The sequence below is a fragment of the Pseudomonas sp. RC10-4-2 genome (assembly GCF_050433085.1).
Taxonomy (GTDB): domain Bacteria; phylum Pseudomonadota; class Gammaproteobacteria; order Pseudomonadales; family Pseudomonadaceae; genus Pseudomonas; species Pseudomonas aeruginosa.
Genome location: NZ_JBNPXX010000001.1, coordinates 1172031 through 1398605 on the forward strand (window position 1 = coordinate 1172031; position 226575 = coordinate 1398605).

General features: G+C 65.5%; 194 protein-coding genes and 9 tRNA genes (2 of these 203 running past the window's edge). 141 read left to right on the forward strand and 62 right to left on the reverse strand.

All coding sequences use genetic code 11. The features are described from left to right. Positions 1–985 carry the 3' portion of a carbohydrate porin OprB gene (gene oprB / locus FHW81_RS05525; RefSeq protein ID WP_003116413.1) on the forward strand. The gene continues 380 nt to the left of window position 1, outside the view, so 985 of the gene's 1365 nt are visible here — the last part of the coding sequence; its start codon lies off the left edge, out of view; it ends in the stop codon at positions 983–985. A 214-nt stretch (positions 986–1199) separates the two neighbouring features. Then, positions 1200–2051 carry a D-hexose-6-phosphate mutarotase gene (locus FHW81_RS05530; RefSeq protein ID WP_003112064.1) on the forward strand — a complete coding sequence of 284 codons (852 nt, stop codon included), beginning with the start codon at positions 1200–1202 and terminating at the stop codon, positions 2049–2051. 8 nt (positions 2052–2059) lie between these two features. Here FHW81_RS05530 and FHW81_RS05535 read toward each other — a convergent pair whose 3' ends face one another. Continuing rightward, on the reverse strand, positions 2060–2917 hold the full coding sequence (locus FHW81_RS05535; RefSeq protein WP_003091466.1) for a MurR/RpiR family transcriptional regulator: 858 nt from the start codon (positions 2915–2917) through the stop codon (positions 2060–2062). Between the two features lie 186 nt (positions 2918–3103). Here FHW81_RS05535 and zwf point away from each other — a divergent pair, with 186 nt between their 5' ends. The 3 genes from zwf to FHW81_RS05550 are packed head-to-tail and all read left to right on the forward strand — an operon-like array spanning position 3104 to position 5956. After that, positions 3104–4573 carry a glucose-6-phosphate dehydrogenase gene (gene zwf / locus FHW81_RS05540; protein ID WP_003091465.1) on the forward strand — a complete coding sequence of 490 codons (1470 nt, stop codon included), beginning with the start codon at positions 3104–3106 and terminating at the stop codon, positions 4571–4573. After that, positions 4560–5276, forward strand: coding sequence for a 6-phosphogluconolactonase (gene pgl / locus FHW81_RS05545; protein ID WP_003113441.1), 717 nt, complete (start codon positions 4560–4562; stop codon positions 5274–5276). The genes zwf and pgl overlap by 14 nt, the downstream gene beginning before the upstream one ends. Positions 5277–5293: 17 nt before the next feature. Continuing rightward, entirely contained in the window at positions 5294–5956 is a 663-nt protein-coding gene (locus FHW81_RS05550) for a bifunctional 4-hydroxy-2-oxoglutarate aldolase/2-dehydro-3-deoxy-phosphogluconate aldolase (RefSeq protein WP_003113440.1), read from the forward strand. Positions 5957–6045: 89 nt separating this feature from the next. On the opposite strand, the gene FHW81_RS05555 is transcribed toward FHW81_RS05550, so the two are convergent. After that, on the reverse strand, positions 6046–6483 hold the full coding sequence (locus FHW81_RS05555) for an NUDIX hydrolase (protein WP_003119712.1): 438 nt from the start codon (positions 6481–6483) through the stop codon (positions 6046–6048). A gap of 147 nt (positions 6484–6630) precedes the next feature. Between FHW81_RS05555 and rluB the strand changes: the two genes are divergently transcribed. Continuing rightward, positions 6631–7791, forward strand: coding sequence for a 23S rRNA pseudouridine(2605) synthase RluB (gene rluB, locus FHW81_RS05560; protein ID WP_003113439.1), 1161 nt, complete (start codon positions 6631–6633; stop codon positions 7789–7791). Between the two features lie 92 nt (positions 7792–7883). Next, positions 7884–8261, forward strand: a complete 378-nt coding sequence (locus FHW81_RS05565) for a hypothetical protein (RefSeq protein ID WP_033981073.1) — start codon at positions 7884–7886, stop codon at positions 8259–8261. A 106-nt stretch (positions 8262–8367) separates the two neighbouring features. Here FHW81_RS05565 and FHW81_RS05570 read toward each other — a convergent pair whose 3' ends face one another. The 8 genes from FHW81_RS05570 to FHW81_RS05605 all read right to left on the reverse strand — a co-directional run bounded on the left by FHW81_RS05570 (position 8368) and on the right by FHW81_RS05605 (position 16276). Continuing rightward, positions 8368–9291, reverse strand: a complete 924-nt coding sequence (locus tag FHW81_RS05570) for a GGDEF domain-containing protein (RefSeq protein ID WP_003105929.1) — start codon at positions 9289–9291, stop codon at positions 8368–8370. Positions 9292–9519: 228 nt separating this feature from the next. Next, positions 9520–10734: a sodium/glutamate symporter gene (gene gltS, locus FHW81_RS05575; RefSeq protein ID WP_003105930.1), complete on the reverse strand. Its 1215-nt coding sequence runs from the start codon at positions 10732–10734 to the stop codon at positions 9520–9522. Positions 10735–10772: 38 nt separating this feature from the next. Then, a complete protein-coding gene (gene hutG / locus FHW81_RS05580) occupies positions 10773–11708 on the reverse strand; it encodes a formimidoylglutamase (protein WP_003091455.1) in 936 nt (311 codons plus the stop codon). Positions 11709–11723: 15 nt separating this feature from the next. Next, the gene (locus FHW81_RS05585; RefSeq protein ID WP_003091454.1) at positions 11724–12452 is read right to left on the reverse strand and encodes an IclR family transcriptional regulator; all 729 of its coding nucleotides are present in this window, start codon (positions 12450–12452) and stop codon (positions 11724–11726) included. Between the two features lie 158 nt (positions 12453–12610). Then, positions 12611–13351 (reverse strand): YciK family oxidoreductase, encoded by a 741-nt coding sequence (locus FHW81_RS05590; RefSeq protein ID WP_003091453.1) that lies wholly within the window; start codon positions 13349–13351, stop codon positions 12611–12613. Positions 13352–13415: 64 nt separating this feature from the next. Next, complete coding sequence (gene mupP / locus FHW81_RS05595; RefSeq protein WP_019371598.1) at positions 13416–14096, reverse strand: N-acetylmuramic acid 6-phosphate phosphatase MupP; 681 nt, start codon at positions 14094–14096, stop codon at positions 13416–13418. Continuing rightward, positions 14093–14791, reverse strand: a complete 699-nt coding sequence (gene ubiG, locus FHW81_RS05600; RefSeq protein WP_003091451.1) for a bifunctional 2-polyprenyl-6-hydroxyphenol methylase/3-demethylubiquinol 3-O-methyltransferase UbiG — start codon at positions 14789–14791, stop codon at positions 14093–14095. The genes mupP and ubiG overlap by 4 nt, the downstream gene beginning before the upstream one ends. A gap of 150 nt (positions 14792–14941) precedes the next feature. Beyond that, positions 14942–16276 (reverse strand): TRZ/ATZ family hydrolase, encoded by a 1335-nt coding sequence (locus FHW81_RS05605; RefSeq protein ID WP_003091450.1) that lies wholly within the window; start codon positions 16274–16276, stop codon positions 14942–14944. Between the two features lie 109 nt (positions 16277–16385). On the opposite strand from FHW81_RS05605, the gene mtnA reads away from it, so the two are divergent. The 22 genes from mtnA to FHW81_RS05715 all read left to right on the forward strand — a co-directional run bounded on the left by mtnA (position 16386) and on the right by FHW81_RS05715 (position 45084). Continuing rightward, positions 16386–17462 carry an S-methyl-5-thioribose-1-phosphate isomerase gene (mtnA, locus tag FHW81_RS05610; protein ID WP_003091449.1) on the forward strand — a complete coding sequence of 359 codons (1077 nt, stop codon included), beginning with the start codon at positions 16386–16388 and terminating at the stop codon, positions 17460–17462. 236 nt (positions 17463–17698) lie between these two features. Beyond that, positions 17699–20464, forward strand: coding sequence for a DNA gyrase subunit A (gyrA, locus tag FHW81_RS05615; protein ID WP_171893967.1), 2766 nt, complete (start codon positions 17699–17701; stop codon positions 20462–20464). Between the two features lie 87 nt (positions 20465–20551). Beyond that, on the forward strand, positions 20552–21637 hold the full coding sequence (serC, locus tag FHW81_RS05620) for a 3-phosphoserine/phosphohydroxythreonine transaminase (RefSeq protein ID WP_003111764.1): 1086 nt from the start codon (positions 20552–20554) through the stop codon (positions 21635–21637). Then, positions 21637–22734 carry a prephenate dehydratase gene (pheA, locus tag FHW81_RS05625; protein ID WP_012613863.1) on the forward strand — a complete coding sequence of 366 codons (1098 nt, stop codon included), beginning with the start codon at positions 21637–21639 and terminating at the stop codon, positions 22732–22734. The genes serC and pheA overlap by 1 nt, the downstream gene beginning before the upstream one ends. Before the next feature lie 68 nt (positions 22735–22802). After that, positions 22803–23912 (forward strand): histidinol-phosphate transaminase, encoded by a 1110-nt coding sequence (gene hisC, locus FHW81_RS05630; RefSeq protein WP_031637736.1) that lies wholly within the window; start codon positions 22803–22805, stop codon positions 23910–23912. Continuing rightward, positions 23905–26145 (forward strand): bifunctional prephenate dehydrogenase/3-phosphoshikimate 1-carboxyvinyltransferase, encoded by a 2241-nt coding sequence (locus tag FHW81_RS05635; protein WP_012613864.1) that lies wholly within the window; start codon positions 23905–23907, stop codon positions 26143–26145. Before hisC ends, FHW81_RS05635 begins: the two co-directional genes overlap by 8 nt. After that, positions 26145–26834 carry a (d)CMP kinase gene (gene cmk, locus FHW81_RS05640; RefSeq protein ID WP_003091443.1) on the forward strand — a complete coding sequence of 230 codons (690 nt, stop codon included), beginning with the start codon at positions 26145–26147 and terminating at the stop codon, positions 26832–26834. Before FHW81_RS05635 ends, cmk begins: the two co-directional genes overlap by 1 nt. 267 nt (positions 26835–27101) lie before the next feature. Continuing rightward, positions 27102–28781, forward strand: coding sequence for a 30S ribosomal protein S1 (gene rpsA, locus FHW81_RS05645; protein ID WP_003091442.1), 1680 nt, complete (start codon positions 27102–27104; stop codon positions 28779–28781). A gap of 136 nt (positions 28782–28917) precedes the next feature. Beyond that, entirely contained in the window at positions 28918–29202 is a 285-nt protein-coding gene (ihfB, locus tag FHW81_RS05650; protein ID WP_003091441.1) for an integration host factor subunit beta, read from the forward strand. 25 nt (positions 29203–29227) lie between these two features. Then, the gene (locus FHW81_RS05655; protein ID WP_003452745.1) at positions 29228–29482 is read left to right on the forward strand and encodes a lipopolysaccharide assembly protein LapA domain-containing protein; all 255 of its coding nucleotides are present in this window, start codon (positions 29228–29230) and stop codon (positions 29480–29482) included. 384 nt (positions 29483–29866) lie between these two features. Then, positions 29867–30931: an LPS O-antigen chain length determinant protein WzzB gene (locus tag FHW81_RS05660; RefSeq protein WP_014602695.1), complete on the forward strand. Its 1065-nt coding sequence runs from the start codon at positions 29867–29869 to the stop codon at positions 30929–30931. Between the two features lie 109 nt (positions 30932–31040). Then, positions 31041–32309, forward strand: a complete 1269-nt coding sequence (tviB, locus tag FHW81_RS05665; RefSeq protein WP_012613866.1) for a Vi polysaccharide biosynthesis UDP-N-acetylglucosamine C-6 dehydrogenase TviB — start codon at positions 31041–31043, stop codon at positions 32307–32309. Between the two features lie 40 nt (positions 32310–32349). After that, positions 32350–33372 (forward strand): NAD-dependent epimerase/dehydratase family protein, encoded by a 1023-nt coding sequence (locus tag FHW81_RS05670; RefSeq protein WP_003163315.1) that lies wholly within the window; start codon positions 32350–32352, stop codon positions 33370–33372. Positions 33373–33570: 198 nt separating this feature from the next. Further along, positions 33571–34995, forward strand: coding sequence for an oligosaccharide flippase family protein (locus FHW81_RS05675; protein ID WP_003122250.1), 1425 nt, complete (start codon positions 33571–33573; stop codon positions 34993–34995). Between the two features lie 196 nt (positions 34996–35191). Continuing rightward, positions 35192–36163, forward strand: a complete 972-nt coding sequence (locus FHW81_RS05680) for a glycosyltransferase family 4 protein (protein WP_169787782.1) — start codon at positions 35192–35194, stop codon at positions 36161–36163. Between the two features lie 4 nt (positions 36164–36167). Then, a complete protein-coding gene (gene asnB / locus FHW81_RS05685; RefSeq protein ID WP_003122252.1) occupies positions 36168–38051 on the forward strand; it encodes an asparagine synthase (glutamine-hydrolyzing) in 1884 nt (627 codons plus the stop codon). Beyond that, complete coding sequence (locus FHW81_RS05690) at positions 38048–39199, forward strand: glycosyltransferase family 4 protein (protein ID WP_003122253.1); 1152 nt, start codon at positions 38048–38050, stop codon at positions 39197–39199. The genes asnB and FHW81_RS05690 overlap by 4 nt, the downstream gene beginning before the upstream one ends. 43 nt (positions 39200–39242) lie before the next feature. Beyond that, complete coding sequence (locus FHW81_RS05695) at positions 39243–40373, forward strand: glycosyltransferase family 4 protein (protein ID WP_003122254.1); 1131 nt, start codon at positions 39243–39245, stop codon at positions 40371–40373. Further along, the gene (locus FHW81_RS05700; RefSeq protein WP_016253165.1) at positions 40370–41332 is read left to right on the forward strand and encodes a UDP-glucose 4-epimerase family protein; all 963 of its coding nucleotides are present in this window, start codon (positions 40370–40372) and stop codon (positions 41330–41332) included. Before FHW81_RS05695 ends, FHW81_RS05700 begins: the two co-directional genes overlap by 4 nt. Continuing rightward, entirely contained in the window at positions 41332–42369 is a 1038-nt protein-coding gene (locus FHW81_RS05705; RefSeq protein WP_003452706.1) for an MraY family glycosyltransferase, read from the forward strand. The genes FHW81_RS05700 and FHW81_RS05705 overlap by 1 nt, the downstream gene beginning before the upstream one ends. Positions 42370–42566: 197 nt before the next feature. Continuing rightward, on the forward strand, positions 42567–44564 hold the full coding sequence (locus tag FHW81_RS05710) for a polysaccharide biosynthesis protein (protein WP_003122257.1): 1998 nt from the start codon (positions 42567–42569) through the stop codon (positions 44562–44564). Positions 44565–44754: 190 nt separating this feature from the next. After that, positions 44755–45084, forward strand: a complete 330-nt coding sequence (locus FHW81_RS05715; protein WP_003104586.1) for a ComEA family DNA-binding protein — start codon at positions 44755–44757, stop codon at positions 45082–45084. Between the two features lie 72 nt (positions 45085–45156). On the opposite strand, the gene FHW81_RS05720 is transcribed toward FHW81_RS05715, so the two are convergent. Both FHW81_RS05720 and FHW81_RS05725 read right to left on the reverse strand, forming a co-directional pair. Beyond that, positions 45157–45232 (reverse strand) — tRNA-Asn (locus tag FHW81_RS05720). 68 nt (positions 45233–45300) lie between these two features. Continuing rightward, entirely contained in the window at positions 45301–46497 is a 1197-nt protein-coding gene (locus tag FHW81_RS05725) for an amino acid aminotransferase (protein WP_003104588.1), read from the reverse strand. Positions 46498–46684: 187 nt separating this feature from the next. Here FHW81_RS05725 and uvrB point away from each other — a divergent pair, with 187 nt between their 5' ends. After that, entirely contained in the window at positions 46685–48697 is a 2013-nt protein-coding gene (gene uvrB, locus FHW81_RS05730; protein WP_003104590.1) for an excinuclease ABC subunit UvrB, read from the forward strand. Positions 48698–48700: 3 nt separating this feature from the next. Here the strand turns inward: uvrB and FHW81_RS05735 are convergent, their stop codons facing one another. Both FHW81_RS05735 and FHW81_RS05740 read right to left on the reverse strand, forming a co-directional pair. Then, positions 48701–50200, reverse strand: coding sequence for an MDR family MFS transporter (locus FHW81_RS05735; protein WP_003130539.1), 1500 nt, complete (start codon positions 50198–50200; stop codon positions 48701–48703). Between the two features lie 49 nt (positions 50201–50249). Beyond that, the gene (locus tag FHW81_RS05740) at positions 50250–51284 is read right to left on the reverse strand and encodes an HlyD family secretion protein (protein WP_003091421.1); all 1035 of its coding nucleotides are present in this window, start codon (positions 51282–51284) and stop codon (positions 50250–50252) included. Positions 51285–51386: 102 nt separating this feature from the next. Here FHW81_RS05740 and FHW81_RS05745 point away from each other — a divergent pair, with 102 nt between their 5' ends. From FHW81_RS05745 to FHW81_RS05795, 11 genes are all read left to right on the forward strand, one after another. Next, entirely contained in the window at positions 51387–52307 is a 921-nt protein-coding gene (locus FHW81_RS05745) for a LysR family transcriptional regulator (RefSeq protein WP_003091419.1), read from the forward strand. 37 nt (positions 52308–52344) lie between these two features. Beyond that, positions 52345–53829 carry a glutamate--tRNA ligase gene (gene gltX, locus FHW81_RS05750; RefSeq protein WP_003104596.1) on the forward strand — a complete coding sequence of 495 codons (1485 nt, stop codon included), beginning with the start codon at positions 52345–52347 and terminating at the stop codon, positions 53827–53829. Between the two features lie 201 nt (positions 53830–54030). Beyond that, positions 54031–54106: transfer RNA gene (locus FHW81_RS05755), tRNA-Ala, on the forward strand. 48 nt (positions 54107–54154) lie between these two features. Beyond that, positions 54155–54230 (forward strand) — tRNA-Glu (locus tag FHW81_RS05760). 93 nt (positions 54231–54323) lie between these two features. Further along, a tRNA-Ala gene (locus FHW81_RS05765) sits at positions 54324–54399 on the forward strand. Positions 54400–54445: 46 nt separating this feature from the next. Next, positions 54446–54521, forward strand: a tRNA-Glu gene (locus tag FHW81_RS05770). Between the two features lie 158 nt (positions 54522–54679). Then, the gene (locus FHW81_RS05775) at positions 54680–55222 is read left to right on the forward strand and encodes a TetR/AcrR family transcriptional regulator (protein WP_003091415.1); all 543 of its coding nucleotides are present in this window, start codon (positions 54680–54682) and stop codon (positions 55220–55222) included. A gap of 11 nt (positions 55223–55233) precedes the next feature. After that, positions 55234–56091, forward strand: coding sequence for an alpha/beta hydrolase (locus tag FHW81_RS05780; protein ID WP_033981071.1), 858 nt, complete (start codon positions 55234–55236; stop codon positions 56089–56091). A 112-nt stretch (positions 56092–56203) separates the two neighbouring features. Further along, positions 56204–56851, forward strand: coding sequence for a bifunctional 4-hydroxy-2-oxoglutarate aldolase/2-dehydro-3-deoxy-phosphogluconate aldolase (locus tag FHW81_RS05785; protein ID WP_003115023.1), 648 nt, complete (start codon positions 56204–56206; stop codon positions 56849–56851). Continuing rightward, positions 56851–57288 (forward strand): acyl-CoA thioesterase, encoded by a 438-nt coding sequence (locus tag FHW81_RS05790; protein WP_003107647.1) that lies wholly within the window; start codon positions 56851–56853, stop codon positions 57286–57288. Before FHW81_RS05785 ends, FHW81_RS05790 begins: the two co-directional genes overlap by 1 nt. A gap of 92 nt (positions 57289–57380) precedes the next feature. Beyond that, positions 57381–58340 (forward strand): tRNA dihydrouridine synthase, encoded by a 960-nt coding sequence (locus FHW81_RS05795; RefSeq protein ID WP_010793230.1) that lies wholly within the window; start codon positions 57381–57383, stop codon positions 58338–58340. A gap of 14 nt (positions 58341–58354) precedes the next feature. Here FHW81_RS05795 and FHW81_RS05800 read toward each other — a convergent pair whose 3' ends face one another. Beyond that, positions 58355–59101, reverse strand: coding sequence for an SDR family oxidoreductase (locus tag FHW81_RS05800; protein ID WP_003104218.1), 747 nt, complete (start codon positions 59099–59101; stop codon positions 58355–58357). Between the two features lie 16 nt (positions 59102–59117). Further along, positions 59118–59921 carry a glyoxalase/bleomycin resistance/extradiol dioxygenase family protein gene (locus tag FHW81_RS05805; RefSeq protein WP_033981070.1) on the reverse strand — a complete coding sequence of 268 codons (804 nt, stop codon included), beginning with the start codon at positions 59919–59921 and terminating at the stop codon, positions 59118–59120. A gap of 157 nt (positions 59922–60078) precedes the next feature. Between FHW81_RS05805 and FHW81_RS05810 the strand changes: the two genes are divergently transcribed. Further along, on the forward strand, positions 60079–60528 hold the full coding sequence (locus FHW81_RS05810; RefSeq protein ID WP_003091405.1) for an Hsp20 family protein: 450 nt from the start codon (positions 60079–60081) through the stop codon (positions 60526–60528). A 43-nt stretch (positions 60529–60571) separates the two neighbouring features. Here the strand turns inward: FHW81_RS05810 and FHW81_RS05815 are convergent, their stop codons facing one another. Then, entirely contained in the window at positions 60572–61900 is a 1329-nt protein-coding gene (locus tag FHW81_RS05815) for an SGNH/GDSL hydrolase family protein (protein ID WP_033981069.1), read from the reverse strand. Between the two features lie 111 nt (positions 61901–62011). On the opposite strand from FHW81_RS05815, the gene FHW81_RS05820 reads away from it, so the two are divergent. Together FHW81_RS05820 and FHW81_RS05825 are read left to right on the forward strand one after the other, a co-directional pair. Further along, positions 62012–62923: a LysR family transcriptional regulator gene (locus tag FHW81_RS05820; RefSeq protein ID WP_003119740.1), complete on the forward strand. Its 912-nt coding sequence runs from the start codon at positions 62012–62014 to the stop codon at positions 62921–62923. Between the two features lie 79 nt (positions 62924–63002). Continuing rightward, positions 63003–63380, forward strand: coding sequence for a RidA family protein (locus FHW81_RS05825; protein WP_003091402.1), 378 nt, complete (start codon positions 63003–63005; stop codon positions 63378–63380). Between the two features lie 92 nt (positions 63381–63472). Here FHW81_RS05825 and FHW81_RS05830 read toward each other — a convergent pair whose 3' ends face one another. Beyond that, a complete protein-coding gene (locus FHW81_RS05830; RefSeq protein ID WP_003091401.1) occupies positions 63473–64366 on the reverse strand; it encodes a LysR family transcriptional regulator in 894 nt (297 codons plus the stop codon). 162 nt (positions 64367–64528) lie between these two features. Between FHW81_RS05830 and leuC the strand changes: the two genes are divergently transcribed. The 16 genes from leuC to FHW81_RS05910 all read left to right on the forward strand — a co-directional run bounded on the left by leuC (position 64529) and on the right by FHW81_RS05910 (position 82834). Further along, positions 64529–65953 (forward strand): 3-isopropylmalate dehydratase large subunit, encoded by a 1425-nt coding sequence (leuC, locus tag FHW81_RS05835; protein WP_033981068.1) that lies wholly within the window; start codon positions 64529–64531, stop codon positions 65951–65953. Positions 65954–65964: 11 nt separating this feature from the next. After that, positions 65965–66603 carry a 3-isopropylmalate dehydratase small subunit gene (gene leuD / locus FHW81_RS05840; protein ID WP_003091398.1) on the forward strand — a complete coding sequence of 213 codons (639 nt, stop codon included), beginning with the start codon at positions 65965–65967 and terminating at the stop codon, positions 66601–66603. Positions 66604–66674: 71 nt separating this feature from the next. After that, positions 66675–67436, forward strand: coding sequence for a class I SAM-dependent methyltransferase (locus tag FHW81_RS05845; RefSeq protein ID WP_003115017.1), 762 nt, complete (start codon positions 66675–66677; stop codon positions 67434–67436). A gap of 58 nt (positions 67437–67494) precedes the next feature. After that, positions 67495–68577 (forward strand): 3-isopropylmalate dehydrogenase, encoded by a 1083-nt coding sequence (gene leuB / locus FHW81_RS05850; RefSeq protein WP_003091395.1) that lies wholly within the window; start codon positions 67495–67497, stop codon positions 68575–68577. 69 nt (positions 68578–68646) lie between these two features. After that, positions 68647–69759: an aspartate-semialdehyde dehydrogenase gene (gene asd, locus FHW81_RS05855; RefSeq protein WP_003111187.1), complete on the forward strand. Its 1113-nt coding sequence runs from the start codon at positions 68647–68649 to the stop codon at positions 69757–69759. 101 nt (positions 69760–69860) lie between these two features. Beyond that, positions 69861–70871 carry an aspartate-semialdehyde dehydrogenase gene (locus FHW81_RS05860; RefSeq protein ID WP_003115016.1) on the forward strand — a complete coding sequence of 337 codons (1011 nt, stop codon included), beginning with the start codon at positions 69861–69863 and terminating at the stop codon, positions 70869–70871. Between the two features lie 168 nt (positions 70872–71039). Beyond that, a complete protein-coding gene (gene fimV, locus FHW81_RS05865; protein ID WP_023091154.1) occupies positions 71040–73799 on the forward strand; it encodes a motility hub landmark protein FimV in 2760 nt (919 codons plus the stop codon). A 21-nt stretch (positions 73800–73820) separates the two neighbouring features. Next, a complete protein-coding gene (gene truA, locus FHW81_RS05870) occupies positions 73821–74678 on the forward strand; it encodes a tRNA pseudouridine(38-40) synthase TruA (RefSeq protein ID WP_003091390.1) in 858 nt (285 codons plus the stop codon). 89 nt (positions 74679–74767) lie between these two features. Continuing rightward, on the forward strand, positions 74768–75403 hold the full coding sequence (locus FHW81_RS05875) for a phosphoribosylanthranilate isomerase (protein WP_003116445.1): 636 nt from the start codon (positions 74768–74770) through the stop codon (positions 75401–75403). Between the two features lie 268 nt (positions 75404–75671). Further along, positions 75672–76544, forward strand: coding sequence for an acetyl-CoA carboxylase, carboxyltransferase subunit beta (accD, locus tag FHW81_RS05880; RefSeq protein WP_003104199.1), 873 nt, complete (start codon positions 75672–75674; stop codon positions 76542–76544). Next, on the forward strand, positions 76541–77830 hold the full coding sequence (gene folC / locus FHW81_RS05885) for a bifunctional tetrahydrofolate synthase/dihydrofolate synthase (protein WP_003104198.1): 1290 nt from the start codon (positions 76541–76543) through the stop codon (positions 77828–77830). The genes accD and folC overlap by 4 nt, the downstream gene beginning before the upstream one ends. A gap of 3 nt (positions 77831–77833) precedes the next feature. After that, positions 77834–78499, forward strand: a complete 666-nt coding sequence (locus FHW81_RS05890) for an SPOR domain-containing protein (protein ID WP_016253172.1) — start codon at positions 77834–77836, stop codon at positions 78497–78499. A 73-nt stretch (positions 78500–78572) separates the two neighbouring features. Then, a complete protein-coding gene (locus FHW81_RS05895; protein ID WP_003113932.1) occupies positions 78573–79115 on the forward strand; it encodes a CvpA family protein in 543 nt (180 codons plus the stop codon). A 221-nt stretch (positions 79116–79336) separates the two neighbouring features. Next, a complete protein-coding gene (purF, locus tag FHW81_RS05900; protein ID WP_023091155.1) occupies positions 79337–80842 on the forward strand; it encodes an amidophosphoribosyltransferase in 1506 nt (501 codons plus the stop codon). 16 nt (positions 80843–80858) lie between these two features. Continuing rightward, complete coding sequence (locus FHW81_RS05905) at positions 80859–82070, forward strand: O-succinylhomoserine sulfhydrylase (protein ID WP_003113933.1); 1212 nt, start codon at positions 80859–80861, stop codon at positions 82068–82070. Continuing rightward, positions 82067–82834, forward strand: a complete 768-nt coding sequence (locus FHW81_RS05910) for an SDR family oxidoreductase (protein ID WP_003103539.1) — start codon at positions 82067–82069, stop codon at positions 82832–82834. The genes FHW81_RS05905 and FHW81_RS05910 overlap by 4 nt, the downstream gene beginning before the upstream one ends. A gap of 86 nt (positions 82835–82920) precedes the next feature. Here FHW81_RS05910 and xcpQ read toward each other — a convergent pair whose 3' ends face one another. Together xcpQ and xcpP are read right to left on the reverse strand one after the other, a co-directional pair. Beyond that, positions 82921–84897 carry a GspD family T2SS secretin variant XcpQ gene (xcpQ, locus tag FHW81_RS05915; RefSeq protein WP_003103536.1) on the reverse strand — a complete coding sequence of 659 codons (1977 nt, stop codon included), beginning with the start codon at positions 84895–84897 and terminating at the stop codon, positions 82921–82923. 4 nt (positions 84898–84901) lie between these two features. Continuing rightward, on the reverse strand, positions 84902–85609 hold the full coding sequence (gene xcpP / locus FHW81_RS05920; RefSeq protein ID WP_003119750.1) for a type II secretion system protein N: 708 nt from the start codon (positions 85607–85609) through the stop codon (positions 84902–84904). A gap of 219 nt (positions 85610–85828) precedes the next feature. Here xcpP and xcpR point away from each other — a divergent pair, with 219 nt between their 5' ends. The 12 genes from xcpR (at position 85829) to FHW81_RS05980 (ending at position 93793) form a co-directional block, all read left to right on the forward strand. Then, positions 85829–87337 (forward strand): GspE family T2SS ATPase variant XcpR, encoded by a 1509-nt coding sequence (gene xcpR / locus FHW81_RS05925; protein ID WP_003091377.1) that lies wholly within the window; start codon positions 85829–85831, stop codon positions 87335–87337. Next, positions 87337–88554, forward strand: coding sequence for a GspF family T2SS innner membrane protein variant XcpS (gene xcpS / locus FHW81_RS05930; protein ID WP_003091376.1), 1218 nt, complete (start codon positions 87337–87339; stop codon positions 88552–88554). The genes xcpR and xcpS overlap by 1 nt, the downstream gene beginning before the upstream one ends. A gap of 4 nt (positions 88555–88558) precedes the next feature. Then, complete coding sequence (gene xcpT / locus FHW81_RS05935) at positions 88559–89005, forward strand: GspG family T2SS major pseudopilin variant XcpT (protein WP_003119751.1); 447 nt, start codon at positions 88559–88561, stop codon at positions 89003–89005. A 6-nt stretch (positions 89006–89011) separates the two neighbouring features. Next, positions 89012–89530, forward strand: coding sequence for a GspH family T2SS minor pseudopilin variant XcpU (gene xcpU, locus FHW81_RS05940; RefSeq protein ID WP_003103530.1), 519 nt, complete (start codon positions 89012–89014; stop codon positions 89528–89530). Continuing rightward, positions 89527–89916: a GspI family T2SS minor pseudopilin variant XcpV gene (xcpV, locus tag FHW81_RS05945; protein WP_003103528.1), complete on the forward strand. Its 390-nt coding sequence runs from the start codon at positions 89527–89529 to the stop codon at positions 89914–89916. Before xcpU ends, xcpV begins: the two co-directional genes overlap by 4 nt. Further along, positions 89913–90626 carry a GspJ family T2SS minor pseudopilin variant XcpW gene (xcpW, locus tag FHW81_RS05950; RefSeq protein WP_003110067.1) on the forward strand — a complete coding sequence of 238 codons (714 nt, stop codon included), beginning with the start codon at positions 89913–89915 and terminating at the stop codon, positions 90624–90626. Before xcpV ends, xcpW begins: the two co-directional genes overlap by 4 nt. Beyond that, entirely contained in the window at positions 90623–91624 is a 1002-nt protein-coding gene (xcpX, locus tag FHW81_RS05955; RefSeq protein ID WP_003103524.1) for a GspK family T2SS minor pseudopilin variant XcpX, read from the forward strand. Before xcpW ends, xcpX begins: the two co-directional genes overlap by 4 nt. Continuing rightward, positions 91621–92769, forward strand: coding sequence for a GspL family type II secretion system protein XcpY (gene xcpY, locus FHW81_RS05960; RefSeq protein ID WP_003103522.1), 1149 nt, complete (start codon positions 91621–91623; stop codon positions 92767–92769). Before xcpX ends, xcpY begins: the two co-directional genes overlap by 4 nt. Position 92770: 1 nt before the next feature. Further along, positions 92771–93295 carry a GspM family type II secretion system protein XcpZ gene (xcpZ, locus tag FHW81_RS05965; protein WP_003103519.1) on the forward strand — a complete coding sequence of 175 codons (525 nt, stop codon included), beginning with the start codon at positions 92771–92773 and terminating at the stop codon, positions 93293–93295. A 138-nt stretch (positions 93296–93433) separates the two neighbouring features. After that, positions 93434–93509 (forward strand) — tRNA-Val (locus tag FHW81_RS05970). A gap of 16 nt (positions 93510–93525) precedes the next feature. After that, positions 93526–93602: transfer RNA gene (locus FHW81_RS05975), tRNA-Asp, on the forward strand. 114 nt (positions 93603–93716) lie between these two features. Then, positions 93717–93793, forward strand: a tRNA-Asp gene (locus FHW81_RS05980). Between the two features lie 286 nt (positions 93794–94079). On the opposite strand, the gene FHW81_RS05985 is transcribed toward FHW81_RS05980, so the two are convergent. Both FHW81_RS05985 and FHW81_RS05990 read right to left on the reverse strand, forming a co-directional pair. Next, positions 94080–95117, reverse strand: a complete 1038-nt coding sequence (locus FHW81_RS05985; RefSeq protein ID WP_012613883.1) for an AraC family transcriptional regulator — start codon at positions 95115–95117, stop codon at positions 94080–94082. Then, on the reverse strand, positions 95114–96232 hold the full coding sequence (locus FHW81_RS05990) for a carbon-nitrogen hydrolase family protein (RefSeq protein ID WP_003138526.1): 1119 nt from the start codon (positions 96230–96232) through the stop codon (positions 95114–95116). Before FHW81_RS05990 ends, FHW81_RS05985 begins: the two co-directional genes overlap by 4 nt. Positions 96233–96446: 214 nt before the next feature. Between FHW81_RS05990 and FHW81_RS05995 the strand changes: the two genes are divergently transcribed. From FHW81_RS05995 to FHW81_RS06005, 3 genes are all read left to right on the forward strand, one after another. Beyond that, positions 96447–98486 carry an NADPH-dependent 2,4-dienoyl-CoA reductase gene (locus FHW81_RS05995; RefSeq protein ID WP_023091156.1) on the forward strand — a complete coding sequence of 680 codons (2040 nt, stop codon included), beginning with the start codon at positions 96447–96449 and terminating at the stop codon, positions 98484–98486. 336 nt (positions 98487–98822) lie between these two features. Next, positions 98823–100262, forward strand: coding sequence for a hypothetical protein (locus tag FHW81_RS06000; RefSeq protein ID WP_003119759.1), 1440 nt, complete (start codon positions 98823–98825; stop codon positions 100260–100262). 37 nt (positions 100263–100299) lie between these two features. Next, the gene (locus FHW81_RS06005) at positions 100300–101199 is read left to right on the forward strand and encodes a 1-aminocyclopropane-1-carboxylate deaminase/D-cysteine desulfhydrase (protein WP_017001936.1); all 900 of its coding nucleotides are present in this window, start codon (positions 100300–100302) and stop codon (positions 101197–101199) included. Here the strand turns inward: FHW81_RS06005 and FHW81_RS06010 are convergent, their stop codons facing one another. Further along, a complete protein-coding gene (locus FHW81_RS06010) occupies positions 101200–102165 on the reverse strand; it encodes a DUF1853 family protein (RefSeq protein ID WP_019726529.1) in 966 nt (321 codons plus the stop codon). A gap of 124 nt (positions 102166–102289) precedes the next feature. Here FHW81_RS06010 and FHW81_RS06015 point away from each other — a divergent pair, with 124 nt between their 5' ends. The 10 genes from FHW81_RS06015 (at position 102290) to FHW81_RS06060 (ending at position 116378) form a co-directional block, all read left to right on the forward strand. Then, a complete protein-coding gene (locus FHW81_RS06015; RefSeq protein WP_003091343.1) occupies positions 102290–103177 on the forward strand; it encodes an NAD(+) kinase in 888 nt (295 codons plus the stop codon). Then, a complete protein-coding gene (locus FHW81_RS06020) occupies positions 103177–104157 on the forward strand; it encodes a metallophosphoesterase (RefSeq protein ID WP_003091336.1) in 981 nt (326 codons plus the stop codon). Before FHW81_RS06015 ends, FHW81_RS06020 begins: the two co-directional genes overlap by 1 nt. Next, positions 104154–105014, forward strand: coding sequence for a rhomboid family intramembrane serine protease (locus FHW81_RS06025; protein ID WP_003104987.1), 861 nt, complete (start codon positions 104154–104156; stop codon positions 105012–105014). Before FHW81_RS06020 ends, FHW81_RS06025 begins: the two co-directional genes overlap by 4 nt. An 83-nt stretch (positions 105015–105097) precedes the next feature. Further along, positions 105098–105361 (forward strand): YeaC family protein, encoded by a 264-nt coding sequence (locus FHW81_RS06030; RefSeq protein WP_003104989.1) that lies wholly within the window; start codon positions 105098–105100, stop codon positions 105359–105361. After that, a complete protein-coding gene (locus FHW81_RS06035; protein ID WP_003091329.1) occupies positions 105361–106194 on the forward strand; it encodes a DUF2797 domain-containing protein in 834 nt (277 codons plus the stop codon). The genes FHW81_RS06030 and FHW81_RS06035 overlap by 1 nt, the downstream gene beginning before the upstream one ends. A gap of 18 nt (positions 106195–106212) precedes the next feature. Continuing rightward, on the forward strand, positions 106213–108870 hold the full coding sequence (gene pepN / locus FHW81_RS06040) for an aminopeptidase N (RefSeq protein ID WP_171893925.1): 2658 nt from the start codon (positions 106213–106215) through the stop codon (positions 108868–108870). Positions 108871–109316: 446 nt separating this feature from the next. Further along, a complete protein-coding gene (locus FHW81_RS06045) occupies positions 109317–111281 on the forward strand; it encodes a DUF1302 domain-containing protein (protein ID WP_023091157.1) in 1965 nt (654 codons plus the stop codon). 58 nt (positions 111282–111339) lie between these two features. Further along, complete coding sequence (locus FHW81_RS06050) at positions 111340–112707, forward strand: DUF1329 domain-containing protein (RefSeq protein ID WP_003091320.1); 1368 nt, start codon at positions 111340–111342, stop codon at positions 112705–112707. Positions 112708–112886: 179 nt separating this feature from the next. After that, the gene (locus FHW81_RS06055; RefSeq protein WP_023091158.1) at positions 112887–113984 is read left to right on the forward strand and encodes a WD40/YVTN/BNR-like repeat-containing protein; all 1098 of its coding nucleotides are present in this window, start codon (positions 112887–112889) and stop codon (positions 113982–113984) included. A gap of 12 nt (positions 113985–113996) precedes the next feature. Further along, positions 113997–116378 (forward strand): efflux RND transporter permease subunit, encoded by a 2382-nt coding sequence (locus FHW81_RS06060; RefSeq protein ID WP_003104998.1) that lies wholly within the window; start codon positions 113997–113999, stop codon positions 116376–116378. A 70-nt stretch (positions 116379–116448) separates the two neighbouring features. Here the strand turns inward: FHW81_RS06060 and cprS are convergent, their stop codons facing one another. From cprS to FHW81_RS06105, 9 genes are all read right to left on the reverse strand, one after another. Further along, positions 116449–117744 (reverse strand): cationic peptide sensor histidine kinase CprS, encoded by a 1296-nt coding sequence (gene cprS / locus FHW81_RS06065; protein WP_003105000.1) that lies wholly within the window; start codon positions 117742–117744, stop codon positions 116449–116451. Then, complete coding sequence (gene cprR, locus FHW81_RS06070) at positions 117741–118412, reverse strand: cationic peptide response regulator transcription factor CprR (RefSeq protein WP_003091311.1); 672 nt, start codon at positions 118410–118412, stop codon at positions 117741–117743. The genes cprS and cprR overlap by 4 nt, the downstream gene beginning before the upstream one ends. 61 nt (positions 118413–118473) lie before the next feature. After that, positions 118474–119571 carry a chlorophyllase/cutinase-like alpha/beta fold protein gene (locus FHW81_RS06075; RefSeq protein WP_023129636.1) on the reverse strand — a complete coding sequence of 366 codons (1098 nt, stop codon included), beginning with the start codon at positions 119569–119571 and terminating at the stop codon, positions 118474–118476. Between the two features lie 53 nt (positions 119572–119624). Then, positions 119625–121256: a BatD family protein gene (locus tag FHW81_RS06080; RefSeq protein ID WP_003113945.1), complete on the reverse strand. Its 1632-nt coding sequence runs from the start codon at positions 121254–121256 to the stop codon at positions 119625–119627. Then, entirely contained in the window at positions 121253–123013 is a 1761-nt protein-coding gene (locus FHW81_RS06085; RefSeq protein ID WP_003122450.1) for a VWA domain-containing protein, read from the reverse strand. Before FHW81_RS06085 ends, FHW81_RS06080 begins: the two co-directional genes overlap by 4 nt. Continuing rightward, positions 123010–124032 carry a vWA domain-containing protein gene (locus FHW81_RS06090; protein ID WP_033981153.1) on the reverse strand — a complete coding sequence of 341 codons (1023 nt, stop codon included), beginning with the start codon at positions 124030–124032 and terminating at the stop codon, positions 123010–123012. Before FHW81_RS06090 ends, FHW81_RS06085 begins: the two co-directional genes overlap by 4 nt. Then, complete coding sequence (locus tag FHW81_RS06095) at positions 124025–124519, reverse strand: DUF4381 domain-containing protein (RefSeq protein ID WP_003107434.1); 495 nt, start codon at positions 124517–124519, stop codon at positions 124025–124027. The genes FHW81_RS06090 and FHW81_RS06095 overlap by 8 nt, the downstream gene beginning before the upstream one ends. Further along, the gene (locus tag FHW81_RS06100) at positions 124516–125454 is read right to left on the reverse strand and encodes a DUF58 domain-containing protein (protein WP_003091295.1); all 939 of its coding nucleotides are present in this window, start codon (positions 125452–125454) and stop codon (positions 124516–124518) included. The genes FHW81_RS06095 and FHW81_RS06100 overlap by 4 nt, the downstream gene beginning before the upstream one ends. A 10-nt stretch (positions 125455–125464) precedes the next feature. Further along, on the reverse strand, positions 125465–126445 hold the full coding sequence (locus FHW81_RS06105) for an AAA family ATPase (protein ID WP_003091294.1): 981 nt from the start codon (positions 126443–126445) through the stop codon (positions 125465–125467). A gap of 339 nt (positions 126446–126784) precedes the next feature. Between FHW81_RS06105 and FHW81_RS06110 the strand changes: the two genes are divergently transcribed. From FHW81_RS06110 to pelG, 9 genes are all read left to right on the forward strand, one after another. Next, positions 126785–127555 carry a hypothetical protein gene (locus FHW81_RS06110; protein ID WP_003091293.1) on the forward strand — a complete coding sequence of 257 codons (771 nt, stop codon included), beginning with the start codon at positions 126785–126787 and terminating at the stop codon, positions 127553–127555. Between the two features lie 272 nt (positions 127556–127827). Next, on the forward strand, positions 127828–132690 hold the full coding sequence (gene gdhB, locus FHW81_RS06115) for an NAD-glutamate dehydrogenase GdhB (RefSeq protein WP_023091159.1): 4863 nt from the start codon (positions 127828–127830) through the stop codon (positions 132688–132690). A 560-nt stretch (positions 132691–133250) separates the two neighbouring features. Then, positions 133251–136097 carry a bifunctional glycoside hydrolase 114/ polysaccharide deacetylase family protein gene (locus FHW81_RS06120; protein ID WP_171893924.1) on the forward strand — a complete coding sequence of 949 codons (2847 nt, stop codon included), beginning with the start codon at positions 133251–133253 and terminating at the stop codon, positions 136095–136097. Then, positions 136075–139656: a tetratricopeptide repeat protein gene (locus tag FHW81_RS06125; RefSeq protein WP_030045994.1), complete on the forward strand. Its 3582-nt coding sequence runs from the start codon at positions 136075–136077 to the stop codon at positions 139654–139656. The genes FHW81_RS06120 and FHW81_RS06125 overlap by 23 nt, the downstream gene beginning before the upstream one ends. A gap of 39 nt (positions 139657–139695) precedes the next feature. Beyond that, positions 139696–140214: a pellicle/biofilm biosynthesis outer membrane protein PelC gene (locus FHW81_RS06130; protein WP_003091288.1), complete on the forward strand. Its 519-nt coding sequence runs from the start codon at positions 139696–139698 to the stop codon at positions 140212–140214. 5 nt (positions 140215–140219) lie between these two features. Next, positions 140220–141587, forward strand: coding sequence for a PelD GGDEF domain-containing protein (locus FHW81_RS06135; protein WP_003143627.1), 1368 nt, complete (start codon positions 140220–140222; stop codon positions 141585–141587). Beyond that, a complete protein-coding gene (locus FHW81_RS06140; RefSeq protein WP_003116464.1) occupies positions 141565–142554 on the forward strand; it encodes a tetratricopeptide repeat protein in 990 nt (329 codons plus the stop codon). The genes FHW81_RS06135 and FHW81_RS06140 overlap by 23 nt, the downstream gene beginning before the upstream one ends. Further along, positions 142551–144074 carry a GT4 family glycosyltransferase PelF gene (gene pelF / locus FHW81_RS06145; RefSeq protein WP_003103472.1) on the forward strand — a complete coding sequence of 508 codons (1524 nt, stop codon included), beginning with the start codon at positions 142551–142553 and terminating at the stop codon, positions 144072–144074. The genes FHW81_RS06140 and pelF overlap by 4 nt, the downstream gene beginning before the upstream one ends. A gap of 1 nt (position 144075) precedes the next feature. Next, the gene (gene pelG / locus FHW81_RS06150) at positions 144076–145446 is read left to right on the forward strand and encodes an exopolysaccharide Pel transporter PelG (protein ID WP_003091283.1); all 1371 of its coding nucleotides are present in this window, start codon (positions 144076–144078) and stop codon (positions 145444–145446) included. Between the two features lie 40 nt (positions 145447–145486). Here pelG and FHW81_RS06155 read toward each other — a convergent pair whose 3' ends face one another. Continuing rightward, positions 145487–145717, reverse strand: a complete 231-nt coding sequence (locus tag FHW81_RS06155) for a hypothetical protein (RefSeq protein ID WP_003091282.1) — start codon at positions 145715–145717, stop codon at positions 145487–145489. A gap of 125 nt (positions 145718–145842) precedes the next feature. On the opposite strand from FHW81_RS06155, the gene FHW81_RS06160 reads away from it, so the two are divergent. Both FHW81_RS06160 and FHW81_RS06165 read left to right on the forward strand, forming a co-directional pair. Further along, positions 145843–146319, forward strand: a complete 477-nt coding sequence (locus tag FHW81_RS06160) for a helix-turn-helix domain-containing protein (protein WP_009313801.1) — start codon at positions 145843–145845, stop codon at positions 146317–146319. Between the two features lie 37 nt (positions 146320–146356). Further along, a complete protein-coding gene (locus FHW81_RS06165) occupies positions 146357–146833 on the forward strand; it encodes a helix-turn-helix domain-containing protein (protein ID WP_003103222.1) in 477 nt (158 codons plus the stop codon). Positions 146834–146949: 116 nt separating this feature from the next. Here FHW81_RS06165 and FHW81_RS06170 read toward each other — a convergent pair whose 3' ends face one another. The 3 genes from FHW81_RS06170 to FHW81_RS06180 form a co-directional block, all read right to left on the reverse strand. Beyond that, positions 146950–148854, reverse strand: a complete 1905-nt coding sequence (locus FHW81_RS06170) for a M14 family metallopeptidase (RefSeq protein WP_003130643.1) — start codon at positions 148852–148854, stop codon at positions 146950–146952. Between the two features lie 167 nt (positions 148855–149021). After that, positions 149022–150023: an alpha/beta fold hydrolase gene (locus FHW81_RS06175; protein ID WP_009876773.1), complete on the reverse strand. Its 1002-nt coding sequence runs from the start codon at positions 150021–150023 to the stop codon at positions 149022–149024. Positions 150024–150094: 71 nt separating this feature from the next. Further along, on the reverse strand, positions 150095–150976 hold the full coding sequence (locus FHW81_RS06180) for a DUF6685 family protein (protein WP_003091277.1): 882 nt from the start codon (positions 150974–150976) through the stop codon (positions 150095–150097). Between the two features lie 152 nt (positions 150977–151128). Here FHW81_RS06180 and FHW81_RS06185 point away from each other — a divergent pair, with 152 nt between their 5' ends. Together FHW81_RS06185 and FHW81_RS06190 are read left to right on the forward strand one after the other, a co-directional pair. Then, positions 151129–151350: a DUF2835 domain-containing protein gene (locus tag FHW81_RS06185; protein ID WP_003103227.1), complete on the forward strand. Its 222-nt coding sequence runs from the start codon at positions 151129–151131 to the stop codon at positions 151348–151350. 56 nt (positions 151351–151406) lie between these two features. Continuing rightward, positions 151407–152435, forward strand: coding sequence for a quinone-dependent dihydroorotate dehydrogenase (locus FHW81_RS06190; RefSeq protein WP_003103236.1), 1029 nt, complete (start codon positions 151407–151409; stop codon positions 152433–152435). 87 nt (positions 152436–152522) lie between these two features. On the opposite strand, the gene rmf is transcribed toward FHW81_RS06190, so the two are convergent. Beyond that, the gene (gene rmf / locus FHW81_RS06195) at positions 152523–152735 is read right to left on the reverse strand and encodes a ribosome modulation factor (protein ID WP_003103238.1); all 213 of its coding nucleotides are present in this window, start codon (positions 152733–152735) and stop codon (positions 152523–152525) included. A gap of 460 nt (positions 152736–153195) precedes the next feature. Between rmf and rlmKL the strand changes: the two genes are divergently transcribed. Further along, the gene (rlmKL, locus tag FHW81_RS06200) at positions 153196–155373 is read left to right on the forward strand and encodes a bifunctional 23S rRNA (guanine(2069)-N(7))-methyltransferase RlmK/23S rRNA (guanine(2445)-N(2))-methyltransferase RlmL (RefSeq protein WP_003103239.1); all 2178 of its coding nucleotides are present in this window, start codon (positions 153196–153198) and stop codon (positions 155371–155373) included. A gap of 68 nt (positions 155374–155441) precedes the next feature. On the opposite strand, the gene dacB is transcribed toward rlmKL, so the two are convergent. Next, on the reverse strand, positions 155442–156872 hold the full coding sequence (gene dacB / locus FHW81_RS06205; protein WP_003160657.1) for a D-alanyl-D-alanine carboxypeptidase/D-alanyl-D-alanine endopeptidase: 1431 nt from the start codon (positions 156870–156872) through the stop codon (positions 155442–155444). Between the two features lie 308 nt (positions 156873–157180). Here dacB and FHW81_RS06210 point away from each other — a divergent pair, with 308 nt between their 5' ends. The 3 genes from FHW81_RS06210 to FHW81_RS06220 all read left to right on the forward strand — a co-directional run bounded on the left by FHW81_RS06210 (position 157181) and on the right by FHW81_RS06220 (position 160813). Next, positions 157181–157525: a YggL family protein gene (locus tag FHW81_RS06210; RefSeq protein ID WP_003091271.1), complete on the forward strand. Its 345-nt coding sequence runs from the start codon at positions 157181–157183 to the stop codon at positions 157523–157525. A 425-nt stretch (positions 157526–157950) separates the two neighbouring features. Then, the gene (locus tag FHW81_RS06215) at positions 157951–158574 is read left to right on the forward strand and encodes a response regulator transcription factor (protein ID WP_003091268.1); all 624 of its coding nucleotides are present in this window, start codon (positions 157951–157953) and stop codon (positions 158572–158574) included. Positions 158575–158587: 13 nt separating this feature from the next. Further along, positions 158588–160813, forward strand: coding sequence for an ATP-binding protein (locus FHW81_RS06220; RefSeq protein WP_121417883.1), 2226 nt, complete (start codon positions 158588–158590; stop codon positions 160811–160813). A gap of 10 nt (positions 160814–160823) precedes the next feature. Here FHW81_RS06220 and FHW81_RS06225 read toward each other — a convergent pair whose 3' ends face one another. The 4 genes from FHW81_RS06225 to FHW81_RS06240 all read right to left on the reverse strand — a co-directional run bounded on the left by FHW81_RS06225 (position 160824) and on the right by FHW81_RS06240 (position 163322). Further along, the gene (locus FHW81_RS06225; RefSeq protein WP_003091265.1) at positions 160824–162155 is read right to left on the reverse strand and encodes a deoxyguanosinetriphosphate triphosphohydrolase; all 1332 of its coding nucleotides are present in this window, start codon (positions 162153–162155) and stop codon (positions 160824–160826) included. 116 nt (positions 162156–162271) lie between these two features. Then, entirely contained in the window at positions 162272–162595 is a 324-nt protein-coding gene (locus FHW81_RS06230) for a hypothetical protein (protein ID WP_003103249.1), read from the reverse strand. Between the two features lie 13 nt (positions 162596–162608). Continuing rightward, positions 162609–162989, reverse strand: a complete 381-nt coding sequence (locus tag FHW81_RS06235; protein ID WP_003091263.1) for a phage holin family protein — start codon at positions 162987–162989, stop codon at positions 162609–162611. A gap of 3 nt (positions 162990–162992) precedes the next feature. Next, positions 162993–163322, reverse strand: a complete 330-nt coding sequence (locus tag FHW81_RS06240; RefSeq protein WP_003091262.1) for a DUF883 family protein — start codon at positions 163320–163322, stop codon at positions 162993–162995. A 469-nt stretch (positions 163323–163791) separates the two neighbouring features. Here FHW81_RS06240 and FHW81_RS06245 point away from each other — a divergent pair, with 469 nt between their 5' ends. Further along, positions 163792–165000: an ammonium transporter gene (locus tag FHW81_RS06245; protein WP_003091258.1), complete on the forward strand. Its 1209-nt coding sequence runs from the start codon at positions 163792–163794 to the stop codon at positions 164998–165000. Between the two features lie 184 nt (positions 165001–165184). On the opposite strand, the gene opdQ is transcribed toward FHW81_RS06245, so the two are convergent. The 4 genes from opdQ to FHW81_RS06265 form a co-directional block, all read right to left on the reverse strand. Further along, positions 165185–166450, reverse strand: coding sequence for a porin OpdQ (gene opdQ, locus FHW81_RS06250; protein WP_003091257.1), 1266 nt, complete (start codon positions 166448–166450; stop codon positions 165185–165187). Positions 166451–166618: 168 nt separating this feature from the next. Then, positions 166619–167485: an MBL fold metallo-hydrolase gene (locus tag FHW81_RS06255; RefSeq protein WP_003109616.1), complete on the reverse strand. Its 867-nt coding sequence runs from the start codon at positions 167483–167485 to the stop codon at positions 166619–166621. Continuing rightward, positions 167485–168417, reverse strand: a complete 933-nt coding sequence (locus tag FHW81_RS06260; RefSeq protein WP_034012478.1) for a pyridoxamine 5'-phosphate oxidase family protein — start codon at positions 168415–168417, stop codon at positions 167485–167487. Before FHW81_RS06260 ends, FHW81_RS06255 begins: the two co-directional genes overlap by 1 nt. A gap of 16 nt (positions 168418–168433) precedes the next feature. Next, complete coding sequence (locus tag FHW81_RS06265) at positions 168434–169030, reverse strand: glutathione S-transferase family protein (protein ID WP_003091251.1); 597 nt, start codon at positions 169028–169030, stop codon at positions 168434–168436. Positions 169031–169195: 165 nt separating this feature from the next. On the opposite strand from FHW81_RS06265, the gene FHW81_RS06270 reads away from it, so the two are divergent. The 3 genes from FHW81_RS06270 to FHW81_RS06280 all read left to right on the forward strand — a co-directional run bounded on the left by FHW81_RS06270 (position 169196) and on the right by FHW81_RS06280 (position 171808). Continuing rightward, entirely contained in the window at positions 169196–169753 is a 558-nt protein-coding gene (locus tag FHW81_RS06270) for a TetR/AcrR family transcriptional regulator (protein WP_003109619.1), read from the forward strand. A 45-nt stretch (positions 169754–169798) separates the two neighbouring features. Then, positions 169799–170038 (forward strand): glutaredoxin family protein, encoded by a 240-nt coding sequence (locus FHW81_RS06275; RefSeq protein WP_003109620.1) that lies wholly within the window; start codon positions 169799–169801, stop codon positions 170036–170038. A 366-nt stretch (positions 170039–170404) separates the two neighbouring features. Beyond that, on the forward strand, positions 170405–171808 hold the full coding sequence (locus tag FHW81_RS06280) for a cytochrome C Snr1 (protein WP_003103259.1): 1404 nt from the start codon (positions 170405–170407) through the stop codon (positions 171806–171808). A 57-nt stretch (positions 171809–171865) separates the two neighbouring features. Here the strand turns inward: FHW81_RS06280 and FHW81_RS06285 are convergent. From FHW81_RS06285 to mobA, 3 genes are all read right to left on the reverse strand, one after another. Further along, a tRNA-Pro gene (locus FHW81_RS06285) sits at positions 171866–171942 on the reverse strand. Between the two features lie 153 nt (positions 171943–172095). Beyond that, the gene (locus tag FHW81_RS06290; RefSeq protein WP_003091247.1) at positions 172096–172317 is read right to left on the reverse strand and encodes a YgdI/YgdR family lipoprotein; all 222 of its coding nucleotides are present in this window, start codon (positions 172315–172317) and stop codon (positions 172096–172098) included. A gap of 131 nt (positions 172318–172448) precedes the next feature. Further along, entirely contained in the window at positions 172449–173045 is a 597-nt protein-coding gene (mobA, locus tag FHW81_RS06295; protein ID WP_003113968.1) for a molybdenum cofactor guanylyltransferase MobA, read from the reverse strand. Positions 173046–173111: 66 nt separating this feature from the next. Between mobA and moaB the strand changes: the two genes are divergently transcribed. Together moaB and FHW81_RS06305 are read left to right on the forward strand one after the other, a co-directional pair. Beyond that, positions 173112–173651 (forward strand): molybdenum cofactor biosynthesis protein B, encoded by a 540-nt coding sequence (gene moaB, locus FHW81_RS06300; protein ID WP_003091240.1) that lies wholly within the window; start codon positions 173112–173114, stop codon positions 173649–173651. Continuing rightward, positions 173648–174865 (forward strand): molybdopterin molybdotransferase MoeA, encoded by a 1218-nt coding sequence (locus tag FHW81_RS06305; protein ID WP_003122464.1) that lies wholly within the window; start codon positions 173648–173650, stop codon positions 174863–174865. Before moaB ends, FHW81_RS06305 begins: the two co-directional genes overlap by 4 nt. Before the next feature lie 28 nt (positions 174866–174893). Here FHW81_RS06305 and FHW81_RS06310 read toward each other — a convergent pair whose 3' ends face one another. Beyond that, on the reverse strand, positions 174894–175925 hold the full coding sequence (locus tag FHW81_RS06310; RefSeq protein WP_023117005.1) for an AraC family transcriptional regulator: 1032 nt from the start codon (positions 175923–175925) through the stop codon (positions 174894–174896). Positions 175926–176101: 176 nt separating this feature from the next. On the opposite strand from FHW81_RS06310, the gene FHW81_RS06315 reads away from it, so the two are divergent. The 5 genes from FHW81_RS06315 to FHW81_RS06335 all read left to right on the forward strand — a co-directional run bounded on the left by FHW81_RS06315 (position 176102) and on the right by FHW81_RS06335 (position 182755). Then, positions 176102–177697 (forward strand): FAD-binding oxidoreductase, encoded by a 1596-nt coding sequence (locus tag FHW81_RS06315; RefSeq protein ID WP_003143646.1) that lies wholly within the window; start codon positions 176102–176104, stop codon positions 177695–177697. A gap of 5 nt (positions 177698–177702) precedes the next feature. Beyond that, positions 177703–179283, forward strand: a complete 1581-nt coding sequence (locus tag FHW81_RS06320) for a glycerol-3-phosphate dehydrogenase/oxidase (RefSeq protein ID WP_023114525.1) — start codon at positions 177703–177705, stop codon at positions 179281–179283. Positions 179284–179303: 20 nt separating this feature from the next. Then, positions 179304–180863 carry an FGGY-family carbohydrate kinase gene (locus FHW81_RS06325; RefSeq protein WP_003109491.1) on the forward strand — a complete coding sequence of 520 codons (1560 nt, stop codon included), beginning with the start codon at positions 179304–179306 and terminating at the stop codon, positions 180861–180863. A gap of 74 nt (positions 180864–180937) precedes the next feature. Then, positions 180938–181846 carry a lipid kinase YegS gene (gene yegS, locus FHW81_RS06330; protein ID WP_003091230.1) on the forward strand — a complete coding sequence of 303 codons (909 nt, stop codon included), beginning with the start codon at positions 180938–180940 and terminating at the stop codon, positions 181844–181846. A 102-nt stretch (positions 181847–181948) separates the two neighbouring features. Beyond that, complete coding sequence (locus FHW81_RS06335; protein WP_003113973.1) at positions 181949–182755, forward strand: MOSC domain-containing protein; 807 nt, start codon at positions 181949–181951, stop codon at positions 182753–182755. Between the two features lie 43 nt (positions 182756–182798). Here the strand turns inward: FHW81_RS06335 and FHW81_RS06340 are convergent, their stop codons facing one another. After that, positions 182799–183185, reverse strand: coding sequence for a lysozyme inhibitor LprI family protein (locus FHW81_RS06340; RefSeq protein ID WP_003118100.1), 387 nt, complete (start codon positions 183183–183185; stop codon positions 182799–182801). A gap of 56 nt (positions 183186–183241) precedes the next feature. Further along, a complete protein-coding gene (slt, locus tag FHW81_RS06345; RefSeq protein ID WP_003118099.1) occupies positions 183242–185170 on the reverse strand; it encodes a lytic transglycosylase Slt in 1929 nt (642 codons plus the stop codon). 225 nt (positions 185171–185395) lie between these two features. Here slt and FHW81_RS06350 point away from each other — a divergent pair, with 225 nt between their 5' ends. Both FHW81_RS06350 and FHW81_RS06355 read left to right on the forward strand, forming a co-directional pair. Then, positions 185396–187318: an ATP-binding cassette domain-containing protein gene (locus tag FHW81_RS06350; protein WP_106451434.1), complete on the forward strand. Its 1923-nt coding sequence runs from the start codon at positions 185396–185398 to the stop codon at positions 187316–187318. 149 nt (positions 187319–187467) lie between these two features. Next, a complete protein-coding gene (locus tag FHW81_RS06355) occupies positions 187468–188154 on the forward strand; it encodes a DUF6901 family protein (RefSeq protein ID WP_003091213.1) in 687 nt (228 codons plus the stop codon). Positions 188155–188183: 29 nt separating this feature from the next. Here FHW81_RS06355 and FHW81_RS06360 read toward each other — a convergent pair whose 3' ends face one another. Further along, the gene (locus tag FHW81_RS06360) at positions 188184–188621 is read right to left on the reverse strand and encodes a universal stress protein (RefSeq protein ID WP_003091210.1); all 438 of its coding nucleotides are present in this window, start codon (positions 188619–188621) and stop codon (positions 188184–188186) included. Between the two features lie 207 nt (positions 188622–188828). Here FHW81_RS06360 and FHW81_RS06365 point away from each other — a divergent pair, with 207 nt between their 5' ends. Beyond that, on the forward strand, positions 188829–189263 hold the full coding sequence (locus FHW81_RS06365) for a hypothetical protein (RefSeq protein WP_003109487.1): 435 nt from the start codon (positions 188829–188831) through the stop codon (positions 189261–189263). Between the two features lie 16 nt (positions 189264–189279). Here the strand turns inward: FHW81_RS06365 and FHW81_RS06370 are convergent, their stop codons facing one another. Then, positions 189280–190098, reverse strand: coding sequence for a hypothetical protein (locus tag FHW81_RS06370; protein WP_003119795.1), 819 nt, complete (start codon positions 190096–190098; stop codon positions 189280–189282). A gap of 427 nt (positions 190099–190525) precedes the next feature. Here FHW81_RS06370 and fadB point away from each other — a divergent pair, with 427 nt between their 5' ends. The 6 genes from fadB (at position 190526) to FHW81_RS06400 (ending at position 198097) form a co-directional block, all read left to right on the forward strand. Then, positions 190526–192673, forward strand: a complete 2148-nt coding sequence (gene fadB, locus FHW81_RS06375) for a fatty acid oxidation complex subunit alpha FadB (protein ID WP_121413049.1) — start codon at positions 190526–190528, stop codon at positions 192671–192673. A 30-nt stretch (positions 192674–192703) separates the two neighbouring features. Next, positions 192704–193879, forward strand: a complete 1176-nt coding sequence (fadA, locus tag FHW81_RS06380) for an acetyl-CoA C-acyltransferase FadA (RefSeq protein ID WP_003113978.1) — start codon at positions 192704–192706, stop codon at positions 193877–193879. A gap of 193 nt (positions 193880–194072) precedes the next feature. Then, complete coding sequence (locus FHW81_RS06385) at positions 194073–194336, forward strand: DUF1653 domain-containing protein (RefSeq protein ID WP_003109484.1); 264 nt, start codon at positions 194073–194075, stop codon at positions 194334–194336. Positions 194337–194426: 90 nt separating this feature from the next. Next, positions 194427–197033, forward strand: coding sequence for a type I DNA topoisomerase (topA, locus tag FHW81_RS06390; protein ID WP_003091201.1), 2607 nt, complete (start codon positions 194427–194429; stop codon positions 197031–197033). 106 nt (positions 197034–197139) lie between these two features. Continuing rightward, on the forward strand, positions 197140–197658 hold the full coding sequence (locus FHW81_RS06395) for a DUF6586 family protein (RefSeq protein WP_003113979.1): 519 nt from the start codon (positions 197140–197142) through the stop codon (positions 197656–197658). A 205-nt stretch (positions 197659–197863) separates the two neighbouring features. After that, the gene (locus tag FHW81_RS06400) at positions 197864–198097 is read left to right on the forward strand and encodes a hypothetical protein (protein ID WP_003109483.1); all 234 of its coding nucleotides are present in this window, start codon (positions 197864–197866) and stop codon (positions 198095–198097) included. Positions 198098–198118: 21 nt separating this feature from the next. Here the strand turns inward: FHW81_RS06400 and sulA are convergent, their stop codons facing one another. Together sulA and lexA are read right to left on the reverse strand one after the other, a co-directional pair. Then, complete coding sequence (sulA, locus tag FHW81_RS06405) at positions 198119–198604, reverse strand: SOS-induced cell division inhibitor SulA (RefSeq protein ID WP_023088192.1); 486 nt, start codon at positions 198602–198604, stop codon at positions 198119–198121. A gap of 11 nt (positions 198605–198615) precedes the next feature. Beyond that, positions 198616–199230, reverse strand: coding sequence for a transcriptional repressor LexA (lexA, locus tag FHW81_RS06410; RefSeq protein WP_003091196.1), 615 nt, complete (start codon positions 199228–199230; stop codon positions 198616–198618). A 231-nt stretch (positions 199231–199461) separates the two neighbouring features. Between lexA and psrA the strand changes: the two genes are divergently transcribed. The 3 genes from psrA to FHW81_RS06425 all read left to right on the forward strand — a co-directional run bounded on the left by psrA (position 199462) and on the right by FHW81_RS06425 (position 202112). Further along, entirely contained in the window at positions 199462–200163 is a 702-nt protein-coding gene (psrA, locus tag FHW81_RS06415; RefSeq protein ID WP_003091195.1) for a transcriptional regulator PsrA, read from the forward strand. A 201-nt stretch (positions 200164–200364) separates the two neighbouring features. Continuing rightward, on the forward strand, positions 200365–201363 hold the full coding sequence (gene nagZ, locus FHW81_RS06420; RefSeq protein WP_003118092.1) for a beta-N-acetylhexosaminidase: 999 nt from the start codon (positions 200365–200367) through the stop codon (positions 201361–201363). Positions 201364–201374: 11 nt separating this feature from the next. After that, on the forward strand, positions 201375–202112 hold the full coding sequence (locus FHW81_RS06425) for an S-methyl-5'-thioinosine phosphorylase (protein WP_003091193.1): 738 nt from the start codon (positions 201375–201377) through the stop codon (positions 202110–202112). Positions 202113–202157: 45 nt separating this feature from the next. Here FHW81_RS06425 and FHW81_RS06430 read toward each other — a convergent pair whose 3' ends face one another. Together FHW81_RS06430 and mfd are read right to left on the reverse strand one after the other, a co-directional pair. Then, on the reverse strand, positions 202158–202787 hold the full coding sequence (locus FHW81_RS06430) for a CsiV family protein (protein WP_003091190.1): 630 nt from the start codon (positions 202785–202787) through the stop codon (positions 202158–202160). Positions 202788–202797: 10 nt separating this feature from the next. Continuing rightward, positions 202798–206244 carry a transcription-repair coupling factor gene (gene mfd, locus FHW81_RS06435; protein WP_003113980.1) on the reverse strand — a complete coding sequence of 1149 codons (3447 nt, stop codon included), beginning with the start codon at positions 206242–206244 and terminating at the stop codon, positions 202798–202800. Positions 206245–206383: 139 nt separating this feature from the next. Here mfd and FHW81_RS06440 point away from each other — a divergent pair, with 139 nt between their 5' ends. The 11 genes from FHW81_RS06440 to sthA all read left to right on the forward strand — a co-directional run bounded on the left by FHW81_RS06440 (position 206384) and on the right by sthA (position 218281). Then, on the forward strand, positions 206384–207850 hold the full coding sequence (locus FHW81_RS06440) for a glyceraldehyde-3-phosphate dehydrogenase (protein WP_020750382.1): 1467 nt from the start codon (positions 206384–206386) through the stop codon (positions 207848–207850). Between the two features lie 101 nt (positions 207851–207951). Continuing rightward, on the forward strand, positions 207952–209361 hold the full coding sequence (locus tag FHW81_RS06445; RefSeq protein WP_003118089.1) for an amino acid permease: 1410 nt from the start codon (positions 207952–207954) through the stop codon (positions 209359–209361). Positions 209362–209619: 258 nt separating this feature from the next. Beyond that, complete coding sequence (locus FHW81_RS06450) at positions 209620–210957, forward strand: Na(+)-translocating NADH-quinone reductase subunit A (RefSeq protein WP_003105177.1); 1338 nt, start codon at positions 209620–209622, stop codon at positions 210955–210957. A gap of 3 nt (positions 210958–210960) precedes the next feature. Beyond that, positions 210961–212172: an NADH:ubiquinone reductase (Na(+)-transporting) subunit B gene (locus FHW81_RS06455; RefSeq protein WP_003105180.1), complete on the forward strand. Its 1212-nt coding sequence runs from the start codon at positions 210961–210963 to the stop codon at positions 212170–212172. After that, positions 212165–212950, forward strand: coding sequence for a Na(+)-translocating NADH-quinone reductase subunit C (locus FHW81_RS06460; RefSeq protein ID WP_003105182.1), 786 nt, complete (start codon positions 212165–212167; stop codon positions 212948–212950). Before FHW81_RS06455 ends, FHW81_RS06460 begins: the two co-directional genes overlap by 8 nt. Continuing rightward, complete coding sequence (gene nqrD, locus FHW81_RS06465; protein WP_003119802.1) at positions 212947–213621, forward strand: NADH:ubiquinone reductase (Na(+)-transporting) subunit D; 675 nt, start codon at positions 212947–212949, stop codon at positions 213619–213621. Before FHW81_RS06460 ends, nqrD begins: the two co-directional genes overlap by 4 nt. Then, positions 213621–214229, forward strand: a complete 609-nt coding sequence (nqrE, locus tag FHW81_RS06470) for an NADH:ubiquinone reductase (Na(+)-transporting) subunit E (RefSeq protein WP_003091182.1) — start codon at positions 213621–213623, stop codon at positions 214227–214229. The genes nqrD and nqrE overlap by 1 nt, the downstream gene beginning before the upstream one ends. Positions 214230–214239: 10 nt before the next feature. Next, entirely contained in the window at positions 214240–215463 is a 1224-nt protein-coding gene (gene nqrF / locus FHW81_RS06475; RefSeq protein WP_003113984.1) for an NADH:ubiquinone reductase (Na(+)-transporting) subunit F, read from the forward strand. Then, positions 215456–216484, forward strand: a complete 1029-nt coding sequence (locus FHW81_RS06480; RefSeq protein ID WP_003105187.1) for an FAD:protein FMN transferase — start codon at positions 215456–215458, stop codon at positions 216482–216484. Before nqrF ends, FHW81_RS06480 begins: the two co-directional genes overlap by 8 nt. Further along, complete coding sequence (gene nqrM, locus FHW81_RS06485) at positions 216481–216708, forward strand: (Na+)-NQR maturation NqrM (RefSeq protein ID WP_003091178.1); 228 nt, start codon at positions 216481–216483, stop codon at positions 216706–216708. The genes FHW81_RS06480 and nqrM overlap by 4 nt, the downstream gene beginning before the upstream one ends. Before the next feature lie 178 nt (positions 216709–216886). Continuing rightward, positions 216887–218281: a Si-specific NAD(P)(+) transhydrogenase gene (sthA, locus tag FHW81_RS06490; protein ID WP_003091177.1), complete on the forward strand. Its 1395-nt coding sequence runs from the start codon at positions 216887–216889 to the stop codon at positions 218279–218281. A gap of 42 nt (positions 218282–218323) precedes the next feature. Here sthA and FHW81_RS06495 read toward each other — a convergent pair whose 3' ends face one another. Genes FHW81_RS06495 through FHW81_RS06505 form a run of 3 tightly spaced genes read right to left on the reverse strand, consistent with a single transcriptional unit; the run spans position 218324 to position 219977 of the window. Continuing rightward, positions 218324–219046, reverse strand: a complete 723-nt coding sequence (locus FHW81_RS06495) for a glycerophosphodiester phosphodiesterase (RefSeq protein ID WP_003143662.1) — start codon at positions 219044–219046, stop codon at positions 218324–218326. Next, positions 219043–219351 carry a hypothetical protein gene (locus tag FHW81_RS06500; RefSeq protein ID WP_023091173.1) on the reverse strand — a complete coding sequence of 103 codons (309 nt, stop codon included), beginning with the start codon at positions 219349–219351 and terminating at the stop codon, positions 219043–219045. Before FHW81_RS06500 ends, FHW81_RS06495 begins: the two co-directional genes overlap by 4 nt. 26 nt (positions 219352–219377) lie before the next feature. Then, positions 219378–219977: a PilZ domain-containing protein gene (locus FHW81_RS06505; protein WP_003105196.1), complete on the reverse strand. Its 600-nt coding sequence runs from the start codon at positions 219975–219977 to the stop codon at positions 219378–219380. A gap of 102 nt (positions 219978–220079) precedes the next feature. Between FHW81_RS06505 and FHW81_RS06510 the strand changes: the two genes are divergently transcribed. The 3 genes from FHW81_RS06510 to FHW81_RS06520 all read left to right on the forward strand — a co-directional run bounded on the left by FHW81_RS06510 (position 220080) and on the right by FHW81_RS06520 (position 223320). Continuing rightward, the gene (locus FHW81_RS06510; RefSeq protein WP_003091170.1) at positions 220080–221330 is read left to right on the forward strand and encodes a lipoprotein-releasing ABC transporter permease subunit; all 1251 of its coding nucleotides are present in this window, start codon (positions 220080–220082) and stop codon (positions 221328–221330) included. Continuing rightward, complete coding sequence (gene lolD, locus FHW81_RS06515; RefSeq protein ID WP_003091168.1) at positions 221323–222006, forward strand: lipoprotein-releasing ABC transporter ATP-binding protein LolD; 684 nt, start codon at positions 221323–221325, stop codon at positions 222004–222006. Before FHW81_RS06510 ends, lolD begins: the two co-directional genes overlap by 8 nt. Positions 222007–222075: 69 nt before the next feature. Next, a complete protein-coding gene (locus FHW81_RS06520) occupies positions 222076–223320 on the forward strand; it encodes a lipoprotein-releasing ABC transporter permease subunit (protein ID WP_003105198.1) in 1245 nt (414 codons plus the stop codon). Positions 223321–223395: 75 nt separating this feature from the next. Here FHW81_RS06520 and FHW81_RS06525 read toward each other — a convergent pair whose 3' ends face one another. Then, positions 223396–223929: a DUF2062 domain-containing protein gene (locus FHW81_RS06525; protein ID WP_003091165.1), complete on the reverse strand. Its 534-nt coding sequence runs from the start codon at positions 223927–223929 to the stop codon at positions 223396–223398. A gap of 130 nt (positions 223930–224059) precedes the next feature. On the opposite strand from FHW81_RS06525, the gene FHW81_RS06530 reads away from it, so the two are divergent. Beyond that, positions 224060–226285, forward strand: coding sequence for a DNA internalization-related competence protein ComEC/Rec2 (locus tag FHW81_RS06530; RefSeq protein ID WP_003113988.1), 2226 nt, complete (start codon positions 224060–224062; stop codon positions 226283–226285). Positions 226286–226357: 72 nt separating this feature from the next. Continuing rightward, a protein-coding gene (locus tag FHW81_RS06535; protein ID WP_003091163.1) for a MotA/TolQ/ExbB proton channel family protein crosses the window boundary here: on the forward strand, positions 226358–226575 show its beginning. The gene runs 418 nt beyond the window's last position; the window shows 218 of its 636 coding nt (coding positions 1–218); the start codon lies at positions 226358–226360; its stop codon lies beyond the right edge, outside the window.

The following is a 226575-nucleotide window of genomic DNA, read 5'->3' on the forward strand; positions in this document are numbered from 1 at the left end:
GCGTGCCGGGCACATCAGCTCGGTGCAGGAGGTCTGGGGCCGCGGGCAGACCTGGCGGCTGACCCAGCTGTGGCTCAAGCAGCAGTACTTCGACGGCGCGCTGGACGTGAAATTCGGCCGTTTCGGCGAGGGCGAGGACTTCAACAGCTTCCCCTGCGATTTCCAGAACCTGGCCTTCTGCGGCTCGCAGGTGGGCAACTGGGCGGGGAGCATCTGGTACAACTGGCCGGTCAGCCAGTGGGCGTTGCGGGTGAAGTACAACTTCGCGCCGGACTGGTACGTGCAGGTCGGCGCCTACGAGCAGAACCCGTCGAACCTGGAGACCGGCAACGGCTTCAAGATGAGCGGCAGCGGGACCAAGGGCGCGCTGCTGCCGGTGGAGCTGATCTGGCAGCCGAAGGTCGGCGCCGAGCAACTGCCGGGCGAGTACCGGCTGGGCTACTACTACAGCACGGCGAAGGCCGATGACGTCTACGACGACGTCGACGGCCAGCCGCAGGGGCTGACCGGCAACGACTTCAAGTCGCGCGGCAGCAAGCATGGCTGGTGGGTGGTGGCGCAGCAGCAGGTCACTTCGCACAACGGCGATGCCTCGCGCGGGTTGAGCCTGTTCGCCAACCTGACGGTCCACGACAAGGCGACCAACGTGGTGGACAACTACCAGCAGCTCGGGGTGGTCTACAAGGGTCCGTTCGACGCGCGGCCGAAGGACGACATCGGCCTGGGCATCGCGCGCATCCATGTCAACGACGATGTGAAGAAGCGCCAGCGCCTGGTGAACCAGGTGAACGGCATCGACGATTACGACAACCCGCTGTACCAGCCGCTGCAGGACACCGAGTACAACGCCGAGCTGTACTACGGGGTGCATGTGACCGACTGGCTGACGGTGCGGCCGAACCTGCAGTACATCAAGCAGCCGGGCGGGGTCGACGAGGTCGACAACGCGCTGGTGGCGGGGATCAAGATCCAGACGGTGTTCTGACCGTCGCGTTGCCTGCTCCGGTGTTGTGCCTGGGCCCGCCCGAGCGTTTCGGGCGGGCCGTTTTTTTCCGGCGACCGCTCTTCCCGGCTGCCTGTTACAAACCGACTACGCTTTTCCTGTGCCGATCATTTGGGGCTTGCGTGCGAAATGTAGTAAAACTACACGGATGCACGCCCGGGCTTTCCGGGAAGGGGAGAGGGTAGGACAATCGGACATGCTTGAGCATCCGCTGCAGCGTTTCTTTCATTCCATGCGGGCCAAGCGACCGTTCGACTGGGTACGCTTCCAACGTCGCGATCTGCTGTTGATCGACCATCCGCTGTGCCAGGCCGTATTCAGTCGGCAAGGGGCGCAGCTCCTGCATTTCCAGCCGCAGGGCGAACGCCCGTTGCTGTGGTGCGCCAGCGAATGGCCGGCCCTCAGCAGCGCGCCGGTGCGCGGCGGCATCCCGGTCTGCTGGCCGTGGTTCGGCAGCCATCCGAACGGCAGCGAATGGCCGCAGCAGGGCTGGGCGCGGCAACGCGAATGGCGCCTGCTGGATGCCTACGCCGACGAAAGCAAGGTGGTGGTGAGCTGGCAACTGGACCTGGAGGACTGGCACGTGCGCCTCGATGCGCGCCTTGGCCAGCGCCTGGAGCTGGAGCTGTGCAGCTACCATGAGGAAGACGACGATTGCCTGTTCAGCTTCGCCCTGCAGCCCTACTGGCGGGTCGGCGCGCTGAGCCGGGTGGTGGTGCACGGCATGGAGCTGGAGTCGGCTCGCGGCCAGCGCGGCGCTTCGCGGATTCCGGGAACCTGGATACCGCGCGGCGCGGTCAAGCAGGTGCTCTACCATCCCGGATCGCTGGTGCTGGAGGACGGCGGCTGGAACCGCCGCTTGCGGATCGACAAGAACGTCAGCGCCGGCAGCGTGATCTGGCACCCCGGCAGCCGCCCGGTGGAGCAGGTCGAGCCGGGCGAAGCGGAACGCTTCCTCTGTATCGGCGCCGCTGGCTACCGCCCGGGCGGGCTGATCCTGGCGCCCGGCGAACGCATGCGCCTGAGTCTCGCCGCCGGCCTGCAATAGGCGGGCGGTCAGTTGTCCTCGTCGAGGGGATAGCGGGTTGGCACCAGGCTTTCCTTGATCCGCCGCAGGTGCGGCTGGAAGTCCACGCCGCGGCGCAGGGTCACTCCGGTGGCCAGTACGTCGAGCACGGTGAGCTGGACGATCCGCGAAGTCATCGGCATGTAGATGTCGGTGTCTTCCGGCAACGGGATGTCCAGGCACAGGGTGCTGGCCCTGGCCAGCGGCGAGCCGGCGGCGGTCAGGCCGAGCACCGAGGCGCCGTTCTCCCGCGCCAGGTGCGCCACCTCCACCAGCTCGCGGGTGCGTCCGGTATAGGAAATCACCACGAACAGGTCGCCGGTATGCGCCACCGAGGCGATCATCCGTTGCATCAGCACGTCGGCCTGGGCGCTCACCGCCAGGTTGAAGCGGAAGAACTTGTGCTGCGCGTCGAGCGCTACCGAGGCCGAGGCGCCAAGACCGAAGAAGTGGATCTGCCGGGCCTGGATCAACAGGTCCACGGCGCGGTCGATGACGCGTGGGTCGAGCAACTTGTGGGCGCTGTCGAGGGAGGCGATGGTGTTGCTGAAGATCTTCCGCGTATAGGCTTCCGGCCCGTCGTCCTCGGCTACCGCCTGGGTTACGAAGGCAGCGCCGCTGGCCAGGCTCTGGGCCAGCTGGATCTTCAGTTCCGGATAGCCGCTCATGCCGAAGGAGCGACAGAAGCGGTTCACCGTCGGTTCGCTGACCGCTGCCGCCTGGGCCAGGGCGGCGATGCTGAAACGGGTGGCCTGCTGCGGGTTCTGCAGGATGACCTCGGCGACTTTGCGCTCCGCCTTGTTCAGTTCGTCCAGGCGGCTCTGGATCTGCTCCAGCAGGTTTTTCATCCGGGTTCCTCGTGTTCTGTCGGCCCGGCGGGGAAGGGCCGGCGGCGGCGCCTATCCTAACGTCAGGCCGGCATGCGACCAACAGCGTGGCGGGCTGGGAAAAATATGTTGTTTAATTACTACATATTTGTCTTAATTGCGCAGTGGATGGCTCAATATCACTCAATATTTGGTTGGTAACAACAAATGCCTGATGTCCGCGTTCTGCCTTGCACGTTAGCGCTGTTCGGTGCGCTGGGCGATCTCGCCTTGCGCAAGCTGTTCCCGGCGCTCTACCAACTCGATCGTGAGAACCTGCTGCACCGCGATACCCGCGTCCTGGCCCTGGCCCGTGACGAAGGCGCTCCCGCCGAACACCTGGCGACGCTGGAGCAGCGCCTGCGCCTGGCAGTGCCGGCGAAGGAGTGGGACGACGCGGTCTGGCAGCGTTTCCGCGAACGCCTCGACTACCTGAGCATGGACTTCCTCGACCCGCAGGCCTATGTCGGCTTGCGCGAGGCGGTGGATGACGAACTGCCGCTGGTCGCCTACTTCGCCACGCCGGCCTCGGTGTTCGGCGGCATCTGCGAGAACCTCGCCGCCGCCGGTCTCGCCGAGCGCACCCGGGTGGTGCTGGAGAAGCCTATCGGTCATGACCTGGAGTCGTCCCGCGAGGTCAACGAGGCAGTCGCCCGGTTCTTCCCGGAAAGCCGCATCTACCGGATCGACCATTACCTGGGCAAGGAGACGGTGCAGAACCTGATCGCCCTGCGCTTCGCCAACAGCCTCTTCGAGACCCAGTGGAACCAGAACCACATCTCCCACGTGGAGATCACCGTGGCCGAGAAGGTCGGCATCGAAGGCCGCTGGGGCTACTTCGACCAGGCCGGGCAACTGCGCGACATGGTGCAGAACCACCTGCTGCAACTGCTCTGCCTGATCGCCATGGATCCGCCCAGCGACCTTTCGGCGGACAGCATTCGCGACGAGAAGGTCAAGGTCCTCCGCGCCCTCGAGCCGATTCCCGCCGAACAACTGGCTTCGCGCGTGGTGCGTGGGCAGTACACCGCCGGTTTCAGCGACGGCAAGGCAGTGCCGGGCTACCTGGAGGAGGAACATGCGAATCGCGACAGCGACGCGGAAACCTTCGTCGCCCTGCGCGTGGATATCCGCAACTGGCGCTGGTCGGGCGTGCCGTTCTACCTGCGCACCGGCAAGCGCATGCCGCAGAAGCTGTCGCAGATCGTCATCCACTTCAAGGAGCCGCCGCACTACATCTTCGCTCCCGAGCAGCGTTCGCTGATCAGCAACCGGCTGATCATCCGCCTGCAGCCGGACGAAGGTATCTCCCTGCAAGTGATGACCAAGGACCAGGGCCTGGGCAAGGGCATGCAATTGCGTACCGGCCCGCTGCAACTGAGTTTTTCCGAGACCTACCACGCGGCGCGGATTCCCGATGCCTACGAGCGTCTGCTGCTGGAGGTCACCCAGGGCAACCAGTACCTGTTCGTGCGCAAGGACGAGGTGGAGTTCGCCTGGAAGTGGTGCGACCAGCTGATCGCTGGCTGGGAACGCCTGAGCGAAGCGCCCAAGCCGTATCCGGCTGGGAGTTGGGGGCCGGTGGCCTCGGTGGCCCTGGTGGCCCGCGATGGGAGGAGTTGGTATGGCGATTTCTGAGTTGAAGCTGCCGGCCGGCGTCGGCCTGCAGGTCTGGGGCAGCGCCGCCGAGCAGGCCCGCGGCCTGGCCGCCGAGGTCGCCGGCCGGTTGCGCTCGGCGCTGGCCGAGCAGGGCCAGGCGCTGCTGGTGGTGTCCGGTGGGCGCAGTCCGGTGGCCTTCCTCGAAGCCTTGAGCGAGGAGCCGCTGGACTGGTCGCGGATCACCGTCAGCCTGGCCGACGAGCGCTGGGTGCCGGAGTCGCATGCCGATAGCAACGCCGGCCTGGTTCGCCGCCACCTGCTCCGTGGCGAGGCGGCGAAGGCGCGCTTCATCGGCCTCTACCAGCCGGCGGCGAGCCTGGAGGAAGCGGCCGAGCTGGCCGACCATCACCTGCACGAGCTGCCATTGCCGATCGACGTGCTGGTCCTCGGCATGGGCGACGACGGCCATACCGCCTCGCTGTTCCCGAACAGCCCTGGCCTGGACCTGGCGATGGATCCCCAGGGGACGCGCCGTTGTCTGCCGATGTGGGCGCCGAGCGTGCCGCACCAGCGCCTGACCCTGCCGCGCGCCGTGCTGGCGGCGGCGAAGGTGCAGCTGCTGGCGATCCAGGGCCAGTCCAAGCTGGCCACCCTGAACGCCGCGCTGGCGGTCGAGGACGAACGGCGGATGCCGGTTCGCGCCTTCCTCCGCGCGCCGCTGACGATCCATTGGTACCCCTGAGTGGCGGAGCTGTAGCCATGCACAACCTTGAACAGAAGACCGCCCGCATCGACACGCTGTGCCGGGAGGCGCGCATCCTCCCGGTGATCACCATCGACCGCGAGGCGGACATCCTGCCGATGGCCGATGCCCTCGCCGCCGGCGGCCTGACCGCCCTGGAGATCACCCTGCGCACGGCGCACGGGCTGACCGCCATCCGGCGCCTCAGCGAGGAGCGCCCGCACCTGCGCATCGGCGCCGGCACCGTGCTCGACCCGCGGACCTTCGCCGCTGCGGAAAAGGCCGGGGCGAGCTTCGTGGTCACCCCGGGTTGCACCGACGAGTTGCTGCGCTTCGCCCTGGACAGCGAAGTCCCGCTGTTGCCCGGCGTGGCCAGCGCTTCCGAGATCATGCTCGCCTACCGCCATGGCTACCGCCGCTTCAAGCTGTTTCCCGCCGAAGTCAGCGGCGGCCCGGCGGCGCTGAAGGCGTTCTCGGGACCATTCCCCGATATCCGCTTCTGCCCCACCGGAGGCGTCAGCCTGAACAATCTCGCCGACTACCTGGCGGTACCCAACGTGATGTGCGTCGGCGGCACCTGGATGCTGCCCAAGGCCGTGGTCGACCGCGGCGACTGGGCCCAGGTCGAGCGCCTCAGCCGCGAAGCCCTGGAGCGCTTCGCCGAGCACCGCAGACACTGAGACTGCCCGCCTGGGCATGCCCGGCTTCGGCCGGGTTTTTTTATGCCGTCCGGATTATCCGGGGCATGGAACGGCTAACGTCATCGGCGTTATTCGCCGATGCGCCGGCGTTCCCGCAGATAGTCGCCGAGCCGGCTCTGCAGGTAGGGTACGGCCATGGCATGCGCGAGGTAGGCGTCCACCTCCATCAATCGCCAGTATTGTCCTTCGTCGCCGAAGCGGATGGCCTCGAACTCGCGGTCCTCCAGGCGCGCCACCAGGAAGTAGGCGAAGGGCGCGCTGCCGCTGGTGCTCGGATACTGTCGCTGCCATTCGATACGAGGTTCTTCCAGGCGGATGGAGAACTCTTCCTCGAGTTCGCGCAGGGCGCATTCGGCAGGCGTCTCCAGGCCCTCACGGCCGCCGCCGGGAAAGTCCCAGTAGCCGGGGAAGGGAATGCCGGGTTTTTCGTCGCGTTTGTAGACGACCAGGTGGTCGCCATAGAACAGCGCCAGCTTGGCGCCGCTGAAGGGAGGGATGTCGTGCACCGGGGCCTCCGGGTGGCGGGGTGGGTGAACCCGGCCTAGTCTAGCGGGATTGTCCGGGTTTCCGCCCGGGGACGGTGCTTTGTCCTGACGAAGCGCGTATGATGCGCGCCCTTCGATTCGTTGCCAGCCACACCGGGAGGTGCCCAGATGAACGATACCCCAGAGAATCCCCACGTACCGGTCGGGGAAAAATTGCAGAAAGTCCTCGCCCGTCTCGGCGTCGGTTCCCGGCGCGACGTAGAAGTGTGGATCGCCGAAGGCCGGGTCAACGTCAATGGCAGCGTGGCCAGCCTCGGCCAGCGGGTCGACAGCCACGATGCGATCACCGTCGATGGCCACCTGATCCGCCGCGAAGAGGCCGCCGAGAGTGTCCGTCGCGTGCTGATCTACAACAAGCCGGAAGGCGAGGTCTGCACCCGCGACGATCCGGAAGGCCGCCCGACCATCTTCGACCGCCTGCCGCGCCTGCGCACCGGTCGCTGGATCAATGTCGGTCGCCTGGACATCAATACCACCGGCCTGCTGCTGTTCACCACCGATGGCGAACTGGCCAACCGCCTGATGCATCCTTCCTATGAGATGGACCGTGAATACGCGGTACGGGTGCGCGGCGAGGTCACCGAAGAGATGATCGAGCGCCTGCTCAACGGCGTGATGCTTGAGGACGGCCCGGCCAAGTTCAGCGATATCCAGCAGGCGCCGGGCGGCGAAGGCTTCAACCACTGGTACCACTGCGTAGTGATGGAGGGCCGCAACCGCGAGGTGCGCCGGTTGTGGGAATCCCAGGGGTTGGTGGTCAGCCGCCTCAAGCGGGTGCGTTTCGGCCCGGTGTTCCTGACCTCCGAGCTGACCATGGGCCGCTACCGCGAAATGGACCAGCGCGAGATCGACATCCTCAGCGAGGAAGTCGGCCTCAAGCCGGTGGCCCTGCCGGGCATGACCACCAAGGCGCGCGAGAAGGCCGAACGCCAGCAGCGCAAGCAGGCCCGTCCGCTGGCGCGCAGCGAGCGTCCGGAAGCCGGGCGCAAGCGTGCGCCGCGGCGCGAGGACGGCGAAAATGCCGCTCGTCGCGCGCCGGCTTCGCGTCCCGCGCGCGGTCCGCAGCCGAGCGCCGAGCGCAAGGGGCGCGAGCAGGGCACTCCGGTTGCCGAGCGGCCCCGCGAGAGCAACCGCAAGCCGCGCCCGAGCAAGCCGCGCGACGAGCGTCCGGCCAGCGCGCCGGGCGACAAGCCGGCGGCCCGCAAGCCGCAGGTCAAGCGGCGGCCGAAACCGGCCGGCGACGGTATGCGTCCGGGCTTCCGCCGCTGAGCGGAAAGCGCCCTGGAAAGGCCCCTTCGGGGGCCTTTTTCATGCCTGGGAATCGGTGTCTAATGGTCGCCCGCACACAAGGAGGTGGTGAAATGCACAGGATCCTGGCTATCGCGCTCTGCATGCTATGGAGCGTCGCTGGGCTGGCCGCGGATGCGGCGATGCCGGCGCAGAGCTGCGCAAGCCTTGGCGAGGCGACGGCCGGCCCCGAGGACAACTTCCGTCCGCCGCTGGAGGGCGAGGTGATCGACAAGGGGCGCGCCTATTTCCACAGCGCGCCGCGTGCCGACTGTGTCACCGGGGTCTTCGTGATTCCCGGCGACTTCATCACTGTCTACAAGCCGAGCGGCGAGTGGCTGAACGTCATGTACGTGGCTCGAGACGGCAAGGAAACCAGCGGCTGGCTGCTGGAGAAGCGCGTCCGCTTGCGCCAGGCCTATGGCGCCCCGGACGAGCCGGCGCAGCCATAAGCGGCAGGACCTTGGCGGAAACCGTAACTGCGCCGGTGAGAGCCGTTGCTACTGCCGTCGCCCGATGCGCCCGCTCCGCGCTTCGGGGTGTGCGAGTCGGCAAGCCTCAGGCGCAGCGCAGGCGGTTGCGGCCGTCGCGCTTGGCTTCGTAGAGCGCCTCGTCGACCCGTCGCAGCAGGTCGTCGCTGCCTTCGCCGGGCCGCAGGTCGGCGCAACCGAGGCTGATCGACAGCTTCAGCGGTTCGCCGGCGTGCCGGTAGTCCAGTTCCTCCACCGCCTGGCGCAGGCGTTCGCCGACCATGCAGGCAGCCTGCAGCGGCGTGCTGGACAGCAGGACGAGGAATTCCTCGCCGCCGAAGCGGAACACCATGTCGACATTGCGCAGGTGGTCCTTGATGGTTTCCGCCACGGCCTTGAGGGCTTCGTCGCCGACGGCGTGACCGTAGTGGTCGTTGACCCGCTTGAAGTGGTCGATATCGAGCATCAGCACCGAGAGCGGTTGCAGGTTGCGCCGGGCCAGTTCCAGTTCGCGGCCGAGCGCCTGGTCCATGGCGATGCGGTTGCCGGTGCCGGTCAGGGCGTCGCGCAGGGCGGTCTGGATCGCGGCGCGATAGAGCAGGGCGTTGCGCAGCGGGAACAGCAGGGTGCCGAGCAGGCTCTCCAGTTGCCGTTGTTCGTCTTCGCCGAGGCGCTGGCGGCGACGGAAGATCAGTTCGCCGAGGTAGTCGCTGTCATGGCTCAGGCGATAGCTCACCGAATGCTTGGCGCTGCTGCCGAACTCCAGGCGCAGGTCGGAGCCCGGATGGCGGTAGCCAAGGGCATCCAGCGGGATCAGTTGGCGGACTTCCTCGAAGAACAGGCCGAGAATCCGCTCCGCCTCCAGGCTGCTCTGCAACTGTAGGGTCAGTTGCTGGCGCAACTCCGTCAGGTTGCTGGCGCGCGGCCCGCTGGCGTTGCCGCCGGGCTGGGGGCCGCGCTTCTGCTTGGCGGCGTCGAAATCGATGGTATTGGACTGCTTGGGAGGAGCCATGCGCGGAACCTCTGGCGCGAAAGACGGCGACAGTAGGGCTAAGGCGAGTTTCGTGCCAGCCAACTGAAGAACGGAGAAATCAGAGGCACAGACAGGTTTTCCTAGGAATGGTTTCCACATTCTGTAGGAATTTCGGAGAGATTTCGACGGAATAATGGCGTTTTGCTGGCGAGTGGCCGAGGCGCTCGTCGGAAAGCTGGCGCTCCGCTAGCGGAGCGCCGCCATGGTTCAACTGAAGGCGTTGATGAACCAGGTGATCGCCGGGATGGCGACGAGATCGATCAGTACCGCGCCGCACAGGGGCACGATGATGAAGGCCTTGTGCGAGAACACCCGATAGTGCTCGCAGACCGCGCCCATGTTGGCCACCGCGTTGGGCGTGGCGCCCAGGCCGTGGCCGAGGAAGCCGGCGCAGAGCACCGCGGCGTCGTAGTTGCGGCCGAGCAGGCGGAACAGCACGAAGATCGTCAGCAGCAACAGCACCGCGACCTGGATGAACAGTACGCCGAGCAGCGGCAGGCCGAGGTTCTCCAGCTCCCAGAACTTCAGGCTCATCATCGCCATGGTCAGGAAGATGCCCAGGCAGACGTCGCCCAGGGTACCGACGGCGTGGTCCGGAATGCGCAGCCAGCCGAGCCGGTCGTCGAGGTTGCGCAGGACGATGGCGATGAACATCGCCCCGACATAACTGGGCAGCACCAGGCCCAGGCGTTCCTCGAGCGCGTCGCCGAGCCAGAAGCCGAGCACCATCACCAGCAGCACGCAGGTCAGCAGGCGCAGCAGGAGATTGCCGTCCAGCGTGGCCGCCGCATGCTGGCGTCGCTCCTGCTGGCCGAGGGCTTCCAGCCGGTTGTCGCTTTCCGCCTGCACCGGCAGGCGGTTGCGTTCGATCAGCCAGCGCGCCACCGGGCTGCCGAGCAGCCCGCCAGCGACCATGCCGAAGGTGGCCGAGGCCAGCGCCACGGTGGTCGCGCCCTGGGCACCGAGCCCTTCCGCAACCGGGCCGAAGGCCGCCGCCGCGCCGAAGCCGCCTTCCAGCGACACCGCGCCGGCCATGATCCCGAGCAACGGGTCGAGGCCGAGCAGTCCGGCGCTGCCGACGCCGATCAGGTTCTGCAGTATCGCCAGCGCCCAGCAGGCCGACAGGTAGACCAGCAGGGTCTTGCCGCCCTTGCGCAGCAGGCCGAGGCTGCCACCGAGGCCGACGGTGGTGAAGAACGCCACCATCAGGGGCGTCTGCAGGCTGGTGTCGAGGCCGATGTCGAGCCAGCCGCGATCCCTGAGCAGCCAGACCAGGAAGGCGAAGCCGAAGCCGGCGATCACCGGCGACGGTACGCACAGACGTGTCAGCCAGCGGCTGCGCTTCTTCAATTGGCTGCCGAGGGCGAGCAGGAGCAGGGCGAGGGCGGTGGTGGACAGGGCGTCCAGGTGCAATGTCGGCATGGCGTGGCTCTATTGTTGTTGTGTGGGCGAAAGGGCGATCAGTTGACCAGGCTGTCGACCAGGCGCGCGGCGATCCGGGCGGTGCGCTGGTCGCTATCGAGTTGCGGGTTGAGTTCGGCGATGTCGGCCAGGCGCAGCTTGCCGCTGGCCTTGGCGCGGCGGACCAGGTGCTCCACCACCGGCATCTCCACGCCGTGCGCCGAGGGCGCGCTGACGCCGGGCGCCTGGGCGGCCGGGAGCACGTCGAGGCAAACGGTCAGGTAGAGGTGGTCGACGGATTGCAGGAAGCTGTCGAGGAAGGCTTCGCTGCGTTCCAGGTTCCATGGCTGCAACTGGCGGTCCAGCAGGTAGCGCACACCCAGGCGCTGGGCCTGGTCGAACAGCGCCGCGGTGTTGCTCAGGCGGCTGATGCCCAGGCAGCAGTAGGCGAACGGCCAGTCGCTGGCCTGGCAGAGTTCGGCGATCTGGCGGAACGGCGTGCCGGAGCTGGCCCGTTCGGCGTGGCGCAGGTCGAAATGCGCGTCGAAATTGAGGATACCGATGCGCGGCAGGCGCTCATGCCGACTCAAGTGGCGGGCGAGGCCGGCGAAGCTGGCGTAGGCGATTTCGTGGCCGCCGCCCAGGCCGACCACCCGGTGGCCGCGCGCGAGCAGGTCGGCGACGCGTTGCGCGTAGCGTTCCTGGGCGGCTTCCAGATCGTCGCCGGCGACGATGTCGCCGGCATCGTAGATCGCTTGCTCGCCGTGCCAGGCCAGGTTGGCCAGCGCGCGACGCAAGGCTGGCGGTCCGTGGCGCGCGCCCTGGCGACCCTGGTTGCGGCGCACGCCTTCGTCGCTGGCGAAACCGAGCAGCACGCTGGCCGCTTCGGCGTCGTCTGCGTAGGGGCGCATCCATTGGTGCCAGCGCCGCGCGTCGGCGCCTTCCTGGCTATCGATCCGGCCTTGCCAGAGGCTCATGTCGGGGGCGGGGTACATCGAAACTCCTGTTGGTCAGTCCAGACGCGCGGAAAGTCGCGCGGCGGCGTCGAGGGTCCATTGCCGCAAGCGTTCGCTGCGCGACTGGGCGCGCAAGGCGGGGGCCATCAGGCTGAGGGCGCCGTGCAGGCGCTGGCGGCTGTCCAGCAGCGGTACGCTGATGCCCCAGACGCCTTCGTCGATCTCGCCCTGGCTGACGGCATAGCCCTGTTCGCGGATCAGCCGGAGTTCCTGCTCCAGCTTGTCGATACGCTCGGCGGAGAGTTCCTGGGCGAGGTACAGCTCCTCGCGCCGTTCGTCCTCCAGGTGCGCCAGCAGGGCTTTGGCCGAGGCGCCATGCAACAGCGGCTGCGCCAGCCCTTTCTGGTAGCAGCAGCGCAGCGGCTGCGGACTGTCGAACAGTTCCAGGCAGATCGCCTGCTGGTTGCTGGCCACCATCAGCGCCACGCTCTCCTGGCTCAGGTCGGCCAGGCGCTTGAGTTCCGGTTTGGCGAGACCGATCAGCGAGGCCTCGCGATCGAATTTCTTCGCCAGTTGCAGGCAGGCCGGGCCGGGCAGGTAGCGGCCCTGGCCGGCCTGTTCTTCGGCCAGGCCCCAGCGCAACAGGGTCTTCAGGTGCCGGTAGGTGCTGCTCAGCGGCTGCTCCAGGGTCAGCGACAGCTCCTTGGCAGACAGGGCTTCGGGAGCCTGGCCGAGGGCAATGAGGATCTGCAGCAGGCGATCGGTGGGGGAATGCTTCGACATGGGAACTCCTTGACCCACAGGGTGAAGGCGATTTCCCGGAAAATGAAACCACTTTCCCACTCAGTGGGAAAAATATGCAAAAAGAATGGGAAGTTCCGGACGGGAAGAGGGAAGGGAAGGACAGGGCAGCCTCGCCGGGCGGCGAGGCTGCCGGGGAATCACTGGGCGTCGAAGGCCTGGCCGTTGACGCCGGCGCTGTCCGGCCCCATGAGGTACAGGTAGACCGGCATGATCTCCTCGCCGGTGGGGTTGTTCAGCGGGTTTTCCCCAGGGTAGGCGAGGGCGCGCATACTGGTGCGGGTGGCGCCGGGGTTGACGCTGTTGGCGCGGATCGCGCTGGTACCGTCGAGTTCGTCGGCAAGGGTCTGCATCAGGCCCTCGGTGGCGAACTTCGATACCGAATAGGCGCCCCAGTAGGCGCGGCCCTTTCGGCCCACGCTGCTCGAGGTGAAGATGATCGAGGCGTCGCTGGAGAGCTTCATCAGCGGCAGCATGGCGGTGGTCAGCATGAACATGGCATTGACGTTCACCTGCATCACGCGCATGAAGTTCTCCCCGGAAATCTGCTGCATCGGCGAGCGCGGACCGAGGATCGAAGCGTTGTGCAGCAGGCCGTCGATGCGGCCGAACTCGTTCTCCAGGGTTGCCGCCAGTTCCTCGAACTGGTGCGGCTGGGCGGTCTCCAGGTTGAACGGGATCACGGCGGCCTGCGGATGGCCGGCGGCCTCGATGGCGTCGTAGACCTCGTTCAGGTACTCCTCGGTCTTGCCCAGCAGCAGCACGGTGGCGCCGTGGGCGGCGAAGGTCTTGGCGGCGGCGGCGCCGATGCCGCGGCCGGCGCCGGTGACCAGGATCACGCGGTCTTTCAGCAGGTCGGGGCGGGCGGAGTACTGGAACATGTCGAATCCTTTGAATGCATGACCCGCCTGGCGGCGGGTCGTTGTCTGTCGGCGGCGCTGCGGATCAGCAGTCGCAGAGCGCGCGGTCGAGAACGTCGATGAGTTCGCGCGGGTGGTCGACGATCACGTCGGCGCCCCAGTGCGCGGGGTTGTCTTCGGGGTGGATGTAGCCGTAGCGCACCGCCGCGGTCTTGGTTCCGGCGTCGCGGCCGGATTCGATGTCGCGCAGGTCGTCGCCGATGAACAGCACCCTCGACGGATCGATGCCGAGCTGGCTACAGGCCAGTAGCAGCGGCTCGGGATCGGGCTTGCTGCGGGTCACGTGGTCCGGGCAGACCAGCACCCTGGAACGCTCGGCGTAGCCCAGGCGCTGCATGATCGGTTCGGCGAAGCGCACCGGCTTGTTGGTCACCACGCCCCAGATCAACCCGGCTTTCTCGATCGCCGCAAGCAGTTCGGGGATGCCGTCGTAGGGCCGGCTGAGAACCGCGCAATGCTCCTGGTAGCGGTCGAGGAACTCCTGGCGCAGGGGTTCCAGTTCCGGGCTGTCCAGCGACAGGCCGAAGGCCGCGGCAACCATCGCGCGCGCGCCGCCGGAGACCACGTCGCGCACCTGTTGCTCGTCCACCGGCGGCAGGCCGTGGGCGGCACGCATGGCCTGGGTGATGGCGATGAAGTCCGGCGCCGTGTCGAGCAGGGTGCCATCCATGTCGAACAGTACCGCTTTGAGCCGCATGCGCTTCACGCCTCCCGCTGGGTCTGGACCATGTAGTTGACGTCGACGTCGTTGGCCAGCTTGTAGTGCTTGGTCAGCGGGTTGTAGGTCAGGCCGATGATGTCCTTGACCTCGAGACCGGCCTCGCGCGACCAGGCGCCGAGTTCCGACGGACGGATGAACTTGCGGAAATCGTGGGTCCCGCGCGGCAGCAACTGGAGGATGTATTCCGCGCCGATCACCGCGAACAGGTAGGCCTTGGGATTGCGGTTGATGGTCGAGAGGAAAACCTGTCCGCCCGGCTTGACCAGGCGGTGGCAGGCGCGGATCACCGAGGCCGGGTCCGGCACGTGTTCGAGCATCTCCAGGCAGGTGACCACGTCGAACTGCCCGGGCATTTCCTCGGCCATCTGCTCGGCGGTGATCTGCCGGTAGTCGACGGCGACGCCGGATTCCAGTTGGTGCAGGCGCGCCACCGCGAGCGGCGCTTCGCCCATGTCGATGCCGGTGACGTTGGCGCCGCGCTGGGCCATGGCTTCGCTGAGGATGCCGCCGCCGCAACCGATGTCGAGCACCTTCTTGCCGGCCAGGCCGGCGCGCTCATCGATCCAGTTGACGCGCAGCGGGTTGATGTCGTGGAGCGGCTTGAACTCGCTCTCGCGGTCCCACCAGCGATGGGCCAGTGCCTCGAATTTGGCGATCTCGGCGTGGTCGACGTTGCTCATAATCGTTCCCGTTGAAGAGTGAAGCCTTTGGGGGAAGGGCCGCGGCGGCGGAATCCAATCCTTCATGTTGCCAGCTTTGGCGGAGGGATGGGGCCGGCGGCGGTTCGCCTTCCTATGTCAGTTTGTCGCAGCGGGCCGGCCCGCCGCGGTTCAGGACCTGTCGCTGGCGGCGATCTTCGCCCCCCATTCGCGGGCCCTGGCGATCAGGCGCTGTTCGTCGTGACGGAGCAGGCGGCCGTCGTCGAGCAGTTGCCTGCCGCCGACCCAGACATGCCGCACGCAGTCGCGGCCGCTGGCATAGATAAGTTGCGAAACCGGGTCGTAGACCGGTTGCTGGGCCAGGCCGGACAGGTCGAAGGCCACCAGGTCGGCGGCCTTGCCGGCTTCCAGGGAGCCGATCAGGCGCTCCAGGCCAAGCGCGCGGGCGCCGTTCAGGGTGGCCATGCGCAGCGCGCGGTGGGCGTCGAGGGCGGTGGCCTGGCCGTACACGGCCTTGGCCAGCAGCGCCGCGGTGCGGGTCTCGCCGAGCAGGTCGAGGTCGTTGTTGCTGGCCGCGCCGTCGGTGCCGATGGCCACGTTGACCCCGGCCTGCCAGAGCTTTTCCACCGGGCAGAAGCCGCTGGCCAGCTTGAGGTTGGATTCCGGGCAGTGGATCACCGAGCTGTTGGTTTCCACCAGCATCGCCAGGTCGTCGTCGTCTACCTGGGTCATGTGCACCGCCTGGAAGCGTGGGCCGAGCAGGCCGAGGCGGTGCAGGCGGGCCAACGGGCGCTCGCCGTTGCGCTCCATGGCCTGCTCCACCTCGAAGGCGGTCTCGTGGACGTGCATCTGGATGCTGGCGTCGAGTTCCTCGGTGAGCACCAGGATCTGCTCCAGCTTGTCGTCGCTCACCGTATAAGGGGCGTGCGGGCCGAAGGCGATGCGGATGCGCGGGTGGTGCTTGAGGTCGTCGAACAGTGCCATGCCCTGGCGGATCGCCTCGGCGCTGTCGCGGGCGCCGGGGATCGGGAAGTCCAGCACCGGGATCGCCACCTGGGCGCGGACCCCGCTGTCATGGACCACGCCGCAGATGGCCTGTGGATAGAAGTACATGTCGGAGAAACAGGTGATGCCGCCCTTTACCTGTTCGGCGATGGCCAGCTCCGTGCCGTCGCGGATGAAATCCTCGCTGACCCATTGGCCTTCGGCCGGCCAGATGTGGTCCTGCAGCCAGGTCATCAGCGGCAGGTCGTCGGCGAGACCGCGGAACAGACTCATCGCCGAATGGCCGTGGGCGTTGACCAGACCGGGGGCGAGCAGCATGCCCGGCAATTCGCGGATTTCCGTGGCGCCATGGCGCATGGCCTGCTCGCGCGGCGCGACCAGGGCTATCTGGCCGTCGCGGATGCCCAGCGCGTGGTCGCGCAGCACCACCCCGGCGGGCTCCACGGGGACGATCCAGGTCGGCAGCAGGAGGAGGTCGAAGGGGTTACGGACGTTGGGCATGGCGGCGCATCCTGGGCGCAGAGCGGGAAGCCGGAAGTATACCCGAGCGTCCGCGGCTGGGGCTCGTTATAATCCGCAGCTTTTCCGTGATTCAGCGAGAGGTGTGTGCATGCGAGAGCGACTGCTGGCGGCCGAGCGGGTCAAGGCGATCGAGTGGCGGGACGGTACGCTGCGGTTGCTGGATCAGCGCCTGCTGCCCCAGGAGGAGGTCTGGCTCGAACACGAGTCGGCGGCCGAGGTGGCCAAGGCCATTCGCGATATGGTCGTGCGCGGCGCGCCGGCCATCGGCATCAGCGCCGCCTACGGCATCGTCCTTGGCGCCCGCGCGCGCTTGGCGCAGGGCGGCGACTGGCGCGCCGCGCTGGAGGAGGACTTCCGCCTGCTGGCCGACTCGCGACCCACGGCGGTCAACCTGTTCTGGGCGCTGAACCGCATGCGCGACCGTCTGGAGCGAATGAAAGAGGGCGACCAGCCGCTGGCGGTGCTGGAAGCCGAGGCGATCTCCATCCATGAAAGCGACCGCGAGGCCAACCTGACCATGGCCCAGTTGGGCATGGAGCTGATCCGCAAGCAGCAGGGCAGCCCGCAGAACATCCTCACCCACTGCAATACCGGCGCCCTGGCGACCGGCGGGTTCGGCACCGCGCTGGGGGTGATCCGCGCCGCGCACCTGGAAGGCCTGGTCAATCGCATCTACGCCGACGAAACCCGGCCCTGGCTCCAGGGCTCGCGACTGACCGCCTGGGAGCTGGCCAACGAAGGCATCCCGGTCAGCCTGAACGTGGATTCGGCCGCCGCGCACCTGATGAAGACCGAGAACATCACCTGGGTCATCGTCGGCGCCGACCGCATCACCGCCAATGGCGATGTCGCCAACAAGATCGGCACCTACCAGCTGGCGGTCAACGCCATGCACCACGGCGTGCGCTTCATGGTGGTGGCGCCGAGTTCGACCATCGACATGAACCTGGAGAGCGGCGAGGACATCCCGATCGAAGAGCGCGACGGTCGCGAACTGCTGGAAATCGGCGGGCGACGGGTGGCGGCCGAGGTCGATGCCTACAATCCGGTATTCGACGTGACCCCGGCGGACCTTATCGATGCCATCGTGACCGAGCGTGGCGTCGTCGAGCGTCCCGACGCCGAGCGCATGGCCGCCCTGATGAGCCGCAAGCGCCTGCATTGAACGAGGCGACTGGAGGTCGTCCCCGCCAGGGCCTTTGCCTTGGGCTGGGGCGTGGGCTGTGGTAAGCTCCGACGGTTATTCGAGCGCCCCGCGGAGGGGCCTCGAGAGTGCGCGAATCCTTGACTCAAGTCGTTGATTTGTAGTGAGTTGGCGCTGCTCGGGCATGCGCCGACCTACTTCGTTTGCCTCAGGATCGAGGCGGCGAAGTTCCACCAGAAAAAGGAACCAGGCTTCTCATGGGCGAACTGGCCAAAGAAATTCTCCCGGTCAATATCGAAGACGAGCTGAAACAGTCCTATCTCGACTACGCGATGAGCGTGATCGTCGGGCGGGCCCTGCCGGATGCACGTGACGGCCTGAAGCCGGTGCACCGCCGTGTGCTTTATGCCATGAGCGAGCTGGGCAACGACTGGAACAAGCCCTACAAGAAATCCGCCCGTGTGGTCGGCGACGTGATCGGTAAGTACCACCCGCACGGCGACACCGCGGTCTACGACACCATCGTGCGCATGGCGCAGCCGTTCTCGCTGCGCTACATGCTGGTAGACGGCCAGGGCAACTTCGGTTCGGTGGACGGCGACAACGCCGCAGCCATGCGATACACCGAAGTGCGCATGGCCAAGCTGGCCCATGAACTGCTGGCGGACCTGGAAAAGGAAACCGTCGACTGGGTGCCCAACTACGATGGCACCGAGCAGATCCCGGCGGTCATGCCGACCAAGATTCCCAACCTGCTGGTCAACGGTTCCAGCGGTATCGCCGTGGGTATGGCGACCAACATCCCGCCGCACAACCTCGGCGAAGTGATCGACGGCTGCCTGGCGCTGATGGACAACCCCGACCTGACCGTCGATGAGCTGATGCAGTACATCCCCGGTCCGGACTTCCCCACCGCCGGCATCATCAACGGCCGCGCCGGGATCATCGAGGCCTACCGCACCGGTCGCGGGCGCATCTACATCCGTGCCCGCGCCGTCGTCGAGGAGATGGAGAAGGGCGGCGGTCGCGAGCAGATCATCATCACCGAGCTGCCGTACCAGTTGAACAAGGCGCGGTTGATCGAAAAGATCGCCGAGCTGGTGAAAGAGAAGAAGATCGAGGGTATTTCCGAGCTGCGCGACGAGTCCGACAAGGACGGCATGCGCGTGGTCATCGAGCTGCGTCGCGGCGAGGTGGGCGAGGTGGTCCTCAACAACCTCTATGCCCAGACCCAGCTGCAGAGCGTGTTCGGCATCAACGTGGTGGCCCTGGTCGACGGCCAGCCGCGCACGCTGAACCTGAAGGACATGCTCGAAGTGTTCGTCCGCCACCGCCGCGAAGTGGTGACCCGGCGTACCGTCTACGAGCTGCGCAAGGCCCGCGAGCGCGGGCACATCCTGGAAGGCCAGGCGGTCGCCCTGTCGAACATCGACCCGGTGATCGAGCTGATCAAGAGTTCGCCGACCCCGGCCGAGGCCAAGGAACGCCTGATCGCCACTGCCTGGGAGTCCAGCGCGGTGGAAGCGATGGTCGAGCGTGCCGGCGCCGACGCCTGTCGCCCGGAAGACCTGGATCCGCAGTACGGCCTGCGCGACGGCAAGTACTACCTGTCGCCGGAACAGGCCCAGGCGATCCTCGAGCTGCGCCTGCATCGCCTGACCGGCCTGGAGCACGAGAAGCTGCTCTCCGAATACCAGGAAATCCTCAACCTGATCGGCGAGTTGATCCGCATCCTGACCAACCCGGCGCGCCTGATGGAGGTGATCCGTGAGGAGCTGGAAGCGGTCAAGGCCGAATTCGGCGATGCTCGCCGCACCGAGATCGTGGCCTCCCAGGTCGACCTGACCATCGCCGACCTGATCACCGAGGAAGACCGCGTGGTGACCATCTCCCACGGCGGCTACGCCAAGTCCCAGCCGCTGGCCGCCTACCAGGCGCAGCGTCGCGGCGGCAAAGGCAAGTCCGCCACCGGGATGAAGGACGAGGACTACATCGAACACCTGCTGGTGGCCAACAGCCATGCGACCCTCCTGCTGTTCTCCAGCAAGGGCAAGGTCTACTGGCTGCGTACCTTCGAGATTCCGGAAGCCTCGCGTACCGCGCGTGGCCGGCCGTTGGTGAACCTGCTGCCGCTGGACGAGGGCGAGCGGATCACCGCGATGTTGCAGATCGACCTGGAGGCGCTGCAGCAGAACGGCGGCGCCGATGACGACCTCGACGAAGCCGAAGGAACGGTGCTCGAGGGCGAGGTGGTCGAGGCCGCCGAGGTCGAGGAAGTCGAGGGCGAGACCGCCGAGCTGGTGGCCGAGCCGACCGGCGCCTACATCTTCATGGCCACCGCCTTCGGTACCGTGAAGAAGACCCCGCTGGTGCAGTTCAGCCGTCCGCGCAGCAGCGGCCTGATCGCGCTCAAGCTGGAAGAGGGCGACACCCTGATCGCCGCCGCGATCACCGATGGCGCCAAGGAAGTCATGCTGTTCTCCAGCGCCGGCAAGGTGATCCGCTTCGCCGAGAGCGTGGTGCGCATCATGGGCCGCAACGCCCGCGGCGTACGTGGCATGCGCCTGGGCAAGGGGCAGCAGCTGATCTCCATGCTGATTCCGGAGTCCGGGGCGCAGATCCTCACCGCCTCCGAGCGCGGCTTCGGCAAGCGTACCCCGCTGAGCAAGTTCCCGCGTCGCGGCCGTGGTGGCCAGGGGGTGATCGCCATGGTCACCAACGAGCGCAACGGCGCGCTGATCGCCGCGGTACAGGTCCAGGAAGGCGAGGAGATCATGCTGATTTCCGACCAGGGCACCCTGGTGCGGACGCGTGTCGACGAAGTCTCCCTGTCCGGCCGCAATACCCAGGGCGTAACCCTGATCAAGCTCGCCAGCGACGAGGTACTGGTCGGTCTGGAGCGTGTCCAGGAGCCGTCGGGCGGAGATGACGAGGACCTGCCCGAGGGCGAGGAAGCTGCCGAATCTCTGGGCGAGTCGGCCGAGTCCGAGCCCGCGGCGGAAGCGGAAGGCAACGAAGAGTAAGGCTCGGGGCGGGCGCCTGCGCCCGCCCGGCCGATGACCTCGGCGGATAACTCACGGCTATCCGCCCTACCTATAGCGAGAGTGGATGTGAGCAAGCGAGCCTTCAATTTCTGCGCCGGTCCCGCGGCGCTTCCCGACGCAGTTCTGCAACGTGCCCAGGCCGAGCTTCTCGACTGGCGGGGCAAGGGCCTTTCGGTCATGGAAATGAGCCACCGTAGTGATGACTACGTGGCCATCGCCAGCAAGGCCGAGCAGGACCTGCGCGACCTGCTCGACATTCCCTCGGACTACAAGGTGCTGTTCCTGCAGGGCGGCGCCAGCCAGCAGTTCGCCGAGATTCCGCTGAACCTGCTGCCCGAAGATGGCGTCGCCGACTATATCGATACCGGTATCTGGTCGAAGAAGGCCATCGAGGAGGCTCGTCGCTATGGCACCGTGAATGTCGCGGCCAGCGCCAAGGAGTACGACTACTTCGCCATTCCGGGTCAGAACGAGTGGACGCTGACCAAGGACGCGGCCTATGTGCACTACGCCTCCAACGAGACCATCGGCGGCCTCGAGTTCGACTGGATTCCCGAGACCGGCGACGTGCCGCTGGTCACCGACATGTCCTCCGACATCCTCTCGCGCCCGCTCGACGTGTCCCGCTTCGGCCTGATCTATGCCGGGGCGCAGAAGAACATCGGCCCGTCCGGCCTGGTGGTGGTGATCGTTCGCGAAGACCTGCTCGGCCGCGCCCGCAGCGTCTGTCCGACCATGCTCAACTACAAGATCGCCGCGGACAACGGTTCCATGTACAACACCCCGGCGACTTACTCCTGGTACCTGTCCGGCCTGGTCTTCGAATGGCTGAAGGAGCAGGGCGGGGTGACCGCGATGGAGCAGCGCAACCGCGCCAAGAAGGACCTGCTGTACAAGACCATCGATGCCAGCGACTTCTACACCAACCCGATCCAGCCGAGCGCCCGCTCCTGGATGAACGTGCCGTTCCGCCTGGCCGACGAGCGTCTCGACAAGCCGTTCCTGGAAGGCGCCGAGGCGCGCGGGCTGCTCAACCTGAAAGGCCACCGCTCGGTCGGCGGCATGCGCGCTTCCATCTACAACGCCCTTGGCCTGGACGCGGTCGAGGCGCTGGTCGCATACATGGCGGAGTTCGAGAAGGAGCACGGCTGATGGCGGACCAGGACCAGCTCAAGGCCTTGCGCCTGCGCATCGACAGCCTCGACGAGAAGTTGCTCGAGCTGATCAGCGAACGTGCCCGTTGCGCCCAGGACGTGGCGCGAGTGAAGACCCAGACCCTGGGCGAGGGCGAGGCGCCGGTGTTCTACCGTCCCGAGCGCGAAGCCTGGGTGCTCAAGCACATCATGCAATTGAACAAGGGGCCGCTGGACAACGAAGAGGTCGCGCGGCTGTTCCGCGAGATCATGTCGTCCTGCCTGGCGCTTGAGCAGCCGCTGAAAGTGGCCTATCTCGGACCCGAGGGCACCTTTACCCAGGCCGCGGCACTCAAGCATTTCGGCAACGCGGTGATCAGCACGCCGATGGCGGCGATCGACGAGGTGTTCCGCGAGGTCGCCGCCGGCGCGGTGAACTTCGGCGTGGTGCCTGTGGAAAACTCCACCGAGGGGGCGGTCAACCATACCCTCGACAGCTTCCTCGAGCACGACATGGTGATCTGCGGCGAAGTCGAGTTGCGTATCCACCATCACCTGCTGGTCGGCGAAACCACCAAGACCGACAACATCACCCGGATCTATTCCCATGCCCAATCCCTCGCGCAATGTCGCAAGTGGCTGGACTCGCACTACCCGAGCGTCGAGCGGGTGGCGGTGTCGAGCAACGCCGACGCGGCCAAGCGGGTGAAAAGCGAGTGGAATTCGGCGGCGATCGCCGGCGACATGGCGGCCAGCCTGTACCACCTGAGCAAGCTGCACGAGAAGATCGAGGACCGCCCGGACAACTCCACGCGCTTCCTGATCATCGGCAACCAGGAGGTGCCGCCGACCGGCGACGACAAGACCTCGATCATCGTTTCCATGCGCAACAAGCCGGGGGCCCTGCACGAGCTGCTGGTACCGTTCCACAATAACGGTATCGACCTGACCCGCATCGAAACCCGTCCGTCGCGCAGCGGCAAATGGACCTACGTGTTCTTCATCGATTTCGTCGGCCACCATAAAGAACCGCTGATCAAGGACGTCCTGGAGAAGATCGGCCAGGAAGCCGTCGCCCTGAAGGTCCTGGGCTCCTATCCGAAAGCGGTGCTCTGAGCGCGCTGTCATTCCGAAGAGACGGGTCATCGATGAATGCCCCGTCCCGCGTCGAGGCTGAACTATCCATGTCCGATTTCCTTGCCCTGGCCCAGCCGGGGGTGCAAAAGCTGTCGCCCTACGTCCCTGGCAAGCCGGTGGACGAACTGGCCCGCGAGCTGGGCATCGACCCTGCGGCGATCGTCAAGCTCGCCAGCAACGAGAACCCGCTGGGTGCGAGCCCAAAGGCGCTGGAGGCTATCCGCGCCGAACTGACGGAACTGACCCGTTATCCTGACGGCAACGGTTTCGAACTCAAGCGCAAGCTGGCCGAGCGTTGCGCGGTGGATGCGGCGCAGGTGACCCTGGGCAACGGCTCCAACGACATTCTCGACCTGGTCGCCCGTGCCTACCTCGCGCCTGGTCTGAACGCCGTGTTCAGCGAACATGCCTTCGCCGTCTACCCGATCGCCACCCAGGCCGTGGGCGCCGAGGGGCGGGCGGTCAAGGCGCGCGCCTGGGGGCATGACCTGGAAGCGATGCTCGCCGCCATCGATGGGCAAACTCGCGTGGTGTTCGTCGCCAACCCGAACAACCCGACCGGGACCTGGTTCGGTGCGGACGCCCTGGAGCGGTTCCTCGCCCAGGTGCCGGCGGAGGTGCTGGTGGTGCTGGACGAGGCCTATATCGAATACGCCGAGGGCGACGAGCTGCCCGATGGCCTGGACTACCTGGCGCGCCATCCCAACCTGCTGGTCTCGCGGACCTTCTCCAAGGCCTATGGCCTGGCTTCGCTGCGGGTCGGCTACGCGCTTTCGAGCAAGGCGGTGGCCGATGTGCTCAACCGCGTGCGCCAGCCGTTCAATGTCAATAGCCTGGCCCTGGCGGCTGCCTGCGCGGCGCTGGACGACCATGACTACCTGGCGCAGAGTCGCCGCCTAAACGATTCCGGCATGGCGCAGCTGGAGGATGGCTTCCACGCGTTGGGCCTGTCCTGGATTCCCTCGAAGGGCAACTTCATCGCCGTGGATCTGGCTCGCGATGCCGGTCCGGTCTACCAGGCGCTGCTGCGCGAAGGCGTGATCGTGCGTCCGGTGGCTGGCTACGGGATGCCGACCTTCCTGCGCGTCTCCATCGGGCTGCCGGAAGAGAACGATCGTTTCCTCCAGGCGCTGGGCAAGGTGCTGGCGCATGACTGAGGTCACGCCGCTGCAACAGTCGACCCCTAAGCTGGGCCGCCTGGTGGTGGTGGGGCTGGGCCTGATCGGCGGCTCCTTCGCCAAGGGGTTGCGGAGCAAAGGGTTGTTCCGGGAAGTGGTCGGCGTGGATCGGGATGCCGAGTCTTGCCGCCTGGCGGTGGAGCTCGGCGTGGTCGACCGTTGCGAGGAGGATCTTGGCCGCGCCTGTGTCGGTGCCGACGTGATCCAGCTGGCGGTGCCGATCCTGGCGATGGAGCGGGTGCTGGCCGACCTGGCGAAGCTCGACCTGGGCAAGGCTGTATTGACCGACGTTGGCAGCGCCAAGGGCAATATCGTGCGTGCCGCGCGTGTCGCGTTCGGCGGGATGCCGCGGTACCTGGTACCGGGGCATCCGATCGCGGGTTCCGAGCAGAGCGGAGTGACCGCGGCGAAGGCGACCCTGTTCCGCCGGCACAAGGTGATTCTCACGCCCTCCGCGGAGACCGATGCCGACGCGCTGGCGCTGGTCGACAGCCTGTGGCGCGCGCTGGGCGCGGACGTCGAGCACATGGAGGTCGAGCATCACGACGAGGTTCTGGCGGCCACCAGCCACCTGCCTCACCTGCTGGCCTTCACCCTGGTCGACTCCCTGGCCAAGCGCAGCGAGAACCTGGAGATCTTCCGCTATGCCGCCGGCGGTTTCCGTGATTTCACACGGATAGCCGGCAGCGACCCGGTGATGTGGCACGACATCTTTCTCGCCAATCGCGAGGCGGTGCTGCGTACACTGGATGTTTTTCGTGACGACCTCGACGCGCTGCGCGAGGCCGTCGACACTGGGGACGGGCACCAGTTGTTGGGCGTTTTCACGCGCGCCCGGGTAGCCCGTGAGCATTTCAGCAAAATCCTGGCCCGTCGGGCCTATGTGGACGCCATGCACAACAACGACCTGATTTATCTGGCCCAGCCGGGCGGCAGCCTGTCCGGAACCATCCGGGTACCGGGCGACAAGTCGATCTCCCATCGCTCGATCATGCTCGGCTCCCTGGCCGAAGGCACCACCGAAGTGGAGGGCTTCCTCGAGGGCGAGGACGCACTGGCAACCATCCAGGCGTTCCGCGACATGGGAGTGGTGATCGAGGGGCCGCAGAACGGCCGCGTCACCGTCCATGGCGTTGGCCTGCACGGCCTCAAGGCGCCGCCTGGGCCGATCTACCTGGGTAACTCCGGTACTTCCATGCGTCTGCTCAGCGGTCTGCTGGCGGCCCAGCCGTTCGACAGCACCCTGACCGGCGACGCGTCCCTTTCCAAGCGGCCGATGAATCGCGTAGCCAAGCCGCTGCGCGAGATGGGCGCGGTAATCGAGACGGGGCCGGAAGGCCGTCCGCCGATGACCATTCGCGGCGGCCAGCGCCTCACCGGTATGCATTACGACATGCCGATGGCCAGCGCCCAGGTGAAGTCCTGCCTGTTGCTCGCCGGGCTCTACGCCGCGGGTGAGACCTCGGTCACCGAGCCGGCGCCGACCCGCGACCACACCGAGCGCATGCTGCGCGGCTTCGGCTATCCGGTGGAGGTCGAGGGCAGCACCGCCAAGGTCGAATCCGGGCACAAGTTGAGCGCCACCCATATCGAGGTCCCGGCCGACATTTCCTCGGCAGCCTTCTTCCTGGTTGCCGCCAGTATCGCCGAGGGTTCGGAACTGGTCCTGCAGCACGTCGGCATCAACCCGACGCGCGTCGGCGTCATCGAGATCCTGCGCCTGATGGGTGGTGACCTGAGCCTGGAAAACCAGCGCGAGGTCGGCGGCGAGCCGGTCGCCGACATCCGCGTGCGCTCCGCGCGGCTCAAGGGCATCGACATTCCCGAGGACCTGGTGCCACTGGCCATCGACGAGTTCCCGGTACTCTTCGTGGCTGCCGCCTGCGCCGAGGGGCGCACCGTCCTGCGTGGCGCCGAAGAGCTGCGGGTCAAGGAGTCGGACCGTATCCAGGTCATGGCTGACGGCTTGAAGGCCCTGGGCGTGAAGGCCGAGCCGACCCCGGATGGCATCGTCATCGAGGGTGGTGCGTTCGGTGGCGGCGAAGTCTGGGCGCACGGCGACCACCGTATCGCCATGTCCTTCAGCGTCGCTTCGCTGCGCGCCAGCGGGCCGATCCGCATCCACGACTGCGCCAACGTCGCCACCTCCTTCCCCAACTTCCTCGCCCTGTGTGCCCAGACCGGTATCCGGGTCGCCGTGGAGAACAATTGATGAACGGCGCTGTACCGATGCTCGCCATCGATGGCCCCAGTGGCGCCGGCAAGGGCACGGTCGCCGGGCTGCTCGCCCGGCGCCTGGGCTGGAACCTGCTGGATTCCGGGGCGCTTTATCGGCTGTTGGCGTTCGCCGCGGTCAACCATGGTGTCGACCTGACCAATGAAGAGGCGCTGAAGGTTCTGGCTGCGCACCTCGATGTGCAGTTCGTCGCTGCCGATGGCAGCCATGGGCAGCGCATCATTCTCGAAGGCGAGGAAGTGACCGATGTGATCCGTACCGAGCAGGTCGGTGCCGGCGCCTCACAGGTCGCCGCCTTACCGGCCGTGCGCGATGCGTTGCTGCAGCGCCAGCGGGCGTTCCTCGAAGCGCCGGGGTTGGTGGCCGACGGCCGCGACATGGGCACCGTGGTGTTTCCCGATGCGCCTCTGAAGATCTTCCTCACCGCCTCGGCGGAGGAGCGTGCGCGTCGACGCTACCTGCAGTTGAAGGCGAAGGGCGCGGATGTCGACCAGTCTGCCTTGCTGGAAGAAATCCGCGAGCGCGACGAGCGCGACAGCCAGCGCGCGGTCGCGCCGCTGAAACCGGCCGATGACGCGATCCTGCTGGACTCCACCGAAATGAGCATCGAGGCGGTGGTCGAGACGATCATCCGGCACTGCGAGCGGCAGGGCTGGGACGTCTGAGGTTTCGGCGCGGGAATTGACGATACAGGGCCTGGTTGCTAATATTCCAGACCTTATGTTGTGGCGTTTTGCAGGTGCGGCGAGGGTTGCCTCCCGACTTGCCTGGCGCCATCGCAGAACAACCCAACTGGGCATTCCCATTCGGGAGTGCAATCAGAAGCTAGCAGGAAACCAGCAAATTGTCCTGCGGCTTCATTTAATGACTTGACCGCATTGGCTGGTGATGCGGAATCGGGCCCTTCCGGGCCTTTGACTACAGGTATGAACATGAGCGAAAGCTTCGCAGAACTCTTTGAAGAAAGTCTGAAATCCCTCGACATGCAGCCGGGTGCCATCATCACCGGCATCGTGGTCGACATCGATGGTGACTGGGTCACCGTCCATGCCGGTCTGAAATCCGAGGGCGTCATCCCGGTCGAGCAGTTCTACAACGAACAGGGCGAGCTGACCATCAAGGTGGGTGACGAAGTCCACGTCGCACTGGACGCGGTAGAAGACGGCTTTGGCGAGACCAAGCTGTCCCGCGAGAAAGCCAAGCGCGCCGAGAGCTGGATTGTTCTGGAAGCGGCTTTCGCTGCCGACGAAGTGGTCAAGGGCGTCATCAACGGCAAGGTCAAGGGCGGTTTCACCGTCGACGTCAACGGCATCCGCGCGTTCCTGCCGGGTTCGCTGGTCGACGTTCGTCCGGTTCGCGACACCACCCACCTGGAAGGCAAAGAGCTCGAGTTCAAGGTCATCAAGCTCGACCAGAAGCGCAACAACGTTGTCGTTTCCCGCCGCAGCGTCCTGGAAGCCGAGAACAGCGCCGAGCGTGAAGCTCTGCTGGAATCGCTGCAGGAAGGCCAGCAGGTCAAGGGTATCGTCAAGAACCTCACCGACTACGGCGCATTCGTGGACCTGGGCGGCGTAGACGGCCTGCTGCACATCACCGACATGGCCTGGAAGCGCATCAAGCATCCGTCCGAGATCGTCAACGTTGGCGACGAGATCGACGTCAAGGTCCTGAAGTTCGACCGCGAGCGCAACCGTGTATCCCTGGGCCTGAAGCAACTGGGCGAAGACCCGTGGGTTGCCATCAAGGCGCGTTACCCGGAAGGCACCCGCGTCATGGCCCGCGTCACCAACCTCACCGACTACGGCTGCTTCGCCGAGCTGGAAGAGGGCGTGGAAGGCCTGGTACACGTCTCCGAAATGGACTGGACCAACAAGAACATCCATCCGTCGAAAGTCGTCCAGGTTGGCGATGAAGTGGAAGTTCAGGTTCTGGACATCGACGAAGAGCGTCGTCGTATCTCCCTGGGTATCAAGCAGTGCAAATCCAACCCGTGGGAAGACTTCTCCAGCCAGTTCAACAAGGGTGACCGTATCTCCGGTACCATCAAGTCGATCACTGACTTCGGTATCTTCATCGGTCTGGACGGCGGCATCGACGGCCTGGTCCACCTGTCCGACATCTCCTGGAACGAAGTCGGCGAAGAAGCCGTACGTCGCTTCAAGAAGGGCGACGAGCTGGAAACCGTCATCCTGTCGGTCGACCCGGAGCGCGAGCGCATCTCCCTGGGTATCAAGCAGCTGGAAGACGATCCGTTCTCCAACTACGCGTCCCTGCACGAGAAAGGCAGCATCGTCCGCGGTACCGTGAAGGAAGTCGACGCCAAGGGCGCTGTCATCAGCCTGGGCGACGACATCGAAGGTATCCTGAAGGCTTCCGAAATCAGCCGTGACCGCGTCGAAGACGCGCGCAACGTCCTGAAGGAAGGCGAGGAAGTCGAAGCCAAGATCATCAGCATCGACCGCAAGAGCCGCGTCATCAGCCTCTCCGTCAAGTCCAAGGACGTCGACGACGAGAAGGACGCAATGAAAGAACTGCGTAAGCAGGAAGTAGAAAGCGCTGGTCCGACCACCATCGGTGATCTGATCCGTGCTCAGATGGAGAATCAGGGCTAAGTCTCTGATCCATCATGAAAAAGGGCGGCCTAGGCCGCCCTTTTTCGTTTTCCCCTTCTTGGACCTGTTCAAAGACTGATCAGCATGCTAAAAGAGACCTGAGCTGATCTAGCCGCTTGAAAAAGAAGGGAAAACCATGACCAAGTCGGAGTTGATCGAACGGATCGTTACCCATCAGGGGCAACTGTCCGCGAAGGATGTCGAGTTGGCAATCAAGACCATGCTGGAGCAAATGTCCCAGGCCCTGGCGACCGGGGACCGGATCGAGATCCGTGGTTTCGGCAGCTTTTCCTTGCACTACCGCGCCCCGCGCGTCGGTCGCAACCCCAAGACCGGGGAGTCGGTACGACTCGACGGCAAGTTCGTGCCGCACTTCAAGCCGGGCAAGGAGTTGCGGGATCGGGTCAACGAGCCGGAGTGACTCTGGCAGATACGAGGTTTTTTCAATGCAATGGCTCGGGCGGATTTTGACTGCTGTGTTTGTGTTGGTGGTTGCGCTGGTGGTCCTGGTTTTCGTATTGGAAAATCAGAATAGCGTCAGCCTTGCCTTCCTTGGGTGGCACACTCCTGACGGTCCGCTTTCTCTCTTCGTGTCTCTGGCTTTCATCCTCGGTGGGCTCGGTGGGTTGTTGAGTGGGGCATTGCTTCGTTTGAGGGGGCGTCGACAAAAATCTCTTCGCTCTGAATCAACCTCTCTATAAGTTCGTCCCTTCCGAACTAATTGCGTGCCAGCTCCGCAGTGGGTCTCTTCTTGCTGAAAAGGGTTGCTGCCGGCGGGTCGTAACCTCTCGTGGAAGGTATCCTCTGGCCTGCTTGACCCCATTTTTCTGCTGTGGGCACTAATCTCTGACTGTCTTGTCTAACATACGTCCGTGCATCCTGAATCGCGAGCTAGGCTCTGTTATCAGCGATTGGTGCGCTGAAGGTGTTTGCGTCGTATCCCTATCTCCTGGAGTCGATGGTCGCGACCGTGCGGCTTGTAATCTCGTAGCATGCTGTCAAAATGCAGCAGCTTCCTGATGCATCTCCACGTCAGGAGGGGGGCTGCCGCATGATGACTCCTTAACCCAAGAATTGGATCCGTTGTGACAGAAAAAAATTTTCCCTCCTATAAAGCCAAGAGCGGCGAGTTCGATCTGATAGAGATTATGAGTGGGTTGTGGTCCCTGAGATGGCTGATTGCTTTGCTGGCAGTGTTGCCCGTGTTGTTGGCTATTGTTTATCTATTCATCACCAAGCCCGTCTATGAGGCTCGTGTCTCGACGCTGCCTCCTTCACTCAGCGATATAGCTGGTTTCAACTTGGGAAGATCGGAAAACGGGCTTCCCGCGTTTTCGGCAAATGGTGTCTATTCAATCTTCGTGCGAAATCTCCAGTCCGAAGAGACTCGCCGTCAGTTCTTTCGAGATGTATATATTCCTTCCTTGGAGGAGGGGGCTTCTGTTGGTTCGCGGGATCAGCTTTATGCGCTTCTCATGAATTCGGTAACTATTCAGAAGCCTAGCAAAGAGGATAGCGAGCGCTACACTGTAGTCATCGAGCGGCATGATCCTTCGCAGGCGGCGGAGTGGGGCGAAAAATATATAGGAATTGCAGTCAAGCGTTCCATGCAGGAAATGCAAGAAGGAGTACGCCGCGAGTTTCAAGTGAAGAATCGCAATATACAGCAACAGATCGACATCTTGCGTGAAACTGCGAAGGCTCGCCGTGAAGATCGTATCTCTCGACTGAAAGAGGCGTTGCGCGTAGCGGAGGCCTTGAAGCTGGAAAATCCTCCGTTGATAGAAGGGCAGGTTGATCAACAGCTTTCCTCCATCATGGAAGGCGGACTGATGTACATGCGTGGTGCCAAGGCTATTCGGGCAGAAATAAAAACGCTGCAAGATCGTGTCTCCGATGATCCTTTCATTCCCGCATTACGAGGCTTGCAGGAGAAGTATGCTCTTCTGGAGGGGCTGACGCTGAATCTCGATAAAGTCGCTGTTTTTCGTCAGGATGGTACGATAGAGGTGCCAGATGATCCCGTCCGTCCAAGAAAAGGCATAGTGCTTATCCTAAGCATGCTTGCTGGTGGTTTTTTGGGGGTTGCGGTGGCTCTAGCCATCCTTATGGTGAGAGGTGGGTTTAGGCGCACGGTCGATGCTGCATGAGTTTTTTGCTTGTAGGGTCGGCAGAAGTTTATAGTCAATGGGATTTTCAGTTTTCAATCCATCGGATTTTGGTTGAGAACTGTTTTACATGAAGTGAGGTGCGCGTTAAATGAAGGATCTGAAGGTTGCAGTTGTTGGGCTAGGCTATGTTGGTCTTCCGCTTGCTGTTGAATTTGGTAAAAAACGAACCGTTGTCGGTTTCGATATCAATCAGGGGCGAATCGCTGAACTGCGGCAAGGCATTGACTCTACTCTTGAAGTAGATGCGGCTGAGTTGAAAGAAGCGTCCGAACTGAGCTTTACTTTCAATCTTCAGGACTTGCAAAAGTGCAATGTTTTCATTGTGACGGTTCCTACACCTATTGATGAACATAAGCAACCCGACCTCACCCCTCTTGTAAAGGCCTCGGAGAGCATCGGAAAGGTTCTGAAGAAGGGCGATATTGTAATTTATGAGTCTACCGTTTACCCGGGAGCGACGGAAGAAGACTGCGTACCTGTTCTGGAAAAATTTTCCGGGCTGAGGTTTAACGAGGACTTCTTCGCCGGTTATAGCCCCGAGCGCATCAATCCCGGCGATAAGGAACATCGGGTCTCTTCGATCAAGAAGGTCACTTCCGGCTCTACGCCGGAGATCGCGGAGTTGGTTGACTCCCTGTATAGAGAAATCATCACTGCCGGTACTCACAAGGCGAGCAGCATTAAAGTCGCTGAGGCTGCCAAGGTGATCGAAAATACGCAGCGAGATCTCAATATTGCTCTGATCAACGAACTCGCCATCATTTTCAATCGAATGGGTATCGATACCGAGGCGGTCCTCAAGGCTGCCGGCACGAAATGGAATTTCATGCCGTTCCGCCCGGGCCTAGTCGGCGGTCATTGCATCGGAGTCGATCCATATTATCTGACTCATAAAGCCCAGAGTATTGGCTATCATCCAGAGATCATCCTGGCTGGCCGCCGTTTGAATGACGGTATGGGTGCCTATGTCGTTTCGCAACTGGTCAAGGCTATGCTCAAGCGTCGTATCCACGTGGACGGTGCTCGCGTTCTGCTTATGGGGCTTACATTCAAGGAAAATTGTCCAGACCTCCGCAATACCAAAGTCGTCGATATTGTCCGTGAGTTGGCGGAATACAACATACAGGTTGATGTTTTTGATCCTTGGGTGAGCGCCGAAGATGCCATGCATGAGTATGGGATTACTCCAGTCGGTACGCCATCCCATGGCGCTTATGATGGAATTATCCTTGCGGTCGCGCACAGTGAATTCAAAAATATGGGCGCAGAAAATATACGAAAGTTAGGGAAGGCTGAGCATGTTCTCTATGATCTGAAATATCTACTCGATGAAGATAAGTCTGATCTACGCCTGTAAGATCAGTTGTAAGCTTTGTGAGTAGACGAGAGGGAATATGATGAGTCGTTATGAAGAGCTAAGAAAGGAATTGCCGGCGCAGCCGAAAGTCTGGCTGATTACAGGTGTGGCGGGCTTTATTGGCTCTAATCTTCTTGAGACTTTGCTAAAACTTGATCAGAAGGTTGTCGGTCTGGATAATTTTGCTACTGGTCATCAGCGGAACCTGGACGAAGTGCGGTCCTTGGTTAGCGAGAAGCAATGGTCAAATTTTAAATTTATTCAAGGTGATATTCGCAATCTGGATGATTGCAATAACGCCTGTGCAGGTGTTGATTACGTTTTACATCAAGCTGCCTTGGGTTCGGTACCGCGTTCTATTAACGATCCGATCACCTCCAATGCAACGAACATCGATGGTTTCTTGAATATGCTGATTGCAGCCAGAGATGCCAAGGTGCAGAGTTTCACTTATGCGGCAAGTAGCTCTACCTATGGAGATCATCCTGGTTTACCGAAGGTGGAGGATACTATAGGTAAGCCTCTTTCCCCTTATGCGGTTACCAAATATGTGAATGAGCTTTATGCCGATGTGTTTTCACGCTGCTACGGCTTTTCGACCATTGGGCTTCGTTATTTCAATGTGTTCGGTCGTCGACAGGATCCCAATGGTGCCTATGCGGCAGTCATACCAAAATGGACCTCTTCGATGATCCAGGGTGATGACGTCTATATTAACGGTGATGGCGAGACCAGTCGGGATTTTTGTTATATTGAAAACACCGTTCAGGCCAATCTGCTTGCTGCAACCGCGGGGCTTGATGCTCGTAATCAAGTTTACAATATTGCTGTTGGCGGGCGGACGAGTTTGAATCAGTTGTTCTTTGCGCTTCGCGACGGCCTTGCCGAAAACGGTGTGTCCTATCACCGGGAACCTGTTTATCGTGATTTTAGGGAGGGGGATGTACGTCACTCTCTCGCTGATATCAGCAAGGCTGCCAAACTGCTGGGGTATGCGCCGAAATATGATGTGTCTGCAGGTGTGGCGTTGGCCATGCCTTGGTACATCATGTTTTTGAAATGATATTCACTCTGGTGCGTTTGGATGAAAGTAGCGTCGTTTCCAAGAGCGGCGCTATTTTTGCTTTTGAGAGTCGCCTGGTGCTCCAAGTGCTCAATATTAGGGGCGTGTGATTCTCTATTTTTATCGCGGAGCACTTTTTCTATGATTGTTTTTTTATTTTTTACTCATTGTTTTCTCTTTTTTATGGTTTAGAAAAGTATGCTGGGAAAACATAGTCTGGTTTATTTTTTGTTCAAGTCTTTTCCGGCAATATTGACTCTTGTCGGTCTTTCCGTTTTTACTCGTCTGTTGAGTCCGGGTGAGTATGGAGTCTATTCGCTGACAATTATAGTTGTTGGCTTCCTCAATACGGTTTTCTTGCAATGGGTGGCGCTGGGGGTTGGTCGTTATCTGCCTGAGTGTAGTGATGACCAAGCTCGGGCGAGGCTTCTTGGCACGGCTAGGGCCATTAGCTTCCTTGTTTCACTCGTTATCATATTCGTCACGTTCCTGCTTTGGGAGTGGCGTGAAGAGATAGGTTTCTCTATTCTTTATTATATGGTCGGTTTTCTTTGCCTGGCACAGGCTTGGCATGATTTGAATCTGAAGATTCAAAATGCGATCTTGCAGCCGCTGACCTACGGGAAAATGTTGTTGATCAAAGGGGCTGGAAGCTTCTTTATCGGTGTTCTCCTTGTTTATTTCGGGTTTGGCGTTGATGGTTTGCTGCTGGGTACGCTTGTGTCTCTGGTACTGGCGACCATTTTCTTCCAAGATGCGTGGCGGGGAGTCAGTTGGGCGTTGGTAGACAAGGAGCAGTTAACCAGGTTGTTTGCCTATGGTGCACCACTGACGCTTACTTTCCTTTTTGCATTCATAGTCAATGCGTCTGATCGCTTCTTTATTGGGGCATTTCTGGGGGATGCCGCGGTAGGTGTCTACTCGGTGTCATATGACCTAGCGCAATATAGTGTTGGTACAGTGGCTTCTGTCGTTCACCTGGCGGCTTTTCCGCTGGTAATGGAGAAACTTTCCAAGAGCGGCTTGCCACAGACACAGGACCAACTGCGGAAGACCTTTATTTTTATCTTTGCAGTAGTCTCGCCTGCTGCCTGTGGTCTGGCCATGGTGGCTCCGGAAATTTCAGGATCTATTATGGGCGAAGAGTTTCGTGAGGGTGCCCTAAAGATAATTCCGTTGATATCCCTTTCGGCTTTTCTGGGGGCCTTGAAATCTTTTTACTTTGACTACTCTTTCCAATTGGCTAGTGCTACACGAGTGCAGGTTGTGACAGTGGCGGTGTCGGCAGTGGTTGATGTTGTGTTTAATTTAATCCTTATTCCGGAGTTTGGGATAGTTGGCGCGGCGGTATCTTCTGTTATGGCGTTTTCCTCTGCAATACTAATTAGTATCTTCTTGGGGCGACGTGTTTTCCCAATGCCCGCCCTTCCGGGGAAAGATGCTATGAAAATTGCGTTGTCTGTGCTGTTGATGGCGGTGTCAGTTGCATCCTTCAGTTTGGAGAGTGCTTTTTTTGGCCTGGTTGTGAAAGTTGTCTTGGGGGGAGGGGTCTATTTGGCGGCAATGATTGCTCTTGATGTATCTGGCATGCGTACTTTCCTGAAGAGCAAGCTAATTCGATGATAAGCAGTATGCCGACTTGCTTTCTGTTTGGAGGGGATGGGTCCCGGTTTGGTGGGGAGTGCCCAGAGCACTGCGATCTCCCGTTGGACAGGCGTGTCCAGGAATCAAGGAGGGGTAAATCATGATAGCGGAGCTCCCAGCAGTGCGGGTTCGGGCTTTTACCCAAGGTAGATCCGTTCCCAGTTCGAGATTTCGCGTGAAGGCTCTGCTCGAAGGGCTTGGCACGCGAGGTATCGACATGCATATGTCGGAAGCGCTGGTCTCTGCCTATCCTCCGCCTCGTCGACTGGATCGCCCGCTTTGGTTGCTGAGAGAACTGCTTCACCGCCTTCCTCAGGTAATCGGCTCTTACGGAAGTGACGTTGTGATCCTTCAACGAGAGCTTCTCTCGACAATTCCAACTCTTGAGTTTCTTACCAAGGCGCCCAGAATTCTGGATGTCGATGATGCAATATGGCTGCATCGTAGGGGGATCGCCGCGAATTCGATTGCTCGTCGTGTCGACCATATCGTGTGTGGCAATCAATACCTGGCCGATTACTTCGGTCAGTTCGGTAGGCCGACTACGATCATTCCGACGGGCGTCGATACTCTTCGTTTTTCACCCAGAAGGGAACGCAGGGAGAATAGAGTGATCGGCTGGTCCGGCACGTCGGGTGGCTACCGCTTTCTTTATGACATAGAAATCCCGCTGTCCCACCTGTTCAGAGATCACCCCGAATGGAAATTGAGGATCGTTTCGGACCGTCCTCCCGAGTTCAAGGTCATTCCAGCCGAAAAGGTTGAGTTCATTCGCTGGACAGAGACCAATGAGGTCGAAACGATTGCCGGAATGGATATCGGTATAATGCCTCTTGCCGATGATCTATGGTCGAGGGGGAAGTGTAGCTACAAAATGTTGCTTTATATGGCCTGTGGCTTGCCGGTAGTGGTTTCCGAGTATGGTATGAACCGCGATGTTCTAGCCCGAGGCTTCATCGGATATGGTGCGGTGGACGACGAGGGCTGGTATGAGTCACTTGCGGCTTTGGTCAAAGATCCGGAAGCCCGTGTGCGTGCAGGGCAAAATGGAAGAGATATTATCGAAAGGCACTATTCTCTCGATGTCGTTTGTGACCTGTGGGCAATGGTCATTGGCTCGGTAGCGCCTGGAAAGGGAACGAGGTGATTTGATGTGTGGTATCGCTGGCTTCTGGAATATTACGGGAACTCTCCTAGGGGATAATGCACGTGTGGCCCGGCAGATGGCTGCCGCCATACATCATCGTGGACCGGATGAGTCGGGGATTTGGTACGAGGCTCCGCGCGCCCCGATACTTGTCCATGCGCGTCTTGCGGTTCTGGAGCTTTCCCCCGCAGGCAGCCAGCCCATGCACTCCGACTGTGGTCGGTATGTGCTGATTTACAATGGCGAGATATACAACCATCTGGCTCTTAGGGCTCGCCTGAGCGAGGCAGGTGTAACACATTCCTGGCGTGGCGGATCGGACACCGAAACCTTATTGGCATGCTTTGCCCAATGGGGCGTGGAGAGTACCCTCAAGCTCACCGTGGGTATGTTCGCTCTGGCCTTGTGGGATCGACAGGAGAAAACAATTACTCTGGCTCGTGATCGAATGGGCGAAAAGCCTCTCTATTGGGGCTGGCAGAATGGCGTGCTTTTTTTTGCATCCGAACTGAAGGCCCTGAAAGAACATCCGCTTTTTAGGGGGGATATTGATAGAGATGCCTTGGCCCTATTTCTACGATATGGATATGTCCCGGCTCCCTATAGTATTTATAAAGGTATCGGGAAGCTAAGGGCAGGGAGCTATTTGGTCCTATCGGAACGTTCATTGAACGAGACCTGCGAACCTGCTGCCTATTGGAGTGCGAACGCCGCGATAGAAGAGGCTCTCTCCAATCCATTCCAGGGAACGGATGCCGAGGCAGTTGATCTTCTGGAAAGCCAGTTGAGAACTAGCATATCGGATCAGATGGTCTCCGATGTTCCTTTGGGAGCTTTTCTGAGCGGTGGGGTGGATAGTAGTACGGTCGTGGCGCTGATGCAGCAGCAGTCCTCACGCCCTATACGGACATTCTCTATTGGCTTTGATGAGCCTGGGTATGATGAGGCTGTTTACGCAAAGGCGGTTGCAGAACATATCGGTACCGATCATACAGAGCTCTATGTCAATTCAAAAGATGCTCTAGATGTAATTCCATCTTTGCCAAAGATCTACTGTGAGCCATTTGGTGACAGTTCGCAGATACCAACCTTGATTGTCAGTGGATTGGCCAGGCAGCAAGTTACTGTTGCGCTGAGTGGAGATGGTGGTGATGAACTGTTTGGCGGCTACAATCCCTATCAGTTTACTCCCCGTGTCTGGCGCATGCTGGAGCGATTTCCTCATTCCATGCGGCGTTTCGCATCGGCTTTTGCTCAGGATTTACCTTTACCTGACAAGTTGGGGAAGCTGCGTGACGTATTTGCTTCGAGGACGGCCGAGGAGCTTTTCTATCGATTGAACAGTCACTGGAGAAATCACGAATACCCGGTCATAGGTGCACAAGGTCACACGGCACTATTGGATACTCCAGAAAGATGGCCAAGGGTGGACTCGTTCCAGCACTGGATGATGGCCATGGATGTTCAGGGCTACATGCCTGACGACATTCTGGTGAAGGTAGACAGAGCAGCGATGGCTAACAGCCTGGAAACCCGGGTTCCACTGATAGACCATCGCGTGTTCGAACTGGCTTGGCGCATGCCGTTGCATATGAAGATTCGCAATGGAAAAGGAAAGTGGTTGCTTCGTGAAGTCTTGTATAGGCATGTTTCGCGAGAGCTCATAGAGCGGCCCAAGAAGGGGTTTTCCGTTCCTGTCTCCGATTGGCTGAGAGGCCCTCTGAAAGAGTGGGCTGAATCGCTGCTTGATGAGCGACGCCTTCAGCAAGAAGGTTATTTGGATAGTAGGTTGATACGCAGGATCTGGAACGACCACTTGGCGGGGAGGCGGGACCACTCAAGACGCCTCTGGAGTGTTCTCATGTTCCAAGCGTGGTTGGAGTCATGACCACAGTAAAAGTTATCCACGTGATAGCCGGCCTGAAGAAAGTCGGCGGTGCTGAGCTAATGCTCAAGCGGTTGATCGAGACTCAAAATGGCGGCAGTGAATTCGAACATTCGATTATTTCACTGTCTGATCTTGGTGAGTTTGGGCAGGGTCTGATTGAGGCTGGTATATCTGTTGATGTGCTTGGCATGACCTCGATGAGGGATATGCCTCGGGTGCTCCTTCGTCTGATAGGGATATTTCGTGAAAGGAGGCCCGATATAGTCCAAACATGGATGTATCATTCCGATCTTCTTGGTGGATTGGCTGCCAGAATGGCCGGTATTGGCGGGATTATATGGGGAGTCCGCACGACCGACCTTCAAGAGGGCGGCAAGAGTACGACTGTTCTGGTACGGAAGGTGTGTGCCTGGCTATCCGGATTCTTGCCAAAATATATTGTTTGCGCCGCCGAGGCCTCAAGGCGCTCACACATTGCTGTTGGCTACAACGCAAGCAGGATGCTGGTCATTCCCAACGGTTTCGATCTCACTCGCCTGCAGGCGACCGACGAACAGCGGTCCGCTATCAGGAGTGGAGCTGGCATAGAGGCCAGCGATATCGTGATTGGCAGTCTAGGCAGATTCCACCCGGTAAAGGATCATGCTTCCTTTGTCGCAGCTGCCGGTCTGCTGGCTCCACGTTATTCGCGCTTGAAGTTTCTTTTGGTGGGACGGGAGCTGCTGTCTTCCAATGCTGAATTGCAGCGCCTCATCGAAGCTACCGGGTATGCGGAGCGCTTCATCCTGCTTGGAGAGCGGCAAGATGTAGCTTCGTGTCTGAAAGCCATGGATATCTTCTGTCTGCATTCTCGCACGGAGGGATTCCCCAATGTTCTTGGTGAAGCCATGGCCATGGGATTGCCTTGTATTACCACTGATGTGGGGGATGCGGCTTATTTGCTAGGTAACGACGGTGTCGTCGTTCCGGCCTTGGATCCGAATGCGCTCGGCAAAGGTATCGAGGATCTCATTGCGTTGGATGTCGAGGGTCGTCGGGCACTTGGTGAGGCTGCAAGACAGAGGATTTACTCGAACTTCACGATGGCCAGTGCCTCTCAGCGTTTCATGAGTCTGTATCGCGACATTCTTGTAAAAAGAAAAGCTTGACGAGCTTGAAGGTTATGTTTGTAAAACGCATCGAGGAGTTTGCATGAAGCCGGTATTGTTGATGATAGTGAACGACCCGGCTTTCTTCATGTCTCACCGTTTACCGGTCGCTGTCGGAGCCCAGCAGGCTGGTTTCCAGGTGCATATCGCCACACGCCCTGGTGACGCGGTGAAAAAGATCGTCTCCCAAGGTTTTCTGCATCATGAATTGCCACTGTCCAGAAGCGGAAAAAATCCTTTTTCAGAGCTGTATCTGCTGACTTATGTCTGGCGCCTTTTGTGGAGATTGCGGCCTGATGTTTTACACCTGGTTACCATCAAGCCGGTAATCTATGGCGGTATCGCCGCACGCTTGGCGCCGGTGAAGGGGGTCGTGGCGGCCGTTTCGGGACTTGGTTTCGTTTTCATGGCCAAGGGTCTGAAGGCCTGCGCGTTTCGTGCCTGTGTCGCCTGGCTTTATCGGCGGGCTTTGGGCAAGAAAAAGTTGCGTGTCATCTTTCAAAATCCCGATGATCGGGACGCGCTGATCGGCCTGGGTGCGATCACTTTTGAAAAGTCCGTCCTGATTCGCGGTTCGGGGGTCGACCTGACGCAGTACCAGCCGGCCCCGGAAAGCCCCGAAACGCCGGTGGTCACATTGGCGGCTCGGTTGCTCAGGGACAAGGGTGTGCTGGAATTCGTCGAAGCGGCAAATATCCTTAGGCAGCGCAGCGTACCGGCACATTTTCAACTGGTCGGAGACCTGGATCCTGGGAACCCCACCAGTATCGAGCCGTCCGAACTAGAGCGTTGGCGTAGCGAGGGCACGATCGAGTGTCTTGGTTATCGCCAGGATATCGCGTCTGTCTTCGCCCGTTCGCATATAGTCGTTCTGCCTTCTTATCGTGAAGGGCTTCCTAAGGTCCTGGTCGAGGCGTCGGCGTGCGGGCGTGCGGTTGTGACGACCGATGTACCGGGTTGCCGGGATGCAATCCAGGCTGATGTTACGGGCCTGCTCGTGCCGGTGCGTGATTCTGCTGCTCTGGCGGATGCCATTCAGCGTCTTATCGAGTCGCCAGAGTTGCGCAAGAAGATGGGAGCTGCTGGGCGAGCGTTGGCAGAGCGTGATTTTGCGATCGAAAGTATCGTCCAACAGCACCTGGATATTTATCGGGCACTAGGGAGCGGAGCTTGACGCGACATAATGTATTGGTAACGGGGGCAACCGGATTCATCGGGGCCGCGCTGGTCAATAGTCTCTGTTCTTCCGGGCAGTACAAGGTTTGGGCCGGGTGCCGCCGAAGAGGTGGGGCCTGGCCTCGAGGGGTTACTCCCTTGCTTCTGGGTGAACTGGGCAGTTCTGTTGTCTGGGATGCGGAGTCGGCCATCGATACGGTGGTTCATTGCGCTGCCCGCGTGCATGTCATGAGCGAGACGGCCTCCGATCCGCTCGTCGAGTTCCGCAAGGCCAACGTTCAGGGGACACTTGATCTGGCCCGGGAGGCCGTATCCCGGGGAGTGCGGCGTTTCATCTTTATCAGCTCGATAAAGGTCAATGGCGAGGGAACTGAGCCCGGTCGGCCCTATACTGCGGACAGTCCGCCCAATCCTGTCGATCCCTATGGCGTTTCCAAACGGGAAGCGGAGCAAGCGCTATTGGATCTGGCGGAAGAGACCGGACTGGAGGTTGTGATCATCCGACCGGTCCTGGTTTATGGTCCAGGGGTCAAGGCCAACGTACAGACCATGATGCGCTGGCTGAAGCGCGGCGTGCCCCTCCCTCTAGGGGCTATTCATAATCGGCGTAGTCTGGTGTCGCTGGATAATCTTGTCGACCTCATCATCACCTGCATCGAGCATCCGGCTGCGGTCGGGCAAGTTTTCCTCGTAAGCGACGGTGAGGATCTTTCCACCACCGAGTTGCTGCGGAGAATGGGACGCGCCTTGGGCGCTCCCGCTCGCCTGCTGCCTGTTCCCGCCAGTTGGATCGGTGCAGCGGCGAAAGTTCTGAACAGGCAGGCATTTGCTCGCCGCCTGTGCGGCTCATTGCAAGTCGATATCATGAAAACCCGCCAAGTGCTTGGCTGGACTCCGCCGGTAGGGGTGGACCAGGCATTGGAGAAAACCGCCCGCTCTTTCCTGGATCGCCAATGATGAATCTATGGTTGTTGTTGCCGGCGGTTGCCGCTCTTTCCCTGCTGTTGACCGCCGGCTTGCGCCGTTACGCGATTGCCCGCAGCTTGATCGATGTACCCAATGCTCGAAGTTCTCACCAGGTGCCGACGCCTAGGGGGGGCGGTGTCGCTATCGTGCTCTCCTTCCTGCTGGCAGTGCTGCTTGCGGCGATATTGGGCGCGGTGAAACCGGATCTGGCCACTGGTATCCTGGGGGCGGGTATTGGGATCGCATTGCTGGGCTTCCTCGACGATCATGGCCATATCGCTGCCCGTTGGCGTTTGCTCGGCCATTTCGCCGGTGCTTGCTGGCTGCTGTACTGGCTTGGAGGTTTGCCTGCATTGGCCTTTTTCGGCCTTGTGGTCGATCTGGGGTGGGTTGGACACATAGCTGCGGCGTTCTATCTGGTATGGATGCTCAATCTCTACAATTTCATGGACGGTATCGATGGGATTGCCAGCGTTGAGGCTGTGTGTGTGTGCGTTGGCGCTGCCCTGCTTGTCGTGGTCAGTGGTGTAGGTTCCGATGAGGCATCCCAGGGCGTTTGGTTGGCGGCGCTGCTGGCAGCCGCGGTGACGGGGTTCCTTTTCTGGAATTTCCCTCCTGCGCGGATCTTCATGGGGGATGCTGGTAGCGGTTTCTTGGGGGTTATCATTGGTGGCCTTTCCCTGCAAGCCGCATGGGTCTCGCCGCAACTCTTCTGGGGTTGGCTCATCCTGCTGGGGGTATTCATTGTTGATGCCACCCTGACCTTGTTGCGCCGGTTGCTGCGGGGAGACAAGGTTTATGAGGCGCATCGCAGTCACGCATACCAGTATGCTTCTCGTCATTACGGGCGTCATCTTCCTGTTACCCTGGCAGTGGGAGGCATCAACATCTTCTGGTTGTTGCCACTGGCACTGCTTGTCGCAGCGGGGAAGATCGACGGCATGCTTGCTTTGTTGATTGGCTACCTGCCTCTGGCGTTCCTGGCGCTCCGTTTTAAGGCCGGAGTCCTGGAATCACGCGCTGCTTGAATGTCCCGGTTGGCTGGAGGCGCGGGACGATTTTCCGGGAACGTATAATATGAAAGGAATGTGCAAGCGATGATCAGTAGTGACTACTGCCGATAGCGTGATTTGGGTTCCGGAATGGTATTTGCCAGACCAAGGAAATGGACTGCCCGGACTTGTTCGGGTGGATGCGGGTGCAGTGAAGGGGGCTGATTAATAGGATGTTGGATAACTTGCGTGGACGCCTCCTGGGATTGCCGCGCCGCCAGAAGCGCATTCTTCAGGTTGCGACGGACATCGGCCTGGTGTGGCTTTCATTGTGGCTGGCTTTCCTGGTGCGTCTCGGCACCGAAGACATGATCGATCCGTTCGGGGATCACGCCTGGCTGTTCATAGCGGCGCCTCTAACCGCCATCCCGCTCTTCATCCGCTTCGGCATGTACCGGGCGGTGATGCGCTACCTGGGCAACGACGCCCTTATCGCGATCGCCAAGGCCGTCACCATTTCCGCGCTGGTCCTGTCGTTGCTGGTCTACTGGTACCGCTCCCCGCCGGCGGTGGTGCCCCGTTCCCTGGTGTTCAACTACTGGTGGTTGAGCATGCTGCTGATCGGCGGCTTGCGTCTGGCCATGCGCCAGTATTTCATGGGCGACTGGTACTCTGCTGTGCAGTCGGTACCATTTCTCAATCGCCAGGATGGCCTGCCCAGGGTGGCCATCTATGGCGCGGGGGCGGCCGGCAACCAGTTGGTTGCGGCATTGCGTCTCGGTCGGGCGATGCGTCCGGTGGCGTTCATCGATGACGACAAGCAGATCGCCAACCGGGTCATCGCCGGTCTGCGGGTCTATACCGCCAAGCATATCCGCCAGATGATCGACGAGACGGGCGCGCAGGAGGTTCTCCTGGCGATTCCTTCCGCCACTCGGGCCCGGCGCCGAGAGATTCTCGAGTCCCTGGAGCCGTTCCCGCTGCACGTGCGCAGCATGCCTGGCTTCATGGACCTGGCCAGCGGTCGGGTCAAGGTGGACGACCTGCAGGAGGTGGACATCGCTGACCTGCTGGGGCGCGACAGCGTCGCACCGCGCAAGGAGCTGCTGGAACGGTGCATCCGCGGTCAGGTGGTGATGGTGACCGGGGCGGGCGGTTCTATCGGTTCGGAACTCTGTCGGCAGATCATGAGTTGTTCGCCTAGCGTGCTGATCCTGTTCGAGCACAGCGAATACAACCTCTACAGCATCCATCAGGAACTGGAGCGTCGGATCAAGCGCGAGTCGCTTTCGGTGAACCTGTTGCCGATCCTCGGTTCGGTGCGCAATCCCGAGCGCCTGGTGGACGTGATGCGTACCTGGAAGGTCAATACCGTCTACCATGCGGCGGCCTACAAGCATGTGCCGATCGTCGAGCACAACATCGCCGAGGGCGTTCTCAACAACGTGATAGGCACCTTGCATGCGGTGCAGGCCGCGGTGCAGGTCGGCGTGCAGAACTTCGTGCTGATTTCCACCGACAAGGCGGTGCGGCCGACCAATGTGATGGGCAGCACCAAGCGCCTGGCGGAGATGGTCCTTCAGGCGCTCAGCAACGAATCGGCACCGGTGCTGTTCGGCGATCGGAAGGACGTGCATCACGTCAACAAGACCCGTTTCACCATGGTCCGCTTCGGCAACGTCCTCGGTTCGTCCGGTTCGGTCATTCCGCTGTTCCGCGAGCAGATCAAGCGCGGCGGCCCGGTGACGGTCACCCACCCGAGCATCACCCGTTACTTCATGACCATTCCCGAGGCGGCGCAGTTGGTCATCCAGGCCGGTTCGATGGGGCAGGGCGGAGATGTATTCGTGCTGGACATGGGGCCGCCGGTGAAGATCCTGGAGCTCGCCGAGAAGATGATCCACCTGTCCGGCCTGAGCGTGCGTTCCGAGCGTTCGCCCCATGGTGACATCGCCATCGAGTTCAGTGGCCTGCGTCCTGGCGAGAAGCTCTACGAAGAGCTGCTGATCGGTGACAACGTGAATCCCACCGACCATCCGATGATCATGCGGGCCAACGAGGAACACCTGAGCTGGGAGGCCTTCAAGGTCGTGCTGGAGCAGTTGCTGGCCGCCGTGGAGAAGGACGACTACTCGCGGGTTCGCCAGTTGCTGCGGGAAACCGTCAGCGGCTATGCGCCTGACGGTGAAATCGTCGACTGGATCTATCGCCAGAGGCGGCGAGAACCCTGAGTCATCGTTCTCCGGAAAAGGCCGCCTAGCGGCCTTTTTTGTTTTCTCCGTACGATGTTTCCGGTGCCGGACCAGGAAGCGACTGCTTTGCTGGGGCTGTCGATCCAGGTGCGTTCCACGGCGATAAGGTGGTTTCGTGGATGGGCATGAAGCCCTCTACGTAGTCATTCATCTCTGAAGGAGTGCACCCATGCACCTAATCAAATCCGCTCTGCTTCTCATCCTGTTCGCCTGTCTTCCGTTTTCGGCTTCCGCCGCACCGGTCGCCGTCGCCAAGAATCCGCTGGCCGCAACGACACCTGCGACGACCGTGTCGCCGGGGGAGCAGGTCAATATCAATACGGTCGACGAGGCCGCCCTGATACGGGGGCTCAACGGTGTCGGCGAGGCCAAGGCCAGGGCGATCCTCGAGTATCGTGCGGCCCATGGTCCGTTCGTCTCGGTGGATCAACTGCTGGAAGTGAAAGGGGTAGGCCCGGCGTTGCTGGAGAAGAACCGGGCGCGGATCGTCATCGAGTGAGGTGCGACTGAAGGGGCGAACTTTCGTCCCGATAACGAAAAAGCCCCCGGCATGTGCCGAGGGCTTTGAATTTGGCTCCGCGACCTGGACTCGAACCAGGGACCCAATGATTAACAGTCATTTGCTCTACCGACTGAGCTATCGCGGAACAGCGAGGCGTATGTTACTGATTAAAAAGGGGAAGTCAAGCCTCTCCCGATGACTTCCCCATTTTCCCTACAGGACCTGGACGATGGCCTTGGTGATGGTCTCCAGGTTCGATTTGTTCAGCGCGGCGACGCAGATACGGCCGGTGCTGACGGCGTAGATACCGAACTCGGTCTTCAGGCGCTCGACCTGGTCGGCGGTCAGGCCGGAATAGGAGAACATGCCACGTTGGCGACCGACGAAGCTGAAGTCGCGCTTGGCGCCGTGGGCTGCCAGTTGCTCGACCATCGCCAGGCGCATGTCGCGGATGCGGTCGCGCATCTCGCCCAGTTCCTGCTCCCAGAGGGCCCGCAGTTCCGGGCTGTTGAGCACGGAGGAGACGACGCTGGCGCCGTGGGTCGGTGGGTTCGAATAGTTGGTGCGGATCACTCGCTTCACCTGGGACAGCACGCGGGCCGATTCATCGCGGCTTTCGGTTACGATCGAGAGGGCGCCGACGCGTTCGCCATAGAGCGAGAAGGATTTGGAGAACGAGCTGGAAACGAAGAAGCTCAGGCCCGACTGGGCGAACAGGCGCACCGCGGCGGCGTCTTCCTCGATGCCGTTGCCGAAGCCCTGGTAGGCGATGTCGAGGAACGGCACGTGGCCCTTGGCCTTGAGCACGTCCAGCACCTGTTTCCAGTCGTCCAGCTCGAGATCGACGCCGGTCGGATTATGGCAGCAGGCGTGCAGAACCACGATCGAGCGGGCCGGCAGGGCATTCAGGTCTTCCAGCAGGCCGGCGCGGTTCACGCCATTGCTGGCGGCGTCGTAATAGCGGTAGTTCTGCACCGGGAAGCCGGCGGCTTCGAACAGTGCGCGGTGGTTTTCCCAGCTCGGGTCGCTGATGGCCACGGTGGCGTCGGGCAGCAGGCGCTTGAGGAAGTCGGCGCCGAGCTTGAGCGCGCCGGTGCCGCCGACGGCCTGGGTCGTGACCACACGGCCGGCGGCCAGCAGCTCGGACTCGTTACCGAACAGCAGTTTCTGTACGCCCTGGTCGTAGGCGGCGATCCCTTCGATCGGCAGGTAGCCGCGCGGCGCGTGGGCCTCGATGCGGGCCTTCTCGGCAGCCTGCACGGCACGCAACAGCGGAATGCGCCCCTCCTCGTTGTAGTACACGCCCACGCCCAGGTTGATCTTGCCCGGACGGGTATCGGCGTTGAAGGCTTCGTTCAGGCCAAGGATGGGATCACGCGGTGCCATTTCGACGGCAGAAAACAGACTCATTTTGCGGCTGCTCGGAGTGTGAAGAGAGGAGGGCAACGCAACCCGTTATGCGGGGGCGCAAAGGGTTGCGCAAACGGGGGGTTATTATAGACACCCCTTGATGCATGCGGCGACATTTAGGTGCATGCTTTCAGCTATTTCTGACGCCGGATTTTCCTTGGCGTCACAGCTCCCTGCGAGGTTTTTCATGGATACGTTCCAACTCGACTCGCGCTTCAAGCCCGCCGGCGACCAGCCGGAAGCCATCCGGCAGATGGTCGAGGGGCTGGAGGCGGGGCTTTCGCACCAGACCCTGCTGGGGGTGACGGGCTCTGGCAAGACTTTCAGCATCGCCAACGTGATTGCCCAGGTGCAGCGCCCGACCCTGGTCCTGGCGCCGAACAAGACCCTGGCGGCCCAGCTCTACGGGGAGTTCAAGACGTTCTTCCCGCACAATTCCGTGGAGTACTTCGTTTCCTACTACGACTACTACCAGCCGGAGGCCTACGTACCGTCTTCCGATACCTATATCGAGAAGGACTCCTCGATCAACGACCATATCGAGCAGATGCGCCTGTCGGCGACCAAGGCGCTGCTCGAGCGTCCGGATGCGATCATCGTCGCCACCGTGTCGTCCATCTACGGCCTCGGTGATCCCGCGTCCTACCTGAAGATGGTCCTGCACCTGGACCGCGGCGACCGCATCGACCAGCGCGAACTGCTGCGGCGACTGACCAGCCTGCAGTACACCCGCAACGACATGGATTTCGCCCGTGCGACTTTCCGTGTGCGTGGCGATGTGATCGACATCTTCCCGGCCGAATCCGATCTCGAGGCGATTCGTGTCGAGTTGTTCGACGACGAGGTGGAAAGCCTCTCGGCCTTCGATCCGCTCACCGGCGAGGTGATCCGCAAGCTGCCGCGCTTCACCTTCTACCCCAAGAGCCACTACGTGACCCCGCGCGAGACGCTGCTGGAGGCGGTCGACCAGATCAAGGCCGAACTCAAGGAACGCCTGGACTACCTGCGCAACAACAACAAGCTGGTGGAAGCGCAGCGCCTGGAGCAGCGCACCCGTTTCGACCTGGAGATGATCCTCGAACTGGGCTATTGCAACGGCATCGAGAACTACTCGCGCTATCTTTCCGGGCGGGCCCCCGGCGAGCCGCCGCCGACGCTCTATGACTACCTGCCGGCCAACTCGCTGCTGGTTATCGACGAATCGCACGTCAGCGTTCCGCAGGTCGGCGCGATGTTCAAGGGCGACCGCTCGCGCAAGGAGACCCTGGTGGAATACGGTTTCCGCCTGCCTTCGGCGCTGGACAACCGGCCGCTGCGCTTCGAAGAGTGGGAGGCGGTGAGTCCGCAGACCATCTTCGTCTCCGCTACCCCGGGCCCCTATGAGGCGGAACATGCCGGGCGGGTCATCGAGCAGGTGGTGCGTCCCACCGGGCTGGTCGATCCGGAGATCGAGGTACGCCCGGCGATGACCCAGGTGGATGACCTGCTCTCGCAGATCCGCCAGCGTGTGGCCAAGGACGAGCGGGTGCTGGTGACTACCCTGACCAAGCGCATGGCCGAGGACCTCACCGATTATCTCGGCGATCACGACGTGCGGGTGCGCTACTTGCACTCGGACATCGATACCGTCGAGCGAGTGGAGATCATCCGCGACCTGCGCGCCGGTGCGTTCGACGTGCTGGTGGGGATCAACCTGCTGCGCGAAGGCCTGGACATGCCCGAGGTGTCGCTGGTGGCGATCCTCGACGCGGACAAGGAAGGCTTCCTGCGCTCGGAGCGCTCGCTGATCCAGACCATCGGTCGTGCCGCGCGCAACCTGCACGGCAAGGCGATCCTCTACGCCGACAACGTCACCGGCTCGATGCAGCGTGCGATCGACGAGACCGAGCGGCGTCGGGCCAAGCAGATCGCCTTCAACGAAGCCCATGGCATCGTGCCCAAGGGGGTGCGCAAGGACATCAAGGACATTCTCGAAGGCGCCGTGGTGCCCGGCGCGCGCGGCAAGCGCAAGGGCGTGGCCAAGGTGGCGGAGGAGAGCGGGCGCTACGAGAACGAACTGCGCTCGCCGAGTGAGATCAGCAAGCGCATCCGCCAACTGGAGGAAAAGATGTACCAGTTGGCCCGCGACCTGGAGTTCGAGGCGGCGGCGCAACTGCGCGACGAGATCCAGACGCTGCGCGAGCGCCTGGTCAACGTCTGAACCTCAGTGAGCCCCGGCGTCGGCGCGGGCGCCGATGCCGGCCGGCAGCGAGCGGGTCAGCAGCACCGCGAGCATGCTCACTGCGAGCACCATGCCGATGACATGGAAAGCATCGTTGTAGGCCATGATCATCGCCTGCTGGTGGGTGATCTCGCTGAGTTTGCCCAGCGCCGCCTGCTGGCTGCCCAGTTGCGCGGCGAGTTGCGCGAGGCGTTCGTCGACCTGCGGGTTGGTCGGCACCAGGGCTTCGCGCAGATAGTCGAAGTACACCTTGGCGCGACTGTCGAGCAGGGTCGCGAGCAGGGCGATGCCGATGGCGCCGCCGAGGTTGCGCAGGATGTTGAACAGGCTCGAGGCCGAGCCGGCATCCTGTGGCTGCAGGTAGGCGGTGGCGATCAGCGAAATGGTCACCATGATCATCGGCTGGCCGAGGGCGCGCAGTAGCTGGATCTGGTTGAACTGCGGTCCGGCGAAGTCCGGGTTGAGCACTCCGGAGAAGAAGCTGGCAAGGCCGAACAGGCCGAAGCCGGCGGCGCAGAGCAGGCGCGGCGAGACCAGCTTCATCAACTTCGGGACCAGCGGGATCAGGAACAGCTGGGGAATGCCCATCCACATGATCACCTCGCCGATCTGCATGGCGTTGTAGCCCTGGATTTGCGCCAGGTACAGCGGCAGTACGTAGATCGAGCCGTACAGGCCCATGCCCAGACCGATGCTGGAAATGCTCGCGAGGCCGAAGTTGCGGTTGCGCAGGATGCCCAGATCGATCAGCGGGTTCGGCCGCGACAGCTGCAGAATGACGAACAGGACCAGGCTGAACAGGGCGACGCTGCCGAGGCTGACGATCAGTTGCGACTCCAGCCAGTCCTTGCGGTGACCTTCCTCGAGGAAGACCTGCAGGCAGCCCAGGCCGATGCCGAGGGTGACGATGCCGGCGTAGTCGGTACTCTTCAGCAGTTCCCAGTGCGGCGCCTTTTTCTCCAGGCCGTAGAGCAGCCCGGCGATCATCAACAGGCCCGGCGGCACGTTGATATAGAAGATGTATTCCCAGCCGAAGTTTTCCGTCAGCCAGCCTCCCAGGGTCGGTCCGATGGAGGGCGCGAAGGTGGCGGTGATGGCGAACAGCGCCATGCCCTTCGGACGGTGGTGTTCCGGCAACTTGACCAGGGCCAGGGTGAACGCCAGCGGAATCAGCGCGCCGCCGGTGAAACCCTGCATGGCGCGGAACACGATCATGCTTTCCAGGTTCCAGGCGAACGAGCAGAGCAGCGAGGACACCAGGAAGCCCACCGAGATCATCACCGCCAGGCGCCGTGCCGAGAGCAGCTGCACCAGCCAGGCGGTCATCGGGATCATGATGATCTCCGCCACCAGGTAGGAGGTGGAGATCCACGAGCCTTCCTCGAGGGTCGCCGCCAGCGCGCCCTGGATGTCCTTCAGCGAGGAGTTGGTGATCTGGATGTCGAGCACCGCCATGAATGCGCCGAGCATGGCGCTGAGCACCGCGATCCAGTCGCGCCGGGTCGGTTCGCCAAGCGGCCGGGCCAGCGCCTCAGCGGTCACGGAGCTCGACCTCGGCTTCGACGGACATGCCGGGGCGGATGCGGCCATGCAGCGGGTTGTCGGCCTCGAACACGATCTTCACCGGGATGCGTTGCACCACCTTGGTGAAGTTTCCGGTGGCGTTGTCCGGTGGCAGCAGGCTGAACTGCGCGCCGGAAGCGGCGAACAGGCTATCGATGCGGCCGTCGATAGGCGTGTCGGGGAAGGCGTCGAAGGTCAGGCGCGCCTTCTGCCCGTCGCGCATGCGGCCGACCTGGGTCTCCTTGAAGTTGGCCTGGACCCAGATGTCTTCGTCCGGCACCAGTGACAGCAAATGGGTACCAACCTGCACGTACTGGCCGTTGCGTGCGCTGCGCTGGCCGACCAGGCCGTTGATCGGCGAATGGATCAGGGTGCGTGACAGGTTGATTTCGGCTTGCGCCAGTTCGGTTCGGGCGCTGGCGATCTGCGCTTCCAGGCGCTTGATCTCGGCGCCCAGGGTGTCGCGCTGGACGCGTTGTGCCTCCAGGTCGGCGCGGGCCTTGGCCAGTTGCGAGCGGGCCACGTGGTTGTCGGCGGTGAGGGTGGTGACCCGTTCCTCGGAAACGTAGCCGGGCTTGCGCAGGGCTTCGGCGCGGTTCAGGTCGATCTGTGCGCGGCCGAGGGTTGCCTGGCTGGCGTTGACGTCGGCGGCGCTGGCGGCGATCAGGCTGCCCTGCTGCACCAGCTTGCTGCGCGCCTGGGCCAGTTCCGCCTCGCGGGTGGCCAGCGCGGCCTGGGCGCGCTCGACGGCGAGCTTGAAGTCGGCGTCTTCCAGGCGTACCAGTAGCTGCCCCTTGTCCACGTGCTGGTTGTCGCGCACCAGGACTTCCTCGACCCGCGCGCCCAGCTGGCTGGCCACCCGCGTGATCTCGCCCTGGACGTAGGCGTTGTCGGTGCTTTCCACGTGGCGGCCGATGAACCACCAGTGGAGGAAGAAGGCCAGGGCGATCAGGCCGACGGCCACCAGGAAGACGGTCAGGCGACGTTTGAGTTGGGCGGGCATGGGTGGAGTGTTCCGTCGGCAAAATTCGGCCAATCTAGCAGTGTTCCGCCGGACGTTATAGGCGCTACACTTCGGACTCTTTGTTGCTTATAGGGAACAATAATGGGGCTTGATGATGCGCTGATCTTCACCCGCGTGGTGGAGTACCACAGCTTCACCCAGGCCGCGCAGAGCCTGGGCATGCAGAAGTCCACGGTGAGCCGGCGCATCGCCCTGCTGGAGGAGCGCCTGGGCGTGCGCCTGCTCAATCGCACCACCCGCAAGTTGCGCCTGACCGAAGTAGGGCAGGCCTACTACGAGCGCTGCCGGCAGATCATGCACGATTTCGCCGAGGCCGAGCAGGCGGTCATGCAGTTGCAGCAGGCGCCGTCGGGATTGCTGCGGATCACCTCGCCGATAGAGTTCGGCCAGATGTTCCTCGCCAGCCTGCTGGGCGACTTCATGCGTCAGTACCCGCAGATCACCGCCGAGGTTGAGCTGGCCTCGCGCAGCGTCGATCCGCTGCAGGAGGGCGTCGACATCGTGATCATGGTCGGCCAGCCGGAGGATTCCACCCTGGTGGCCCGTCGCCTGCTCTCTACCAGCCGCTGGCTCTGCGCCAGCCCCGACTACCTGGCGGCGCACGGCACGCCGACATCGGTGGCCGAGCTTGCCGGGCATCGCGCGGTCCTTCTGTCCACCGACTCCCAGCGCTACTGGCCGCTTTCCGGAGACAGCCTGCCCTGCCAGCGGGTGCTGTCCTGCAACAACATCACCTTCGCCCGCGAGGCGGTGGTCGCCGGTGCCGGCATTGCCGCGCTACCGGCGCTGATCTGTGCGGAGAGCGTGCACAGCGGGCGTCTGGTGCGTTTGCTGGCGGACGTGCCGTTGCCGGTCGGCGAACTGTATGCGGTCTATCCTTCGCGGCGTTTCCAGGCGATGAAGGTCAAGGCCTTCCTCGATTTCCTGATCAGCCGCCTGCCGGCCGACACCGGTCGTTTACTGGAGCCGGAGGCGGCCCGCCTGATAACATCGCGCCCCTGAATTTCCGTTTTAACTTCCGCTTGGCAAGAGAGTCTCCATGACCACTGTTCGTACTCGCATCGCCCCGTCGCCGACGGGCGACCCGCACGTCGGTACCGCATACATCGCGCTGTTCAACCTGTGCTTCGCGCGTCAGCACGGCGGTCAGTTCATCCTGCGCATCGAGGACACCGACCAGCTGCGTTCGACGCGGGAGTCCGAGCAGCAGATCTACGACGCCCTGCGCTGGCTCGGCATCGAATGGGACGAGGGCCCGGACGTCGGCGGCCCGCATGGCCCGTACCGGCAGAGCGAGCGCGGGCATATCTACAAGAAGTATTCGGACGAACTGGTCGAGAAGGGCCATGCCTTCACCTGCTTCTGCACGCCCGAGCGCCTCGATGCGGTTCGCGCCGAGCAGATGGCGCGTAAGGAAACCCCGCGCTACGACGGCCACTGCATGCACCTGCCGAAGGATGAGGTGCAGCGCCGCCTCGCCGCCGGCGAGTCCCACGTCACCCGCATGAAGGTGCCGACCGAGGGCGTCTGCGTGGTGCCGGACATGCTCCGCGGCGATGTCGAGATTCCGTGGGATCGCATGGACATGCAGGTGCTGATGAAGGCCGACGGCCTGCCCACCTACTTCCTCGCCAACGTGGTCGACGACCACCTGATGGGCATCACCCACGTCCTGCGCGGCGAAGAGTGGCTGCCGTCGGCGCCCAAGCTGATCAAGCTCTACGAGTATTTCGGCTGGGAGCAGCCGCAGCTGTGCTACATGCCACTGCTGCGCAACCCGGACAAGAGCAAGCTGTCCAAGCGCAAGAACCCGACCTCTATCACCTTCTACGAGCGCATGGGCTACCTGCCGCAGGCGCTGCTCAACTACCTCGGGCGGATGGGCTGGTCGATGCCGGACGAGCGCGAGAAATTCACCCTCGCCGAGATGATCGAGCATTTCGACCTGTCGCGCGTCTCCCTGGGCGGACCGATCTTCGACCTGGAGAAGCTCTCCTGGCTGAACGGGCAGTGGATCCGCGAGCAGTCCGTGGAGGAGTTCGCCCGTGAGGTGCAGAAGTGGGCGTTGAATCCCGAATACCTGATGAAGATCGCTCCGCACGTGCAGGGACGGGTGGAGAACTTCAGCCAGATCGCGCCGCTGGCCGGATTCTTCTTCAGCGGCGGGGTGCCGCTGGACGCTTCGCTGTTCGAACACAAGAAGCTCGATCCGACCCAGGTCCGCCAGGTCCTGCAACTGGTGCTGTGGAAACTCGAATCCCTGCGCCAGTGGGAGAAGGAACGCATCACCGGCTGCATCCAGGCTGTCGCCGAACACCTCCAGCTCAAGCTGCGCGACGTGATGCCGCTGATGTTCCCGGCCATCACCGGGCATGCCAGCTCGGTTTCGGTGCTGGACGCCATGGAGATCCTTGGCGCCGACCTGTCGCGTTATCGCTTGCGCCAGGCCCTGGAGCTGCTGGGCGGGGCGTCGAAAAAGGAAACCAAGGAGTGGGAGAAGATCCGCGACGCCATTCCCGGCTGACCGGCTTTCTCCCACAGTCGATGACGAGGCCCGCCCAGTTGCGGGCCTCGTTTTTGGGGGAGGGGAGGTAAGTGATTGTTCTTCCGGTAAAATTTTTTAGGTTTCGATGAAAAATAATGTTGACAGCCTCAAGCCTCGCCCTTAGTATGCGCCCCGTCTTCACGACGAACTCAACGAAGTGAAGCGATCCAGCGGTACTTTGGGGCTATAGCTCAGCTGGGAGAGCGCTTGCATGGCATGCAAGAGGTCGACGGTTCGATCCCGTCTAGCTCCACCAAATTGCCGGGAATACGCGGTTGGTTTTGCGGATTCCTACGAAGGTTTCGTCCCCTTCGTCTAGTGGCCTAGGACACCGCCCTTTCACGGCGGTAACAGGGGTTCGAGTCCCCTAGGGGACGCCACTTCATGTTCATCCGTCCCAGCAATGGATGAACATGTCGACGACCGGAAGGTTGTCGAAGCGATCGGAAGATCGCCCGCCTGATGGCGAATTCGGGGCTATAGCTCAGCTGGGAGAGCGCTTGCATGGCATGCAAGAGGTCGACGGTTCGATCCCGTCTAGCTCCACCACATTCCAAGGCCAGCATCGCTGGCCTTACTTTTCGAAGGTTTCATTGTCCCCTTCGTCTAGTGGCCTAGGACACCGCCCTTTCACGGCGGTAACAGGGGTTCGAGTCCCCTAGGGGACGCCACTTTTTCCCGCTCTGCGGGGCTCTATAGGGCCATTCCGAATTGGAATGGCCCTTTTGTTTTTTCCCTTTTCGAATTTCCTGACAGACGGCCCGGCCGTACGCTTGCCGATTTTTATTATGCATATAATATTTCATCCATAATATTTTCGGAGATCGTCATGAGCGACAAGAAAACCCAGACCCGTGCCCGCATCCTCGGTGCCGCCACCCAGGCCCTGCTCGAGCGGGGCGCCGTCGAACCTAGCGTCGGGGAAGTGATGGGCGCGGCGGGGCTCACCGTCGGCGGCTTCTATGCCCACTTCCAGAGCAAGGATGCGCTGATGCTCGAGGCGTTCGAGCAATTGCTCGGCAAGCGCCGCGAACTGCTCGGCGAACTCGATCCCGGATTGTCGGGAAAGGAGCGTCGTGCCTTGGCGGCCGCCTTCTACCTGTCGCGCAAGCATCGGGACGCACAGGTCGACGCCGGTTGTCCGCTGCCGGCGACCCTAGCCGAGGTGGCGCGCCTGCCGGAGGGGTTTCGCGAGGTCTTGAGCAGACATGTCGAGATCATGGTCGCCAGCCTGGCGGAAAGTCCCGAGGAAACCGACGTCGCCCTGGCCGACCTGGTGTTGATGATTGGCGGTTTGGCGCTGGCCCGGGCATTGGGGCCGGGGGAGCTGTCCGACCGGGTTCTGCGTGCCGCCAAGCAGGCGGTGAACTGAGGAGGTGCGAGATGAGCAGCCTGACCTGGATTCGCGGTTTCAACGGGACGATCGGCCGCATCGCGCCGCGTTGGACGGCCGAGCGTATGCGTCGGACGTTCATGGTGCCTGGCGAGTGGCCGCCGAAGGATTGGGAGCTGCCGCTGCTGGCCAGTTCGGAGCGCGTCACTCTGCGCTTCGGGCTGTCGGTGTTGCGCTGGGGCGAGGGGCCGGCAGTCCTGCTGCTGCATGGCTGGGCCGGCAGGCCGACACAGTTCGCCCATCTGATCGAGCAACTGGTCGGCGCGGGTTATTCGGTGTATGCCCTCGATGCGCCGGCCCATGGCCGCTCGCCGGGCAGGGAGGCGAACGTGGTGCTGTTCGCCCATGCCTTGCTGGAGGCCGCTGGCGAGTTGCCGCCGCTGCGTGCGGTGCTCGGTCATTCCCTGGGTGGCGCGGCGGCGTTGCTGGCGGCCCAGATGGGGCTGCGCAGCGAAGCGCTGGTGACGGTCTCGGCGCCGTCGCGGATTCTCGAACAGTTGCGCCTGTTCGCTCGTTTCGTCGGTTTGCCGGCCCTGGCTCGCTCGCATTTCATCCGCCTGGTCGAGCGTCAGGCTGGCATATCCGCGGCGTGCCTGGATGTGGCGCGCTACCGTCTGGAAATGCCCGGGCTGGTGGTGCATGCCGACGACGACACGCGCGTAGCGGTGGAAAATGCCGAGCGCATCCATGCCGCCTGGCCGGCCAGTCGCTTGCTGCGTCTGCCGGGCGGCGGCCACCACCGACTGCTCGGCGAGCGCAGGCTGAGCGAGTCGCTGCTGGCGCTGCTCGAGGAGCGCCCTGCGATGCGCGCTTGCCGGCGCGTGGAAAAGACGGCGAGCGCTTCCTGAGGCGCGTAGCAGAGGGGTTGTCGTTGTCCTGACCTCGGTTCTTCGGTAAAAAGCGCTGTGGCCCGCGCGGAGCGATCCGGCGGGGCGAACCGTTTCGAATCGAGGAGTGCCCATGACATTGCCGCTGGATCGGGTCCTGCAGCAGGCCAGCCCGGTATTGCCGGTGCTGGTGATCGAGGACGTGGCGCTGGCGCCCGACCTGGCGCGCGCGTTGTATGCGGGCGGCGTCACGGTGCTGGAAGTGACGCTGCGCACGCCGCAGGCGCTGGACGCGATCGCCGCCATCCATCGCGAGGTGCCCGAGGTCCTGCTGGGGGCGGGTACCCTGATCCACACCGAGCAGTTTCTCGAGGCGCGCGACGCAGGCGCACAGTTCGCCGTCAGCCCCGGATGCACGCCGCGTCTTGCCGCCGCCGCGGAGGATGCCGGCTTGCCATACCTACCCGGGGTGATGACGCCTTCGGAAGTGTTGCTGGCGCTGGAGTACGGTTATCGCTCGCTGAAGCTGTTCCCGGCCGATGGCACTGCCAGCGTGAAAATGCTGAAAAGCCTGAAGGGGCCGTTCACCGGCATCCGCTTCTGCCCGACCGGCGGGGTGAACCTGGACAACCTGCTGAATTTCCTCCGCCTGCCCAATGTCGCCTGTGTCGGCGGCACCTGGTTGGCGCCGCCGAGCCTGATCCGGGCGCGGGCCTGGGATCAGATCACACAACTGGCCAGGGAAGCGCGCGAACTGGCCGGCAGCCTGGAGCAGCATTGATGAATTGGGACTACGCCGATCCGTTCGTGATCGACCTCAGGGTCCTCGCCGAGGACATCGACGGGCTCGGCCACGCGAACAACGCCGTCTACGTCAGTTGGCTGGAGCGCTGCGCCTGGCGCCACTCGCAGCGGCTGGGCCTGGACCTGGCCGAGTACCGCCGGCTGGACCGGGCGATGGCGGTGCTGCGCCACGAGATCGACTACCTGGCCGCGGCCTACGAGGGCGACGAACTGCAATTGGCGACCTGGATCGTCGAGTCCGACCAGCGCCTGCGGATGAACCGGCGCTTCCAGTTGGTACGCCCGGCGGATGGCGCCACGCTGCTGCGGGCGCAGACCACCTTCGTCTGCATCGAACTGTCCAGCGGCAAGCCGAAGCGGATGCCGGCGGAGTTCATCGACGGCTACGGCCAGGCTCTGCTCGCCGGGGCCTGACCCGTCGCGCGTCGACCGGCAGGCATTCGCACTTTGTTCCGGGCGGCGGATTCTCTAGAATCCGCCGCCTGTCATTTTCGAGGTAGTGGTTCGTGCAAATCGCCCTGGCGCCGATGGAAGGTCTGGTGGATGAAATCCTCCGCGACGTGCTGACCCGCGTCGGCGGCATCGATTGGTGCGTCACCGAATTCATCCGCATCACCGATCGCCTACTGCCGGCCACGGCGTTCCACAAGCTGGCGCCGGAGCTGCGCGACGGCAGCCGGACCCGCGCCGGGACGCCGATGCGTGTCCAGTTGCTCGGCTCCGATCCTGCGTGTCTGGCGGATAACGCCGCGTTCGCCTGTGAGCTGGGTGCCCCGGTGATCGACCTGAACTTCGGTTGTCCGGCCAAGACCGTGAACCGCTCGCGCGGCGGCGCGGTATTGCTCAAGGAGCCGGAGCTGATGCACGACATCGTCGCCGCCGTGCGTCGCGCGGTGCCAAGCGAGATTGCGGTGACCTCGAAGATGCGTCTGGGCTACGACAGTCCCGACGGCGCCCTGGATTGTGCGCGGGCCCTGGCCGACGGCGGCTCGGCCCATGTAGTGGTGCATGCCCGGACCAAGGTCGATGGCTACAGGCCGCCGGCGCACTGGGAGTGGGTGGCGCGGGTGGCCGAGGCGGTGCGCGTGCCGGTGTTCGCCAATGGCGAAGTGTGGACGCTCGACGACTACCTGCGTTGTCGCGAGGTCAGCGGGGTGGAGGACATCATGCTCGGTCGCGGCCTGGTCTCGCGTCCTGGCCTGGCTCGGCAGATCGCCGCCTGGCGCGATGGCGGCGAAATCCGCGAGATGCCCTGGAGCGATCTGTTGCCGCTGCTGCGCGACTTCTGGCTGCAGGCCCGGCGCAAGCTCGCCCCGCGCTATGCCCCGGGCCGTCTCAAGCAGTGGCTGGGCATGCTCACCCGCACCTATCCCGAAGCCGTCGAGCTGTTCGCACGGATTCGCCGGGAAAGCGATTGCGAAACCATCGACCGGCTGTTGCAGGTGTCGTTCAGCCAGGCGGCCTAGCTTGCGTACCAGGCCTAGCGGCCGCCGCTGACATCGATGAAGGTGCCGGTGCTGTAGCTGGCTTCGTCCGACGCCAGCCAGAGAATCGCCCGCGCGACTTCCTCCGCCGTACCGCCGCGTCCTAGCGGTATGCCGCCCTTCAGGCGTTCGATACGGCCTGGCTCGCCGCCGCTGGCGTGGATCTCGGTATCGATCAGTCCGGGCCGCACCGCGTTGACCCGGATACCCTCCGCCGCCACTTCCCTGGCCAGACCGATGGTCATGCTGTCGATGGCGCCCTTGGCGGCGGCATAGTCGATGTATTCGTTGGGCGATCCCAGCCGCGAGGCCATCGAGGACACGTTGACGATGCTGCCGCCGCGCCCGCCGTGGCGGGTCGACAGGCGCTTCACCGCCTCGCGGGCGCAGAGGAAGCTGCCGGTCACGTTGGTCGCGAATACCCTGTGCAGGCGCGCCGCGTCGATGTTTTCCAGGCGCGTCTGCGCTTCCAGCATGCCGGCGTTGTTCACCAGCACGTCGAGGCGGCCGAAACGTTCGTCGATGGCGGCGAACAGCCGCTCGACATCGCCTTCCTCGGCTACGTCGGCCGCCACCGCCAGGGCTTCGCCGCCCTGTCGCTCGATGCGCTGGCGCAGCGCTTCGGCGGCCTCGCGGTTGCGCAGATAGTTGAGGACGACCGCATAGCCGCGTTCGGCGGCGAGCAGAGCGGTGGCGGCGCCGATGCCGCGGCTGGCTCCGGTGATCAGCATGACGTTGCGCATGATGATGCTCCCCAGGTCAGTAGCGAGTGAAGGTCAGGTAGTCGGCGTCCCAGCCCAGGCCCTGCCAGAACAGGTTGAACAGCGGCGCGTCAAGGGCCGATTGCGCGCGGATCAGGCCGGCGCCGCGCGAGCGCAGGGCCTCCTCGGCGCTGCCCACCAGTTCCCGGGCCAGGCCCTGGCGGCGGGCCTGCGGTAATACGTAGAGCTCTGCGATCTCTCCGACCCGTGCCTGACCGTCCTCGATCTGCCACAAGTGGGCGAGGACGAAACCGCGGGGATGCTGCTGGGCCTCCGCCAGCCAGAGCAAGCGGTTGCGCGAGGCGGCCAGGAGCAGTGCCTGGATCGCCTGTTGGTCGCCGGCATCCAGGGTTTCCCCGGCTTCGCGGACATTGGCTTGCCAGAGCGCGGCCACCGCGGGGACGTCGTCGGCGCTGGCCAGGCGAACCCGGTGCTGCTCTGGCGTCGCATCGAGCTCCTGGCCGACCCGCAGCAGGTTGCCATCGGGATCGATCAGGGCAAATTCGCGCATGCCCCAGGGTTGGTCTTCCAGGACCGTGATGCGTGGAATCCCCTGGCCGCCCAGGCCGAGGGCCGTGGCCTGGCGATGCAGCGCCTGGGCGTCCTCCAGGCGCAGGTAGGCAGCGCTGCAATTGGTCTTCGGTTCGAGCGCCTCGAACAGCGACAGGTGCAGCTCCAGGGCGCCGCGCTGGAGGATGGCGTAGGTCGGATAGCGAGCGCCAAGGTGGAAGCCGAGGGACTGGTAGAAGGCGCTGGCGCTGTCCAGATCGCGGCAGGGGAAGGTCGGGATTGCGCGTTCCATGGCGACGGTTCTCGAAAGGATGAGTTTCGATCTGAGCACGACGAACGGTCGTTCTCAAGGCTCTTGAAATACTTCCGACGATCCCTATCTAGTTCGTGCGGGATGCCGAAGACGGGTTCCGCACCAGAGTACTTGCTGATAATTCAGGAGATTCGCAATGAGCAACGCTTTTTCCCTCGCCCCGCTGTTCCGTCATTCCGTAGGCTTCGATCGCTTCAACGATCTGTTCGAGTCGGCCCTGCGCAATGAGGCCGGGAGTACCTACCCGCCCTACAACGTCGAAAAGCACGGTGACGACGAGTATCGCATCGTCATCGCCGCCGCCGGCTTCCAGGAAGAAGACCTGGACCTGCAGGTCGAGCGCGGCGTGCTGACCGTCAGTGGCGGCAAGCGCGAGAAGTCCACGGACAACGTGACCTACCTGCACCAGGGCATCGCCCAGCGCGCCTTCAAGCTGTCGTTCCGCCTCGCCGATCATATCGAGGTCAAGGCGGCTTCGCTGGCCAACGGCCTGCTGAACATCGACCTGGTGCGGCTGGTTCCGGAAGAAGCCAAGCCGAAGCGTATCGCCATCAATGGCCAGCGCCCGGCACTGGACAACCAGTAACCGTCAGCGGTGATCGAAAAAAGGCGCCTTCGGGCGCCTTTTTTCATTTCGTTGCGCTATCGGCCCGGGGCTCCGCCGGTAGGCCGTCGGGCACCTCGTCCAGCAGGACGTCGAGGTCGACGGCGGCCGCCATCGCCCGGTTGCCTTCGTCGCTGGGGTGCAGATGGTCGCCGGAGTCGTAGCGCGCGGCGAGCCGCGACGGCTGCTCCGGATCGCGCAATGCCGCGTCGAAGTCGATCACCGCATCGAAGGCGCCGGCATGACGGATCCACTCGTTAACCTGCCTGCGCAGGGCTTCCTTGGTGGGCTGGTAATAATCGCTCAACGGCGTGCCGGGCAGTGCGCCCTCGAACGGCGTGAGGGTCGCGCCGACGACCCGGATACCCCGGTTGTGCGCCCGTTCGATCAATTGCCGGTAGCCGGCGATCAGCGCTTCCAGGGTGGGCGGTGCGGCATTCCGGGCGAAAGCGGTACCGGGCCAGGCAATGTCGTTGATGCCGAGCATCACCACCATGCTGCTTGCGCCTGGCTGGGCCAGTACGTCGCGGTCCAGACGTGCCAGCGCGCTCGCGCCCATGCCGTCGCTCAGCAGGCGGGCGCCGGAAATCCCCGCATTGACCACGGCGACGCCATGCGGGGCCAGGCGTTCGGCGAGGAAGTCCGGCCAACGGCTGTTCCGGTCGAGGCTGGCGCTGGCTCCGTCGGTGATCGAGTCGCCGAGCGTCACCAGCGTCCGCGTTGCCGTTTCGGTTTCGACCAGGATACCTGTCAACAGCGGGCGCGCGGTGGTGCTCTGGCTGTCCGCCGCGTCCAGCCGCAATGCGTGGCTTTGGGTCTGCTCGCCGGCGACGATCCAGCCCGTCTGGCGGCCGTCCCAGTGGAAGGTTTCCATGGGCGTGGCGGCCGGCAGGTAGAGACTCACCAGCACCTGCGAGAGCGCGGCCACCGGCATCGCCACCGGATCGCTGAGCAGCGTGGCGCCGGGCGCGATGGTCGCCGTCCGGCGTCCGCCAAAGGTCACGTCATGCAGGCTGCCGGTGGCGACCGCGGCGCGCTCGGAACCGGGTTTGGCCAGGGTGGCCCGGCCGATCCGGATCGGGCGCCTTCCATAGGTATTTGCCAGGACGATGCGCACGCGCGTTCCTCCCAGGCTGATTCGCGCCAGTTGCCGCACCGTCTGGTCGTGCAGTTCGGCCGGCACGTTGCTGGGAAACAGGAAGTCCTCAGCCCAGACCGGCTGCGGGCTGGCCTGCCAGCTGGCGGTCCAGGAAGCGGCCGGCGCGGCGCAGGCGTACAACAGGCTCGTCGCGAGCGCGAAGGCCCGGGTTGCGCTGGAGGTCGCGGCGGGAAGTCTTTCGATGGGTCGTTTCATGTCGTTGAATTCAGTGGTTATCCTGTAGCTGATGATGAATTCAAAGATTTAAGGGGAATAGGCCGTAGCGGGGAACATCATTTATGAAGCGAAATCATCAGGCAGGGCGCCATGGCCCGGCTTGAAGTCAACCGTTCCGGCGAACTGGAGGTGTTTGCCCGGGTCGTCGAGTCGGGGGGCTTTTCCGCCGCCGCTCGACGTTGCGGCATGACGCCCTCGGCAGTCAGCAAGTTGATCACCCGGCTCGAACAGCGCCTGGGAACCCGCTTGCTGAACCGCTCCACCCGACAATTGCAACTGACACCCGAGGGATGCGCGTTCTACGAGCGCGGGGTGCGTATCCTGGCCGATCTGGAGGAAGCCGAGCGGTGTGCGAGCGAAAACGCGGCGCCGCGTGGGCGCTTGCGAGTCAACGCCAACGTGCCTTTCGGGCATCACTTCCTGCTGCCGCTGCTGCCCGAGTTCCTCGCGCAGCATCCCGAGGTGACGCTGGATATCGTGCTGACCGATGAGGTCGTCGACATCCTCGAGCAGCGCACCGACGTGGCCGTGCGCGCGGGGCCGCTGAAAAGCTCGAGCCTGGTGGCGCGCAAGCTGGGGAGCACGCGCATGCTGATCGTCGGTGCGCCGGCCTATCTGGCCCGGCATGGCATGCCGGCCACGCCGCAGGCGCTGCTGGGGCACAACCGCCTCGGCGCCAACTATGTGCGAACGCGCTCCGGCTGGCCGCTGCGGGACGCCGGCGAGGAACTCGTGGTGCCGTTGTCGGGCAACGCCCAGGCCAGCGATGGCGAGGCGCTGCGCCGTCTGGCCGTGGCCGGCCTGGGCCTGGCGCGGCTGGCCGCGTTCCAGGTGCGCGAGGACATAGCCGCCGGGCGCCTGATTCCCGTGCTCGAGGCATACAACCCAGGCGACCTGGAGGAAGTCCACGCCGTCTACGTCGGCCAGGGCGGCTATCTGCCGCTGCGCGTGCGGGCGTTCCTGGACTTTCTGGCGGAGCGCGTCGATATGAGCCAGGGTTGATCGCAGTGCTACATGAATACGCCGATTCCGCGGCCGAAAGCTTTTCTTCCTAGCGCTTCATCCACAGGAGGCAATCCAGATGAGCGATGACATCCAGCGTTACCCCAGCAGCCTGCCGTTTCCCTTTTCCCGCGCGGTGCGGGCCGGCGGCTTCCTGTTTCTTTCCGGACAGGTGCCGATGAGTCCGACCGGCGAGGTGGTACGTGGCGATATCCAGACCCAGACCGAAGCGGTGATGGCACGCATCGGCGAGACCCTGGAGAGCTGTGGCGCGCGTTTCGACCAACTGGTGAAGGTCACCGTCTGGCTGTCGGACATGGCCCACTTCGCCGGTTTCAACGAGGTCTACCAGCGTCATGTGCAGGGGGCCTTGCCGGTACGCTCGACGGTGACCGCCGGGCTGGCGCTGGGGGTCGACGTGGAGGTCGAGGTGCAGGCGTGGGTCGGCGAGGGCTGAGTCGCGAGGGCATTGGCATGCAGGTCGGGTGAGCGCTGGCCGCGGACGGCAAAGAGGGGAGGGCCTACCCGTGGCGTCCGACCTGAATCGCTTCAGGCCGCTGGAGTGCCGTTGCCGAATGCCTGTTCGTCGAGCAGGCGCATGAAGGCGCGCGCGGCGTTCGACAGGGTCCGCTCGGTGTGCAGGATATAGCCGAGCTGGCGGCTGAGCTGGATGTCCTGCAGCGGCAGGCGCACCACCTGGTCGTCGAGCATGGTCCGCGGCAGCACGCTCCAGGCCAGGCCGATGGAGACCATCATCTTGATGGTCTCCAGGTAGTTGGTGCTCATGGCGATGTTCGGCGTCAGCCCTTCGGCTTCGAACATGCGCCGCACGATGTGGTGGGTGAAGGTGTTGCCGCCGGGGAATACCGCGGGGTGCTTGGCGACGTCGGCGAGGAACACCGTGCCCTGTCGGGCCAGCGGGTGCTCCGGGGCGGCGACGAAGTCCAGCGGGTCGTCCCATACCGGGACTGCGCGCACCGGTTCGGCGGTTTCCGGGGCCAGGGTGATCACCGCCAGTTCCGCACGACCATGAAGGATCTCCTCGTAGGCCACTTCCGAATCCAGGAACTGGATATCCAGCGCCACCTGCGGATGCGCCCGGGTGAAGGCGCGCAGCAGCGGCGGCAGGCGATGCAGGCCGATGTGGTGGCTGGTGGCCAGGACCAGCCGGCCGCTGACCTCGCCGGTGAGGTTGTTCAGCGCCCGGCGGGTGTCGTCGAGCACGTTGAGCAACTGGTAGGCGCGCGGCAGCAGGGCGCGGCCGGCCTCGGTGAGGTTGACCTCGCGGCCGACCCGGTCGAACAGCCGGGCATTGAGCTGCTGTTCGAGGGCGGCGATGCGCTTGCTCACCGCCGGTTGGGTCAGGTGCAGGCGCTCGCCGGCTTCGGAGAAGCTGCCGGTCTCGGCAATGGCGATGAAGGTGTTGAGGCTGTTCAGGTCCATTGCGGGCCTCCGCTGGTTTCGGCTGCCCGGAGCTTAGCGCCAATGGATTCCTGTTGGGAATGCTTTGGATGAAAAATATGAATTTGAGTTATTCGTAGACAAGCCATAGGATCATCCTCACAAGCCCTGTGGGCATAGAAATGAGCTGATGAGGAAATCCCGATGGCCGGCAAGACCCTCTACGACAAACTCTGGGACATGCACCTGGTCAAGCAGCGCGACGACGGTTCGGCGCTGATCTACATCGACCGCCATATCCTGCACGAAGTGACCTCGCCGCAGGCCTTCGAGGGTCTTCGCCTGGCCGGGCGCAAGCCGTGGCGGATCGACGCCAACATCGCCACCCCGGACCACAACTTGCCGACCACCCGCACCGAGCGCAAGGGCGGCATCGCCGCCATCGCCGACGAGGTCTCGCGCCTGCAGGTGCAGACCCTCGACGAGAACTGCGACGACTTCGGCATCACCGAATTCAAGATGAACGACGTGCGCCAGGGCATCGTCCATGTGGTCGGTCCGGAGCAGGGCGCGACCCTCCCGGGGATGACCGTGGTCTGCGGCGACTCGCACACTTCCACCCACGGCGCCTTCGGCGCGCTGGCCCACGGCATCGGCACTTCCGAGGTAGAGCATGTGCTGGCGACCCAGTGCCTGGTGGCGAAGAAGATGAAGAACATGCTGGTCAAGGTCGAAGGCAGGCTGCCGGCCGGCGTCACGGCGAAGGATATCGTCCTCGCGGTGATCGGCAGGATCGGCACCGCCGGCGGCAACGGCCACGCCATCGAGTTCGCCGGCAGCGCCATCCGCGACCTGTCCATCGAAGGGCGGATGACCATCTGCAACATGTCGATCGAGGCGGGCGCCCGCGTCGGCCTGGTCGCCGTCGACCAGAAGACCATCGACTACGTGAAGGGCCGGCCCTTCGCGCCGAGCGCCGAGCAATGGGACCAGGCCGTCGCCTGCTGGCAGGGGCTGGTGTCGGACGCCGATGCCCGCTTCGATACCGTGGTCGAGCTGGACGCCGCGCAGATCAAGCCGCAGGTCAGCTGGGGCACGTCGCCGGAAATGGTCCTGGCCGTGGACCAGAACGTGCCGGACCCGGCCCGCGAGAGCGACCCGATCAAGCGCGGTTCGATCGAGCGCGCCTTGAAGTACATGGGCCTGCGGCCGAACCAGGCGATCACCGACATCCAGCTGGACCGGGTATTCATCGGTTCCTGCACCAACTCGCGGATCGAGGACCTGCGCGCTGCCGCCGAAGTGGCCAGGGGTCGCAAGGTCGCCGCGACCATCAAGCAGGCGCTGGTGGTGCCGGGTTCCGGGTTGGTCAAGGAGCAGGCCGAGAAGGAAGGCCTGGACCGGATCTTCATCGAGGCCGGCTTCGAATGGCGCGAGCCGGGCTGTTCCATGTGCCTGGCGATGAACCCAGACCGGCTGGAGAGCGGCGAACACTGCGCCTCGACCTCCAACCGCAACTTCGAGGGCCGTCAGGGCGCCGGTGGCCGTACCCACCTGGTCAGCCCGGCGATGGCCGCCGCCGCGGCCGTCAACGGCCGCTTCATCGATGTCCGCGAATTGCTCGCCTGAGGAGAACCGAGATGAAACCCTATACCCAGACGACCGGTCTCGTCGCTCCGCTGGATCGCGCCAACGTCGATACCGATCAGATCATTCCCAAGCAATTCCTCAAGTCGATCAAGCGTACCGGCTTCGGCCCCAACCTGTTCGACGAATGGCGCTACCTGGATGTCGGGCAGCCGGGACAGGACAACTCGAAGCGTCCGCTGAACCCGGACTTCGTCCTCAACCAGCCGCGCTACCAGGGCGCCAGCGTACTGCTGGCGCGGGAGAACTTCGGCTGCGGCTCGTCCCGCGAGCACGCGCCCTGGGCGCTGGACGAGTACGGTTTCCGCACGGTGATCGCACCGAGCTATGCCGACATCTTCTTCAACAACAGTTTCAAGAACGGCTTGCTGCCGATCATCCTGCCCGAGGCCGAGGTGGACGAACTGTTCCGCCAGGTCGAGGCGAACGAAGGCTACCAGTTGTCCATCGACCTGGCGGCGCAGACCGTTACCCGTCCTGATGGCAAGGTGCTGGGTTTCGAGGTCGACCCGTTCCGCAAGCATTGCCTGCTCAACGGCCTCGACGACATCGGCCTGACGCTGCAGGACGCCGATGCGATCCGTGCCTTCGAGGACGGCTACCGCCAGCAGCAGCCCTGGCTGTTCCGCTGAGCGCCACGCGAGTCCCCTTGCCGGGCGCATCCTGGGTAGGGTGCGCCCGGTTTTTCTCCCGGAGTAGGTTCATGAGCGACCACGATGACGTTGTCCAGCGCCAGTTCGGCGCCCAGGCTTCGGCCTACCTGAGCAGCGCCGTGCATGCCCAGGGCGAGGAATTCGCCTTGCTGCGCGACGCCCTGGCCGGGCGCCCGGAAGCGCGGGTCCTCGACCTGGGCTGCGGCGCCGGCCACGTGAGCTTCCAGGTCGCCGCCCTGGCAGGGGAGGTGGTGGCCTACGATCTTTCCGCCGAGATGCTCGCCGTGGTGGCGCAGAGCGCCGCGGAACGGGGCATGGCGAACATCCGTACCGAACAGGGCAAGGCGGAGAGCCTGCCCTTCGCCGACGGCGAGTTCGATTTCGTCTTCAGTCGCTATTCCACCCATCACTGGCGCGACGTCGGCCTGGCCCTGCGCGAGGTGCGGCGGGTGCTCAAGCCCGGCGGGGTGGCGATCTTCGTCGACGTGGCGGCGCCCGGGCAGGCCTTGCCGGACACCTTCCTGCAGACCGTCGAGCTGCTCCGCGACACCAGCCATGTGCGCAACTACTCGCCGGCCGAGTGGGCGCGCCTGAGCGGCGAGGCGGGCTTGCTGGTAACCGGAAGCCGGCGCCAGCGCCTGCGCCTGGAGTTCCAGTCGTGGGTCGAGCGGATGCGTACGCCGGAGGTGTTCCGCCAGGCGATCCGCAGCCTGCAGCTGGCGGTGGGCGAGGAAGTCAGGGAGTATTTCGAGATTGCCGACGACGGCTCGTTCAGCACCGACGTGCTGGTGCTGTGGCTGCGTCGGGAGTGACGGTTCGATCGCGGCGGCGCATGCCCGCCGTTCAATGAATGAAGGACAAGAGGGTGTTATGAGCAAGCAGATCCTGGTTCTCCCCGGTGACGGTATCGGCCCGGAAATCATGGCGGAAGCGGTCAAGGTGCTGGAACTGGCCAACGACAGGTTCCAGCTCGGCTTCGAACTGGCCGAGGACGTCATCGGTGGCGCGGCCATCGACAAGCACGGCGTGCCGCTGGCCGACCAGACCCTGCAGCGCGCGCGCCAGGCCGATGCGGTGCTGCTGGGCGCGGTAGGGGGGCCGAAGTGGGACAGGATCGAACGCGATATCCGTCCCGAGCGCGGTCTGCTGAAGATTCGCTCGCAACTGGGCCTGTTCGCCAACCTGCGTCCGGCCATCCTCTATCCGCAACTGGCCGCGGCCTCCAGCCTGAAGCCGGAAGTGGTCGCCGGGCTGGACATCCTCATCGTCCGCGAACTGACCGGCGGCATCTACTTCGGCCAGCCCCGCGAGCAGCGCGTGCTGGAGAACGGCGAGCGCCAGGCCTACGACACCCTGCCGTACAGCGAGAGCGAAATCCGTCGTATCGCCCGCGTCGGTTTCGACATGGCCCGCGTACGCAACAACAGGCTCTGCTCGGTGGACAAGGCCAACGTCCTCGCCTCCAGCCAACTGTGGCGGGAAGTGGTGGAAGAGGTGGCGAAGGACTACCCGGACGTCGAGCTTTCCCATATGTACGTGGATAACGCCGCCATGCAACTGGTGCGCGCGCCCAAGCAGTTCGACGTGATGGTCACCGACAACATGTTCGGCGACATCCTGTCGGATGAGGCTTCCATGCTGACCGGTTCCATCGGCATGCTGCCTTCTGCCTCGCTCGACGCGAACAACAAGGGCATGTACGAACCCTGCCACGGTTCCGCCCCGGACATCGCCGGTCAGGGCATCGCCAACCCGTTGGCGACCATCCTCTCGGTCTCGATGATGTTGCGCTACAGCTTCAGCCAGGCGACCGCCGCCGACGCCATCGAGCAGGCGGTGAGCAAGGTCCTCGATCAGGGGCTGCGCACCGGCGACATCTGGTCCGAAGGCTGCCGCAAGGTCGGCACCCGGGAAATGGGCGATGCCGTAGTCGCGGCACTCAAGAATCTGTAATCTGACGGGCTTGGCCGGCGCCATGATGGCTGCCGGCCAGCTCACTTCTCTCATATAGGTGTAGTTGCGATGAAGCGTGTAGGTCTGATCGGTTGGCGCGGGATGGTGGGTTCCGTACTCATGCAGCGGATGCTGGAAGAGCGGGACTTCGACCTGATCGAGCCGGTGTTCTTCACCACGTCGAACGTCGGTGGCCAGGGCCCGGAAGTGGGCAAGGACATCGCTCCGCTGAAGGACGCCTACAGCATCGACGAGCTGAAGACCCTCGACGTGATCCTGACCTGCCAGGGCGGCGACTACACCAGCGAAGTATTCCCCAAGCTGCGCGAGGCCGGCTGGCAGGGCTACTGGATCGATGCCGCCTCCAGCCTGCGCATGGAAGACGACGCGGTGATCGTCCTCGACCCGGTCAACCGCAAGGTCATCGACCAGGCTCTGGACGCCGGCACCCGCAACTACATCGGCGGCAACTGCACCGTCAGCCTGATGCTGATGGCCCTGGGTGGGCTGTTCGACGCCGGCCTGGTCGAGTGGATGAGTGCCATGACCTACCAGGCCGCCTCCGGCGCCGGCGCGCAGAACATGCGTGAACTGCTCAAGCAGATGGGCGCCGCCCATGCATCGGTGGCGGATGACCTGGCCAACCCGGCCAGCGCGATCCTCGACATCGACCGCAAGGTGGCGGAGACCCTGCGCAGCGAAGCCTTCCCCACCGAGCATTTCGGCGCGCCGCTGGGCGGCAGCCTGATCCCCTGGATCGACAAGGAACTGCCCAACGGGCAGAGCCGCGAAGAGTGGAAGGCCCAGGCGGAGACCAACAAGATCCTCGCCCGCTTCAAGAACCCGATCCCGGTCGACGGTATCTGCGTGCGCGTCGGCGCCATGCGTTGCCACAGCCAGGCGCTGACCATCAAGTTGAACAAGGATGTGCCGCTGACCGACATCGAGGGCCTGATCAGCCAGCACAATCCCTGGGTCAAGCTGGTGCCGAACCACCGCGAGGTAAGCGTGCGCGAGCTGACCCCGGCCGCCGTCACCGGCACCCTGAGCGTTCCGGTCGGGCGCCTGCGCAAGTTGAACATGGGCTCCCAGTATCTCGGCGCCTTCACCGTCGGCGACCAGTTGCTGTGGGGCGCTGCCGAGCCGCTGCGGCGCATGTTGCGCATCCTGCTGGAGCGCTGATCGATCCGGCGCCGTCCGCAATGGGCGGCGCCTCGATTGCCTGGGCGAAGGTGGGCAAGTAAAGTGCCACGCCTATTTCGCAGACCGCCGAGGCTTTTCCCATGTCCCAGCCCCTCAATGTCGCAGTCGTAGGCGCCACCGGATCGGTTGGCGAGGCTCTGGTCGGTCTCCTCGACGAACGCGACTTCCCGCTTCATCGTCTGCACCTGCTGGCCAGCGCCGAGTCGGCCGGGCAGCGCATGGGTTTCGCCGAAAGCAGCCTGCGCGTCGGCGATGTCGATAGCTTCGATTTTTCCAGTGTCGGCCTGGCCTTCTTCGCCGCGGCAGCCGAGGTGTCGCGTGCCCATGCCGAGCGCGCCCGCGCGGCGGGTTGTTCGGTGATCGACCTGAGCGGCGCCCTGGAACCGAGCGTCGCACCGCCGGTCATGGTTTCGGTGAATGCCGAACGCCTGGCCTCGCAAGCGGCGCCGTTCCTTTTGTCCAGTCCTTGCGCCGTAGCCGCCGAACTGTGCGAAGTGCTGGCGCCACTCCTGGCCACGCTGGATTGCCGGCAACTGAACCTGACAGCCTGCCTCTCCGTCTCCAGCCTGGGGCGCGAAGGGGTCAAGGAACTCGCCCGGCAGACCGCCGAACTGCTCAATGCGCGCCCCCTGGAGCCGCGTCTCTTCGACCGCCAGATCGCCTTCAACCTGCTCGCGCAGGTCGGAGCGGTGGATGCCGAGGGACACAGCGCGATCGAGCGGCGCATCTTCGCGGAGGTGCAGGCCTTGCTTGGCGAGCGTATCGGACCGTTGAACGTTACCTGCATCCAGGCGCCGGTATTCTTCGGCGATAGCCTCAGCGTGACCCTGCAGTGTGCGGAACCGGTGGACCTGGCCGCGGTGACGCGGGTCCTCGATGCGACGAAAGGTATCGAATGGGTCGGCGAGGGCGATTATCCGACGGTGGTCGGCGATGCCCTCGGCCAGGACGAGACCTATGTCGGCCGGGTGAGGGCGGGGCAGGCTGATCCCTGTCAGGTCAATTTGTGGATTGTGTCTGATAATGTGCGAAAAGGTGCCGCGCTGAATGCCGTGCTCCTGGGTGAGTTGTTGATAAAACACTATCTGTAAAAGATACTTACCCACAGATTTGTAGAATTATTCGAGCTTGTTAATACTGGTTCGATCCGCTGCTGCCGGGGAGCGTCCGTCCATGCATGGCTGGGCGAGCGGACAGCAAGCACCGACGCACTCCCTCTCGTGAAACGAGAAAAGATATTAAAACCAAGGGATTACACTATGGTTCGGCTTCGTACACTGGTTCGGGCAATCGCGGCGGCCTCGGTCCTGACTTCCGGCATGGCGCATGGATTGGGACTGGGGGAAATCACCCTGAAGTCGGCGTTGAACCAACCGTTGGATGCCGAGATCGAGCTGCTCGAAGTTCGTGACCTGGGTTCGGGCGAGGTGATCCCGAGCCTGGCGTCGCCGGAAGAGTTCAGCAAGGCGGGCGTCGATCGCCTGTACTACCTCACCGACCTGAAGTTCACGCCGGTGGTGAAGCCCAACGGCAAGAGCGTCATTCGCGTGACCTCGTCGAAGCCGGTGCAGGAGCCCTACCTGAACTTCCTGGTCCAGGTGCTCTGGCCGAACGGCCGCCTGCTGCGCGAGTACACCGTCCTGCTGGATCCGCCGCTGTACTCCCCGCAGGCCGCGGCAAGCGCTCCGCAAGCGCCGGTCAGCGCGCCGCGCGCGACCGGCGCCCCGCGAGCCCCGCAGGCTCCGGCTCCGGTGCGTACCACCGCGCCGGCAGGCAGCGACACCTATCGCACCGTTTCCAACGACACGCTCTGGGAGATCGCCCAGCGCAACCGTACCGATCGCGTTTCCGTACCCCAGGCGATGCTCGCGTTCCAGGAGCTGAATCCGGGCGCCTTCGTCGATGGCAACATCAACCGGCTGAAGAGCGGCCAGGTCCTGCGCATTCCCACCGAACAGCAGATGCTGGAGCGCTCGCCGCGCGAGGCGCTGTCCCAGGTGCAGGCGCAGAACCAGAGCTGGCGCGGCAGCCGCAATCCGGCCGCGGGCAGCGCTGGCGCCAGGCAGTTGGATGCGACCCAGCGCAATGCCGCCGGGTCGGCGCCATCCAAGGTCGACGCCACGGACAACCTGCGCCTGGTGTCTGGCGAGGGCAAGGCCAGCAAGGGTGCCGACAAGGGCGGGAAGGGCGACAGCAAGGCGATCGCCGATACCCTGGCGGTGACCAAGGAAAGCCTCGACAGCACTCGCCGCGAGAACGAAGAACTGCAGAGTCGCATGCAGGATCTGCAGAGCCAGCTGGACAAGCTGCAGAAGTTGATCCAGCTGAAGGACGCCCAGTTGGCCAAGCTGCAAGGGCAGTTGGGCGCCGAAGGCCAGGGCGCAGCCCAGCCGAACGCAGCCCTGCCGGATGCGTCCCAGCCCAATGCAGCCGCGCAGGCACCGGCTCAGCCCGGGACTCCCGCTGCGGCAGCGCCGACTCCTGCTCCGGCCGGAGACGCACCCGCCGCTCCGGCGCAACCTCCGGTGGCGCCGCCGCCCGCGCCAGCTGCCGAGAAGCCTCCGGCACCTGCCGTTCCGGCGCCCGCTCCGGTACAGGCGGCAGAGCAGCCGGCACCGAGCTTCCTCGACGAACTGCTGGCCAACCCGCTGTGGTTGGCGGTGATCGGCGGTAGCGCACTGCTGGCGTTGCTGGTGCTGCTGATGATCCTGTCGCGGCGCAATGCGCAGAAAGAGAAGGAAGAAGCCCAGGCTTTCGCCGCGGATGCCGGCGAGGAACAGGAGGATGCGCTGGACCTGGGAAAGGACGGCTTCGACGACCTGACCCTCGACGAGCCTGAGCCGCAGGTCGCAGCCGCTGCGCCGCAGGTCGAGAAGACCACCGCGCAGACTTCCGATGCTCTGGGCGAGGCCGACATCTATATCGCCTACGGGCGTTTCAACCAGGCCGCCGAACTGTTGCAGAACGCCATCTACGACGAGCCGCAGCGCACCGACCTGCGCCTCAAGCTGATGGAAGTCTATGCCGAGATGGGCGATCGCGAAGGTTTCGCTCGCCAGGAAAACGAGCTGCGCGAAATCGGCGGCGCACAGCCGCAGGTCGAGCAGCTCAAGTCGCGCTATCCGGCAATGGTCGCGGTCGCCGCGGTTGCCGGCCTGGCCGGCGCCAAGCTGGCGCAGGACGAGCTGGATAGCTTCAGCCTTGACGACCTGTCGCTCGACGACAGCGGTCACGCGGCCAAGCCGGATGCGGCAGGACAGGATCTCGACGACGCCTTCGACCTGAGCCTGGACGACCTGGGCGGCGACGACGTGCAGGCCGACCTCAAGTCCGACAGCGGGGCGCTGGACGACCTGACCCTGGACAGCGATCTGGACCTGGCGGCCTCGACCCCGGCGGACAAGCCTGTCGACGATCTCGACTTCGGCCTGGATTTCGCGGAGTTGGCAGAGACTCCGAGCCAACCCAAGCATGACGACCTGGGCGATTTCTCCCTGGATCTCGACGCGCCGGAAGACAAGCTTTCGGACGACGACTTCCTGCTTTCGCTGAACGACGAAGTGCCCGCCGCGGCGCCTGCCGACAACGAATTCACCCTCGATACCGAGGCTGCCGAAGAGCCGGCGTTGTCCCTGCCGGACGACTTCGACCTGTCGCTGGCCGACGAGCCGACGGAGCCGGCCGCTCCGGAGAAGGGCGAGGACAGTTTCGCCGCCCAGTTGGACGAGGTGAGTGCGCAGTTGGACGAGTTGGCCAGCAACCTTGACGAGCCGAAGAGCGCGACGCCGAGTTTCTCCGCCGAGGATGCAGCGGTCGCCTCCGCCCTGGACGGAGACGCCGACGATGACTTCGACTTCCTCTCCGGTGCCGACGAAGCGGCGACCAAGCTGGATCTGGCTCGCGCCTACATCGACATGGGCGATAGCGAAGGCGCGCGCGATATCCTCGACGAAGTCCTGGCCGAAGGTAACGACAGCCAGCAGGCGGAAGCCCGCGAGTTGCTGGAGCGCCTGGCCTGATCCGGAAATGAAGCGACCCTCATGAACGATGTTGTTCCGCCAGCGGCAGCCGAATCGGCTGCCGCTGGCGTTTCCAGAATCGCCCTCGGCATCGAGTACAAGGGCTCCCGCTATCGTGGCTGGCAGCGCCAGGAAGCCGGCGTGCCTTCCGTGCAGGAAGCGCTGGAGCGCGCCTTGTCGAAGGTTGCCGCCGAGCCGGTCGGGGTGATCTGCGCCGGCCGTACCGACGCTGCCGTTCATGCCAGCGGCCAGGTGGTGCATTTCGACACCGCGGTGGAGCGCCCGTTGAAAGCATGGGTGATGGGCACCAACGCCAACCTGCCCGCGGATATCAGTGTGACCTGGGCGAGGGTGATGCCGGCGCATTTCCACGCGCGCTTCTCGGCCATGGCCCGGCGCTATCGCTACGCCATCTACAACGATCCGATCCGCCCGGCGCACCTGGCCGAGGAGGTCACCTGGAACCATCGGCCGCTGGATATCGGGCGGATGCGCGAGGCGGCCCAGGTACTGGTCGGCACCCATGACTTCACCTCGTTCCGGGCGGTGCAGTGCCAGGCCAAGTCGCCGGTCAAGACCATGCATCACGTGCGCTTGCTGGAGCATGGTCGGTTGATCGTGCTGGACATCCGCGGTAACGCTTTCCTTCACCATATGGTGCGCAACATCGCTGGCGTCCTGATGACCATCGGTGCCGGCGAGCGGCCGATCGAATGGGCGAAGGAGGTGCTCGAGGCGCGCGACCGGCGCGCCGGTGGGGTCACCGCTCACCCCTACGGACTCTATCTGGTGCGGGTGGAGTACCCCGGGGAGTTCGAGTTGCCCGAGCGCTACCTGGGGCCGCATTTCCTTTCCGGATTGCCCGATATCGTCGGCTGACGTCGAATCGGGCTTTTGCTACCATCGAGAATTCCCGCCGGACCGGCCGTCCGGCGGTTCGTCGCTCACTCGCCGAGGATTCTCCGTCGTTGCCAGCCGTTCGCATCAAGATCTGCGGTATCACCCGAGTCGAGGACGCCCTGGCCGCTGCCGCGGCGGGCGCCGATGCCATCGGCCTGGTGTTCTATGCGAAGAGCCCGCGGGCGGTGGATATCCATCGGGCGCGGGAGATCGTTCGTGCCCTGCCGCCGTTCGTGACCAGCGTCGGCCTGTTCGTCAACGCCAGCCGCTGCGAACTGGGCGAGATTCTCGATGCGGTGCCGCTGGACCTGCTGCAATTCCATGGCGACGAGCGCGCCGAGGACTGCGAGGGACATCGGCGACCCTACCTGAAGGCCCTGCGAGTGAAGCCCGGCGACGACATCGTCGGGCGCGCGGCGGCATATCCGGGAGCTGCCGGGATTCTCCTGGATACCTATGTGGAAGGCGTGCCCGGCGGCACGGGGGCGGCGTTCGACTGGTCGCTGGTGCCGACCGACCTGGGCAAACCCCTGGTGCTGGCCGGCGGTCTGACGCCGGATAACGTCGGCAGGGCAGTCGAGCAGGTCAAGCCCTACGCGGTGGACGTCAGCGGTGGCGTCGAGGCGAGCAAGGGAATCAAGGATGCGGCGAGGGTCCGCGCGTTCGTGGACGCGGTGCGTTCGCGGCGCCGCGACGAGACATGATGTGACGACGGGCGGCCCGCCGCCGTCCACTAGCGTGTCGCCGTTTCCGCGACAACGCCCGGCCGCCGATAGGGAGGCCAGATATTTCGCGATAGCCGCTCGCCGGGTATCGCCCAGGTGACCGCGCAGGCGGGGGATGGGACAGGCCGCGAAACGTTTCGCAGCCGTGGGGCCCACCGCTGCCGGCGGTCACGAAGATGAATTTGCTCAGGGACGCCGTCACCGGATCGGTGCGGCCATCCCGACCTTGCACTGGAGAACAAAGAGCATGAGCAACTGGCTGGTAGACAAGCTGATCCCTTCCATCATGCGTTCCGAGTCCCAGAAGAGTTCGGTACCGGAAGGCCTGTGGCACAAATGCCCGTCCTGCGAAGCCGTGCTGTACCGTCCGGAGCTGGAAAAGACCCTGGATGTCTGCCCGAAGTGCGATCACCACATGCGCATCAACGCGCGTACCCGCCTGGACATCTTCCTCGATGAGGACGGTCGCGAGGAGCTGGGCGCCGACCTCGAGCCGGTGGACCGCCTGAAATTCCGCGACAGCAAGAAGTACAAGGATCGCCTCGCCGCGGCACAGAAGGACACCGGCGAGAAGGACGCGCTGATCGCCATGAGCGGCAAGCTGCAGGGCATGCCGGTGGTCGCCTGCGCCTTCGAGTTCTCCTTCATGGGCGGTTCGATGGGCGCCATCGTCGGCGAGCGCTTCGTTCGCGCAGCCAACGTCGCCCTTGAGAAGCGCTGCCCGCTGATCTGCTTCTCCGCCTCCGGCGGCGCGCGCATGCAGGAAGCGCTGATCTCGCTGATGCAGATGGCCAAGACCTCGGCGGTTCTGGCGCGCCTGCGCGAAGAAGGCATCCCGTTCGTCTCGGTATTGACCGACCCGGTCTACGGCGGCGTTTCCGCCAGCCTGGCGATGCTCGGCGACGTGATCGTCGGCGAACCCAAGGCGCTGATCGGCTTCGCCGGTCCTCGCGTGATCGAGCAGACCGTCCGCGAGAAGCTTCCGGAAGGCTTCCAGCGTAGCGAGTTCCTCCTTGAGCATGGCGCCATCGACATGATCGTGCATCGTGCCGAGTTGCGGCCGCGCCTGGCCAATCTGCTGTCGGCCTTCACTCATTCGCCGAGCCCCGTATCCGCATGACCCAGCGTTCCCTGGCCGATTGGCTGAGCTATCTCGAACAACTCCATCCGACGGCCATCGACATGGGCCTGGAGCGTTCCCGCGAGGTAGCGCGCCGGCTCGGCCTGGGAAGGCCGGCGAAACGCGTGGTCACCGTTACCGGGACCAACGGCAAGGGCTCCACCTGCGCCCTGCTCGCCGAACTGCTGCGTGAGCAGGGGTTGTCGGTCGGGGTCTACAGCTCGCCGCACCTGCTGCGCTACAACGAGCGGGTGCGGATCGATGGCGTCGAGGCCGGCGATGCGCAACTGTGCGACGCCTTCTCCGCGGTGGAGGCCGCACGTGGCGAGATTTCCCTGACCTATTTCGAAATGGGCACGCTGGCCGCCTTCTGGCTGTTCGAGCGCGCCGGGCTGGACTTCGCGGTGCTGGAAGTCGGCCTTGGCGGGCGCCTGGATGCGGTCAACCTGATCGACGCCGACCTGGCGCTGATCACCAGCATCGGCCTGGACCATGCGGACTGGCTGGGCGATACCCGCGAAAGCGTGGCTTTCGAGAAAGCCGGTATCCTGCGCGCCGGCAAACCGGCCCTGTGCGGCGATCTCGATCCCCCGCAGCCATTGCTGGAGCAGGTGGCTGCGCTGGGGGCACCGCTTTACCTGCGCGGTCGCGACTACGACCTGGCGCTCGCCGATCATGGCTGGCACTGGCGCGGGCTGGCCGCGGACGGCCAGGCGCTGGCGCTGCACGATCTGCCGTTGCTCGGGTTACCCATGGAAAACGCCGCGCTGGCCCTGCAGGCCTACGCGTTGCTCGAGTTGCCCTGGCAGGCGGAGCGCCTGGCCGAGGCGCTGCGGCGGACCCGGGTGACCGGTCGCCTCGATCGCCGCGACCTGTCCTGGAACGGCCAGCCACGCCAGCTCCTGCTGGACGTCGGGCACAATCCCCAGGCCGCCCAGTACCTGGCGCAACGCCTGCGTGCCGCAGCGCCACGAGGGCGCTACCTGGCGGTCTTCGGCCTGCTGGCGGACAAAGACCTGGATGGCGTACTGGAACCCTTGACCGGCTTGGTGCAGGATTGGGCCGTTGCACCGTTGCCGACCCCGCGTTCGCGGCCGGCCGCGGAGCTGGAGGCGGCGCTGATCCTGCGCCAGGTTCCGGCGAGCAGCCATGCGGATATCGCCGCCGCCCTGGACGCGCAGTGCGCCAAGGCTACCGCGGATGATGTCATTCTGCTGTTCGGATCGTTCTATAGCGTGGCCGAAGGCCTGGAATGGCTGGCCCGTAGAACGGATAAGGGGGAGTAAATCATGGCCTTGCTGGAAAGAGGGCTGAAGCAGCGCATCGTCGGGGCGTTGGTGCTGATCGCCCTGGCGGTGATCTTCCTGCCGATGCTGTTCACCCGCGAAGACGAGTCGCGCCAGGTCGTGGTGGAAGCGCCGCCGCGCCCGCAATCGCCGGCCATGCCCAGTGTCGAGGTGCAGCCGACCGAGGTGCCGGAACTGCAGCCCGGCGAGGAAGGCATCGCTCCCGAGATCGTCGAGGAAGGCTCCCCGGCCGCCGCCGGCCAGCCCAGCCAGCCGATCGGCGGCCTGCCGGCGACCCCGCCGGCCACCCAGCCGCCCGCCCAGGCCCAGGCCCAGGCGCCGGCCGCCAGCCTGCCGCCAAGCCAGCCGCAACCGCCCGCTGCGCCGCCGAGCCCGCCGCCCGCGGAGAAGCGCCTGGACGCCAACAACCTGCCGCAGAGCTGGTCGGTACAGCTTGCCAGCCTGTCCAACCGGGCGCGCGCCGAGGAATTGCAGAAGACCCTGCGCTCCCAGGGCTACAACGCCTACATCCGCAGCTTCGACGGGATGAACCGGGTCTTCGTCGGGCCGGTGATCCAGCGCGCCGAGGCGGATCGCCTGCGCGACCAGTTGAGCAAGCAGCAGAAGCTCAACGGCTTCGTCGTGCGCTTCCAGCCGGAACGCGGTTGACCGCGACCCGCGGCTTACCGTCGCGGGCGCGCTCTGCTAAAATGCAGCGCCTTTTCTGCTTGTGGGCTGCATAGTGGCATTTACCTGGGTCGATTGGACGATGGTCGCCATCATCGTCGTTTCCAGCCTGATCAGTCTGAGTCGCGGCTTCGTCAAGGAAGCCTTGTCCCTGCTTACCTGGATAGTCGCCGGCGCGGTGGCCTGGATGTTCGGCGGGGCGCTGGCGCAGCACCTGGGCGAGTACATCCAGACCCCCTCGGCCCGCATCATCGCAGCCTGCGCGCTGCTGTTCATCGCGACCCTGCTGCTCGGGGCGCTGGTCAACTACCTCATCGGCGAACTGATCCGGGTCACCGGCCTCTCCGGCACCGACCGCTTCCTCGGCATGGTCTTCGGCGGTGCGCGCGGCGTACTGCTGGTCGTGCTGCTGGTCGGCCTGCTCAGCCTGGCCCCGGTACAGCAGGACCCTTGGTGGCAGCAGTCGGTGCTGATGCCGCATTTCCTGATGGTTGCCGACTGGTCGAAGAACTTCATTCTCGGTTTCGCCGGCCAGTGGTTGCCGGCCGCACCGATAACGCCGCCGAGCGGCATCGGCGGGCTGCTTCCCAGCCAGTGATTTTGGCGGGACACTGGCCGAGGCCGGGTCCCGCGGTTTTCCAGGGCGGCGCGTCGATGGCGCGGCGCCGGCGGCACAGGACGTGCCGCGAGCCAGTCGGCGGCGAAGGTCGCCGATTCGCGGGAGCCAGCGGCCCACAGGCCCTGGTCAGCTCGATGGTCCGGGACGGACCGATCGCGCTTCCCATCTTTCCAGCTTGAGCCAAGTAGGGGTTGCGTCACATGTGTGGCATCGTCGGTATCGTGGGCAAGTCGAACGTCAATCAGGCGCTGTATGACGCGCTCACCGTCCTCCAACATCGCGGCCAGGACGCTGCCGGTATCGTCACCTGCCATGACGATAAGCTGTACCTGCGCAAGGACAACGGCCTGGTCCGCGACGTCTTCCAGCAGCGCCACATGCAGCGCCTGATCGGCAGCGTCGGCATCGGCCATGTGCGTTACCCGACCGCCGGCAGCTCCAGCTCGGCGGAAGCGCAGCCGTTCTACGTCAACTCGCCCTACGGCATCACCCTGGCGCACAACGGCAACCTGACCAATGTCGAGCAGTTGGCCAAGGAAATCTACGAATCCGACCTGCGCCACGTGAACACCAACTCCGATTCGGAAGTGCTGCTCAACGTGTTCGCCCACGAGCTGGCGGTGCGCAACAAGCTGCAGCCCACCGAGGAGGACATCTTCGCCGCGGTTTCCTGCGTGCACGACCGTTGCGTCGGCGGCTACGCGGTGGTGGCGATGATCACCGGCCATGGCATCGTCGGTTTCCGCGACCCCAATGCGATCCGTCCGATCGTCTTCGGCCAGCGGCATACCGAGAACGGCGTCGAATACATGATCGCCTCCGAGAGCGTGGCCCTGGACGTACTCGGCTTCACCCTGATCCGCGACCTGGCGCCGGGCGAGGCGGTGTACATCACCGAGGAAGGCAAGCTCTATACCCGCCAGTGCGCCAAGGCACCGAAGTACGCGCCGTGCATCTTCGAGCACGTCTACCTGGCGCGTCCGGATTCGATCATGGACGGCATCTCGGTGTACAAGGCGCGCCTGCGCATGGGCGAGAAGCTTGCCGACAAGATCCTCCGCGAGCGTCCCGACCACGACATCGACGTGGTCATCCCGATCCCCGACACCAGCCGCACCGCGGCGCTGGAACTGGCCAACCGGCTCGGCGTGAAGTTCCGCGAGGGCTTCGTCAAGAACCGCTACATCGGCCGCACCTTCATCATGCCCGGCCAGGCGGCGCGGAAGAAATCCGTGCGGCAGAAGCTCAACGCCATCGAGCTGGAGTTCCGCGGCAAGAACGTGATGCTGGTGGATGACTCCATCGTCCGCGGCACCACCTGCAAGCAGATCATCCAGATGGCCCGCGAGGCCGGGGCGAAGAACGTCTACTTCTGCTCCGCCGCGCCGGCCGTGCGCTACCCCAACGTCTACGGCATCGACATGCCGAGTGCGCACGAGCTGATCGCGCACAATCGCAGCACCGAGGACGTCAGCAAGCTGATCGGCGCCGACTGGCTGGTCTACCAGGACCTGCCCGACCTGATCGAAGCGGTCGGCGGCGGCAAGATCAAGATCGATCACTTCGACTGCGCCGTGTTCGACGGCGAGTACGTGACCGGCGACGTCAACGAGGCTTACCTGAACCGGATCGAACAGGCGCGCAACGATGCGACCAAGGCCAAGAGCCAGGCGGTCAGCGCGATCATCGATCTGTACAACGACTGACAAAGGGGAGAGCGGCATGACTCAGGACTGGGATGCCGGGCGTCTCGACAGCGACCTGGAAGGCGCGGCCTTCGACACCCTGGCGGTTCGCGCCGGGCAACGGCGGACGCCGGAGGGCGAGCACGGCGAGGCGCTGTTCACCACTTCCAGCTACGTCTTCCGCACCGCCGCCGACGCGGCCGCGCGGTTCGCCGGCGAAGTGCCGGGCAACGTCTATTCGCGCTACACCAACCCCACGGTACGCACCTTCGAGGAGCGCATCGCCGCCCTCGAAGGAGCCGAGCAGGCGGTGGCCACGGCGTCGGGCATGTCGGCGATCCTCGCCCTGGTGATGAGCCTGTGCAGCTCCGGCGACCACGTGCTGGTCTCGCGCAGCGTGTTCGGCTCGACCATCAGCCTGTTCGACAAGTACTTCAAGCGCTTCGGTATCCAGGTCGACTATCCGCCGTTGAGCGATCTCGCGGCCTGGGAGGCGGCGTGCAAGCCGAATACCAAGCTGTTCTTCGTCGAGTCGCCATCCAACCCGCTGGCCGAGCTGGTGGATATCGCCGCGCTGGCCGAGATCGCCCACGCCAAGGGTGCGCTGCTGGCGGTGGACAACTGCTTCTGCACGCCGGCCCTGCAACAGCCGCTGAAGCTCGGTGCGGACGTGGTGATCCACTCCGCGACCAAGTACATCGACGGCCAGGGCCGGGGCATGGGCGGGGTGGTCGCCGGTCGCGGCGAGCAGATGAAGGAAGTGGTCGGCTTCCTCCGCACCGCCGGACCGACCCTCAGCCCGTTCAACGCCTGGCTGTTCCTCAAGGGCCTGGAAACCCTGCGTATCCGCATGCAGGCGCACAGCGCCAGTGCCCTGGCCCTGGCCGAATGGCTGGAGCGCCAGCCGGGCATCGAGCGGGTCTACTACGCGGGCCTGCCGAGCCATCCTCAGCATGAGTTGGCCCGGCGCCAGCAGAGCGGCTTCGGCGCGGTCGTCAGCTTCGACGTGAAGGGCGGGCGCGATGCCGCCTGGCGCTTCATCGACGCTACCCGGATGGTCTCGATCACCACCAACCTGGGCGACACCAAGACCACCATCGCCCACCCGGCGACCACCTCCCACGGTCGACTGTCCCCCGAGGACCGCGCGCGCGCCGGGATCGGCGACAGCCTGATCCGGGTCGCGGTCGGCCTGGAAGACCTCGACGACCTCAAGGCCGACATGGCTCGGGGGCTGGCCGCGCTGTGATCGAACCCAACCTGCGAGGCAACGGCAAGGTCGCCCTGGTCACCGGGGCGGCCCGGGGCATTGGCCTGGGCATCAGTGCCTGGCTGATCGCCGAGGGCTGGCAGGTAGTGCTTGCCGACAACGACCGTGAACGCGGGGCCAGGGTGGCCGAGGCGCTGGGCGAGCACGCCTGGTTCGTGGCCATGGACGTGGCCCAGGAGGGCCAGGTGGCGATGAGCGTGGCCGAGGTGCTCGGTCAGTTCGGCCGCCTCGACGGCCTGGTCTGCAACGCCGCCATCGCCAATCCGCGCAATACGCCGCTGGAGGCGCTGAGTCTCGGCGAGTGGACCCGGACCCTGGCGGTCAACCTGACCGGTCCGATGCTGCTGGCCAAGTACTGCACGCCTTATCTGCGCGCGCACAATGGCGCCATCGTCAACATCGCCTCGACTCGTGCCCACCAGTCGGAGCCTGACTCCGAGGCCTACGCCGCGAGCAAGGGCGGGTTGCTGGCGCTGACCCATGCCCTGGCCGCCAGCCTGGGCCCGGATATCCGTGTCAATGCGCTCAGCCCCGGCTGGATCGATACCCGCGAGGCCGCCGAGCGCGAGGCTGCGCCGCTGACCGAGCTGGACCACGACCAGCACCTGGTCGGCCGGGTCGGAACGGTGGAGGATGTCGCGTCGCTGGTGGCTTGGCTGCTCTCCGAGGACGCCGGTTTCGTCACCGGCCAGGAATTCCTGGTCGATGGCGGCATGACCCGGAAAATGATCTACCTCGACTGAGTTGGTGGGGAGATGCGGAAAAGGCGCTGTTCCGAAAGGAGCAGCGCCTTTTTTTCGTATGAGGCCGCCTTGCCGGTATGGCGCCGTTATTCCGTCTTCAGTTCGCGCAGATCGACGGCCTGTCCATCGAACAACTGGTTGGCGTTGGTCGGCAGGATGCTGGGTCGTCCCTCCGGGCCGCGAGTGCCGTCGATGACCCGGATGTCGCTGTATTTCTTGCCCGAGAGCGCGGCGAGACCGGCGCTGTCGCGGACCACCGTAGGACGCAGGAAGACCATCAGGTTGCGCTTGGTGTGGGTGTCCTTGGTGGAACGGAACAGGCGACCGAGCAATGGGATGTCCCCGAGCAGGGGAACCTTCGACTCGGCTTGGGAAACGTCGTCCTGGATCAGGCCGCCGATCACGATCACCTGGCCGTTCTCGGCGAGGATGGTGCTCTTGATCGAGCGCTTGCTGGTGATCAGGTCGGTATTGTTGCGCTGCTGGGCGTTGGGCAGCAGGGCCGAGATCTCCTGCTCGATCTCCAGGCGCAGGGCCGCGCCGTCGTTGATGTGCGGAGTGACCTTGAGGCTGACGCCGATATCCTTGCGCTCCACGGTGGTGAACGGGTTGCTCGAACCTTCGCTGTTGGTGGTGTAGGAGCCGGTCTGGAACGGTACGTTCTGGCCGACCAGAATCTCCGCTTTCTGGTTGTCCAGGGTCAACAGGCTCGGGGTCGACAGCAGGTTGCTCTTGGTGTTGGCCGAGAGCGCGGTGACCAGCGCGCCGAAGCTGCTGCTGCCGATGCCGACGATGGCGCCGTCGGGGATGGATTCCGGTGCCTTGTTGCTCTCGAGCGATTGCAGCAGGGTGCCGATGGACAGTCCGGTATTGGCGAAGTTGGTCTTGGTTCCGCCCATGCCGCCCTTGTTGATCGCCCATTGCACGCCGACGGCATCCTGGATGTCGCCGGAGATCTCGACGATGGCCGCTTCCACCAATACCTGGGCACGCGGCACGTCGAGCTGGCGAACGATGTCTTCGAGAGCGTTGACCGTGTCCGGGTCGGCCAGCAGGACCAGGGCGTTGGTGCTTTCGTCGGCACGGATGAGGATGTTGCTCGGTCGGCCGCCGCCGGTCTGTTCGCCGCCCTGGCCGCCATTGTTCTTCATGCCTTCGGAAATCTGGCCGAGGGTTTCCGCGAGGGTCTTGGCGTCGTTGTGGCGCAGGCGGATCACCCGGGTGTTGGCTGAGCGCGCGGTCGGGGTGTCCAGCGATTGCGCCAGTTGCACCAGCTTGGCGCGCGCCTGCGGCGGGCCGAGGATGATCAGGCGGTTGGTGCGCGCGTCGGCGATCACCTGGGCGCCCGCCGCGCCCTTGGCCTGGCCGCGGCTCATGGCGTTGTTGAGCACCTCGGCGGCGTCCATCACCCAGCCGTAGCGCAGGTTGATCACGCTGTAGTCGTGGCTGCCCTTCTGGTCGAGCTGGCGGATCACGTCTTCGATTCGCGCGATATTGGCGCTGCGGTCGCTGATGATCAGCGCGTTGGCCGAGGGCACCGCGGCGAGGTGGCCATATTGTGGGACCAGCGGACGGATCAGCGGGATGAGTTCCGATACCGGGCTCTGCTGCACCTGGATCACCCGCGTCTCCAGGCGATCCGGCGCGCTCTGGCCGCCGCCGGCCTCGGTCTTGGCCTCGGCGTTGGGCACGATGCGCGCCTGGTCGCCCTGGGCAACCACGGTGAAGCCGTGGGTGCTCATCACCGAGAGGAACAACTGGTAGACCTCGCTCAACGAGAGCTGGGCCTTGGAGACCACGCTGACCTGGCCCTTGACCCGCGGGTCGACGACGAAGGTCTCGCCGGTGATTTCGGAAATCTGGTCGATGAATTCGCGGATGTCGGCATCCTTGAGGTTGATCGTCCAGTGCGCCTCCTGCTGGTTGCCGGCCGGGACGAAGGCGTTCCCGCCGCTGTTTTCGGCGTGCGCCGCCTGGATGCCGAGGGCCAGGCTGAGAAGGACGGCGGGAACGTACGAACGACTGGAAGGGGCAAACAGGGCGCGGAGCAAAGGCTGGGACATCGGGTCAGTCGCTTTCCGTAGGCGTGGTCGTGGGCTCGCTCGAGTCTTCTTCGGCGGGTTCTGCGATGGGCGTGGCTTCCATCTGCTGGCGCAAGGCGTCCAGGCGCTCGCGCAATGCTGCAGCGTTCTCATCCTGCAGGCTTTGCAGTTGTTCGATCGAGTCGTTCTCGCTTGTAATGTCGTCCGCGCTGGCCAGCAGTCCCCCGGAACGGTGGGGGAAGGGCAGGCTTTCCAGGCGCCCGCCGCGCTGCAGTTCGACGCGGTCGCGGTAGACCGCGTGCAGCTTCACGCCGTCGCTGATCTCGCCGCCGACCGCGTAGCGGTGCGGCTTGTCGCCCTGGCGCTGGATGATCGCGCTGGACAGCTTGGGATCGCTCTGGACGAAGCTGCCCTTGAGCACCAGGTCGAGGTTGGTGGCCGGTGGCGGGGCGTTGGGGTCCTGGGCGCTGGTGCCGAAGAGGCGCGCCAGGCGGGTCGGATCGCTGCGGATCGACTCGTGGCTGACCGGCGAGGCGGCGACGGCTACCGGGCTGCGTTGCAGGCGCAACCAGCCGGCCGCCTGCCAGGCGAGGCTGATGCTCATGGCGATGATCAGGGCAACAGCCAGAAGGGCCGGGGCGTACCGCTGCAGCCAGCGGGAAGAGGCGCCGGAGAAAGGCAATACATCACTCCTGGTCTTTATCGTTATGTCTGAAGATCGCCGAGGGATCATAGCAGTTCGTTGCCAGTAGGCTACCTACTTCTATCAATAGGTGTGACTGGCCGGGCCAGGCACGCTTGTGCTTAAGATAACGGCTCGCCAGGATACTTCTGCAAGAGGAACTCGGGATCGGCCGCACAAAACGACTAACAACTAACAATACTGACGGTAACCGTTCAGTGGTCATATACGACCAAGATACTTCTGTAAGGTTACCGCTATAAGGCATCCATGATGACAGCCCCATTACCCGACATCGCCGCGCCGGCCGCACCGCCACGGCGTCTGCCGTTCAGCTTCGCCAAGCGCCAGGGCCTGCTGTTCCTGTGCCTGGAGGAGCAGTACTGGCTGGCCTGCCGGCCGCAGGTGGAGCTGGCGGCGATCGCCGAGGCGCAGCGCTTCGCCGGCCGCCGCCTGCCGCTCAAGGCACTCGGCGAGGACGCCTTCAACCAGGCCCTGGCGGCCTCCTACCAGCACGATTCCTCGGCGGCCATGCAGCTCGCCGAGGACCTCGGCGGCAGCCTGGACCTCGCCGCGCTGGCCGACCAGGTCCCGGAAACCGAGGACCTGATGGAGCAGGAGGACGACGCGCCGATCATACGCCTGATCAACGCGATCCTCGGCGAGGCGATCCGCGAGAACGCCTCGGACATCCACCTGGAAACCTTCGAGAAACGCCTGGTGGTGCGCTTCCGCGTCGACGGCGTGCTGCGCGAGGTGCTGGAGCCCAAGCGCGAGCTGGCGGCCCTGCTGGTATCGCGGATCAAGGTCATGGCACGGCTGGACATCGCCGAGAAGCGTATTCCCCAGGATGGGCGGATTTCCCTGCGGGTCGGCGGGCGCGAGGTGGACATCCGCGTCTCGACCCTGCCCTCGGCCAACGGCGAACGGGTGGTGCTGCGTCTGCTCGACAAGCAGGCCGGGCGCCTGAACCTGCAGCACCTGGGCATGAGCGAGCGCGACCGCAAGCTGATGGACGAAACGGTGCGCAAGCCGCACGGCATCCTGCTGGTCACCGGCCCCACCGGCTCGGGCAAGACCACCACCCTGTACGCCAGCCTGACCACGCTCAACGACCGCACGCGGAACATCCTCACCGTCGAGGATCCGATCGAATACCACCTGGAGGGCATCGGCCAGACCCAGGTCAACGCCAAGGTCGACATGACCTTCGCCCGCGGCCTGCGGGCGATCCTCCGGCAGGACCCGGACGTGGTGATGGTCGGCGAGATCCGCGACCGGGAGACCGCCGAGATCGCGGTGCAGGCTTCGCTGACCGGCCACCTGGTGCTCTCGACCCTGCACACCAACAGCGCCATCGGCGCGATCACCCGCCTGGTGGACATGGGCATCGAGCCGTTCCTGCTGTCCTCCTCCATGCTTGGCGTGCTGGCCCAGCGCCTGGTGCGGGTGCTCTGCCCGGCGTGCAAGGAGCCCTACCGCGCCGACGAGGCCGAGTGCGCGCTGCTCGGCGTCGATCCCGCCGCGCCGCCGACCCTGCATCGCGCCCGCGGCTGCGGCGAGTGCCATCAGCATGGCTATCGCGGGCGTACCGGTATCTATGAACTGGTGGTGTTCGACGACCACATGCGCTCGCTGATCCACAACGAATCCTCCGAGCAGGAAATGACCCGGCATGCCCGCACCAGCGGACCGAGCATCCGCGACGACGGTCGGCGCAAGGTGCTGGAAGGCGTCACTACGGTCGAGGAAGTCCTGCGCGTGACCCGGGAAGAATAATGGCCGCCTTCGAATACCTCGCCCTCGACCCCAGCGGTCGCCAGCAGAAGGGCGTGCTGGAGGCGGACAGCGCGCGCCAGGTCCGCCAGTTGCTGCGCGAGCGCCAATTGGCGCCGCTCGATGTGAAGCCCACCCGTACCCGCGAGCAGAGCGGGCAGGGCGGGCGCCTGACGTTCGCCCGCGGACTGTCCGCGCGCGACCTGGCATTGGTGACCCGGCAACTGGCGACCCTGGTCCAGGCCGCGTTGCCGATCGAGGAGGCGCTGCGCGCCGCCGCGGCGCAGTCCACCTCGCAGCGCATCCAGTCGATGCTTCTCGCGGTGCGCGCCAAGGTCCTCGAAGGCCATAGCCTGGCCGGCAGCCTGCGCGAGTTTCCCACCGCCTTTCCCGAGCTGTACCGGGCGACTGTGGCTGCCGGCGAGCATGCCGGGCACCTCGGCCCGGTGCTGGAGCAACTTGCCGACTACACCGAGCAGCGCCAGCAGTCGCGGCAGAAGATCCAGCTGGCGCTGCTCTATCCGGTGATCCTGATGGTCGCTTCGCTGGCCATCGTCGGCTTCCTGCTGGGCTACGTGGTGCCCGACGTGGTCCGGGTGTTCATCGACAGCGGGCAGACCCTGCCGCTGTTGACCCGCGTGCTGATCGGCGTCAGCGACTGGGTCAAGGCCTGGGGCGCGCTGGCCTTCGTCGCGGCGATCGGCGGGGTGATCGGCTTCCGCTACGCGCTGCGCAAGGATGCCTTTCGCGAGCGCTGGCATGGCTTCCTGCTGCGCGTGCCGCTGGTCGGTCGGCTGGTGCGTTCCACCGACACCGCGCGCTTCGCCTCGACCCTGGCGATCCTCACCCGCAGCGGCGTGCCGCTGGTGGAGGCGCTGGCGATCGCCGCCGAGGTGATCGCCAACCGGATCATCCGCAACGAAGTGGTCAAGGCCGCGCAGAAGGTCCGCGAGGGCGCTAGCCTGACCCGCTCGCTGGAAGCCACCGGACAGTTCCCGCCGATGATGCTGCACATGATCGCCAGCGGCGAGCGCTCCGGCGAGCTGGACCAGATGCTGGCGCGCACCGCGCGCAACCAGGAGAACGACCTGGCGGCGCAGATCGGCCTGATGGTCGGCCTGTTCGAACCGTTCATGCTGATATTCATGGGCGCGGTGGTGCTGGTCATCGTCCTTGCCATTCTTCTTCCGATCCTTTCTCTCAACCAACTCGTGGGGTAATCGCGTGAATCAGAGCCGCCCATTGCAGCGTCGCCAACAGTCGGGCTTCACCCTGATCGAAATCATGGTCGTGGTGGTCATCCTCGGCATCCTCGCCGCCCTGGTGGTGCCGCAGGTAATGAGCCGTCCCGACCAGGCCAAGGTCACCGTGGCCAAGGGCGACATCAAGGCCATCGCTGCCGCGCTGGACATGTACAAGCTGGACAACTTCGCCTATCCGAGCACCCAGCAGGGCCTCGAGGCGCTGGTGAAGAAGCCCACCGGCAATCCGCAGCCGAAGAACTGGAACAAGGACGGCTACCTGAAGAAGCTGCCGGTCGATCCGTGGGGCAATCCCTACCAGTACCTGGCGCCGGGCACCAAGGGCCCGTTCGACCTGTATTCGCTGGGCGCCGACGGCAAGGAAGGCGGCAGCGACAACGACGCCGACATCGGTAACTGGGACAACTGACCGGACATGCGGGCTTCGCGCGGCTTCACCCTCATCGAGCTGATGGTGGTGATGGTCATCATCAGCGTGCTGATCGGCCTGGCGGTGCTCAGCACCGGCTTCGCCAGCACCTCGCGGGAGCTGGACAGCGAGGCCGAGCGGCTCGCCGGGCTGATCGGCGTGCTGACCGACGAGGCCGTGCTGGACAACCGCGAGTACGGCCTGCGCCTGGAGCGCGATGCCTACCAGGTACTGCGCTACGACGAAGCGAAGGCGCGCTGGTTGCCGGTGGCGCGCGACAGCCACCGCCTGCCGGAGTGGGCGGAGCTGACCTTCGAGCTGGACGGCCAGCCGCTGGTGCTGGCCGGCAGCAAGGGCGAGAAGGAGCAGAAGAAAGGCACCGACCAGCCGCAATTGCTGATCCTCTCCAGTGGCGAACTCAGTCCGTTCCGCCTGCGCCTGGCCGAGCGCGGACCCGAGGGGCGGGCGTTGTCGCTGAGCAGCGACGGTTTCCGCCTGCCACGGGTCGAGGTGGCGCGGCGATGAAGCGCGCGCGCGGTTTCACCCTGCTGGAAGTGCTGGTGGCCCTGGCGATCTTCGCCATGGTCGCGGCCAGCGTGCTCAGTGCCAGCGCGCGCAGCCTGCAGAACGCCTCGCGGCTGGAAGACAAGACCCTGGCGATGTGGATCGCCGACAACCGTCTCAACGAATTGCAACTGGAACAGACGCCGCCCTCCAGCGGCCGCAACCAGGGCGAGCTGGAGTTCGCCGGGCGCCGCTGGGAGTGGCGCACCCAGGTCGACAGCACCGCCGAGCAGGATATGCGGCGGGTGATCGTCTGGGTCGCGGCGAAGCCCCTTGGCCGCGAGCGTGGCAGCATCGAGGAACGCGCCGCGGCGCGCCTCGTCGGTTTCCTCGGGAGCCAGCCATGAGGCTACAGCGGGGCTTCACCCTGCTCGAGCTGCTGATCGCCATCGCCATCTTCGCCCTGCTGGCCCTGGCCACCTACCGCATGTTCGACAGCGTGATGCAGACCGACCAGGCGACTCGCGTGCAGGAGCAGCGCATGCGCGAGCTGGTGCGGGCGATGGGCGCGCTGGAGCGCGACCTGACCCAGGCGGTCGAACGTCCGGTACGCGACGAACTGGGCGATAACCGTGGCGCCTTCCTCAGCGAGGGCGAGAACGACCAGATCGTCGAATTCACCCGTGGCGGCTGGCGCAACCCGCTCGGTCAGGCGCGCTCGCGCCTGCAGCGGGTGCGCTGGTCGCTGTCCGGGGAGACCCTCGAACGCCGCTACTGGCTGGTTCTGGACCGCGCCCAGGACAGCAAGCCACGGGTGCAGCAGGTGCTGGACGGGGTTACCGCGCTGAGCTGGCGCTTCCTCGACAAGGAGCACAACTGGCAGGGCCACTGGCCGACCGACGAAGGCAGCGAGGAGGAGCGCCTGGAAAGCCTGCCGCTGGCGGTGGAGATGACCCTGGAGCACCGCCACTACGGCAAGCTGGTGCGCGTCTGGCGTCTGCTCGATCCGCCGCTCAAGCAGGACCAGCCGCAGGGCCAGCCGGGCGGCGAGAATGGCGAGAACGGCGAGGGCGGAGTGCCGCAGCCGCCGGAAGGCATGCCGGGGGCGCCGGAATGAGGCGCGGGCAGAACGGCGTCGCGCTGATCACCGTGCTGCTGGTGGTGGCGGTGGTGACCATCGTCTGCGCCGGGCTGATCATCCGCCAGCAGTTGGCGATACGCAGCAGCGCCAACCAGTTGCACGTGCGCCAGGCCTGGCACTATGCGCTGGGCGGCGAACGCCTGGCGGAAGCGGTGCTGCGCCGCGACCTGCGCCAGGGCGGCGAGAATACCCGCGAGCCGGTGGACCACCTGGGCGAGGCCTGGGCGCGACCGATGACGCCGTTCAAGCTGGACGACGGCGGCGAGCTGCGGGTGCGGATCGAGGACCCCAGCGGGCGTTTCAACCTCAACGGACTGGTGCGCAAGCGCAAGGTCAAGCCGGACTCGGTGAAGCAGTTCCGTCGCCTGCTGGCCACCCTGGGGATGAAGGAAGAGATCGTCCAGGGCTTGCCGGACCGGCTGGCCGACTGGCTCGACGCCGACCAGAATCCGCAGGGCGAGCAAGGCGCCGAGGACAACCAGTACCTGCTGGAGGCGCCGGCCTACCGCGCCGCCAACCGCAGTTTCAAGGACGTGTCCGAGCTGCGCCTGCTGAAATTGTCGGAAGCCGACTATCGACGCCTGCTGCCGTTCGTCAGCGCCTTGCCCGAAGATGCGCCGCTGAACGTGAACACTGCCAGCGTGCCGGTGCTGGCCGCCATGTTCGAGATCGATCCGGGACAGGCGGAAAACATCGTGGACGCCCGCGGTCGGGAAGGTTTCCAGAGCAAGGACGATTTCACCAAGCATCTGACCCAGTTGGGTTCGAAGACCGGAAACGTCAGTTATGCCGTCGGCACCCGCTACTTCCAGGTGATCAGCGAGGTCAGCCTGGGCGACCGCCGGCAGGTGCTGGTGAGTACCTTGCAGCGGGGCAAGGACGGCAAGATACGCGTGATGGCCCGCGACATGGGGCAGGGCGGCCTGCCCATCCCGTCGACGGGCGGCGACGATTGGAAGAAGGACGAGCGATGAGTGGAGTGAGTGCGCTGTTCCTGCCGCCCGCCAGCACGGCGGGGGCCGATGGGGAACTGGCGGTATGGTGGGTGCAGGATGGCGAGTGCCGGCGCGCGCCGTTCGCCCAGGCGCTGGCGGAGATCCGCGCGCCCTGGCGGCTGTACCTGCCGGTGGAGGCGGTGACCGCCTGCGCGGTGAACCTGCCTACACAGAAGGCGCGCTGGTTGCGCCAGTCGCTGCCGTTTGCGGTGGAGGAACAACTGGCCGACGATGTCGAGCAGATGCACCTTGCCCTTGGTCCGGCGCTGGCCGACGGCCGCCACCGGGTATTCGCCGTGCAGCGCACCTGGCTCGCCGCCTGGCTGGCGCTGGCCGAGGGCGCGGGCAAGGCACCGGCTTCGCTGCATGTCGATGCCGATTGCCTGCCGGGCGAGGGCAGTTGCCTGTTCTGGCTGGAAGAGCGCTGGTTGCTCGGCGGCAGCGGCGCCGTACGCCTGGCCTGCGGCAGCGAGGATTGGCCGGTACTGCGCGACAGTTGCCCGCCGCCGCAGCGGGCCTTCGCCGCGCAGGAGGTGGCGCCCCTGGAGGGGGTGGAAGTCCAGGCCCTGGCGGGCAATCCGCACGTCTGGCTGAGCGAGCAGCCGCTGGGCACCGACCTGGCCCAGGCCGAGTTCGCCGCGCGCCAGCAGAGCAGCCAGTGGCGCCGCTGGCGGCCGCTGCTGGGGTTGGTCGGGCTGTGGCTGGTATTGCAATGGGGCTTCACCCTGGTCCAGGCCTGGCAGTTGCAGCGCGAAGGCGACCGCTACGCGGCGCAGAGCGCAGAACTCTACCGCCAGTTGTTTCCCGAGGACCGCAAGCTGATCAACCTGCGCGCGCAGTTCGACCAGCACCTGGCCGACAGCGCCAGCAGCGGCGGCGAGGGCCAGTTGCTCGGCCTGCTTGGCCAGGCCGCCACGGTGATCGGCGGCGAGCCGACGGTGAGCGTCGAGCAACTGGACTTCAGCGCCGCTCGCGGCGACGTCGCCCTCCAGGTGCGGGCTCCCGGTTTCGACGTGCTGGAACGGCTGCGTTCGCGTCTCAGCGAGTCCGGGCTGGCGGTGCAGCTGGGTTCGGCCAGCCGCGATGGCTCGACGGTCAGCGCGCGCCTGGTGATAGGAGGTTGAGATGAAGGTGATGACGCAATTCCACGAGCGCCTCAGGGCCCAGGCGGAAACCTCGCAGCTGGCGATCCGCTGGCGCGGGCTGCCGGCGCGGGACCGTCTGGCGCTGCTCTGGCTCGGCGCGTTCCTCCTGCTGGTGATGCTCTACCTGGCGCTGTGGCGCCCGGCCGAGCGCCATCTGCAGTCGGCGCGGCAGTACTTCACCGAACAGCGCGCGCTGCATGCCTACATCCAGCAGCAGGCGCCCAACGTGCGCCAGGCCGATGCCGCGGCGCCACAGGCGCAGATCGACCCGGCGGCGCTGCAGGGCATGGTCACGGCTTCGGCGGCCCAGGCCGGACTGAGTGTCGAGCGCCTCGACAACGAAGGCGAGGGCGCCGTGCAGGTGGCCCTGCAGCCGGCGCCATTTGCCAAGCTGCTGCCCTGGCTGGAGCAGTTGAACGGGCAGGGCGTGCAGGTGGCGGAGGCCGGCCTGGACCGCCAGGTCGACGGCCGGGTCTCGGCGCGCCTGAGCCTGCGGGTCGAGTGAGCGGCCCGTGGCTGGGCCCGGCCTGGGCCCCGGCGCCGACCGTGGCGACAGGCGATCGCCGAAATTTCAAAAAAAATTCAATCAGGGCATTGACTTAGGTTTTTCGGTCGGTAGAATGCGCCCCACTTCGAGAGTGAAGGGTGATTAGCTCAGCTGGGAGAGCATCTGCCTTACAAGCAGAGGGTCGGCGGTTCGATCCCGTCATCACCCACCAATCTCGCAAGTTACGCGCAGCGGTAGTTCAGTCGGTTAGAATACCGGCCTGTCACGCCGGGGGTCGCGGGTTCGAGTCCCGTCCGCTGCGCCATTCACTTCCCCTCCCGAGTTCACCACCCCGAACTCGCCGTCTTCCACTAGAAGGCGGGCAGCCTGGCTGCAACGAGAGGAAGTCGCTTTACCGGGCATCTTGCCCAGCCGACGCGCAGCGGTAGTTCAGTCGGTTAGAATACCGGCCTGTCACGCCGGGGGTCGCGGGTTCGAGTCCCGTCCGCTGCGCCATACATCTTCACCACGCCGAGGCGGGGTGAGCCACGAAGAAAGCGGCCAATGGCCGCTTTCTTCGTTTCCGTCGTCCCCTGCGTCTTCCGCTTTCTCCTTGTTTGCCGGATTTCCTGCTCCGTCGGTCCGCGCGCGGTAATCCCGCTGTCATCTTCCTCGTCTACAGCTGAAAGACACAGACGAACGAAGGTGATCCGCGATGGACGACTACCAGGAAGAACTGCTGGAGCAGCATGCCGCCGAATGCGATCTGCCAGAGCCGGCGGACGACGCCACCGAGATGTGATCATGCGCTCTGTCGCTGGGCGCGGCGGAATTCGCCGGGCGTCTGCCCGCTCCAGCGCTTGAAGGCGCGCTGGAAGGCTTCCGCCGAGGCGAAGCCGAGCAGGTAGGCGATTTCGCCGAAAGCCAGGTCGGTCTCGCGGATGTAGACCATCGCCAGGTCGCGGCGGGTGTCGTTGAGGATGCTGCGGAACTGGGTGCCTTCCTCGGCCAGCTTGCGCCGCAGGGTCCAGGTCGGCAACTTGAGGCGCGCGGCGATTTCCTCGAGGTCCGGTTCGCGACCATTGAGCATCGGCCCCAGCAGGCGGCTGACGCGCTCGCGCCAACTGCGGGTGCGGGTCAACTGCTCCAGTTCGCGGTTGCAGAGTTCCAGCATCTGGTTCCAGGTGCTCGGACAGTGCTCGGCATTCGCCAGGGCCAGGCTGGCCTGGCTCAGGCGCAACTGGTTGGTCGGCGCGCCGAATTCCACCGGGCAGCCGAAGAATGCCTCGTAGCGCTCGGCCCAAGGCGGCGCTGGATATTCGATCTCCACCCGCTCCGCTTTCAACGGCTGCCTTGCCAGGGCGCCGAGATGGCTGATCCAGCCTGCCAGCACCGAATCGACGACGAAGCGGTTATAGGCGTTATAAGGGCTGATCGAATAGAAGCGCAGCCAGGCGCCGCCGGCGTCTTCCACCAGGCTCGACTGGCCCCGGTAGTTCTGCGCGTAAAGCGGTTCCAGGTGGATCATTGCCCGCGCGGCGGCGCGCAGGTTGGGCGCCTGGGCGACGCTGACGCCGGCCAGGCCCATCTGTCCGAGACGGCTCAGGCGGCCCATCTGCAGGCCAAGGGCGGGGTCGCCGCTGAGCTGTATGGCGGCATGGCCGAGGCGCATGTAGCGAGGGATCGACAGGCGCGCCCCGGGTTCGGCCAGGCGCCGCTGGTCGAGGCCGTACTGCTCGAGCAGTGGTGCGGGCTCGACGCCGGCGGCGAGCAGGGCGTCGGCCAGCGCCTGGACGAAGCCGACCGAGAGGTCGCCGAGGCGAACCCGGGGCGCGCTCATAGCCAGAGATTGACCAGTTGCGCACCGCCGCCGGGATTGGCCTGGCGCATGCCCTGCGACGAACCGAGCAGGCTCTGGCCGTCTTCGGTGACGTTCCACAGGCGGCTATGGGCGAAGGCCACGGCGGCGCCGCGCGCACCGCTGGCCAGCAGGCGCTCGCCGACCGCCAGGCGCTGCCAGGCCTCGGCGTTGCTCAGGCTGTTCGGCGCCAGGCGCACGTCGCCGGGAACCAGCTCCGCATCGAAGCCGGGCCAGGGCTGCTGCCAGCGACCGCTCTGGTTCAGGGCGGCGGGGATCGCCAGCAGTTCGACGCGCTGTTCGACCAGGGTGGCGTAGGTGTCCGGGTACCAGCTGTCGGTGCCAATCAGCACGCCCAGGCGTCCTGCCGGCGTATCCAGCACCTGCAGGCGCTCGCCGCGACCGTTGTTGAGGTAGCTCAGTTCGTGGCGGGTCGGGAACACCTTGCGTTGCGGTTGGCCGAGCGGCCGGCCATCGGGACCGAAGGTCAGGCTGACGTTGTACAACTGGCCGGTGCCGGGACGCAGCTCGCCGTCCTCGACCTCGGGGTCGGGCAGGACGATGGAGCCGGCGACCACCGTCACCTTGAAATCATGGGCGAGCCCGCCGAACAGGGTTTGGTAGTCGTGGGCCATGTCCACCGCCTTCATCCGGAACAGGGTGTCGGTGAGACGCTGTTCGCCGCGCGCGGTGATCCAGCCGCGCGCCACCTTCAGCGGGTTGCTCGCGGCCATCCAGTCCATCGCCGTGGGCCAGTCGGCGGCGGCATAGACCTCGGGCTTCTCGCCGCTGGCCACCAGCCAGGTGCCGACATGCTCGGGGAACACCACCACCGTGCGCTCGTTGAGCAGGCCCTGGCGGCGGGCATTTTCCAGGTAGGCGTGGAATTTCAGCTGCAACCGTTCGGCGCTCTGGTAGTCCGGCGTGAACAGTTCCGGCTGGACCGCCAGCAGGTTGCCGCGCTCGCCGGGCTGGCCCTGGACCACGCTGACCTGGCTGCGCAGGTCGGACAGGTAGTGGCCTACCGGGCGGCGTTCGGCCCAGCCGGCGTAGGCGGCGAAGAGGGTGATGAGGATCAGGAAGATCAGCTTGCGCATGCGGGTCTCCAAGGCAGCCCACAGGGTAGGGGAGTGGCGTCGGCTTGCCAAGCATCCCTGTGCATTCCGATCAGTAACTTGTCATTTAGGATCATTGAGCGCTCCGGTGGCGCTCCTTAGAGTCGTCGCCATACCGACCGCTGCCCGTGCCGCGCATTGCGCCCGAGGCCGCGGCATATCCGTGAACGCGTTTCGCCCGATGTGGAGACCCCCGATGACCGCCGCCGTTCCCTATCCGCACCTGCTCGCCCCGCTGGACCTCGGCTTCACCACCCTGCGCAACCGCACCCTGATGGGGTCCATGCACACCGGTCTGGAAGAGAAGCCGCAGGGCTTCGAGCGCATGGCGGCGTATTTCGCCGAACGCGCCCGTGGCGGCGTCGGCCTGATGGTCACCGGCGGCATCGGCCCGAACGAAGAGGGCGGCGTGTATTCCGGCGCGGCCAAGCTGAGCACGCCGGAAGAGGCGGAGAAGCACAGGATCGTGACCCAGGCGGTGCACGAGGCGGGCGGCAAGATCTGCATGCAGATCCTGCATGCCGGCCGCTACGCCTACAGCCCGAAGCAGGTGGCGCCGAGCGCGATCCAGGCGCCGATCAATCCGTTCAAGCCCAAGGAACTCGACGAGGAAGGCATCGAGAAGCAGATCGCCGACTTCGTCAACTGCGCCAGCCTGGCCCAGGTCGCCGGCTACGACGGCGTCGAGATCATGGGGTCGGAAGGCTACTTCATCAACCAGTTCCTCGTGCAGCACACCAACCAGCGCACCGACCGCTGGGGCGGCAGCTACGAGAACCGCATGCGCCTGCCGGTGGAGATCGTCCGCCGGGTGCGCGAGGCGGTGGGGCCGAACTTCATCATCATCTATCGCCTGTCGATGCTCGACCTGGTCGAGGGCGGCAGCAGTTGGGACGAGATCGTGCTGCTGGCCAAGGCCGTCGAGAAGGCCGGCGCGACCCTGATCAACACCGGTATCGGCTGGCACGAGGCGCGCATCCCGACCATCGCCACCAAGGTGCCGCGCGCGGCCTTCACCAAGGTCACCGCCAAGCTGCGTGGCGAGGTCGGCATCCCGCTGATCACCACCAACCGCATCAACACTCCCGAGGTGGCGGAGAAGGTCCTGGCCGAGGGCGATGCCGACATGGTCTCCATGGCCCGGCCGTTCCTCGCCGACCCGGACTTCGTCAACAAGGCCGCCGCCGGCCACGCTGAACGGATCAACACCTGCATCGGCTGCAACCAGGCCTGCCTCGACCACACCTTCGGCGGCAAGCTGACCAGTTGCCTGGTCAACCCGCGCGCCTGCCACGAAACCGAGCTGAACTACATTCCCACCGCCAGGCCGAAGAAGATCGCCGTGGTCGGCGCCGGCCCGGCCGGCCTGGCTGCCGCCACCGTGGCCGCCGAGCGTGGGCACCGGGTCAGCCTGTTCGACGCCGCCGGCGAGATCGGCGGGCAGTTCAACGTGGCCAAGCGGGTTCCCGGCAAGGAAGAGTTCCACGAGACCCTGCGCTACTTCCGCAACAAGCTGGAGAGCACCGGCGTCGAGCTGCACCTGAACCGCCGGGTCGGCGTGGACGATCTGGTCGCGGGCGGCTACGACGAGATCGTCCTCGCCACCGGCATCGTCCCGCGCACGCCGGCGATCCCCGGCATCGAGCATCCGAAGGTGATCAGCTACCTGGACGCGATCCTCGAGCGCAAGCCGGTGGGCGGCAAGGTGGCGGTGATCGGCGCCGGCGGCATCGGCTTCGACGTCTCCGAATTCATCACCCATGCCGGTCCGTCCACCAGCCTGGAGCGCGAAGCGTTCTGGAAGGAGTGGGGGATCGATACCCGCCTGGAGGCCCGCGGCGGCATCGCCGGGGTCAAGGCCGAGGTGCATCCGGCGGCGCGCCAGGTGTTCCTCCTGCAACGCAAGAAGAGCAAGGTCGGCGACGGCCTCGGCAAGACCACCGGCTGGATCCATCGCGCCGGCCTGAAGAACAAGCAGGTGCAGATGGTGAATGCCGTGGAGTATCTCGGGATCGACGAAGCCGGCCTGCATATCCGCGTTGCCGAGGGCGAGCCGCAGGTGCTGCCGGTGGATACCGTGATCGTCTGCGCCGGCCAGGACCCGCTGCGCGAGTTGCAGGACGGCCTGCTGGCGGCCGGCCAGAGCGTGCACCTGATCGGTGGCGCCGACGTCGCCGCCGAGCTGGATGCCAAGCGCGCCATCAACCAGGGTTCGCGCCTGGCCGCCGAACTCTGAGAGCCTTTCCGCGATCTGTTGCGTAGCGGAGAAACTGCGTTGAAAACGGCTTTTCTCCAGCTCGCACAGGTTCTGCGTATCGCCCCTGTCCGCCCTCGTCGGCGCGGCGGGGCGCTGTGCACCGGTTCGGTGAACGGTGGCGCTCTGCCACGGTGATCTCCGTCCGCTCAAAACCCGACCGCTTCACAATTTCCCCTACCGCTCGGCGGGCCGTCCGGCATCGCCCGGGTGTCTGCCAACCCAGTCACATTGCCCGCGACATTTTTTCCCCTAGACTTGCCCGAACAACGAGATAGCGCCTGTTTTTCAGGTGACATGCCAGATGGGTACTGCCGGATGCGGGCCGCCTCGCCAGGCGTTCGAGGGTTAGCGATGAGCATGCAGAAAAAGCCACAGATGGCGGAGGCCGTGCTGTTCTTCAACGACAGCGGCGTCTGCAAGGAAATGCTGTATCCCGAATTCGAGGCGCTGCTCGATGGCCTGGTGCGCATGCCGGAATACGCCGACCGGCAGATGCACCTGGCCTATGTGTTGATCAATCCGCGCCTGCAGGCGCGGGCGGCGGTGTTCTTCTATCTCGATTTCGACGAGCAGGGCGGCGCCGACACCGGCTGGAACCTGCCTCTGCGCAACCTCGCCGAACGCGCCGGACGCGGCCCCGACATGGGCGGCGGGCCGATCCGCCTGGCCTGTCGCAGCCAGTGCCCGGTGTCCTGGCACCAGATGCACCTCTGGGACCCGGAGAGCAGCGCCGGACGCAACCATTTCGTGCTCATCCGCGACGCGCTCAGGCGCAACCAGCTGGGCCTGCTGGTGGACGAAGAGCCTGCCGCGGTGGAGCCGCAGCGGCTGCAGATGGCCGCCGAAGAGCAATGGTACGCCGCCGGTCCCGCCGCCCCGAAGGCACCGCCCGCGGAGCCTCCGCGCAAGCAGGAGGACGAGCAGACGGCGCGCCTGGCGCAACTGGTCAAGCAGCAGCGACAACAGCTCGCCGCCCTGGCCCGGCAGCAGGAGCAGCGCCTGGCCGGGCTCGCCCGGCAGCACGAAGAGGAACTGGCCAGGCGCGAACAGGACGCCCGCGGGCAACTGGACATCCTGCGCAGCGAAGTGCTCAGCCTGCAACAGGCCCTGGAACGGCAGGCGCGGGAGAACGCCGAATTGCAGCAGCGTCTGCTGGAGCAGGGCGAGCAGTTCCAGCGCAACCGCGAGGAACTGACCCGGCAACTGCGTTTCATCGAGAACCAGGGGCGCAACGAGACCGACCTGCTGCGCTCGGAGTTCGCCGACGAACTGGAGGCTCGGGTGGCGGCGGCGGTGGCCGGCTACAAGGAGCAGGTCTCGATCCGCGACGTCGAACTGGCCTACCGCAACGAGCTGGACCAGCAACTGGAGCAGGAACTGGCCGAGCTGCGCGCCGAGCGCGACCGTCTGGCCGCCCAGGGACCGGAGCAACTGCTGGAGCGTCTATCCGGCCAGGGCGTGGTATTCGTCGCCTACCATCCCGGTGCCGGGCACCTGACCATCCCCTTGCAGGACATCCCGCGTTACCAGGACAATCCGCTGGCCTACGCGGCGGCCAAGTGCTTCGTCTCCGAGAGCCAGTACCGCCAGTGGCTGGACCACTTCCAGCAGCCGCGCTGCGAGGCGCTGCTGCCCGGCGGCGAACGCTGCAACCTGCCGCTCGACCGGGTCGACAACCCGGCGCGCTTCGTCGCCGGCGACACCAACTGCTGCGCCCGGCACAAGACCACGGGGCGCCTGCGCACCGTGAGCTGACTCCTTGCCGTTTCCCCACTGGTCACCGCATACACCCTTGCAGCGTCTCGAACTCGACTGGCTGCAACGGGCCGGGGTCGAACTGGCGCTGCTGCGCCTGGACCAGGCCGATCCGCTGATCTCCGGCAACAAGGGGTTCAAGCTCGCGCCACACCTGGCGCTGGCCCACGAGCAGGGGCTGGACGGCCTGATCAGCCTCGGCGGCGCCCATTCCAACCACCTGCACGCGCTGGCCGGCGCTGGCGCGCGTTTCGGTTTCCGTTGCGTCGGCCTGTTGCGCGGACACGAAGTCGATACGCCGACGGTGCGCGACCTGCGCAGTCTCGGCATGGAACTGCACTGGCTCGGCTACGGCGGCTATCGCCAGCGGCATGCCGCCGGCTTCTGGCTTCCCTGGCGGGAACGTTACCCAGGCTTGCTGCCGGTCGCCGAGGGCGGTGGCGGGCTGCTGGGCGCGCGCGGTTGCATCGGGCTGGTGGAGCGCATAGCGACCCAGTTGCCGACGCTCGGCTGGGACGATTACGACGCGATCTGGGTGGCCGCCGGTACCGGTACGACACTGGCCGGCCTGGTGCTCGGCGAGGCCGGGCGGCATCCCGTGGTGGGCGCGCTGGCGGTGCCGGAGGACCACGGCGTCGCCGCCCAGGTCGCGGCGACCCTTGCCGAGGCGGGCTGGGCCGATGCCGGCTATCGCCTGCTGGACGCCAGCCGTGGCGGTTTCGCCCGCCTCGATGGGAAATTGGCGCGGTTCATCGTCGAGTTCGAGACGGCCAGCGGCGTCGCCCTCGAACCGCTGTACACCGGCAAGCTGCTGCTCGCCCTGCGCGAGGCCGTGGAGAGCGGCGCGGTGGCTCGCGGCAGCCGGCTGGTGGCGCTGCACAGCGGAGGTCTGCAGGGCCGCCGGGCATTGCAGGAGCGTTTGCTGGCGTTGCTCTGATCAGGCATCCGCGGCCTGGCGCGCGCTACCCCACAGGCTGAGCCCCGGTGGCCAGTCGTCGCTGGCCAGGAACAGGCGCTCGGCCTCTACCCAGTAGCCGTCGCGCGGCACCACCCTTACCAGCATTTGCGGACGTGCCTCGTCGGCGAAGGCGATGTTCCAGCAGGCGCCGTCGCGCGGTGGGTCGAGCGGGTCCTGCCGCCGCATGGCCGGCGCCAGCCAGTGCTCGCGCGACAGATGCAGCCAATGCTGCCCGGTCTGCGGTCCGGCCAGGCTGGCCAGGTACGCCGGCCAGTCGCGCTGGCGGAGCCAGCGGCCACGCAGATGCCGTGGCTCGATGTCGGCGGGCAGGCTGCCCGGCCCGGGCCAGGGATGGAACAGGTAGCCGCTCAGCCACAATGCGGAAACGGCCGATTCGGCGCCATGGGCGGCCAGCACCTGGCGACCCTCGCGGGTCGCCGCCAGCGGCAACTGGTGTCGGCAGAGGTGTTCCAGCTTGCGTGACAGGCGGTCCTGGCCGCCGGGCCCGAGCCAGTCGCCGGGGCCGGACTGGGGCCCCAGGTAGAGTTTGATCGCCAGTTCCAGGTGGTGGATGCCGTCGTCGTCCCGCAGCAGCAGGTCGAGTTCGCCAAGGGTATGCCCGCCGTCGCGCACCGGCAGGTTGGCGGCGATCAGGCGCACGTCCGGGGCTTGTTCCAGGGCGAATTGCCAGAGATGTTCGTAGTACAGGCCGAGACGCTGCCGTGGCCACTGCGCGAGCCAGGCGGCGAGGTGCTGCGGCTGTCGCTCCTGTTCGCGCAACCAGGCGGCCAGGCGCTCCGGCTCCTGGCGCCAGCGGCTGGCGGCGAGCGGATGGCGCTGCGGCTCCGGGGTCCGGCGCAGCAACGGCGGGGCGAGCAGGGTCCAGGCCAGGTCGCGGACGGCCGGGTGGTGCAATTCGTCGAGCAGTTCGGTCAGCAGCGTCATACCCTGAGGTTAGCCGGGTTGCGCCACTCGCGGCGATTTCCCTTACATGCGCGGGTTTGCCGCTGTCCGCGGCTTTCGCCCATAATCCGCTCTATCCCGCCCGCCAGCTTTTCGCAGGAACCGCATGGAACCCTTTCGCAATATCGGCATCATCGGCCGCCTCGGCAGCACCCAGGTGCTGGACACCATTCGCCGGCTGAAGAAATTCCTGATCGATCGCCACCTGCATGTGATCCTCGAGGACACCATCGCCGAAGTCCTGCCCGGACACGGCCTGCAGACCTGCTCGCGGAAGATCATGGGCGAGATCTGCGACCTGGTGGTGGTGGTCGGCGGCGATGGCAGCATGCTCGGCGCGGCCCGAGCGCTGGCCCGGCACAAGGTGCCGGTGCTGGGGATCAACCGCGGCAGCCTGGGCTTCCTCACCGACATCCGCCCGGATGAACTGGAGGCCAAGGTCGGCGAGGTGCTGGACGGCCAGTACATCGTCGAGAGCCGCTTCCTCCTCGATGCCCAGGTGCGTCGCGGTATCGACTCGATGGGGCAGGGCGATGCGCTCAACGACGTGGTCCTGCACCCGGGCAAGTCGACCCGGATGATCGAGTTCGAGCTGTATATCGACGGCCAGTTCGTCTGCAGCCAGAAGGCCGACGGCCTGATCGTCGCCACGCCCACCGGTTCCACCGCCTACGCGCTGTCCGCCGGCGGTCCGATCATGCATCCGAAGCTGGATGCCATCGTCATCGTGCCGATGTACCCGCACATGCTTTCCAGCCGCCCGATCGTGGTGGACGGCAACAGCGAGCTGAAGATCGTCGTGTCGCCGAACATGCAGATCTACCCGCAGGTCTCCTGCGACGGGCAGAACCATTTCACCTGCGCCCCCGGCGATACCGTGACGATCAGCAAGAAGCCGCAGAAGCTGCGCCTGATCCACCCCATCGACCACAACTACTACGAGATCTGCCGGACCAAGCTCGGCTGGGGCAGCCGCCTGGGCGGAGGCGACTGATGCAACTCGACCCCGGACGTGGCTACGACCTGATCGGCGATGTCCACGGCTGCGCGCATACCCTGGACCGCCTCCTCGACCTGCTCGGCTACCGCCTGCAGGGCGGCGTCTGGCGCCATCCGCGGCGCCAGGCGCTGTTCCTCGGCGACATCGTCGACCGCGGCCCGCGCATCCGCGAGGCCCTGCACCGGGTGCACGCGATGGTCGACGCCGGCGAGGCGCTGTGCATCATGGGCAACCACGAATTCAACGCGCTCGGCTGGAGCACCCCGGCGGCGCCCGGCAGCGGCCGCCAGTACGTCCGCGAGCATACGCCGCGGCATGCCCGGCTGATCAAGGAGACCCTCGAGCAGTTCGAGGGCCACGACGCCGACTGGCGCGACTTCCTCGGCTGGTTCCAGCAACTGCCGCTGTTCCTCGATGCCGGGCGCTTCCGCATGGTCCATGCCTGCTGGGACGGCGAGCTGATCGCGACCCTGCGCCGGCAGTTCCCCGACGGGCGGATCAGCGAAGCCTTCCTGCAGGAGTCGGCGGAGCCCGGCAGCTTCGCCGACCTGGCCTGCAACCGTCTGCTGCGCGGCACCGACATGCGCCTGCCGCACGGTGCCACCCTGACCAGCAGCGATGGCTATACGCGCGCCTTCTTCCGCACCAAGTTCTGGGTCGAGGACGAGGCGCCGCGCACCTACGGCGATATCGTCTTCCAGCCCGACGCGTTGCCCGAAGCGATCGCCCGCGAGCCGCTCAGCGAGGAGCAGAAGTCCAGCCTGCTGACCTACGGCGCCGACGAACCGCTGTTGTTCGTCGGCCACTACTGGCGACGCGGCACGCCGGCGCCGATCCGGCCGAACCTGGCCTGCCTGGACTACAGCGCGGTGATGTACGGCAAGCTGGCGGCCTACCGCCTGGATGAGGAAACCCGCCTGGACCGGCACAAGTTCGTCTGGGTCGAAGTGAAGCGGCCGGAGGCTGACGAGTGAGCGCGGTGCAGGTCCTGAAGTTTCCCCTGTCGGTCGACCTGGCCGGCTTCGTCGGCCTGCTGCGGCGTCTGAACGTGCCGCACCGGGTCAGCGAGGAATCCGGCCAGCAGGTCCTCTGGGTGCCCGACGAGCGGCTCGCCGAGCAGGTCCGCGAGTTGTACCGGCGTTATCCCGAAGGCGATCCGCAGGCGACCCTGGAGGCCGCGCCGCGACCGGCGGGGCAGGGTTTCGTCCGGCAACTGCGGATGAGCCCGATGACCGCCGCGGTGTTGCTGCTGACCTTCGTCGTCGCCGCTGTCACCTACCTTGGCGACAACTTCGCGACGATGCGCTGGCTGACCTTCCAGGACTTCCGTATCCAGGGCCAGTACGCGCTGTTCACGCCGTTGGCCGAGAGCCTGGCGGCGGGTCAATGGTGGCGGCTGTTCACGCCGATGCTGATCCACTTCGGCTGGCTGCACCTGGCGATGAACGCCATGTGGTTCTGGGAGCTGGGCCGGCGCATCGAATTCCGCCAGGGCCGTCCGATGCTGCTCGGCCTGACCCTGCTGTTCGGCCTGGTGTCCAACGTGGTGCAGTACGCGGTGAGCGGCGCCAGCCTGTTCGGCGGGTTGTCCGGGGTGCTCTATGGCCTGCTCGGGCACTGCTGGATCTTCCAGTACCTGGCGCCGAACCAGGCCTATCGCCTGCCCAGGGGCGTCGTGGCGATGATGCTGATCTGGCTGCTGGTGTGCCTGTCCGGGGTGATCGACCTGCTCGGCTTCGGCTCCATCGCCAACGGCGCGCACGTTGGCGGGCTGTTGGTCGGTTGCCTCAGCGGTTTGCTGGGCGGCCTGCTGGCGCGGCGTCGCCGTTGAGCGAGGGGCTGCGGCAGCTTCGATGTGCGCCGCCGGCCCCGGCCCGGTAGAATGGCCGGTACGCCTTTTCACCGGAGCCGGCCATGTCGTCCTTCAATCAAGCGATCGAGAACATCACTCCTGAGATCTACCAGAACCTCAAGCTGGCCATCGAGATCGGCAAGTGGCCGGACGGCCGCAAGCTGACCCAGGAGCAGAAGGAACTCTGCCTGCAGGCGGTGATCGCCTGGGAGCTGCAGAACCTCCCCGAGGAGGAGCGCACCGGCTACATGGGCCCGCAGCACTGCTCCTCGCATTCCGACGAGCCGATCCCGAACATCCTGTTCAAGTCGGACTCCGTGCACTGATGGAAGAAATCGCCCGCGGCGCGCTGAGCAAGATGACGGCGCGCCTGGAAAGCAATGCTCCTGTGCAATACGCCTTCCGCCTCGACGACCGCGAAGTCGCGGTGAACCCGCTGATCGGCCGGCCGCTGCGCCTGGAGTACCTCGGCAGCATCTTCTGCACCCATTGCGGCCGCAAGACGAAGAAGAGTTTCAGCCAGGGCTATTGCTATCCCTGCTTCACCCGGCTGGCGCAGTGCGACAGTTGCATCGTCAGCCCGGAGAAGTGCCACTACGAGCAGGGCACCTGCCGCGAACCGGAGTGGGGCGAGCGGTTCTGCATGACCGATCACGTGGTGTACCTGGCCAACTCCTCCGGGGTGAAGGTCGGCATCACCCGCGCCAGCCAGATTCCCACCCGCTGGATCGACCAGGGCGCGCGCCAGGCGCTGCCGATCCTGCGCGTGGCCACCCGCCAGCAGTCCGGCCTGGTGGAAGACCTGCTGCGCAGCCAGGTCGCCGACCGCACCAATTGGCGGGCCATGCTCAAGGGCGAAGCCGAGCCGGTCGATCTGGCGGCAGTCCGCGAGCAGTTGTTCGACCAGTGCGCCGACGGCCTGCGCGAATTGCAGCAACGTTTCGGCCTGCAGGCGATCCAACCGGTTATCGACCTCGATCCGCTCGAGATCGCCTACCCGGTCGAGGCCTACCCGAGCAAGGTCGCCAGCCTCGACCTGGAAAAAACGCCTATCGTCGAAGGCACGCTTCGCGGTATCAAGGGCCAGTACCTGATCCTCGACACCGGGGTGATCAACATTCGCAAATACACGGCCTACCAGATCGCCGTGCATCACTGAGCAGAAGGGCCACAAGCCATGCGCACCGAGCAACCGAAAGTCATCCACCTCAAGGACTATCAGGCGCCGGACTACCTGATCGACGAGACCCACCTGAAGTTCGAACTGTTCGAAGACCACAGCCTGGTACACGCCGAGTTGAAGCTGCGGCGCAACCCCGAGCGCGGCGCCGGCCTGCCGCCGCTGTTGCTGCATGGCCAGCAACTGGAGCTGCTGGCGCTCGAACTGGACGGCCAGGCGCTCGGCGCGGACGACTACCAACTGGACGACGAGCAGCTCGGGGTGCAACCGCGGCAGGCCGAATTCGTCCTCAGGAGCACGGTGCGTATCCATCCGGAGAGCAACACTGCGCTGGAAGGCCTGTACAAGTCCGGCAAGATGTTCTGCACCCAGTGCGAGGCCGAGGGTTTCCGCAAGATCACCTATTACCTCGACCGTCCCGACGTGATGAGTCGCTTCACCACCACCGTCAGCGCCGAACAGCAGCGCTACCCGGTGCTGCTCTCCAACGGCAACCCGGTGGCCAGCGGTTCCGAAGGCAACGGCCGGCACTGGGCGACCTGGGAAGACCCGTTCAAGAAGCCGGCCTACCTGTTCGCCCTGGTTGCCGGCGACCTCTGGTGCGTCGAGGACAGCTTCCGCACCATGAGCCAGCGCGACGTGGCGCTGCGCATCTACGTCGAGCCGGAGAACATCGTCAAGGTCCAGCACGCCATGGACAGCCTGAAGAAGTCGATGCGCTGGGACGAGGAGGTCTACGGCCGCGAGTACGACCTGGACATCTTCATGATCGTCGCGGTCAACGACTTCAACATGGGCGCGATGGAGAACAAGGGCCTCAACATCTTCAACTCCAGTTGCGTCCTGGCCCGCGCCGAAACCGCCACCGACGCCGCCCACCAGCGGGTCGAGGGCGTGGTGGCGCATGAGTATTTCCACAACTGGTCGGGCAACCGGGTCACCTGCCGCGACTGGTTCCAGCTGTCGCTCAAGGAAGGCTTCACCGTATTCCGTGACTCGGAGTTCTCCGCCGACATGAACTCGCGCACGGTCAAGCGCGTCGAGGACGTCGCCTTCCTGCGCACCAACCAGTTCGCCGAGGACGCCGGGCCGATGGCGCATCCGGTGCGCCCCGACTCGTTCATCGAGATTTCCAACTTCTACACCCTGACCGTCTACGAGAAGGGCTCGGAAGTGGTGCGGATGATCCACACCCTGCTCGGCGCCGAAGGCTTCCGCAAGGGCTCGGACCTGTACTTCCAGCGCCACGACGGCCAGGCGGTGACCTGCGACGATTTCGTCAAGGCCATGGAAGACGCCAATGGCGTCGACCTGACCCAGTTCAAGCGCTGGTACAGCCAGTCCGGCACTCCGCGCCTGGCGGTGGAAGGCGAGTACGACGCCGCCGCCCGCCGCTACACCCTGACGGTGCGCCAGAGCTGCCCGCCGACTCCCGGCCAGCCGAGCAAGGAACCCTTCGTCATCCCGCTGGAGCTGGGTCTGCTCGACGGCCAGGGCCACGAACTTCCGCTGCGCCTGGAAGGCGAGGCCGTGGCCCAGGGCGGCAACCGCGTGCTGGCGGTGACCGAGGCCGAGCAGCGCTTCGTCTTCGTCGAGGTGCCGGAGCAGCCGCTGCCATCGCTGCTGCGCGGCTTCTCCGCGCCGGTGAAACTGAGCTTCCCCTACAGCCGCGACCAGTTGCTGTTCCTCATGCAGCACGACAGCGACGGCTTCAACCGCTGGGAGGCCGGCCAACAGCTTTCGGTGCAGGTCCTGCAGGAGCTGATCGGCCAGCACCAGCGCGGCGAGCAACTGGTACTCGACCCGCGCCTGATCGAGGCCTACCGCACCCTCCTGGCGGACGAGGCGCTGGACCAGGCGATGGTCGCCGAGATGCTCTCGCTGCCCAGCGAGGCCTATCTCACCGAGATCAGCGAAGTCGCCGATGTCGACGCGATCCATGCCGCCCGCGAATTCGCCCGCCAGCGTATCGGCGAAGCGCTGTTCGAGCCGCTGTGGCAGCGTTACCAGGCCAACCGCAAGATTTCCCGCGACACCGCCTACCTCGCCGAGGCTTCGCACATAGCCCGGCGCAGCCTGCAGAACATCGCGCTGTCCTACCTGTCGCTGTCGGGCCGGGAGGAAATCCTCGCCGCCTGCCTGGAGCAGTACGAAGGCTGCGACAACATGACCGAGCGCCTGACCGCCCTGGCGGTGCTGGTCAATTCCGGCTTCGAGGCGGAGAAGGGCAAGGCCCTGGCCATGTTCGCCGATTACTTCAAGGATGACCCGCTGGTGATGGACCAGTGGTTCAGCGTGCAGGCCGGCTCGCCGCTGCCGGGCGGGCTGGAGCGGGTCCAGGCGCTGATGCAGCACCCGGCCTTCACCCTGAAGAACCCGAACAAGGTGCGCGCGCTGATCGGCGCGTTCGCCAACCAGAACCTGGTCAACTTCCATCGTCCTGACGGCGCCGGCTATCGCTTCCTCGCCGACCAGGTGATCGTGCTCAACGCACTCAACCCGCAGATCGCCTCGCGCCTGCTGGTGCCGCTGACCCGCTGGCGCAAGTACGACGAGGCGCGGCAGGCGCTGATGCGCGGCGAGCTGGAACGCATTCTGGCCTCCGGCGAATTGTCCAGCGACGTCTACGAAGTGGTGAGCAAGAGCCTGGCCTGATCCGCCAGCTTCACCCGGAAGAGGGTGTTACTGGCCACTGGCTGGTAACGCCCTTTGTTACTTCTGGGAATCGCTTCACTGTTTTCCATTGATGGAGTCCGCTTAATCGTGTTTCGCGAACCTCCCTGCGCAGGCTCTGCGAAGGGACTTTTCGCGCCACCGGCGAAATTCGCCTGGCGCGTTTTGTCGGACACTTCCTGTTTTCTGGTCAGTGAATGAACAGTCATCCCGCAGGAAGTCCTGTTTTTTTCGCAATCCATTGAATTGCCTGGAGGATTCCGTTGAATTGGCATCCCGGTTGCACTGCCTCGTCGCGCGGTTCCCTTTCGTCGATGCTAGGCCGGTGACGCCGCGACCACCCATAACAAGGCCGCAGAGAAACGGCCGAACGGCGAACCGCCCGCAGTGGCGGCGCCCAACGCATGACCACATGGAGTGAGTTCCCGATGTACATCCCCAACCGCCAGCCCCGGCTGCGCTCCGCGCCGGCCCGGGCCGGCTTCGCCTTCGCCGGGCTGCTGCCGCTGCTGGGCGGCCAGGCCCAGGCCGTCGAATTCAGCTTCCTCGACAACGAGGTGTCCGGTTCGCTCGACACCACCCTGTCCTACGGCACCCTGTGGCGGGTGCAGGGGCAGGACAAGAGCAACAATGACATCAACACCAACGACGGCAACCGCAACTTCGATACCGGCCTGGTTTCCGAGGTCTACAAGATCACCTCGGACCTGGAGGCGACCTGGCGCAATTATGGCGTGTTCATCCGCGGCACGGCGTTCTATGACACCCAGATCATGGACAAGCGCAATGACTACTACAGCCACAACGATCCATCGCAGCCGAGCCAGAGCTATCCCCACGACGACCGTTTCACCAGCCAGACCCGCGACATCGCCGGGCACAAGGCGGAAATCCTCGACGCCTACGTCTACGGCAGCTGGGACATCGGCAACATGCCGCTGAGCGCGCGCTTCGGCCGCCAGGTGTTCAACTGGGGCGAGGGCATCTTCTACCGTGGCGGGGTCAACACCACCAACCCGGTGGACGCCGCCAAGTACCGCCTGCCCGGTTCCGAGCTCAAGGAAGTGCTGATGCCGGTGGAAGCGCTGAGCTTCAACATCGGCCTGACCGACAACCTGTCGATGGAAACCTTCTACCAGTGGAACTGGAAGGAAACCCGCCTCGACCCGGTCGGTACCTTCTTCTCCGAGACCGACCTGTTCGCCGACGGCGGCAACACCGGCTACAGCGACTTCACCGGCACCGCGCTGGACACCCCGGTGCCCGGCTTCGGCAACGTCATCGGCCTGTACCAGGCGCTGGGCAACAATCCGCTGCTCAGCGGCGCGCTGAAGAAGACCGGCCTCTATGCCAACGGCGTGACCCCGGCCTACGGCAACGTGATGAAGGTGTCGTCCATCGGCAAGGACATCAACGCGCGCAACGACGGCCAGTTCGGCGTGGCCTTCCGCTACATCGCCGAGGAACTGAACAGCACCGAGTTCGGCTTCTACTTCGTCAACTACCACTCCAAGGAGCCGACCCTGTACGCCGACATCGGCGACTATGCCGGGGCCGACCTGGCGGCGCTGGCCAACACCCTGCGGCCGATCGCCGGCAACCTCGCCGAAGCCCTGGCCAACGGCCTGGTGACCGCCGACGTGATGGGCAACATCAATGCCCGCCGCGAGTTCGCCGAAGACATCCGCATGTACGGCTTCAGCTTCAACACCACGGTGGGCGACGCCTCGGTGTTCGGCGAGCTGGCCTATCGGCCGAACCTGCCGATCGGCATCGCCGCCACCAACGACCTGATCGGCGACCTCGCCCACGGTGCGGCGGAAGCCGCCAACGGCGGGCAGATCAACGTCGGCGGGCAGATGGTCGGCCTCGGCGGGCAGATCCACAACTACGAGCGGGTCGAGGCGTTCAACACCTCCCTCGGGACCATCTACAACTTCGGCCCGTCGCTGAGCTTCGACTCGTTGACCGGCGTCGCCGAGCTGGCCTCGGAACACCTGCGTGGCAGCAGCCTGAAGTACACCGCCTACGACGGCAGCACCCGCTACTATGCCGGGCGCGGCAACAGCTCGTACGTTTCCGGCGGCGACCGTGGCGACCAGGTGAACCGCAACGCCTACGGCTACACCCTGCTGCTCAGTGGCACCTGGAACGACGTGTTCGCCGGGGTCAACGTGTCGCCCTACGTGGTCTACAAGGACGACTTCGAAGGCAACTCCTACCAGACCGGCAACTTCATCGAAGGTCGCAAGGCCTACACCCTGGGGATCAAGGCCACCTACCTGAACAGCCTGGAAGGCGAACTGCAGTACACCGAGTTCTACGGCGGCGGGCAGAACAACAACATCCGCGACCGCGACAACATCGGCCTGACCGTGAAGTACTCCTTCTGACCGAACCGATAACGACACGGGCGCCGCGAGCGCCCGGCACCTCACACGGAGAACCCTCATGTTGAACAAGCACCTGCTGATCGGCGCTTCCCTGGCGCTGGCACTGGGCAGCGGCGGCGCGCTGGCCGGCGTTTCCGCCGGCGAGGCGGCGCAACTGAAGTCGAGCCTCACCCCGCTGGGCGCGGAGAAGGCCGGCAACGCCGCCGGCAGCATTCCCGCCTGGACCGGCGGCATCACCCAGGCGCCGGCCGGCTACAAGCCGGGCCAGCACCACCCGGACCCGTTCGCCGCGGACAAGCCGCTGTTCACCATCGACAAGGCCAACCTGGAGCAGTACAGGGAACACCTGACCCCGGGCCAGCTGGCGCTGTTCAAGACCTACCCGGACAGCTTCCGGATGCCGGTCTACCCCAGTCGCCGTTCCGGTTCGGCGCCGCAGTGGCTGTACGACAACACCTTCGCCAATGCCACCAGCGCCAGGCTGCTGGACGGCGGCAACGGGTTCGCCGACGCCTATGGCGGGGTGCCGTTCCCGATTCCGAAGAGCGGCGTGGAGGCGCTGTGGAACCACGTCGCCCGCTACCGCGGCACCTATGTCGTGCGCCGCGCTTCGGAAGTCGCGGTACAGCGCAACGGTAGCTACTCGCTGGTGACCTCGCAGCAGGAAGCGCTGTTCAAGTACTACCTCAAGGGCGGCAGCTTCGCCGACCTGAACAACCTGATGTTCTACTACCTGTCGTTCACCAAGAGCCCGGCGCGCCTGGCCGGCGGCGCGGTGCTGGTGCACGAGACCCTCGACCAGGTCAAGGAGCCGCGCCAGGCCTGGGGCTACAACGCCGGCCAGCGCCGTGTGCGGCGTGCGCCGAACCTTGCCTACGACACGCCGATCGCCGCCGCCGACGGCCTGCGCACCGCCGACGACACCGACATGTTCAACGGCGCGCCGGACCGCTATGACTGGAAGCTGCTGGGCAAGAAGGAAATCTACATTCCCTACAACAACTACAAGGTCAGCAGCCCCGAGGTGAAGTACGAGGAACTGCTCAAGCCGGGCCACCTCGATCCGCAATACACCCGCTACGAGCTGCACCGCGTGTGGGTGGTGGAAGGTACCCTGAAGCCGGGCGCGCGGCATATCTACTCCAAGCGCACCCTGTACCTCGACGAGGACAGCTGGAGCGCGGCGGTGGTCGACCAGTACGACGGTCGCGGCGAACTGTGGCGGGTGTCCATGGCCTACCTGAAGAACTTCTACGACCTGCCGTACACCTGGAGCGCGCTGGATGTGTTCCACGACCTGCAGGCGCGTCGCTACCACGTGCAGAACCTGGACAACGAGGAGCCGGGTACCATCGACTTCACCCAGGCGATACCGGACGACTCCTACTTCAAGCCCTCGGCCCTGCGCCGCCGCGGCACCCGCTGATCGCTCCGCTCGCCGGCGCCGACCGCTTCCCTCCGGGGAGGAGGGCGGCGCCGATCCCCCGTTACAGACGGCTTACACGCTTAACAAAAGATAACGTGGCTTCAATTGTCTCCGTCGCCAAACGCTGGCTATATAACGCTCACCACGAACCACTAATAACAACAACGGGGACGGTATCCATGCGTGAGCCCATGACGTGGCGCACTTCGCCCGGCCAAACCGCGGACGCTTCGCGGCATCCGGCCATTCCTTCCAGATCGCCCCTGGCCAGCAGGGCCCTGTCGTTTCTCGGGGTGCTTTCTCTTCTGACCTTCGCCGCCACCCCGGTCCTGGCCGAGTCGACGCCAACCGCCGCGCCGCCGCAATTCGCCGTGGAATCGCCGAAGGCCGCCAGCAGCCTGCTGCTCAGCGTCGCCCATGCCGGCAAGCGGCTGGTCGCGGTCGGCGACCGTGGGCATATCCTGCTCTCCGACGACGACGGCAAGACCTGGACCCAGGCCAAGGTGCCGACCCGCCAGTTGCTCACCTCGGTGTTCTTCGTCAACGAGCGCAAGGGCTGGGCGGTCGGGCACGATGCGCAGATCCTCGTCAGCGACGACGCCGGCAGCACCTGGACCAGGCAGTTCGAGGACCTCGGCCGCGAAGCGCCGTTGCTGGACATCTGGTTCGCCGACGAACAGCACGGCCTGGCCGTCGGTGCCTATGGCGCGCTGCTGGAGACCCGCGACGGCGGCCAGCACTGGGAAGACGTCAGCGAGCGCCTGGACAACGAGGACCAGTTCCACCTCAACGCCATCGCCGCGGTCAAGGACAACGGCCTGCTGGTGGTCGGCGAAGCCGGCAGCCTGTTCCGCTCGAAGGACTGGGGCGCCACCTGGGAAAAACTCGAAGGCCCCTACGAGGGCTCGCTGTTCGGCGCCATCGGTACCGCCGATGCGGGCGGCGTGCTGGTCTACGGCCTGCGCGGCCACCTGTTCCGCTCCGCCGATTTCGGCGACAGCTGGGAAGAGATACCGCTGAAGGCGGCGTCCGGCGACCTGGAATTCGGTCTCTCCGACGGCGCGCTGCTGGCGGACGGGCGTATCGTCGTGGTCGGCCACGGCGGCAGTGTCCTCGAAAGCACCGACGGCGGGCGCAGCTTCAGCGTGTTCAACCGTCCCGACCGGCTGTCCCTGGCCGGCGTCAGCGCCACCGGCGACGGCCACCTGATCCTGGTCGGCCAGGGCGGCGTGCACCTCGCTGCGGCGAACGGTGCCGCGCTCGAACAACAACAATAAGGCGGGGGTCGCATGAGTGCCATGAACCAGCATCAGCAAAACAAGGCGAGCCTGCTCGAACGCCTGATCTTCAACAACCGGCCGGTGGTGATCTTCCTCTGCCTGCTGGTCAGCGTCTTCCTGTTCTACCAGGCCACCCAGGTGCGGCCGTCCACCAGCTTCGAGAAGATGATCCCGCTGGAGCACCCGTTCATCCAGAAAATGCTCGAGCACCGCAACGACCTGGCCAACCTCGGCAACACCGTGCGCATCTCGGTGGAGGCGGTGAACGGCGACATCTTCACCAAGGAGTACATGGAGACGCTCCGGCAGATCCATGACGAGGTGTTCTACATCCCCGGCGTCGACCGTTCCGGCCTGAAGTCGTTGTGGAGCCCCAGCGTGCGCTGGACCGAAGTGACCGAGGAAGGCTTCGCCGGCGGCGAGGTGATCCCGCAGACCTACGACGGTTCGCCGCGGGCGCTGGAGGAACTGCGCAACAACGTGCTCAAGTCCGGGCAGATCGGCCGCCTGGTGGCGAACAACTTCAAGTCGAGCATCGTCGACGTACCGCTGCTGGAGATGTACCCGAACCCGAAGAACCAGAGCGAACTGATCAAGCTCGACTACCGCCAGTTCTCCCATGAGCTGGAAGAGAAGATCCGCGACAAGTACCAGTTGCAGAATCCCAACGTGAAGGTGCACATCGTCGGCTTCGCGAAGAAGGTCGGCGACCTGATCGACGGGCTGGTGATGGTGGTCGGCTTCTTCGGTATCTGCCTGCTGATCACCCTGGTCCTGCTGTACTGGTTCACCAAGTGCATCCGCAGCACCATCGCCGTGCTGATCACCACCCTGGTCGCGGTGCTCTGGCAGCTCGGCCTGCTCAACCTGGTCGGTTTCGGCCTCGATCCCTATTCGATGCTGGTGCCGTTCCTGATCTTCGCCATCGGTATTTCCCACGGCGTGCAGAAGATCAATGGCATCGCCTTGCAGTCCAGCGGCGCCGACAATGCGCTGATGGCGGCGCGGCTGACCTTCCGCCAACTGTTCCTGCCGGGGATGATCGCGATCCTCGCCGACGCCGTCGGCTTCATCACCCTGCTGGTGATCGACATCGGGGTGATCCGCGAGCTGGCCATCGGCGCCTCGATCGGCGTGGCGGTGATCGTCTTCACCAACCTGATCCTGCTGCCCGTGGCGATCTCCTACATCGGCATCAGCAAGAAGGCGGTGCAGCGCAGCAAGGATGACGCGGTGCGCGAGCACCCGTTCTGGCGCCTGCTGTCGAACTTCGCCAGCCCGAAGGTGGCCCCGGTGTCCATCGCCATCGCCCTGCTGATGCTCGGCGGCGGCCTCTGGTATGGCAAGCACCTGAAGATCGGCGACCTCGACCAGGGCGCGCCGGAACTGCGTCCCGACTCGCGCTACAACCTCGACAACGACTTCATCATCCGCAACTACTCGACCAGTTCGGACGTGCTGGTGGTGATGGTCAAGACCTCCCCGGAAGGCTGCTCCACCCACCAGGCCCTGGCGGCCATGGACGAGCTGGCCTGGAAGCTGGAGAACACCGAGGGCGTGCAGTCGGCGATCTCGATGGTCACCGTGTCCAAGCAGGTGATCAAGGGGATGAACGAAGGCAACCTGAAATGGGAGACCCTGTCGCGCAACCAGGACGTGCTGAACAACTCCATCGCCCGTGCCGACGGTCTCTACAACACCGACTGCTCGCTGGCGCCGCTGCTGGTCTTCCTCAACGACCACAAGGCCGAGACCCTCGACCGCGCGGTGGCGGCGGTGCAGGCCTTCGCCGCGGAGAACGACAAGGACGACCTGCAGTTCCAGCTGGCCGCCGGCAACGCCGGGATCGAGGCCGCCACCAACGAGGTGATCAAGCAGTCCGAACTGATCATCCTGGTGCTGGTGTACATCTGCGTGGCGGCCATGTGCATGATCACCTTCCGTTCCTTCGCCGCGACCCTCTGCATCGTCCTGCCGCTGATCCTCACCTCGGTTCTCGGCAACGCGCTGATGGCGGCGCTGGGCATCGGCGTGAAGGTCGCGACCCTGCCGGTGATCGCCCTCGGCGTCGGCATCGGGGTGGACTACGGGATCTACATCTACACCCGCCTGGAGTCTTTCCTGCGCATGGGCCTGCCGTTGCAGGAGGCCTACTACGAGACCCTCCGCTCCACCGGCAAGGCGGTGCTGTTCACCGGCCTGTGCCTGGCGATCGGCGTGGCCACCTGGATCTTCTCGGCGATCAAGTTCCAGGCCGACATGGGCCTGATGCTGACCTTCATGCTGCTCTGGAACATGTTCGGCGCCCTCTGGCTGCTGCCGGCCCTGGCGCGTTTCCTGATCAACCCGGCCAAGCTGCAGGCCAGGAAGGCCTCGGTGTTCGCTCACTGAGTCGCGCCGAGCCCCGCCAAGACCGCGGCCCAGGCCGCGGTTTTTTTGTGCGGAGGAAGGCCGTCGCGCTTCAGTCCGGTGTGGCGGGGAACAGCAGCTCGCAGCGGAAGCGCTGCTCGTCGCTGCTGTAATGCAGGCGCCAGCCGCTCTTCTGGCACAGGCGCTGGACCAGGTCGAGGCCCAGGCCATAACCGAACGCCATCGACTCCTCCGTGCCCTGGGCCGCGCCGATGGGGTTGCTGATCAGCAGGCTGCGGTCGCGCACGACGATTTCCACCACGCCCTCGTCGCTGTACTGCAGGGCGTTGCGCAGCAGGTTGCCGATGATGATCCGTGCGCGGGTCTGCGGCAGGCTGTGTGGCTCCACGTCGAGGTGGAAGGTCAGGCCGCGGCGCTGGCTCAGCGCCTGCTGTTCCTCGAGCAGTTCCTCCAGCAGGCGGCCGACCTCGATGTGTCCGTCGTCGCGCAGTTCGCCGCTCTCGCGGCTGAGCCAGAGCAAGGTCTCGGTCATCTGCTGCATGCCCAGCGCCGAGCGGCGGATGCGTTGCAAGGCATGCGGGGAGGGCGCGCGGCCGGGTTGGTCGAGCAGCTCCAGGTTCATGCCGATCACCGCCAGCGGGGTGCGCAGCTCATGGCTGGCGTAGCGCAGGAAGCGTTCCTCGCGCTGGCTGAAGTCCTTGATCCGGGTCACGCTGTTCCACAGGGTATCCGCCAGCACGTTGAGTTCGCGGTAGTTGAAGCGCGGCCGCTGGCTGTCCGGGGCGAGGTCGTCGAGGGTCATCGACCAGCGCGTCAGCTTGCGCAACGGCGCGACGATGAACCAGACCAGCAGGCCGACGGCGGCCAGCGAAGGCAGGGTGACCGATAGGGTGACGATCCAGGTCTGCCTGACGCGGGCGTCGATGATGGCGTCGGACAGCGGCGTGTCGATGCTGCCGGCGGCGTCGTTGTCGTAGAGGTAGAGCGTCTTGCCGTCGGCCAGTGGCTGGCGGACCACCACGTAGGCATCGTCGCTGGGCGCGTCGTCATCCTCCTCTTCGTCATCGTCGTCCCAGTTGCCGAGCAGTTGCATGGCGCCGATGCTCTTGTAGGGCGGGGTGTCGAGCATCTCCCTGAGTTTCGGCGGCAGCCCCGCGGTGCCGACGCTGCCCTTGAAGTAGTAGCTGTCCGGCGCCGGCGTAGCCGGGTCTTCCTGGTAGCGCTGGGCGAAGTACAGCCCTTCCTCTTCCATCATCATGCTGAGCAGGTAGAGGGCGCCGGTCTCGCCGTAGTCGCCGAGCATGCGCGTGTAGACCAGCAACACCCCGGCGAGGATCAGGGTGACGCCGCCGCCGACGATGGGGATCAGGCTCAGGCCGCGTTTCATTTGCGCTCCAGCTGGAAGCCGACGCTGTGCAGGGTATGGATCAGAGGGGTGGCGAACCCCTTGTCGACGGTGCTGCGCAGGTGGTGCATGTGCACGTTGAGGGTGTTGCTTTCCGGCGGTTCGTCGCCCCAGACGCTGCGCCCCAGCTGCTCGCGGGTGACCAGCGCGGGGCTGGCGCGCATCAGGCACTCGAGGATCTTCCAGGCGGTGGGGGACAGCGCCAGGGGCGTGCCGCCGCGGCTGGCCTGGCGGCTGTCGAGGTCCATCACCAGGTCGTCGACCTGCAGGCGCTGGGCCTGGCCGCTGCGGCGCCGGCTGAGGGCTTGCAGGCGGACCAGCAGCTCCGGCAGTTCGAAGGGCTTGAGCAGGTAGTCGTCGGCGCCGGCGTCGAAGCCGTCGAGCTTGTCCTGCAGGGTATCCAGGGCGGTGAGCATGAGTACCGGGGTCTGCAGGCCGGCTTCGCGCAGCTGGCGACAGACCTGCCGGCCGTTGATGCGCGGCAGCATAATGTCCAGCAGGATCACGTCGTAGCGGTTGGCGCGCGCCAGGTTGAGGCCGGCCTGGCCGTCGCGGGCGTGATCGCAGACCACCCCGGCGGCCTCGAGGTAGTCGATGACGGTGCCGGCGAGATCGAAGTTGTCTTCGACGACGAGTACATGGATATGCATGGTATCTGTTCGCATGACGGATGGGACGCTGTGCCTGGTTCGCCGCGGGCGTTGCCCGCGCCTACTTGAGCACCTTGATCGGCTTCACCGGGGTGCCGTCGCTCCACTGGCCCATGCCGGTCTGCTCCGGCGTAGCGCCCAGGGCGTACTGGCGGTTGCGGTTGTAGAACGCCGCGTCGGTGAGGCCATCGAACAGCTTCCAGGTGCCGTACCAGTCGAGGGCGTCGATCACCAGCGGGTCGTGGCCGGTATAGCGGCCTTCGGCCTGCTGGACTTCGAGGCGCTTCTCGACGCGGTCGAGCAACCAGTCGCTGTCTTCTTCCTTCGGATACTGCGGGCCGAATACCGGCGCGGTGGGCGCCGCGTGGTTGGCCAGCAGCGGCGGAGCGCCGTGGCGATCGCTGCGCAGCAACAGGAGGTTCTTGTCGCTGGGCGGAATGTGCCGGCTCTGGCGGTAGATGCGCTTGGCGTCGGTGCAGGCCACGTGGCTGTCCTCGTCGCCGCAGACCGCCAGCAGCAGGGTGCCCTTGGCCAGCCCCGACAGGCGTTCCTGGGCCACGCCGTCCCAGCGCTTGCCCTGGCTCTTGCCGGGCTCGACCACCATCAGCGCCTTCGCCGCCGGCAGCTTCAGGCGTTCGCTGGCGGCCGCCAGGTTGGCGGCGAGCAGTCCGCCGGCGGAGTGGCCGAGGTAGGCGACCTGGTTCAGCCGCGGGCGCACCCCCAGCTCGCCGGCCTGCAGGCGCCTGAGGGCGTCGCCGAGGGCGCCGGCGGCATTGTCGAGGAAGTCTGCGTTGGGCGTCTTCAGGTCCGGCTGGTAGCGCGGGTAGACCACCACCATGCCGCGGCGGACGATATGGTCGATCCAGGCGCGGTAGAGGTCCGGCTGCATCACGCTCCAGCCGTGCAGGAAGATCACCAGCGGAGCGTTGCCGGGGACCGGTTGCTCGGGGGTGAACACCCAGTATTCGCGAGCGCCTTCGCCGAAGTGCCACTGATGCACGCTGGCATGGCGATAGGCCGCGCCGCCCGGCCCTTCGGCCGGCTGCGTCGGCGGCGTGGGCGGCGTGGGCGGCGTGGGCGCGGTCGGCGGTTCGGCGGCCGTCGCGGCGTGGCCCAGGAGCAGGCCGCACAGGACGAGGTACAGGGTACGGAAGCGCATGCGGGCCCTCTTGCGGAATCGGAATGTCGTGCCAGTCCTAACCATAGCGCCGTTCAGCGCGGATAGAGCGGTGGCAGGCCGCCATTGTCGACCGCTCCCGCCGGCGCTTGTTCCGTGGTGGGCAGGGCGCGGATCGCCCGCCACAGGTCCTCGCCCTGCCAGGAATGGCCGCTCTCGCTGTACAGCGCGCCGTTGAGGCCATCCAGGGCGTCGGACAGCGGTACGAAGCGGGCCGCCATGTCGGCCAGGGTATCGGGTTGCTGACGGGCCCAGGCGTCCAGGGCCTGGCGGGTCGCCTGGGGATCGTTGGCCAGGCAGGCGCGGCGCAGCTCGTCGAGCAGGCTGCGGCTGCTCGGGCCGTTGGCTGCGGCGCGGATCACCGCCGGCAGCTGGCGGGCGCGCCACCAGAGGCCGAAGCCGAGCAGGGTGGTCAGGGCCAGCACGGCGGTAGCCAGTTGCCAGGGCCACAGCGTCGGCTCCAGGCGTTCGCCGAGCGGCAGCGCCGCCGCCGGCGGCTCCGCCTCGGCCTGCGGCGCGGCGGCCACTTCCAGGGTGCGCGGTGGCAGGCTGGTGCGCTCCAGGCGGTCTTCGCGGGTGTTCCACCAGACCACTTCGAGCGCCGGCAACTCGATGCGCCCGGCCTGCTCGGGCACCAGCGCCTCGCGCTCCTCGCGACTGCCGATGAGGCCCTGGTCGGTGCTCTGGTCGGCCAGCTGCGGTTGGTCCGGGTAGCGCCGCAGGCCTTGCACGTCGGGCAGCGGCAACGGCGGAAGCTGGGTGCCGGAAAGCCCCTCGACCTTCAGCAGCACGTTGCGCGTCAGCGATTCGCCGACCTGCGCCTGTTCCGGCTGCGGGCTCCAGCTTTCGCTGATGCTCAGCGCGCGGGCCGGCATCCAGGGCGCGTCGGCCGGATAGTCGGCAGGCTTGGGCCGGACCTGCAGCGGGATGCTCGGCGAAGTCACCCGCATCTGCCGGCCGGGGCGCGGGCCGAAGGGGTTGTAGTCGTCGCTGCCACGGTCGACCAGGGTAGCGCTGAAGGCTTGCGCAGGAATCTCCAGGGTGCCGCTCTTCTGCGGGAAGATCGCGTAGCGCACCTCGATCACGCCGTGGCGGATGCCGTTGATCTCCTTCTCGTAGGTGCGCGCCTCGCCGAGCTGTTCGACCTTCGCGTCGTTCATCGCCAGCGGGGTCAGGCTGCTGTCGTCGTATAGCGACACCGAGTGGTAGATGCGCAGGGTGAGGATCGCCTGGGCCTGCACGTAGACTGTCTCCTGGTCGACGCTGGCATCGATGAAGACCGGCGCCAGCTTGCTGCTCTTGGCGCGGTCGCGCGCCTCCAGTACGTGCAGCCTGATCGGCTGGGTGCTGCTGGCGCCGAGGCTGATCGGCGGGATCGCCACGTAGCCGCTCTGCTTCGGCAGGAGGGTGACGATCCAGCGGGTGGTGGCCTGGGCCCGGCCGTTCTGCGTGGCGAGACGGTTGACCTGGCGCGTGCCGAGGACCTCGAAGAGTGCGTCCAGCGGGCTCAGGTCGGGTTTGCCGAAGAGGGTCGGGTCGTCCGATTCCAGCGTCAGTTCGACGCTTTCCCCTTCGGTCAGGCGGGCGCGGTCGACGCTGGCGCTGAAGCTGGCATGGGCGGAGACGCAGAGGAGCGCGAGAAGCAGGCTGCAGAACAGGCGGATCATGGCGTGGCTTCCTGGCGTTGCTGCTGTTGGTACCAGAACTTGCGCCGCAGCAATTCGGCGGGATCGTCGGGAATCTGTCGCAGCCATTGCTCGAGGGCCTGGCGACGTTCGTCGTCGAGTCCGTCGTCGGCTTCCTCGTCGCCCGTCCGCTCGTCCTCGGCGGCGAGCTGCGGCTGCGCTTGGCCGGGTGCTCCGGCGGTCTTCTCGCCTTCGTCTTCCGGCAGGCTGGTCGAGGGCGCCGCGGCCTGGGCCTTCTGCGCATCGACGGTCGCCGCGTCGCGCGGCGGCCGCTGGCTGCTTCCGGATGGCGGGCTCTGCTGGCTCGCTTCCTGGCGCTGTTCCTTGTTCTCGCCGGCCTGCTGCTGCGCCGCCTGTTCCTGGCGTTGGCGCAGCAGTTCCTCGACCAGGGCCTTGTTGCGTTGCGCGGCGACCAGTTGCGGCTGGCGCTCCAGGGCTTGTTCGTAGGCGTCGACGGCGGCTTCCAGTTCGCCCTGGCGGGCCAGGGCGTTGCCACGGTTGTAGTGATCGTCGGCCTGGTCGCCCTGGGCGAAGGCCTGGGCCGCGGCGGCGTAGTCGCGGGCCTGGTAGAGCGACAGGCCTTTCCAGCGGAAGTCCTCGAAGCGCTTCGCCGCCTCGTCCGCCTGGCCCCGTTGCAACAGGCGCTGGCCTTGCTGGTCCGGACGCAGCCAGAGGTCTTCGAACTGGAAGGCCATGGCCGGTTGCGGCAGGCTCAGCATCAACAGCGGCAGGCAGAACAGCCAGCCGCGCCGTCCGGCACAGGCGGCCAGCAGGAGCAGCGGCAGGAGCAGCCAGTAACCCTGGTCGGCCCAGCGCTGCAGGCGCAGCAGGGCGTTCTCGCGATCTTCCTCCAGCGTGCCGCCGCGGGCCAGCAGGCCGAGGCTGTCGAGGTCGCGGTCGTTCGGCCGCAGGCGCTGGTAGCCGGCGCCGATCTCCGCGGCGAAGCGGCGCAGCCCGCTTTCGTCGAGCCTGGGCAGGAGGATGCCGCCCTGGTCGTCCTTGAGGAAGCTGCCATCCTCCTGCTGCACCGGAGCGCCCTTCGGCGTGCCGACGCCGAGCACGGCGAGGCGCGCCGCCCGGTGCTCGAGGGCGCTGCGGATGCCCTGGCGCTCGGGTTCGCTCAGCTCGCTGGTCAGCAGCAGCAGGCGGCCGCGGCCCTGGGCGCCCTGTTCCAGCAGGTCGAGGGCCTGGCGCACGGCGAGGTCGGCGCGCTGGCCGGGCTCGGGCATGATCGAAGGTTTCAGGGCGTCGAGCAGGTTGCGCGCGGTGAGCTGGTCGTCCGACAGCGGCACCAGGGTATGCGCGCTGCCGGCGTAGACGACGATTGCGGTCTGCGCGTCGTTGCGCGTGCGAAGCAGGTCGAGCAGCTTGCGCCGGGCCTGCTCCAGGCGGGTCGGCGACAGGTCGCCGGCAAGCATCCCGGGAGTCAGCTGGAGGATCGCCACCAGCGGGTCGCTACGCTTCATCGAGGGCTGTTCCAGTTGCTGCCAACTGGGCCCGAGCAAGGCCAGCAGGGCCAGCAGCCAGGCGATGCCGAGGCAGATCCAGGGCATGCGGTTCTGCCGCCCGGCACCGCCGACCAGCAGCCAGGGCTGGAAGGCCGTCGGCAACAGCAACTGCCAGCGTCCGGCACGACGCTGGCGATGCAGCAGCTTCCACAGCAACCAGCCAAGCAGCGGCGCCAGCAGCAGCCAGTAGGGGCGCAGCCAGTGCGGCCAGGCGTCCAGCAACAGGTTCATGGTTGCCTCCCGGAACGGCGGCGCGGCCAGGTCCGGTTTTCCCGTGGCCAGAGTTCCAGCGCCACCAGCAGCACACTCAGGCCGAGGGCGGCGGCCAGCGGCCAACTGTACAGCGCCAGAGCCGGGCGCGCCCGGGTAGTCTGCTGGGCGACCGGTTCGAGGCGGTCGAGGGTCGCGGAAATGCTTTCCAGCTCGGCGTTGGATCGCGCGCGGAAGTATTCGCCGCCAGTGCTCTCGGCGATACCGCGCAGGGTCGGCTCGTCGAGATCGAGCCCCGGGTTGAAGCCGAACAGGCCGGGCACGCCGCCTTGCTGCGGGTCGGCGCCGATGCCGATGGTGTAGATCTTCACCTGTTGCTCGGCGGCCAGTTGCGCGGCGATCTGCGGGGCTATCTGTCCGCCGGTGTTGGCGCCGTCGGTGATCAGCACCAGCACCCGGCTTTCCGCAGGCCGCTGGCGCAGGCGCTTGACCGCCAGGCCGATGGCGTCGCCGATCGCGGTGTTCTTGCCGGCGATGCCGATCTGCGCCTCGTCCAGCCAGACCCGCACGGTGTGCCGGTCGAAGGTCAGCGGCGCCTGCAGGTAGGCCTGGCTGCCGAACAGGATCAGGCCGACGCGGTCGCCACGACGGTCTTCGATGAAGTCGCCGAAGAGTTTCTTGATCAGTTCCAGGCGGCTGATCTCGTCGTCCTGCCAGCGCATGTCGCGGTAGTCCATGGAACCGGAGACATCCACCGCGAGCAGCAGGTCGCGGCCGCTGGCGGGTAGCGGCAGGGGGTCGCCGACCCACTGCGGGCGGGCCGCGGCGAGCAGCAGGAGGAACCAGAGCAGGGCGAAGCGCACCTGCTGCCGCCAGGCCGGCAGGCGTGCGCGGGCACGACGCCCGGCGAGGCTTTCGAGTTCGTCGAGGAAGCTCACCTTGAGCGCCGCCTCGCCGCTGTCGGCGGCCGGCAGCACCAGACGCAGCAGCCAGGGCAACGGGGCGAGGGCGAAGACCCAGGGCCAGGCGAACTCAAACATGCTTGCGAATCCAGGTGGCGACGGCGGCGTCGAGGCCGTCCACGGCCTTGTCGTCGAGGGTGCAGTCGGCGCGGTAGCCGCCTTCCACCAGGATCATCCAGCGGGTCAGGCCGGCGGCCGGGCAACGGTTGTCGAGGAACGCCAGCCAGGCGCGGCCGCTGAGGGCGTGGCTGCCGCTATCTGGCCAGCGCGCCCTGCAGACCCGCTTGAGCAGGCCGTTGATGGCCTGCAGCCAGGGCCCGGCGGAAGCCCTGCCGTAGGGCTTGGCAAGCGCGGCCAGTTCGGCCAGGGCCGCTTCGCGCAGCGGATCCAGCGGCGCTTCGCCGCGGGTGGCGATGGTGCGCCGTGGCAGGTGCCGGCGCAGTCGCCAGAGCCCCCAGCCGAGCAGTGGCAGCAGGGCGGCCAGCAACCACCAGCCGGGCGCCGGCGGCCACCAGCCGACGGGCGGGGGGGCGATCAGCGGTTCCAGCCGGTCGAGCGGGTTCATGCGCGATACCCCGGCTGGTGTTGTTCCAGCAGGTCCCGCAACTGCTCCACCAGGTCTTCCTGGGTCGACAGCGGCAGCAGCGGCACGCCCAGTCGCTGGGCCAGCCGCTGCCAGCGCGCGCGGCGCGCCTCGGCCAGTTCGCGATAGGCCTGGCGCAGCTCGTCGGCGTGGGTGTCCAGCTCGAGGTCGGCGGCGCCTTCGCGGAAGCGCAGCAGTCCGGCGGCGGGAAGGGCATGGTCGAGCGGGTCGGACAGCGGCAGCAGCACCAGGTCGGTATGGCGTGCGATCAGGCTGAGTTGCTGCTCGGCGACGTCATTGAGTGTGCGCTCGTCGCACAGTACCAGGATCAGGCTGCCCGGGCGCAGCACTTCGCGGGCGCGGCGCAGGGCCAGGCCGAACAGTTCGCCAGGCCGCTCGGCCGGCGTCTCGCGCAGCTCGCGATTGGCCCGCAATAGCTGGTTGAACAGTTGCAGCAGGCTGTGCTTGCTGCGTCGCGGCTTGATTTCGTGGCAGTCGCGGTCGCTGAATACCAGGCCGCCGATACGGTCGTTGTGGGCCAGCGCCGACCAGCCGATGAAGGCCGCCGCGCGTGCCGCCAGCACCGCCTTGAAGCACAGGCCGGAGCCGAAGAACAGGCGCTGGCTCTGTTCGACCAGGACGAACACCGGTCGCTCGCGTTCCTCGTGGAACAGCTTGGTGTGCGGCTCGCGGGTGCGCGCGGTGACGCGCCAGTCGATGGTCCGTACGTCGTCGCCGGGCTGGTAGATGCGCACCTGGTCGAAGTCCACGCCGCGTCCGCGCAGGCGCGAGTGATGCAGGCCGACCAACGGGCTGCGGCGGTTCTGCGAGGAGAACAGGCGCGCTTCGTGGAGCCGGTGGCGCATTTCCAGAAGCTCGTCGAGGCCCAGTTCGACGCCCGGGGCGGCGCTCAGCATGGCGGCGGCCTCAGGCCACGGCGACCACGTCGAGGATGCGCTGCACGACCCGGTCCTGGTCGATGCCGGCGGCTTCCGCCTCGAAGGTCAGGATCAGGCGATGGCGCAGCACGTCGAACAGCACCGCCTGGATGTCCTCGGGGCTGACGAAGTCGCGTCCGCCCAGCCAGGCGTGGGCGCGCGCGCAGCGGTCGAGGGCGATGGAGCCGCGCGGGCTGGCGCCGTAGGAGATCCATTCGGCGAGTTCCGCGTCGTGCTTGGCCGGGGTGCGGGTGGCCATGATCAGTTGCACCAGGTATTCCTCCACCGCGTCGGCCATGTACAGGCCGAGGATTTCCTGGCGCGCGGCGAAGATGGTTTCCTGGGTCACCCGGCGCTCCGGCCGGGCCTCGCCGTTCAGTGCCTCGCCACGCGCCTGCTGGAGGATGCGGCGTTCCACCGAGGCCTCCGGATAGCCGATCTTGACGTGCATGAGGAAGCGGTCGAGCTGGGCTTCCGGCAACGGGTAGGTACCTTCCTGCTCGATCGGGTTCTGTGTCGCCATCACCAGGAACAGCTGTGGCAGGTCGTAGGTGCTGCGGCCGACCGAAACCTGGCGCTCGGCCATGGCTTCGAGCAGCGCCGATTGCACCTTGGCCGGGGCGCGGTTGATCTCGTCGGCCAGCACCAGGTGATGGAAGATCGGGCCTTGCTGGAACACGAAGGTGCCGGTCTCCGGACGGTAGATCTCGGTGCCGGTGATGTCGGCGGGGAGCAGGTCGGGAGTGAACTGGATACGGTGGAACTCGGCTTCGAGGCCTTCGGCGAGGTCCTTGATGGCCTTGGTCTTGGCCAGTCCCGGCGCGCCTTCCACCAGCAGGTGGCCGTCGGCTAGCAGCGCGATCAGCAGGCGGTCGACGAGTTTTTCCTGGCCGAGGATCTGGCTCGACAGGTAGCCCTTCAGTCCCTGCAGGGCGCTCTTGTGCTGCGTGCTTTCTGGCTCGTTGCTCATTGTCTGGACTACCGGTTCCAAGGCCTGCTGGGGTGTCGCTCGGTGGCGCACGGCGAGGCCGGCGCGCGCGGGCGGGGAGAAGGCTCCGCTCTGCGGCGGATGACGCCCCCCGATCCCGCACATGTTAGCGCACGGCGACTGCCTAGCGTACTCTCCGACGCTCGTGCCGCGCCTATTCGTGAACCCGCGCGGGTATGCCGGTGAAAAGCCTCCGCCTCTCGCCGTGACCTGCCTCGCGAAGCGCGGCGGATCGACGCGCCCGGGGAACTTCGCCGGCTCAGGCGGGTCGGTTTCCGCGATGCGAACAGCGAATGGACAGAGCGTTTGTCAGGAGCGACATTGCCGGGGCTTGCCCGGCGCAAGGGGGAGGGCCGCGCCCGGCGTGGGTGGCGGCGCTGGGTCGGTGGGCTGCTGTTGCTGCTCGGCGCGCTCGCCAGCGGATGTTCGAACGCGCCGCGCAACGCCGCCGGCGAGGACACCAGCCAGGGTTCGATGCGCGCCGGCGAATTCCTCCAGACCGATGCCGATCGCATGGCCACCCTGGCCATGCGCGACAACCTGCAAAGCCTCTACCAGTTGCTCTGGAAGCTGTACAAGCGCAATCCCGCCGAATGGAAGAAGACCGGCCTGCCGAGCCAGGCCGACGCCGAGCTGGCGATCCGCCGGGCCATCGAGCAGAACCGCGAACTCAGCGACCTGGGCGGCCGCCGCGACATCGCCGCACTGTCCTACTCCCTCGATCCGGCGTTCAAGGGCGACCGCGTCGGTGCCTTCATATACTCCCTGGCCAGCATGCTGATCACCGCCCATGGCGGGCGCACCGAGTTCTACGTCTACCAGGGGATCGACGCGCAGTACGTCTACAACGCCGCGCGCAACGTTGAGGTCGCCACCTGGATGCTGGCTACCCGCAAGGACGACAAGGGTGCCCCGTTGCTGCTTTCCAACGCCCTCACCGACGACGCCAGCAACCTCAGCTACGCCCGCGAGTTCGCCAAGATCGTCGCGCGCCTGGACCTGCTCGCCGAGGTGCTCGGCGAACGCTACCGGCGGATCAGCGTGAACTACGCCCAGGGACTGCTGTTCATGCATTTCCTGCCGGTGCAGTGAGCCGATGCTCCCGGGGTGAACGAATATGTCGCAGCACGGTAAGTGTTTTGCCTTGCCGGCTCGTTAAGCTCTGTCGGATATGACCGGCGGGTCGCTCGCCGAAAAGGGCGGTTGCCGGTCAGCCTTTGCTGTGCGCCTGCCTGCCTGGATTAATGCTCAGCTTCTGCTGAACTTCATGGACGCAGCGAGGGTCGGTCCGAAGGTGCGTTGCTCGCGACCTTTCCCGCGAACCGCTCGCCTCCATGAAATAACAAGCCAAGCGGAGTACAACCATGGCGTTCTTCACCGCGGCCAGCAAAGCCGATTTCCAGCATCAACTGCAGACGGCACTGGCGCAGCACCTCGGCGACAAGGCGTTACCACAAGTCACGCTGTTCGCCGAACAGTTCTTCAGCCTGATCTCCCTCGATGAACTGACCCAGCGTCGGCTTTCCGACCTGGTCGGTTGCACCCTTTCCGCCTGGCGCCTGCTGGAGCGCTTCGACCGCGACCAGCCCGAAGTCCGCGTATACAACCCCGACTACGAGAAGCACGGCTGGCAATCCACCCACACCGCGGTAGAAGTGCTGCACCCGGACCTGCCGTTCCTGGTCGACTCGGTGCGCATGGAACTGAACCGCCGCGGCTACAGCATCCATACCCTGCAGACCAACGTCCTCAGCGTGCGCCGCTCGGCCAAGGGCGAGCTGAAGGAAATCCTGCCCAAGGGTAGCCAGGGCAAGGACGTCAGCCAGGAATCGCTGATGTACCTGGAGATCGACCGTTGCGCCCACGCCGGCGAACTGCGGGCGCTGGAGAAGGCCATCCTGGAAGTGCTCGGTGAAGTACGCGTGACCGTCGCCGACTTCGAACCGATGAAGGCCAAGGCCCGCGAACTGCTGACCTGGCTTGGCAAGGCCAAGCTGAAGGTGCCGGCGGAGGAACTGAAGGAAGTACGCAGCTATCTCGAATGGCTGCTGGACAACCACTTCACCTTCCTCGGCTACGAGGAATTCAGCGTCGCCGACGAGGCCGACGGCGGGCGCATGGTCTACGACGAGAAATCCTTCCTCGGCCTGACCCGTCTGCTGCGTGCCGGCCTGAGCAAGGATGACCTGCACATCGAGGACTATGCCGTCGCCTACCTGCGCGAACCGGTCCTGCTGTCCTTCGCCAAGGCTGCCCATCCGAGCCGTGTGCACCGCCCGGCCTACCCGGACTACGTGTCGATCCGCGAGCTGGACGGCAAGGGCCGGGTGATCCGCGAGTGCCGCTTCATGGGCCTGTTCACCTCCTCGGTGTACAACGAGAGCGTCAACGACATCCCCTTCATCCGCGGCAAGGTCGCCGAAGTGATGCGGCGCTCCGGTTTCGACACCAAGGCCCACCTCGGCAAGGAACTGGCCCAGGTGCTGGAAGTACTGCCGCGCGACGACCTGTTCCAGACCCCGGTGGACGAGCTGTTCAGCACCGCCCTGGCGATCGTCCGCATCCAGGAGCGCAACAAGATCCGCGTGTTCCTGCGCAAGGACCCCTACGGTCGCTTCTGCTACTGCCTGGCCTACGTGCCGCGCGACGTGTATTCCACCGAGACGCGCCTGAAGATCCAGCAGGTCCTGATGGAGCGCCTGCAGGCCAGCGACTGCGAGTTCTGGACCTTCTTCTCCGAGTCGGTACTGGCCCGCGTGCAGTTCATCCTCCGCGTCGACCCGAAGTCGCGCATCGACATCGACCCGGCGCGCCTGGAAGAAGAAGTGATCCAGGCCTGCCGTTCCTGGCAGGACGACTACAGCAGCCTGGTGGTGGAAAACCTCGGCGAGGCCAAGGGCACCAACGTCCTGGCCGACTTCCCGAAAGGCTTCCCGGCCGGCTATCGCGAGCGCTTCGCCCCGCACTTCGCGGTGGTCGACCTGCAGCACCTGCTCAGCCTCTCCGAGCAGCGCCCGCTGGTGATGAGCTTCTACCAGCCGCTGGCGCAGGGCGAGCAGCAACTGCACTGCAAGCTGTACCACGCCGACACCCCGCTGGCCCTGTCCGACGTCCTGCCGATCCTGGAGAACCTCGGCCTGCGCGTGCTCGGCGAATTCCCCTACCGCCTGCGCCACCAGAACGGCCGCGAATACTGGATCCATGACTTCGCCTTCACCTACGCCGAAGGGCTGGACGTGGACATCCAGCAGCTCAACGAGATCCTCCAGGACGCCTTCGTCCACATCGTCAGCGGCGACGCCGAGAACGACGCCTTCAACCGCCTGGTGCTGACCGCCAACCTGCCGTGGCGCGACGTCGCCCTGCTGCGTGCCTACGCGCGTTACCTGAAGCAGATCCGCCTGGGCTTCGACCTCGGCTACATCGCCAGTGCGCTGAATGCCCACACCGACATCGCCCGCGAGCTGGTGCGGCTGTTCAAGACCCGCTTCTACCTGGCGCGCAAACTCACCGCGGAAGACCTGGAAGACAAGCAACAGAAGCTGGAGCAGGCGATCCTCGGTGCCCTCGACGAAGTCCAGGTGCTCAACGAGGACCGCATCCTGCGGCGCTACCTCGACCTGATCAAGGCGACCCTGCGGACCAACTTCTACCAGCCCGACGGCAACGGCCAGAACAAGAGCTACTTCAGCTTCAAGTTCAACCCGAAGGCCATTCCGGAGCTGCCCAGGCCGGTGCCCAAGTACGAGATCTTCGTCTACTCGCCGCGCGTCGAGGGCGTGCACCTGCGCGGCGGCAAGGTGGCTCGCGGCGGCTTGCGCTGGTCGGACCGCGAGGAAGACTTCCGCACCGAGGTGCTCGGCCTGGTCAAGGCCCAGCAGGTGAAGAACGCGGTGATCGTGCCGGTCGGCGCCAAGGGCGGCTTCGTCCCGCGCCGCCTGCCGCTTGGCGGTAGCCGCGACGAGATCCAGGCCGAGGCGATCGCCTGCTACCGGATCTTCATTTCCGGCCTGCTCGATATCACCGACAACCTCAAGGAAGGCGAAGTGGTGCCGCCGGCCAACGTGGTCCGCCACGACGAGGACGATCCTTACCTGGTGGTCGCCGCGGACAAGGGCACGGCGACCTTCTCCGACATCGCCAACGGCATCGCCGCCGAGTACGGCTTCTGGCTCGGCGACGCCTTCGCCTCGGGCGGCTCCGCCGGCTACGACCACAAGGGCATGGGGATTACCGCCAAGGGCGCCTGGGTCAGCGTGCAACGGCACTTCCGCGAGCGCGGCATCGACGTGCAGAAGGACAACATCAGCGTCATCGGCATCGGCGACATGGCCGGCGACGTGTTCGGCAACGGCCTGCTGATGTCGGACAAGCTGCAACTGGTGGCCGCCTTCAACCACATGCATATCTTCATCGACCCGAACCCGGACGCCGCCAGCAGCTTCGTCGAGCGCCAGCGCCTGTTCAACCTGCCGCGTTCGAGCTGGGCCGACTACGACGCCAAGCTGATCTCCGTCGGCGGCGGGATCTTCCTGCGCAGCGCCAAGAGCATCGCCATCACCCCGGAAATGAAGGCGCGCTTCGACATCCAGGCCGACAGGCTGGCGCCCACCGAGCTGATCCATGCGCTGCTCAAGGCGCCGGTCGACCTGCTCTGGAACGGCGGGATCGGCACCTACGTGAAGTCGAGCAAGGAAACCCACGCCGATGTCGGCGACAAGGCCAACGACGGTCTGCGCGTCGACGGCCGCGAGCTGCGCGCGAAGGTGGTGGGCGAGGGCGGCAACCTGGGCATGACCCAACTGGCGCGGGTCGAGTTCGGCCTGCACGGCGGTGCCAACAACACCGACTTCATCGACAACGCCGGTGGCGTGGACTGCTCCGACCATGAGGTCAACATCAAGATCCTGCTCAACGAAGTGGTGCAGGCCGGCGACATGACCGAGAAGCAGCGCAACGCGCTGCTGGTGAAGATGACCGACGCGGTCGGCGCCCTGGTGCTGGGCAACAACTACAAGCAGACCCAGGCGCTGTCCCTGGCGCAACGTCGCGCCCGCGAGCGGATCGCCGAGTACAAGCGGCTGATGGGCGACCTCGAGGCGCGTGGCAAGCTCGATCGCGCCCTGGAGTTCCTGCCTTCCGACGAGGAGCTGGCGGAACGCATCAGTGCCGGCCAGGGGCTGACCCGCGCCGAGCTGTCGGTGCTGATCTCCTACAGCAAGATCGACCTCAAGGAATCGCTGCTGAAATCGCTGGTGCCGGACGACGACTACCTGACCCGCGACATGGAGACCGCCTTCCCGGCATTGCTGGCGGAGAAGTTCGGCGACGCCATGCGCCGCCATCGCCTGAAGCGCGAGATCGTCAGCACGCAGATCGCCAACGACCTGGTCAACCACATGGGCATCACCTTCGTGCAGCGCCTGAAGGAGTCCACCGGCATGAGCGCGGCCAACGTCGCCGGGGCCTACGTGATCGTCCGCGACGTGTTCCACCTGCCGCATTGGTTCCGCCAGATCGAGAATCTCGACTACCAGGTGCCCGCTGATATCCAGCTGACCCTGATGGACGAACTGATGCGCCTCGGCCGCCGCGCCACCCGCTGGTTCCTCCGCAGCCGCCGCAACGAGCTGGACGCGGCGCGCGACGTGGCCCACTTCGGCCCGCGCATCGCCGCCCTCGGCCTGAAGCTCAACGAGCTGCTCGAAGGGCCGACCCGCGAGCTGTGGCAGGCGCGCTACCAGACCTACGTCGACGCCGGCGTGCCGGAACTGCTGGCACGCATGGTGGCCGGTACCAGCCACTTGTACACGCTGCTGCCGATCATCGAGGCGTCCGACGTGACCGGCCAGGACACCGCGGAAGTGGCCAAGGCCTATTTCGCCGTGGGCAGCGCGCTGGACCTGACCTGGTACCTGCAACAGATCACCAACCTGCCGGTGGAGAACAACTGGCAGGCGCTGGCCCGCGAGGCGTTCCGCGACGACCTCGACTGGCAGCAGCGGGCGATCACCGTCTCGGTGTTGCAGATGCAGGACGGACCGAAGGAGGTCGAGGCTCGCGTCGGCCTGTGGCTGGAACAGCACCTGCCGCTGGTCGAGCGCTGGCGGGCGATGCTGGTCGAACTGCGTGCCGCGTCGGGTACCGACTACGCCATGTACGCCGTGGCCAACCGCGAGCTGATGGACCTGGCGCAGAGCAGCCAGCACGGTGTCTGCATCCCCTGATGCGAGCGGCCTGACGGCAAGCAAGAGCCCCGCCTGAGTGCGGGGCTCTTTCATTCTGGCGCGGCGAAAACCTGCGGTGCTTGCGGTGGCTGAGGCGCTGCGCGGCGACAAATGTCCGGCGCCCGGCGTTGGCCTGGAAAGGACAACCTGACTCACAGATTTAATAAATATTTAGTTATTAGAAAATCTATTCATAGGTTCATATGGATCTATGACTTCTCCGCTTCATATGCCTTGGCCGGGATCCTGTCGATCGCATAAACCCCCGGCAGCCCGTACTTCCTTCCCCGTCCGGTGAGTTTCCGATGACGTCGCGGCGGTCACGCGGGAGGCAAGAGCAGGCAAAAGGACACCATGGCGCCATGTGCGCGCCTAAAAATTGACAGTTTCCGCTTAAAAATTTAGCAATTAGCATATTTAGTCATTAGATTGACGTTAATCGCCTGCGGCTGCTTTGCCCGTGCCCGCACTGCCAGGGATTCGACGTTGCCACCGGAAACCGCATCCATGCTTCCGACCTGCCGCTTCGGTCGGTATCGACCCTGCCGCGTAGGCTGGGCATGCGGTTCAGCAAGAAAGGAATCGCCGTGCTGCGTCTGCCGTCCCGCCGTAACACCCTTCGACCCATCGAGCGCCCGCTCGCCTGGCTTGCCGGCCTGGCGCTGGCGCTTTGTGCCGGCACTGCCGCAGGGGCTGCCGGCGGGCCGTCCAGCGTGGCGTTCTGGTACGCCGAGCGGCCGCCGCTGGCCGAGCTTTCCCAGTTCGACTGGGTGGTGCTCGAAGCGGCGCACCTCAAGCCGGCCGATGTCGGGTATCTGAAAGAGCAGGGCAGCACGCCCTTCGCCTATCTGTCGGTCGGCGAGTTCGACGGCGACGCCGCCGCCATCGCCGACAGCGGCCTGGCCCGGGGCAAGAGCGCGGTCCGCAACCAAGCCTGGAACAGCCAGGTAATGGACCTCGCCGCGCCGAGCTGGCGGGCGTACCTGCTCAAGCGCGCCGCGGAGCTGCGCAAACAGGGCTACGCCGGCCTGTTCCTCGATACCCTGGACAGCTTCCAGCTACAGGCCGAGGAGCGCCGCGAGGGCCAGCGCCGGGCGCTGGCCAGTTTCCTCGCCCAGCTGCATCGCCAGGAGCCGGGCCTCAAGCTGTTTTTCAATCGCGGTTTCGAAGTGCTGCCGGAGTTGCCCGGCGTCGCGTCGGCGGTGGCCGTGGAGTCGATCCATGCCGGTTGGGACGCCGCTGCCGGGCAATACCGCGAGGTGCCCCAGGACGATCGCGATTGGCTGAAGGGTCACCTGGATGCCCTGCGCGCCCAGGGCATGCCCATCGTCGCCATCGACTACCTGCCGCCGGAGCGGCGCGACGAGGCGCGCGCGCTCGCTGCGCGCCTGCGTAGCGAAGGCTACGTGCCGTTCGTCAGCACCCCGGCGCTGGACTACCTGGGGGTGAGCGACGTCGAGGTGCAACCGCGGCGCATCGCGCTGCTCTACGATCCGCGCGAGGGCGACCTGACCCTGAGCCCCGGCCACGTCTACCTCGGCGGCCTGCTCGAATACCTCGGTTATCGGGTCGACTACCTGCCCACCGACCAGCCGCTGCCCGAACGTCCGCTGAGCGGTCTCTACGCGGGGGTAGTCACCTGGATGACCAGTGGACCGCCGCTGGCCAGCGACGCCTTCGACAACTGGATCGCTGCGCGTCTCGACGAAAAGGTGCCGGTGGCGTTCCTCGCCGGCCTGCCCACAGAGAACGACGGCCTGTTGCAGCGCCTGGGTATTCGCCGGCTGTCGCAGAAGCTCAAGGTCAAGCCGAGCACCGAGACCCACGACCAGGCGCTGCTGGGCGCCTTCGAAGCGCCGCTGGTGATCCGGGTCCGCGACCTGCCGGCGCTCACCGTACTCGATCCGGCGCGGGTGACCCCGGCGCTCAAGCTCAAGGGCGACGGCAAGGAGTACGTGCCGGTGGCGACCGCCGACTGGGGGGGCTTCGCCCTGGCGCCCTATGTGCTGGAGGAGGGTAGCGAGCACCGGCGCTGGATCCTCGATCCGTTCGCCTTCCTGCGCAAGGCCTTGCGTCTTGTGCCGCTGCCGAGTCCCGACGCGACCACCGAGAATGGCCGGCGCATCGCCACCGTGCACATCGATGGCGACGGCTTCGTCTCCCGTGCCGAGGTGCCCGGCAGTCCCTATGCCGGCCAGCAGGTGCTGGAGGACTTCATCAAGCCCTATCCGTTCCTCACCTCGGTCTCGGTGATCGAAGGCGAGGTCGGGCCGAAGGGCATGTACCCGCACCTGGCCAGGGAACTGGAGCCGATCGCCCGGCGCATCTTCGCCGACGACAAGGTGGAGGTCGCCAGCCATACCTTCAGCCATCCGTTCTTCTGGCAGCCGCAACTGGCCGAGCAGGGCGAGAACTTCGAGGCCCAGTATGGCTACAAGATGGCTATCCCGGGCTACGACAAGGTCGACTTCGTACGCGAGGTGATCGGCGCCCGCGACTACATCGAGCAGCGCCTGACCACCCCGCGGAAGCCGGTCAAGATGATCTTCTGGTCCGGCGACGCGCTGCCCGACGCCGCCACCATCAAGCTCGCCTACGACGCCGGGCTGATGAACGTCAACGGCGGCAATACCGCGCTGACCCGGGCCTTTCCCTCGCTGACCGGACTCTACCCGCTGATCCGGCCCACCCGCGGCGGCGTGCAGTACTACGCGCCGATCATCAACGAGAACGTCTACACCAATCTCTGGCAGGGGCCGTACTACGGCTTCCGCGGCGTCATCGATACCTTCGCCCTGACCGACAGCCCGCGCCGCCTGCGCGGCCTGCACCTGTACTACCACTTCTATTCGGGGACCAAGCAGGCCTCGATCCGCACCATGCACCAGATCTACGCGGCGATGCAGGCGGAGCATCCGTTGTCGCTGTGGATGAGCGACTACATCCCGCGCCTGGAAGGCCTGCATCGCGCCAGCCTGGCCAAGCGTGCCGATGGCAGCTGGCAGTTGCGCGGCTTCGCCGCCTTGCGCACGGTGCGCCTGGACCCGGCGCTGGGTTGGCCGGACCTCGGCCGCTCCACGGGAGTCGCGGGCGTGCGCGACCTGCCCCAGGGGCGCTATGTGCACCTGAGTGCGGCGAATGCGCGCCTGGTCCTGCGCGACAGCCGCGATCCGCGGCCGGCGCTGGAGGAGGCCAACCTGCCGCTGAAGCACTGGCGCTACCGCGACGATGGCCGCGTCGAGTTCGCCTTCGCCGGGCACCTGCCATTACGCCTGGTGGTGCGCGCGGCGGGCGATTGCCGGCTGAGTGCGGCCGGCAAGGCCTTCCCGGGAAAGGCCGGCAACGGCCTGTGGACGTTCGAGTTGCCGATGGAGCAGGTGCGCGATGGCCAACTCGTCTGCCGCTGACAAGCATCCCCAGGCGCGCCTGCTGAATCCCTGGGCCCTGCTGCCGGTCGCTCTCGGGGTGGCGCTGGTGCTGTGGCTGACCTTCAACAGCGAAGAAGTATTCATGCCCAGCGGCGATGGCGAGCCCGACGCGGTCTCGGTGAACTACGCCGAACTGCTGTTGCAGGCGCACCCGGAGAACGACGCGCTGCGCCTGACCCTGATCGACCTGCTGGTCAAGCTCGGCGACTTCGAGCAGGCGCGTCATCACCTCGCCCGTCTGCGCGGCAAGGACCGCCTGGCAACGCCGTTCTACGAGGTGGAACTGGACATCCTTGGCGCCTTGGCCAGGCCCGAGGGCATGGATGAGGAGCAGACGCGCCGATTGCTGGAGCGCCTGCGCAAGATCGAGCACGTTTCGTTGAACGACGCCATGCTCGAACGACTTGCCCGTCATGCCCTGGCCCTGGACGCGCCGGACCTGGCGGCGCGGACCTTTGCCGAACTGGCCGGCCGCGACCCGCAGGGCCGGCAGCGCTGGCTGGACGAGGCGGCGCGCTGGTACCTGGCTTCCGGCGAGCCGCTGCCGGCGGCGGACATCCAGCGGCAACTGGCCGAAGCGCAAACCGAGCCGGCGAAGCGCCTGGCCTATCTGCGCCAGGCCTTCGCCAGCCTGCTCGCTGGCGAGCGCGGCGAACAGGCGGCGGTGTTGGTGGACGAGCGGCTGGACGCCTTGCCGGAGGATGAATCGACCCTGGCCTGGCTCGCCCAGGGCGTACGCGCCGCCGAAGGCAGCCAGCGCTACGACCTGGCCGAACGCTTCATCCGGCGCTGGCGCGAATTGCGCCCCGAGGACCATGAGGCGCTGGCCGCCGACCTGCGTCTGAACATGGCCGCCGGGCGGGTCGAGCGGGCCTGGGAGGTCGGCCAGGAGCTGCTGGCCCTGCGCCCGGAGGACAGGACGCTGCTGGCCGATCTCGCGCGCCTTGGCGAATGGACCGGCAACGGCCCGCGGGCGCTGGGCTTTTGGAAGCAACTGCTGGCCGGCGCCGATGACCCGGCCCTGCGCGAGCATGCCTGGCGCCTGTCGCTGCAGATGTTCGATTTCGACAGCGCCATCGAGCTGCTGGCGCCCATCGGTGCGCAGCGACAGATGACCGACGAGGAACTCGATGCGCTGGTCTACAGCCATGAAACCCGCGGCACGCCGGAAGAGGGCGAGGCATGGCTGCGCGGCTACGTGCAGCGTTATCCGAAACAGCGCCTGGCCTGGCAGCGCTTGCAACAGATTCTCGAACACACCCAGCAGTTGCAGGAAGAGACCGGGGTCTGGGCGCGGATGGCCCGGCATTTCCCGCTGAGTGTCAAGGAACGCATGCAGTGGGCGGAAACCCACTGGAACCTGTTCGATCCGCGCCAGGCCTGGAAGGTCCTCGCCGGCGTGGATACCCGCGCGATCCGCGAGCCGGAGTTCTGGCGCCTGCGCGCGGCGCTGGCCTGGGCACTGGAGCAGGACGACGATGCCCGCGCCGCCTACGAGCGCATGCTGGCCCTGGACATCCGCCTGAACAGCAGCGACGAGGACCAGTTGATCGCCCTGTACCGGGACAGCAATCCGAAGCAGGCCTTGCAGGTGCTTATCGGCAGTTGGCAGCGCAGCCGCGATCCGCGGCGCCTGGCCAGCGCCCTGCAACTGGCGGAGAACCTCCACGACTGGCCGGCCCTGAAGAGCCTGCTGGCCGAGGCCGAAGGCCTGCCGGAAGCGCAGGGCAGCCCCTATTACTGGGTGGCCAGGGCGCGGCTGGCGGAACAGGAAGGCCATGGCGACGTCGCCGAGCGTCTGTACCGGGAAGCCCTGGTGCGTTTCCCCGGCGAGAACCTGGTGCGCGAACGCCTGCTCTGGTTCTACATCGACCGTGGCCGTCGCGACAGCCTGGCGCCCCTGTTGGCGCAGTGGCATGGCCTGGCGCTGCGGGACAGCACGCTGTGGCTGCCGTTCGCCAGCGCCAGCCTGCTGCTCGAGCGTAACGACCAGGCGCTGGCCTGGTTCCGCCTGTACCTCAAGTCCAATCCCAACGACTGGCTGGTGCAGGCCGCCTACGCCGACGCACTGGATGCCAGCGGCTACCAGGACAAGGCACTGCGCCTGCGCCGACTACTGCTCCGGCGGCTCGACCGCGAGGCGGTCAGGGCCACCCCGGACAGCTTCGCCGCCTACCTGCGCCTGCTCGCCGTGGCCCAGGGGCCGCTGCTCGCCCAGGGCGAGGCGCGGCGGGCCTGGAATGGCGAGCCGGCGATGCTGCAGCTGTGGTTCGAGCAGTTCCTCGACCAGCTCGCCGCCACCAACCAGGAGCCGCTGAAGGATGACTGGCTGGCCTGGGCGCGCGGCCGGGGCCTGAAGATCGGGCGCAACGAAGAGATCCAGGCCGCCCTGCGCAGCCAGAATCGCGCCGCCCTGCAACGCCTGCTGGAGCGCGGCGAGCTGGATCCGGCGCAGCGGGTCGAGGCGCTGGTGCGTCTCGGCCATGGCGGCGAAGCGCTGGGCGAGGCCCTGGGCGCACTGGGCGACGGCCACTCGCTCGACAACCGCGAGCAGCTGCGGCGGCAGGCGGCGGAAATCCTCGAACGCACTCCCCAGGGCCTGCAACTGGGTTGGAACAAGCGCGACTTCGGCGGTCTCGACTTCAAGGGGCCGACGCTGCGCGCGGCGCGCCACCTCGGCGACGACTGGTACGCCGATCTCGAACTGGGCAGTGGCCGCTATCACGGCGATGCGCTGGATAGCTCGCTCCTCGGTAGCGAACGCAACGCCAGGCTGACGTTGCGGCGCGAACTGGCCGATGGCTTCGCCGCGGCGACGCTCGATGGCAGCTGGCGCGACGACGAGGACCGCCACGGTCTGGGGGTGCTGCGCAATTGGCGGCTGAGCTCGCGCGACGAACTGGAAGCGGGCCTCGACTGGCACCGCGAGACCGACGAGACCGGCCTGATGCGAGCCCTCGGCATGCGCGACAGCCTACGGCTCGGCGGCCGCCACACCCTCAGCGGGCGCGACCAGTTGAGCTGGTCGCTGGCGCACAACCGCTTTTCCACCCGCCAGGGCGACGACCTCGGCAACGGCGAGGCGCTGTCCCTGGAGTGGGCCCACACACTGTTCTTCGATGGCCCGGCCTGGCAACTGCGCGGCGGCATCGACTACCAGCGCAATCGCCTGGAGAACCGTCTGCCGGACGACCTGCTGGCGGCCCATGGCGGTGCGCTGGCGCTCGATGGCGCGCGCAGCCAGGACCTGCTGCAGGACCGCTATGGCCAGGTCTACCTCGGCAGCACCTGGCGCCGTGGCTTCCCTGGCGCGCTGAACCGCAGCCGTCCGCAATACACCTGGATCGTCGACACCCTGGCCGGCTGGCAGTGGACAGAGAAGGAGTTCAACTACGGCATCGATCTCGGCATCGGCATGGAGCTGCTGGGCGACGACGAACTGGCGTTCACCTTCGGCTACCAGTCGGCTCCCCAGGGCGGCGGCGGCGATGCCGGCGGCACGCTCGGGGTGACCTACAGCACGCGCTTCGGCCGCTGAACGCGGCCCGGATACGGAATTCAACAGGAGGAACACAACATGCAATCCATCCGCTGCCTGGCTCTCGCGGCCGTCGCCCTGTTCATGGCGGGCTGCTCCAGCTTCACCAGCGAAAGCGCTACGCCGCTGGCGCGCGGCGCGCAGTGGGGCCTGGTGCCGCTGCTCAATTACTCCCAGGCGCCGCAGGCCGGCGAGCGTGCCGAGCAGATCCTGCTCAGCGTGCTGGCCGAGGAGGGCGTGCGGCCGCGCCTGTACCCGGCGCAGCCGCAAGGCGACCTGCAACTGGTCGACGACCGCGAGCGCCAGCAGCGCGCGCTGGACTGGGCACGCCAGCAGAAGCTGGCCTACGTGGTCACCGGCAGCGTCGAGGAGTGGCAGTACAAGAACGGCCTGGACGGCGAGCCGGCGGTGGGCGTCAGCCTGCAGGTGCTGGAGCCGGCCTCCGGGCGGGTGCTCTGGAGCACCAGCGGGGCGCGCGCCGGCTGGTCCCGGGAAAGCCTGGCGGGCGCCGCGCAGAAAGTCCTGCGCGAGCTGGTCGGCGACCTGCGGCTCGAGTGACGGCGATGTCCGCGCACAAGGATTTCGCCCTCGCACCGCGCGCCAGCGGCAGCGTCTCCTGGGTCGAGACGCTGGTCATCAGCGCGCTCGCGCTGGGCCTGGGCTGGTGGTTCAGCCCGGACGACCCGCTGCAGGTCAACGCCACCTTTCCCTGGGTGATCCTCGCGCCCCTGTTGCTGGGCATGCGCTACGGCTTCGTCCGCGGGTTGGCCAGCGCGGCGCTGCTGGTGGCGGCGCTGTTCGCGTTTCGCGTCCAGGGCGTCGAGGCCTATGCCCAGGTACCGGCGGCCTTCATCGTCGGCGTGCTGCTCTGCGCCATGTTGGTGGGCGAGTTCCGCGACATCTGGGAACGCCGCCTGGAGCGCCTGGAGCTGGCGAACGAGTACCGTCAGTTGCGCCTCGACGAATTCACCCGCGCCCATCACATCCTGCGCATCTCCCACGATCGCCTGGAACAGCGGGTCGCCGGCAACGACCAGAGCCTGCGCAGTTCGCTGCTCGGTCTGCGACAACTGCTGCGCGAGCTGCCGGGCGATGAGGCACCGCTCGATGCGCTGGCGGAAACCGTGCTGGCGCTGCTGGCCCAGTACGGTTCGCTGCGCATCGCCGGACTCTACCGGGTGCGCCACGACCGCACCCCGGAGCCGCAACCCTTGGCGACGCTCGGCGAGATGCCGGCGCTGGACGCCGACGATCTGCTGGTGCGCACCTGCCTGGAGCGCGGCGAACTGGTCAGCGTGCGCCAGGAACTGCTGGAGCGCGGCGAGCAGCGTGCGCACAGCGCGCTGCAGGTGTGCGTGCCGCTGGTCGACACCGATGGGCGGATCCTTGCCCTGCTGGCGGTGGAGCAGATGCCGTTCTTCGTCTTCAACGAACGTACCTTCAGCCTGCTGGCGATCCTCGCCGGGCATATCGCCGACTTGCTGCAGAGCGACCGTCGCGCACTGCAACTGGCCGACATCGACGCCCAGCGCTTCTCCCAGTACCTCAAGCGCTCCCTGCTGGACGCCCGCGACCATGGATTGCCGGCCTGCCTGTATGCCTTCGAGTTGACCGATGCGCGCTACGGCGAAGAGGTCCAGCGTCTGCTGGAAGGCAGCCAGCGTGGCCTCGACGTGCAGTTGCGACTGCGCAACGACGAGGGCCGGCGGGTCCTGCTGGTGTTGTTGCCGCTGACTTCCGCCGAAGGCTCCCAGGGGTATCTGCAGCGCCTGAGGATTCTCTTCGCCGAACGCTTCGGCCAGGCCCGCGAGCTGGAGTCGCTGGGCGTGCGCATCCGCCAGTACGAACTGGACGCCGGCAACGATCGGCAGGCGCTGGGACATTTCCTTTTCAACGAGTGCGGCCTGAATGATCAGCAAGTGGCTGTTTAGCGGCGCCTTCCTGTTCGAGCTGAGCAGTTGGGCGAGTGTCTTCGCCGACCTGCCGTTCGGCCAGGCGCTGGCGCTCTACCTGTTCGCCCACGGCCTGGGCAGCGCGCTGCTGTGCGTCGGCGTATGGCTGCTGCTGCCGCGGCGCTACAAGTTCCCGCTGCCGTGGAGCCCGCTGTTCCTCTTCAGCCTGGCCTTCTTCGTGCCGCTGATCGGGGCGGTCGGCGTCGCCGCGGCGGTATTCCCGGCGCTATACCTGCCGCGCCAGCGTGGCGAGCAGGCCTGGCAGGCGATGGGCGTCCCCGAGCTGCCGTTCCGGCCGAAGGAAAAGCGCCTCGACATGATGTTCAGCGACGGCGGTCTGCAGGACGTCCTGCGCCATGCGCCGGACCCGAACCAGCGGCTCACGGCGATCTTCGCCACCCGGCGGATGCCCGGCAAGGAGGCGATCCCGATCCTCAAGCTGGCCCTGCGCGACCCCGCCGACGACGTCCGCCTGCTGGCCTACTCGATGCTCGACCAGAAGGAAAGCCGGATCAACCAGCGCATCGAGGCCGCCCTCGGCCGCCTCGCCGGCGCCACGCCGGCGCGACGCGGCGCGCTGCACGGAACCCTGGCGCGCTGGTACTGGGAACTGGCCTACCTGGGGTTGGCCCAGGGCAGCGTGCTGGAGCACATCCTCGAGCAGGCGCGCGAGCATACCGACCAGGCGCTGCGCGGCGCACCCTCGGCCGACCTGCATCTGCTGGCCGGGCGCATCGCCCTCGAACAAGGCCGCCTGGAGGATGCCGGACGCGCCCTCCAGGCCGCCGAGGAGGCGGGAATCGATAGCGCCCAGCTGGCGCCGTTCCGCGCCGAGGTGGCGTTCTTCCAGCGGCGCTACCGGGACATCCCCCGGCTTCTCGCCGGAATGCCCGACGACATGCTGCAACGGCCGCCCTTCGCGGCCCTGGCGAGATACTGGACATGACCGAACACACCGCTCCGACGGCGCCCGTCGCCGATGTCTGCCTGCTGCTGGAGGGCACCTGGCCCTATGTCCGCGGCGGCGTCTCCAGCTGGGTCAACCAGTTGATCCTCGGTCTCCCCGACCTGACCTTCTCGGTGTTCTTCATCGGCGGCCAGAAGGATGCCTACGGCAAGCGCCACTACCCGATCCCGGACAATGTGCTGCACATCGAGGAACACTTCCTGGAAACCGCCTGGAGTTCGCCGAACCCGCAGACGCGACAGGGCAGTAGCGAGACCGAAAAGGCGTTGCGCGATCTGCACCGTTTCTTCCACTACCCGGAGACGCCGGACGTGGAGGAGGGCGACGCGCTGCTCGACCTGCTCGCCGAGGGCCGCATCGGCCGCGAGGACTTTCTCCACAGCAAGGCCAGTTGGGAGGCGATCACCGCAGGCTACGAGCGCTATTGCACCGATCCGTCCTTCGTCAATTACTTCTGGACCCTGCGCTCGATGCAGGCGCCGGTGTTCATGCTCGCCGAGGCGGCCCGGCGGATGCCGCGGGCGCGCATGCTGCACTCGATCTCCACCGGCTACGCCGGCCTGCTGGGCTGCATCCTGCAACGTCGCTGGGGCTGCCGCTACCTGCTCAGCGAGCACGGCATCTACACCAAGGAGCGCAAGATCGACCTGGCCCAGGCCAACTGGATCGCGGAGAACCCCGACGAGCAGCTGAGTACCGGACTGGATGCCGAGGTCAGCTACATCCGTCGCTTGTGGATCCGCTTCTTCGAGCGTGTCGGCCTGCTCACCTATCGCGCCGCCAATCCGATCGTCGCCCTCTACGAAGGCAACCGCCAGCGCCAGGTACTCGATGGCGCCGAGCCACGGCGCACCCGGGTGATCCCCAACGGCATCGACCTCGATGCCTGGGCCGGCGCCCTCGAACGGCGGCCGCCGGGGATTCCGCCGGTGGTCGGGCTGGTCGGCCGGGTAGTGCCGATCAAGGACGTGAAGACCTTCATCCGCGCCATGCGCGGGGTGGTCAGCGCGATGCCGGAGGCGGAGGGCTGGATCGTCGGTCCGGAGGAGGAAGATCCGGACTATGCCAGCGAATGCCGCAGCCTGGTGGCCAGCCTCGGCCTGCAGGACAAGGTGAAGTTCCTCGGTTTCCGTCGGATCGGCGAGGTCCTGCCGCAACTCGGCCTGATGGTCCTCACCTCGATCAGCGAAGCGCAGCCGCTGGTGATCCTCGAAGCCTGGGCTGCCGGCGCCCCGGTGGTGAGCAGCGACGTCGGCTCCTGCCGCGAACTGATCGAAGGCGCCGACGCCGAAGATCGCGCCCTGGGTCGCGCCGGGGAGGTGGTGGCGATCGCCGACCCGCAGGCCACTTCGCGGGCGATCCTCGCCCTGCTGCGCAATCCGCAGCGCTGGCAGGCGGCCCAGGCGGTCGGCCTGCAACGGGTCGAACGCTACTACACCGAGGCGCTGATGCTCGGACGTTACCGCGGGCTGTACCGCGAAGCCACGGAGATTGCATGACATGGCCGGCATCGGCTTCGAACTGCGGAAGATCCTTTCCCGCGATTCCTATACGGCGACCCTGCGCGCCTACCTCTACGCCGGGCTGATCAGCTCCGGTCCCTGGGTGCTGTCGATCGTCAGCGTGATGCTGATCGGCGTGCTGAGCCTCGGCGTGGTGGTGCCGGACGTGCTGGTCCGGCAGTTCCTGATCACGGTGACCTACCTGATGGCGCTGTCGCTGATCTTCACCGGGGGACTGCAACTGTTCTTCACCCGCTTCATTTCCGATCGCCTGTTCGAGCGCAAGCACGAGGCGATCCTGCCCAACCTGGTGGGCGTGCTGTTGCTGGTGACGTTGGCGGCGGGCCTGCTCTCGGCGATATTGCTGGCGACCCTGTTCGATGAGCCGTTCGCCTACCGCCTGCTGGTGATGGCCAACTTCGTGGTGCTCTGCAACCTGTGGCTGGTGATCATCTTCCTGTCGGGAATGAAGGCCTACAAACGCATCCTGCTGGTGATGTTCATCGGCTACGCGCTGATGGTCGCCTGTGCCTACCTGCTGCGTTTCATGCAGATGGACGGCCTGCTGCTGGCATTGCTGATCGGCCACGCCAGCCTGCTGTTCGTCTTCCTCTACGACATCCTCCGCGAGTACCCGGCCAGGCGCATGGTGGCCTTCGACTTCCTCGACCGCCGACAGGTCTTCGTCAGCCTGCTGCTGACCGGCCTCTGCTACAACCTGGGGATCTGGATCGACAAGTTCATCTTCTGGTTCAACCCATCCACCTCGGACCTGGTGATCGGCCCGCTGCGCGCCTCGATCCTCTACGACCTGCCGATCTTCCTCGCCTACCTGTCGATCATTCCCGGCATGGCGGTGTTCCTGGTGCGCATCGAGACCGACTTCGCCGAGTGGTACGAGCGGGTCTACGAGGCGATCCGCGGCGGCGAGACCCTGCAGCACATCGGCCTGCTCAAGGAGCAGATGATCCTCGCCATCCGCCAGGGCCTGCTGGAAATCTGCAAGGTGCAGGGGCTGGCGGTGGTCCTGCTGTTCCTGCTGGCGCCGCAACTGCTCGGCTGGCTGGGAATTTCCCGCTATTACCTGCCGCTGTTCTACATCGACCTGATCGGGGTGAGCATCCAGGTAGTGTTCATGGCCTTGCTCAACGTCTTCTTCTACCTGGACAAGCGCCGCATCGTCCTCGAACTCTGCGTGCTGTTCGTGATCGTCAACGGCGCCCTGACCTTCGTCAGCCTGCTGCTCGGGCCGAGCTTCTTCGGCTACGGCTTCACCCTGTCGCTGCTGGTCTGCGTGCTGGTCGGGCTGTACCGCCTGACCACCGCGCTGGACGACCTGGAGTACGAGACCTTCATGCTCAATCGCTGAGGGGTTTCGCCGGCGGCAGGGTCTTTCAGAAAGGGCCGATTCACCCGGTTGAATCGGCCCCTTTTTTTGCTTCCTCGATGCGTTTTTGCAGCTTCTGCATATCCACCAGGCGTTGCGTACCGAAGGTTCGCATCGGCAGGTCGCCGCTCTCTATCCAGGCGTAGAGCAGGTCCGGTCGGTCGCTGAGGCCGGTCAGGAAGGCGAAACGCATCAGGGTTATATAGCGGGGGCACTCGGCGAAACCCTCTTGGGGGAGTTCTTCCACTTTCATCAGGCGTCCTGCACCATGGTCCGATGTTGGAGGGGAACCCTCGGTCTAGAGGGCTTGGATTCATATTGATCTACTAACAGTTAGTGAATCAATATGCATAGGGAACCATCAGACGCGGACTACACATGGTAAAGAATCGACGTTTGTTCACTGCTGGCAAGCGCTTGCGCGCCCTGCGCGAGCTGATGGGCTTGAGCCGTCCGCAGTTCGCCGAGTTGGTGGGAATGACGGCCAAGCGCCTGGAGAACATCGAGAACGAACTGCAGCGCATGCACGACGAGGACTTCGAGAAGGTCTGCGGAACCTTCCCGGAGTTCAGCGACTGGATCGCCTATGAAGGCAGCATCGAGCCGCAGTCGATCGCCTGGAAGGTCGCCGACTCGGCGCAGGCGGCCGCGGTCTACCTGGTGGAGCGCAACCCGGTGCTGCTGGAGCGGCACGGCATCGACATGCAGGCCTGGCGCGAACGCCACCGTGAGATACGCGAGGCGCTGCTGGCGGCGGAACAGGCGCCGGAGGCGGAGCCGGCGCCCCTGGAAGAGCCGCCGGAACCCAGGCGCCAGCGGAAGAGGAAAACGCCCGCGAGCGGCAAGGGCGACTGAGGCGCATCGCGCCAGAAACGAAGGGAAGTATCTGTACATGGTCTATGTAGTGAGGAAGCGCTGTCTGTTTCGCGCCGGCGAGCGCCTGTTCGGGTTGCGCGGGCTGACGGGGTTGAACCGACCGCAGTTTTCCGAGGTGGTCGGCATGGATCCCAAACGCCTTGAGAACATCGAGAGTGGCCGGCAGCGCATGCACGACGAGGATTTCGAGAAGGTCTGCGGGACCTTTCCGGAGTTCAGCGACTGGATCGCCTATGAAGGCAGCATCGAACCGCAGTCGATCGCCTGGAAGATCGCCGAGGCCGCCCAGGAAGCGGCGGTCTATCTGGTGGAGCGCAACCCCGAGCTGCTCGAACTCCACGGTCTCGACGTGCCGGCCTGGCGCGAGAAGCATCGGGAAATCCTCAAGAAGCTGCGCAAGCGGGAACTGTCGCCGCCACCCGAAAAACCACCGAAACCCAGGCGCAAGCGCAAGCCGAGAAGCAACCTGCCCACACCCACCGACGGTACCTGAGGCCGGCTCCCTCTCCCCAGCCCTCTCCCGCAAGCGGGAGAGGCAACGGGGCTCCCGAAGCTCAGCGGTAGGGCGGATAACGCGCAGCGTTATCCGCCGTCAGCCCCAGGAGGGCCTCAGAACACCACTCCTACCGGATAGACGAAGGCGTTCACGTCGTAGAACGGCGTGCGCTGGTAGAACCATTGCAGGCGCGCCTGCGGATCGGCGGCGAAGGCCTTGTCCTCGCGCAGGCGTTTGTCGAAGGCGGCCTTCAGCGCCGGGTCTTCCGCCAGCATCTTGCGCGCCATCGGCTCCATCACGTATTCCTCCGGCTCCTCGGCGGCCACCAGGGTGGAATTGAAGAAGCCCCAGGACCAGAAGGAATCCGGACTCTGCGGTTGCAGCAGGTCGATGGCCAGGACGCCCAGCGGCTGGGCGGTGTCGATCGACAGCGAGCCGGCCGGGAAGGTCTGCAAGCGCTGGAACGGCTTCGGCGTGCCGCTGACCAGCAGGCGACCTTCGTAGCCCGGAATCCGGTTGCCTTGCACGCGATCCGGTTCGAAGCCATCGGCGAGCTTGATGTCGTCCATGCGGTACAGGGTCACGGCGATTTCGGTCGGACGCTCCAGGGTGGTGTAGCGGATGCCGTGGGCCTTGATCCGGGCGATCACTTCGTGCCACTGCGCCGGGACGATGAAACGCTGGGGACGCGGCACCACCAGGTCGGGTACGCCGTTGTCGGTCACCGGCAGTTTCAGCGTCTTCGGCCGGTTGCTCCAGACGATGGTGCGGGCCCCGGTGACCGGCGATTGCTCGTAGCGGTAGTCGCCGACCACGAATGGCGTCTCGGCGGTCTCGCCGGGCTTCCAGGTGAGGATCACCTCCTTCTGCCGCAGCAGGCGCTCGCGGTCGCTGGCGATGGCCTGGCGCAGGCTGGCGGCCTGCTCGCCGATCACCTCGAACATCGCCTTGAGCATCACGTAGTTGCCCAGCACCTGGGTCTTGTACGGATGCAGGGCGTGTTGCTCGATGAGGATCGACGGCACGTTGCGGATGTCGCCGTACTGGTTGGAGAAGCGCGCCAGGTCGGTGCGGTAGGGGTAGTAGCCCTGGGTCGGATCCTGATTGTCGTTCAGGCTGATGCATTCATGGACCATGTGCCCGAGGCTTTCCAGCGCCTGGTACACCGGCTTGCGCATGACCTGGTCCATCCAGGCGCTGCTCGCCGGTGACCAGCCATTGCCGTTGTGGCAGTAGGAGCTGTCGTAGGGATACATGGCGCCGTCGGTGGAGTGAGTGTCGGCGAAGAAGCTCAGTTCGTAGTGGTTGAACACCCAGGCGACGTTGCGGATCTCCGCGCTGTCGAGCTTGGTGAAGTCGCGGTTGAGATTGAGATTGCGGCCGTTCACCCGCCAGCCGGTCTCCCGCGGGCCGTTCTGGTTGATCCGCCCGTAGGCGCTGCGGCGCAGGTCGCCGTCGACGTTGACCACCGGGATGAACAGCAGGTTGATCTTCTCCAGCAGCCCGGCGAGCGGGCGGTCGGCAGCGCTCATGTCGCGCAGCAGCATGAACATGGCGTCCTTGCCGTTGGCCTCGCCGGGATGGATCTCGGCTTCCACCAGCAAGGTCGGCTTGGCGGAGCGCTTCAGGCCGGCGGCGGACTTGTCGGCCTCGGTGGAGGCGGTCACCAGCAGCATCGGGTGACCCTCGGCGCTGCGCTCGGGCAACTCGCGCAGGGCGATGCGGCCGGAGGAGGCGGCTACCAGTTTCTCCAGGTAGGCGCGGGTCTCGCGGTAGTCGCTGGTGCGCTGGAAGTCGCTGCTCTCGGCCTGGGTGATCAAGGGGTCGCCGGGCTTGGCGAGGTAGCGCAGGCTGCCCAGCTTCTGCTCGAACATCGGTGGCAGGATGCGCTGGCGGGCCGCGGCCGGGTAGGCGCTGTCATCGATGTAGGCGGGCGCGTGGGGCAGCTCCGCGTGAGCGGGCAGGGCGCTCGCCAGCAGGACGCCGGCGAGTAGCGAACGGGGTTGGCAAGGGAACACGATGAACCTCCATGTGGATGGGAACGGCCGCGGCGTGGGTGGGCTTGCGCGACGCGAGCTACGCGTCGTCGCGCAGCCAGTGCAGTGAAACGCCGGCGGCAGGCATCGGTGTTGACGCCGGGCAAGGCGCGGCGAAGCCGATGGCGAGAGCGCCGCCGGTGGATGGTTCAGGGCTGGGTTTGCAGACCCTTCAGCAGTGCCTGGTGGAAGCGTTCCGGAGCCTGTATCTGCGGGGTATGGCCAAGGTCGGGGAATTCCACCAGGGTCGCCTGGGGAATCCGTCGGGCGGCGTCCTTGCCCAGTTGCGCGTAGTTGCCCAGCCTGGCTTTCAGTTCTGCCGGCGCGGCGTCCTTGCCGATGGCGGTGTTGTCTTTCTCGCCGATCAGCAGCAGGGTCGGCATCTGCAACCGGTCCAGTTCGTAGACCACCGGCTGGGTGAAGATCATGTCGTAGGTCAGCGCCGAGTTCCAGGCCACCGACTCGCGCCCCTTGCCGCGATACATGCCGGCCTGCATCTGTACCCAGCGATCGAACTCGGGGCGCCATTCGCCGGCGTAGTAGGTGGCTTGCTGGTATTGGCGAATGCCTTCGGCGCTGGTCTGCAAGTCGCGCCTGTACCAGTCGTCGATACTGCGCCAGGGCACGCCCAGGGCCTTCCAGTCCTCCAGACCGATGGGGTTGACCAGCACCAGTCGTTCGACCTGCCGCGGGTAGAGCAGGGCGTAGCGGGTAGCGAGCATGCCGCCCATGGAATGGCCGATCACGCTGGCCCGGGCGACGCCGAGCCGTTCCAGCAGGGCGTGGGTGTTGGCTGCCAGTTGCTGGAAGCTGTACTGGTAATGGGCCGGCTTGCTCGACTTGCAGAAGCCGACCTGGTCGACGGCGATCACCCGGTAGCCGGCGTCGGCGAGCACGTCGATGGTGCGCTCCCAGGTCCCGGCGCAGAAATTCTTGCCGTGCATGAGCAGGATGGTGCGGCCGTTGGCTTTCTTCGGCGCGACGTCGAGGTAGGCCATGCTCAGCGGCTGGCCCTGGGAGGTGAAGTCCAGATAATGCACCGGATAGGCGTAGTCGAAGCCTTCCAGGCGTTCGCCGTAGACCGGCTCCTGGCTGGCCAGCGCCGGCCCGCAGGCGAGGGCGAGACAGAGGCTGAGGCGGGGTAGGGACATGCGATCGCTCCTGTGTGGGTCTGCTGGAGGATGCACGTCAGGGCGCGAGCTGGCCAGTCCTGGCCGGTTGCCTACAGTTGCTTCAGATACTTCACCACGTCTGCCGCGCCAGCCGCCCGCAGACCTTCGCCGAGGGCATCGGCGCGTTCGTCGTTGCGGGGCAGCAACAGGCACTCCGGGGTTTCCGGGGTGAACAGGGCGAGTCGCGCATAGGGCAGGCCGGTATCCAGCAGCAGGCTCATGAAGGTCGGCTCGGACCAGGCCTGGGTCGGAATCCGCAGCATGTGGTAGCGCTGTTCCAGTTCGTCCAGCGCGCCGGGCTCCAGTTCGTAGCGTTCCAGGTGTGCCGGCAGCTTCAGTTCCAGTTCGCGGCGGCGGGCGTAGACGATCGCCGCGGCGAAGGCGCAGGCCTGACGTTCGCCCGCCCAGAACAGGCGCTCGCCGTGCCAGGCGGCCTGGCGCAGGCGGATGCTGTCGCCGTTGGTGAAACGCGGCAGGGCCAGGCTCAGGGCCTTGACGAAATCCTTGTAGCTGATGATCCGTACGCCCCGGCAGACCTCGGCCGTGGCCAGGTCTTCCAGGCGTGGGCAAGGTGCCTGGACGAGGATCTCGCGGCTGCATACGCCTTCGATGGTCTTCAGGTCGACCGACTCCAGGGTGGAGTGGCTGACCCGCACCAGGCGCTTGAGGACCGCGTGGGCTTCCGCCTTGTCTTCCTGGACCGGGCCGGACAGCGCGCCGCGCGGCAGGTCGACCAGGGTGTGCAGGGGCGGTCCGGCCTGCCACCAGACGCTCGGCTCCGGCCGTCGCAATGGCTGGAACGGCAGCTCGAGGGCGGCCGCCCGTTCGCGCAGCTCCCGGCCATCGCTTCGCGCGGCACCCAGGCGCAGGCGGTTGGCGAGTGCGGAAAGGCGACCGGTGAAGGTGCTGTTGCTACGCGAGTTGGAACTCATGATCGACGGAGGGCTCCTCGGGCTCGGCGACCGACGCGGAAAGGGGTGGGAGGGGACGGCGACGGTCCGTCCATTGAAGCACAGGTTCGGGCGTGACATTCAACCGCGTGGTTTGTGGCAAGCTGTCGTGGTTCATTCAAGCGGGGGGCTCCATGCCCAGTCTCATCATGGATATCGCCCTGTCCGGCGAACGCCTGCAGGCCATCTACGGCGGCAGGGCCAATCGGGTCCTGCTGCGCAGCCGCGACGGTCGCCGGGTGAACCTGCCGGCCCATCACCTGCGTCCGTTCATCGGCCACGATGGCGTGCATGGCACGTTCCGCCTCGATTTCAGCGAGGATGGCCGCCTGCTGGCGCTGCAACGCCTCGCCTGAGCGGGCGCTCGACGGCTATAATCGGCACCCTTCATTCTGCCGACCGATACCCGACCATGTACACCCTGGCCCGCCAGCTGCTGTTCAAACTGTCCCCGGAAACCTCCCACGAACTGTCCATCGACCTGATCGGGGCCGGCGGCCGCCTGGGCCTGAACCGCCTGCTGACGCCCAAGCCGGCCAGTCTGCCGGTCTCTGTGCTGGGCCTGGAGTTTCCCAACCCGGTGGGGCTGGCCGCGGGCCTGGACAAGAACGGCGACGCCATCGACGGGTTCGGCCAGCTCGGTTTCGGCTTCATCGAGATCGGCACCGTCACTCCGCGACCGCAGCCGGGCAATCCCAGGCCGCGCCTGTTCCGCCTGCCGCAAGCCAACGCGATCATCAATCGCATGGGTTTCAACAACCACGGCGTCGACCACCTGCTGGCACGGGTGCGCGCGGCGAAGTATCGCGGCGTACTGGGGATCAACATCGGCAAGAACTTCGATACCCCGGTGGAGCGCGCGGTCGACGACTACCTGATCTGCCTGGACAAGGTCTACGCCGACGCCAGCTACGTCACCGTCAACGTCAGCTCGCCGAACACGCCCGGCCTGCGCAGCCTGCAGTTCGGCGATTCGCTCAAGCAACTGCTGGAGGCACTGCGCCAGCGCCAGGAAGCGCTGGCGCTGCGGCATGGCCGGCGGGTACCGCTGGCGATCAAGATCGCCCCGGACATGACCGACGAAGAGACCGCGCTGGTCGCCGCGGCGCTGGTCGAGGCGGGGATGGACGCGGTGATCGCGACCAATACCACTCTCGGCCGCGAAGGCGTGGAAGGCCTGCCGCATGGCGACGAGGCGGGTGGCCTGTCCGGCGCGCCGGTGCGGGAAAAGAGCACGCACACGGTGAAGGTGCTGGCCGGCGAACTGGGCGGACGGCTGCCGATCATCGCCGCCGGCGGTATCACCGAGGGCGCGCACGCGGCGGAGAAGATCGCCGCCGGGGCGAGCCTGGTGCAGATCTATTCGGGTTTCATCTACAAGGGACCGGCGTTGATCCGCGAAGCGGTGGATGCCATCGCCGCTTTGCCGCGGCGGAATTGAAAAGGGCTCCTTGCGGAGCCCTTGGGCTTGCGCCCGCCGCCCGGATGGGGCGTGCCTTGGGGAAATCGGTGCTATCCGTGTTGTCGCTTACACGTGCTGGAGTTGATTGAGACGTTGTAAGCCGGCCGTGCCAGTGAGGCCGTCCCAGTTGTCGCCACGGCCCTCGCGCCAGCCGTTGAGCCAGGACTGCCGCGTCGTAGGATGGGTGAACGGACAAAGATCACGAGATTTACCGGTTATGCCGTTCTGATAACCACGCAAGAAGGCTCTTTCCAACGGATCACGCTTAAGTCTTCTCATAGGGTGTTGCCCTCACTTGTTGACTGTTATGTCCCGTTGGCCCCCAGGGGAGGCCTGGCGAAGCTTTCGCCGAAAGGGGTCGTTGCCGGCGTGACGACCCTCGCCCGACACCGTTGCGGTGGCGGATTAACTGGAGTTCTAACCAAAGCGTTCAGGCGTGTGAATGACCGATTTGTCATAAAGACTTAACGCTTTCGTCGATAGGGCCATATGTTGCAGGCTCATGACGCCTGGTTTCCGGCGCTAACGCCGTAGGGTCGCGGGGTTGCGCCTTATAACGTTTTGCACCCCCACCAATTGAGATTTCCTCGCATTCCGACGAAGGGTCGCCCAGACTGCGACTCGGGGTCGCAGCGAGCAACGCCGGGAGCGTTCCGGCAATCGAACCACGGCACCTGGTGCCAAAGAAGTGCCCATGAGGGTGCTTCCACTGACAAGGGCTACGGCCCGGGAAGGCGATATGGCTGATGTTTACGAATTGTTTCTGACCTGCCCGAAAGGCCTGGAAAGCCTGCTCCTCGAAGAGGCGCAGGGGCTCGGCCTGGACGAGGCGCGCGCCCAGGTGTCGGCGGTGCGCGGACAGGGCAGCCTGGAGGTGGCCTATCGCCTCTGCCTTTGGTCGCGCCTGGCCAACCGGGTCTTGCTGGTGCTGGCGCGATTCCCGGTGGAGAACGCCGAGTCCATGTACATGGCGGTCCACGCGGTGAACTGGGAAGACCACCTGGACGCCGGCGGCACGCTGGCGGTGGAGTTCAGCGGCAAGGGCTCGGGCATCGACAACACCCATTTCGGGGCGCTGAAGGTCAAGGATGCGATCGTCGACAACCTGCGCGAGCGCTCCGGCCGACGCCCGTCGGTGGACAAGGTCAATCCGGACGTGCGCGTCCACCTGCACCTCGACCGCGGCCAGGCGACCCTCTCCTTGGACCTCTCCGGGCATAGCCTGCACCAGCGCGGCTATCGTCTGCAGCAGGGCGCCGCGCCGCTGAAGGAGAACCTGGCGGCGGCGGTGTTGATCCGTGCCGGCTGGCCGAAGATCGCCGCCGAGGGCGGTGCCCTGGCCGACCCGATGTGCGGCGTCGGCACCTTCCTGGTCGAGGCGGCGCTGATGGCTGCCGATATCGCGCCGAACCTCAGGCGCGAGCGCTGGGGCTTCAGCAATTGGCTGGGTCACGTGCCGGCGCTGTGGCGCAAGCTCCACGAGGAAGCCCAGCAGCGCGCGGCGACCGGCCTGGCCAGGCCGCCGTTGTGGATTCGCGGCTACGAGGCCGACCCGCGCCTGATCCAGCCGGCGCGCAACAATATCGAGCGTGCCGGAGTGGCCGACTGGGTGAAGATCTACCAGGGCGAACTGGCGACTTTCGAGCCGCGCCCGGACAAGGGCCAGACCGGCCTGGTGATCTGCAACCCGCCCTATGGCGAGCGTCTCGGCGACGAAGCCAGCCTGCTGTATCTCTACCAGAACCTCGGCGAGCGCCTGCGCCAGAGCTGCATCGGCTGGAGCGCCGGGGTGTTTACCGGGGCGCCGGAACTGGGCAAGCGCATGGGCATCCGCAGCCATAAGCAATACGCGTTCTGGAACGGCGCGCTGGCCTGCAAGCTGCTGATGATCCAGGTCGAGCCGCGCCAGTTCGTCACCGGCGAGCGTGGCGAACGCAACGACGAAGGCCTGGCGCGGGCGCCGAGCGAGCCGGCACGGCTGAGCGAGGGCGGGCAGATGTTCGCCAATCGCCTGCAGAAGAACCTCCGGCAACTGGGCAAATGGGCGCGCCGCGACAAGATCGAGTGCTATCGCCTGTATGACGCCGACATGCCGGAGTATGCCCTGGCGGTGGATATCTACGGCGATTGGGTTCACGTCCAGGAGTACGCCGCGCCCAAGTCGATCGATCCGGCAAAAGCCCAGGCGCGCCTGTTCGACGCCCTGGCGGCGATTCCGCAGACCCTGGGCGTTGCCCAGGAGCGAGTGGTGGTCAAGCGCCGCGAGCGCCAGGCCGGCAAGAAGCAGTACGAACGGCAGAGCAGCGAGGGCAAGTTCCTCGAGGTGGGTGAGGGCGATGTGCGCCTGCTGGTGAACCTGACCGATTACCTGGATACCGGGCTGTTCCTCGATCACCGGCCGATGCGCCTGCGCATCCAGAAGGAGGCGGCCGGTAAGCGCTTCCTCAACCTGTTCTGCTATACCGCCACGGCCACCGTACATGCGGCCAGGGGCGGCGCGCGCAGCACCACCAGCGTCGACCTGTCGAAGACCTACCTGGACTGGGCGCGCCGCAACCTGTCGCTCAACGGCTTTTCCGACAAGCAGCGCCTGGTGCACGGCGACGTGATGGAATGGTTGCGGGAAGACGATGGCCAGTACGAACTGATCTTCATCGACCCGCCGACCTTCTCCAACTCCAAGCGCATGGAAGGCGTGTTCGACGTGCAGCGCGACCACGTCGAACTGCTCGACCTGGCCATGGCGCGGCTGGCGCCGGGCGGGGTGCTGTATTTCTCCAACAACTTCCGCAAGTTCGAACTGGACGAGAGCGTGCAGGCCCGCTATGCGGTCGAAGAGATCACTGGCGAAACCCTCGATCCGGATTTCGCGCGTAATCCGAAGATCCATCGGGCCTGGAGAATCACCGTTCGCTGAGGCGAGCGGCATTCATGCAAAAGGTCGCCGGCGGGCAACCGCTGGCGGCCTTTTTTTCGTACTGCGCCTTATTTCCGCGCGTGCAGGCTCAGCAGTACCTGGTCGAGGATCGCCGAAGCGCCCCACGGCCGCGGGCTGTTGAGGATCGCCACCACCACCCAGTTGTGGCCGCTGGCGTCGCGGCTGAAGCCGGCGAGGGCGCGCACGGTGTTGAGGGTGCCGGTTTTCACGTGCGCCTCGCCGACCAGTGCGGTGCGCCGCAGGCGTTTGCGCATGGTGCCGTCGAGGCCGGCCAGCGGCAGCGATGAGATGTACTCCGGTGCATAGGGGCTGTGCCAGGCGGCTTGCAGCATCGCCGCCATCTCACGGGCGCTGACCCGTTCCTGGCGCGACAGTCCCGAGCCGTTCTCCATCACCAGGCGCGGCGCGGTGATGCCCTTGCGCGCCAGCCACTGCCGCACCACCCGCTGCGCGGCCTGGGCGTCGTCGCCGTCGGCGCTGTTGCGGAACTGCGCGCCGATGGAGAGGAACAACTGTCGGGCCATGGTGTTGTTACTGTATTTGTTGATGTCGCGGATGATCTCGACCAGATCTGGCGAGAAGGCCTTGGCGATCAGCGTGGCGTTGCGCGGTACGCTGCCCTGGCGGTCCTTGCCGAGGATGCTGCCGCCCAGTTCCTGCCAGATGCCGCGCACCGCGCCGGCGGTGTAGCCGGGGTGGTCGAGCAGCGACATGTAGGTCTGCGCGCTACAGCCCTGGGGAATCTGTCCGGTGGCCAGCAGGGTGGTGCCGTCGAACTGGGTCACCGGGCTGAAGCGCAGCTTCGGCCAGGCTGGGCAGGTGGCCGGCGCGGTCATCTTCACCTGGTTGTCGATGCGTACGTTGGCCAGCGGCGGGTCCATCTGCACGTTGACCTTGTTGCCGTCGGTGCGCACCACCATGCGCACGCTCTTCAGGTTGACCAGCAGCGAGTCCGGACCGACCAGGAACGGCTTGGTGTCGTCGCCGCCGTCGTCGTTGAATACCGGCAACTGCGGGATGTTGAAGTAGCTGCGGTCGAGTACCAGGTCACCTGTGACCTTGGTCACGCCATTGGCGCGCAGGTCGCGCATCAGCAGCCAGAGCTTCTCCATGTTCAGTTTCGGATCGCCGCCGCCCTTGAGGTAGAGGTTGCCGTTGAGCACTCCGTTCTTGAGCTGGCCGTCGGTGTAGAACTCGGTCTTCCACTGGTAGGTCGGGCCGAGCATTTCCAGGGCGGCATAGGTGGTGAACAGCTTCATGGTCGAGGCCGGGTTCACCGATACGTCGGCGTTGTAGTAGGTGGGGTTGCCCGGGCCGTCGAGCGGAATCAGCACCAGCGACAGATCGTTGCCGGTCAGCTTGTTGGTCTGCAGGGCTTTCTGCACGTTGGCCGGCAGGGTGGCGTTGACCTGGGCGAGGGTGGGAAGGGCGAAAGGCAGGAGCGTGGCGAAGGCAAGAGTACGCAGCGACTTGAACATTAATGAAGAACCCTTGAAGACGGAGGGTAGAAAATGAAATGAAGATGAAAAACGAAGCGAACCTGAAAAAAGAGACGGACATCACGCGAAGAGGCCGTCTTGCTCATTATGCCGCAAGGCGGATAACGATGCGCTGGAGTTTCGCGGAGTTCGCCGTCATATCGCCGAATGGTCGGAACTGGTAGAGTGCGCCGGCAATCCGGCCGCGTCGCGCGGCTTGCCGGGGTTCGCCCGCGGCTCCAGCGGCGTCGGCTACTGTCTGTAATGCGAGGCTCCGCCAATGGAGCGTCAATCCAGGAGATGCCGCCATGGCTACGAATCGTTCCCGCCGCCTGCGCAAGAAATTGTGCGTCGATGAATTCCAGGAGCTGGGTTTCGAATTGAACTTCCACTACAAGGAAGGCGTGGATGCCGATGCGGTGAACGCTTTCATGTTGCGCTTCATCGATCAGGCGATCGAAGCCAACGAACTGACCTATGGCGGCTGCGACGAATTCGGTTTCGTCTGCCTGGCGCGCCGTGGCTCGGTCAATGAAGAGCAGCGGGCCCTGATCGAGGCCTGGTTGAAGCAGCAACCGGAACTGGCCAGCGTCGAGGTCGGCGCGTTGGTCGACGCCTGGTACCCGGAACAGCCTGTCCTGCCGAAGCTCTAAGCGATAGCGCCGCCATCCCGCCCGAGGATGGCGGTCGCGTCTTCCCTCCCTTTCGATCCTGCTCCGGCGCTATCTGGCCCGGCGCCCGTCGTGCTTCCCTTTGCCCTGCCAAGGCATGTCGGCGGCTTGTGGCCGTACATGCGGATAGCAATACTCCGAAACCCCTGACGAACTATTCAACTCGCTCTGGCAGATAACGAGCCGGGAAGGCGCGTATATATGCGGGTGTTTTTCATGCAGATAACCAGGCCAATTGCTTGGCAATATACGAGGTTTTGAATTCGCCGTAAGAAATAAATTAAGTTTCCGTGAGAATATTCCTTAAAGTATATGAGTTGCCATCGAGTATCTCGACAATATGGCTCCCGTCTATATCTTGCTCAGGAGAATTTTTTCTGAATTTTTATTGGCAAGGAAATCAGACAATGAGCCGTATCCTGATAGTCGACGATCATCCCGTGATTCGCATGGCCATGAAGATGTTGCTGGAAGCCGAAGGGCACCAGATCGTCGGCGATACCGATAATGGCGTGGATGCCATCAGCCTCGGGCGGGAGCTGAAGCCGGACCTGGTCATCCTCGATATCGGCATTCCCAGGCTGGACGGCCTCGAGGTCATCAGCCGCCTGATGGTGCTGGCGTTGCCCCTGAAGATCCTCGTCCTGACCGGCCAGAGCGCCTCGCTCTTCGCCCTGCGCAGCATGCAGGCGGGCGCAGCCGGGTTCGTCTGCAAGCAGGGCGGACTGGCCGAACTGGTGACGGCGGTGAATGCGGTCGCCTCGGGATACAGTTACTTTCCCAGCTCGGCCATGCGTCCTGTGCAACAGGGCGCCTATTCCGACGATGTGGAATTGCTCGGACGCCTGTCCGATCGCGAAGTATCGGTATTGCAATACCTCAGCCAGGGTTATTCGAACAAGCAGATATCCGAGCAGATGTTTATCAGCAACAAGACCGTCAGCACTTACAAGGCGCGCTTGTTGTTGAAGTTGAACGCCGGCTCGCTGGTGGATCTCATCGAGTTCGCCAAACGCAATACGCTTATCTAAGGGCCGGAACCGAATGAAGTTCCAGAAACGCAGTGCGTGCATGCTCGGCCTGCTTCTCATATTCGCCTGCATGGCGGGATATGCCGTTCCGGCGAGGGCGACGGCTGGCGAATATGCTTCCATGCTCCGGATTCCCGCTCCGGATCGTCCGGAGGGCGCCGATGCGGTCGTCGAAGCGCCGCTACACCAGGCTGCCGACGGGCTGCGCTCGCCGTCCCCTTCCAGCCTGGTGCTCGGCCTGCTGGTGGCCTGCCTGGTCTGCGTCGGATGCCTGGGCTGGAATACCGTCCTGCAGCTCAGGCTCAGGCGTTGGCAACGTACCGAAGCCGACCTGAGCGGCCGCCTGGCATTGAAGCAGGCGCTGGTCGACGGGATTCCCTACCCGGTGAGCATCCGCACGCTCGACGGTCGCCTGCTGGCCTGCAACCGCAATTACCTGGAAAGCCTGCGGATGACCCGTGAGCAGGCCCGCGGCACCCTGTTGACCGATTCCGACTGGGTCGAGGGCAGCAAGGCACGGCTCATGCACCAGCAGTGCCTGGCGGTGGCTCGGGGAGGAACGGCGAGCTTCACCGACATGGCGGTGCGCATCGGCGGGCAATTGCTGGAGATCCACCATTGGGTCACGCCCTACAGGGATCGCCAGGGCCGGGTGCTCGGCCTGATGAACGGCTGGATCGACATCACCGAACGGGAGCGCCTGGCCCGCCAGTTGCGCGAGGCGATGCGCCAGGCGGACGAGGCGAATCGGGCGAAGAGCGTCTTCCTGGCGACCATGAGCCACGAGATCCGTACGCCGATGAATGCGGTCATCGGCATCCTCGAACTGGTCCTGCAGCGCCTGGCGCCGGAGCAGCGCGAACGCGCCTCGCTGGAGGTCGCCTACGAGGCAGCGGGGTCGCTGCAACTGCTAATCGGCGACATCCTCGACGTCGCCAAGATCGAGTCCGGTCACCTGACCCTCACGCCCGAGCGGGTTCGCCTGCGCCATGTCGTGGAGTCGGTGCGCCGCATGTTCGAAGGCCTGGCCCGGCAGAAAGGCCTGAGGCTCGTTGTGGAGCTGGACGATGCCCCGGGACGGGACGTGCTGATCGATCCCCTGCGCTTCAAGCAGGTGCTCTCCAACCTGGTGAGCAATGCGATCAAGTTCACCGAGCGGGGACAGGTGACGATCCGTCTCCAGGAAAGGAGCCTGGACGAGGGGAGGGCGATCGTCCGGGTGGACGTGGAGGATTCCGGTATCGGTATCGCTCCGGCGGACCAGGCGCGCCTGTTCCAGCCTTTCATCCAGGTGGCCAAGGGACGCACGGTGCAGGGCGGGACCGGCCTTGGGCTGGCGATCTGTCGGAAGTTGGTGGACCTCATGGGCGGCGATGTCGAGATGCACAGCGAGCCGGGCAAAGGCACCCGGGTGTCGCTCGACCTGCTCTTGCGCCAGTGCGGGCCGAAAATGCCTGAATCCGGCCAGGACCCGCTGGCAGCATCCATGGAGCCGTCTCGCCGCCTGCATATCCTCATCGCCGACGACTATCCGCCCAACCGGGTACTGCTGCGCCAGCAACTGGAGTTTCTCGGCCACCGGGTGGCGGAAGCGGAGGATGGCCAGGTGGCGCTGGAGCTCTGGGCCGACGAGCGCTTCGAGGTGCTGATCAGCGACTGCAACATGCCGCGCCTGAACGGCTATCAGCTGGCACGCAGGATACGCATCCAGGAACGGTGCGAGCGACGCGCGCCGATCCTGATCCTCGGCTATACCGCCGACGCCGAGCCGGACGAGGTACAGCGCTGCCGCGACGCGGGCATGGATGATTGCCTGTTCAAGCCGCTCGGCCTGGAGACCCTGCGCAACTACCTCGTGACCTCTTTCGGACGCGACGCCGCGCAGCCCCGGGGGCTCTATGATGCAGCCGCTCTCAGCAGCCTCGGTGGCGGCCGCCCTGAACGGCTGCGCGAACTGCTGGAGACCCTGCTAGGCAGCAACCGTCAGGACCTCCAGCGCCTTGCCATCCTCCTGCGCGAGGGCGACAGGACCCGGCTCGCCGAGCATGCCCACCGCATCAAGGGCGCCGCACGGATGATCGGGGCGCGTACCCTGCTGGAGGCCTGCGAGGCCCTGGAGGACGCCTGCCGGCGAAGTGGTGACGGGGAGTGCCTGCAGACGCCTGGCGAAAGACTCCGGCTGGCCCTGGAGGCGTTGCAGGAGGAACTCCAGGAGCAGTTGGCGGGCGCTGCGGTATGAGCCCTTCCTTTCAGGAGGGGCTCGAGCGTCCGGTCATTTCCCGGGCCATTTCCGTGGCGTAGCTGTCGGTCATGCCGGCGATGAAATCGATCACCTGGAGGAAGGCGCGGTACAGCGGCCACTGCGGGTCGGGCGCGTTGCGTCCGAGCAGGTCGAGGATGCGCCGGTTCTTGAACGACGGCGTATGCCCGCCGTATTGCTCCAGCGCGGCGCCACAGAAGGCGTTGAGGAGGATCTCCAGAGTGGTGTAGGCGCCGATCTCGTGGAGGGTCTTGCGCTTGTCCTGGAAGATCTTTTCCCGCGCGATGGCCTTGGCCCGCTGCACGCAGAGCTTGGCCGGGCCATGCATGTGTTCCACCAGGTCGCCGGCAAGCTGCCCGGCGAGCAGGGCCTGCTGCTGGTCGACGAAGGCACGGGCGGCGGCATTGGTCAGGTGCTCGATGGCCTTGCCGCGGAGAATCGCCAGTTTACGCCGGCGGGAGTCCCTGGGGCCGAGTTGGCGATAGGTATCGGGCAGGTCGTCGCCGACCAGGCCGAGCAACAGCGCCTCGACCTCGCTGTATTCGAGCAGCTCCATTTCCAGGCCGTCTTCGAGGTCGATCAGGCCGTAGCAGATGTCGTCCGCCGCTTCCATCAGGTAGACCAGCGGATGGCGAGCCCAGCGCTCGTCGTCGAGTTGCGGCATGCCGAGCTTATGGGTGATCTGCTCGAGCAGCGGCAGTTCGCTCTGGTAGCAGCCGAACTTGTGCTTCTTGTAGCCCAGCGCTTCGGCGTGGCGCGAGGTCCAGGGGTACTTCAGGTAGGTGCCCAGGGTGGCGTAGGTCAACCGCGTGCCGCCGTCGAACTGGTGGTATTCCAGTTGGGTGAGGACCCGGAAGCCCTGGGCGTTGCCTTCGAAGTGGAGAAAGTCGGAACGCTCGGCGTCGCTCATCTCGTCCAGCCAGCCACGTCCGGCGGCTTGCTGGAACCAGTTGCGGATCGCGTCTTCGCCGGAGTGCCCGAATGGTGGGTTGCCGATGTCGTGGGCCAGGCAGGCCGACTGGACGATGACCCCGAGGTCGCTGGGGTCGCACCACTCGGGTAGTTCCTCGCGGAGGATCTCGCCGACCCGCATGCCCAGCGAGCGGCCGACGCAGGCGACTTCCAGGGAGTGGGTCAGGCGGGTGTGGATGTGATCGTTGCTGGAGACCGGATGGACCTGGGTCTTGCGTCCGAGGCGGCGAAACGCGCCGGAGAAGATGATCCGGTCATGGTCCTTGTGGAAGGCGCTGCGGCCCAGTTCATCGTTGCTGTGTACCGGCTTTCCGAGCCGTTCGCGGGTGAGCAGGGTCTGCCAGTCCATCGGGAATTCCAGGGATGCGCTGAGGCGATGCGGACACGCTAACGGTTTGCCTTGGCAAGCTCAATCGTCGCGTTGGGGAAACGGAAGGCGCCGACCGTTGCCGGTCGGCGCATCCTTCAACGGCCTTTCTGCTTGCGCAGGCCGAGCAACAGCGGGGCCAGGGCGACGCCCAGGCGCAGCAGACGCTGCCAGCGTCCGCCCTTGCCAAGCAGTACGCCCAGCAGTGCGGCTCCGCCGGCGCCCCAGAGCGCCGCATTGCCACCGCCGAACAGTTGCTGGCTGAGGTTGTGGCCCAGCCCCTGGGCCTGGCGGAAGGGTTGCACCAGCAGTTGGCTTTCGCGACGCAATTGCTGGCGCTGCATTTCCAGGCGCAGGCGGATCACCGCCTTGCGCAATTCGCGACGCGACAGGCCGGTCGCGTTCACCGGTAGTTGGCTCATGCGCGTTTCCTTGTCATGGCAGCAGTCGCTCGCGGTCGTTGGCCAGTTCTTCCAGGGTGGCGCTGAACGGCGAGCTTTCGTCGTTGATCGACTGGTACAGGCGCCAGCCGCAGAACAGCGAGCCGATCACGTAGAACAGGCACAACCCGAGCGCCGCTGCGAGCCGGTTGGTGTCCCAGAACACGATCAGCACCAGCAGCGACAGGCCGACCAGCAGGAGCAGGGCGAATACCAGGGCCAGCCCGGCGAACAGCAGCAGGCGCAGGGTGTTGGCCTTCTGTTCCTGCAGCTCGATGCCGAACAGCTCGACGTGACCGTGCAACAGGCCGAGGAAGGCGGCGCCGAAGCGCCGCAGGGAGGGGCGGCCGTCCGCCGGGTCCTTTCCTTCGCTCATGGCTCAGCGCCGGCTGACCAACAGGCCAAGCAGGAAGCCGACGCCGGCGGCGATGCCGATGCTCTGCCAGGGGTGTTCGCCGACGTACACCTCGGTGGCGTCCACCGCGGCCTGGCTGCGTTCGCGGACGTTGTCCTTCAGCGAGTCCTTGGTGTCGCGCAAGGTATCGCGAGCGCGCTTGAGGCTGTCGTGGATCTTGCCGCGGATTTCTTCGGCCTGGTCGCCCGCCACGTCGGCGGTGCTTTGCAGGAGTTTCTCGGTATCGGCGACCAGTGCCTGGAATTCAGCCAACAGTTCATCCTTTGCTGCGTTTGCAGTGGTCTTGCGGGGCATGACGAGCTCCTCTGGTCATGGGGTGTGTTTTTTTCGAGCCGAGCGCGGGGCGGAAGGTTCAACCGGTGGGTAATTTCCGCGCGTTACCGGTCGCTCCCGGCGTTCCTTTCATTAAAGACTGCCACAGCGTGCCTGTCGGCGCGGCTGCGGCGAGATGACGCCCATCCGGCTGCCTCGCAACGGGGCGCGAACTGGTATGGCGCTTGCAATTCCCTGGTGCGCACGTCGGCCGGAATGCCCCTTGCGAGGGCGCCAGGCGCTCCCGGAGGGTACTTCGGGATGAACGTCCAACCCAATGAAAATCAAGGAAAGTCCGGGAGCTTTCCATGCTGCCTCAGGCACCTTGCGAAACGTCTGCCGAAGAAAAGCGGCGGTTCGCACGACGACTACTGCTTCGTCATGGTGCGTTGAAGGGCGGGCGTGGGCGTTTCTGGTGCTTTCTCTCTACGCGCGAAGGCTGCCTCAATCCATGGATAACCTGAATAGTGCGGTGCAAGTCCTGATCCACGGCTCCAATACCCTGTTCATCCTGCTCGGAGCGGTGATGGTGCTGGCGATGCATGCCGGCTTCGCCTTCCTCGAGGTGGGCACCGTGCGCCTGAAGAACCAGGTCAACGCCCTGTCGAAGATTCTGTCCGACTTCGCCATCTCGGCGCTGGCCTATTTCTTCGTCGGCTACTGGATTGCCTACGGCGTGACTTTCTTCCATCCGGCGGCGGCGCTGACCGTGGACAGTGGCTATGCGCTGGTGAAGTTCTTCTTCCTGCTGACCTTCGCCGCGGCAATCCCGGCGATCATCTCCGGCGGCATCGCCGAGCGTGCCAGGTTCGGTCCGCAGTTGTGCGCCACGGCGCTGATCGTGGCCTTCGTGTACCCGTTTTTCGAAGGCTTGGTGTGGAACGGCAATTTCGGCTTGCAGGAATGGCTGAAGCTGGAGTTCGGCGCGCCCTTCCACGATTTCGCCGGCTCCGTGGTGGTGCATGCGCTGGGCGGCTGGCTGGCATTGGCGGCGGTGCTATTGCTGGGCAGCCGCAACGGCCGCTATCGCGACGGCAAGCTGGTGGCGATGGCGCCGTCGAGCATCCCGTTCCTGGCACTGGGGTCGTGGATCCTGATCATCGGCTGGTTCGGCTTCAACGTGATGAGCGCCCAGACCCTCGCTGGGGTCAGCGGGCTGGTGGCGGTCAACTCCTTGCTGGCGATGGTTGGCGGCACCATGGCGTCGCTGCTGATCGGCCGCAACGACCCGGGTTTCCTGCACAACGGTCCGCTGGCCGGGTTGGTGGCGGTGTGCGCCGGTTCCGACCTGATGCATCCGATCGGCGCGCTGGCTACCGGCCTGGTGGCGGGGGCCCTGTTCGTCTGGGCGTTCACCGCGACCCAGGTGCGCTGGAAGATCGACGACGTCCTCGGTGTCTGGCCGTTGCACGGTCTTTGCGGGGTCTGGGGCGGGATTGCCTGCGGCATCTTTGGCCAGCAGGCATTGGGTGGGCTCGGCGGGGTGAGCCTGGCCAGCCAGGCGCTCGGCAGCCTGCTGGGGGTGACGGTGGCTTTCGCCGGCGGCCTGTTGGTCTATGGGCTGATGAAGGCGCTGCTGGGCATCCGCTTGAGCCAGGAGGAGGAGTACTACGGCGCGGACCTGTCGATTCACAAGATCGGCGCGATCAGCCACGAATGAGGGGGCGGACTTCCTTGGTCCGGTGGGGTATCGGCGGATAACGCCCCAGGCGCTATCCGTCCTGCACGCTGCGAGCGAGGCATCCCGCCATGAAAGAGGCCACCCAAGGGTGGCCTCTTCGTTCCGCCGCGGGGCTCTGGGGAGGGGCGGATGGCCGTAGCGCGGCTATCCGCGGGGCCTGCCGTTACCAGAGCGGCAGCGTGTAGCTGACGATCAGGCGATTTTCGTCGTAGTCGTTGGTGTAGTTGGTGCGCATGGTCGCGTTGCGCCACTTCACCCCGAGGTTCTTCAACGGGCCGCTCTGGAACACGTAGGCGATGTCCATGTCGCGTTCCCATTCCTTGCCTTCGCCCGAGGTGGTCAGCAGGTCGATGTTGTCGCCCTTGACGTAGCGGGTCATGAAGGTCAGGCCGGGAATGCCGACGCCGGCGAAGTTGTAGTCGTAGCGCGCTTGCCAGGATTTCTCGTCCTTGTTGGCGAAGTCGCCGATCTGGATGAAGTTCACCAGGTAGGGGTCGGCGCCGTTGATGTAGGCGAAGCCGGTGTCGCCGCTCATCTTCTGGTAGCCGACGCCGAAGGCGTGGTAGCCGAGGCTGTAGGTGAACATGGCGTTGAGCGCCTTGTTGTCGACGTTGCTGGAACCGTCGTCGGTGGAGCGCGCCCAGCGGATGTCGGATTTCAGCGACTGCTTGTCGGCGATCGGCAGGGTGTGCACCAGGCCGAGGTAATGCTGCTTGTAGAAGTTGTCGAGCTTGCCGTAGTGGTAGCTGGTGCTGAGGTTGTCGGTCCACTTGTAGCTGCCGCCGGCGAAGTCGAACTTGTCCGAAGTCAGCCCGGAACGGACCACGATGTTGCGCTTGCCGCCACCGGTGATGGTCATGTCCTCGTTGTCCGAGGAGTCGCGCTGGTTGACCTTCTTCAGGCGCCCGGCGTCGAGGGTCAGGCCGTCGATCTCCATGGAGTTCAGCGCGCCGCCCTGGAAGGTCTGTGGCAGCAGGCGGCTGTCGTTGGGCATGATCACCGGCAGCTTGGGGGTCAGGGTGCCGATCTTCAGGGTGCTCTTCGACGCCCGCAGCTTGGCGGTGATCCCTGCCTCGCCATAGTCGTCCTGGGCGCGGCCGGTCTCGCGGTCGCGCTTGAGCAGGCCGGTGCCGCTGCGGTCGGGGCTGGAGTCGAGCTTCACCCCGAGCAGGCCGATGGCGTCGACGCCGAAACCGATGGTGCCCTCGGTGTAGCCGGACTCGTAGCGCAGGAGGAAGCCCTGGGCCCATTCCTCGGCCTTGGACTGGCTGGCGCCTTCCTGGCGGAAATCACGGTTGAAGTAGAAGTTGCGGAGTTCGATGCTGGCCTTGCTGTCCTTGATGAACTCGGCATGGGCCAGGGTTGGGACGGTAATGCTGGAACCCAGCGCGGCAAAAGCCACGGCACGGGCGATCGGGGTCATGCTCATTGTTATTGTCTCCTCGAGCGCTTGGGGCAGGCCGATGGCGGCGGCGTGACGCCACGTCGGCCTGTGACAGCCCGGTTACTTAAGCACTACAGGAAGACGGCCACTGTTAGACATTAGTCGAGGGTGGCCGCGAATTGGCACGAACCCTGTCTAGGACGGGCTTTCCCGCTATTCCAGCCAGTGCGGGAAGTAGCCCAGGGCGGCCTGGACCCGCGCATCGTGCGCCGGAATCACGCTCAGGCGCGGGTCGCTGCGGAGCAGCAGGCGGATCTTCGCCAGTTGCGCGAGGGTGCGCGCGGGATCGCGATCGACCAGGGCGCGGCCGGCGAAGAATTTCTGCCGTGGGCCTTCGACGCCTTCGAGTCGCCAACTGGTGTCGCCGCTGAAGAACAGCCGGCGCCCGCTGTCGAGGGTGACGAACAGACCGACCGAGCCGGGCGTATGGCCGGGCAGGGGGACCAGCACCAGGCGGCCGTCGCCAAACAGGTCGAGGCTTTCGTCGAAGCCCATGAACGGCTGCGGATCGAAGCTGTAAGGTCGCCAGCGCACGCCATGGCGGAATTGGCTGGGGAAGGCGGCCGGCGGGGTGGCGATGCGGCTGAAGGCGATCTCCTCGTAGGGTGCCCAGACCGGTACTTCGGGGAAGTCGACCAGGCCCGAGGCGTGATCCCAGTGTGCGTGGGACAGCAGGATGCGATCGACGCGGATACCGGCTGCGTCCAGTTGGTCGCGCGCCGGGACGACTTTCTGGTAAGCGAACAGCGGCGCTGCCCACCAAGGCATGTCGGCGCGGAACTGGGCGTCGATGTCGCGCCCCAGGCCAGTGTCGAAGAGCAGGGTGGCGGCGTGGTGCTCGATCAGCACCGCGGTATGGCTGAGCGGCACCCGGCGCACCCAGGAGCCGCCGTCGACGGTGAGCGCATCGAGGGTTTCCACTCCCGAGGTGCGCAACAGGGCGACTCGCATTTCCGCCGCCTGCACCGGCAGGACGAGGAGGGCGATCAACAACGAGGCAAGGCGATACAGGAAAGGCATCAAGATTCACCGGCAGGAAGAAAAGGGGATGGCTGGGGCTCGCCGAATGCCAGCGGCAGGCGGCCGCGCCGCCAGCGCCAGCCTGCGGGGCGCAACGCCAGCAGGCGCTCGGCGCCGGCGGGCCAGGGGATGGATGGCTGCGAACCCGGCCAGAACAGCTCGGCCTCGGCGTGCAGGTGCAGCAGGTCGCCGTTGTCGAAATCGATGAACAGGAGGCCGCAGCGAGGCTCCTGGAGCAGGTTGCCGAGGGTATTGAACAGGCGGTTGCCGGCGTAGTCGGGCAACCACAGGCGGCCATCCGCGCCGAGCCGGAGAAAGCCCGGCGGCCCGCCCCGATGGGAGACGTCGACGCCGCCCCTGAGTGGGTCGGCATGCTGGCTGGCGATGAACAGCGTATCGCTGCGCGAGACCAGCGACAGCCAGCGCGGATCGAGTCCTTCGCCCTGCAACGCGGGACTTGCGATCCTGGAGACGGGCTGATGGCTGCGCGCCTGGATGTACTTGGGACAGTTGCCGAAGGACTGCTCGACGCCGACCGTGAAACCCTTTCCGTCCCGCGCCAGGACCCGTCCATTCATGCGGTTGCGGCGGCGTGTCGGCCATTCCAGGCCGAGGATGCCGAGGCGGGTGCCAGCCTCGAGATTGGCCGCCAGCGGATCGTCCGCTTGCGGCAGGTTGTCGATGCGCAGGCGGGTCGGTTCCGGCGAACGGGCGAAGCCGGGGGGGCCCCAGAGCACCGAGGCGCTGGGGTAGCCGTCGGCGTCGAGGCTGCCCACCAGCAACAGCGGTAGCAGGGCGAAGAACTCCCGATGCTGGTCCGGCATGAAGGTGCGGATCGCGCGGCTGCCGAAGCCGGCGACCTGCTCGCGAACGCCGGCGCGTTCCTGGATCGCCAGTTCGCCGGCGTGGAAGGGGTTCTGTTCCTGGCTCATGCTGCCTCCTGTCGAGCTACAGGCCGGGCATCGGGATGTAGCCGGGCAGCGCGCGGATGCGGGCGATCCAGGCGTTCAGCGCCGGGTAGTGGTCCAGCGCCAGGCCGCCCTCGGGGGCCAGGGCCAGGTAGGGGTAGAGGGCCACGTCGGCGATGCTCGGCTGTTCGCCCTGGGCCAGCCAGCGATGCTCGGCCAGGTGCCGCTCGACCAGGCGCAGCACTTCCAGGCCTCGCTGGTGGGTCTGCTCGCGATCCAGCGGCAGGTCGAAGCGGGCGATCAGCCGGGCGCTGGCCGGACCGTTCTGCACCTCGTTGGCCGAATAGCTGAGCCAGTAGGCGATTCGGCCCTGGCTGACGGGGTCGAGCGGATACCACACGGGATCGGCATGGCGTCGCGCCAGATAGACGAGGATGGCATGGGAGTCGCCCAGTTGCAGCTCGCCGTCTTCCAGCACCGGGATCTGCCCGCGGGGATTCATGCGGAGGAAGGCTTGGGTCTTGTGCTCGCGGTTGAGGAAATCGACCGGCCGCAGCGTCGCCTCGCGGCCGATGAGGGAGAGGAACAGGCGGACCTTGTAGGCGTTGCCGGAGAGATCCAGGTCATGGAGTTTCATCTGAGGGTTCCAGGCGGGTATTGGTGTCTGGATATTAGACAGACAGGTCTGTATATTTCAAGGCACGCGTTCGCCTTTTTCCGTCGGTATTCGTCCGGGGAGCGACGCAGAGCGGTTCAAGGGGGCGGCAGGGTCGCGCATAATGGGCCGCTCAGGAGGCTTTCCATGACATCCCGCAAACGCGAGCAACTGCTCAGCACCGCCGTCGACCTGTTCTATCGCGAGGGTTACCACGCCACCGGCATCGACCGCATCCTGGCCGAATCCGGCGTGGCGAAGATGACGCTGTACAAACACTTTCGCTCGAAGGACGAACTGATCATGGCCGCCCTGGAGGTGCGTCGGCAGCGCACCGCCGAACGCATGCTCGAAGCCGAGGCACGGTTGCAGCCGCGTGCGGCGATCCTGGCGGTGTTCGATGGTCTGCAGGAGTTCCTCCAGGACGAGGCGTTCCGTGGCTGTGCCTTCATCCATGCCGCCGCCGAGTTCCATGAGCGCTCGCATCCGATCCATCGCCAGGCGGCCGAGCAAAAGGCCTTCGTCGAAGCCTATTTCCAGCGCCAGCTGGAGCGCCTGGGCGTGCGTTCGGCGGCACTGCTTGCGCGGCAGTTGCAATACCTGATGGAGGGCGCCCTGGTGATGGCGCACATCCACGGGCCGGCGGACCAGGCCCGCGAGGCCCGGCAGGCGGCCGAAAGTCTGTTGCAGGTCGCTGGCATCTGAGCGCGGGTGCTACCATCGCCGCGAAACACTGCACAGGTCCTTTCGATGCCCCCGGAATGCCAACTCTTCGGAACCCTCGGTTGCCACCTCTGCGAAGTCGCGGAGGCGGTGCTGATGCCCTTCGTCGAACATGGCCTGCTGGTCGAACTGGTGGACATCGCCGACGACGAAGCCTGGGTCGAGCGCTATGGCCTGCGGATCCCGGTGCTGCGCCGCTGCGACAATGGCGCCGAGCTGAACTGGCCGTTCGAGGCCGAGCAGGTCGCAGCCTTCCTCAGCCGCTGATGCCTATTCATTCGCGCTAAGCGCGGCACCGCTGGTAACCCCGCGCGCTATGCGCAAACCGGACTGCGTTCCGCTTCCTTCCCCCATGCCGCGCGGTGCCTGGCTTCGGCGATGCTGGCGAAGCGATGCATAGGCGTTTCTCAATGGTTTTCATAGCCTGAGCCTATTGGCTCGGCAGGCTGCGTTCGGCTAGGCCTAAGGGCGATGGATAAACCCTGAGTTCCCTTCAGGACTGACTGGAAACAGCCGGGAACCCGCGTGGCGCAGGACGCGTCGCAGGTCGTTCGGTCCGCTGTCGCGGACCGCCGGGGTGTGGGGTCGGGACGACGAGGCTCGGCGTTTCCTCATAACGAAAGAGGACGCCTGATGAAAACGCCCGCCTGGACGCGCCATGCCCTCTGGGTCATGCCGCTCGCCCTGGGGCTGCAATCCGCCGTGGTCGCGGGGGATGAGCAGCCAAGCAAGACTTCCAGCTATTCGCCGGTGGTGATCAATGAGGACTTCGCCACCATCATGAAGCGCATGACGGCGAACAAACCGTCGATCGAACAGGCCCACAAGACGCTTCTCGAGCAGCGTTACGATCTCAGCGACAGGCCGGCCAAGGGCGCCAGCATGACGCGCGGCAAGCCGCTGCAGGAGGGGATCCGGGTGAAGCTGCCGGCCGGCACCAGCTGGGAGGAACTGGCCAGGCTGAGCCCCGAGGAAATCCGCAAGCAGGGGCTGTTCCCCGGTGGCTTCCTGCCGCTGCCGCACCCCAACCATGCCGAAGGCGGGATGGTCTTTCCCAAGTTCCTCATCGACGAGATCAAGCGCCAGGAAAGCCGCGACCTGACCCGTTTCGACCTCGACTACGACCTGCCGGACCACTTCCTGCCGGAATTCCCGGCACCGATGTTCCTTACCACCCGGCCTGACCTGGGCGATGTGTCCAAGGGCAAGCTGGTGACCATCGACAACTATTTCGAGTTGTTCAACGGGATTCTCAATCCCAAGCAGCTGGAAGGGCTGCGCCTGCTGCTAACGGCCTTTCCGCAGCAGCAGTTCAACCTCACCGACGATCGCCGTAGCGAGCATCCGAGCCGCGGCGTAGCCTGCTTCGACTGCCATGCGAACGGCCACACCAATGCCGCTACCCACCTGGCCGGCGATGTGCGCCCGCAGCCGTTCCGCCACCGCATCGACACACCGACGCTGCGCGGGGTGAACATCCAGCGGTTGTTCGGCTCGCAGAGGGCGCTGAAGACCGTCGAGGACTTCACCGAGTTCGAGCAGCGCGCCGCCTACTTCGACGGTGATCCGGTAATCGCCACCAAGAAGGGGGTGAACGTGCTCGAGCGTGGCAGTCAAGTGCATTTCATGGGTGAGTTCCAGGCGCTGCTGGACTTCCCCCCGGCACCGAAGCTGGATGTGGAGGGGCGGCTCGATCCGGGCAAGGCCAGCGAGCAGGAATTGCGTGGCGAAAAGCTGTTCTACGGCAAGGCGGCCTGCGCCGGGTGCCATGCGCCGCCTTACTTCACCGACAACCTGATGCACAACCTGAAGGTGGAGCGCTTCTACGATCCGAAACTGGTCAATGGCGTGATGGCGTCCGCCGACGGGCCGATCAAGACCTTCCCGTTGCGCGGGATCAAGGATTCGCCGCCGTACCTGCACGACGACCGCCTGCTGACCCTGGAGGACACCGTGGAGTTCTTCAACCTGGTACTGGAGCGCAAGCTGTCCGCGGAAGAGAAGGGCGACCTGGTGGCCTACCTGCGTACCCTGTGAGAAAGGCCGAATCGCAGGCAATAAAAAACCCGCCGTTGAGGCGGGTTTTTCGGGATATGGTCGGAGCGACTGGATTCGAACCAGCGACCTTCTCGTCCCGAACGAGACGCGCTACCAAGCTGCGCTACGCTCCGTTTTGTTGGGGCGCATTCTACAGAAAAAGTTTTGGTACACAAGGGGTTAGATGAATTTTTTTTCGAGCCCCGGTTTCCCCGGGCGAAAAAGCAAAGACCCCGTCGCTCGTTCGAGTCGACGGGGTCTCCAGGAAAACCTGTTACGCGACGGTATCAGAGTTCCTTGACGGTGCGGACCTGGTCCTTGTTCACGCGGGCGCGCTTGCCGTCGAGCTGTTCGAACTCGTAGAAGCCGGAATCCTCGTCATAGGAAGGGGTGTCTACGGCCTGGATTTCACGTCCGTCGTTGAGGGTGATCACGGTAGGGCTGGAACAACCCGCGAGGGCGCCGAGGCCTACGGCGAGGAGGAGGGCGGGTAGCATCCGCTTGATCATTGCGCAGTTCTCCTGTGCGGTCAGACTTTGAAGTTACGAGTTTCTGACAGACGAGTTCTAGGAAGAGTTCCCCCCTAAAAACGAGTGTTCCCCCCACCTTCGAGAAAATTCGACTCGACGTCCCTTCCGTTTTACTTCAGTTCGCGGTGATTAGCCAACAGCTCGGGGGTGTTCAGGTTGGCCAGCCGCGGATCGCCCGCGGCCAGCTCGATGGCCTCCGCGCCAAGCGGCAACAGGACGTGGCGTGGGCTACGGTCGCCCTGGCGCCAGGCGTGTTCTATCTCTTCGGCCAGGTGCGTCGGGATCAGGCTGAACAGCGGTTCCCACTGGCCGCCGCAGCGCAGCATCCAGGGGCGCGCCGGTGTGCGGCCGGCGGCCTGCAGCAGGGTTTCCAGCAAGGCGCGGTCGATGCGCGGCGCGTCGCAGGGCAGCACCAGCAGCCAGGGATGCCGGGCCACCGCCAGGCCGGCGCGGATGCCGGCGAGCGGGCCGGGGAAGTCTCGGCTGTCGTCGCTCACCACGCGGTCGGCATAGGCCGCATAGCGTTCCTGGTTGCGGTTGCAGGAGACGATCAGGTCATCGGTGAGCGGGCGCACCAGGCGATGCAGGTGGGCGATCAGGGGCAGGCCCTGCCACTCGATCAGGCCCTTGTCGCGACCGCCCATGCGCTGGCCGCGGCCTCCCGCCAGGAGAAGGATGGAGCAGGGGGGCAGGGCGCTATCGGGCATCTGGGGTCTCCGTGTCGGGCCTGTGATATAACACCGCGATCACGTCCACAAGCAAGGGCCAACCCCATGAGCCACAAGGCCGAAACGGCATTCGTGCCGTTGAACATCGCCGTCCTGACCGTCAGCGATACCCGTACCCTGGAAACCGATACTTCAGGCCAGTTGTTCGTCGACCGCCTGACCGAGGCCGGGCACAACCTGGCCGCTCGCGTGCTGCTGAAGGATGACCTATACCGGATCCGCGCACAGGTCGCGACCTGGATCGCCGAGGATAGCGTGCAGGTCGTGCTGATCACCGGCGGCACCGGTTTCACCGGCCGCGACAGCACCCCGGAAGCGGTGGCCTGCCTGCTGGACAAGCAGGTGGACGGCTTCGGCGAGCTGTTCCGGCAGATTTCGCTGGCCGACATCGGTACCTCCACCATCCAGTCGCGGGCCCTGGCCGGGCTTTCCAACGGCACCCTGGTCTGCTGCCTGCCGGGCTCCACCAACGCCTGCCGCACTGCCTGGGAAGGCATCCTCGTCGAGCAACTGGACGCCCGTCATCGCCCGTGCAACTTCGTCCCGCACCTGAAACAGGCGGCGCCCTGCGAGAGCCGCGGGTGAGCGGCTGCTGCGAGCATCCGGGGCTGATGCCGGTCGAGACGGCGCTGGAACGGCTCCTCGAACTGGCCGCGCAAACGCCTATCGATACGTGTGAGCAGGTGCCCCTGGAGCAGGCTGGCGGCCGCGTGCTGGCGGTCGACCTGCTGGCCGGCCTGGACCTGCCGCCGTGGCCGAACAGCGCCATGGACGGCTATGCCTTGCGCCTCGCCGACTGGAACGGCGAGCCACTGCCGGTCAGCCAGAAGATCTTTGCCGGACAGGCGCCGGAGCCGCTGCAAGCGGGTACCTGTGCGCGGATCTTCACCGGTGCGCCGCTGCCCGAAGGCGCCGATCTGGTAGAGATGCAGGAAAACGCCGAAGCGCTCGACGATGGCCGCGTGCGCTTCACCCAGCCGTTGCGCGCGGGCCAGCATGTGCGCCCGCGTGGCCAGGAAATCCGCCAGGGCGACCTGGTCCTGCCGGCCGGCACGCGCCTGCGCTCCATCGAACTGGGGTTGGCGGCTTCGCTCGGCTACGCGGCCCTGGAGGTGCGACGCAAGCCGCGGGTGGCGCTGCTGTCCACCGGCGACGAGCTGGTCGAGGCGGGCCAGCCGCTGCAGGCCGGGCAGATCTACAACAGCAACCGTCCGTTGCTCAAGGATTGGCTGCAACGCCTGGGCTGCGACGTGCTCGACGCCGGCATCCTTCCCGACGACCTGGCACGTACCCGCGAGCGCCTGGCCGGGTTGGCCGGGGTGGACCTTATCCTGTCCACTGGCGGCGTATCGGTGGGCGAGGCCGACTTCCTCGGCATGGCGCTGCGCGAAGCCGGCGAGCTGACCCTCTGGAAGCTGGCGATAAAACCCGGCAAGCCGCTGACCGTCGGCCAGTTCCAGGGCATCCCGGTGATCGGCCTGCCGGGCAATCCGGCTTCGACCCTGGTCACCTTCGCCCTGCTGGCGCGTCCCTACCTGCTGCGCCGGCTCGGCGTGGCGCAGGTCGCGCCGCTGCGGGTGGAGGTACCGGCCGGCTTCGCCTGGACCAAGGCGGGGCAGCGTCGCGAGTACCTGCGTGGTCGCCTGGAGCAGGGCCGCGCGGTGCTCTATCCGAACCAGAGTTCCGGGGTACTGCGCAGCGCTTCCTGGGCCGAGGGGCTGGTGGAGGTCCGCGAGGGACGTACCCTCGTGGAAGGCGAGGGCGTGGCGTTCATTCCGCTGAGCGAACTGCTCGACTGAGCCGACGGTGGCCGGATGGCCGCCGTTCTCATTGCGCCGCCGGCTCCTTCCGCCGTTGCCGGTACTCGCCGGGCGTCTGCCCGGTCCAGCCCTTGAAACTGCGATGGAACGAGCGGGACTCGGTGAAGCCCAGGTACTGGGCGATGTCCTGGATCGGCAGCTCGCTATGCAGCAGGTAGTGCTCGGCCAGTTCGCGGCGCAGTTCGTCGAGGGTCTGCTGGTAGCTGCTGCCGGCTTGCTGCAGGTGGCGTTGCAGGGTGCGTACGGTCATGCCGAACTTCTCCGCCACCCGTTCCTTGCGCGGCAGGCCGTCCTTGAGTAGCTGGCGCAGGGCGTTCTTCACCCGCAGCGGCAGCGGCTCGTCATCGTCCAGCTCGGCCATCAGCGCCAGGGCATGTTCTTCCAGGGTGCGCAGCAGCGTCGCGTCGGCCTGGCGCAGCGGCAGCGCCAGGTAGTCCAGTGGTACCAGCAGCGCCGAACAGGGTTGGGTGAAGCGCACCGGACAGCCGAAGAAGGTCTCGTAGTCTTCCACGCGGGTTCCGTCCGGCAGGTCGTGTTCCAGCCAGACCTCGTCCGGCGAACCTTCCAGGTCGGCGATCCAGCGCGCGTAGAGGACCCAGGAAGCCAGGACGTGCTCGACCATGTGGCGCCGTACCAGGGGTGTCTGGTGGCGGCAGTTCCAGATCAGCCGGACCTCCCCGCCGGCCGCTTCGATGCGGCTGGTGCCCATGTCGCCGACCAGCTTCTCGTAGGGCGTGATGCGGCTCATGGCCTCGCCCAGGGTGGCGCAGTTCATCGCGATGTAGCCGAGCACGCTCCAGGAGCCGGGCTGGACGAAGCGCGCCGAATGCAGGCCGAACAGGGGATCGCCGGAATGCTCGCAGAAATAGCCGAGCAGGCGCTCGTGGGCTTCGCCCGGCAGGCGCTGGCGATTGTCGTTGAGCTGGTCGGCCTGGAGGCCGGCGGCGGCCAGGGCAGGGGCGATGTCCAGGCCGAGCCGTTCGGCGTGGCGCAGGTACTTCAGCAGGGCCGGAACCGAGGTGGAGCCAAGGGTCTGCATGGTCGTTGTTCTTGTCGTGGCGGGTGGAACAGGCCGTCCGGCGTGCGTGCCGGCTGTCTTGATCGGTCACAGGGAGTGTCTCGATCCGACAGTGACAGGCGAGGGCGGCTGGCTAGTATAGGCAGCCAGAAAGGTTCCGATAAACAGGTTGCCGCGACAAGCGAGGGGAGAGGTTCATGCGTCGTTGGAATGGCTGGGGCGAAGAAAGCACCGTGGTCGAATTGCCGGACAGCGCCCGTGGGTTCCTGGCGGAACTGGTCGGGCAGGGCGCACGCTTGCCGGACGCCAGCCTGGAGGCGGCGCTGGCGAAGGTCCCGGCGTCGCGCCTGGAGGCCGATCCGCGCTACAGCATCGACCCCCGTGAGCGTCTGCTGCATGCCCGCGGGCAGAGCCTGCCGGACTGGCTGGCGATGCGCGAGGGCGACTTCGGCGTCTACCCGGACGCCGTGGCCTATCCGGAAACCGCCGAACAGATCCGCGAGTTGCTGGCCCTGGCCGACTCCCGCGACCTGCAACTGATTCCCTATGGCGGCGGTACTTCCGTGGCCGGCCATATCAATCCGCAAGCCTCGCGGCGGCCGGTACTGACGGTCTCGCTGGAGCGCATGAACCGCCTGCTCGATCTGGACCGCGAGAGCCTGGTCGCGACCTTCGGCCCCGGCGCCGCCGGCCCGCAGGTGGAGAGCCAGTTGCGTGCGCTGGGCTACACGCTCGGGCATTTCCCGCAGTCCTGGGAGTTGTCGACCCTCGGTGGCTGGGTCGCCAGCCGCTCCAGTGGCCAGCAGTCGCTGCGCTACGGGCGGATCGAACAACTTTTCGCCGGCGGGACCCTGGAGACCTTCGCCGGGCCGCTTGAAATCGCTACCTTCCCGGCATCCGCGGCGGGACCGGACCTGCGCGAACTGGTGCTGGGCTCTGAGGGACGCTTCGGGATCATTTCCTCGGTGAAGGTGCGGGTCTCGCCGCTGGCCGAGGACGAGCGCTTCTACAGCGTCTTCCTGCCGAACTGGCAGCAGGCCCTGCAAGCCACCCGCGAGCTGGCCCAGGCGCGCGTGCCGCTGTCGATGCTGCGCCTGTCCAACGCCGTGGAAACCATGACCCAACTGGCCCTGGCCGGCCATCCCGGACAGATCGCCTGGCTGGAGAAATACCTGGCGCTGCGCGGCGCGGGCGAGGGCAAGTGCATGCTGACCTTCGGCGTGACCGGCAACCGCCGGCAGAACGGATTGTCGCTGAGCCAGGCGAAGGCCTTGCTGAAACGCTTCGGCGGGGTCTTCACCGGAACCCTGCTGGGGCGCAAGTGGGCGCAGAACCGCTTCCGCTTCCCCTACCTGCGCGAGGCCCTGTGGCAGGCGGGCTACGCCGTGGACACCCTGGAGACCGCCACCGACTGGAGCAACGTCGACGGCCTGCTGCAGAAGATCGAGGCCAGCCTGCGCGACGGCCTGGCCGCCGAGGGCGAGAAAGTCCATGTGTTCACCCACCTCTCGCATGTCTATGGCGAGGGGTCGAGCATCTATACCACCTACGTGTTCCGTCCGGCCGCGAGCTATGCGGCGACGCTGGAGCGCTGGAAGCGTCTCAAGCATGCGGCCAGCCAGGCGATCGTCGACAATCGCGGCACCATCAGCCACCAGCATGGCGTCGGCAAGGACCACGCACCCTACCTGCCCCGCGAGAAGGGCGAACTGGGCGTCGCCGCGCTGCGTGCCATGGCCGGTCACTTCGACCCGGCCGGGCGGCTCAACCGCGGCACCCTGCTGCAGGACTGAGCGGAATGACTTCAGCCTGGAACGAGGAGTGGCGTCGCCGCCGCCTGCCGGCGCTGGCGGGGCAGGAGTGGGACCTGATCGTGGTCGGCGGCGGCATCAGCGGTGCCGGCATCCTCCGCGAAGCCGCGCGGCGCGGCTGGCGCTGCCTGCTGCTGGAGCAGCGGGACTTCGCCTGGGGCACCTCGAGCCGCTCGTCGAAGATGGTCCATGGCGGCCTGCGCTACATCGCCAAGGGCCAGTGGCGGCTGACCCGCGACTCGGTGCGCGAGCGCCAGCGCCTGCTCGGCGAGGCGCCTGGGCTGGTGGATCCGTTGAGCTTCGTGATGGCCCACTACCGCGGCGGCTTTCCCGGCCCGCGGCTATTCGGCGGCCTGCTGAGCGTGTACGACGCCCTTGCCGGGCGGCGCAACCACCGTTTCTACGACGCCGCCGCGTTGCGCTACCTGGCGCCGGGCCTGAAGGAACAACGGCTGCTCGGCGGCACGCGATTCTTCGATGCGGTGACCGACGATGCGCGCCTGGTGCTGCGGGTGCTGGCCGAGGCGCGTCACGACGGCGGCGAGGCATTCAACGGCATGCGTGTGCGCGAATTGCTGCGCGAGGGCGGCCAGGTGGTCGGCCTGCGCGCCGAGGACCGCGAGAGCGGCGAGCTTCTCGACTTTCGCTGCCGCGCCCTGGCGGTGGCCACCGGGGCCTGGGCCGATGAGTTGCGCCAGCCCGGCGGAAGCGAGCACATCCGCCCGCTGCGCGGCAGCCATCTATTGCTGCCGGCCTGGCGCCTGCCGGTGGCCCATGCCTTCAGCTTCATGCACGCCACGGACCGGCGACCGGTGTTCGTGTTCCCCTGGGAGGGTGCGACGGTGGTCGGCACCACCGATCTCGACCATCGCGACGGCCTTGGGGAGGACGCGCGGATCAGCCGCGCCGAACTCGCCTACCTGCTGGCGGCCTGCGCCCAGCAGTTTCCCGCCGCTGCCATCGAGGCGCGCGACGTGCTGTCGACCTGGGCCGGCGTGCGACCGGTGGTCAGCAGCGGCGACGACAGCGGCAAGCCTTCCGACGAGAAACGCGAGCATGTGCTCTGGCGCGAGCCGGGCTGCGTGACCCTGGCCGGCGGCAAGCTGACCACCTTCCGGCCGCTGGCGGTGGAGGTGCTACAAGCCTGCGCGCCGCTGCTCGGGCGCACGGTCACGGACGATGGCGCGGCGGTGTTCGGCGCCTGCGAAGGCCCGCTCATCGACGGGCTCGGCAGTGGCCAGCGACGCCGCCTGGCCGGTCGCTACGGACGTGACCTGGTCCGCCTCAAGCGGCTGGTGGACACCCTCGGAACGGACTGCGTGGGTGCCAGCGAAACGCTCTGGGCCGAATTGGCGTTCGCCGCCGAGGCGGAAATGGTGCTGCATCTCGATGACCTGCTGTTGCGCCGCACCCGCCTCGGCCTGCTGTTGCCCGGAGGCGGCGCGGCATACCTGCCGCGTATCCGCGCGCTCTGCCAAGCGCGCCTGGGCTGGGACGACCCGCGCTGGGAACGTGAGCAACAGGCCTATCTGGACCTCTGGCGCCGGCACTACAGCCTGCCCGTCTGACCAGCCGAGACGAGAACGAGATGAACGACAAGAACTATCTGCTGGCGATCGACAATGGCACCCAGAGCGTGCGCGCCCTGCTGTTCGACCTGCAGGGCAACCTGCTGGGCAAGGGCAAGGTGGAGCTGGAGGCCTACTACTCGAAGCATCCGGGCTGGGCCGAACAGGACCCCGAGTACTACTGGGCGATGCTCGGCGAGGCCTGTCGGCGGCTCTGGGACCAGGTGGACATCGATCGCGGGCTCATCCGCGGGGTGTCGCTGACCACCCAGCGTGGCACGGTGATCCACGTCGATGCCGAGGGCAGGCCGTTGCGTCCGGCGATCCTCTGGCTCGACCAGCGCCGGGCGGAGGTCCGCGAGCGCATCAGGGGGCCTTGGGGCTGGCTGTTCAAGCTGGTCGGCGCCGAGGGCGCGGTGGAGCATTTCCGCGCCCAGGCCGAGGTCAACTGGGTGGCCCAGGAGCAGCCGGAGATCGCCGCGAAGACCGACAAGGTGTTGCTGCTTTCCGGCTTTCTCAGCCACCGCCTGACCGGCCGTTTCGTCGACTCGGTGGGGTGCTGCGTGGCCTACCTGCCGTTCGACTACAAGCGCCTGCGCTGGGCCGCGCCGCGCGACTGGAAATGGCAGGCACTGGCGGTACGCCGCGAGCAGTTGCCGGAGCTGTTCAAGCCGGGCGAGCGGCTCGGCGAGATCAGCGCCGAGGCCAGCCGGCACACCGGCATTCCGCAAGGCCTGCCGTTGATCGCCGCGGGGGCCGACAAGGCCTGCGAGGTGCTCGGCGCAGGTGCGCTGGAGCCCACCATCGCCTGCCTCTCCTACGGCACCACGGCGACCATCAACACCACTCGCGCCCGCTACCTGGAAACCGTGCCGCTGATTCCACCCTATCCGGCGGCGATTCCCGATCATTTCAATACCGAGGTGATGATCTATCGCGGCTACTGGATGGTCAGCTGGTTCAAGCGCGAGTTCGGCTTGCGCGAGATGCAGCAGGCGCGCGAGCAGGGGGTCGAGCCGGAGCAACTGTTCGACGAACTGGTCAACGGCGTGCCGCCCGGCTCGATGGGCCTGACCCTGCAACCCTACTGGTCGCCGGGAATCCGCGAACCGGGACTGGAGGCCAAGGGGGCGATGATCGGTTTCGGCGACGTGCATACCCGGGCGCACATCTACCGGGCCATCCTCGAGGGCCTGGCCTATGCCCTGCGCCAGGGCAAGGAGCGCATCGAGAAGCGTTCGGGCACGCCGATCGTGCGCCTGCGCGTGGCCGGCGGCGGCTCGCAGAGCGACGCGGCGATGCAGCTCACCGCCGACATCTTCGGCCTGCCGGCCGAGCGCCCGCATGTCTACGAGGCGTCCGGCCTGGGTGCGGCGATCGACTGCGCGGTGGGGCTCGGCCTCTATCCGGACGTCGCCAGCGCGGTGGCCGGGATGACCCGCGTCGGCCGGGTTTTCCTGCCCCAGGCGGAAGCCCGGCAGATCTACCAGCGGCTCTATGGCGAGGTCTACCTGCGCATGTATCGCCAGTTGCGCCCGCTCTACCGCAGCATTCGCGAGATTACCGGCTACCCTGCCTGAACCGGGCGCCGCACTTCCGTCCCGGATACGCGGTCAATAGGCAAAGACAAGGCCACGACGAGGGGTTCGGTTCGATGGACAAGGACAAGGTTCTGCTGGTCCTGCACGGCAAGCAGGCGGGCAACGAAGAGGTTCGTGCCGCGGTCGCGGCACAGCGCGAGGCCGGGCGGGAGCTGGCGGTGCGGGTAACCTGGGAGGACGGCGACGCCCGGCGCATCGTCGAGGAGGCGCTGGCGGCCGGCTATGCGACGCTGGTCGCGGGCGGTGGCGACGGCACGCTGCGCGAGGTGGCCGAAGCGCTGGCGCGCGGGCGAGGCGAGGCGAGCCTGGCGATCCTGCCGCTGGGCACCGCCAACGATTTCGCCCGCGCCGCCGGGATTCCCCTGGAACCGGCCGCGGCGCTGGCGCTGCTCGACCAGACGGCGCGGCCGATCGACCTGGGCGAGGTGAACGGCAAGCTGTTCCTCAACATGGCCACTGGCGGCTTCGGTTCGAAGGTCACCGCGAATACCTCGGAGGACCTGAAGAAGGTTCTCGGCGGTGCCGCCTACCTGTTGACCGGGTTGACCCGTTTTTCCGAAGTGCATGCCGCCCAGGGCCGTTTCAGCGCCCCGGACTTCCAGTGGGAAGGCGAGTTCCTCGCCCTGGGCATCGGTAACGGGCGCCAGGCCGGCGGCGGGCACGTACTGTGTCCGCAAGCGCGAGTGGACGACGGCCTGCTGGACGTGAGCATCCTGCCGACGCCGCAGGACATGGTCGGTACCCTGGGCACCCTGCTCGGCGGTGGCAACGGAGTGGAAAGCCTGTTCGTCCGCGCGCGGGTGCCATGGCTGGAAGTGGAGGCGGCGGAAGGTCTCGACGTCAATCTCGACGGCGAGCCGCTGGAAGGACGCAAGCTGCGTTTCTCGGTTTCCCCGGGCGCGCTGCGCGTGCACTTGCCGGCCGGCTCGCCGTTGTTGCGCGAGCCGCCGCGCGAGGACTGAGGGCGGGGCCGACTGATCCGCTGCCTGGAGTGGCGTCTGTGTCTTGTCGGCCTTTCCCGCGACACCGTATAACAGCATCTTTCCACCAAGGATGCTGGTTCCATGTTCCGTCTCTCCGCGCTGTACCGCTATCCGATCAAGTCTTCCGCCGCCGAGTCCCTGGAGCGCGTCGCGCTCGATGCGCTGGGCGTGGTCGGCGACCGACGCTGGATGGCGGTGGACACCGAAACCGGACGTTTCTTCACCCAGCGCCTGCTGCCGCAGCTGGGGCGTATCCAGGCGCGCTGGGCGGCGCCGGAGGTCCTGCGGCTGAATGCGCCGGGGATGTCCGAGCTGAGCCTCGAAGTACCGGCAGCCGACGCCAACCTGCGTGGCGTCACGGTCTGGCGCGATACCTTGCAGGCGCCGGATGCCGGCGACGCCGCAGCGGACTGGCTGACGCGCTTCCTCGGCCGCCCGACGCGCCTGGTGCACATTCCCGAGGCGCGCGCGCGGCAGGTCGATACCGGCTACGCCGAACCGGGGCAGAAGGTGCATTTCGCCGACGGTTTCCCGCTGCTGCTGATCGGCCAGGCTTCGCTCGACGACCTCAGCCAGCGGGTCGGCCGGCCGTTGGAGATGCTGCGCTTCCGTCCCAACCTGGTGGTGGAAGGCAGCGCCGCGTTCGCCGAGGACGGCTGGAAACGCATCCGCATCGGCTCGGTCGAGTTCGTCGTGGCCAAGCCCTGTTCCCGCTGCATCCTCACCACCCTGGATCCGGCGACCGGCGAGCGCAACGAGGACCGCGAGCCGCTGACGACCCTGAAAACCTACCGGGAAAAGGATGGCGCGGTGCTGTTCGGGCAGAACCTGATTGCGCTGGGACAGGGCAGCCTGGAGGTGGGGATGCCGGTGGAAATCCTCGACTGAGGAACGGTCGCCCGCCGTTGCGGCGGGCGGCCATTGCCGGCGATCAGAGCTTGGCGTCGACGCAACCGGTGCTCAGGCACTCGCGCTCGCGTTCGCGGAGGAAGTCGAGGCGCTGGCGGGTCTTCTCGGTGGCGCAGTCGAGGTTGACGAAATAACCGTTGTCCTTGCTTTCGCTGCAGGCCGCGTCGCGCTCCTTGATCCAGGCGATCTGGCTCTTCTTCAGCAGGGCTTTCTGGCCGTCGTTCAGGTGCTTGCGCAGGGTGCCGAACTGCTGGTTCAGCTCGCGGTCGGCCTGGGAAAACTCGCCGCTGCGGCAGTACACGCTGTCGAAGGCGTTGCGCGGCGTACCGCAGGCGTCGGCGGCCAGGGCGCCGTCGGCGAGCAGCAGGCTGGAGGTGGCGAGCAGGGCGGTGGCGAGGGGCTTGTTCATCTTGAGGTCCTTTTCAAGGTACTGGAAAGGCCCGGGCGTCCGGGCCGGGTTGGGGGTCAGAAATCGTCGAAGTAGCGTTCGTGCCAGTCGACGATGGGCTGCGGCGCATTGAGCTTCTGCCCGTAGATCACCGCATAGGACAGCACGTTCTGCACGTACTGGCGAGTCTCGTCGAACGGAATGGTCTCGATCCACACGTCGAAGGCCAGGTGGCGGGTATCTTTCAGCCACTGGCGGACGCGGCCCGGACCGGCGTTGTAGGCGGCCGAGGCGAGTACCCGGTTGCCGTTGAACTGGCCATGCACCTGGCTCAGGTAGGCGGCGCCGAGGCGGATGTTGACGTCGGGCACGATCAGTTGCTGGGTCGAGGCCAGCGGGATGCCGAACTTGCGCGAGGTCTCCTTGGCGGTGCCGGGCATCAGCTGCATCAGCCCGGTGGCGCCGACTCCGGAACGGGCATCGGACATGAACGCGCTTTCCTGCCGGGTGATGGCGAAGATCCAACTGGAGTGCAGGCCGCGGTTCTTCGCTTCGCGCACCAGGGTGGCGCGGTGCGCCATCGGGAAGCGGATGTCCAGGTCGTCCCAGTACTGCGCCTGGCTGATCGAGCGGATCGCCGGGAAATACCACTGCATGTCGTAGGCCAGCCTGGCCTGGGCGATCAGCTCGTCGCGATCGAACAGGCGCGCGGCGTGGTACCACTCGCGGCGGGCGTTGATCACTTCGCCACGGTTGAAGAACTCCATGGCCCGGCGCGTACTGGCGGCGTTGCGTACGCGTTGCAGGACGCGCGGGTCGATGTGCGCAGGACGGTTGCCGAGCTTGTACGGCACGCTCAGGCGGTCGGCGGCGAGGAAGCCGTAGAAGTCGCGCTCGCCGGCGAGCTTCTGGTACAGCGCGATCGGCTCCTTGCTGTTCGGCTGCGCCAGTTGCAGGCTGCGTGCCTGCCAATAGCGCCAGCGGCTGGTGGCGGCAAGATCCTGGGGCAGCTTGCGGGTCAGCGCGTAGGCTTCGTCCCAGCGGCCCAGGCGCAGCAGCAGGCGGGTGCGCCATTCGGTGACGGTGTTGTCGCGCAGGCCGGGATCGTACTGGGTCATCAGCGGCAGTGCGCGCGGATCGAAGCGCTTGGCCAGGCTGAGACCGATCTCGCGGGCGATGGCGACCTTCTCGTCGCTGGAGAAGGGTAGCGCCGAGCTGTAGTAGTCGAGCAGGCTAAGGGCCTTTTCCGGGTCCTGCCGCGCCAGGCGGCGCAGGCCGAGACCGACCACGTCGGCGGTGGCATGGTCGCGCTGGCTGAAGCGGCCGGTCTGGCTCAGCTGGGCGGGGTTCTGCGCCACGCTGACCATCAGCGCGCCCTGGTTGCCGAGGGTCGGCAGGCGCTGCGCGAGGTGCGAGGCGAGGCTGTAGTTGCGCGCTTCGGCGGCCAGCTTGAGGCGTTTCCAGACCTTTTCCTCGGTGAGCTGGCCTTCGCCCTGCCAGAGGCCGAACAGGGTGTCGCAGGCAGCCGGCTGCGACTTGCCGACCAGCCACAGGCGTTCGCTGGTGGCGTAGCCTTCGGCCTTCTGGCCGTGGCCCAGCTGGTACTGGCCATACAGGCAGTCGAGTTCGGTGAAGTTCAGCTTCGGATCGTAGTAGTTGACGAAGGTCTTCCAGTCGCCGCGGTCGGCCAGCAGGCGCAGCCAGCGCAGTTTCAGCCAGCCGATCTGCGGCAGGTCGCCGTGTTCGGTGAGGAAGCGCTCGACCTCCTCGTTGCTGGCGGACTTCAGCCGGTGGGTCAGTTCGTCGTAGGCCAGGTAGGGTTCCAGCGGGTAATCGCGCAGGGCGCTGCGCGAGGCCATGTAGGGCGCGCTGTTGCCTTTGGCCAGGGCGGCCTTGGCCTGGTCGTAGAGACGGCGTTGTTCGGTCAGGGAAGCGGCGTGGACCGCGTCGACGAAGGAAATACTGAGCAAAAGGCAGGAAACGAGAGTGAACAGGCGACCGCGCATGACTTATCCGGGCAGGTGATGTCGGGTAACGTCGGCAGGTCCGCAACGGCTGCCTACGGGCGTTTCGACCGCTCGCGGGACTGGCGCGCGGCCGCTGTCGCGGGGCGCGCCCGAAGCCGGGCGGATGGCTCGCCTAAGCTTAGCCGTTGCGGCATGGCGGTGAAAGCGCCGTGCCATCCGATGCCTATCCGGCGTAAAATGCGCGCCCTGTTTCCGGAGGCGCCCATGACCCTGCTCAAGTTCACCGATGTATCCCTTGCCTTTGGCACCACTCCCTTGCTGGACAAGGTGTCGTGGCAGATCGGCCGTGGCGAGCGGGTCTGCGTGATCGGGCGCAACGGTACCGGCAAGTCCAGCCTGTTCAAGGTGGTCAAGGGCGAACAGCAGGCCGACGACGGCGAAGTCTGGCGCGCACCGGCGCTGAAGATCGGCGAATTGCCCCAGGAACTGCCGCGTGCCGACGAACGGACAGTGTTCGACGTGGTGGCCGAGGGTCTGGCGGAAGTCGGCAAGCTGCTCGCCGAGTACCACCACCTGAGCCTGAACATCCATACCGACGACGACCTGGCGCGCCTCTCGCGGGTCCAGCAGGAACTCGAGGCGCGCGATGGCTGGCGCCTGCAGCAACTGGTGGACAGCACCCTCAGCCGCCTGCAGTTGCCGGCCGACAAGACCCTCGCCGAACTCTCCGGCGGCTGGCGTCGGCGCGTGCTGCTGGCCCAGGCGCTGGTCGCCGAGCCGGACCTGCTGCTGCTCGACGAACCGACCAACCACCTGGACATCGGCGCCATCGCCTGGCTCGAGGAAGCGCTGCTGAGCTTCAACGGCGCGGTGCTGTTCATTACCCACGACCGCGCCTTCCTGCAATCCCTGGCGACCCGCATCCTCGAGCTGGATCGTGGCCACCTGATCGACTGGAACGGCGACTACGCCAGTTTCCTGGTGCACAAGGAACAGCAACTGGCCGCCGAAGAAGCTGCCAACGCATTGTTCGACAAGCGCCTGGCCCAGGAAGAAGTGTGGATCCGCCAGGGCATCAAGGCCCGCCGCACGCGCAACGAAGGGCGGGTTCGGGCACTGAAGGAAATGCGTCGCGAACGCGCCGAGCGCCGCGAGCGCCAGGGCAAGGCCAGCTTCCAGCTGGAAAGCGCGGACAAGTCCGGCAAGCAGGTGATCGTGGTGGAGCACGTCAGCTTCGCCCATCCCGGCGGCCAGCCGCTGGTACGCGACTTCTCCATGGTCCTGCAGCGCGGCGACCGTATCGGCCTGCTCGGCGCCAACGGTACCGGCAAGACCACCTTGCTCAAGCTGCTGCTTGGCGACCTGCAGCCGACCTCGGGCAAGATCGAGGTGGGCACCAAGCTGGAAGTGGCCTACTTCGACCAGTTGCGCCATCAGCTCGAACCCGAGCAGACGGTGATCGACAATATCTCCGAAGGCCGCGAGTTCATCACCATCGACGGCCAGAACCGGCATGTGCTCAGCTATCTCGGCGACTTCCTGTTCAGTCCGCAGCGCGCCCGCACCCCGGTGAAGGCGTTGTCCGGCGGCGAGCGCGCGCGCCTGTTGCTGGCCAAGCTGTTCAGCAAGCCGGCCAACCTGCTGGTGCTCGACGAACCGACCAACGACCTCGACGTGGAAACCCTGGAACTGCTGGAGGAAGTCCTGCTCGGCTTCCAGGGCACCGTGCTGATGGTCAGCCACGATCGGGCCTTCCTCGACAACGTGGTGACCAGCACCCTGGTCTTCGAGGGCGAGGGCAAGGTTCGCGAATTCGTCGGTGGCTACCAGGACTGGCTGCGCCAAGGGGGCACGCCGCGCCTGCTCGGCGTGAGCGAGTCGAAGAGCGGCAAGGCCGAGCTGAATACCGCGCTGGCGCCCGCCGCCGAACCCGCGCCGGCTGCTGCGGCGCCGAGCGAGGCGCCGGCGAAGAAAAAGCTCAGCTACAAGTTGCAGCGCGAGCTGGAGGCTTTGCCCGGGCAGATCGACGCGGTCGAGGCGGAGCTGGCGGGTGTCCAGGAAACCATCGCGCAGCAGGATTTCTATCTGCGCCCGCAGGACGAGCAGCGCGAAACCCTGGCGCGGCTGGACGCGTTGCAGCAGGAACTCGATGCCTTGCTCGAGCGCTGGGCCGAACTGGAAGACTGATCCATCTCGAAAAAGTGAGCTGCATCAATGTGATAGCGGCTCATCTCGATGATCCTTGCGGGCCTTGCCGGCGGTGGGTGCAGTCCCCCGTCGGTCCCTCTGGCTGGCGTCATTGACGGGCCGGCCGTCTCCCGAGAAAGGATCAGTCCATGGCAATCGAGTACCGCATTACGCTGGACGACCAGCATCAGCTCAACTATCGCATCGAGCTGGAGCGGCACTACGACCCGCAGGCGGCTGCCGCAGCGCCGCGCTGGACGCGCCTGGAACACAATCGCTGCAGCAACTGCCCGCTCGATCGCGAACGCTACAGCCATTGTCCGGCGGCGGTCGACCTGCATGGGGTGATCGAGGATTTCCGCAACCTGCCGGCGTTCCGCAAGGCCGGCATCTGCGTGCGCACGCCGGAGCGCGAGTACATCAAGCAGGCGGGCCTGGAGGAAGGACTGCGCGCGCTGATCGGCTTGATCATGGCCAGCAGCGCCTGTCCGCTGCTGGCGCCGCTGAGGCCGATGGCCATGCAGCACCTGCCGTTCGCCAGCAACCAGGAGTTCGTGCTGCGGGTGGTGCCGCTGTACCTGATGCGCCAGTACTTCAACTTCCGCGAGGGGCGGCATGCCGATTGGGAACTGAAAGGGCTGGTGCGGCTGTTCCAGCAGTTGCAACTGGTCAACCAGGCGTTCTGGCAGCGAATCCACGACACCTGTGTCAGCGATTCCAACCTGAAGGCGTTCCTGACCTTCTTCTCGCTGTCGTCGAGCATCAGCTATTCGCTGGAAACCCAGTTGCAGAAGATCCGCCCGCTGGTGATGAGCGCCGAGGAAACGCTCGGCTGAGGCGCAGGCCCCGGCCGAGCGGGGAGAGATCAGGCTTTCTTCAGGTGCACCGCGAGCACGTCGCAGGGCGCGCCGTGCAGCACGTCGTTGGCAGTGGAACCGAGCAGCAGCGCCAGGCCGTGGCGACCGTGGCTGCCGACCACGATCAGGTCGCAGGCCTGTTCCGCGGCGAGGCGGTGGATTTCCTGGCGCGGTTGCCCGTAGACCAGGTGGCGCTGCTCGCTGCCGAGGTCCGGATAGCGTACGGCGAAGGCATCCAGGCGTTCACGGGCCTGGTCGAACTGCTGCTGCTGCAACATCGACAGGTCCATCGGCACGTCCCCACCGAAGGCCATGGCCATGGGCTCGACCACATGCACCACGGAGAGCCGGGCCTGGTTGCTGGTGGCCAGGGCCGCCGCACGCTTCATCACCGGGTCGCATTCGTCGGTCAGGTCGACGGCGACCAGAATGTGTTGATAGGGCATGAACGTCTCCTCCCAGAAGGGGATAGTGTTTTCATTATGGACTTTCGCGCCGCGCGTGGAACCTGTTCCGTTGCGCTGGGCAAAAAGCTGCTCCGCCGTGGTCGCATTCGCCTGTAAACTGCGCCTCCCTTGGCGACTGCGACCGATCGTGCCTGCGCGCGCGGATCGAGGCAAATGCCTTAACCGTTTTTCGAGTGTCCGTTCCTTATGACCACTTGGCTGGTGATCCTGCTGCTGGCTGTCATGCTCAGTCCCCTGGCCTGGCTGATGCCGTCCAACAGGCAGCGCGGCAAGATGGCCCTGCGCCTCGAGGCGCGCCGTCTCGGCCTGGCCATGCAGCTCGCGCGCCAGGATTGGCCGCATTGGCTGGAGAGCGCTCCGCCGACGTCCTGCGCGCAGTTCCACTGCCCGCGCCGACGCGGCCGGGAGGCCTGGTGCTATTGGCAGAATACCCCGGGCCAGTGGCTGAACCAGTGGCGCGAGCCGTGCGCGGACGATGAGTTGCTGGACGCCCTGCGCAGCCTCCCCGGGGATGTCTACAAGGTGGAGGCGACCGCCCAGTTCCTTGCCCTGTATTGGGGCGAGCGCGGCGATAGCGCCGACCTCGGGCGCATCGCCGAGTTTCTCCGCCAGCGCGCCTGAGGCGGCGCGCCGAGGTTCATTGGTTGCGCGCGGCATACAGCGCGGCGACCTTCTCCAGGCCATCGATGATCCGGTCTGCATTCTTGTTGACCAGGAACGGCACGCTGTTCTGGTTGTAGTTGCGCAGGGACTTCTCGATGTAGTGCCACTTGATCGCCACGCTGCGCAGCGCCCTGGCGATCTCCTCGTCGTTCTGCGGCGCCTGCTGCAGCTTCAACAGGTTGACCGAAAAGCGGCTGGCCAGGTCGTCCAGTGGACGCTCCTCGCCGCCGCCGAAGAAGCTGGCGCCCACCGACGCGTTGCGCGAGGCATAGTCCAGAGCAATGTCCTGCATCAGCAGGCTCTGTTCGCGGCTCTGCTCGGTGAGCGTCGGCACCGTGGCGGCGTTTTCCCGTTGCAGGCTGCGATACAACTGGCCGCCGAGGTCCATCAGTTGCTGGTTGCGTCGTGCCAGGTCGGCGACCGGTTGCAGGTCGCTGTAGCCCTTGTTGCGCACCGCGCCGGTCAGCTTGTCGAGGTCTTGCGCATAGTCCCGCCATTGCTCGCGAAGCTGGCCCAGCAGGCGCCGGGATTCGCTGCCGTTCACGCCGTCGAGTCGCTGCAGGCGGGCTTCCGCCGTCTGCGCCGAGCTTTCGATCAGGCTGGCGTAGCGTTGATCGCCTTCCTGGCCGACGTACATGAAGAAGGCGTTCAGGGATTTCTGCGTGGCGAGCCGCATCTGGTGCAGGGCGAGCAGGTCATCGGCGGTCCCTGCCGCGAAGACGGGGAGGCTCAGCAGGCCGAGCAGGGCCAGACAAAGAGTGAACGGACGGCAGATCATGGGTTCCATCTCCATGTGGCCCTGGAGGCCTTCTTGTTGTTCTTTTGTAACGGCCCGTGGCCGATCATGCATGGCGATCTGCGGCGACTCTAGCCTGCCTTTCCGCACCGGGACAAGCGCCCATGGCGCCGATCATCGAACATCTGAATGGTCCGACAGAGGCTGGCTGAATGGCCCTGCGCAGAGGGCCTGGAGGAGGACAGGTGTTTTCCGGATGGCTGATTGACAATTCCCGGCTTTTGCCGGAATGTGTGCGCACCCAAGTCAAACGGGCGTATGAATCGAGCGTTTGCCTCGCGCAGGCCTCGACAATAGAGACCCGGTTATCGCGTCGGCGGGTGTGCCGAAGGGTTTGGGACTATGCTCGGCGGTTGCCGAAAGGGTCCCGACACGGCGTCCGATGTGTAAGTTCAAGCTTCCATAATAGCGTGGAGATCAGTTGATGATTTACCAAGGTAAAGCCATCACGGTTAAGCCTCTTGAGGGCGGCATCGTCGAGTTGAATTTCGATCTCAAGGGCGAGTCCGTCAACAAGTTCAACCGTCTCACCCTCAGTGAGTTGCGTGCGGCAGTCGATGCGATCAAGGCCGATGCATCGGTCAAGGGCGTGATCGTGACCAGCGGCAAGGACGTGTTCATCGTTGGTGCCGACATCACCGAGTTCGTTGACAACTTCCAGCTGCCCGACGAGGAACTGATGGCGGGCAACCTCGAAGCCAACAAGATCTTCAGCGACTTCGAAGACCTGGACGTACCCACCGTTGCCGCGATCAACGGCATCGCCCTCGGCGGCGGCCTGGAGATGTGCCTGGCCGCGGACTTCCGCGTGATGAGCGCGACCGCCAAGGTCGGCCTGCCGGAAGTCAAGCTGGGCATCTACCCGGGCTTCGGCGGCACCGTCCGCCTGCCGCGCCTGATCGGCTGCGATAACGCCGTCGAGTGGATCGCCTCGGGCAAGGAAAACAAGGCCGAGGACGCCCTGAAGGTCGGCGCCGTCGACGCCGTGGTCGCTCCCGAGCAACTGCAGGCCGCTGCCCTCGACCTGGCCAAGCGCGCCGTCGCCGGCGAGCTGGACCACAAGGCACGTCGCCAGCCGAAGCTGGAAAAGCTGAAGCTGAATGCAATCGAGCAGATGATGGCCTTCGAAACCGCCAAGGGCTTCGTCGCCGGCCAGGCCGGTCCGAACTACCCGGCGCCGGTGGAAGCCATCAAGAGCATCCAGAAGGCCGCCAACTTCGGCCGCGACAAGGCGCTGGAAGTCGAAGCCGCCGGCTTCGTCAAGCTGGCCAAGACCTCGGTCGCGCAGAGCCTGATCGGCCTGTTCCTGAATGACCAGGAACTGAAGAAGAAAGCCAAGAAATACGACGAAGTCGCCAAGGACGTGAAACTGGCCGCCGTGCTCGGCGCCGGCATCATGGGCGGCGGCATCGCCTATCAGTCGGCGCTCAAGGGCACCCCGATCCTGATGAAGGATATCCGCGAAGAGGGTATCCAGATGGGCCTGAACGAGGCCGCCAAGCTGCTCGGCAAGCGCGTCGAGAAGGGTCGCCTGACCCCGGCGAAGATGGCCGAGGCGCTCAATGGCATCCGTCCGACCATGTCCTATGGCGACTTCGGCAACGTCGACATCATCGTCGAAGCCGTCGTCGAGAACCCCAAGGTCAAGCAAGCCGTGCTCGCCGAAGTGGAAGGCGCGGTGAAGGAAGACGCGATCATCGCCTCCAACACCTCGACCATCTCCATCAGCCTGCTGGCCCAGGCGCTGAAGCGTCCGGAAAACTTCTGCGGCATGCATTTCTTCAACCCGGTGCACATGATGCCGCTGGTGGAAGTGATCCGTGGCGAGAAGACCGGTGAAACCGCCATCGCCACCACCGTCGCCTACGCCAAGAAGATGGGCAAGAGCCCGATCGTGGTCAACGATTGCCCCGGCTTCCTGGTCAACCGTGTGCTGTTCCCGTACTTCGGCGGCTTCGCCAAGCTGCTGAGCTTCGGCGTCGACTTCGTGCGCATCGACAAGGTGATGGAGAAGTTCGGCTGGCCCATGGGCCCGGCCTACCTGTCCGACGTGGTCGGCATCGACACCGGCCACCATGGCCGCGACGTCATGGCCGAGGGCTTCCCGGACCGCATGGCGGTCGAGGGCAAGACCGCCGTCGACGTGATGTACGAGGCCAACCGCCTGGGCCAGAAGAACGGCAAGGGCTTCTACGCCTACGAGACCGACAAGCGCGGCAAGCCGAAGAAGGTCACCGATCCGCAGGCCTACGAAGTGCTCAAGCCGATCGTGGTCGAGCAGCGCGAAGTGACCGACGAGGACATCGTCAACTTCATGATGATCCCGCTGTGCCTGGAAACCGTGCGTTGCCTGGAAGACGGCATCGTCGAGACCGCTGCCGAGGCCGATATGGGCCTGATCTACGGCATCGGCTTCCCGCCCTTCCGTGGTGGTGCTCTGCGCTACATCGATTCGATCGGTGTCGCCGAGTTCGTGACCCTGGCCGACAAGTACGCCGAGCTGGGCGCGCTGTACCACCCGACCGCGAAGCTGCGTGAAATGGCCAAGAACGGTCAGAAATTCTTCGGTTAATCGCGGAACGACTAGAGCGAGAGTGAATTTATGAGCCTGAATCCGAGAGACGTCGTCATTGTCGACTTCGGCCGCACCCCGATGGGTCGTTCCAAGGGTGGCATGCACCGCAACACCCGCGCCGAGACCATGTCGGCGCACCTGATCAGCAAGCTGCTGGAGCGTAACCCGAAGGTCGACCCGGCCGAAGTGGAAGACGTGATCTGGGGCTGCGTCAACCAGACCCTGGAGCAGGGCTGGAACATCGCGCGCATGGCGTCGCTGATGACCCAGATCCCGCACACCAGCGCCGCGCAGACCGTCAGCCGCCTGTGCGGTTCGTCGATGAGCGCGCTGCACACCGCCGCCCAGGCGATCCAGACCGGCAATGGCGATGTATTCGTCATCGGCGGCGTGGAGCACATGGGCCACGTCGGCATGATGCATGGCGTCGACCCGAACCCGCACCTGTCCCTGTACGCCGCCAAGGCCTCGGGCATGATGGGCCTGACTGCGGAAATGCTCGGCAAGATGCACGGTATCAGCCGTGAGGCGCAGGACAAGTTCGGCGCGCGTTCGCACCAACTGGCCTGGAAGGCCACCCAGGAAGGCAAGTTCAAGGACGAGATCATCCCGATGGAAGGGTATGACGAGAACGGTTTCCTGAAAGTCTTCGACTTCGACGAGACCATTCGTCCGGAAACCACCGTCGAGACCCTGGCCGAGTTGAAGCCGGCGTTCAATCCGAAAGGCGGCACCGTGACCGCGGGGACCTCCTCGCAGATCACCGACGGTGCCTCCTGCATGATCGTGATGTCGGCCCAGCGCGCCCAGGACCTGGGCATCCAGCCGATGGCGGTGATCCGCTCCATGGCCGTGGCGGGTGTCGACCCGGCGATCATGGGCTACGGCCCGGTGCCGTCGACCAACAAGGCGCTCAAGCGTGCCGGCCTGACCATCGCCGACATCGATTTCGTCGAACTCAACGAAGCCTTCGCCGCCCAGGCCCTGCCTGTGCTGAAGGACCTCAAGCTGCTCGACAAGATGGACGAGAAGGTCAACCTCCACGGCGGCGCCATCGCCCTGGGTCACCCGTTCGGTTGCTCCGGTGCGCGCATTTCCGGCACCCTGTTGAACGTGATGAAGCAGAACGGCGGTACCCTTGGCGTGTCCACCATGTGCGTGGGCCTGGGACAGGGTATCACCACCGTCTTCGAGCGCATCTAAGCGTTCGTCGAAGGGGAAAGCCGGGGCCTCGTGCCCCGGCTTTCGTTTTTCAGTGTCAGTCGTTTCCGGCTGTATCGAGCGAATGACGCCCCGGGAGCGCGGGTTTGCCTATTGTGCGATCCGTGCCTATACCGGGCTGTTGTATGTCGGCATTGTGCCGTTGTTTTCCGATTTTCGAGACAAGGTAAGGAACATGGACCTGCAGGCTGGGCTCTATCGTCATTACAAGGGACAGAACTACCGGGTCCTGGGTGTCGCGCGGCATTCGGAGACGGAAGAGGCGCTGGTGATCTACCAGGCGCTGTACGGCGAATTCGGTCTCTGGGTGCGTCCGCTGGAGATGTTCACCGAGGCCGTGGAGGTCGATGGCGAGTGGGTGCCGCGCTTCGTCCTGGTGAGTCCCGAGGCCGATCCCCTGGGCTTGCAGAAAGCTCCCGGCGGGGAAGACCGCGCTTGACCTTGGCTCGTTCGCCACTATATATAGCGGTGCCGCGCTAGTCGCTCCCTCCTTTATATTCATCTTTTCGACGCAGGAACCTTCCGATCCATGGGTAAATCGCTGGTCATCGTGGAATCCCCGGCCAAGGCCAAGACCATCAACAAGTACCTGGGCAGCCAGTACGTGGTGAAGTCGAGCATCGGCCACATCCGTGACCTGCCCACCAGTGGTTCGTCGAGTTCCAAGGAGCCGGCGGCCAAGGGCCGCAAGAGCGCCTCCGAGGCGCCGGCGCTGTCACCGAAGGAGAAGGCCAGGCGCCAACTGGTCTCGCGCATGGGGGTCGACCCCGAGCATGGCTGGAAGGCCAAGTACGAGATCCTGCCCGGCAAGGAAAAGGTCATCGACGAGCTGCGCCGCCTGGCCAAGGACGCCGACACCGTCTATCTCGCGACCGACTTGGACCGCGAAGGGGAGGCCATCGCCTGGCACCTGCGGGAAGCCATCGGCGGCGACGAAAGCCGCTACAAGCGCGTGGTATTCAACGAAATCACCAAGAAGGCCATCCAGGAGGCCTTCTCCCAGCCCGGCGAGCTCGATATCAACCGGGTGAACGCCCAGCAGGCGCGGCGTTTCCTCGACCGCGTGGTCGGCTACATGGTCTCGCCGCTGCTCTGGCAGAAGATTGCCCGTGGGTTGTCCGCCGGCCGCGTGCAGTCGGTGGCGGTGAAGCTGGTGGTGGAGCGCGAACGCGAGATTCGCGCCTTCGTCCCGGAAGAGTACTGGGAAGTGCATGCCGACCTCGGTACCGCCAAGGGCGCCAACGTGCGCTTCGAGGTTACCCGTGAGAAGGGCGAGGCCTTCAAGCCGCTCAACGAAGCCCAGGCCATGGCGGCCCTGGAAAAGCTCAAGGCCTCGGCCTATAGCGTCGCCAAGCGCGAGGACCGGCCGACCTCCAGCCGACCCTCGGCGCCGTTCATCACTTCCACCCTGCAGCAGGCGGCGAGCAACCGCCTGGGCTTCGGGGTGAAGAAGACCATGATGATGGCCCAGCGTCTCTACGAGGCCGGCTACATCACCTACATGCGTACCGACTCGACCAACCTGTCGGCCGATGCCATTGGCATGGTCCGCGGTTTCATCGAGGACGAGTTCGGCCAGAAGTACCTGCCGGGCAAGGCCAACGTCTACTCGAGCAAGGAGGGCGCCCAGGAAGCGCACGAGGCGATCCGTCCTTCCGACGTCAACCTCAAGCCGACCCAGCTGTCCGGCATGGAGCGTGACGCCGAGCGCCTGTACGACCTGATCTGGCGCCAGTTCGTGGCGTGCCAGATGACCCCGGCCGAATACCTCTCGACCAGCGTGAGCGTCACCGCCGGCGATTTCGAGCTGCGCGCCAAGGGCCGCATCCTCAAGTTCGACGGTTATACCCGGGTACTGCCGCAGCAGAGCAAGCCGGGCGAGGACGACGTCCTGCCGGAAATGAAGGAAGGCGAGAACCTCAAGCTGATCAAGCTCGATCCGAGCCAGCACTTCACCAAGCCGCCGGCGCGCTACTCCGAAGCGAGCCTGGTCAAGGAACTGGAGAAGCGCGGTATCGGCCGCCCCTCGACCTACGCGGCGATCATCTCCACCATCCAGGAGCGCGGCTACGTAACCACCCACAACCGCCGCTTCTATGCGGAGAAGATGGGCGACATCGTCACCGATCGGCTCAACGAGAGCTTCGCCAACCTGATGGACTACGGTTTCACCGCCGGGATGGAGGAGCATCTCGACGACGTGGCCCAGGGCGAGCGCGACTGGAAGCACCTGCTCGACGAGTTCTACGGCGATTTCAAGAAGAAGCTCGAGGTGGCCGAAGTCAGCGAGAAGGGGATGCGCGCCAACCAGCCGACCCTGACCAACATTCCCTGCCGCGAGTGCGGCCGGCCGATGATGATTCGTACCGCCTCCACCGGCGTGTTCCTCGGCTGCTCGGGCTACAGCCTGCCGCCGAAGGAACGTTGCAAGGCGACCGTCAACCTGATTCCCGGCGACGAGATCGCCGCGGACGACGAGGGCGAGTCCGAGTCGCGGGTGTTGCGTGGCAAGCATCGCTGCCCGATCTGCAGTACCGCGATGGACGCCTACCTGCTGGACGAGAAACACAAGCTGCATATCTGCGGCAACAACCCCGACTGTCCGGGCTACGAGATCGAGGAAGGCCAGTACCGGATCAAGGGCTACGAAGGGCCGAGCCTGGAATGCGACAAGTGTGGCAGCGAGATGCAGTTGAAGACCGGCCGTTTCGGCAAGTTCTTCGGTTGCACCAATCCGACCTGCAAGAACACCCGCAAGCTGCTGAAGAATGGCGAGGCGGCGCCGCCGAAGATGGACGCCATCCGCATGCCTGAATTGAAGTGCGAGAAGGTGGACGATATCTACGTGCTGCGCGACGGCGCTTCGGGCATGTTCCTGGCCGCCAGCCAGTTCCCGAAGAACCGCGAGACCCGCGCGCCGTTGGTGAGCGAGATCATCCCGCACAAGGCCGAGCTGGATCCCAAGTACCATTACCTCTGCGACGCCCCGCAGAAAGACCCGGACGGCCGTCCCGCGGTGATCCGTTTCAGCCGCAAGACCAAGGAGCAATACGTGCAGTCCGAGGTCGATGGCAAGCCCACCGGCTGGCGCGCCTTCTACGATGGCGGCAAGTGGAAGGTCGAAGACAAGCGCTGATGGATGGCGCGCCCGCTTGCATGGGGCGCGCTTATACTGCGCGAAGGCCGGGCGCTGACCTGTCCTGCGCTCCGCATTCCTTCCAGTTTTAATCGGGAGTACCGGCATGGCCCAAGAGCTTTATACCCGCACCAACCAGAAGCTGTATTTCGCCGGGTTGGCTCTGGAGGCCTGGAAGCGAGCCGATGCCGAGCGGGCGATGAATGCCCAGGCGATCATCCAGGGGGAGCGCGAGTCGGCGCTGTTCCACCTTTATGGCGCAGTGCTCGGTGTATGCCATGAGATCGCCGGTTACTACCGTCTGCCGCAGGCTGCCGCTCCTCGCGTGGATGCATTGCTGAATGCCGAAGTGCTGGCGGCCGCGCCCAGCCCCGAGCTGGCTGAACTGGTGGAGTTGGCGTCGCAGCCGGAAACCTGGCTGGGCCAGTTGCTGGGCGCCTACTCCGAGCTGTTCCTGCCGCCGCGACCGACCAAGGCAGCGAAGATCGACCCCAGCACACCGTTGATCGTTGCCGTGAGTATCGACGAAGAAGCCCCCTTGCTTTCTCGCGAAACCCTCGAGGAATGGCGGCAGTCGCTGAAGCAATTGGTCCTGCGTTTTCGCGAGAGCCTGACGGAGCTGTAACGCCGTCGTCATTCGCCGATCAGCGGTAGGACATTTTCCTACCGTTCCACTCGGTTGATTTGCCAGCAAAAAAATTTAGCGGATGCCGTCCGGGCGCTCTGGAACCGCCGTTACAGGCGCGAGAGGGGAACCGGAAGGCGGATGCGGGCTAGGGATGCACTGGATGGGCTGTTACAATGTCGCGTCTTCGTAGAGAGCGTCTGTCATGCCAACATCCTTCCTTGAAATCGTAGAAATGCCCGACGGGCGCATCGTGCTGCGTCGCGCCGATGACGAGGAGGCGTTGGTGACCCTGGAGTTCTCCGGGGACGCGAAGAATTTCCTGCAAGGCCAGCATGTCGAAGTGGCCAAGGCCATGTTCAATGTCGGCGTGCAAATGGCCGGTCGTCTTGCCGAGGGCGAGATGGAACACGACGAAGGCCCCCGCGTCCTGCACTGAACGCTGTCCCCCGCCGTTTTTTCAACCCAGACGAATATTCAGGCTCTGTGCTTGGCCCAGTTGGGCGGCGCGGGACAGTTGCTTGCGCGCCGCCCGGCTCAGCGGTTCCAGCCAACTGACCACGGTGTGGCTGCGGCCCAGGCGCAAGGCCTCGCAACTGAGCGCCAGGGCAGCGGCGTTGTCCTTCGCCTGCAGTAGCAGGATGCGCTCGCGGTTCAGGCCGGCGCGGCGCAGCCATTCATGGGTCAGGCTCGCCGGCGGAGCGATCAGGGTCAGCCAGCGGGCATCCTGTTCCTCGCTGAGCTCGCGGAGAATCGGTGCGAGCAGGGTCAGGCAGTGCCCCGGCAGGCCGCTGAGCGAAAGTTCGCTAAAGGCAGCGGGTTCCTCGATGGAGGTGCTGGAAGGGCTGTCGATGACATCGTCGAGCAAGGGTGCGCCGTTGCTGGCCCAGAACGCTTCCTGGAACAGTGGCAACTGGGCGCTGGGCAGCGAGTGGGAGGTCTGCATGGTATCTCCTGTCAGCGCCGGATCACGCCGACGCTCAAGCCTTCGATGATCAGTTCCTGCTCCTTCAGATCGACTTCGATCGGAGCGAACTCAGGGTTTTCCGCCAGCAGCCAGACCTTGCTGCCTTCGCGCTTGAAGCGTTTCACCGTGACCTCCTCGCCGATCCGCGCGACCACCACCTGGCCGTTGCGCGCTTCGCGGGTGACGTGGACGGCCAGCAGGTCGCCGTCGAGGATGCCGATGTCCTTCATGCTCATGCCGCGCACGCGCAACAGGTAGTCGGCGCGAGGATTGAAGAAGGCGGGATTGATCCGGCAGGATTCCTCGATGTTCTGTTCGGCGAGGATCGGTGCGCCGGCGGCGACCCGTCCGATCACCGGCAGGCCCTCATCGTCGTTGGCGGCATGCGGTTCGAAGCCGGGAATGCGGATGCCGCGAGAGGCGCCCGGAGTCATTTCGATGGCGCCCTTGCGTGCCAGCGCCTTGAGGTGCTCCTCGGCGGCGTTCGGCGACTTGAAGCCGAGTTCCTGGGCGATTTCCGCCCGGGTCGGCGGAAAGCCGTGGTCTTCCAGGCAGCGCTTGATGAAGGAGAGGATCTCGGCTTGGCGGGGCGTCAGCTTCTGCATGTCGTCGCTCTGTGTTTTTATCCAGTGACTGGGATTATATACAGTGAGCGAGGCGTGGCAATGATTTTCCGCATGACATTTCGTCCTGCGTCACGATGAAGTTGGCCAGTGTCTTGCTTCCGTTTTTCGGGACTTCTCTGTAATTTTCCTGACTGGTGCGTCATCTGCCGCTTGACAAGGGATGTGGCTGAAACGTATGTTTCAAACAAGTGTTTGTCAGGCGGAGAAACCATGGCCCAGTCGGAAACCGTCGAACGCATTCTCGATGCGGCGGAACAGCTGTTCGCGGAAAAAGGCTTCGCCGAAACCTCGTTGCGTCTGATCACCAGCAAGGCCGGGGTCAACCTGGCGGCGGTGAATTATCACTTCGGTTCGAAGAAGGCGCTGATCCAGGCGGTGTTCTCGCGCTTCCTCGGGCCATTCTGCGCCAGCCTGGAAAAGGAGCTGGATCGTCGCCAGGCCAAGCCCGAGGCCCAGCACGCCACCCTGGAGGACCTCCTGCACCTGCTGGTGTCCCAGGCGATGGCGGTGAAGCCGCGCAGCGGCAACGACCTGTCGATCTTCATGCGCTTGCTCGGCCTGGCCTTCAGCCAGAGCCAGGGGCACCTGCGCAAGTACCTGGAAGAGGTCTACGGCAAGGTCTTCCGGCGCTACATGCTGCTGGTCAACGAGGCGGCGCCGAAGCTGCCGCCCATCGAGCTGTTCTGGCGCGTGCACTTCATGCTCGGCGCGGCCGCCTTCAGCATGTCGGGGATCAAGGCCCTGCGGGCGATGGCGGAAACCGATTTCGGCGTGAACACTTCCACCGAGCAGGTGATGCACCTGATGGTGCCGTTCTTCGCCGCCGGCATGCGCGCCGAGAGCGGCATCGACGATCCGCTGCTGGCCGGGGCGCAACTGCGCCCGCGGAACAAGACGCCCGCCAAGGCCTGATCGCAGACGGCGCCCGAGGGCGCCGTTTTCCTTTCTCCTTTCTCTGTGCTCCGGGCGGAACTCCATGCGCCGGGCCGGCTCCATTGGCAGGCGCGCGGTACTGCCTCGGGGCTTAAGTCTTTCTGCCGGGTGCAGTACAGTGTGCGCTGTCTGAGGCCCGTGACGGCGGGCTTCGCTGATTTCCAGGCCATAGGACTCTTCATGCAAGGCTCTCTGATGCTCGACATCGGCGGCACCTGGCTGACCGCCGAGGACCGCCAAATCCTGCGCCACCCCGAGGTGGGCGGGCTGATCATCTTCGCTCGCAACATCGAGCATCCTGCCCAGGTTCGCGAACTGTGTGCGGCCATTCGCGCCATCCGTCCCGACCTGTTGCTGGCCGTCGACCAGGAAGGAGGGCGCGTGCAGCGCCTGCGCCAGGGCTTCGTGCGCCTGCCGGCGATGCGCGCGATCGCCGACAACCCCAATGCCGAAGAGCTGGCCGAGCATTGTGGCTGGCTGATGGCGACCGAGGTGCAGGCGGTCGGCCTCGACCTGAGTTTCGCGCCGGTGCTGGATCTCGATCACCAGCGCAGCGCCGTGGTCGGTAGCCGCGCCTTCGAGGGCGACCCGGAGCGTGCCGCGCTGCTTGCCGGTGCTTTCATTCGCGGCATGCATGCCGCCGGGATGGCCGCCACCGGCAAGCATTTTCCCGGTCACGGCTGGGCCGAGGCCGATTCCCATGTGGCGATTCCCGAAGACGCGCGCAGTCTCGAGGAAATCCGGCGCAGCGACCTGGTTCCGTTCGCCCGCCTGGCCGGACAGCTCGACGCGCTGATGCCGGCCCATGTCATCTATCCGCAGGTCGACCCGCAGCCCGCCGGCTTTTCCCGGCGCTGGTTGCAGGAGATCCTGCGCGGCGAGCTGAAGTTCGACGGGGTGATATTCAGCGACGACCTGTCGATGGCCGGCGCCCATGTGGTCGGCGACGCCGCCAGCCGCATCGAGGCCGCCCTGGCCGCGGGCTGCGACATGGGCCTGGTGTGCAACGACCGGGCTTCCGCCGAGCTGGCCCTGGCTGCCCTGCAACGCCTGAAGGTGACCCCGCCGTCGCGTCTGCAACGCATGCGTGGCAAGGGCTACGCGAATACCGACTATCGCCAGCAGCCGCGCTGGCTGGAAGCACTGTCCGCGTTGCGCGCCGCGCAACTGATTGATTGAGGGAGCTGTCGATGAGTGTCTACGCGATTATCGGAGGAACCGGCCTGACCCAGCTGGAAGGGCTGACGCTGAGCGAGTCCCTGCCGATCGAAACGCCGTATGGCGCGCCGTCCGCGCCGCTCCAGCGTGGCCGCTACGCCGGGCGCGAGGTGCTGTTCCTGGCACGTCACGGTCATCCGCACCGCTTCCCGCCGCACCAAGTGAACTACCGGGCCAATCTCTGGGCGCTGAAGCAGGCGGGTGCCGAGGCGGTGATCGCGGTCAACGCGGTGGGTGGCATCCATGCGGCGATGGGAACGGGGCACCTGTGCGTGCCGCACCAGTTGATCGACTACACCTCGGGACGCGAGCACACCTATTTCGCCGGCGATATCGAGCATGTCACCCATATCGACTTCAGCCACCCCTATGACGAGCCGTTGCGCCAGCGCCTGATCGAGGCGTTGCGTGCGTTGGGGCTGGCGCACAGCAGCCATGGGGTCTACGCCTGCACCCAAGGGCCGCGCCTGGAAACGGTGGCGGAAATCGCCCGGTTGGAGCGGGACGGCAACGATATCGTCGGCATGACCGGCATGCCCGAGGCGGCACTGGCCCGCGAGCTGGACCTGCCCTACGCCTGCCTGGCGCTGGTGGTCAATCCCGCGGCGGGCAAGTCGGCGGGGATCATCACCATGGCCGAAATCGAACAGGCGTTGCACGATGGCATCGGCAAGGTGCGCGAGGTGTTGGCGCGGGTCCTGGCCGGCTAGGCGGCCATCGCAACGAAAAAAAGGCCGCTATTGCGGCCTTTTTCGCTATTGCGCAGGAGGTGCGGCGTCGAAGCCGCCTTCGACGGGGGGCGCGTCCGCCGGTGCCTGCTGTTCTTCCATTTCCATGGGATTGGGGGCGGCGGGACGGGCGCCGACCGGCACCACCTTGATCAGGATGCCCAGGCTCGGATGGTCGAGATAGGTCAGTTCGCCATTCTTCAGCCGCGTGCCCTGCCTGATGTGCTGGCTGCCGGCGAGGAAACCGTCGTCGCCGAAGCGATTGACCCAGAAATCGGCCTCCATGTCGACGAAGCGCACCTGGCTGAGGGTCAGCGTACCTTCCACCGGGAAATGATGATCCTGTTCCTGGCCTTCGCTGAGGGCGATCTTCACCGGGGTCTCGCCGATGTCCTGGCGCCAGGCCTTGTGCAGCAGCACGGTGTAGCCGTTGTCCTGGCTGAGCTTGGCGAGCTGGTTGTCGAGCGCGGTGGCGCGCAGGGCGTCGCTGGCCAGCGGCTGTGCGCCGGTGGCCCAGTCGTCCGGGGCCGGCTGGCTGGACGGCACGGCATCGCCGGCCTGGCGGAACACCACCAGTTCCACCTGGTAGGGACCGCCGGCGAATGCCGCGGGGGCGGCCAGTGAGAGCAGCAGGGCAAGGCAACGGAACAAGCGCATAGGCTAATCCTTAGGTGGTTTGCGGTGTCAGGCGCTCGAACAGCGCCTCCAGGGTATTGAAGCGTTCTTCCGGTCGTTCCATGGGCACCTGGAAGCGGAACAGGGTTGCGCCTTCGAACTTGTAGCGGTTCGGTTGGCCCTGGATCAGCTTGATCAATACCAGCGGGTCGACCTGGGTATCGGCGGCGAATTCTATACGACCGCCCTGCGGTCCGGCATCGACCTTGAGTATTCCAAGTTTTTCCGCCTGCAGTTTCAGAAGGGTCAGGCGCATCAGGTTCTTCGCCGGATCGGGCAGGAGCCCGAAGCGGTCGATCATCTCCACCTGCAACTCGCGCAAACCTTCCTCGTCAGGGGCGTTGGCGATGCGCTTGTAGAGGATCAGCCGGGCATGCACGTCGGGCAGGTAATCCTCGGGGATCAGCGCAGGCACCCGCAGGTTGACCTCCGGCCCGCCGCCCAGTGGCTGCTCGAGGTTCGGTTGCTCGCCCTTGCGGATGGCCTTCACCGCCCGTTCGAGCATTTCCATGTAGAGGGTGAAGCCGACCGCCTGGATCTGCCCGCTCTGGCCGTCGCCGAGCAACTCGCCGGCGCCGCGGATCTCCAGGTCGTGGGTGGCGAGGACGAAGCCGGCGCCCAGGTCCTGGGCGTTGGCGATGGCTTCCAGGCGTTTCTCGGCGTCCGGCGTCATCTGACGGCGCGGCGGTGTCAGCAGGTAGGCGTAGGCCTGGTGGTGGCTGCGACCGACGCGGCCGCGCAACTGGTGCAACTGGGCCAGGCCGAACTTGTCGGCGCGCTCGATGAGGATGGTGTTGGCGCTGGGCACGTCGATGCCGGTCTCGATGATGGTCGAGGCCACCAGCACGTTGAAGCGCTTGTGGTAGAAGTCGCTCATCACCTGTTCCAGCTCGCGCTCGTGCATCTGTCCGTGGCCGATGCCGATGCGCGCCTCCGGGACCAGTTCGGCTAGGTCGCGGGCGCACTTCTCGATGGTCTTCACTTCGTTGTGCAGATAGTACACCTGGCCGCCGCGCAGCAGTTCGCGGAGCAGCGCTTCCTTGATCACCGCGTTCTGCTGCTCCATGACGAAGGTGCGCACCGACAGGCGGCGCGCCGGCGGCGTGGCGATGATGGACAGGTCGCGCATGCCGGAGACGGCCATGTTCAGGGTCCGCGGGATCGGCGTGGCGGTGAGGGTGAGGATGTCCACTTCGCTGCGCAGGGCCTTGAGCTGCTCCTTCTGGCGCACCCCGAAGCGGTGTTCCTCGTCGATCACGACCAACCCCAGGTTGGCGAACTTCACGTCTTCCTGGAGCAGCTTGTGGGTCCCGATGAGGATGTCGATCTTGCCTTCGGCCAGTAGCCGCGCAGCGTTCTCGACTTCCTTGGCGCTCTTGAAGCGGCTCATCACCTCGACGCTCACCGGCCAGTCGGCGAAGCGGTCGCGGAAGCTGTTGTAGTGCTGCTGGGCGAGCAGGGTGGTGGGCACCAGCACCGCCACCTGCTTGCCGCTATGCACGGCGACGAACGCCGCGCGCATCGCCACTTCGGTCTTGCCGAAGCCGACGTCGCCGCAGACCAGGCGGTCCATGGGCCTGGGCGCGAGCATATCGGCGACCACCGCCTCGATGGCGCTTTGCTGGTCCGGCGTCTCCTCGAACGGGAAGCCGGCCGAGAAGGTCGCGTAGTCGGCCTGCGGATCCTTGAACGCGAAGCCTTCGCGGGCGGCGCGGCGGGCGTAGATGTCGAGCAGCTCGGCGGCGACGTCGCGGACCTGCTCGGCGGCCTTGCGCTTGGCCTTCTGCCAGGTTTCCGAGCCGAGCCGGTGCAACGGCGCCAGGGCGTCGTCGGCGCCGGTGTAGCGGGCGATCAGGTGCAGGTTGGCGACCGGCACGTAGAGCTTGGCGTCCTCGGCGTATTGCAGCATGAGGAATTCCGCCTGCTGGTTGTCCACCTCGAGGGTGATCAGGCCCAGGTAGCGGCCGACGCCATGGTCGATGTGCACCACCGGCGCGCCTTCGCGCAGCTCGGTGAGGTTCTTGATCACCGCGTCGCCGCCGTCGCGGGTCTTTTCCCGGCGCCGGCGCTGCATGACGCGCTGGCCGAACAGCGGGCTTTCGGCGACCAGGGCGAGGGCCGGATGGTCCAGCAGCAGGCCCTCGTCCAGCGGCGCGATGCTGATCGCCAGGCGTGCCTGGCTGGCGAGGAAGGCCGGCCAGCCGTCGACTTCCTCGGGGCGCAGCTTCAGTCGGGCCAGCAGCTCCAGCAGGACTTCCCGGCGTCCGGCCGATTCGGCGCAGAACAGTACGCGGCCGGGGAACTCCTCGATGAACCGGCGCAGCGCGGCCAGCGGCTCGGCGGCCTTGGCTTCGATCGCCAGGTTCGGCAGCGGCAGGGCCGGGAAGCGCTCGCGCCCGACGCCCGGCTCGACGTCCTCCTGGCTGGCGACCACCCGTGGCCAGTTCTTCAGCCGGGCGAAGCAGTCTTCCACCGGAAGGAACACTTCCGCCGGCGGCAGCAATGGCCGTTCCGGATCGACCCGGCGGTCCTCGTAGCGGCTGCGTACGTCATTCCAGAACTGCTCCGCGGCCTGTTCGATGCCGGGCAGGGAGAACACCTGGGTGTCTTGCGGCAGGTAGTCGAAGAGGGTCGCGGTTTCCTCGAAGAACAGCGGCAGGTAGTACTCGATTCCCGAGGGTGTCAAACCGCTGGCGAGGTCCTGGTAGATCGGGCAGCGCCGGTAGTCGACGTCGAAGCGCTCGCGGAAGCGGCCGCGGAAGCCGGTGACCGCTTCCTTGTTCAGGGGGAATTCGCGTGCCGGCAGCAGGCGGATCGACTCGACCTTGTCGATGGAGCGCTGGGTCTCCGGGTCGAAGGTGCGCAGGGTCTCGATCTCGTCGTCGAACAGGTCGATACGGAAGGGCAACTCGCTGCCCATCGGGAACAGGTCGATCAGCGCGCCGCGGACGGCGAACTCGCCGTGCTCGTAGACCGTGTCGACGCAGCGGTAGCCGGCGCCTTCCAGGCGCAGGCGCATCCGCTCGACGTCGAGTTTCTGGCCGACGTCGAGGACCAGGCTGCTGCCGAGCAGGAAGCGGGTCGGCGCCAGGCGGTGCAAGGCGGTGGAGATCGGCACCACCAGCACGCCGTGCTTGAGCTGCGGCAACTGGTAGAGGGCGGCGATGCGCTGGGAAATGATGTCCTGGTGCGGTGAAAAGACGTCGTAGGGCAGGGTTTCCCAATCGGGGAAATGCAATACCGGCAGGTCGGGGGCGAAGAACCGCAGTTCCTGTTCCAGGCGTTCGGCATTCTGGCTGTCGGCGGTCAGCAGCAGGGTGAAGCGCTTGGCGGAACTGGCGGCCTCGGCGACAGCCAGGCTCAGCGCGGCACCGGGGAGGTTGCCCCAGTGTTGCTTGCCGGCGCTGGCCGGCAGGCTGGGAAGACGCAGTACGGACACGGGCAAGCTGGGCTCCGGTCGGGAATTTGACCCGCCGGATTGTAACTTTCCCGACTGCTGGATGTCAGTCTTCCGACTGCTGCAGATTGCCGAGCCTGGCCGGCGCGGTCATAATGTAGCCCCTTTTTTCATCCCCTACATGTGGAAGGTATTGCCCGTGACTCAGAAGCCCGACCAGTGTCTCGGTGAATGGATCGATCGTGAAGCCATCGCGGAAGCCATGATCCCGCTGATTGGCCAGCTCTACCGCAATAACAATGTGGTGACCTCGATCCATGGCCGTGGTCTGATCAACCGCTCGGTGATCGCGATCATGAAGGCGCATCGTTTCGCCCGTCATCGCATGGCTGATGACGCCGAGCTGTCGGTTCACGAGACGTTCCCGATCCTCAAGGCGATGAGCGAGCTCAAGCTGGGCGCCGCTTCCGTCGATCTGGGCAAGATGGTCGCCAAGTTCAAGGCAGAAGGTAACGGCCGCAGCATCGAGGACTTCGTCAAGGCCGAGCTGGCCGAGGTGGTCGGCAAGCAGAACGGCGATGCCCGCGAAGGCACCGACGTCGTGCTCTACGGCTTCGGCCGCATCGGCCGCCTGCTGGCGCGCATCCTGATCGAGAAGACCGGCGGCGGCGACGGCCTGCGCCTGCGCGCGATCGTCGTGCGCAAGGGCGCCGAGAACGACATGGTCAAGCGGGCCAGCCTGCTGCGTCGGGACTCGGTGCACGGTCCGTTCGACGGCACCATCACCATCGACGAAGAAAACAACACGCTGACCGCCAACGGCAACTTGATCCAGGTGATCTACTCCAACGACCCGGCGTCGATCGACTACACCCAGTACGGCATCAAGAACGCCCTGCTGGTCGACAACACCGGCAAGTGGCGCGACGCCGAAGGTCTCGGCCAGCACCTGAAGTGCCCGGGGATCGATCGCGTGGTCCTTACCGCTCCGGGCAAGGGTGCGCTGAAGAACATCGTGCACGGTATCAACCACACCGACATCGGCGCCGACGACAAGATCATCTCGGCCGCCTCCTGCACCACCAACGCCATCGTGCCGGTGCTGAAGGCCGTCAACGACCAGTACGGCATCGTCAACGGTCACGTCGAGACCGTTCACTCGTACACCAACGACCAGAACCTGATCGACAACTTCCACAAGGGCAGTCGTCGTGGCCGCAGCGCGCCGCTGAACATGGTGATCACCGAGACCGGTGCCGCCACCGCCGCGGCCAAGGCCCTGCCGGTGCTGAAAGGCAAGCTGACCGGCAATGCGATCCGCGTGCCGACGCCGAACGTGTCCATGGCGATCCTCAACCTGAACCTGGAAAAGGCCACCACCCGCGAAGAGATCAACGAGTACCTGCGCCAGATGGCCATGCACTCGGACCTGCAGAAGCAGATCGACTTCGTCAGCTCCCAGGAAGTGGTTTCCACCGACTTCGTCGGTTCGCGCCATGCCGGCGTGGTGGACGCCGAGGCGACCATCTGCAACGACAACCGTGTCGTCCTGTACGTGTGGTACGACAACGAGTTCGGCTACAGCTGCCAGGTAGTGCGCGTGATGGAAGACATGGCTGGGGTCAACCCGCCGGCCTTCCCGCGTTGATGCGCAAGGCGTAGAGGAAAACGGGAGCTCTCGGGCTCCCGTTTTTCATTTCTGTGGATAACCAGAACAAGAAACTACTCACTTCGATTTAGGGTTTTTCAATGGATGGTCAACATCTGCACCAGGGCGAGCTGAAGCGTGGCCTGAAGAATCGCCACATCCAGTTGATCGCGCTGGGCGGGGCGATCGGCACCGGGCTGTTCCTCGGCTCGGCGGGCGTCATCAAGACGGCCGGCCCGTCGATGATCCTCGGTTACGCCATTGGCGGCTTCATCGCCTTCCTGATCATGCGCCAGCTCGGCGAGATGATCGTCGAGGAGCCGGTGGCCGGCTCCTTCAGTCACTTCGCACACAAGTACTGGGGCGGATTCGCCGGTTTCCTTTCCGGCTGGAACTACTGGGTGCTGTACATCCTGGTGGGCATGTCGGAGCTGACCGCGGTGGGCAAGTACATCCAGTATTGGTGGCCGGACGTGCCGACCTGGGCGACGGCGGCGGCGTTCTTCGTGCTGATCAACGCGATCAACCTGGCCAACGTGAAAGCCTTCGGCGAGACCGAGTTCTGGTTCGCGATCATCAAGGTAGCGGCGATCGTCGGCATGATCCTGCTCGGTATCTACCTGCTGGTCGGCGGCGGTGGCGGACCGCAAGCCTCGGTGAGCAACCTGTGGGACCGCGGCGGCTTCTTCCCCAACGGTCTCAGCGGCCTGGTGATGACCCTGGCGATCATCATGTTCTCCTTCGGGGGGCTGGAGTTGGTGGGTATCACCGCCGCCGAGGCGTCCGAGCCGCGGAAGGTGATCCCGAAGGCGATCAACCAGGTGATCTACCGGATCCTGATCTTCTATATCGGCGCCCTGGCGGTGCTGCTCTCGCTGTATCCATGGGACCAGCTGGTGGAGACCATCAACGCTTCCGGCGACGACTACAGCGGCAGCCCGTTCGTGCAGATCTTCTCGTTGATCGGCAGCGGCACCGCGGCCAACATCCTCAACTTCGTAGTACTCACCGCGGCATTGTCGGTCTACAACAGCGGCGTCTACTGCAACAGCCGGATGCTCTACGGCCTGGCCGCCCAGGGTGACGCGCCGAAGGTGCTGATGTCGGTGGACCGCCGGGGCGTGCCGGTGCTGTCGATCCTGGTCTCGGCGCTGATCACCTTCCTCTGCGTGATCGTCAACTACGTATTGCCGCACAAGGCGCTGGAACTGCTGATGTCGCTGGTGGTGGCGGCGCTGGTGATCAACTGGGCGATGATCAGCCTGTCGCACCTGAAGTTCCGCGCGGCGATGAAGCGCCAGGGCGTGGACACCTTCTTCAAGGCGCTCTGGTCGCCGTTCAGCAACTACCTGTGCCTGGCCTTCGTGGTGTTCATCCTTGGCATCATGCTGATGATCCCCGGGATCAACATCTCGGTGTACGCCATTCCATTCTGGCTGCTGCTGATGTGGTTGTGCTACCGGGTCAAGCTGTCGCTGGCGGAAAGGCGCGGGCTCGGCCAGCAGGCCTGAGCCTGCGGGTGGCGCAGGACGGGAGCTTCGGCTCCCGTTTTTCATTTCGCACGGGCATGTTTTTCTGTCGTTTTCTGTTACGCGTTTCAAGACCCGGTGTGCGGCTTGGGTGGCTCCCGGGGAGGTGGCTCTTTATAATCCCGTGGTTACCTTGCGGGGCCATTCATCAATCGTGCCAATTCAGTACGTTGCGCGCGATGATGGTCATTTTCTGACTTGGGCCTCGTCTTTTCTGTCCACGACCACTAGGCACTAGACATGATCAAGATAAAACGTGGCCTGGACCTGCCCATCAGCGGCGCCCCCGAACAGCGCATCGAGGCAGCACGCCCGGTACGCAGCGTGGCGTTGATCGGTTTCGACTACCACGGCATGAAGCCGACCATGGCGGTGCAGGTAGGCGACCGGGTGAAGCTGGGGCAGGCGCTGTTCACCGACAAGAAGAATCCCTCCGTCAGCTATACCGCACCCGGCGCCGGTGTGGTCAGTGCCATCCATCGTGGCGAGAAGCGCGTCCTGCAATCGGTGGTCATCGATCTCGACGGCGACGAGCAACTGGAGTTCGCCCGTTATCCCGCTGACAAACTCGCCACGCTGAGCGCCGAGCAGGTTCGCGACAACCTGTTGCAGTCGGGCCTGTGGACCGCGCTGCGGACCCGGCCGTTCAGCAAGGTGCCCGATCCCGAGTCCAGCCCCAGTTCGATTTTCGTCACTGCCATCGATACCCAGCCGCTGGCCGCCGATCCGCAGGTGGTTATCGCGGAGCAGGGCGAGGCCTTCCAGGCCGGGCTGACGGTGCTCGGGCGCCTGGCCCGGGTGTTCCTGTGCAAGGCGGAAGGCGTTTCGCTACCCGGCGAGGCGCTCTCCGGCGTGACCGCGCAAGCATTCTCCGGTCCGCATCCGGCGGGCCTGCCCGGCACCCATATCCACTTCCTCGACCCGGTGGGTGCCGGCAAGAGCGTGTGGAACCTGAACTACCAGGACGTGATCGCCATCGGCAAGTTGTTCACGACCGGGCAATTGTGGACCGAGCGGGTGATCGCCCTGGCCGGTCCGGTGGTGGAAAAGCCACGTCTGGTGCGCACCCGCTTGGGCGCCAACCTCGACGAACTGGCCGCCGGCCAGTTGCAGCCGGGCAACAACCGGCTGATCTCCGGCTCCGTGCTGGGCGGTCGCACCGCCCATGGCGCCTACGCCTACCTGGGGCGCTACCACCTGCAGTTGTCCTGTCTCAAGGAGGGCGACCAGCGCGAGTTCCTCCACTACCTGCGCGCCGGGGTGGAAAAGCATTCGCTGCTCAACGTGTTCGTCTCCAGGCTGCTCGGCGGCAAGCGCTTCGCCTTCACCACCAGCACCAACGGCAGCCCACGGGCGATGGTGCCGGTAGGTAACTACGAGGCGGTGATGCCGCTGGATATCCTGCCGACTCAACTGCTGCGCTACCTGATCGTCGGCGACACGGAAATGGCCCAGAAGCTCGGCGCCCTGGAACTCGACGAAGAGGACCTGGCGCTGTGCAGCTACGTCTGCGCCGGCAAGTACGAATACGGCCCGATTCTGCGGGACAATCTGGCACGCATCGAGCAGGAGGGCTGAGCCATGGGTTTGCGTAACCTGCTCGACAAGGTCGAGCATCATTTCGAGAAGGGCGGGCGCTACGAGAAGTGGTACCCGCTGTACGAAGCCGTGGACACCTTCCTCTATCGTCCCGGCAGCGTCACCCGCACCACTGCACACGTGCGCGACGGCATCGACCTGAAGCGCATGATGATCATCGTCTGGCTATGCACCTTCCCGGCGATGTTCTTCGGCATGTACAACGTCGGCCACCAGGCCAACCTGATCTTCGCCCAGAGCCCCGACCTGTTGAGCGCCCAGGATGGCTGGCGCTTCGCCCTGATCGGCGCGCTGGCCGGGTTCGACCCGAACAGCTTGTGGGATTGCCTGGTCCAGGGCGCCGCGTACTTCCTGCCGGTGTACCTGACCACCTTCATCGTCGGCGGTTTCTGGGAGGTGCTGTTCGCCAGCATCCGCCGCCACGAGGTCAACGAAGGCTTCTTCGTCACCTCGGTGCTGTTCGCCCTGACCCTGCCGCCGTCCGTCCCGTTGTGGCAGGTAGCCCTGGGGATCAGCTTCGGCGTGGTGCTGGGCAAGGAAGTGTTCGGCGGCACCGGGAAGAACTTCCTCAATCCGGCACTGGTTGGCCGGGCCTTCCTGTTCTTCGCCTACCCGGCGCAGATGTCCGGCGACGCGGTATGGACCTCGGTGGACGGCTTCGCCGGCGCCACCTCGCTGAGCCTGGCCGCCGCCGGCGGCGTGGACAACATCCTCGGCCACGGCTTGACCTGGATGGATGCCTTCCTCGGCCACATGCAGGGTTCGATGGGCGAGACCAGCACCCTGGCGATCTTCATCGGCGGCGCCGTGCTGCTGCTGACCCGCATCGCCTCCTGGCGCATCGTCGCCGGGGTGATGGCGGGGATGGTCGCCATGAGCTACCTGTTCAACGCCATCGGCTCGGCCAGCAACCCGATGTTCGCCATGCCCTGGTATTGGCACCTGGTCACCGGCGGCTTCGCCTTCGGCATGATCTTCATGGCCACCGACCCGGTCTCGGCGTCCATGACCGATACCGGCAAGTGGCTGTTCGGCGCCCTGATCGGAGTGATGGTCATGCTGATCCGGGTGGTCAACCCGGCGTTCCCGGAAGGCATGATGCTGGCGATCCTGTTCGCTAACCTGTTCGCACCGCTGATCGACCATTTCGTCGTTCAGGCCAACATCAAGCGGAGGCTGGCGCGCAATGGCTAATCAAGAATCCACCACCCGCACACTGCTGGTAGCCCTGGTAGTGTGCCTGGTCAGCTCGGTGTTCGTCGCCGGCGCGGCGGTGGCGCTGAAGCCGACCCAGGCGGAAAACCGCCTGCTCGACAAGCAGCGCAGCATCCTCGCCATCGCTGGTCTCGGCGAGCCGGGCATGTCCGGCAAAGAGGTCAAGGCGCTGTTCGACAGTCGCATCACCGCCAAGGTGGTCGACCTGCAGAGCGGCACCTTCAGCGATGCCCAGGACCCGCTCGGCTACGACCCGCTGAAAGCGGCCAAGGACCCGGCGCTGTCGGATGCGCTGCCCGCCGCCGAGGACATCGCCTCGATCAAGCGCCGCGAGCGCTATACCACGGTCTACCTGGTGGAGACCGACGGCAAGCTCGACACCCTGATCCTGCCGGTGCGCGGCTACGGTCTGTGGTCGACCCTCTACGGCTTCCTGGCGCTCAAGGGCGACCTCAACACGGTCGCCGGCTTCGGCTTCTACCAGCATGGCGAGACCCCCGGTCTCGGCGGCGAGGTCGACAATCCGAAATGGAAGGCGCTGTGGGTCGGCAAGACCCTCTACGACGCCCAGGGCGATCTTGCCGTACAGATCATCAAGGGCTCGGTGGACCCGCAATCGGCGAAGGCGACCCACCAGGTCGACGGCCTGGCCGGCGCCACCCTGACCAGCAAGGGTGTCGACAACCTGCTGCATTTCTGGCTCGGCAAGGACGGTTTCGACGCCTTCCTCGCCAATCTGCGCAAAGGGGAGGCGTGATGGCTGCTCAACCCACGATCCGCGAAGTCCTGTTCAATCCGGTCTTCCAGAACAATCCGATCGGCCTGCAGATCCTCGGGATCTGCTCGGCGCTGGCGGTAACCTCGAACCTGAAGACCGCTACCGTCATGGCCATCGCCCTGACCCTGGTGACCGGCTTCTCCAACCTGTTCATCTCGATGATCCGCCGGCAGATTCCCAGCTCGATCCGGATGATCGTGCAGATGGTGATCATCGCCTCGCTGGTGATCGTCGTCGACCAGGTGCTCAAGGCCTATGCCTATAGCCTGAGCAAGCAGCTCTCGGTGTTCGTCGGGCTGATCATCACCAACTGCATCGTGATGGGCCGCGCCGAAGCCTTCGCCATGGCCAACCCGCCGCTCGTGTCGTTCTTCGACGGCATCGGCAACGGTCTCGGCTACAGCGCCATGCTGCTGGTGCTGGGCTTCGTCCGCGAGCTGTTCGGCGCCGGCAAGCTCTACGGCATCAGCGTGTTGCCGACGGTCAACGATGGCGGCTGGTACCAGCCGAACGGCCTGCTCCTGCTGCCGCCTTCGGCGTTCTTCCTGATCGGCCTGATCATCTGGGCCCTGCGGACCTGGAAGAAAGACCAGGTCGAGGCCCCGACCTACAAGATGGCCCCGCAGGTATCCAGCAAGGAGGCTTACTGATGGAGCACTACATCAGCCTGTTCGTGAAGGCCGTGTTCGTCGAGAACATGGCGCTGGCGTTCTTCCTCGGCATGTGTACCTTCATCGCCATCTCGAAGAAGGTGGAGACCGCCATCGGCCTGGGTATCGCGGTGATCGTGGTGCAGACCATCACCGTGCCGGCCAACAACCTGATCTACACCTACCTGCTCAAGGACGGCGCGCTGGCCTGGGCCGGGCTGCCCGAGGTGGACCTGAGCTTCCTCGGCCTGCTCAGCTACATCGGGGTGATCGCCGCCATCGTGCAGATCCTCGAGATGCTCCTCGACAAGTACGTACCCAGCCTCTACAACGCGCTGGGCGTGTTCCTGCCGCTGATCACGGTGAACTGCGCGATCATGGCCGGCTCGCTGTTCATGGTCGAGCGCGACTACAACCTTGCCGAGAGCACGGTGTACGGCGTCGGCTCGGGCTTTTCCTGGGCGCTGGCGATCGCCGCGCTGGCGGGTATCCGCGAGAAGCTCAAGTACAGCGACGTCCCCGAGGGCCTGCAGGGCCTGGGGATCACCTTCATCACCATCGGCCTGATGTCGTTGGGCTTCATGTCGTTCTCCGGCGTGCAGTTGTAAGGAGAGGCCCGTGATCGGATTCGAGATTTTCCTGGCCATCGGCATGTTCACCGCCATCGTCCTGGGCCTGGTGGCGATCATCCTGGTCGCCCGCGCCAAGCTGGTGTCGAGTGGAGACGTGACCATCCAGATCAATGGCGAGCACAGCCTGACCGTGCCGGCCGGCGGCAAGCTGCTGCAAACCCTGGCGGCGAACAACGTGTTCCTGTCTTCCGCCTGCGGCGGCGGCGGCACCTGCGCGCAGTGCAAATGCGTGGTGGTCGAGGGCGGCGGCGAGATGCTGCCCACCGAGGAGTCGCACTTCACCCGGCGCCAGGCGAAGGAAGGCTGGCGCCTGTCGTGCCAGACGCCGGTCAAGCAGGATATGCAGATCCGCGTGCCTGAAGAGGTCTTCGGGGTGAAGAAATGGGAGTGCACGGTGGAGTCCAACCCCAACGTCGCCACCTTCATCAAGGAACTCACCCTGCGCCTGCCGGACGGCGAGAGCGTGGACTTTCGTGCCGGCGGCTACGTGCAGCTGGAATGCCCGCCGCACGTGGTCGAGTACAAGGACTTCGATATCCAGCCGGAATATCGCGGCGACTGGGACAAGTTCAACATGTGGCGCTACGTGTCGAAGGTCGACGAGACGGTGATCCGCGCCTACTCGATGGCCAACTACCCGGAAGAGAAGGGCGTGGTCAAGTTCAACATCCGCATCGCCTCGCCGCCGCCGGGCAGCGACCTGCCGCCGGGGCAGATGTCGTCCTGGGTGTTCAACCTCAAGCCGGGCGACAAGGTCACCGTGTACGGGCCGTTCGGCGAGTTCTTCGCCAAGGACACCGAGGCCGAGATGGTCTTCATCGGCGGCGGCGCCGGCATGGCGCCGATGCGTTCGCACATCTTCGACCAGTTGCGCCGGCTCAAGTCGAACCGCAAGATCAGCTTCTGGTACGGCGCGCGCTCGCTGCGCGAGGCCTTCTATACCGAGGAGTACGACCAGCTGCAGGCGGAGAATCCCAACTTCCAGTGGCACCTGGCGCTGTCCGACCCGCAGCCGGAGGACAACTGGACCGGCCTGACCGGTTTCATCCACAACGTGCTGTTCGAGAACTACCTGAAGGACCACCCGGCGCCCGAGGACTGCGAGTTCTACATGTGCGGCCCGCCGATGATGAATGCCGCGGTGATCAAGATGCTCACCGACCTGGGCGTGGAGCGCGAGAATATCCTGCTGGACGATTTCGGTGGCTGAGCGTTTCCGTCCGCTTGCCATGGCCGGACTGGCAGCGCTGGCGCTGGTCCTGGCCGGTTGCGGCGACACCCTGGAAAGCTTCGGCGGCCCGACCATGGGCAGCACCTATTCGATCAAGTACGTGCGCGGCGCCTCGGCGCCCGACGTCCAGACGGCGAAAGCCGCGGTGGAGGCGATCCTCGCCGAGGTCGACCGGCAGATGTCCACCTACCGCGACGATTCCCTGGTCTCGCGTTTCAATGCGCTGCCGGCGCAGTCCTGCATGGAGCTGCCGCCACCGATGCTGGAGTTGCTGCGCTACGGCGGCGAGTTGTCGGAACAGAGCCAGGGCGCCTTCGACATGACCGTCGAGCCGCTGATGAACCTCTGGGGCTTCGGTCCGCAGGCGCGGGTGGAGAAGGTTCCCAGCGCCGAGCAGATCGCCGCGGTGCGCCGTGACGTCGGCCATCGACACCTGCGCATCGACGGCCAGCGCCTGTGCAAGGACGCCGCCGTACAGCTGGACTTCGACAGCATCGCCGCTGGCTATACGGTGGACGCGGTAGGCGAACGCCTGAAGGAGCTTGGCGTGCGCAGCTACCTGGCGGAAATCACCGGCGAGTTGAAAGCCGAAGGGCGCAAGCCGGACGGCACGCCCTGGCGCATCGCTATCGAAGCGCCGCGCGAGGGCCAGCGGGTCGCCCAGCAGGTACTGGCGCTGGACGGCTACGGCGTCTCGACCTCGGGCGATTACCGCAACTATTTCGAAGAGAACGGCCAGCGCTATTCGCACACCTTCGACCCGCGCACCGGCGCGCCGATCGACCATCACCTGGCTTCGGTCACGGTGATCGATCCGTCGACGCGCAACGCCGACGGCCTGTCGACCCTGCTGATGGTGCTCGGTCCGGAGGAGGGCTACCGTTTCGCCGAGAAGCACCGACTGGCGGCGCTGTTCGTCAGTCGCCAGGGCAACGGTTTCGACAGCCGCACCACGCCACGCTACGAGCAACTGTTCGGCAACCAAGGAGAACGTCCATGACCTGGCTACTGGTCTTCGTCATCATGCTGCTGGTGGTCTTCGGCATGTCCATCGGCGTCATCATGGGCCGCAAGCCGATCGCCGGTTCCTGCGGCGGCATCGCCAACCTGGGGATCGAGAAGGAATGCTCGATCTGCGGCGGCGACCGGCAGAAATGCGAGGAAGCCAACCGCGACGAATCTGTAGTGCCCGGAAAACTCGCCTACGACGCGACCAAACGCTAATGTGCGACATTTCGCACAGGGCGTAACATATGCCCGCCTCGAGGTCGGACCGAGCCTTGCCCGGCGAATGCCGTCGTTCGCACCGACCCGATGATCGAATCGATCCGCCGCGCACATGTTGTGCAGCGGCTTTGCCGGAGGCGCCAGTGGGCGCCTCGGCCTGTTCTGAGGAGTACGCATGGCTGTCTACAACTACGACGTGGTGATTTTGGGCACGGGTCCGGCGGGCGAAGGGGCGGCGATGAACGCCTCCAAGTACGGACGCAAGCTGGCGGTAGTCGACAGCCGTCGCGTGGTCGGAGGCAACTGCACGCACCTCGGCACCATTCCTTCCAAGGCCCTGCGCCACTCGGTGAAGCAGATCATCGAGTTCAACACCAACCCGATGTTCCGCCAGATCGGCGAGCCGCGCTGGTTCTCCTTCCCCGACGTGCTGAAGAGCGCCGACCGGGTGATCTCCAAGCAGGTCGCTTCGCGTACCGGCTACTACGCGCGCAATCGCATCGACATGTTCACCGGCACCGCCAGCTTCGTCGACGAACGCACCGTCGAAGTGGTGACGCCGAGCGGCGCGGTGGAGCGCCTGGTCGCCGACCAGTTCGTGATCGCCACCGGCTCGCGCCCGTATCGTCCTTCGGACATCAATTTCAACCACCCGCGGGTCTACGACAGCGACACCATCCTGTCCCTGAGCCACACCCCGCGCCGGCTGATCATCTACGGAGCCGGGGTGATCGGCTGCGAATACGCGTCGATCTTCAGCGGCCTGGGCGTGCTGGTGGACCTGATCGATACGCGCGACCAGTTGCTCAGCTTCCTCGATGACGAGATTTCCGATGCGCTGAGCTACCACCTGCGCAACAACAACGTGCTGATCCGCCACAACGAGGAGTACGAGCGCGTCGAGGGGCTGGACAACGGTGTCATCCTGCACCTGAAGTCGGGCAAGAAGATCAAGGCGGACGCGCTGCTCTGGTGCAACGGCCGGACCGGCAACACCGACAAGCTCGGCCTGGAGAACGTCGGCATCAAGGTCAACAGCCGTGGCCAGATCGAGGTGGACGAGAACTACCGCACTTCGGTGAGCAACATCTTCGCCGCCGGCGACGTGATCGGCTGGCCGAGCCTGGCCAGCGCTGCCTACGACCAGGGCCGCTCGGCCGCCGGCAACATCGTCGAGAGCGACAGCTGGCGCTTCGTCAACGATGTGCCGACCGGCATCTACACCATTCCGGAGATCAGCTCGATCGGCAAGAACGAAAGCGAACTGACCGCGGCGAAGATTCCCTACGAAGTGGGCAAGGCGTTCTTCAAGGGCATGGCCCGGGCGCAGATTTCCAACGAGCCGGTGGGCATGCTGAAGATCCTGTTCCATCGCGAGACCCTGGAGATCCTCGGCGTGCACTGCTTCGGCGACCAGGCTTCGGAAATCGTCCACATCGGCCAGGCGATCATGAACCAGCCGGGCGAGCTGAATACCCTGAAGTACTTCGTCAACACCACCTTCAACTACCCGACCATGGCGGAAGCCTATCGGGTAGCGGCGTTCGACGGCCTCAACCGGCTTTTTTGAAGGACTCCGGCCGGCGGCCTGAGCCGGCCGGAGGGGATGTGCTCAGCGATTCCCGAGGGTGGCGCTGGCCAAACCGGGAAAGTCTGTGATCAGGCTGTCCACGCCGAAGTCGGCGAGCCGGCGCATCAGCGCCGGTTCGTTGACCGTCCACACCGAGACGTGAAGCCCCTGGCGCTGGGCCTTGAGCAGGCGTTCCGGGGTGCATAGGGTCCAGTTCAGGGCGAGCAGGGCACAGCCATAGTGCTGGGCGACCTTCAGCGGGTCGAGCCAGGCGTATTCGGCGACCAGCCCGCGCGACAGCTCTGGGGTCAGTTCGTTGAGGGCCTTGAGCACGGTCCGCGAACCGCTGGTGACGGTGATCTTGTCGCGGTTGCCGAAGCGCTCGGTCAGCTCCCTGATCCGCGTTACCGTCCGCGCCGCGCGTTCGCGCGAGGCGCTCTTCACTTCCAGTTGCCAGTGCTCGAACGGGCACTTCTCGAACAACTCCTCCAGCCGCGGGATCGGCGTCGGCCGTACCCAGCCGGGGCCGCCCTTGCGCGCGTCGTAGGTGACCAGGGTGGCCGCGTCGTGTTCGGCGACCTTGCCGCGGCGGCCGGTGGTGCGCTTCAGGGTCGGGTCGTGGATCACCATCAGTTCGCCGTCGCGGGACAGGTGCAGGTCCAGTTCGCAACGGTTGACGCCATGCTCCAGGCAGCGCTGGAAGCTGGCCAGGGTGTTTTCCGGCGCTTCGCCCTTGGCGCCGCGATGTCCATAGATGAGAGTCACTGTGGCTCCTTGTTCGAGGGTTGCGCGGGATTCCGCGGCCGATGATGGCGAACGCTGTCGAGCACCCGGCCGCTTTCGAAATATACCGAGAAGTCGCGGTAATCCCAGCGCATGATGGGCGGCTGGCCGACCGCGGGATGTTCCTCGTCGGCCAGGCCGAAGCGTTGCAGCACGGCTTCGCGGCTTTCGCCGTGCGCGGGCAGGGCGACCCGGGTATCGCCCTGGGCGCCCAGCGGAATGCTCAGGGTGTCGGCGAACAGCGGCGGGGCGAGGAGGAGGGAGCACAGCAGTAGCGAACGGAGCATCGGCACATCTCAGGTCGAAGAAGGTTTCAGGTCGAAGAAGGTTGGCCCGGCTCGCCGAGCGGGCCCTGTCCGGCCCGTGCCAGGCGGCGCTGCTGGGCCTGCTTCTGGAGGATATGCCGGGCCAGCAACTGGCGCTGTGCGTCGCTCAACGCTTCGAACTCGGTGCCGATCTCGAATTCGTCGTCGTGTGGCTGGGCGTGGATTACCCGGGCCCGCAGTTCGAGGCCGAACCCCTGCGGCAACAGGACCATGCGCAGGACGAGCAACTGGCCGACCGGCAATGCGCGGTCGTGGCGGAAGCTGACTCCCCCCTCGGACAGGCTGACCTTGCGCGGTTCGCCGATCTCCTTGAGCAGGCTCTGCACCATGACCTGGCCAAGCAGGTCGATGCGCTTGTTCATCACCTTCAGGTAGTTGGCCAGCGTGCGGTCGCGTTCGCTGATGTGGCGCAGAAGGTGCTGCGACTCGTAATCCATCAGGTGGAGGTCGCTGAGCAGGCTGAACAGGGTGGCCCCCGGCTCGCTCTCCAGGCCGTCTTCGACGGCCCCGGCAGGGCGAAATTCCAGTGCGAGGGTATCTTCGATACGGTAGTATTCGCGGCGGTCATCCGCGTCACGAGTGGACATGGCGAACCCACGGCGGCAGTGATGGTCAGAGTGTAAGGCCGCCGGCGATGCCTCGCCACTTCGCCATCCCGACGCATCCATTTTCTGCCAGCTAAGGGCGACATGTTCAGACCCCTGTCCGTTTTCATCGGCACGCGCTATACGCGGGCCAAACGTCGCAGCCATTTCGTCTCCTTCATTTCGCTGACCTCGATGATCGGCCTGGCACTGGGCGTGCTGGTGATGATCGTGGTGCTCTCGGTGATGAACGGCTTCGATCGCGAAATGCGTACCCGCATCCTCGGCATGGTGCCGCAGGCCACCGTCGAGTCGTACCAGCCCATCGATGACTGGCGCGCCCTGGCCGAGAAGGTCAAGGCCCACGAGCATGTCACCGCGGTAGCGCCGTTCACCCAGATGCAGGGCATGCTCAGCGCCAATGGCGCGGTGCAGACGGTGATGGTCGATGCGGTCGATCCGCTGGAAGAGGCCAAGGTCTCGATCATTCCCGATTTCTTCAAGCAGGGCTCGCTGGCGGAACTCAAGGCCGGCGGCTTCGGCATCGTCATCGGCCAACTGGCGGCGCAGAAGCTCGGCGTCGGCATCGGCGACAAGGTCACCCTGATCCTCCCCGAGGTGGCGGTCACCCCGGCCGGGGTGTTCCCGCGGATGAAGCGTTTCACCGTGGTCGGCACCTTCCGCGTCGGCGCCGGCGAACTGGATGGCGGCCTGTCGCTGATCCACCTGGAAGACGCCGCGCGCCTGCAGCGCTGGAAGACCAACCAGGTACAGGGGCTGCGCCTGAAGCTCGACGACCTGTTCCAGGCGCCGCGGGTGGCCTGGGAGATCGCCCGGACCCTGACCGACAATGACTTCTACGCCCGCGACTGGACGCGCAGCCACGGCAACCTGTACCAGGCCATCCGCATGGAAAAGACCATGATCGGCCTGTTGCTGCTGCTGATCGTCGCGGTCGCCGCGTTCAACATCATTTCCACCCTGGTGATGGTGGTCACCGACAAGAAGTCGGACATCGCCATCCTTCGTACCCTCGGCGCCACGCCGGGGCAGATCATGGCTACCTTCATGGTCCAGGGCACGGTGATCGGGGTGATCGGCACGCTGGTCGGCGGGGTCCTCGGGGTGGTCGCGGCGCTCAACGTCAGCGCCTGGATTTCCGCCCTGGAAAAGCTGCTGGGCCACCAGTTCCTCGCGTCCGACGTGTACTTCATCGATTACCTGCCGTCGCAACTGATGCTCGACGATGTCGTGCTGGTCTGCGGCGCGGCCCTGGTCCTCAGCTTCTTCGCCACTTTGTATCCAGCCTGGCGTGCGGCGCGCACCCAGCCTGCGGAGGCTTTGCGTTATGAATGACAAGTCGGTGCTGAGTTGCCGCAACCTGAGCAAGAGCTACGACGAGGGGCCGCAATCGGTGCAGGTGCTGTCCGGCGTCGAGTTGAACCTGCTGCCTGGGGAGCGGGTGGCTATCGTCGGCAGCTCCGGTTCGGGCAAGAGCACCTTGCTGAACATGCTCGGCGGCCTGGACACGCCCTCCGCCGGCAGCGTCTGGCTCGCCGGCGAGGAACTCTCGGCGCTGAACGAGACGGCCCGCGGGCTGCTGCGCAACCGCGCGCTGGGCTTCGTCTACCAGTTCCACCACCTGTTGCCGGAGTTCACCGCCCTGGAGAACGTCTGCATGCCGCTGTTGATCGGCCGCACGCCGATCGCGGAAGCCCGCCAGCGGGCGGCCGAGCTGCTGGAGCGGGTCGGGCTGGGGCATCGCCTGTCGCACAAGCCGGCCGAGCTGTCCGGCGGCGAGCGCCAGCGGGTGGCGATCGCCCGCGCGCTGGTCAACCGTCCGCAGCTGGTACTGCTCGACGAGCCCACCGGCAACCTCGACCAGCATACCGCCCAGGGTATCCAGGAGCTGATGCTGGAACTGAGCCGTTCGTTGCAGACCTCGTTCCTGGTGGTAACCCACGATCTCCAGCTGGCCGGGCACATGGATCGCATCCTGCGCCTGGAAGAAGGCCGACTGATCGCCGCGTAGCGGGGCAACGGCGTGCCCGCCGTCCGCTCCCGTCCGGCGAATCCCCCATCGACTCGGTGCATCCGCGACATGTTCAGACCGTTACCGTTCTTCATAGGCCTGCGCTACACCCGCGCCAAACGCCGCAACCACTACATCTCGTTCATCTCGCTGACCTCGATGATCGGCCTGGCGCTGGGCGTGCTGGCGATGATCATCGTGCTCTCGGTGATGAACGGCTTCCAGAAGGAAATGCGCACGCGGATCCTCGGCATGGTGCCGCATGCCACTATCAGCGCGACGCAGCCGCTGGACGACTGGCAGACCGTCGCCAACGCGGCGCTGCGGCACCGCGAGGTGGTCGGCGCGGCGCCGTTCGCCGAACTGCAGGGCATGCTGTCGTACAAGGGCAACATGCTGCCGGTGCTGGTCAACGGCATCGACCCGCAGGAGGAGCGCAAGGTTTCCATCATCGGCGAGCACATCGTCCAGGGCAGCCTGGACGACCTCAAGCCTGGCGAGTTCGGCATCGTCCTCGGCGAGATCACCGCGCGGCGCTTCCATGTCAATGTCGGCGACAAGCTGACCCTGATCGTCCCGGAAGCCACCAGTGCGCCGGGCGGCATCACTCCGCGCATGCAGCGCTTCACCATCGTCGCCCTGTTCAAGGTCGGCGCCGAACTGGACAACTCGCTGGCGCTGATCGACATCGCCGATGCCGGCCAGTTGCTGCGCCTGCAACCGGGCCAGGTGCCGAGCGTGCGCCTGGAACTGAAGGATCTCTACCAGTCGCCGCAGGTCGCCGCCAAGGTGGTCAAGGAGTTGGGGCAGGGCTTCAGGTCCAGCGACTGGACCAGGACCCAGGGCAGCCTGTTCAACGCGATGAAGATGGAAAAGACCATGATCGGCCTGCTCCTGCTGCTGATCATCGCGGTCGCCGCCTTCAACATCATCGCCACCCTGATCATGGTGGTCGCCGACAAGCGCACCGACATCGCGATTCTTCGTACCCTCGGCGCCACGCCGAGGCAGATCATGGCGATCTTCATGGTCCAGGGCACCGTCATCGGCGTGATCGGGACGGTTATCGGCGGGGTGCTCGGGGTGTTCGCGGCGTTGAACATCACCGGGATGATCGACCGCATCGAGCGGCTGGTCGGGCACAAGGTCTTCAGCTCGGACGTGTACTTCATCAACTACCTGCCTTCCGACCTGCAGGTGCTGGACGTGGTGCTGATCTGCAGCGCTGCATTGCTGATGAGCTTCCTCGCCACCCTGTACCCATCCTGGCGCGCGGCGCGGACACAACCGGCCGAGTCGCTGCGCTACGAGTGAACGCCAGTCCCTGCACGGGGCGGACAAGGCCCACGAAAAAGCCGCCTTCGAGGCGGCTTTTTCATGTCCGGCGGATCACTTCGCGGCGACCCGTTCGCGACGTTGCCGGCAGCGTCGGCTCCAACTGCGCTGCACCCACCAGCGCCAGTAGAGCATCGTCAGCGCGTAGCCGAGGATGGCGGCGATGATGCCGCACACCACCGAACCGAGCAGGAAGGGCTGCCAGAGGCTGGACAGCTCCTGGCTGATCCATTCCCAGGTGAGATGGTCCGGCAGGGTGCGCGGCGGCACCTGCATCAACCAGGCGCCCAGCTTGTAGGTGCAATAGAAGACCGGGGGCATCGTGATCGGATTGGTCAGCCAGACCAATCCGACGGAGATTGGCAGATTGCTCCGAATCCACACCGCCAGACCGGCCGCCAGCAGCATCTGCATCGGCATCGGGATGAAGGCGGCGAACAGCCCGGCGGCCATGGCGCGCGATACCGAGTGGCGATTGAGATGCCAAAGGTTGGGATCGTGCGTCAACTTGCCGAGAAAGCGCAGCGACTTCTGCGAGCGGATGCTTTCCGGATCGGGCATGTAGCGCTTGAACAGGCGACGCGGCATGTGGGCTCTCGGTGGATATAGGCTTGCGTATTATGCCAAGCAAGATGACAGGATTTCGTTGCCCATTGTATGACCCCATGTGACATGTCGGGGAGCGGAGGGCACGCCACGGGGATGGGAGGAACCGTTCATGCGCCTGGGATTGCCAGCCCTCGCCGCGGGGCTGCTGGCCCTGCGCTTCCTGGCGGAATTGCCGTCGGTCGGCTGGCTGCTGGGCATGGCCGCCGCCGGACTGTTGCTGCTGTTCGGCCGGCTGTACTGGCTGGGGTTGTTCCTGCTCGGGTTCGCCTGGGCCTGCGGCTCGGCGCAAGTCGCCCTGGACGGACGCCTGGCCGCCGAGCTGGATGGTCGCACCCTTTGGCTGGAGGGGCGTGTGGTCGATCTGCCGGCGAGCGGCGAGGGCGTCACGCGCTTCCGGCTGGAGGAGGTCAGCGCTGCGCGGGGCGTGCTTCTTCCCGAGCGTCTGCGCCTGAGCTGGCGCGGCGCGCCGCCGCTGATGGGCGGCGAACGCTGGCGCCTGGCGGTGACCCTGAAACGCCCCCGCGGCCTGGTGAACGCGGCGGGTTTCGACTACGAGGCCTGGTTGTTGGCGCAGCGGGTCGGTGCTGTGGGCACGGTGAAGGCGGGCCAGCGCCTGCAGCCGGCCAGCGGCCTGGATGCCTGGCGCGATGCCTGGCGCCAGCGCCTGCTGGCGGTCGACGCACAGGGGCGCGGCGCCGCCCTGGCGGCGCTGGTGCTGGGGGATGGCTCGGGGTTGAGCGCGGCCGAGTGGCGCATGTTCCAGGACACCGGCACCGTGCATCTGATGGTCATCTCCGGTTCGCATATCTCGTTGCTGGCGGGGATGCTCTATGGCCTGGTGGCGGCCTTGCATCGCCTGGGCTGCTGGCCGCGGCGCCTGCCCTGGCTGCCCTGTGCCTGCGCCCTGGGTTTGCTTGGTGCCTGGAGCTACGGGTTGATGGCGGGTTTCGAGGTCCCGGTGCGGCGCGCCTGCCTGATGGTCAGCCTGGCGCTGGTCTGGCGCCTGCGTTTCCGCCACCTGGGCTTGCTGACCCCGCTGCTGGCAACGCTGGTGCTGGTCTTGCTGGTCGAGCCGCTGGCCAGCCTGCAGGCGGGGTTCTGGCTGTCGTTCCTGGCGGTTGCCCTGCTGCTCTGGCTGTTCGCCGGGCGCCTTGGGCGCTGGCGCTGGTGGGCGGCCTGGGGGCGGGCGCAGTGGGGGATGGCGCTGGGGCTGGCGATGCCGCTGCTGGCGCTGGGCCTGCCGTTGAGCCTGAGCGGAGCGCCGGCCAACCTGCTGGCGGTGCCTTGGATCGAACTGCTGGTAGTGCCCCCGGCCCTGGCGGGGAGCCTGCTGCTGTGGGTGCCCGGGCTGGGCGAGGGGCTGCTTCGCGCCGCTGGCGTTTCGCTGGACCTGCTGTTTCGTGCGCTTGGCCTGCTGGCGGGCCTGGCCGAGGCCTGGCAGCCACCCGCCGCAGCGGCCTGGAGCGTAGCGCTGGGCATGCTCGGCGCGCTCTGCTGGCTGGCGCCGGCTGGCTTGCCGTTGCGTGCCCTCGGTGCCGCGTTGCTACTGCCGGCATTGTTGCCGTCATCGCCGCCTGTCGAATGGGGGCGGGCGGAAGTGCGGGTGCTGGACGTCGGCCAGGGGCTGGCCGTGCTGGTGCGTACCCGAGAGCATGTCTTGCTCTATGACAGCGGTGCGCGGCAGGGGGCGTTCGACATGGGCGAGCGGGTGGTGGTGCCGGTGCTGCGCAGCCTGGACCTGCGGCGCCTGGACGGCCTGTTGCTGAGCCATGCCGACAACGACCATGCAGGCGGTGCTCCTACGGTCGCTTCCCGATTCCCGCCGGTTTGGCTGGTCAGCGGCGAACCCGCGCGCCTGCCTTCGCCGTTGTTCGCGGACAGCTGCGACGAGCGGAGCTGGTCCTGGGATGGCGTGGTTTTCGAACAGTGGGCATGGGCACAGGCCGGCGACAGCAACGACCGCTCCTGTGTGCTGAGGGTCGAGGCCGATGGCGAAGTCCTGCTGCTGACCGGGGATATCTCGCGTGCGGCCGAGCATGCCTGGCTGGCGCGACAGGCCGATCCCCGGGTCGACTGGTTGCTGGCGCCGCATCATGGCAGCCGCAGTTCCTCCGGAGTCGCCTTCGTGTTGCGTACGCGGCCTCGCCATGTGCTGGTCTCGCGAGGTTGGCGCAACGCCTTCGGCCATCCCCATGGCGAAGTGATGGAGCGTTACGCGAGGGTCGCCGCGCAGGTCCACGACACGGCACGCGACGGTGCCCTGACGTTTCTCCTCGGAAGCCGTGGCGGCGCACGCCGGGAGCGTGATTCGGCGCACTTCTGGCGGGAAAAATGAGAACCGTGGCGGTCGGCGGAAAAGGGTCGCTGTGCTAGAGTGGCGCCACTTTTTTTTCGGGGATATGCCACTGTGTGGGAACTGGTTCAAGCCGGCGGCTGGATGATGCTGCCGATCATTCTGAGTTCGATCGCCGCCACCGCCATCGTCGCGGAGCGCCTGTGGACGCTGCGCAAGAGCCGCGTCGCGCCGCCCGAGCTGCTCGGCCAGGTGTGGAAGCAGATCAAGGGCAAGCAACTGAGCGCCCAGAAGCTCAAGGACCTGCGCGCCAACTCGCCGCTGGGAGAGAT

Excerpts from the sequence above, each read along its gene's own strand:
- FHW81_RS06180 (WP_003091277.1), bottom strand. The coding sequence starts at position 150,976 with ATGAGTTCCAACTCGCGTAGCAACAGCACCTTCACCGGTCGCCTTTCC.
- FHW81_RS05890 (WP_016253172.1), top strand. The coding sequence starts at position 77,834 with ATGGCCTTGCTGGAAAGAGGGCTGAAGCAGCGCATCGTCGGGGCGTTG.
- FHW81_RS06425 (WP_003091193.1), top strand. The coding sequence starts at position 201,375 with ATGAGTGTCTACGCGATTATCGGAGGAACCGGCCTGACCCAGCTGGAA.
- accD (WP_003104199.1), top strand. The coding sequence starts at position 75,672 with ATGAGCAACTGGCTGGTAGACAAGCTGATCCCTTCCATCATGCGTTCC.
- FHW81_RS06140 (WP_003116464.1), top strand. The coding sequence starts at position 141,565 with ATGATCAGCAAGTGGCTGTTTAGCGGCGCCTTCCTGTTCGAGCTGAGC.
- FHW81_RS06030 (WP_003104989.1), top strand. The coding sequence starts at position 105,098 with ATGTCGTCCTTCAATCAAGCGATCGAGAACATCACTCCTGAGATCTAC.
- FHW81_RS06275 (WP_003109620.1), top strand. The coding sequence starts at position 169,799 with ATGCCCCCGGAATGCCAACTCTTCGGAACCCTCGGTTGCCACCTCTGC.
- ihfB (WP_003091441.1), top strand. The coding sequence starts at position 28,918 with ATGACCAAGTCGGAGTTGATCGAACGGATCGTTACCCATCAGGGGCAA.
- xcpV (WP_003103528.1), top strand. The coding sequence starts at position 89,527 with ATGAAGCGCGCGCGCGGTTTCACCCTGCTGGAAGTGCTGGTGGCCCTG.
- FHW81_RS05745 (WP_003091419.1), top strand. The coding sequence starts at position 51,387 with ATGGGGCTTGATGATGCGCTGATCTTCACCCGCGTGGTGGAGTACCAC.
- FHW81_RS05740 (WP_003091421.1), bottom strand. The coding sequence starts at position 51,284 with ATGCCCGCCCAACTCAAACGTCGCCTGACCGTCTTCCTGGTGGCCGTC.
- FHW81_RS05985 (WP_012613883.1), bottom strand. The coding sequence starts at position 95,117 with ATGAGCGCGCCCCGGGTTCGCCTCGGCGACCTCTCGGTCGGCTTCGTC.
- FHW81_RS06100 (WP_003091295.1), bottom strand. The coding sequence starts at position 125,454 with ATGCTGAGCGCCGCCCCGGGCGTCGAACTGGGCCTCGACGAGCTTCTG.
- FHW81_RS06050 (WP_003091320.1), top strand. The coding sequence starts at position 111,340 with ATGTTGAACAAGCACCTGCTGATCGGCGCTTCCCTGGCGCTGGCACTG.
- lolD (WP_003091168.1), top strand. The coding sequence starts at position 221,323 with ATGAATGACAAGTCGGTGCTGAGTTGCCGCAACCTGAGCAAGAGCTAC.
- FHW81_RS06035 (WP_003091329.1), top strand. The coding sequence starts at position 105,361 with ATGGAAGAAATCGCCCGCGGCGCGCTGAGCAAGATGACGGCGCGCCTG.
- FHW81_RS05845 (WP_003115017.1), top strand. The coding sequence starts at position 66,675 with ATGAGCGACCACGATGACGTTGTCCAGCGCCAGTTCGGCGCCCAGGCT.
- FHW81_RS05995 (WP_023091156.1), top strand. The coding sequence starts at position 96,447 with ATGACCGCCGCCGTTCCCTATCCGCACCTGCTCGCCCCGCTGGACCTC.
- lexA (WP_003091196.1), bottom strand. The coding sequence starts at position 199,230 with ATGCAGAAGCTGACGCCCCGCCAAGCCGAGATCCTCTCCTTCATCAAG.
- folC (WP_003104198.1), top strand. The coding sequence starts at position 76,541 with ATGACCCAGCGTTCCCTGGCCGATTGGCTGAGCTATCTCGAACAACTC.
- FHW81_RS06310 (WP_023117005.1), bottom strand. The coding sequence starts at position 175,925 with ATGCAGACCCTTGGCTCCACCTCGGTTCCGGCCCTGCTGAAGTACCTG.
- FHW81_RS05775 (WP_003091415.1), top strand. The coding sequence starts at position 54,680 with ATGAGCGACAAGAAAACCCAGACCCGTGCCCGCATCCTCGGTGCCGCC.
- FHW81_RS06355 (WP_003091213.1), top strand. The coding sequence starts at position 187,468 with ATGGCAATCGAGTACCGCATTACGCTGGACGACCAGCATCAGCTCAAC.
- FHW81_RS05800 (WP_003104218.1), bottom strand. The coding sequence starts at position 59,101 with ATGCGCAACGTCATGCTGATCACCGGAGCCAGCCGCGGCATCGGCGCC.
- cmk (WP_003091443.1), top strand. The coding sequence starts at position 26,145 with ATGAACGGCGCTGTACCGATGCTCGCCATCGATGGCCCCAGTGGCGCC.
- FHW81_RS06000 (WP_003119759.1), top strand. The coding sequence starts at position 98,823 with ATGCGGGCCGCCTCGCCAGGCGTTCGAGGGTTAGCGATGAGCATGCAG.
- FHW81_RS06255 (WP_003109616.1), bottom strand. The coding sequence starts at position 167,485 with ATGCCTTTCCTGTATCGCCTTGCCTCGTTGTTGATCGCCCTCCTCGTC.
- FHW81_RS06290 (WP_003091247.1), bottom strand. The coding sequence starts at position 172,317 with ATGATCAAGCGGATGCTACCCGCCCTCCTCCTCGCCGTAGGCCTCGGC.
- FHW81_RS05690 (WP_003122253.1), top strand. The coding sequence starts at position 38,048 with ATGACCACAGTAAAAGTTATCCACGTGATAGCCGGCCTGAAGAAAGTC.
- FHW81_RS06135 (WP_003143627.1), top strand. The coding sequence starts at position 140,220 with ATGTCCGCGCACAAGGATTTCGCCCTCGCACCGCGCGCCAGCGGCAGC.
- FHW81_RS06230 (WP_003103249.1), bottom strand. The coding sequence starts at position 162,595 with ATGAGCCAACTACCGGTGAACGCGACCGGCCTGTCGCGTCGCGAATTG.
- FHW81_RS06080 (WP_003113945.1), bottom strand. The coding sequence starts at position 121,256 with ATGATCCGCCTGTTCTGCAGCCTGCTTCTCGCGCTCCTCTGCGTCTCC.
- mtnA (WP_003091449.1), top strand. The coding sequence starts at position 16,386 with ATGCGAGAGCGACTGCTGGCGGCCGAGCGGGTCAAGGCGATCGAGTGG.
- xcpP (WP_003119750.1), bottom strand. The coding sequence starts at position 85,609 with ATGATCCCTCGGCGATCTTCAGACATAACGATAAAGACCAGGAGTGAT.
- xcpU (WP_003103530.1), top strand. The coding sequence starts at position 89,012 with ATGCGGGCTTCGCGCGGCTTCACCCTCATCGAGCTGATGGTGGTGATG.
- gdhB (WP_023091159.1), top strand. The coding sequence starts at position 127,828 with ATGGCGTTCTTCACCGCGGCCAGCAAAGCCGATTTCCAGCATCAACTG.
- truA (WP_003091390.1), top strand. The coding sequence starts at position 73,821 with ATGAACGATGTTGTTCCGCCAGCGGCAGCCGAATCGGCTGCCGCTGGC.
- FHW81_RS05715 (WP_003104586.1), top strand. The coding sequence starts at position 44,755 with ATGCACCTAATCAAATCCGCTCTGCTTCTCATCCTGTTCGCCTGTCTT.
- opdQ (WP_003091257.1), bottom strand. The coding sequence starts at position 166,450 with ATGAGCATGACCCCGATCGCCCGTGCCGTGGCTTTTGCCGCGCTGGGT.
- FHW81_RS06350 (WP_106451434.1), top strand. The coding sequence starts at position 185,396 with ATGACCCTGCTCAAGTTCACCGATGTATCCCTTGCCTTTGGCACCACT.
- FHW81_RS06165 (WP_003103222.1), top strand. The coding sequence starts at position 146,357 with ATGGTCTATGTAGTGAGGAAGCGCTGTCTGTTTCGCGCCGGCGAGCGC.
- rlmKL (WP_003103239.1), top strand. The coding sequence starts at position 153,196 with ATGGCTGATGTTTACGAATTGTTTCTGACCTGCCCGAAAGGCCTGGAA.
- FHW81_RS06010 (WP_019726529.1), bottom strand. The coding sequence starts at position 102,165 with ATGACGCTGCTGACCGAACTGCTCGACGAATTGCACCACCCGGCCGTC.
- xcpX (WP_003103524.1), top strand. The coding sequence starts at position 90,623 with ATGAGGCGCGGGCAGAACGGCGTCGCGCTGATCACCGTGCTGCTGGTG.
- FHW81_RS06105 (WP_003091294.1), bottom strand. The coding sequence starts at position 126,445 with ATGAGCAACGAGCCAGAAAGCACGCAGCACAAGAGCGCCCTGCAGGGA.
- FHW81_RS05530 (WP_003112064.1), top strand. The coding sequence starts at position 1,200 with ATGCTTGAGCATCCGCTGCAGCGTTTCTTTCATTCCATGCGGGCCAAG.
- FHW81_RS05590 (WP_003091453.1), bottom strand. The coding sequence starts at position 13,351 with ATGTTCCAGTACTCCGCCCGCCCCGACCTGCTGAAAGACCGCGTGATC.
- sulA (WP_023088192.1), bottom strand. The coding sequence starts at position 198,604 with ATGCAGACCTCCCACTCGCTGCCCAGCGCCCAGTTGCCACTGTTCCAG.
- xcpR (WP_003091377.1), top strand. The coding sequence starts at position 85,829 with ATGATGACAGCCCCATTACCCGACATCGCCGCGCCGGCCGCACCGCCA.
- nqrM (WP_003091178.1), top strand. The coding sequence starts at position 216,481 with ATGACCTGGCTACTGGTCTTCGTCATCATGCTGCTGGTGGTCTTCGGC.
- nagZ (WP_003118092.1), top strand. The coding sequence starts at position 200,365 with ATGCAAGGCTCTCTGATGCTCGACATCGGCGGCACCTGGCTGACCGCC.
- FHW81_RS06445 (WP_003118089.1), top strand. The coding sequence starts at position 207,952 with ATGGATGGTCAACATCTGCACCAGGGCGAGCTGAAGCGTGGCCTGAAG.
- FHW81_RS05535 (WP_003091466.1), bottom strand. The coding sequence starts at position 2,917 with ATGAAAAACCTGCTGGAGCAGATCCAGAGCCGCCTGGACGAACTGAAC.
- FHW81_RS06320 (WP_023114525.1), top strand. The coding sequence starts at position 177,703 with ATGACTTCAGCCTGGAACGAGGAGTGGCGTCGCCGCCGCCTGCCGGCG.
- FHW81_RS06075 (WP_023129636.1), bottom strand. The coding sequence starts at position 119,571 with ATGCGCTTCCGTACCCTGTACCTCGTCCTGTGCGGCCTGCTCCTGGGC.
- FHW81_RS06440 (WP_020750382.1), top strand. The coding sequence starts at position 206,384 with ATGTGGAAGGTATTGCCCGTGACTCAGAAGCCCGACCAGTGTCTCGGT.
- xcpZ (WP_003103519.1), top strand. The coding sequence starts at position 92,771 with ATGAAGGTGATGACGCAATTCCACGAGCGCCTCAGGGCCCAGGCGGAA.
- FHW81_RS06020 (WP_003091336.1), top strand. The coding sequence starts at position 103,177 with ATGCAACTCGACCCCGGACGTGGCTACGACCTGATCGGCGATGTCCAC.
- FHW81_RS06245 (WP_003091258.1), top strand. The coding sequence starts at position 163,792 with ATGGATAACCTGAATAGTGCGGTGCAAGTCCTGATCCACGGCTCCAAT.
- xcpW (WP_003110067.1), top strand. The coding sequence starts at position 89,913 with ATGAGGCTACAGCGGGGCTTCACCCTGCTCGAGCTGCTGATCGCCATC.
- FHW81_RS06185 (WP_003103227.1), top strand. The coding sequence starts at position 151,129 with ATGCCCAGTCTCATCATGGATATCGCCCTGTCCGGCGAACGCCTGCAG.
- FHW81_RS05810 (WP_003091405.1), top strand. The coding sequence starts at position 60,079 with ATGAGCAACGCTTTTTCCCTCGCCCCGCTGTTCCGTCATTCCGTAGGC.
- FHW81_RS06260 (WP_034012478.1), bottom strand. The coding sequence starts at position 168,417 with ATGAGCCAGGAACAGAACCCCTTCCACGCCGGCGAACTGGCGATCCAG.
- FHW81_RS06120 (WP_171893924.1), top strand. The coding sequence starts at position 133,251 with ATGCGGTTCAGCAAGAAAGGAATCGCCGTGCTGCGTCTGCCGTCCCGC.
- FHW81_RS06370 (WP_003119795.1), bottom strand. The coding sequence starts at position 190,098 with ATGGAGATGGAACCCATGATCTGCCGTCCGTTCACTCTTTGTCTGGCC.
- FHW81_RS06060 (WP_003104998.1), top strand. The coding sequence starts at position 113,997 with ATGAGTGCCATGAACCAGCATCAGCAAAACAAGGCGAGCCTGCTCGAA.
- FHW81_RS06400 (WP_003109483.1), top strand. The coding sequence starts at position 197,864 with ATGCCAACATCCTTCCTTGAAATCGTAGAAATGCCCGACGGGCGCATC.
- leuD (WP_003091398.1), top strand. The coding sequence starts at position 65,965 with ATGAAACCCTATACCCAGACGACCGGTCTCGTCGCTCCGCTGGATCGC.
- FHW81_RS06210 (WP_003091271.1), top strand. The coding sequence starts at position 157,181 with ATGGCTACGAATCGTTCCCGCCGCCTGCGCAAGAAATTGTGCGTCGAT.
- FHW81_RS05725 (WP_003104588.1), bottom strand. The coding sequence starts at position 46,497 with ATGAGTCTGTTTTCTGCCGTCGAAATGGCACCGCGTGATCCCATCCTT.
- sthA (WP_003091177.1), top strand. The coding sequence starts at position 216,887 with ATGGCTGTCTACAACTACGACGTGGTGATTTTGGGCACGGGTCCGGCG.
- pelG (WP_003091283.1), top strand. The coding sequence starts at position 144,076 with ATGGCCGGCATCGGCTTCGAACTGCGGAAGATCCTTTCCCGCGATTCC.
- FHW81_RS06160 (WP_009313801.1), top strand. The coding sequence starts at position 145,843 with ATGGTAAAGAATCGACGTTTGTTCACTGCTGGCAAGCGCTTGCGCGCC.
- mobA (WP_003113968.1), bottom strand. The coding sequence starts at position 173,045 with ATGCCCGATAGCGCCCTGCCCCCCTGCTCCATCCTTCTCCTGGCGGGA.
- fadA (WP_003113978.1), top strand. The coding sequence starts at position 192,704 with ATGAGCCTGAATCCGAGAGACGTCGTCATTGTCGACTTCGGCCGCACC.
- FHW81_RS06055 (WP_023091158.1), top strand. The coding sequence starts at position 112,887 with ATGCGTGAGCCCATGACGTGGCGCACTTCGCCCGGCCAAACCGCGGAC.
- FHW81_RS06090 (WP_033981153.1), bottom strand. The coding sequence starts at position 124,032 with ATGTTTGAGTTCGCCTGGCCCTGGGTCTTCGCCCTCGCCCCGTTGCCC.
- FHW81_RS06095 (WP_003107434.1), bottom strand. The coding sequence starts at position 124,519 with ATGAACCCGCTCGACCGGCTGGAACCGCTGATCGCCCCCCCGCCCGTC.
- FHW81_RS06510 (WP_003091170.1), top strand. The coding sequence starts at position 220,080 with ATGTTCAGACCCCTGTCCGTTTTCATCGGCACGCGCTATACGCGGGCC.
- FHW81_RS06130 (WP_003091288.1), top strand. The coding sequence starts at position 139,696 with ATGCAATCCATCCGCTGCCTGGCTCTCGCGGCCGTCGCCCTGTTCATG.
- FHW81_RS05905 (WP_003113933.1), top strand. The coding sequence starts at position 80,859 with ATGACTCAGGACTGGGATGCCGGGCGTCTCGACAGCGACCTGGAAGGC.
- FHW81_RS06450 (WP_003105177.1), top strand. The coding sequence starts at position 209,620 with ATGATCAAGATAAAACGTGGCCTGGACCTGCCCATCAGCGGCGCCCCC.
- moaB (WP_003091240.1), top strand. The coding sequence starts at position 173,112 with ATGAGCCACAAGGCCGAAACGGCATTCGTGCCGTTGAACATCGCCGTC.
- FHW81_RS05585 (WP_003091454.1), bottom strand. The coding sequence starts at position 12,452 with ATGTCGAAGCATTCCCCCACCGATCGCCTGCTGCAGATCCTCATTGCC.
- FHW81_RS05805 (WP_033981070.1), bottom strand. The coding sequence starts at position 59,921 with ATGGAACGCGCAATCCCGACCTTCCCCTGCCGCGATCTGGACAGCGCC.
- FHW81_RS05825 (WP_003091402.1), top strand. The coding sequence starts at position 63,003 with ATGAGCGATGACATCCAGCGTTACCCCAGCAGCCTGCCGTTTCCCTTT.
- FHW81_RS06190 (WP_003103236.1), top strand. The coding sequence starts at position 151,407 with ATGTACACCCTGGCCCGCCAGCTGCTGTTCAAACTGTCCCCGGAAACC.
- hutG (WP_003091455.1), bottom strand. The coding sequence starts at position 11,708 with ATGTACCCCGCCCCCGACATGAGCCTCTGGCAAGGCCGGATCGATAGC.
- rluB (WP_003113439.1), top strand. The coding sequence starts at position 6,631 with ATGAACGATACCCCAGAGAATCCCCACGTACCGGTCGGGGAAAAATTG.
- FHW81_RS06085 (WP_003122450.1), bottom strand. The coding sequence starts at position 123,013 with ATGAACCTGTTGCTGGACGCCTGGCCGCACTGGCTGCGCCCCTACTGG.
- topA (WP_003091201.1), top strand. The coding sequence starts at position 194,427 with ATGGGTAAATCGCTGGTCATCGTGGAATCCCCGGCCAAGGCCAAGACC.
- nqrE (WP_003091182.1), top strand. The coding sequence starts at position 213,621 with ATGGAGCACTACATCAGCCTGTTCGTGAAGGCCGTGTTCGTCGAGAAC.
- FHW81_RS05675 (WP_003122250.1), top strand. The coding sequence starts at position 33,571 with ATGCTGGGAAAACATAGTCTGGTTTATTTTTTGTTCAAGTCTTTTCCG.
- xcpQ (WP_003103536.1), bottom strand. The coding sequence starts at position 84,897 with ATGTCCCAGCCTTTGCTCCGCGCCCTGTTTGCCCCTTCCAGTCGTTCG.
- FHW81_RS06460 (WP_003105182.1), top strand. The coding sequence starts at position 212,165 with ATGGCTAATCAAGAATCCACCACCCGCACACTGCTGGTAGCCCTGGTA.
- FHW81_RS06365 (WP_003109487.1), top strand. The coding sequence starts at position 188,829 with ATGACCACTTGGCTGGTGATCCTGCTGCTGGCTGTCATGCTCAGTCCC.
- asnB (WP_003122252.1), top strand. The coding sequence starts at position 36,168 with ATGTGTGGTATCGCTGGCTTCTGGAATATTACGGGAACTCTCCTAGGG.
- purF (WP_023091155.1), top strand. The coding sequence starts at position 79,337 with ATGTGTGGCATCGTCGGTATCGTGGGCAAGTCGAACGTCAATCAGGCG.
- FHW81_RS06360 (WP_003091210.1), bottom strand. The coding sequence starts at position 188,621 with ATGCCCTATCAACACATTCTGGTCGCCGTCGACCTGACCGACGAATGC.
- FHW81_RS05565 (WP_033981073.1), top strand. The coding sequence starts at position 7,884 with ATGCACAGGATCCTGGCTATCGCGCTCTGCATGCTATGGAGCGTCGCT.
- FHW81_RS05990 (WP_003138526.1), bottom strand. The coding sequence starts at position 96,232 with ATGCGCAAGCTGATCTTCCTGATCCTCATCACCCTCTTCGCCGCCTAC.
- FHW81_RS05705 (WP_003452706.1), top strand. The coding sequence starts at position 41,332 with ATGAATCTATGGTTGTTGTTGCCGGCGGTTGCCGCTCTTTCCCTGCTG.
- hisC (WP_031637736.1), top strand. The coding sequence starts at position 22,803 with ATGTCCGATTTCCTTGCCCTGGCCCAGCCGGGGGTGCAAAAGCTGTCG.
- FHW81_RS05820 (WP_003119740.1), top strand. The coding sequence starts at position 62,012 with ATGGCCCGGCTTGAAGTCAACCGTTCCGGCGAACTGGAGGTGTTTGCC.
- FHW81_RS06235 (WP_003091263.1), bottom strand. The coding sequence starts at position 162,989 with ATGAGCGAAGGAAAGGACCCGGCGGACGGCCGCCCCTCCCTGCGGCGC.
- FHW81_RS06395 (WP_003113979.1), top strand. The coding sequence starts at position 197,140 with ATGGCCCAAGAGCTTTATACCCGCACCAACCAGAAGCTGTATTTCGCC.
- slt (WP_003118099.1), bottom strand. The coding sequence starts at position 185,170 with ATGCGCGGTCGCCTGTTCACTCTCGTTTCCTGCCTTTTGCTCAGTATT.
- dacB (WP_003160657.1), bottom strand. The coding sequence starts at position 156,872 with ATGTTCAAGTCGCTGCGTACTCTTGCCTTCGCCACGCTCCTGCCTTTC.
- FHW81_RS06340 (WP_003118100.1), bottom strand. The coding sequence starts at position 183,185 with ATGAACAAGCCCCTCGCCACCGCCCTGCTCGCCACCTCCAGCCTGCTG.
- FHW81_RS06500 (WP_023091173.1), bottom strand. The coding sequence starts at position 219,351 with ATGCTCCGTTCGCTACTGCTGTGCTCCCTCCTCCTCGCCCCGCCGCTG.
- FHW81_RS05550 (WP_003113440.1), top strand. The coding sequence starts at position 5,294 with ATGCACAACCTTGAACAGAAGACCGCCCGCATCGACACGCTGTGCCGG.
- leuC (WP_033981068.1), top strand. The coding sequence starts at position 64,529 with ATGGCCGGCAAGACCCTCTACGACAAACTCTGGGACATGCACCTGGTC.
- cprR (WP_003091311.1), bottom strand. The coding sequence starts at position 118,412 with ATGCATATCCATGTACTCGTCGTCGAAGACAACTTCGATCTCGCCGGC.
- uvrB (WP_003104590.1), top strand. The coding sequence starts at position 46,685 with ATGGATACGTTCCAACTCGACTCGCGCTTCAAGCCCGCCGGCGACCAG.
- FHW81_RS06455 (WP_003105180.1), top strand. The coding sequence starts at position 210,961 with ATGGGTTTGCGTAACCTGCTCGACAAGGTCGAGCATCATTTCGAGAAG.
- FHW81_RS05655 (WP_003452745.1), top strand. The coding sequence starts at position 29,228 with ATGCAATGGCTCGGGCGGATTTTGACTGCTGTGTTTGTGTTGGTGGTT.
- tviB (WP_012613866.1), top strand. The coding sequence starts at position 31,041 with ATGAAGGATCTGAAGGTTGCAGTTGTTGGGCTAGGCTATGTTGGTCTT.
- pepN (WP_171893925.1), top strand. The coding sequence starts at position 106,213 with ATGCGCACCGAGCAACCGAAAGTCATCCACCTCAAGGACTATCAGGCG.
- leuB (WP_003091395.1), top strand. The coding sequence starts at position 67,495 with ATGAGCAAGCAGATCCTGGTTCTCCCCGGTGACGGTATCGGCCCGGAA.
- FHW81_RS06175 (WP_009876773.1), bottom strand. The coding sequence starts at position 150,023 with ATGTCCCTACCCCGCCTCAGCCTCTGTCTCGCCCTCGCCTGCGGGCCG.
- gltX (WP_003104596.1), top strand. The coding sequence starts at position 52,345 with ATGACCACTGTTCGTACTCGCATCGCCCCGTCGCCGACGGGCGACCCG.
- FHW81_RS06525 (WP_003091165.1), bottom strand. The coding sequence starts at position 223,929 with ATGCCGCGTCGCCTGTTCAAGCGCTACATGCCCGATCCGGAAAGCATC.
- FHW81_RS05695 (WP_003122254.1), top strand. The coding sequence starts at position 39,243 with ATGAAGCCGGTATTGTTGATGATAGTGAACGACCCGGCTTTCTTCATG.
- FHW81_RS06315 (WP_003143646.1), top strand. The coding sequence starts at position 176,102 with ATGCGTCGTTGGAATGGCTGGGGCGAAGAAAGCACCGTGGTCGAATTG.
- yegS (WP_003091230.1), top strand. The coding sequence starts at position 180,938 with ATGGACAAGGACAAGGTTCTGCTGGTCCTGCACGGCAAGCAGGCGGGC.
- asd (WP_003111187.1), top strand. The coding sequence starts at position 68,647 with ATGAAGCGTGTAGGTCTGATCGGTTGGCGCGGGATGGTGGGTTCCGTA.
- FHW81_RS05830 (WP_003091401.1), bottom strand. The coding sequence starts at position 64,366 with ATGGACCTGAACAGCCTCAACACCTTCATCGCCATTGCCGAGACCGGC.
- pheA (WP_012613863.1), top strand. The coding sequence starts at position 21,637 with ATGGCGGACCAGGACCAGCTCAAGGCCTTGCGCCTGCGCATCGACAGC.
- FHW81_RS05785 (WP_003115023.1), top strand. The coding sequence starts at position 56,204 with ATGACATTGCCGCTGGATCGGGTCCTGCAGCAGGCCAGCCCGGTATTG.
- FHW81_RS05635 (WP_012613864.1), top strand. The coding sequence starts at position 23,905 with ATGACTGAGGTCACGCCGCTGCAACAGTCGACCCCTAAGCTGGGCCGC.
- FHW81_RS05780 (WP_033981071.1), top strand. The coding sequence starts at position 55,234 with ATGAGCAGCCTGACCTGGATTCGCGGTTTCAACGGGACGATCGGCCGC.
- psrA (WP_003091195.1), top strand. The coding sequence starts at position 199,462 with ATGGCCCAGTCGGAAACCGTCGAACGCATTCTCGATGCGGCGGAACAG.
- FHW81_RS06430 (WP_003091190.1), bottom strand. The coding sequence starts at position 202,787 with ATGCGCTTGTTCCGTTGCCTTGCCCTGCTGCTCTCACTGGCCGCCCCC.
- FHW81_RS05790 (WP_003107647.1), top strand. The coding sequence starts at position 56,851 with ATGAATTGGGACTACGCCGATCCGTTCGTGATCGACCTCAGGGTCCTC.
- FHW81_RS06045 (WP_023091157.1), top strand. The coding sequence starts at position 109,317 with ATGTACATCCCCAACCGCCAGCCCCGGCTGCGCTCCGCGCCGGCCCGG.
- FHW81_RS06225 (WP_003091265.1), bottom strand. The coding sequence starts at position 162,155 with ATGGACTGGCAGACCCTGCTCACCCGCGAACGGCTCGGAAAGCCGGTA.
- xcpS (WP_003091376.1), top strand. The coding sequence starts at position 87,337 with ATGGCCGCCTTCGAATACCTCGCCCTCGACCCCAGCGGTCGCCAGCAG.
- FHW81_RS06530 (WP_003113988.1), top strand. The coding sequence starts at position 224,060 with ATGCGCCTGGGATTGCCAGCCCTCGCCGCGGGGCTGCTGGCCCTGCGC.
- zwf (WP_003091465.1), top strand. The coding sequence starts at position 3,104 with ATGCCTGATGTCCGCGTTCTGCCTTGCACGTTAGCGCTGTTCGGTGCG.
- FHW81_RS06215 (WP_003091268.1), top strand. The coding sequence starts at position 157,951 with ATGAGCCGTATCCTGATAGTCGACGATCATCCCGTGATTCGCATGGCC.
- FHW81_RS06220 (WP_121417883.1), top strand. The coding sequence starts at position 158,588 with ATGAAGTTCCAGAAACGCAGTGCGTGCATGCTCGGCCTGCTTCTCATA.
- FHW81_RS06280 (WP_003103259.1), top strand. The coding sequence starts at position 170,405 with ATGAAAACGCCCGCCTGGACGCGCCATGCCCTCTGGGTCATGCCGCTC.
- rmf (WP_003103238.1), bottom strand. The coding sequence starts at position 152,735 with ATGAGAAGACTTAAGCGTGATCCGTTGGAAAGAGCCTTCTTGCGTGGT.
- FHW81_RS06240 (WP_003091262.1), bottom strand. The coding sequence starts at position 163,322 with ATGCCCCGCAAGACCACTGCAAACGCAGCAAAGGATGAACTGTTGGCT.
- fimV (WP_023091154.1), top strand. The coding sequence starts at position 71,040 with ATGGTTCGGCTTCGTACACTGGTTCGGGCAATCGCGGCGGCCTCGGTC.
- fadB (WP_121413049.1), top strand. The coding sequence starts at position 190,526 with ATGATTTACCAAGGTAAAGCCATCACGGTTAAGCCTCTTGAGGGCGGC.
- pgl (WP_003113441.1), top strand. The coding sequence starts at position 4,560 with ATGGCGATTTCTGAGTTGAAGCTGCCGGCCGGCGTCGGCCTGCAGGTC.
- FHW81_RS05605 (WP_003091450.1), bottom strand. The coding sequence starts at position 16,276 with ATGCCCAACGTCCGTAACCCCTTCGACCTCCTCCTGCTGCCGACCTGG.
- FHW81_RS05570 (WP_003105929.1), bottom strand. The coding sequence starts at position 9,291 with ATGGCTCCTCCCAAGCAGTCCAATACCATCGATTTCGACGCCGCCAAG.
- FHW81_RS06270 (WP_003109619.1), top strand. The coding sequence starts at position 169,196 with ATGACATCCCGCAAACGCGAGCAACTGCTCAGCACCGCCGTCGACCTG.
- FHW81_RS06520 (WP_003105198.1), top strand. The coding sequence starts at position 222,076 with ATGTTCAGACCGTTACCGTTCTTCATAGGCCTGCGCTACACCCGCGCC.
- FHW81_RS05860 (WP_003115016.1), top strand. The coding sequence starts at position 69,861 with ATGTCCCAGCCCCTCAATGTCGCAGTCGTAGGCGCCACCGGATCGGTT.
- FHW81_RS06335 (WP_003113973.1), top strand. The coding sequence starts at position 181,949 with ATGTTCCGTCTCTCCGCGCTGTACCGCTATCCGATCAAGTCTTCCGCC.
- FHW81_RS05815 (WP_033981069.1), bottom strand. The coding sequence starts at position 61,900 with ATGAAACGACCCATCGAAAGACTTCCCGCCGCGACCTCCAGCGCAACC.
- rpsA (WP_003091442.1), top strand. The coding sequence starts at position 27,102 with ATGAGCGAAAGCTTCGCAGAACTCTTTGAAGAAAGTCTGAAATCCCTC.
- FHW81_RS06325 (WP_003109491.1), top strand. The coding sequence starts at position 179,304 with ATGAACGACAAGAACTATCTGCTGGCGATCGACAATGGCACCCAGAGC.
- FHW81_RS05710 (WP_003122257.1), top strand. The coding sequence starts at position 42,567 with ATGTTGGATAACTTGCGTGGACGCCTCCTGGGATTGCCGCGCCGCCAG.
- ubiG (WP_003091451.1), bottom strand. The coding sequence starts at position 14,791 with ATGAGCAACGTCGACCACGCCGAGATCGCCAAATTCGAGGCACTGGCC.
- FHW81_RS06125 (WP_030045994.1), top strand. The coding sequence starts at position 136,075 with ATGGCCAACTCGTCTGCCGCTGACAAGCATCCCCAGGCGCGCCTGCTG.
- FHW81_RS06265 (WP_003091251.1), bottom strand. The coding sequence starts at position 169,030 with ATGAAACTCCATGACCTGGATCTCTCCGGCAACGCCTACAAGGTCCGC.
- xcpY (WP_003103522.1), top strand. The coding sequence starts at position 91,621 with ATGAGTGGAGTGAGTGCGCTGTTCCTGCCGCCCGCCAGCACGGCGGGG.
- FHW81_RS06505 (WP_003105196.1), bottom strand. The coding sequence starts at position 219,977 with ATGTCCACTCGTGACGCGGATGACCGCCGCGAATACTACCGTATCGAA.
- FHW81_RS06155 (WP_003091282.1), bottom strand. The coding sequence starts at position 145,717 with ATGAAAGTGGAAGAACTCCCCCAAGAGGGTTTCGCCGAGTGCCCCCGC.
- FHW81_RS06015 (WP_003091343.1), top strand. The coding sequence starts at position 102,290 with ATGGAACCCTTTCGCAATATCGGCATCATCGGCCGCCTCGGCAGCACC.
- FHW81_RS05670 (WP_003163315.1), top strand. The coding sequence starts at position 32,350 with ATGAGTCGTTATGAAGAGCTAAGAAAGGAATTGCCGGCGCAGCCGAAA.
- cprS (WP_003105000.1), bottom strand. The coding sequence starts at position 117,744 with ATGAAACGCGGCCTGAGCCTGATCCCCATCGTCGGCGGCGGCGTCACC.
- FHW81_RS06385 (WP_003109484.1), top strand. The coding sequence starts at position 194,073 with ATGGACCTGCAGGCTGGGCTCTATCGTCATTACAAGGGACAGAACTAC.
- pelF (WP_003103472.1), top strand. The coding sequence starts at position 142,551 with ATGACCGAACACACCGCTCCGACGGCGCCCGTCGCCGATGTCTGCCTG.
- gltS (WP_003105930.1), bottom strand. The coding sequence starts at position 10,734 with ATGCCGACATTGCACCTGGACGCCCTGTCCACCACCGCCCTCGCCCTG.
- gyrA (WP_171893967.1), top strand. The coding sequence starts at position 17,699 with ATGGGCGAACTGGCCAAAGAAATTCTCCCGGTCAATATCGAAGACGAG.